Raw genomic sequence first — 226,005 nt, forward strand, 5'->3', positions numbered from 1 at the left:
CTTTACTTCGCGCGGCCGGGTCGTGTCAATACCGCCTTTCTCCTGTCAGGCGGCGGCCGGCCGGGCCCACCCATACTGCGGATGTCGTTTCGGCCCACCGTGACGCGGAGGAGGTGAAGAACATGTCCGTGACCACCCGGTTCGACCTCGCTGACCTGGACCTGAGCGGGCTCCAGGTGACGGTGATGCGTGACGCCGTGGCCGTGCCCGAGGGCGGGGCCACGTCCGGCTCGTCGAGCAGCGACTCCAGCTCGACCTGCGGGTCGTCGTCGTGCTGCTCGTCCGTCGAGCAGCAGTAGTTTTCCGCATCGTCCTGCGGCCGGGCGCTTTTCCATCGGCGCCTGGCCGCACGGGCGCCATTGTTCGCAACGACTCAGTGGAGCGCACACATGATCGACGTCGTGTGCCATTATTTCGACCCGGAAAAGGCGCCGTTGCTGCGCCGCCATTTCATTCCGCTGGCGCGTTCGCTGTCCGCCGGGGGATTCGCCGTCCACCTCGACCGCCACTGGCTGAACGGGCCGCACGTCCTGCTGCGGTTCGAGCCCGGGGCGGGGGCCGAGGCGGCGGCGGAGCGGGCGGCCGACGCGTGCCGCCGCCACCTGGCGGAGCACCCCTCCACCGTGGCCGTGGACGAGGCGGCGCTGCTCGCGGAGGCGGAGGCGGCCGGTCGGGCCGAGCTCGTCCCCGGGCCCTACACGCCGATCCGGCCGGACAACACCGTCCTGGTGCGCGAGGCCGACCTCGGCGCGCTGACGGCGCTGCTGGGCTCCCCGCAGGCGGTGGCCGGACGCTGTGCGCTGCTCGCGCTGGGGCTCGACGCCGTGGCCGGCTCCCTGAGCTACCTTGCCGACCGGGGTGACACCGCCGGCGCCAGGATCGCGGTCGCCCTGGCCGCGATGACCGCCCACAGCGCGAACTACCCGGCCGGGCTCGGCCGGGGCTACCAGTCGTTCCTGTCGCACGTCGAGGACTTCCTCGCCCACGACGACCCGGGCGGGACGCTGCGGGCCGCCTTCGACCGGCACTGGTCGGCGCACGGGCCCGGCGTGAGCGCCATCGTCCGCGCCGCCGCCGCCCCCGACCCCGCAGTGGCCGCCCTTGACCACGCTGACCCCGCCCCCGACCCCGCCGAGCCCGTGCCCGATGACCTGCGGGCGCTGGCGGCGAGCTGGCGGGACTGGTCGGCGGCCGCCTGGCGGCACGCGGACGCCACGCTGGACACCGGGGCGCTGATCGGCAGCCGCAACGGCCACGCGGCGGTCGCGGCCGGGTTCGGCGGCGAGACGGAGATCCGCTGGGACTTCTCCCGCCGCCGCTTCAGCGACTACCACGAGCTGCTCAACCGGTCGAACTTCCCCCGGATCGCGGTCAGCCGGGAGTTCGGCCTGTACCGGTTCGCCACGAACGTGCTCTACCGGCTGCTCGCCCTGTGCGATCTGCGGCCCGTGGAGCGCTACCTGGCGGCCTACCTGTTCAGCCGGGCCGTGGAGGAGATCAACGGGATGAGCTGGCGTGAGCTCCTGGAGCCCGTGGTGAGGTCCCGGTGAACGGCTCGCCGGACGCCGCCGTGCTGCGGCTCAGGCCGGTCGTGCGGGCCAGCCGCCTGCCGGACGGCATCCACCTGCGGGCCTGGGGCACGTCGGTGAGCCTGGAGGGCGCGGCGGGCCTGTGGCCACTGTGGGAGCACCTGCGCCCGCTCTTGGAGGCGGGGGTGACGGATGCGGGCCTGGACGCCCTCTGCCCGGACCCGGGCACCCGCCGCGCCGCGGGCGTGCTCGTCGGTCAGCTCCAGGAGAACGACCTGCTGGTACGGGTCGCGCCCGGCGAGCCGGCGCCCCCTGCCGTGCGGTCCTGGCTGGAGTCGGCGGCGCCCGATCCCGACGCCGCCTGGGCCGCCCTGCGCGACCTGTGGGTGAGCGTGGACGGCGAGGGCCCCGTCGCCGACGCCGCCCTGGCCGCGCTCGCCCGCTGCCGTATGTCGGCGCACCGGACCACCCGCCCCGGCGTCCCACCGGGCCACCTGCGGCTGCGGGCCGCCGGTCTCGCGGTCCACGCCGGTCACCTGCCCGGCGCCGGCTTCATCACGTACCCGATCGAATCCGGCGAGCCCGCACAGACGGACGGCGCCACAGGGACGGTCGGTGCGCTGGTGGGGGTGGTGGCCGAGCGGCTGGGGCGGCTGCCGGCGCGAGCCTGGACGCCCGCGGCGGCGGAGCTGCTCGCGGCGGCGGCCGTCGACCGGCTGCTGCGTGCCTGCGCGGGCCTGCCCGGCAGGCCCGGGGAGATCCTCCTGGTACGTCCCGGGCAGCTCACCGCCGCGTACCGCCCCTGGCCGCCCGCCGATCCCGCGCCCCGCGCCCGGCGGATCACGCTGGAGGAGGCGCTGCGCCGCGCCGGGCTGGTCACGGACCCGGAGCTCGGCCTGCTCCCGGAGGTCCGCGTCGACGGCCTGGCGCAGTTGCCGGTCTCGATGGCCGTCTGCGACGTGCCCGGGCTGCCGGTCGCCGGGATCGGCCCGACCGTGGAGGCCGCGCGCCTGGAGGCGGTCCGGGCGGCGGCGCAGGCGCGTCTCGGCGCCGACCCGGCCGTGGCGGCGGTGGGCGCCGACGAGCTGCACGCCCGGGGCGTCCTGCTCAGGCACCGCGCGGACCGGGCGGCCGGGCGCGTGCGGCCGGGTGACTGCGTGACGCACGACCCGATCGCCGCGCACTGGTGGCGGACGCTGGCGGAACGGCTGCGCGAGCCCGTCCGGCTCCAGGTCCGCGACCTCGGCGGCGCCTGGCACGCGGAGATCCACGACACCGGCGGCGACCGCCTGGCGTGGGCGGTGGAGCTGGAGCGCGACAGCGCGGTGGCGATGGCGGCGCTCGCCGCGGCCGGCGCGTCGTACGCGGGCCCGTCGATGCGGGCGGCGGCCGTCTGCGGCGCCCTGCCCCCGCCCGACATCACCGGCGAGGAGATGGACGAGGACCTGGGCCGCTGGCTGTGGCCGGCCCCGATCTCCCGGGACGAGGAGGCGCTGCAGGAGGTGCTGAGCCGGGTGACCGGCTGCCGCCCCCGCCTCGACGACTCCGACACCGACCTGGCGGCGGCGGGGTTCCAGATCTGGCGAGGAGAGTGATGAACGTGAACGAAGCGGCGCGGCTGCTCCGGGAGGCGCTGGCCGGGGCCGCGCTGACCGTCCGCGACGGCGACGGCCTGTCCGCCGGGGAGACCGCCGTCGTGGTGCTGGACTCCTGGACCCTCGCTTCCGTCACGGAGCTGGCGGCGCGGGCCAGGGCGGCGGGCGCGACCGTGCTGCCGGTGCGCTGCGACGGCGGCCTGGTGCTCGTCGGGCCGCTGGCCGGGCCGGCCGCCACGGGCTGCCTGGCCTGCGCGGAACGCGCGCGGCTGGACGCGCTGCCGGGCCGCGTCCCGGCGGGCGCGCCGCAGACGATGGGCGGCACGGTGCCCCCGCAGGCCGCCGGGCTGGTGGCGGCGCTGGCCTCCGACGTCGTCACGGCGGGGACGACCGGCGTGCTGTGGGCGCTGCGCGGGGAGGACCTGGAGGTCTCGGCGCATCGGGTGCTGCCGTTCGGCGGCTGCGCGGTGTGCGCCCCGCTGCCGGCGGACGCCCCCAGGCCGGTCGGCGCCGGGCGCCATCCGGTCTCCGGGTCCTCGCTGCGTGAGGACAATCCGCGCACCGAGACGGCCGCCCAGCTCCGTGACGCCCTGGTGGACTGGCGGCTCGGCCCCGTCCTGCGGCTGTATCGCTGGGAGGCCCGCACCCTGCCGCTGGCCAGCGCCCAGCTACCGGGCAGCGCGGGCCTGATCGGCACCGGCTACGGCAGGGCGGAGGACTTCGCCGAGGCCGAGCGGGTGGCGCTGTTCGAGGCGGTCGAGCGCCTGACCGGCATGCGCCCGCGCGGCGTCCGCCCCCACGTGTACGCGACCCGCGCCGAGCTCGACCCGGCCGTAGCGCTGGACCCGGCCCTGCTGGGCCTGCACGAGCCCGAGCTGGAACGCCACCCGGACTTCCTCCTGGAGCCGTACTCGCCGGACAACCCGGTGCACTGGGTGTACGGCTGGTCGCTGACGCACTCCCGCGACAGGCTCATCCCCGAGCAGCTCGTCTACTGGGACTCACGCGGCTGGTTCGACGGCCGCAGGCAGCGGATGCTCTACGACTCCTCCAACGGCTGCGGGCTCGGCTCCAGCCAGGCCGAGGCCGTGCTGCACGGCCTGTTCGAGGTGGCCGAGCGCGACGCCTTCCTGATGGCGTGGCACGCGCGCACGCCGCTGCGCCGCATCGCGCCGCCCGCGGACGACCCGGAGCTCGGCCGTCTCATCGACCGGCTGGGCAGCATGGGCCACGACCTGCTGCTGTTCGACGCCTCCAACGACTTCGGCGTGCCCGTGGTGCTCAGCATGACGCGCCGCCGCGTCCCCGACCCGCGCCTGCCCGACGCACTGTTCGCGGCCGGGGCGAACCGGCACCCGGTCCAGGCCATGCGCTCGGCCGCGACCGAGGTGTACATCAACGTCCGGAACAAGGCCGACAGCCGGATCGCCGCGTTCGACCGGGACCGGCTGCTGCCCATGATCGACGATCCGTTCCTCGTGCGCACCCTCGACGACCACGTCTTCATGAACGCGCTCGACGAGGCGCGCGACCGGTACGAGTTCCTGCTCGGCGGCGACTCGGCCGCGCCGTGGCGCGAGCTGTGGCCCGAGCCCCCGCCCTGCCGCGATCTGGGCGCCTACCTGGAGGAGTGGGTGGACCGGCTGGCCTCGGCGGGCCTGGAGGTGATCGCCGCGGACCAGTCGGAGCCGGTCACGCGCGAACGGCTCGGGCTGCACGCCGCCAAGGTGATCGTGCCGGGCTCCCTGCCCATGACGTTCGGTCACGTCTACCGGCGCACCAGGAACCTGCCCCGGCTCCTGGAGGTGCCCGCCCGGCTGGGCCGGCTGCCCGCGCCCGCCCGTTACGAGGACCTGCCGTTCCATCCGCACCCCTTCCCCTGAGCCGAGGTGGACCCGCCGATGACCACGCCCGCTGTCGACCTCTGGACGAGCCTGCACTGCTTCCTGCACTGGGACGCGGAGCGCAACGACGCCTTCCTCACCGGCTCGGCCGGCCCGCTGCTCGACAGCCTGCGCGCCGACGGCCTGCTGGAGGACTGGTTCTTCATCAGGTACGGGGAGGGCGGCCCGCACCTGCGCGTGCGCGCCCGCGCCGTCGCCGACCCCGAGGGGCTGCGGCAGGCGCTCGCCTCGCTCGTCGGCGACGCCGGCTTCCCGGGCGCCGAGTTCCCGGGCGCTGAGGGCTGGACCCCGCACGGGACGGTGGCCGAGATCGCCTACGAGCCCGAGACCGAGCGCTACGGCGGGGCGGAGGCGATCTCCGTGGCCGAGGAGGTCTTCTGCCGCTCCAGCGAGATCGTCCTGGAGGCGCTGCGAGGCTCCCCGCCCTCGCGGATGAACACCGCGCTCCCGCTGATGTACGCGACCGCGCTCGGCCTGGGCCTGGACGAGCGCGCCTGCGCGGCATGGCTGAGAAGGCACGCCGCGGCCTGGCGGCTGGCCGTCGACACGCCCAAGCTGCCCCCGGCCGTCCCGCTGGCCCGCGCCGAGGCCATGCTCGCCCGGCAGCGGGACAAGGTGCTGGGCGTGCTGGCCGGCACCCGCGCCGCGGTGCGCGACGGCGACGGGCTCGCCGCCCGCTGGGCTCAGGTGGTCGCGCGGGCGGACGCCGAGCTGGCGGACCGGGGCGTCACGGCCGGGCGCCGCCTGGCGGTGTGGGCCTCGCAACTGCACATGCTGTGCAACCGGCTGGGCGTGCAACCGGACGAGGAACGGGCGCTGTGCTGGGTGGTCGCCGGCGCGCTGGCCCCCGAGGCCGGGCTGGACCAGCGCTACCTGGAAACCTCGAAGTACCCGCCCGGGCAACTGCCCGAGCTGGGCGACGACGAGCGTGGCGAGCCAGCCGCCGACCATCCGGGCTGGCGGGCCACCACGGTGGCGCTGTCCCCGGGTCCCGCCCTGGACATGCCGCTCGGCCGGGCGTTGCGGGAGCGCCGCTCCTGCCGCCACTACACCGGCCCGGTCGCCGCCGCCACGCTGGGCGCCCTCCTGCGCGAGGCGTTCGGCGGGCCGGCGCGGCCCGGCACCGGCGGCTGGGCCACGCGCAACTTCCCCAGCGCGGGCAGCAAGTACGCCGTGCGGCTGCGGCTCATCGCCTGGTCCGTCGACGGCCTGGCGCCGGGCACGTACGGCGTGGGCGGGCAGGGGGACCGCCTGCACCGGTACGCGGACGCGCCCGGCCAGGCGGAGGCGGCGGCCACGTCCATGTGGTTCACCACCGGCCACCCCGAGCGGCACCCGCTGCTGGTCGACCTGACCCGGGTGCCCGCCCTGCTGGCGCTCACCGTGCACACCGACGCGCTCCGGGCGAAGTACGGGCTGCGCGCCCTGCGCTTCGCGCTGCTGGAGGCCGGGCACGTCGCCCAGAACCTGGCCCTGGCCGCGACCGGCCTCGGGCTGGGCACGATCCCCGTCGGCGGCTTCTACGACGATCTGGCGCACGAGCTGTTCGCGGTGGACGGGGTCACCGAGGTCGCGCTCTACCTGCTCCCGCTGGGCGTCCCGGACGAGGTCAGCCGATGAGCCCGTCCTCCCTGGCCCGGGTGGCGAGGTCCAGTTTGGTGTAGGCGTTCCGGCCGCAGTCGGCGTACTTCTGCTTGATCCTCTCCAGGTACTTCTTGGCCGTCGCGGGCCGGATGCCGGCCCGCCGGGCGGCGGCGGCGAGGGTCAGCCCGGAGGCGTAGCCGAGCAGGACCGCCCGCTCCTGGCCGGACAGCCTCGGCCCGGCGGACGCCATCGCGCGGATGGCGGCGGCGAGCCGGCCCCCCGGCGGCCCGCCGTCGCCCAGGGGCAGGACCAGCCGTCCCTCCTCCCGGAGCAGGCGTACGGTCTCCGCGCCGCCGGGCGGGCCGCTGGCCGCGGCGTGGACCACGACGACGTGGGCCGGGACGCTCTCGGCGCGGCGCAGCTCCTCCAGGGAGCCGGCGCGGGTCAGCAGGCACAGGCCGGGATCGGCCGCCAGCGAGGTCATGGCCGCGACGAGCGTGCCGGGATCGTCGATCACAAGAGACACCGAGATCATACGAAGCTCCATACGTGTCCTGACAAATCCTTGTCACACGGTAGGAGCCCGGATTGGACGGGGACTGGACGGCGAATGGATCACCCCGGCCCGGACACGCTCTCGCCGAGCTTCGCCAGCTCGCCCGCCTCGCTGAGGTTGCCCATGCGCCGGAACAGGCTCTCCGCCTCCCGCCAGGCCGCCAGGGCCGCGCCGGACTCCCCGAGCAGGGCGTGCGCGTGCCCGAGCGCCTTCAGCACCATCGCCTGAAGGTGCAGCACCCCGTGGCCGCGGAAGACCTCCAGCGCGACCAGCAGCGCGTCCCGTGCCTGCCCGGCGTGCCCCTCCAGCAGGTCGCGGGTGGCCTTGCCGCGCCGCACCAGGGCGAGCGCGAACTCGCCGCCCATGTCCGTGGCGAGCGCCTCCGCCTGGTCGAGGTAGCCCGCGGCGTCGGGCCTGCCGAGCAGCACCCCGCTCTCGCCGAGCACGAGCAGGGCCAGCAGCTCCTTCACCCGCACGCCGAGCAGCCGGGCGAGCCTCAGCATCTCCAGCAGCAGGTGCCGGGACTCCTCGGTCCGGCCCTGGTAGAAGCGGACCATCCCGAGCGAGCGCAGCGCCATCAGCCGCAACCGGCTGAGCCGGCGACCCTCGGTCCGCTCCAGCACGCGCTCCAGGTGGTGGGAGGCGAGCTCCAGCTTGCCCTGCTCGCGGTAGATGAAGCCGAGCGCGGAGTGGAGGAAGTCCAGTTCGGCGTCGTGCCCGAGAGTCACGGCCAGCGCCTCGGCCCGCCGGAGCTGCTCCAGCCCCTCCTCGCCCAGCCCGCCGGCGACCAGGGCGGTGCCCAGCAGGACCTGCGCGTCGACCTCCCCGTGCCGGTCGCCCACCTTCCTGAACAGCCGCAAGGACAGCTCGGCGTGCTCGCGCATGACCTGCGGTCGCACCACGGGCAGGCACGACAGGTAGGCGAGGCTGCGGGCCAGGACCGCCCGCCCGCGCGGCTCCGGCTCGCACGCGGACAGCGCCACGGTGTGCACGGCGCGCCACTCGGTGAGCAGGTCACGCATCTCGTAGAAGCCGACGCAGGCTTCGGCGAGGTTCCAGCAGAGGTCGGGGTGGCCGTCGTCGGCGCACTGCGCGATCGCCGCCGCCAGGTTGGCGCGTTCGCTCTGGAACCAGCGCACGGGGTCGGCGAGCATGGCCTCCGCCCTGCCTCCCGGCAGCCGCCTGCGCGGCGCCTCGCCCTGGAGCGGGAGCAGCGTCCGGTAGGCGAGCAGCCGGTCGGCGTCCTCGGCGAGCGCGAGCCAGGTGGCGAAGGCGCGCCGCCGCGCGGCCCGGCGGTCCTCGGCGCTGTCCTCCGCCTCGGTGCGCTCCCTGGCGTACAGCCGGATCAGGTCGTGCATGCGGTAGCGCGACTCGCCCGTCTCGTCCTCACCGGCCACGGTCACCAGGTGGGCGTCCACGAGCAGGTCGAGGATCTTCGCCGTCTCGCCCGGCGGCGCGTCGAGGAGGGTCGCGAGCACCCAGTCGGCGAAGTCGGGCACGTCCAGCAGCCCGAGCAGCCGGAACCCGCGCCGCGCGGCGGCCGGCAGCGAGGCGTAGCTGAGCCGGAAGGACGCGCGCACGGCCAGGTCTCCTGCGGCGAGCTGGTCGAGCCGGCGCCGCTCGTCGCCCAGCTCCCGGTGGAACCGGCCCAGGCTGAGCCGGGGCTGGGCGGCGATCCGGGCGCCGGTCACCCGGACCGCGAGCGGGATGTGGCCGCACGCCTCCACGATCGCCCGGGCGGTCGCCTGGTCGGTCCGGACCCTGGACTCGCCGACCAGGTGGATGAGCAGGTCGAGCGCCTCCTGAGGGTGGAAGACGTCCAGGTCGACGTGGTGGCCGCCGCTCAGGCCGCGCAGCCTGGACCTGCTGGTGACGACGGTCGCGCAGGTGGGCGCGCCGGGCAGGAGCGGGCGCACCTGCGCCTCGCCGAGGGCGTTGTCCAGCACGACGAGCACCCGGCGGCCCGCCAGGCGGCTGCGGTAGAGCGTCGCGCGCTCGTCCAGCTCGGCGGGGATCACCGAGCCGTCCACGCCCAGCGCGAGCAGCATGCGGTTCAGCACGGACGCGGGGTCCACCGCGTTGCCGTCGGTCCCGTGCAGGTCCACGTACAGCTGGCCGTCGGGGTGGCTCTCGCGCAGCCGGTGACCGGCGTGCACGGCCAGCGTGGTCTTGCCGACCCCGCCCATGCCGGTGATGACGACCAGCGGCATCGCGGTCCGCTCCCCCGGGCCGAGCATGCGGGTCAGCGCCGACACCTGTTCCAGCCGGCCGCTGAAGTCGCTGATGTCGGGAGGGAGCTGGGCGGGCGCGGGGAGCCGGGCGGGGCCGGGCGGGGCGGCCGGCTCGTCGTGGAGCGCCGTGGCGTGGACCGCGGTCAGCTCGGGGCCGGGGCGGACGCCGAGCTCCCGCTCCAGGCGCCGGCTGATCTCCCGGTAGTGCAGCAGGGCGTCGGTGCGCCGGCCGCCTTCGAGGCAGAGCCGGATGAGGACGCTGTGGACGCGCTCGTCCAGCGGCAGCATGCGGGCGATGTCCTCGGCGAACGGCAGGAGGTCGGCCGCCCTGCCCTCGCGCACGGCCACGCCGGCGAAGCGGCCGAGCGCGTCGACCAGCTCCCCCGCCAGGCTGGTCAGCCGGGGATGCCCGGCCAGCAGGGGCAGCTCGGCCAGGGGTTCGCCCCGCCAGAGCGCCAGCGCCCGCGCCACCTGGTCGTAGCCGGCCGGGTGCGCGGCGAGCTCACGGAACCGCGCCACGTCGACCTCGACCAGGCCCGGGTCCAGGGCGTAGCCGTCGCCGACCCGGGGCAGCAGCGGGCTGGACGCCCGGCTGGCCCGATCGGGCTCCAGCGCGTGGCGTAATCGTTTGACGTAGGTCTGGACGACGTTGACGGCGCTCGCCGGGACCTCCTCGCCCCACAGGGTGCCCGCCAGCTCCTGGATCCGCACCGGCCTGCCCTCGGCGAGGACGAGGCTGGCGAGCACGCAGCGCTGCCGGGTGGAGCCCAGATCGACGGGGACCCCCGCTCTCGAGGCGACGAGGGGTCCGAGGATCGCCATCCGTAGAGTCACGCCAGGCAAGTATGGCGGCCCGGCACCGGAGATCCAATGCCTGGGCCCTATCGGTCCGCCCCGCCAGGGCCGGGGTTCAGCCGCCCGCCTCCCGTCCGGCCAGGTGACCGGCCAGGTGGTCGATCACCTCGCGGGCGTCGGCCTCGATCCCGTGGATGAACGTGGACCTGCGCCGCCGCAGCAGCGGCAGCCCGAGCGCGTACAGCCCGGGGCTGTCGGCGACGCCGCCGTCGTGCCGCAGCCGCCCCTTCCCGTCGAGCACCGGGACGTCGAGCCACCGGTAGTCGGGGCGGAAGCCGGTCGCCCACACGATGGCGCCGATCTCGCCGCCGCGCAGGTCCAGCCGCAGGCGCGCCGACTCGGGCACCCGCGTCGGCTCGAACCGTTCGGGCGGGCCGACGTCGGGCCCGTGGGCGCCGGCCCAGGCGTCGAACGTGTCGAGCAGGCGTTCCATCTTGAGGTCGGCGAGCGAGAACACGTTCCGCAGCCCGCCGGAGAACAGCGCGTGGCCGTCGCGGACGGCGGCCCAGCGGCCCACCAGCTCGACGCCCATCGAGGTGAGCGCGTTGAGGTCGAGCGTCGTGCGGCCGGGGACGCCGACGAGCTGGGGCGAGGGCAGCCGCCTGGCCCGCGCGAGGTCCGGCACCTCGTCGTGCCGCTGGTCCCACACGCCCGAGGCGTCCATCCACCACAGCACGTCGCGCCCCCGGTAGGTGCGGGGCAGCCGTACGTGCTCGCCCACCGAGAGGATCACCGGCCGGCCCGACCGGCGCAGCTCGGCGGCGAGCTGCACGCCGGTCGCCGACGCGCCCACGACGAGCACGCCGCCGTCGGGGAGCCGGCCGGGCCCGCGGTAGTCGTACGGCGTGAGCTGCTCGACGGACGGCGGCACCGCTTCGGCGAACGGCGGCACCGACGGCAGGTTGCACGCGCCGCTGGCGATGACCACCGTCCGGCAGGCGATCTCGCCGTGGCTGGTCGTCACCCGGTAGCCGTCATCGGACTGCCGTACGGACGTGACGTCCGTCCCGGTCCGCACGGGAGCCCGGGTGAGCGCGGCGAAGCCCTCGACGAACTGCGTCACCTCCTTCGCGGTCATGTAGCCGTCGGGGTCCGGGCCTTCGTAGGCGAGGCCGGGCAGGCGGCTCTGCCAGTTGGGGGTGAGCAGCCGGAAGGAGTCCCAGCGTTCGCGCCGCCAGGAGTTGGCCACCTCGCCGCGCTCGATCACCAGATGGTCGATCGACCGCGCGCCGAGGAAGTGGCTCGCCGCGAGGCCCGCGTGCCCCGCGCCGATGACGACGGTGGTGACGTGCTCGATGGCTCGGCCCTCTCAGGCGACGTCGACGGTGACGTTCGTCGGGTTCGTCAGGGCGTCGAACACGGCCGAGCGCTTCTGGGACTGGGCCACCAGCGCCTCGATGTCCTGCTTCGAGGCGTCCGCGTCGATGTGGAACGTCACCTTGATGTCGTTGAAGCCGTTGCGGACGTCGGGGTCGACGCCGAGGATGCCGCGGATGTCGTGCGCGCCTTCGAGCGTCGCCTCGACCGAGCGGAGCTGGATGCCGCGGTTCTGAGCGACGGACGCGACGCCGGCCGTCAGGCAGCTCGCCAGGCCGACGAGGAGGTATTCGATGGGCGTGACGCCGTTGTCCTCGGCGGCGAAGACCTCGGGGTGGTCGGCGTCGAAGACGGCCTCGCTCTTGTGGGCGCGCTCCTCCCCGAGACCGTAGAACTCCTTGACGGTCGTGGTGCTGTGGACGCCGTTGCGCCAGGTGGACGAGGCCCGCCAGACGAACTGCGCGGCCTCGGGCGCGTCCTTCAGCGCCTCGCGCGCGTCCAGCAGTGCCTGCACGTTCACTCCGTTGGCGACCGTGGTCGTCATGTCCCGCCCTCACTCCCTGCATTACCGGTAGGGATTTGACCATACACCCCCGGTGGCGGTTGGATAAGCCCCATGTCGCAGCCAGCCACGACGTTCGCGGCCGACCAGGCCGGCAGCGTCGGCACCGTGGAGACCCGGTACCTCGACCTGCCGCGGCCGGTGCCCCTCGACTGCGGCCGGGAGCTGCATCCCGTACGGGTCGCGTACGAGACCTATGGCGTGCTGTCGCCCCGGCGTGACAACGTGATCCTCGTGTGCCACGCCCTCAGCGGTGACGCCCACGCGGCGGGCCTGGCCAAGGCGCCGCCGCCGGAGAGCACGCGCGACGGGTTCGGCGCCCAGGACCGCGACAGCGCGGGCGGCAAGGGGCTCGGCTGGTGGGACGGCATGATCGGCCCCGGCAAGGCGTTCGACACCGACCGCTTCTTCGTCGTGTGCACCAACCTGCTCGGCGGCTGCCGGGGGACGACCGGGCCGTCGTCGATCGACCCGGCGACCGGGCGGCCGTACGGACCGGACTTCCCCGTGATCACGGTCGCGGACATGGTGCGCACGCAGCGCGCGTTCCTCGACGCCCTGGGCGTCGAACGGCTCGCGGCGGTGGCCGGGGGCTCGCTCGGCGGCATGCAGGCGCTGGAGTGGGCCGTCCGCTACCCCGGCCAGGTAGACGCGGTCGTGGTGATCGCCAGCACACACGCCCTGCACCCGCAGGGCGTCGCCTGGAACGCGATCGCCCGCGACTCGATCATGCGCGACCCGGCCTGGCAGGGCGGCCGCTACTACGGCACCGGCCGCGCGCCCGACGCCGGCATGGGCGTGGCGCGGATGGTCGGCCACGTCACCTACCTGTCCGCGCCCGCGCTGGAGACCAAGTTCGGCCGGCGGCTGCAGTTCGCCGACGACCTGCGCTACACGATCAGCGAGCCGGAGTTCGAGGTGGAGAGCTACCTGCGCCACCAGGCCGACGCGTTCGTCAAGCGCTTCGACGCCAACACCTACCTCTACACCTCGCGCGCGCTGACGTACTTCGACCTGGCCAGGCAGCACGGCGGGCAGCTCACGCGGGCGCTCGACGGGGTGTCGGCGCGCACGCTGCTGATCGCCTTCAGCTCCGACTGGCTCTACCCGCCGTCGGCGTCGCAGGAGATCGAGCAGGCGCTGCGCGCGCTCGGCAAGCCGGTCGAGCTCGAGGTCATCGACGCGCCCTACGGCCACGACTGCTTCCTGCTGGAGGAGGCGCGGCAGACGCCCGTCATCCGCCGGTTCCTGGCCCCGGAAGGGGCCGCTTGATGTCGAGGAAGAGGCCCAGGTGAACGACCGGATCCCCCGTACGGAACACGACCGCGAGTTCGGCTTCGAGACCCGGCAGCTGCATGCCGGGCAGCGGCCGGACCCCAACACCGGCGCCCGCGCGGTGCCGATCTTCCAGACGACCAGCTACGTCTTCGAGGACCCCGAGTCCGCGGCGGCGTACTTCAACCTCCAGGAGTACGGCAACACGTACTCGCGCATCATGAACCCGACCGTCGCCGTGTTCGAGGAGCGAGTGGCGAACCTGGAGGGCGGGTCCGGCGCGGTGGCGTTCGCCAGCGGGATCGCCGCGCAGGCGGCGACGCTGTTCACGCTGCTCCAGCCGGGCGACCACGTCGTGTCGTCCTCGGCCCTCTACGGCGGGACGGTGAACCAGCTCAAGCACCTGCTGCGCAAGATGAACGTGGACCTGACCTGGGTCGACCCAGACGACCCGGACGCCTGGCGGCGGGCGGTGCGGCCGGGGACGAAGGCGTTCTTCGGCGAGACGATCGGCAACCCCGCCGGGAACGTGCTCGACATCGAGACGCTGGCCGGCATCGCGCACGAGCACGGGCTGCCGCTGATCGTGGACAACACGTTCGCCACCCCGTACCTGTGCCGGCCGATCGAGTGGGGCGCCGACGTCGTCATCCACTCGGCGACCAAGTTCATCGGCGGCCACGGCACCAGCATGGGCGGCGTCGTCGTCGAGGCGGGCACGTTCGACTGGTCGAACGGGCGCTTCCCGGTGATCGCGGAGCCGTCGCCCGCCTACCACGGGCTGCGCTTCCACGAGACGTTCGGCGAGTACGGCTTCCTGATGAAACTGCGCGCCGAGACCCTGCGCGACCTGGGCGCGGCGCTGTCGCCGTTCAACGCCTTCCTGCTGCAAGGCCTGGAGACGCTGTCGCTGCGGATGGACCGCCACGTCGGCAACGCGCGGGCGGTCGCGGCGTTCCTGCAGTCGCACGAGCTGGCCTCCGGCGTGACCTACCCCGGCCTGCCGGAGAGCCGCTACCGGCCGCTGGCGGACAAGTACCTGCCGCGCGGCGCCGGCGCGGTGTTCTCGTTCGACTGCGCCGGCGGCCGGGAGGGCGGGCAGGGCCTCATCCGCGGCCTGACGCTCTGGTCCCACCTGGCGAACGTCGGCGACGCCAAGAGCCTCGTCATCCACCCCGCCAGCACGACACACCGCCAGCTCGGCGACGAGGAGCTGCGGGCGGCCGGCGTCGGCCCCGGCACCGTGCGGCTGTCGGTCGGCACCGAGTCGGCCGACGACCTGATCTGGGACCTGGAACAGGGCCTGGCCCAGGTGGCGGCCACGATCGGCGTGAAGGCGGCCTCGGCATGACCGCGCCCGGCCGCTACCAGGACGCCCTGACGATCCAGCGTGTCCTGCACGCCACCCGGACGATCGCGATCGTCGGCCTGTCGGGCAACGAGCTGCGGGCCAGCCACTTCGTCGGCTACTACCTCAAGCGGCACGGCTACCGGATCGTCCCGGTGAACCCGCGCGAGACGGAGGTCCTCGGCGAGCCCAGCTACCCGAGCCTGCTCGACGTGCCCGTCCCGGTCGACCTGGTCAACGTCTTCCGCGCGCCGGACGCCCTGCCGGAGATCGCCCGCGACACGGTGGAGATCGGCGCCGCTGCCCTCTGGGGCCAGTTCGGCGTCGTCAACGAGGAGGCCGCGCGGATCGCCGAGGACGGCGGCGTCACCGTGATCATGGACCGCTGCCTCAAGGTCGAGCACGCGCGTTACGCGGGCCGGATGCACTGGCTCGGCTTCAACACCCGGCGCATCACCTCCGTGCGCGGCGGCCTCCAGTAGTCCACACCCCCGCCCGGCCGCCGTGGAAGTGGCCGGGCGGCCGGGGGTGACATTGATCTATGACTGGGCGTGCAGTTGAATGAGCGGGTGCGTGGTGGGCGGGTGGTCTCCCCTGTTCTGGTGGCGCGGGAGAAGGAGCTCGCCCGGCTCGTCGCGCTGGTCGAGGGGGCCCCCGCCGTCGCCGTCGTCGAGGGCGAGGCCGGCATCGGGAAGTCGCGGCTGACGGCCGAGCTGCTGGGCGGTCCCGCGGTGGCGGGCCTGCGGGTGCTGGCCGGGGCCTGCGTGCAGATCAGGGAGCCGTTCCCGCTGGGCCCCGTCGTCGAGGCGCTGCGCGGGCGCGCGTCCGAGCTGGCCGGGGCGGCGCTGTCGCCGGTCGCCGGGGCGCTGCGCGAGCTGCTGCCGGAGCTGGCCGCCGAGCTGCCGCCGACGCCGCCGCCGCTCGACGACCGGGCGGCCGAGCGGCACCGGGTGTTCCGGGGGCTGGCCGAGGTGCTGACCGCGCTGGGTCCGGCCGTCCTGGTGGTGGAGGACCTGCACTGGGCCGACGGGCAGACGGTGGAGTTCCTGACGTACCTGATGTCCGTGCTGCCCGGCACGTTGCGGGTGGTGCTGACGTACCGGGGCGAGGAGGCGTCCGAGGCGGTGCGGGCGATCACGGCGCGCGCCCCCGACACGATCAGGGCCGAGCATCTGGTGCTGCCGCCGCTCGACGCCGCCCAGACGCGGGTGATGGCCTCGGCGATCCTCGGGGCCGAGGAGGTGACGGCCGAGTTCGCCGAGCATCTGTGCCTGCGGGCCTCCGGCCTGCCGCTGGCCGTGCAGGAGTTGCTGGCGCTGCTGCGCGACCGCGGCACGCTCATCCGCTGGGAGGGCGGCTGGGCGCGGCGGGCGCTGGAGGAGCTGGACGTGCCGAGCGGCGTGCGCGCCTCGGTGCGCGAGCGGGTGGCCCGGCTGTCCCCCGGCGCCAAGGAGGTGGCCGAGCGCGCCGCCGTGCTGCAGCTCCCGGTGCCGCTCGCGCTGCTGTCGGGGCCGGACGACGTCGGGGCGATCGACGAGGTGCTCGGCTCGGGGCTGTTCGCCGACACCGGCGGGCTGGTCGGGTTCCGTCACGTGCTGGCGGCGCAGGCGGTCTACGAGGCGATCCCGCTGGGCCGCCGTCAGGCGCTGCACGCCGCCGCCGCCGACACCGTACGGGGGCTGCGGCCGGTGCCGCTGGGCCGGCTGGCCCACCACCTGCGCCGGGCGGGCCGGGCCGGGCAGTGGGTCGAGGCCGCCATCGAGGCGGCCGAGCAGGCATCGCGGCTGGGCGACGACGCGGAGGCCGCGCGCCTGCTGGAGGAGGTGCTGCGCGACGCCGACCTGCCGGCGGCGCGGCGGGCGGAGCTGACGGTGAAGCTCGGCTGGGCCGCCCTGGAGCTGTTGCGCCCGCCGCCGGTCGCCGACCTGGTCACCGGCGCGCTGGAGCAGGACGTGCCGCCCCCGCTGCGCGGCCAGTTGCGCATGCTGCTGGCGCTGCACCTGGAGCGGACCCGCACCGACGGCGCCCGCATCGGCGAGGCGTTCGCCCGGGCCGCCGAGGACCTGGCCGGGGAGCCGGGGCTGGCCGCGTGGGCGATGGCCGGGGTGGGCCGCCCGCCGAGCGGCCTGCCGCCCGAGGAGAGCCGGTCGTGGCTGGAGCGGGCGCTCGCGACCCTGCCCGCCGTGGCCGATCCGGCCATGCGCATGCTGGTGCTCGGCAAGATCGCGATGATCTTCGTGGTGATGGGCGACCCGCGCTGGGCCGCGCTGGCCGGTGACCTGCTGCGGGAGACCGGCGGGCGGCGGCTGCTGCGCCGCGAGGTGAACGCGTACCGCTCGATCGGCGGCGCCGCCCTGTTCAGCGGGCACCACCGGGAGGGCCGCCGGCTGCTGACCGCGGCGGTCGAGGAGGGCGCCGAGCCCGACCTGCGCGGGCGGCTCGAACTGCGCTGCCTGGTCAACCTGGCCGCGGCCGACTACTTCGAGGGCTCCTGGCGCGGGCTGCCGGACCGGATGCAGGAGCTGCGCGACCAGTTCGGCGACGAGCCGCACGAGCGCATCCTCGTCGACATCGTGACCGCCTGCCTGGCCGCGGTGCAGGGCCGCCAGGAGGCCGCGCTGGCGCCGCTGCTCGACGCCGCTGCCGAGGCCCGGGCCCGGGGGCAGTTCGACGACCTCGTGGTGCCGCTGGCGATGCTGCTCAGGCTGGCCGCCGCACGGGGCGAGCCGGAGCCGGCGATCGAGGCGGCCGTCGAGGCGGGCCACCACTGGGAGGCGAGCGAGCTGTGGCCGGTGGCGGTCCGGGCGCTGCCCGCGCTGACCGAGGCGCTGCTGGCGGCGGGCCGTCCGGACGAGGCGGCCGGCGTCGTCGCCCGGCACGCCGCCCGGCTGGCCGGGCTCGACGCGCCGCTGGCCGCGCCCGCGCTCGCGCACGCCCGCGGGCTGCTGGCCGAGGCGGGCGAGGAGTGGGGGCGGGCCGCCGCGGAGTTCGCCGCCGCCGCCGACGCCTTCGAGCTGGTCCCGGCCCGCTACGAGGCCGCGCAGGCCCACGAGAAGGCGGCCGCCTGCCTGTTCGCCCTCGACGACCCCGAGGCCGCCGTCCGGCTCGGCCGGGCCGTCGCGGCGTACGCGGATCTCGGGGCGCGCTGGGACCTGGACCGCGCGACCGGGCTGGGCCGCAGGTGGGGCGTCCGGGCGGCGGCGCAGGGCGCGCCCGCGCCGGGCGGCGGCGACCACGCGCTGTCGGCCAGGCAGGAGCAGGTGGCCCGGCTGGCGGCCGAGGGGCTGACGAACCAGCAGATCGCCAGGCAGCTCTTCCTGTCGCCGAAGACGGTGGACAAGCACGTGAGCGCGGCCATGCGGAAGGTCGGGGCGCGGTCGCGTACCGAGCTGGCCCGCCACCTCCTCCCCAGCGACTGACCCACGAATTGGGGATTTTTCCCCATAGGGCACCCCATACCCCACCCCATCCCGCTGCACGACACTTTCGGCATGTCCGAAACCATCGACGAACCCGGGCAGCCGGATCCGGACGACCCCTCCGACACCGGCGAGCCCCAGGAGCCGCCCCGCCCGCCGGACGGCTTCGAACCCGTCTGACCCCTCACTCCCCCCGCCAGAAAGGCCACCATGGCACTGCCCCGCCCCCCGCTGGCGCGCCGGACAGCGGTCCTGCTGACCGCGGTCACCACGCTCGCCGGCGTGCTGACCGCCGGCCCGGCGACCGCCACGCCGCCGGACACCCCCGCCGCATCCCCCACCGGCTCGCCGGCCTCTGATGCGCAGCCCGCCAAGGACGTCGCCCTGTCCGGGGTGCGCGCCCGGAAGCTCGTCGTCACGCTGATCACCGGCGACAAGGTCCAGCTCACCCGCTCCCCCGCCGGCCGCTACCGCGTCGAGCCTGCCCCCGGCACCCGCCAGGACGGCCGCCGGATCAACCTGTTCACCCAGTTCACCCCGGACGGCGTCTTCGTGCTGCCGGACGACGCGGTCGCCGCCGTCCAGGCGGGGCTGGTCGACCGGCGGCTGTTCGACGTCAAGTACCTGGCCGAGAACGGCTACGCCGACGACGTGGCCAAGCGGCTGCCCGTGATCGTGCAGTACCCCGGCACCCAGGCCGAGGCCGAAGTCAAGCGCTCGGCCGCCGCCGTCCCCGCCGCCGAGCCGACCCGCACGCTGGAGAGCATCCACGCCTCCGCCCTCGATGTCGCCAAGGCCGAGGCTGGCACGTTCTGGCAGGCCGTACGCGCCGGGCAGGACTCCGGGCAGGGCCTGGCCAAGGCGCCCGCCACACTGGGCGGCGGCATCGCCAAGCTCTGGCTGGACGCCAAGGTCAAGGCCGACCTGGACGTGAGCGTCCCGATGATCGGCGCCCACCAGGCGTGGGAGCGCGGCCAGGACGGGACCGGCGTGAAGATCGCCGTTCTCGACACCGGCGCCGACACCGGCCACCCCGACCTGGCCGGGAAGATCGCCGACAGCCGGTCGTTCGTCCCCGGCCAGGCCGTGCAGGACGGGCACGGGCACGGCACGCACGTCGCCTCGACCATCGCCGGCACCGGCGCGGCCTCGGGCGGCAAGCACAAGGGCGTCGCCCCCGGCGCGCAGCTCGTCGTCGGCAAGGTCCTCGACGACAGCGGCTCCGGCCAGGAGTCGTGGATCATCGAAGGCATGGAGTGGGCGGCGCGCAGCGGCGCCAAGGCCGTCAGCATGAGCCTCGGCGGCGCGCCCAGCGACGGCACCGACCCCCTCAGCCAGGCCGTGAACGACCTGACGGCCGAGACCGGCGCGCTGTTCGTGATCGCCGCGGGCAACCTGTACGAGGCCGAGACGATCAGCACGCCCGGCGCCGCCGACGCCGCGCTGACCGTGGGCGCGGTGGACAAGCAGGACCAGCTCGCCGGGTTCTCCAGCCGCGGCCCGCGCCCCGGCGGCGGGCTCAAGCCCGACATCGCCGCGCCGGGCGTGGACATCGTGGCCGCGCGGGCGGCCGGCACCGCCATGGGCACCCCGGTGGACGAGCACTACACCGGCTCCTCCGGCACCTCGATGGCCACGCCGCACGTCGCCGGCGCCGTCGCGATCATGGCGCAGCGGCACCCGGACTGGACGGCGCGGCAGCTCAAGGCCGCGCTGATGTCCACCGCCAAGGACGACGGCTTCACCGTCTACGAGCAGGGCGCCGGCCGGGTGGACCTGGACCGCGCGACCCGGCAGCAGGTGTTCGCCGACAGCGGCGGCGTGGACTTCGGCCTGCTGGAGACCGGCAGCGCGCCGAAGACCGGCCAGATCTCCTACCGCAACCTGGGCGACGCGCCCGTCACGCTCACGCTCAAGGCGGCGATGAGCGGCGACGCCGAGCCGGTGCTCGCCGACACGACGCTGACCGTCCCCGCCGGAGGCACGGCCGGCACCACCGTCACGCTCGACCCGGCCGAGCTCCCCATCGGAACCTACAGCGGCGCGGTGACGGCCGAGGCCGACGGCGTCCGGCTCACCACGCCGCTCGGCGCGGTCCGCGACGTCCCCAAGTACGACCTGGCCATCCGCACGCTCGACCGGGACGGCAAGCCGCGCACGCCGACGGCCATGAGCGTCGTGGACGTCGACGGCGCCAAGGGCGAGCTCGGCCCGCACCGCATCGACGACGTCGGACTGGTCGTCACCCGCGTCCCGGCGGGCACCGTCAGCCTGCTGCAGGTCCTCGACTGGGTGGACGGCGACGACCGCGCCAACCGGGCCTGGCTGTTCGAGCCCGAGCTGACCATCACCGGCGACACCGAGGTCACCCTCGACGCCCGCAAGGCCACCGAGATCAGCTTCAGCGCTCCCAAGACCGCGCAGCCGCTGAACAACACCTACGACCTCTTCTTCCAGCGCACGCTGCCGAACGGCGAGGTCTTCGGCGGCTCACTCCTGTCGAGCCGCCCGCTCGGCGGATGGGAGAAGGTGTGGGCGCTGCCCACGAAGAAGGTCACCAAGGGCGGCTTCCGGTTCACCGGCCAGTGGGAGCTCGGCGTCCCCGAGGTCACCATGACCATGCGCGCCTCCGGGCGGGCGGCGAAACGCACGACCCTGCACCCGGTCTCCCGGGTCCACATGATCGACGCGGGCGAGGTGCACGGAGGGTACGTCCCGTTCGACGGCGTCAAGGACCTGCGGGTGGTCGACGCCGGCAAGGGCCGACCCGAGGACCTCGCGGGCAAGGACCTGCGCGGCGCGCTCGTGCTGATCGACGCGGAGCCCGCCGAGGGCATCTTCGGCACGGCGTGCGGCCTCCAGATCGAGCGCGTGGGCCCGATCAGGGACGCGGGCGCCGCCGGCGTCCTCGCCTTCAACGAGCGGGCGTCCATCTGCCCGATCCCGCTGCCGATCACGCAGAAACCGTTCAGCGGCCCGTTCAAGCCGGTCAACATCCCCGTCGCCTACGTCTCCAACGCCGAAGGCCAGAAGATCCGCGAGGCGGCCGGCCGCGGCGAGGTGACCGTACGGGCCGAGGGCACGCCGAACACCCCGTACTCGTACGTCTTCAAGCCGTACGCCGACGGGCGCATCCCGGCGTCGATGCGCTACAAGGTGACCGAGCGCCAGCTCCACCGGGTCGACCTCGACGTGCACGCCGGGCCGTACACGAAGTACATGAACTGGCGCAGCACGTGGCGGACCGACGACATCACCTACACGGGCACCGGCACCAACATGCTGCACTGGTCGTCCCCGATGCCCGAGCGCAGGCCGCAGTGGGTCTGGCCGCTGGACCCCACGATCGTGAGCCAGGCCGGGATCTCCGCGCTCCTGCCGTCCGAGCCGGGCGCGGAGGTGGAGGAGACCCGCTACCGCACCGACGTGTTCGACCGGCCGGGCAGCACCCGCCAGCAGTGGTTCGCCACCCCGAGCACGCCCGGGGCCGCGACCGCCTCCGGCAAGCTGTACGCGCTCGGCGGCGGCCCGGACGACGTCCCGCTGGAGAAGCTCGTGATCGGGCTGCCGTGCGCGATCTGCGTGCACGACGGCAACCTGTGGGTGACCCCGTCCATGGTCAACGGGGTCGGGGAGCGGCGTGACGACGGCGTCGCGTTCGGCGACCTGGCGCCCCGGTACGACCTGCACCTCTACCGCGACGGCAAGGAGATCCCGAACGCCCCGGTGGCCGGGTTCGACAAGCTGCCGCGCTACCCGCTGCCCGAGGGGCAGGGCGGCTACCGGCTGACGGCCAAGAACGAGCTGCAGGACATCGAGTGGACGTTCACCGCCCCGCCGGCCAGGAACCAGGTGCTGCCGGGCTCCAACTGCTACGCCTGGTTCGTCGACGGGCCGCTCGAGCAGTGCCGCACCACCCCGGCGGTCTACGTCAGCTACGACCTCGGTGACAGCCTGTCCGCTGACAACACGGTGGCGGCCGGGCGCAGGCACACGTTCGAGCTGGAGGCCTACCACGGGCCGTCGGCGGCGAAGATGCCGGCGATCGCGGGCGTGCGGCTGTGGACCAGCACCGACGACGGCGCCACCTGGCAGCCGGCCGACCTCAAGCGGGGCCGGGACGGCGTCCACACCGCCCGGGTGAAGTACCCGGCCCACCACGCCACCAAGGGCGCGGTGAGCCTGAAGGCGGAGGCGTGGGACGCGGCGGGCAACCGCGTCAAGCAGACCACCCTCCGCGCCTTCGCCCTGCGCTGACCAGCCCAGCCGCTGCCTGACCGCGGCCGCCCGATCCGGCGGCCGCGGTCAGGCCGCGGTGCAGGGCCTGCCGTTGAGGGTGAAGCTCACCGGGGCCGGGGCCGGGGCGGTGTGGGAGGCGGTGAAGCCGACCTGGGTGGACGAGCCCGGGCGCAGCACCTTGTTCCACGACCGCGCGGCGCCGGAGAACCGCGCTCCGCTCTGGGTCCAGTCGGCCGACCAGCCGGCGACCAGGCGCGGGGCGGGCTCCGGGTAGTCCAGGGTCAGCGTCCAGCCGTCGATCACCGCCGTGCCGGTGTTGCGCACGGTGATCTCGGCGCTCAGCGTCGGGCCCCACGTCACCGCCCGGTAGGACACCGCGCACTCCAGGCCGGGTGACGAGGTGGGCGAGGGCAGGCCCGGCCTGGCCAGCGCCGACAGCGGGTCGGACGGCGCGCTGAGGTTGCCGGCCGCGTCCCTCGCCACCACCACGTACGTGTAGCGCTGCCCGGTGACGAGGCCGGATTCGGCGAAGTTCGGGAACGTCGAGGCGGCGAGCGTGCCGGCCTTGACGTACCCGGTGGCGCTCTCGCGGTAGACGTCGTACGCGGTCACCGCCACGTTGTCGGTCGACGGCTGCCAGCAGAAGGTGACGCCGTGGTAGTCCTGGAGGCAGGCGTCACGCAGGCCGGTCGGCTTGCTCGGCGGCAGGCGGTCGCCGGGTGGCGGGGTGGGCGTCGAGGTGGGCGACATGCCGGTCACCGCGGTCACCGTGATCAGGCCGGAGGGGCGGCTGACGTTGCCCGCGGCGTCCCTGGCGACGACGTACATCGTGTAGGCGCGGCCGAGCTCGCCGGAGAAGCCGCCGACCGTGCCGGTCGTGGTGGCGGCGCGGGTGAACCCGTCGGGGTCCAGCCGGTAGAGGTCGTACGCGACGACGCCGGTGTCGTCGGAGGAGGCGTTCCAGCAGATGGAGGCGTAGCCGATGGGGGATGGCGCGAGCGGCACCGGGCACGGCCGCTCCCCGGCCGGCCGGGTCGGCGGCGTCGTGTCCACGGCTTCCCCGGCGGCTTCCCCGTCAGCGGCCTCCCCCTCAGCGGCTTCCCCGGCGGCCGGATCGGGCTGCGCGCCGGTGGGCGCCGGTGCGGCCGCGGCCAGGTGGGACGGGGCGGCGGCCGCCTGGCCTGCCGGGCCGATCGCCAGGGAGGCGACGAGCAGTGCCAGCGTGACGAACCCGAGGGTGAGGAGGACCGCTCCCACAGACCGGCTTCCGGTGCGCATGACTTCCCCTATCGCATCGTGTCCCCCCGCGGTGATTCTGCGGCATTTCCGGCATCGGGCATAGATACGATTTCGGGGATAGCGGACGTGTGGTTGGTGCTCGCCGTCCGGCTCGTGGGGGAATCCGAACCCGGCGTTAAAGAGCCCAATGCCCACATCCTCCTAACCTGGCGGTATGCGGTGGAATGAACCCGGCTGGCCGTGACGCGGCACGATGGCGACGGCCCGGCTCCGGGTGCGGCGACCGAGGCGTCCCGCCTGGACGAGATGCTGATCGAGACGGTCTTCGGCGCGGGAGCCCACATCGGCATCGCGTACGTCCTCGACGAGGACGGCCAGGTCCTGCGGATGGTGTCGGCCATGGGGCTGCCGGTCTCCATCGCCCGCGTGTGGGCGAGCATCAGGCTCAACGACGCGGCACCGGTCTCGGTGTCGGTGCGCGACCGGCGGCTGCTGTGGTTCGGCGACCGGGAGGCGCTGGCCAGGGAGTTCCCCGGGGTGGCGCTGACGCTGCCGTACCCGTTCGCGATGGCGACCGCGCCGCTCGGCTCGGGGGGCGCCGTGTGGGGCGGGATCGTCCTCGCCTGGCCCGCCGGTCACCCGGCCGACCTCACCATACGCCAGCTCAAGGTCATCGACGACTGCTGCGGCGCGATGGGCGACCTGCTGCGCCGGGCCAGCGAGCGCGGCCGTCCGATCACCGCGGAGGATCATCCCCGGATCCTCGACCCGGTACGCGCCCACCAGCGCGAACCGCGTGCCGCGCAGGCCGCGCTGCGGGCCTTCGACGCCCTGCCCGAGGGCTACTGCCACCTCGACGCCCAGGCGCGCGTGGCGTTCGTCACCGCGCAGGGCGCGCAACTGCTCGACGCGACCCCGTCGGAGCTGGTGGGCCGGCGGCTGGGCGTGGCCGTGCCCTGGCTGGGCGACCCGGTCTACGAGGAGCAGTACCGCCTCGCGGTCGTCAGCCACCAGCCCACCCGGGTCACCGCCCGCCGCCCCGACGGCAGGCAACTGCTGCTGCAGTGGTTCCCGAGCGTGCCGGGCATGACCCTGCGCATCACGCCGACCGCGGCGGCCGCGCTGCCCCCGGCCGCCGGCGGCGGGCAGCCGCTGCGCACGGCCGGGCTGCACGAGCTGCTGCACCTGGCGACCAGCCTGGCCCAGGCGACGAGCGCCCAGGACGTGATCGACCTCGTCGCCGACCACGTCGTGCCCGTCTACGGGGCGCAGGGCCTGGCCATCATCACCTGGGAGAGCGGCCGCATGCGCGTGGTCGCCGCGCGCGGCTACACCCGGCAGCTCATCGAGGAGTTCGACGGCCGCCCGGCGCTGCGCCGTGTCAGCCCGCCAGGCGGCTCCGACCCGGGCAGGCCGTCCTTCTACGCGACCAGGGACGAGCTCTTCCAGGCGTACCCGGACCTGCCCGAGTCCGCCGTCATGGAAGCCTGGGCGGTGCTCCCGCTGGTCACCTCGGGCCGCCCCATCGGCACCTGCGTGCTGGCCTTCGACCGTCCGCACCGGTTCAGCGAGGAGGAGCGGGCGGCGTTCACCGCGCTCGGCGGGCTGATCGCCCAGGCGTTCGAGCGCGCCTGGCTCTACGACAACAAGCACCAGCTCGCCCAGTCGATGCAGGCCAGCCTGCTGCCGCACGCGCTGCCCAGGATCCCCGGGCTGGACGTGGCCGCCCGGTACGTGCCCGCCACCCCCGGCATGGACATCGGCGGCGACTTCTACGACCTCATCCGGCTCGGCGACTCCCAGGCCGCCGCCGTCATCGGCGACGTCCAGGGCCACGACATGACCGCTGCCGCCCTCATGGGCCAGGTGCGCACCGCCATCCGCACCCATGGCACCGCCGGCGCCACCTGCGGCGACGTGCTCGCCTACACCAACCGCATGATGACCGAGCTCGCCCCCGACCGCTTCACCAGCTGCCTCTACCTCACGCTCGACCTCGACCGCCACATCGCCTGCCTGGCCAGCGCCGGGCACCCGCCGCCCCTGATCAGCCGCCCCGGCGCCCTCACCCAGGTGATCGACGCCCCGCCCGGCCTGCTGCTCGGCATCGACCCCGACGCCGAGTACACGACCCTGGACCTGCACGTGCCGCCGGGCTCCACGCTGACCCTCTACACCGACGGCCTCGTCGAGGAGCCCGGCCAGGACCTCGGCGACGCCATCGCCGCTCTGGCCGCCCGCTTCACCCCGGCGCCCGGCCGGCCCCTGCACAGCCTGGCCGAATCGCTCATCGGCCAGGTCACGAGACCCCGCACGGACGACACCGCCCTCCTCCTGCTCCGCAGCGCCCCGGAGGGGGTCAGTCGAAGGCGGGGAGGTTGAGCAGGTCCAGCAGCCTGGCTATCTGGGCGGGGACGTTGCGGATGTGGGCCGCGCCGTCGGCGGCGAAAGCGGTCAGGGCCCTGACGACCGAGATGTCGGCGAACGTCACCCGGCCGAGGTCGACGATGAGCTGGTCGTCGATGCGCCGGGCCTGGGTCAGCGTGGACATCGCCTCGCGCCTGTTGGTGACGTCGATCTCGCCGGCGAGCCGGATCACCGTCGACTCGGGCGTCAGGCTGCACGTGATGCGCAGCTGGTGGTCGACGTACAGCACCTGCTCGGGCGGGACCAGGGAACGGACGGCAACGCACTCGCCAGACCGCGTTGGCTCGCCGATTCCGTTCACCGTCATAGGGAGAAGTTTACCGGAAAAAATTTTCCGTAGACATCCTTCTGTCGTTGGAGCTTCCTCCTGTACCATGTTCTGGCGATGGACCACGATGCTGGCAGGCGTTCCTCCTGGACGTTCCTCACCAACCACGCCCGCGTGCTGTTGGCGATAGCGGCGGACCCAGAGCTTCGCATGCGCGACATCGCCGCCCGGATCGGCATCACCGAACGGGCCGCGCAGGGCATCGTGAGCGACCTGGAGGACGGCGGCTACCTGGAGCGCATCCGGGTCGGCCGCCGCAACCACTACCGGCTCAGGCCCGAGCGGCAGTTCCGGCACCCCACCGAGGCAGGCATGCCCGTCCAGGCGCTGATCGACATGTTCACCCAGCGCGACGACGACCAGCGGACGATGCGCGACGACCACCAGCGGACGATGCGCTCCGAGCTGCACCAGGTCGCCGGCCCGCTCTCCCCCGGCGCCGCCTGACGGGGTTCAGGCGAGGGCGGCGATCTCGATCCGGGTGCGGTCGGCGGGCGCCGTCAGGCACGGCAGCACGACGTTCCCCCGTTCCAGGCGCTCCCCCGTCGACGAGGTGAGCCGGGCCGTCCGGTCGATCTCGTACGGGCTGCCGTTCCGAGGGGTGACCCGCAGCCGCAGCCACCAGATGTAGCGCCCGTTGAGCTTGTTGTCGGTCTGGTCGGCCCGCAGCACCGCCGCCTCGCACGGCAGCGCCGCCACGCGCTCCTCCGCCGTGAAGGCGCTCAGCGCGGCCGACTCCAGGCTCGCGAACGAGAAGTGCCCCAGGGCGAGGATCCCCGCGGCCAGCAGCGAGAACAGGGCCGTGACGTACGCGCCGACCCGGGTCTGCGGACGCCGCCTCAGCACGAGGAACATCACCACCGCGACGATCACCGCGATCACGGCGAACATCCCGAAGACGGTCGACGCCATCGTCCATCCCTCACGTTGAAGGGCGGGGCCCGGGGGCCGGCCCTGTCCGATCCGACACCGGCAGTGGACCAGCCGTCGCTTGCGCGCCGCCTGCAGCCCGCATGAAGCGTCAGGCGGCCGGGTCGTAAAGGGCGAGCTCGTCAGCGTCGGGGGCCTGGAAGAGCTTCGCGTACGCCTCCAGCAGCTCGCGGCCGATCGGGACCGTCGCCGGCGCGCCCTCCCTGACGCGGGCCTCCAGGCGGCGGCACAGCTCGTCGAGCGGCGCGGCGAGGTAGCGCAGCTCGACGGGGACGCCGAGCGCACGCGCGCGCAGCCGCTTCTCCTCGCGTTCGGCCCGCGTCCAGAAGCCGAACTCCAGCACCACCGTCTGCCCGAGCCTCAGCAACTCCTCGGCGTGCCGCGAGAACCGCCGCTCCAGCCGTTCGCGCACGGCCTCGTCGAACAGGTCCACTCCCAGATCGGCCAGCCATTCGTCCGGGCACAGCCGCACCGCCGGGATCTCCCGCGCCAGCCGCCTGGCCAGCGTCGTCTTCCCCGCGCCGGGCAGCCCGCACAGCAGGATCAGCCTGGGCCCCGGGCCCGTGTCCATCGGCACCACACCGACAGCATGGCAGCGATCCCGGGTGTCAGCGGCCGTGTCAGCGCGAAGGCGGCCCGCTGTCAGGGCGGCCCGCGATGGTTGAGCCATCACCCGGAACCACCCCAGGAAAAGGAACCCGCCACCATGTCGATCACCCTCACCGACCAGGACCAGCTCACCCTCCGCGTCGCCGCCTGGGGCGCCGTCTCGCTGATGTCCGCCGCCGGCGCCGCCGGTTCGGCCCACAGGGTCGCCACCGAGGGCTCCATCGCGCTGACCTCGGCGACCGGCCCGGTCGGGCACGTGCTCGCCAAGGCCCCCAAGGGCGTCAAGTACGGCAGGACCGTCGCCGAGCTGGCCGACCAGGTGCTGCCCGCGCTGACGGAGTCGATGCGCCTGCTCGACCGGCAGGACCCGGCCGAGGCGGCCAACTTCCGCGGCACCGTCCTCGTCGCCGTGGACGCGGCGGCCCAGATCCACAAGGGCACGCCCAGCCCCGCCCTGGCGGACATGGCCCGCAAGATCACCCAAGCCCTCGACGCCGCCTGACTTCACCCCACGCGAAGGAGCCACACCGCCATGTCTTCCCCCATCCAGAAGGACCGCCCGGAGCTGCGGAAGGTCATCCAGGAGATGGTCGATTCCGGATTCGTCGGAGTGTCGCTGCGCGTACACGACGAGCGGGGCACGTGGACCGGCAGCGCCGGAGCGAGCGAGCTGGGCGGCACCGCCCGGCCGCCCGCCGGCGGACACGTGCGGATCGGCAGCAACACCAAGACCTTCACCGCCACCGTGGTGCTGGGACTGGTGGCCGAGGGCCGCATCGCCCTCGACACCCCGGTCGACGACCACCTGCCGGAGTTCGGGCTCGACCGGCGCATCACGGTGCGGATGCTGCTCCAGCACACCAGCGGGATCTTCAACTTCACCGGCGACTTCGACCCCGACGGCACGTACGTGCCCGGGATCCCCGCCACCACCGCAGGCCAGGAGTGGGTGGAGGGCCGGTTCACCACCTACGCGCCCGAGGAGCTGGTACGGGTGGCGCTGGCCAAGCCGGCCCGGTTCGAGCCGGGCGCCGGCTGGAGCTACTCCAACACCAACTACGTGCTGGCCAGGCTGCTGATCGAGCAGGTCACCGGCCGCCCGGTGGCCGAGGAGATGCGGCGGCTGATCCTGGACCCGCTCGGCCTGACCGGCACCCTCCAGCCGACCGCCGAGACCGGCGTCCCCGCCCCGCACGCCCACGCCTACTACCGCTACGAGGAGGACGGCCAGGCCCGGACCGTCGACGTCACCGCGCAGAACCCGTCGTGGATCTCCAGCGGCGGCGACATGATCTCCACCACCGCCGACCTGCACACGTTCATCTCCGCGCTGGTCGGCGGCAGGCTCCTGCCCGCCGAGCTGCTGGCCGAGATGCTGACGCCGGAGTCCAAGGCCGGCTACGGCCTGGGCGTGTTCGTCCAGGAGGTGCCGGGCGGCGGCACCGTCATCACCCACAACGGCGGCATGGCCGGGCACGCGGCGCTGATGTACAGCACCCCCGACGGCGGCACGACCCTCACCGCCGCCCTCAACTACGTGGACGACGCCGCCCTGTCGCTCGGCCCGGCCTTCCAGCAGGCGACCCAGCGCCTGGTCACCGAGGTCTTCGGCACCCCGGCTCCCTAACGCGTACCGTAAGATGACAACCACGAAGAGTAGTTTCGCCGGGCTTCCCCCGCCACCACCGGACCGGCCGCGAAGAGGGGAAACCCGGGTGACCACGACTCCGTACGCATCGTCGCCGTTCAGCTATGTCTCCGAGCCGCCCGCCGCCCCCAACGCGATCGCGGAGCTGATGCCGGGGGTCCGCAACCTGCTGCGGCACGTCCAGCTCCGGCCGGACGACCGGGTCCTGATCCTGACCGAGCACACCGCCGACCCGGTCGTGATCCAGGCCGTCGCCGCCGGCGCCGCCTACGAGGGCGCGGACGTGCGCATCCTGTCGGTTCCGCCGTTCAGCCCCGGCGGGTGGGACGCCGAGCCCTCGCTGCAGGTCGAGGTGGCTGCGGTCGGCCAGGCCGACGTGGTCATCAGCGCCACCTGGTGGGCCGAGGTGCACACAGCGCCGCTCTTCTTCGACCAGGTCATGGCCATGCCCGTGCGCTTCGCGTCGCTGCACATGGCCGCCACCGCGGGGGCGTTCCTCACCGGGGCCCGGTTCCCTAACGAGCTCTTCTACGCGCTCAAGCAACGCGCGCTGAGCCGACTCACCGAGGCGGGGACGATCCGGGTGACCTCCGCCTCGGGCACGGACCTGACCATGTCGGGGCTCACCTTCGCCCCCGACGGCGGCCCGATCCAGACGGGCACCTGGCAGCCCTTCCCGTACGGCGGCGCCAACTTCTGGCCGACCCACACCGAGGGCGTGCTCGTCGTCGAGGACTCCACCTTTACCGGGGTCCCGGACGAGCCCGTACGGGTGACGCTGCGGGACAACCGGGTCAGCGCGATCGAGGGCGGGGCGGCGGCCGAGCAGATCCGCCGCCGCGCGCCGGGCGGCTACTACCTGCGGCACGCGCTCATCGGCCTCAACCCGAAGGTGCGGATCGCCGGCGGCACCCAGTTCGAGCGCGAGAAGCACGCGGGCGCGTTCTACTGCGGGCTCGACGCCCTGACCGGCGGGGTGGCGGAGACCACCGCTCCGGGGTTCGCGCACTGCGACTGCCAGATCGACCGGCCGACGGTCCACCTCGACGGCGAGCCGTTCGTGGACCGGGGACGCCTGCTCCTCCTCGACGATCCGGACCTGCGGGAGGTCGCCGCCCGGTTCGGCCCGCCGGACGTGCTTCTCGACGACAACCCGCTGCTGATCCTGCCCGCCCGCTACGCCGGAGGCCGGCTGGCGCCGGAGTCGAGGCCGCTCACGCCCGCCTGATCCAGGGGGCCGGCGAGGATGCTGATGCCCAGCATGCGGGCGCCCGTCTCGGTGCGGGGGCGGTGCGTGCTGCCCGGCGCGAACACCACGTAGCTGCCCGGCCCGAGCCGCCGGCCCCGGTCGACGAACTCTCCCGAGATCACGTAGTAGCGTTCCTCGCTCTCGTGGACGTCGACCTCGGGCCACTCGGCGCCGGGGGCGAAGTCGTACATCCAGCCGCGGGCCCAGGCGGTCGCCGGGAGCCGCCGCCGGATGATGCCGGGGACGACCTCGACGGGTTCGACCTCGTCGACGTTCAGGACCTGCATGTCAGGGGAGTCGTGCGTCATGTCCCCATCGTGGTGAAGGCAACCGTACGGGGCCAGTGTCACGATTGTCTCCTACAGGTATTTTCTTGCCATGCGGATGCATCGGGTGGTGGCGCTGGTCCTGCCGCCGCAGTCCACGTTCGAGCTGGCGTGCGCGGCGGAGGTGTTCGGCCTGTCGCGCCCCGGCCTGCCGGGGCGGTACGCGTTCACCGTGTGCGCCGAACGGCCCGGGGCGGTGCCGACCCTGGCGGGCTACGACATGGTCGTCGGCCAGGACCTGTCGGCACTCGGCGCGGCGGACACGGTGGTGGTCCCGGGCTGGCACCGCCACCGGGAGCCCGCCCCGCCCGCCGTGCTCGACGCGCTGCGCGGCGCGCACCGGCGTGGCGCCCGGATCGTCGCGATCTGCTCGGGCGCCTTCCTCCTGGCCGAGGCCGGGCTGCTGGACCACCGCAGGGCGACCACGCACTGGAGGCTCGCCGGCGTGCTCGCCGCCCGTTTCCCCGACGTGCGGGTCGAGCCCGACACGCTCTACGTCGACCTGGGCGACGTCGCCACCAGCGCCGGCACCGCGGCGGGCATCGACCTGTGCCTGCACCTGGCGCGGACCGACCACGGCGCCGCCTACGCGACGCACCTCGCCCGGCACATGGTCATGCCCCCGCACCGCGAAGGCGGGCAGCTCCAGTACAGCACCGTGCCGCCCGCCGCTCCCCCGTCGCAGTCGCTGGCCCCCGTCCTCGACTGGGCCGCCGAACGCCTGCACGAGCCCCTCACCCTCGACGACCTGGCCGGACAGGCCGGGATCGCGCCCCGGACGCTGGCCCGCAGGTTCGCCGGCCAGCTCGGCGTCAGCCCCGGCCGCTGGCTGCTCCAGCAGCGCGTCACGGCCGCCCGGACGCTGCTGGAGGAGACCGACCTGCCCGTGGAGACGATCGCCGCCCGCGTCGGCCTCTCCTCGGCCGCCAACCTCCGCAGGCGCTTCCACGCCCTGGTCCGCACCACCCCGGCCGCCTACCGGCGCTCCTTCCGCGGGCTCTGACGTGCGCGGATGTGATAATTCGGGTTATGGACGTGCGGAGCAGGAACAACGTCCGGATCATCGGACCGCAGGACGGGCGGGTCGTCATGCTCGCCCACGGATTCGGCTGCGACCAGAACCTGTGGCGGCTGGTCGCGCCCGTCCTCGCCCAGGAGTTCCGGGTGGTGCTGTTCGACTACGTGGGCTCCGGCCGCTCCGACCTGTCCGCCTGGAGCGAGGAGCGGTACGCCACCCTCCACGGCTACGCCGCCGACGTGCTCGACATCTGCCGCGATCTCGACCTGCGCGACCTGGTGTTCGTCGGCCACTCGGTCAGCGCCATGGTCGGCGTGATGAGCGCGGCGCGTGAGCCCGGCCGGTTCGCGGGCCTGGTGCTGCTCGTCCCCTCGCCCCGCTACGTCGACGACGAGGGCTACCGGGGCGGGTTCAGCGCCGAGGACATCGACGAGCTGCTCGCCTCCCTGGAGGCCAACTACCTGGGCTGGTCGGCCACCATGGCGCCGCTGATCATGGGCAACCCGGACCGGCCGGAGCTGGGGGAAGAGCTGACCAACAGCTTCTGCCGCACCGACCCGAACATCGCCCGGGCGTTCGCGCGCGCCACGTTCCTCAGCGACAGCCGCGCCGACCTGGCCGGCGTCCAGGTGCCGACGCTGATCCTGGACTGCGCCGAGGACATGATCGCCCCGCGCGAGGTGGGCGCGTACGTGCACCAGGCGATCACCGGCAGCCGGCTCGTCACGCTGGCGGCCACCGGCCACTGCCCGCAGCTCAGCGCCCCCGACGCCACCGCTGCCGCCATCGCCGCCTTCACCCGTGAAAGCATGTGACGCGGTGTGACGGCGAAAGACCATCCGGAAGAACCGGAGTTCGCGGCGCTGCTGGAGGACAGCCCCGTGGACCTGTACGAGAACGCCCCCTGCGGCTACGTGTCCACGCTGATGGACGGCCGGATCGTCAAGATCAACCAAACGCTGCTGACCTGGCTCGGCCGCGCCCGTGACGAGGTCGTCGGCCGGATGCGCTTCGCCGACCTGCTCACCGTCGGCGGCAAGCTCTACCACGAGACCCATTTCGCCCCGCTGCTGCGCATGCAGGGGGAGATCGGCGGCATCGCGCTGGAGCTCAGGACCGCGGCCGGGGAGCGGCTGCCGGTCCTGGTGACCTCCAAGGTCAGGGTGGGCCCCGACGGCAGGCCGCTGCTGATCCGCAGCACCGTCTTCGACGGGGGCGACCGGCGTGCGTACGAGATCGAGCTGTTGCGCGCCCGCGAGGAGGCCGAGACCGCCCGCGCCCTCGCCGACCGGGCGCGCGAGGCCGCCCAGGCCGAGCGGCGGCGGCTGCAGGACGTGCTCGCCACGCTCCGGCGCAGCCTGGTGCCGCCGGCGCTGCCGGACGTGCCGGGGCTGGAGGCCGTCGCCCACTACCACACGGCCTCGCCCGACGACCTGGGCGGCGACTTCTACGACCTCTACCCGCTGGGGGACGGGCGCTGGGGGTTCTTCCTCGGCGACGTGAGCGGTCACGGCCCCGGCGCCGCGGCCGTCGCGTCGCTGGCCCGCTACACGCTGCGGGCCTCCGCCATGCACGACCCCGACCCCACGAGCCTCCTGGCCATCCTCAACACCGCCATGTACGACCGCCAGGTCGACGAGGAGACGTACTACTGCACGGTCATCGCGGGCATGCTCACGCGCACCGGCGACGGGTTCGCGGTGACCTTCGCGGGCGGCGGTCACCCGTCGCCGATCCTGCTGCGTGCCGGGGGCGGGGCCGACTACCTGCCGACGACCGGCGGGGTGCTCATCGGCCTGCTGCCCGAGGCGCCCTCGGTCACCGTGCACGCCGAGCTGCGGCCGGGCGACACGCTGCTGTTCTACACCGACGGGCTGATCGAGGCGCGCACCGCCGACGGCTCCGGCGACGACGGCCGCTACGGCGACCAGGCCCTGCTCGCCTTCGCCGGGCGCATCGCCCCGGCCACGCCCGCTGCGGCCATCGCGGCCATGACGGGGCTGCTGGAGGAGCTGGGCGAGGGCGTCGACGACGACACCGCGCTGCTGGCCCTGGGCGTGGCGCCGGACCGGGACGCGCCTACTCGCGCTTGACGGCGAGCAGGGAGAGCAGGATCTCGCGCTTCTCGCGCAGCAGCCGCAGCCCTTCCGCGGCGGTCGCGTGGACGTCGGCCGCGCTCGCCCGCTCGCCTCCCAGCAGGGCCGTCACCGTCGCGGCCATGACGGCGTCGGCGTCGGCGACGGTGATGCCGCCCGGGGCGCCCCCGCTGGTGGCCGAGTCCAGGAACCCGGCCATGACCGCCCGCAGCGCGTACGCCTGCGCGTCCAGCGCCCAGTCGGCGCGGGCCAGGCGGTGCTCGCGCCACACCGGCAGCACCGTGAACATCAGCGCGGCCGGGCCCACGTGGACGAGCAGTTCCTTGGTACGCGGATGCCCGGCCAGCACGCCGAGCAGGTCGCCGTCGTTCGCCTGGAGGGCGCGCATGAACGGGCGTTCGACGGCGTTGCGGATCAGGCGGGGACAGAAGCGCTGCGGCCGGGCCAGGTCCGGATCGGCGCTCAGGGCCGCGATGTCGGCCTCCAGCACCTCCAGGAACTCCCGGGCGAACAGGTCGATGAGCAGGTCTTCCTTGGTCGCCCAGTACAGGTACGCGGTGCCCTTGCCGACGTGCGCCTTCTCCGCGATCTCGGCCACGGTCACGCCCTTGACGCCGCGCCGGAGCACCAGGTCCCGGGTGACGGCCAGGATCCGGGCGGCCTTGTCCGAGTCGTGGTCCGCCGGGCGTTTCATCGTTCGCTCCCGTTGCCGCTGCCGAAGGGGTGTGCGAACGATTGTGCCGTGCCGGCACGCGCTCGCACGCCATCGGCGTCACACCCGCGCGGGTCGTCGCCCGCCGAGGGGCTGCCGGACGAGGCCGGGGTGGGCGAAGTCCGTCTCCTTCGTCCGGGCGGCCTTGCCCCTGGACTGCCACAGGACGAACAGCGAGGAGGTCACCGGCAGCTTGCTCGCCCGCAGCATCACGCGGCGCAGCGCCAGCTCGTACCGGGTGGCGGGGACGAACAGGCTGCGCATCTGCATCCCGTTGCCCTGGAAGTACTCGATCGTGGGACGCAGCCGCCGTTCCCAGCGGGTCAGCGCCTCGGTGACGCTGCCGGGGTGGCGGGCCAGCATGGTGCCCAGCAGGTCGGCCCCCGCCATCCCGGCCGACGCCCCCATCCCCGCGTACAGGCTCACGCACCAGGCCGCGTCGCCGACGAGCACCACCCGGCCGCGGTGCCAGCGGTCCATCCGCACCTGCTCGACCGAGTCGAACAGCACCTGATCGGCCGACTCCAGCCTGTCGAGGGCCGCTCCCAGCGCGGGGCCGGCGGGCTCCGGGCCGAACGCCGCGCGTACGCGCTCGGCGACCGTCGAGGTGAACTCGGCGTCCACGTCGTCGGTACGGTAGCTCAGCAGCACCATCGGCGGCCGGTGCCAGAACGGGAAGATCCACATGGACCGCCCCGGCTCGGTCAGGACCACGGAGTCGCCCTGGCCGAACCCCGGGAGCGGGCCGGTCAGCTGGAAGGCGACGGCCATGTAGTTCATCCGGCGCAGATACGCCTCGTGCGGCCCGAACACCAGCCGGCGCACGGTGGAGCGCAGCCCGTCCGCGCCGACGACCAGGTCGAAGCGCTCGACGGTCGAGGTGTCCGTGACGGTGTCGGTCAGCGTCACGTCCACCCCGCCGGCGTCCTGCTCGATCCGCGCCGGGACGGTGGAGTAGCGGATCTCCACGTCCGGCGGCAGCGCGGCGAACGCGGCCTCCTCCACGTCGCCGCGCATCATCACCCACGGCCGGCCGGGGAAGTCCTTGAAGCTCAGCCCGGGCCGCCGCCTGCCGGAGCGGTCGATGTCGTAGCTGGCGCCGTCGGCGCCGCGATCGGTCATCGCGTCCAGGACGCCCAGGCGGCCGGCGGCGGCCCGGCCCGCGCCGAACAGCGCGATGAAGTGCCCGCCCTGCCGCCTTTCCCGGGCGCGCTCGACGATGACCGGCTTCCAGCCGATCTGCCGCAGCCGCAGCGCGGTCGCGATCCCGCTGATGCCCAGCCCGACGACCAGGACCCGGCGATCTTGCTTCGTGATGTCCATGATTCCACGGTACGACCGACTGACCATTTCGCTCATTCGGTCAAAATGTGATGTGCGCCACGTCCATCGGGCGTCGCGGGCCCGCGCCTCGTCCGGGATGCCGCGGCCACGTCCGGCTCAGGGACGGAGCCGCCGCCGGGTTCTCGACATCCGGCCACGAGATCGGCGCATTCAGGGAGATGCCCGCCGTCGCCGATCGCGATCGACTGGTGTCATGACAGGCAGAATCGTGATGGCGGCGATGCTGGTCGTCGCCGCGTTCGTCGCCACGCCCCAGGCAGCGGCGGCGGCCGGATCGGCGTGCACCTGGCGGATGCAGGCCCTCCCGGCGCCCGCGGGCTCGACGCAGCACCAGGTCCAGGCCACCGACCACCACGGCGGCTACTCCGGCAGCGCCTACTTCCCCGACTCCGGCTGGCACATCATCTCCTGGAAGAACGGCCAGGTCATCGACTACGGGTCGTCCGGCCACGGCGCCGACCGGGTCGTGGCCCAGAACGGCGACGGCACCATCGCGGGACTGTCCGTGACGGGCCTGTGGCAGGCCTCGGCGATCTCCTTCCGCATCCGCGACGGCCGGCGGGAGCGGCTGACCCCGCTGCCCGGCGCGGAGCTGAACAGCCGGGCCTTCGGGATCACCCGCAACGGCGACGTGTACGGCCGCGCCGTGGTCTGGGAGGGCAGGACCATGACCCACGTGGTGGTGCGCTGGCCGTACGACCGGCCCGGCGTCGTCGAGGAGGTGACGGGCCTGCCCGAGGACATGAGGGTGGTCGGCGTGGACCACGACGGCACGCTGCTGATGGAGCGCAGTTCGGCCGATCCGTGGCCGCACCTGTGGCGTGACGGCCGGCTCATCCGCCTGTCGGAGCCGCCGGACCTGCAGTTCGGGTACGCCCTGGCGATCTCCGGCGGGCTCGTGGCCGGGTCGCTCCGGGTGGGCTCCGAGCCGAACCGCCCGGCGTACTGGGACCGGGACGGGCAGCCGCACCTGATGCCCGAGGGCGCGCGGGCCGAGCAGATCAACAGGAACGGGCTCGTCGTCAGCGCGCTGACGGCCACGCCGTACCAGGTCTGGCGGTTCGGGACGCCGGTGGGCGAGCTGCCCGCCGCGGCCTCCGTCACGACGGTCGGGGACGACGACACCATCGGCGGCGCGACGACCGGCCCGAACCACCTGCCGGCCGCGGCCGTCTGGCGCTGCTCCTGAGATTCGCCCAGGCAAAGTGCTCACTCGTTGAGCACTTTGCCTGGAAGCATGGATCTCACAAGCCGCCGAACGGACGTCCTCACGGGATGGAAGGGCTGACCACGATGACCGACACCGCCCAGACGCTGAACGCCCCGACGCTGAACGCCCTGATCCTGGACGACGCCGCCGCCTGGCGGGCCTGGCTCGCCGAGCACCACGACAGCGCCCGCGACGTCTGGCTGCTGATCGCCAAGAAGAACAGCCGCGCCAGGACCGTCACCCTCGACGAGGCGCTGGACGAGGCGCTGTGCCACGGCTGGATCGACAGCCACCGCCGGGCCTACGACGGCGACTACTACCTGCAGCGCTACTCGCCGCGCGCCCGCCGCAGCCCGTGGTCCCGCATCAACGTCGCCAAGGCCGAGGCGCTGACGGCCGCCGGCCGGATGCGCCCGGCGGGCCGCGCCGCGATCGAGGCCGCCAAGGCCACCGGCCGCTGGCCCGCCTAGCGGGATGCCGTCTATACATCGAGTGTATAACCCTGAGGTATAGTCGCTCGGCATGAGTCAGATGATCCACCGCCAGACCCGGGCCACCCCCCGCGCGGCGCGCCGGCCCTGGCGGCTCACCGCTGCCGCCGGGCTCGTCCTCGCCATCACCGCCACCGGTCTCGGAGTCGGCCCGGCCGCCCCCGTCCCCGCCTTCGCCCTAACCGGCCCCGCCTTCGCCGGCAGCGCCTTCGCCGGCAGGGCCGCGAGCGCCGCCGAGCCGCACCTGCCAGCGCCCACCGGCTCCCGGCCGGTCGGCACCACGTCCCTGCACCTCAAGGACACCTCGCGCGCCGACCCCTGGGTCCCCAGCGCCAAGGCCCGCGAGCTCATGGTTTCGCTGTGGTATCCGGCCAAGGCGCCGGGCCGCCATCGCGCGCGGTACATGACGCCCAAGGAGTCCGAACTGCTTCTCAAGGACGGGGGCCTCACCAGCATCCCCGCCGACACGCTGAGCAAGGTGCGCACCAACGCCTTCACCGACGCCCGCCCCGCGGGACGCGCCCGCAGCCTGCCCCTCGTCGTGCTGTCCCCCGGGCACAGCAAGCCCAGGTCCGAGCTGACGGCCCTGGCCGAGGACCTGGCCAGCCGGGGGTACGTGGTGGCCGCCGTCGACCACACGTACGAGAACGTCGCCCAGACCTTCCCCGACGGGCGGGTCACCACCTGCGTCACCTGCGAGATGAAGAAGGACCCGGCCGTCTGGCAGAAGCTGGAGAAGGGACGGGCCGCCGACGTCTCCTTCGTCCTCGACGAACTGACCGGGGCGCGCCCGAAGTGGAAGGGGGCGCGCCTGATCGACACCTCCAGGATCGCCATGTCCGGCCAGTCCGTGGGCGGCGCGAGCGCACTCGCGGCCCTGGCCGCCGACCGCCGGCTGCGCGCCGGCATCGACGTCGACGGCAGCGTGGAGACCGTGCTCCCCAAGGCGGGACTGTCCCGGCCGTTCCTCCTGCTGGGCAAGCCCGCCACGTTCACGCCCGGACAGCCCGGCTCCGCCGCCAGCTGGGAGCGCGTCTGGGCGGGGCTGCACGGCTGGAAGCGCTGGCTGCTCGTGACCGGCGCCGCCCACACGTCCTTCACCGACCTCGGCGTGCTGGCGGACCAGATCGGCTTCGACGACGGCTCCGACATCTCCGGCGTCCGCGCCCTGGCCATCACCCGTCAGTACGTGGCGGCCTTCTTCGACCAGCACCTGCGCAAGAAGCCGCAGCCCTTGCTGGACAAGCCCTCGGCGAGCTACCCCGAGGTCACGTTCTGCACCCCGGAAAAGAAGACCTGCGCCTAACCCCGGCGACAGCCGAACGTCCCCGCACGAGAACCCCGCGCGGCGACCATCCCCCGTCCCCGAAGTCTCGGTGTGCACGTCGAAGTAGACCGGGTGTTCCAGGAGGCTGACGACGTAGCCGCCCACGGCTCATCCCCGCAGGAGTGGTGTGGTCGTCGGGCTGTGGGAGGGCGGCGTCAGAAGGTGGCGATCGGGTTGACCGGGCTGCCGGAGGTGCCGGCGAAGCGGACCGGGGCGACGGCGAGGTGGAAGTCCCACTGGCCGAGTTCGGCGGCCGTGGCCGCGCACGCCTCCAGGTCGCAGTTGTCGAGCATCCACAGCCCCATCGCGACCAGGCTCACGGCGTGAACCGGCATCAGCACGTCGTCGTACCCCGACGGCTGCACGTCCTGGGGGGTGTCGGCACCGATCAGCGCGACCTCCCGTTCGTGCAGCCACGGCAGGCTGGCGGCGTGCCACCCGGCCTGCGTGAAGCCGCCGGCCACGCCGCTCTCGTGGCGGAAGCGGCCGTAGCCGGTCCGCAGGAGCACCGCGTCGCCGGCTCGTACGCGCACGCCCTGGCGACGCTCGGCCGCCTCGAGGTCGTCGGGGAAGACGCCCTGGCCGGGTTCGAGCCAGGGCACGTCGCGGACGGCGGCGACGTCCAGCAGGACGCCGCGGGTGACGATCCCGTTCGCCGCCGCGGTGACGGACGCCCACGCCGATCCGGTCGCGGCGTCGACCAGCGCGTGCGGGCGCCCGTTGTACATCGTGCCATCCCAGAGGATGTGGCACGGCGAGTCGACGTGGGTGATGGTGTTGCCGTGGAACATGAGGCCGAGCCGCTCGGTGGAGAAGCCCCAGCGCCGGTCGTTGCGGAATCCGGGCGCCGGCATGTTCTCGGCGCCCGGCATGTCGGCGGCGCACGGGCACGCGGTCGTCGCCCGCTCCATGTCCTCGGGCACGGCGACGTCCCATGCGCATGACACGCTCCTGCCGTGGCGCACGGCCCGGGCCGCCGCCAGCCGGACGTCGTCGGTGATGTGGTTCAGGGTGCCGAGCTCGTCGTCGTCGCCCCACCGGCCCCAGTTCGACAGCGTGTCGAAGTAGCCGAGTACGTCGTCCTGTGTGGGCATCGGTCGCTCTGCCGTCATCCCGGCAGGCTATCCCGCCCGTCCTCCCGAGTCCCGGTGATCGGCACATGAAGCGACCCGCGTGAAAGGAACCCGGGGCATCGGGTGATAAACGATGACCATTGATGCATCGGAAGGCAGCACATGACGGCGGAGGCCATCCTGACCCCTGTGCCCTGGGCGGCCCGCGCGCGAGGGGCGCTCGACGCTGAACGGTTCGAGGAGGTGTTCGGCACGTACTACGGGGAGATCCACACGTACGTCGCCCAGCGGCTCGGCCAGGACCACGCCGAGGACATCGTCGCGGAGACGTTCTTCACGGCGTACCGCAAGCGGGCGCAGTACGACCCGGACCGCGCGAGCGTCCGGGCCTGGCTGTACGGCATCGCCACGAACCTCATCGGCAAGCACCGCCGCCTGGAGGCCCGCACCCTGCGCGCCCTGGGCCGGCTCGGTCCCGAGGCCGACTCCCCGGGGCACGAGGACTCCGTGGCCGTCCGCGTCAGCGCCCAGAGCCTGCGCCCGGAGCTGGCCGCCGCCCTGGCCGAGCTGGCTCTGCGTGACCGCGACGCGCTGCTGCTGGTCGCCCTGGCCGGGCTGAGCCACGAGGAGGTCGCCAACGCGCTCGGCATCCCGTACGGCACCGTCGGTTCCCGCCTGAACCGGGCGAGGAAGAAGCTGCGGGCCCGGCTGGGCGGGGTGGCCGACCGTGGATGACCTCGTACGCGATCTGTACGGCGAGCCTCGCCCGGACCCGCAGGCCCAGGCCAGGGTGTGGCGGCAGCTGGCGGCCCGGCGCAGGCGCAGGCGGCTGCCGTGGCTGGCGGTCCCGGTCGTGGCGGCGGCGCTCGCGCTGTTCCTGATCGTCCCTGGCGCGCCCGAGCAGCCGCTGCCCGGCCGGTCGATCCTGCTCGCGGCGGCCACCACGGCGGCGTCCACGTCGGCGGAGGGCACGTACTGGCACGTCAGGAAGCTGCGCGACGGCACGAGGGAGACCGAGCTCTGGGCGACCAGGGACGGCCGGGCGTGGATCTCGGAGGGCGGCCGGGTGACCCGGGTCGAGGGCGGGTCACCGTTCAGCATGGCGGGGCGGGCCATGACGTACGCGCAGATCCGGGACCTGCCGGCCGACCCGGCGGCGCTGCGGGAGCGGGTGGCCGCGATGCTGCCGGACGCGGGGCTGCTCGCCGACGCGCTCGGCGGGCTGCTCTGGACCAAGCCGTCGCCGCCGCAGGTCCGCGCCGCCGCCTACCGCGCGCTCGCCGACCTGCCCGGCGTCCGCTACCTGGGCGAGCGCGCGGACGCGCGCGGGCGTCGCGGTGCGGCGTTCTCCTTCGGGCTGCCGTCGGGCGCCCGGCGCACGCTGATCATCGACCCGGCCACCTCGCAGGTGCTGTCGAGCACGGACGACCGGGCGGGACGTTCCGAGATCGTCCTGGTGGCCGGCTGGACGGACCAAGGCCCCCGCTGACTCATCCCCGCGCGGCGCGTGGCTGCCGCGTGCCCGAAATCAGGAGCCATGACGTGTTCTGGCATGCCCGCACGACCTCAGGCAAGGCCATCTGCCTGAGCGACCAGTTCCCGCTGAGCAACGTGGAGGAGGTGATGCTCGGGCGCGTCACGTTCGCCGGGCAGCCGCCGGTCGACCTCGGCGCGGTCGTCGACTGGACGGCGAACCCGCACGGCAACCGCTCCTGGGCGCTGAACCTGCACGCGTTGCGCTGGGCGGGCCGCCTGATCGCCGAGTACGAGCGTTCGGGGGAAGCGGCGTACCTGCGACGGGCCACCGACCTGGCCGGGCAGTGGGCGCGGGCGAACCCGCGCGGCGGCCGCGGGGTCAGCCCGTGGGCCTGGGCCGAGCATCCGGTGGCGTTGCGCGCCCCGGTGCTCGTCTGCCTGAGCGAGCACGTCCGGGCCCGGTGGCTCCTGGACTGCCTGGCCGAGCACGGCGAGGTCCTGGCCGATCCGGCGCTCTACCGCGCGGGCCACAACCACGGCCTCGACCAGGACATCGCGCTCCTGGTCGTCGGCTGCCGCCTCGGCCGGGCGAAGTGGCGGGACCTCGCCATACACAGGATGACCGCCTCCGCCGAGCTCGCCGTCGACGACCAGGGCGCGCTGCACGAGCAGGCTCCCCGCTACGGCCTGTACGTGCACCGGCGGCTCGGCGTGGCGCTGCGGGCCATCAGGGAGAGCGGCGCCGAACCGCCCCCGCGGCTGGTGGCCAGGAGGTCCGCGCTGGAGGCGTACGTGGCCCACGCCACCCAGCCCGACGGCCGCCTCGTCCCCATCGGGGACAGCCCGGCCGACGCCCGCGCGACCGGGTTTGCGCAGGAGGGGCCGGTGGTGCGGGTGTTCGACGCCGGGTACGTCTTCGGCCGCACGGCCTGGAACGATCCAGACTCGGCCTACTACTCGATCCGGTTCGGGCCGGGACGCGCGTTGCACGGGCACGAGGACCACCTCGGCGTCACCTACAGCGCCCAAGGGCACCGGATCCTGGTGGAGGCCGGTTTCCACTCCTACGAGCGGACTCCGTACGTGGACTGGACGCGCTCGCCGGAGGCGCACAACGTGCCCGTCGTCACGGGCGTCTTCCGGCCGGGCACGCGCACCCATCTCCTGGAGTCGTCGATCGGGCCCGCCCGCCAGTGCTTCGAGCTGTCCGACGACGCCTACGGGGTGCCCAGAACCAGGCGGGTCCTGGTCAGCCACGCGCCGGACCTGCTGGCCGTGCACGACAGCGTGCCCGCCGGGTCCCTGCGCAGCCTGTGGCACTTCGATCCCGCGCTCACGGTCGTCTCCCGGACCGGCGGCGCGGTGGTGCTGGGCGACGGGGACTGGCGGGTGACGCTCCTGCAGTTCCCCGCCGATGGCCTGCGGCTGCGCACCGGGACGGTCTCGCCCGGCTATCTGCGCACCGCCGGGACCGTCACCGTGGAGTCGGCGGAGGCGGCCGACGTCCTGACCCTGATCGTGCCGGGCGCCGCCGCCCCCGAGGTCGCGATCTCGGGCTCCGAGCTGACCGTCGAGACGCCCGGCGGCCCGGTCACGATCGACGGCGGGAGGGGAAGACGACTCGCGTTTCGTCGAGCTATCCGCTGAATCGCCCGGCGGCGGGGCGGCGGGCGGCCTTGGGGGTCAGGTCGGCGCGGGTGACGGCGGCGCCTTCGCCCGCGCGATGCGCGCCTTCACGTCGCGGAAGTGCAGCCGCATCGCCTCCCGGGCGGCCTCGGCGTCCCGCGCCCGGAGCGCCGTCACGATCCGGCGATGGTTGACGACGATCTCCTCGGTCCGCTCCTCCGGCGGGCCGAGCGTCGGCTCGACCTCGTGGTAGACGTCCCAGAACAGGCCGATCAGCTGCAGCACCAGCTCGTTGCCGCTCGACTCGTACAGCAGCGCGTGGAAGGCCCGATCGGCCTCCCGGTCGCGGTCCATGCCGTTCACCAGGGCGTCCAGCGCGGCGAGCCGGGCGGCGCTGGCGGTGCGGGCCACCTGGCCGATCAGCCCCGTCTCCAGCAGCTCGCGGACCTCGACCAGATCGCGCAGCGCGTCGATCCCGCCGCCCGGCCCCGAGCGCACCTGGAAGGCGAGCGACGGCGTCAGCACGTCGAGCGACGCGTGCCCGACGAACGTCCCGTGGCCGTGCCGGATCTCGACGATGCCCAGGGCCCGCAGCGCCCGTACGGCCTCGCGGACGCTGTTGCGGCTCGCGCCGAGCAGCTCCATCAGCTGCACCTCGGTCGGCATCGGGGATCCGGGGGCCAGCCCGCGTTCGTGGATCAGGGCGACGATGCGCTCCTGAAGCGACGCGCCGTCACGCGCAGGCATGCTGCCTCCAGGCTCGGAAGACGTTGTGGTCGAACATCCCACCTCTCGGTCCCGGACGGCCAGGCGGTACGGAAAGTTTACGACGACTGCACGGCCTGGCCACCGGATGAGCCTCGGTCGTTCACCACCCGCGCAGGACATGGGATGTCCTGCGCGGGGCGATGACTCGTTTTCTCAGTTCACGTGGTCGAACGGGAGCCGCAGCCCGAGCCGGCCGCCGATCGGCAAGTTCCGCTCGCGGATCAGGTCCAGCTCCGTGCCGCTGAGGGCGCGGCGGTAGACCCGCAGCTCGTCCAGCGTCCCGCGGAAGCGGTCCGCGCCGTCCATCCGCTGGCCGACGTGGATTCCGCCGATCCCGAACTCCTTGCCGAGAGTCAGCGAGCCGGCCGGCGCCGCCGCCGCCGAGACCTGCACGCCGTCCACCATGAGCCGCAGCTCCCCGCCGGCCCGCTGGAGCGCCACGAAGTGCCACTGCCCGTCGTTGTACGCGCTCGGCGACTGGACGGTCACGTCGTACCGGTCGACGGAGAGCACCGCCCGGATGCGGTTGCTGGCAGGCTCGGCCCGCAGCCACAGCCCCGGCGGGTTGGTGCCCCGGTCCACCCGGTGGAACCAGAGGATCGCGTGCGAGCCGGTCTTCTCCGTGTAGCGGACCCAGGTGGTCAGCGTGAAGTCCTTGCCGCCCAGGTCGATGGAGTCGTCGAAGGCCACCTCCACCCGGTCGTCCACCCGGTCCAGGGCCAGCCCGCCGCCGAAGCGCCCGTCGGCGGGCTGCGCGCCGCCCCGGACGTACGCCGCGTTGCGGTGCGGCGAGGTGTCCGGCGTCGTCGGGCCGGGCTCCGGCGGGCCGGGGATGCCGGGCGGGGTGCCGTTCGGCGTCTCCAGGTACGCCTCGTTGAACCGCGCGAACCGGATCTGCTCGTACGGCGAGACGCTGCCCGCCTCGTACATCAGGGCCGCCTCGTCAGCGTCCAGCCGCACCATGTCCGAGTACGCCGACGGTCCCCAGTGGAAGACCTTGCCCTCGTCCCACGTCTCGAAGCTGCGGGCCTCGTCGTAGGACGACTTGATGCCCATCGCCTCCCGGGCGCCCGGGTGCATCGGCGAGGAGAAGAGGATGCGCTCGTCGTCGAAGCGCAGCAGCGACCCCTGGACGTCGGTCGTCGCCAGCGCCGGCACGGTGCGGAACGGCGCGTCCCACGTCCTGCCGCCGTCGCTGCTGGTCGCGTACGCCCGGCTGCCCTCGTCGGTGCCGCGCTCGCGGGCCGAGGCGTAGATCCGCCCGTCGGTGAGCTCGACGACGGTGACCTCCTGGGCGATGACCGTGCCGTCGTCGCGGGCCGTCTCGGCGCCGATGTTCCAGGTCACCCCGCTGTCGTCGCTGTAGAGCAGGTGGGTGCCGTACACGTGCTTGCCGACGCGGTCCCAGCTCTCGAAGCTGGCCCCGACGACCAGCCGGCCGGCGTGCGGGCCGGAGGTGAGCTGGATGCCGTGCATCGGGCCGGTTGCGTACCAGAAGTTCCACTCCGGGCGCTTGCCCTCGGTCATCTCCCTGGCGGCCGACCAGGTGGCCCCGTGGTCGTCGCTGAACTGGACCCACGGGTCGCGGTCACAGCCGTTCGGGCACGGCTCGGCGCCGTTGCGGGTGCTCACGAGCACGACCCGGCCGGTGCGCCCGTCGACGATCGGCACCGGGTTGCCGTGGGTCGTGCCGTTGCCCTCCGAGATCACCTGGATCGGCCCCCAGGTCCGGCCGCCGTCGGCGGAACGGCGCAGCACGAGGTCGATGTCCTCGTCGTCGCCGCAGTCCTTCACCCGCCCCTCGGCGAACGCCAGGACCATGCCGTTCGCCGCCCGCACCACGGCGGGGATCCGGAAGCAGCTGTAGCCGGAGTCGCCCCGGTTGTAGATCACCTGCTCGTCCACGAACGGCGCGCTGTCGCCGGTCGCGGCGGCCGGCGCGGCGAACGCGCCGACGAGTAAGCCTGCGAGCGCCATCACGGCGCCCGCCCGGCGCCGCAGGAAGCGCCCGGTACGGCTCTCCGGGGGATAGCCATCGTGCATGTCTTCGCCCTTCTGGCTGGAGTAGCTGGGGGAGAAGACATCCTACGTCCAACGTCGGATGTCACAACAGATGGTTAACGTAGAATGTCCGCCAGAAAACGGGCCGGATCTCCAGGCGCCGGCACAGCGCCCGCGGGCGCTACCGGAGCCGGTCGCGGCGGCGGGTCAGGGCCGCGGTCTCGGCGGTGTTGCCCGCCAGCTCGATGGCCCTGTCGTACGCCGCGCGCGACTCCCGGCCCCGGCCCAGCCGGCGCAGCAGGTCGGCGCGGGTCGCGTGGTAGGCGTGGTAGCCGGCCAGCTCGGGCTCAAGACGGTTGACGGCCGCCAGCGCCACCTCCGGGCCGTCGAGCTCGGCGACCGCGATGGCCCGGTTGAGGGCGACGACCGGCGAGGGGTCGAGGCGGACGAGCTGGTCGTACAGGGCGACGACCTGCGACCAGTCGGTGTCGCGCACGTCCCTGGCGGAGGTGTGCACGGCGTTGATCGCCGCGAGGATCTGGTAGCGGCCCGGAGCCGCCCCGGCGGCGGCAGCGGCGAGACGCTCGCGCACCAGCTGATGGCCCTCGGCGATCAGCGCCGCGTCCCAGGCCCCCCGGTCCTGCTCGTCGAGGGCGACCAGCTCGCCGCCCGCCGAGACCCGGGCGGTGCGGCGCGCCTCGGTGAGGAGCATCAGCGCCAGCAGCCCGGCCACCTCGCCGTCCTCCGGCATGAAGGTGCGGAGCAGGCGGCCGAGCCGGATCGCCTCGGCGGTCAGGTCGGGGCGTACGGGATCGGTGTCGGGGCCGGTCGCCAGGTAGCCCTCGTTGAAGACGAGGAAGAGGACGGCGAGCACGCCGGAGACGCGTGCCGGCAGGTCCTCGGCGGACGGCACCCGGTAGGGGATGCGAGCCGCCTTGATCTTGGCCTTGGCCCGGGTGATCCGCTGCCCCATCGCGGTCTCCCGCACCAGGAAGGCACGGGCGATCTGGGCGACAGTCAGGCCGCCGACCAGTCGCAGCGTCAGCGCCACGCGGGACTCCATCGCGAGCGCCGGATGACAGCAGGTGAAGATCAGCCGGAGCCGGTCGTCGTCGATGGCTCCGAGAGGCTCGGCCGGGTCGTCGTCGTACAACAGCTGGGCCTCCTTCTGCTTGTCCGCGCGCTTGCTCTCGCGCCGGACCCGGTCGATGGCCTTGCGGCCGGCCGTGGTGGCCAGCCAGGCGCCAGGGCTGGGAGGCACGCCGTCGGCCGGCCACCGCTCGACAGCGGCCGCGAACGCCTCCGCCGCCGCCTCCTCGGCGACATCGAGGTCCCCGAACCGCCTGGCCAGCGCGGCCACCACGCGCGACCACTCCTCGTGGTGGGCCCTGGTGATCGCCTCACGGACGCCGGCCACGGTCACCCGCCCAGGAACGGCCGTACCTCGACCCTCCGGTTGCACGCCTTGGACCCCTCGGCGGCGAGCTTGAGCGCCACGTCGAGGTCGGGAGCCCTGATGATCCAGAGGCCGGCGAGGTACTCCTTCGACTCCAGGAAGGGCCCGTCGGTGAGCATCGCCTCCCCGCCCCGGTTGTCGATCACGGTGGCCGTGCCGGGCGAGGCCAGGCCGCCGGCGAACACCCAGTGGCCCTCGGCCACCAGCCGGTCGTTGAACGCGTTGATGGCGGACATCTCGTCCGGCGTGGCCGAGGCGGTCCTGTCGTCGATCACGGAAACCAGGTACTGCATCTCAGGTCATCTCCTGCGTGACGGTCGGTCGTACGAGGGGCGGCTATGACGCGAGGTCCGGGCCGGCGTACCGCGGGCGCCCGGCAGGGCGGTAGACCTGGCACGTGATGCCGCTCGCGAACGCCCGGAAGCCGACCAGGTCCAGCGCCAGGTCCGGGCCCGTGGCGGGGAACAGCCGCGTGCCCTGGCCGACGACCACGGGATAGGTGAACAGGGTGATCTCGTCGACCAGGCCCTCGTCGAGCAGCCGGCGGACCAGCGCGCCGCTGCCGTGCACCTGCAGCTCACCGTCCCGCTCGGCCTTCAGCTCCCGCACGGCGTCCACGGCGTCGCCGGACAGGACGGTCGTGCCCGCCCATCCCGGGTCGGTGAGCGTGGCCGAGGCCACGTACTTGGGCCGCGCGTGCAGGGGGCCGCCGATGGGGTTGCTCTCCGGATCCGGCATCACGCCCCAGGAACCGGCGAAGATCTCGTACGTCCGCCGGCCGAACAGGAACGCGTCGGCGCGCTGGTAGATCTGCCCGAGGAACGCCTCGGCCTCACCGTCGAACAACGGCAGGGCCCAGCCGCCGCGCTCGAACCCGCCCCTGCGGTCCTCGTCCGACTGCCCGAGTCCCTGCATCACGCCGTCGACGGATACGTTCGTGATGGTCGTCAGCTTCATGCTCGTCATCCTTCTCTTCCTCGACCCTGGGGACATCCCTCGTGGGCGCCCTCTCACACCTTCAACGAACAGCCCCGGCCCGATCCGACAGGGACGTTTCTCTGAATCTCCGGGTTTCTCACTCCGCGGTGACCGTGGCGAGGCCGGACCGGTAGGCGGCGATCACGAGCTGGGCGCGGTCACGGGCGTGGAGTGGCGGACCATCCGCCCGCACGGCGTCCCTCCCCTGGTCCACCTCGTACGGCGGGCCGCGGCCGTCATGGGTGACGGCCGGCGCCGGCCGGGTTGTCGGCGAGCACGCAGGCGACGGGCGGGTCGAGGTCGAGGGTCTCGACCCGGAGGCGGGTGAAGCCGGCCTGGGTGAGCAGGTCCTGGAGCTCCTGGGCGGCCCGGGCCGTGGTGTCCCGGTTGGCGCCCGGGCTGCGCGGCTGGCTGACGAGCGCGATGCGGCCTCCGGGGCGGAGCAGGCGGCGCAGCTCGGCGAGCCGCTCCACCGGGTTCGGCCAGAACCCCGCGGAGTTGACGGCGAGGACGGCGTCGAGCGGGTCGCCGAAGCTCGGCAGCCGCTCCACGGAGGCCTGTGTGAGGCGCACCCGGCGGGCGCGGACGGCGGCGGCGTTGCGGCGGGCGGCCTGCCGGACCATGGTCAGGGAGTGGTCGACGCCGAAGACCTGGCCGTGGGTGGCCCGGCGGGCGAGCTCGGCGATGGCGATGCCGGGACCGAATCCGATCTCCAGCACCCGGTCGGTGGGCCGCACGTCCAGCAGCGACACCGCCCACCTGTTGCGCTGCCGGTTGGAGGGGCGAAGGGCGAACATCCAGCTCGTCGCCCACCCGACGACGCCTCGGGGGCGATGGGCCTGGCCCACCAGGTATCTGATCACGCGCTGCTTGAAAGACGTATCCGCTGTTCGCATGATCGCCAGTCAATGGCTTCAAGTATGCTTGAAGTCAATGGGCGAGCAGTTGACGATCGGCGAGCTGGCGAGCCGCACGGGTGTCGCCACCTCCGCCCTGCGCTACTGGGAGGAGTTCGGCCTCCTGCCGGCGCCGGCCCGGATCTCGGGCCGGCGGCGTTACCCGCCGTCGGCGGTCGAGCTGGTCGGCGTGGTCCTGCTGCTGCGCGACGCCGGCTTCACGCTGCGGGAGATCAGGGCGTTCGTCGCGTCACGCGCACCGTCCGACGACGGATGGCGCGAGCTCTACCGGCGCAAGCTCGCCGAGCTGGACCAGCGGATCGCCCAGGCCCAGGTGGCGCGCACCGCCATCGCGCACGGCCTGGCCTGCCCGCACGAGGACCTCTTCGCGTGCGCCAACTTCACCGGCGGGATCGCGGCGCTCCTGTCGGGATCCTCGCTCGAAGAGGCACACGACGAGATCCACTCGCACCCCTGACCGGATGAACCCTTCAGGCCGTCGGCGCGTCCCTCAGATATGAAGGGATCACGTTGGACCGTCATCGCGTTGCTCGCGGCGTTGTGCGCCTGCGGTCAACCCGGTGCCGGCGCGGCGCCCACGGCGGCCGGGACCGAGACGATCGTGTTACCGAGGGCCGATCAGCCCGCACCGCATCGGCCCACCCTGGAACGGCTCGAACGAGAGGCGGCGTCATCGGGCCGGCCCTTGGAGGAGGTCGTCAAACGGTACGCGACCCGGCTGGCCGCCACCTCGTCGCCCAAACCGACGGACTTCGACGGGTACGACCCCGCGGTGACCGAGCCGGACGTGACGATCGACGGCATCCCCTACGCCGAACTGGTCGACCTCGTGAACGTCGCCAGATCGCAGGGCATCTCCTACGAGGAGGCCATCGACCGCTTCGGCTCACAGACGGCCAACAACCGGGTGCTCGACAAGCTCCACAAGGAGTTCCCCGGCGAGCTCTCCGGCATCAGGTACGTCGACGACCACCGAGGGCTGCGCATCGGCTTCAAGGGGCGCGTCCCGGCTCGCGCGATCGAGCTGGCCAGGACCCTTCCCACGGAGGTCACGCTGATCGGCGGCAAGGGATTCTCGTCCGCCGACCTCCAGCAGGCCCACGACACGGTCGTCACCTGGCTCCGTTCCCGGCCCGAGGTGGCCACGATGACCTCGCAGACGGATGAGGAGACCGGCCAGGTCAAGGTCACGATCCAGCCGAAGGCGATGCCGGACGACGAAGAGGAGTTCGAGCGCGGGCTTCGGCTCCCCCGGCCGGACAATCCCCGCATCACCATCGAGGTGACGCTCTCCGCCGATTCTGTCGCCGTCCGGCCGCTTCGCGTGCAGTCATGACGTTCTCCTCGGCGTACGGGTGCCGCGCAGGTGGCTCATGCCGGGGACGAGGAGCAGGCACGGCGGGATCACCAGCACCAGCCCCGATCTCCCCCAAGGCACGTCCGTCATGGTCCGGCCGCGGTGGGCGGGCCATGATCGAATCTGCTAGTGTCTGCTTTCCGGTCGGATGTTGATTCCGGCCGGAAGGTCTATGTATGACCACTATCAAGGCAACCGTGCGGCCCATCAACGCCGCGGACCGCCCCATCATCGAACGCCTCTGGCTCATGTTCCGCCACGACATGGCGGACTTCCAGGGCGGGCTGCCCAGCCCCGACGGCACCTATCACAGCGACCGGCTGCGCACGGCGCTCGAGGACGACGAGTGGACGGCGTACCTGTTCACCAGCGGGGACCGGCCCGTCGGGTTCGCGTTCGTGCGCGCCCTGTCCGGCCCGGCGCGCGTGCTCAACAGCTTCTTCGTGGTACGCGGCGCGCGCCGTTCCGGGGTCGGGATGGAAGTCGTGCGAGACGTGATCTCCCGGCATCCGGGGCCTTGGAGGATCGCCTTCCAGGAGGCCAACACGGCGGGCGCGGCGTTCTGGCGTCGCGTCGCCACGGAGATCGCCGGTGACGCGTGGAAGGAGGAGCCCGCGGCCGTCCCTCCGGACGTGTGGATCTCGTTCACCGCCCCTGACCAGGGCCGGTAGAGCGATTGGGCGAGACCCCGCCGGCGCCTGCCGGCGGGGTCTCGCCCGCATCCCCCAGATGGCTGATCAGCCGCCGCACAGGCTGTGCCAGCGGTTCACCCACTCGATGTTGGTGACCACCGAGCCCCAGTTGCGCCAGCCGCCCGGCATCGAGCCGGCGTCGGCGAGGCCGTAGTGCAGGCACTTGCGCTGCTTGCTGCTGAGCTCGGGGCCGCTGCCGCTGTCGGTGTAGTACTGGTAGGTGACGATGACGTGGTCGGCGCCGTTCGGCTCGGACTCGCCGTTGTTGAAGAAGGAGCGGATGCCTGAGACGTTGCCGCTCCAGTTGCCCGCCTTCTCCAGCTTGAGCGTGCCGGTCTGGCCGGAGCCGCTGTAGAAGCAGACGTAGCGGTAGTTGCAGTCGCCGGCGTCGTCCGCGCTTGCGGCGGGCGCCATCGCGAGGCCCAGAGCGGCGGCGGTCGCTCCGGCGGCGGCGATGCTGATGATGCGTCGAAGAGTCATGCGGATGAAGCTACGGATGACCGCTTTGGATCGACTTTAGTTCCGCTGTGCCGAGGGGGGAATCCCGGCGATCGTGAAAGCGCCCTTGTCCTCGTGACGCCCGGTGGGTGGCGGCGGGGGCCGCGGCGCGCACATTCTTGGGCCGAGCGGTCACCTTCGTCCCCTGCGCTCCGTCAGTGCAGCAGTGATCCAGCATTGGAACCGAGAAGGGACAACCCCGTGACCACCACCCAGTCGCGTCTGCCGAACCCCGCCGTGCTCGTCCCCGAGCTCAAGGACATCGGCGGCGCCCTGTACAAGGCCACCGGCAACGGCACGATCCCGCAGACGACCATCAGCCTGGTCCAGCTGCGCGCCGGTCAGCTCGCCGGCAGCACGTACCTGACGGTCCTGCACACCGGCAACCTCCGCAAGGCCGGCGCCGCCGAGGAGAGCATCACCGCCGTGGCCTCCTGGCGCGACGCGCCCTACTTCACCGACGCCGAGCGCGTCGCGCTGGAGCTGGTCGAAGCCGTGCTCACGCCGAACCCGGCCGGCGAGCGCGTCCCCGACGAGCTGTACGCGAGGGCGTCCGAGCACTACGACGACCAGGCTCTGGCCACGCTCATCATGGCCATCGGCCAGGTCTGCTTCTTCCTCCCGCTTGCCCTCATCGGCAAGCCCCTGCCCGGCGTGTCACCGGCGGAGCAGTGGCGGCAGTAGCGCCCGGACCCTAGGCGGTGACGTCGTGGGTGTACAGCCAGGAGGTGCCGCGTTCGTAGAAGTGCCGTAGGGCCACCGGCATGAGGAGGTTGCGCAGCCGGCGGGCGACGGGACCGGCGATCTTGGCGCGCGGTTGGCGGCGGCGGACCTGACCATCTTGGCGATGCGGGCCCGGCGCCGCCGGGCGTAGTCGGCCAGGGCGTCGGCGCGCTCGAGCGCGCGGGCCCGAAGACCAGGTTGAACGTCCCGGGCTCGACGTCGGGGCCGTCGGCCACGCCGGAGGCCGAGTACAGGCCCGCGTACGCCGGCTAGGGGGCGCCGGGGTCGAGGATGCGCCTGGTCGCCGACCTGCTCCTCCACGGCCTCACCGGCCCCACGGACCCGCCCGCCTGAGCCCGGGGCGCGGGGCTCTTGACCTTGACGTAACGTCAAGGTCTTTCATGAGGGCCATGAAGATCCGCTCTGATCGGCGCCACGGCGTCCGGCGTGTCCCGCGGGGCAGCCTCGATCTGGCCTACGTGCGTACGGGGCGGCGGGGGGCGACGCCGCTGCTGGTGATCCCGGGAGGACCGGGGCTGGGCTCGGTCGTCCCGTATCGCCGGCTCAGGCGCCTGGCCGCCCACCGGGGATTCGACGTGATCATGGTCGAGCACCGGGGCGTCGGCTTCTCCCGGCGTGACCGTACCGGCATGGATCTGCGGTGGGAGGATCTCACCGTCACGGCGGCGGTCGAGGACCTGGTGGCGGTGCTCGACGCGTGCGGCGTGGACCGGGCCGTCGTCTACGGCACCTCCTACGGCGGCTATCTCGCGCAGGTGCTCGGCGCCACCCATCCGGAGCGCGTGTCCGGCATGGTGCTCGACTCCACCTACGCCTCGGCCGACGACTTCGACCTCTGCCGGGCGTACCTGCGAAGGCTGCTGTGGGACGGCGACGAGCCCGAGACCAGGGGCGTGGCGGCGGCGCTGCGCGCCCTGGTGGAGTCGGGCAAGGTCACGGACGAGGACACGGCCGTCGTGGTCCCGCTCGCCTACGAGCTCGGCGGGGTTCCGCTGCTGTCCAAGCTGCTCATGGCGGTGGACAAGGGCAGGCGCGGGCTCTGGGACCGGCTGGCCGCCCTGGTCACCGGCGAGACGACCCGGGTGCGCCCGTACGTGATGGAGTTCGACCTCGCCGGGGTGATCAACTTCCGTGAGGCCTACGCGCTGAAGCCGGACGGCCTGCCCCTGGACTCCGCCCTGCCGTACGCCTCCATCGCCGGCCGGTTCCCCGCCTTCACCGGTGAGCCCGTCGACGCGCCCGCCGCTCTGCGGAGCTTCACCTGGCCTGTCGCCGTGGTGTCCGGAGCCAGGGACCTGCGGTCCATACCGGCCGTCGCGCAGCGGATCAGCGAGCTGACTCCCCACGGCGTGCTCGTGCCCTTCGACGGGCTGGCGCACAGCATCCTGGACAACCATCCTGCCGCGGCGCTGGCCGTCGCCCGCACGGTGACGGAGGAGGACCTGCGTCTGCTGCCCGCGCGGACGGCTCGCCTGGCCGCCCTCCCCGGCCGAGGCAAGGCGGCGCTCGCCGGCCCGCTGATGAACCTCATGCTGGCCGGAAGCGCCTGAGGCCGGCGCGGCGAGGTCAGGCGCGCGGCCCCAGGAACAGGCCGCCGCTGGCGTCGACGACCTGGCCGGTGATCCATCGGGCGGCGTCGGAGGCGAGGAAGGCGACCACGTCGGCGACGTCGTCGGCGCTGCCGAGGCGGTCGAGTGCCGTAGACCCGGCGATGAAGCCGGCCAGGCCGGGCGCGTCGAAGACGGCCGCGTTGGCGGGGGTGCGGGTGGCGCCGGGGGCGACGGCGTTCACGGTGATGCCCCGGACGCCGAGCTCGTTGGCCAGGGTCAGGCTCATGGTCTCGATCGCGCCCTTGGTCATGGCGAAGGACGTCTGGGCGGGGTTGGCCATGCGGGTCGCGACGGACGAGATCGTGACGATCCGGCCGCCGTCGCGCATCAGGGGCAGGGCGCGCTGGATGATGAAGTACGGCGCCCGTACGTTCACGGCGAACAGGTGGTCGAACTCGGCCCGCGTCGTGGCGCCGAGCGGACCGGCCGGCTGCGCTGCCGCGTTGTTGACCACGATGTCGAGGGGCCGCCCGGCCAGAACGGCCTCGACTCCCGCGAAGAGCTCGTCGACGTCGCCGTCCACGCCCAGCTCGGCCCGGACGGTGACGGCGGTCCCGCCGTCGCGCTCGATCCGGCCGGCCGTCGCCGTCGCGCCGTCCGCGTCCGTGCCGTAGTGCACGATCACCATCGCTCCCCTGCCCGCCAGCCGGGTCGCGATCGCCTGGCCGATGCCGCGCGAGGCGCCGGTCACCAGGGCCGTCCTGCCGATGAGATCACTCATGTCCACCACTCCTTACTGTTAGCGACTACCGATTTGGTAGTGACTATCACGATGGTAGTGTCTAACACATGCCGGAGCAGCACTCAACCCTGCGAGCACGACGACGGGCCCAGACGCGGCGCACGATCCAGGGGCACGCGATACGGCTGTTCAGCGAACGCGGCTACGACGCCACGACCATGAACGACGTCGCCGACGCGGCCGGAGTCTCGCCCATGACCGTCTACCGGCACTTCCCCACCAAGGAAGACCTCGTGCTCGTCGACGAGCACGGCAGGCTCATCGCCGAGCGGATCGCCGCGTCGCCCGCCGGCCTGCCCCTGGTCCGCCGCATCGGCGGCGCGCTCGTCGACGCCGCCACGGCCCTGACCGGCGACGATATGGCAGCGGACCGGCAGTTCCTGCTCGCCCGCCTCCAGCTCATGATCTCCACGCCCGCCCTGCGGGCCAGGCACCTGGACAACCAGTACGCCCTCCAGCAGGCCATCATCGGCGCCCTGGCGAACGATCCCGCCGACCCCGACGCGGCGTTCCGGGCCCAGGCGGCGGCCAGCGCCTGCCTGGCCGCCCTGCACACGGCGATGGTGCGCTGGGCCGAGGACGACGGGCGGACCGACTTGCCCGCCCTGATCGGCAGGGCCCTCGCGGCCGTCTTCGGCGACGACGTCGTCAGCCCAGCACGATGACCGGCCTCACAGGAACAGGAAGCCGACCGCCGCGGCGGCGATGAGCGTCCCCAGCAGGAGGGCGAGGGCGATCTCCCGGGTGTCCGCCCGTCCTTCGCGCCTGATCCAGGCCAGATAGACGGCTGTCGCGGGGAGGGAGACCACACTGGCGGTGACGGCTCCCGGCGAGTATTCGCCGAGGGCAACCCAGGCGCCGAGGTGGAACAGGGCGTTCATGGCGAACTGCCATTGGAAGGCGGTCGCCAGCACCACCCACCCGCCGTGCCGGCCCTGGCGCATGGCCCGCCAGGAGGTCGCCAGGACCAGCAGGACGAGCGGGATGTGGTAGGCGGCGAACATGCCGGTGGTCTCCGGGCCGAAGTGCCGGGTGGCCCAGGCCGCGAAGCCGGGCAGTTCCTCCAGCGTGTGCACGACGTAGACGCCGAACGGCAGCAGGAAGGGAAGGACGCCGCCGATCGGCGCGACCTCGCGCGAGCCTTCGTTCACAGCGGACATGGCCACGGGATACCTCCTGGGGGTTTGCTGAGCAGGGCGGCTAGACTATGAGGAATCCCTCGCTTTTTGTACTCGCTTCTGACGGCGTCCGGCGCCCCCGCCCGCTCGCCCCATCGCCCCAGGAAGACGCCGCGCCAGCAGCGCGCCCGGGAGACGCGCCGGCGCATCGAGGAGGCGGCGGCTCGCGTTCTCGCCCAGCACGACGGATCGCGTCGCCGAGGAGGCGGGCCTGTCTTGTTCGAGCAGGCCCCGAGGCTGCCGGAGATCATCGACCGCTTCCGCCAGGCCGAGGGCGCGGCCCGGCCTCCTTGAGCGATCGGCACAGGATCCGCCCAGCGCGTCCGGCCGACAGGCAGCGCTACCGCCGGAGGTAGCGCAGGCGGTATGGATCTTGCTGCGCTCGCGCTGCCAAGCTCGACCCGGTGGGGCGGCCGGCTCAGGAAGAGCTCCGCGAGACCCGTCTTGCGAGGGCCTGCCCCATCCCGAGTACGCAGGAGGAATCATGCGCAAGCTGAAGATAATGATCACAGTGGCCGGCTTCGGTATCGCCGCCGTCGGCGGTGGAGTGCTGCTGACCGGGCCGGTCGCGTACGACGGCGCCGCCGGCGAGCCGGGAGTGGCTGTGACGCGCACGGCGGAGACCGGGCTGCTGGCCGGCAGCGCTTCGAGTACCCCGGACATCATCGCGGGCAGGCATTCCAAGGCTGCCGGGGAAAGGGTGAAGAACTGGGTGTAGCCGGTTCCTGAGGCCCGGTCTCGGCGCGGCGGCGCGCCGAGGCCGCATCACTCGCGGTGTCGTAATTGACACCATTTGCCCCCACTTGGGGTTATTGGCCTCTCCAGCGCGGGCAGGGCTTCAGAAGCAGTAGCGAGCGGACAACCCGGGAGGAGTGGCCGTGCTCACGCTGACCACCGACGCGGTCGCGGCGATCCGCGATCTGACCACACAACCCGAAACTCCGCCGGACACCGGGCTGCGCATCGCGGCCTCCTCCACCAACGGCTCCGACAGATCTCTGGAGCTGTCGGTCTCGGGCGGCCCGCACCCGGAGGATCAGATCCTCGAGGCGGAGGGCGTACGGGTGTACCTCGAACCGAGCGCCGCCTCGTTCCTGGACGACAAGACCCTCGACGCGGAGATGGAGGACGACCGGCCGTCCTTCCGGATCATCCCCCGGACCTAAGAGCGCGGCCCAGGCGAGCCCGTCCCGCGCCTGTCGAACTCGTCGGGCGTGCGGACGCCGTCGTCCAGGACCGCCGTGTAGATGTCGTAGCTGCTGACACGCGGCCCGCCCCGAGCCGCCAGGGCACGTTTGATCAGCAGGATCGCGGCCCTGCTCTCGTCGGTGAGGCGGGGTCGCAGCGTGCGCAGGTGGACGGTGCTGGGCTGGCGGTCGGGCTGGTCGATGAACCACACGTCCAGGTTCCAGTCGTTGCCGTCCGGGGCCCGGTAGTGCACGCCGAGATAGACCCCGTCGGGATAGAGCGGATCGACGTTCCACGCGCCCGTGTCGTCGCGGATCTGCACCTGGCGTACCCGGGGGTGCAGGACGAGGCCTGCGCCGAGGCGTGAGATGTCCGCGATGGTGTGCTCGTCGAGTGCCGCGCAGGTCACGTCGATGTCGAGGTCGCGGGTGACCATCAGGCCGAGCGCCGCGCTGCCCACCCGCGCCGGCGCGCCGATCTTCCCGAGGGCCGCGGCCAGGCCCAGATCGTCATAGGCGGCGTCCGCCGCGGCCTGCAGCTCCCTCTGTTCGCGCAACAGTTCGCCGGTCACGACGCAAGGCTACAAGCGGTGCGGCTTCGCGTGCGCCGTGACATGACGATGACACGGCGCTGACCCGGCGCGCACAAGGCCGGTCGATAGTGAAGGGGCCTGAATCGAAAAAGGAGAATGCCTTGCGCAATGGCCGAGAATGGGACCGGCGTTCGCTGCTGCGGGGCGCCGCCGTACTGGCCGGTGCTGCGGCGACCGCGCCACTGGCGGGCGGCGCGGCGCCGGCGCTGGCCGACGGCGGTGACGCGGATGCGCTGTTCCGGGCCGGGGAGTTCGAAAGGGCCGGCCGCGCGTACGAGGAAATGCTGAAGAAAGACCCGGTGAATGTGCACGCGGCCCGCCGGCGCGGTTATGTCGCGCTGCTGTCCAACCAGTTCCAAGACGCGGAGAAATATCTCAGGAGAGCCGTCGAGCTGGCGCCCGACGACAAGGAGGCCAACCATTTCCTGGCCGACTGTTACACCCGGCAGGACAAGTTCTCTCTCGCCGTGCCGCGATGGCGGGCCGCCGGTGAGGAAGGCTACGCCACGTTGTTCGCGGCGTTCCGCGGCGAGCCGTACCAGATCCACGGCGACGTGGGCCGGGTGCCGTGGCGGCAGCTCGACCCGGCGCCGATGCTGCAGGCGTCGCTCAACGGCGGACCGCCGATCAACCTGTCGTTCTACACGCGCGTCGCGCAACTGGGCGTGTCGCAGAAGGCGGCGGAGGACGCCGGGATCCGCGCCGTGACCGAGGACAAGCTGGAGTACGAGGGCAGGACCATGACCATCTGGTCCGGGATCCTGGACTCCTTCCGGCTGGGCGGCATCGAGCTGCGCAACATCCCCGTGGGCTGGTCAGACGACGACGGCCCGGGCATCGGCGACGGACTGATCGGCACGTGGATCCTGTACCACTTCCTGACCACCGTCGACTACGCCGGCCGGTCGCTGATCCTGCGCCGCAGGACCCCCGAGACGGCCAGGGCGGCCCGCGCCGCCGCCGCACGGTCCGGCGCCGAGCCGCTGCCGCTGTGGCTGGCCCCCGAGCACCTGCTGTTCACCCGGGGCAGCATCACCGGCGCCATCGGCTCCGGCCCGCGCGTGGTGGCCCTGAACCTCGGCGGGACCGGCGAGATGGCCGTGAGCATGCCCGCGGACACGGTCGAACGGTTGCGGATCCGTACCGACCACGACCGCCCGGTGGAGGCTTTCGCCGGCGGGCAGCCGGTTGTCAGCCATCCCTGCTACCCGGAGGAGGTCCGCCTCGGCAGCGCCGCCGCCCACGACGTCTACTGCTACGCCGACGACCGGCCTGCGCTCGGCCGAGAGGGCTTCGACGTGCACGCCAGCTTCTCGCACAGCTTCTTCAAGCCCTACCACGTCACCCTCGACTTCACCGGCATGACCGCCTACGTCGTCCGGGGCCGCGCCGCACCGTGAACGGGCCCGGCATCAACCGATCGGTTGATGCCGGAATCCACCACCCCGCTCTCCGCCCGGACGATCCGCCACCCCGGCATCCGGGCGAAGCTCGAGTCATGCCAACCACCCGGGAGCCCGCTCTCCGCACCACCGGACTCCGCAAGGTCTTCGGCGACCACGTGGCCGTCGACGACGTCGACCTCACCGTGCCCGCCGGATCGTTCTACGGTCTGGTCGGGCCCAACGGCTCCGGCAAGACCACCACCCTGGCCATGTCCGTCGGCCTGCTGCGCCCCGACGCCGGCAGCGCCGAGATCTTCGGCGTCGACGTCTGGCGTGACACCGTGCGCGCCAAGGAGCTGATCGGCGTGCTGCCCGACGGCAACGCCATGCCGGAACGGCTCACCGGCCGTGAGGTCCTCACCTACCTCGGGCTGCTGCGGGGCATGGAGCCGGCCGTCGTCGCCGAGCGCGCAGACGAGCTGCTCCGCGTCCTGGAGCTGGACTCCGCGGAGCGGACCCTGGTCATCGAGTACTCCACCGGCATGCGCAAGAAGATCGGCCTGGCCATCGCCCTCCTGCACGCGCCCCGCCTGCTCGTCCTGGACGAGCCCTTCGAGGCCGTCGACCCCGTCTCCGCGGCCACGATCAGGACCATCCTGCGCAGGTTCGCGGGCAGCGGCGGCTCGGTGATCATCTCCAGCCACGTCATGGCCCTCGTCGAACAGCTCTGCGACCACGTGGGCGTCATCTCCGACGGCCGCGTCGTGGCCGCCGGGCCGCTGGCCGACGTACGCGGCGGCGGAAGCCTGGACGACGCCTTCGTCGATCTCGTCGGCGCCCGCACCGGAGGAGCGGAGGGGCTGGCATGGCTCACCTCCTGACCCCGGCCCCGGTGGCCGCCCAGCACATGATCCGCATGCGGCTGGCGATCATGCGCAACTCCCTGCGCGGTGACGACGCCGCCAACCTCACCACCGGCGTCTCGCTCGGGGTGCTCCTGGCCGTCGGTACGATCGCCGTCGCCGTCCTGTGGCCCGCCTACCTGCCTCTCACGCTGGCCGGCTGGCTCTCCGGCTGGATCTTCGGCCCCCTCCTCTTCGGGGGCGGCAGCGAGGCGCTCCGCCCCGAATACTTCTCCATGCTCCCGGCCACGCCGCGCCAGGTCGCGGTGGCGCTGCTCGCCGGGGCCTTCGCCGGCCCCGCGCCCGCCGTCAATCTCCTCGCCCTGATGTCCCTGCCCGTGTACGGGTGGCGCTTCGGCCCGGTCGGAGTGCTCGTCGGCCTGGTGGCCGCGGTCAGCACACTGATCACCATGGTGATGATCTCCCGCGTCTTCGTGGCGCTCATCGGGCTGTTCGTCAGGTCCCGGCTCACGGCGACCACCGTCGGCGTGCTGATCGGCACCGCCATCGCCCTGTGCAGCAACGGCTGGGCGCTCGCGGCGGCACTGGGCGGCACCGACACCGCCGCGTGGTTCGAGACCGTCTTCCGCGTCCTGCCGTCCGGATGGGGCGTGGCCGCCGTCGAAGCCTCGTGGCCCCTCGCCCTCGCCATCCTCGTCGCGGGCGCCGGCGTGATCGGCCTCCTCCTGGCCGTCTGGGCCCGGCTGCTGTCGCGGCGTGTCGTCTCAGCCGTGCGCGGCGGTGTGCCGTCCCGCCGCGGCACGCCCCGGCCCCTCCCCGCCACCACCAGCGGCGCCCGGATCACCGCCGCCAAGGAACTGCGCGCCTGGTGGCGCGACCTCGTCCGCATCCAGCTCCTCGCCACCGCCTTCTCCTACGCGATCGTCACGCCTCTCCTGCTTCTCGCCATCGACGCGTGGATCATGGTCCCGTTCACCGGGCTCATCGCGATCGTGATGGCCGCCTCGTCCTCGGCCAACCTCTACGGCGCCGACGGGACCGCCCTCTGGCTCACCCTCATGACCCCGGGCGCGGAGCGCTCCGACGTCCGCGGACGCCAGCTCGCCTGGCTCCTCGCCGTCGGGCCGCCCGCGGTGCTCCTCTCCCTGGCCGGCACGCTCGTCAGCGGCGAGAGCTGGGCCTGGCCGTGGGTGCTCGGCCTGCTCCCCGCCCTCCTCGGCGGCGGGGCCGGGCTCATCGTCCTGCTCGGCGTCACCTCGCTGGTCCCCGGCACCGACCCGCACAAGCGCGGCGGCAACCCGCTCAGCACCGGCGCCGACGAATCCGCCGAGACCGGCATCGCCTGGCTCGTGCTCATCGCGGTCCCCACCACCGCCCTGCCCGCGGCCGGGGCCATCCTGTATCACCCGCTGGCCGGCATCGCCGCCGGTCTGCTGACCGGCGCCCTCAGCATGTGGGGATTCGGCAGGATCGCCTACCGCAGGCTCGAGTCCCGCGGGATCGAGTTGCTCAACCTCATGAAGCACGGCCCGGCGCCCACGCCCGACAAGCCCACCACCGCGGACCTCCCCGTCCAGCACCGCATCGGCGTCATGATCTGCCACCTCATCGCCTGGCTTCCCCTGTTCCCCCAGGGGGTCGCGCCCCTGTTCATGAAGATCTTCGGCGTCGAGGGCCCCTCATGGTTCCTCGCCCTTCATCTCCCGTCGATGTGGCAGTGGCCCACGATCATCGCCATGATCGCCACCGGGTTGCTCATGTACGGCTATGCCTTCCTGATCCCCATGCGCCTAAGCTCTTCCTCAACGGCCCCTACCAGCTGAAATCCGTACGTTTCCCGAGAGGAGGGCATGCTCCGGATGAACGACCCCTTCCCGCTCTCCCCTTGGGAACGACGCTTCGAGAACGCCGTCGAGATCGTCCCCTACGTCACCCTCGCCGTCTCCCTCGTCATCAGCCTGGCCTCCCCCGACCAGCCTCCAGGCGGGATCGCCCGCACCCTCGGGCTCGCCGCCCTGGCCCTCGCCTGGATCGTCGGGACCCGCACCCTTCTCCCCGCCGCCGTGCGCCGGCGCCGGATTTACGTCACCGTTCACTTCCTCGGCGTCCTGGCCACCGCCGCGCTGCTGACCTTCCACGACCCCATCTTCGTCATCTACTGCATCTCCGGCTTCTTCCTCGCCGCCCACTTCGCGCCCTCCAGGTGGACCTTCGCCGCCGTCGCCACCACCTCCTGCATCCTGTACGGGTCGACGCTCGACTGGAGCCAGGCCACCCTCCAGCTCATCGCCTTCTACCTGGTGATCATCGCCGTGCAGACCATCGCCATCGGCGGCGGCTCCATCGCCGGCCTCAAGATCGAGGAGCGGCAGCGCAAGTACCGGAAGGCCGCCAGCGACCTGCAGACCGCCATGGCGGAGAACGCCGACCTCCACGCCCAGCTCCTGGCCCAGGCCCACCAGGCCGGGATACTCGACGAGCGCCAGCGCATGGCGCGCGAGATCCACGACACCCTCGCGCAGGGCCTCACCGGCATCATCACCCAGCTCCGCGCCGCCCAGCGCGTCGAGGATTCCGACGCCCACATCGCCCGTGCGCTCACCCTCGCCCAGGACAGCCTCACCGAAGCGCGCCGCTCCGTCTCCGCCCTCCAGCCCCACCAGCTAGAGGACGCCCACCTGCCCGAGGCCATGACCACCCTGGCCCGCGGCTGGTCCGAGGGCACCGGCGTCGACCTCCACGTCGAGGTCACCGGCGACCGCGTCCCCCTCAGCCCCGCCATCGAGGTGACCCTGTTCCGCGTCGCGCAGGAAGCCCTCACCAACGTCGCCAAGCACTCGGGCGCCACCCGCGCCGGCCTCACCCTCTCCTACACCGGACCGGTCGTGCTCCTCGACATCCGCGACAACGGCACCGGCATCCACCACCCCAACAGCGAAGGATTCGGACTCAGCAGCATGAGACAACGCGTACGCGGCGTCGGCGGCTCCCTCGAATTCGAGACCACGCCCGGCGAGGGCACCGCCGTCAGCGCCACCGTCCCCGCCATCCAGGGGGACCGGCGATGATCCGCCTCCTCATCGTGGACGACCACCCCATCGTCCGCGACGGCCTGCGCGCGGCCTTCGACGCCGAACCGGACATCGACGTCGCCGGCGAGGCCGCCAACGGCCGCGAAGGACTCGAACGCGCCGCCGCCCTCGACGTGGACATCGTCCTCATGGACCTGCGCATGCCCGAGATGGACGGCGTCAGCGCCATCACCGCCCTGCGCCGCTCCCACCCGCACATCAAGGCCCTCGTCCTGACCACCTTCGACGGCGACTCCGACGTCCTGCCCGCCATCGAAGCCGGCGCCACCGGCTACCTCCTCAAGGACGCCCCCACCGACGAGCTCCTGCGCGCCGTCCGCGCCGCCGCCGCGGGCGAGCCGGTCCTGTCCCCCTCGGTCGCCGGCCGCCTGATGGGCCAGGTACGCCGGCCGGCCAAGGCCGCGCTCACCGACCGCGAACTCCAGGTCCTCACCCTCGTCGCCGACGGCGCCACCAACCGCCAGGCGGCCGCCAAGCTCTTCATCAGCGAGGCCAGCATCAAGACCCATCTGCTGCACATCTACGACAAGCTCGGCGTCCGCGACCGCGCCGCCGCCGTCGGCGAGGGCTACCGCCGCGGCCTGCTCGGCTAGTTAGCCCGCGTTCAGGAAGTCCCGTACGACGTGCCGGGCGATCTGGCTGCCGAAACCGCCCCAGACCAGGTCGAACTGGTGGTCCGCGTACGGGATCTCCACGAGTTCGTGCCGCACCCCGGCCTGGGCGAGGCGGGCGGCGAAGTCCCTGGTGTACCCGGCGGTCTGGAGGATGTCGCGGCCGCCCTGGATCAGCAGCGTCCGCGGCAGCCCGGGCCGGAGGTGCTGTTCCACGGGGGCGGGTGGGTGTTGGATGGCATGGATGATCGACACACCGCTGGAAAGGCTCCGCGCCGCCACCCGGCGCGCCCGTGACCTGGCAGGCGCGGACGACGCCCCCGCGTTCGACCCGTTCCCCCTGCTCGAAGCCCTCCACCGCCACGGCGCCCGGGCCGTCGTCATCGGGCAGGTCGCCGGCATCATGCACGGCTCCACCGAACCGACCCGCGACCTGGACCTGCTCTGGGACGGCGACCCGGCCCATGCCCCCGCCCTGACGGCCGCGCTCGCCGCCGTCGGCGCCCGGCTCATGGACGAGAGCGGCAGGCCCCTGCCGGCTCGCCCGGACTCCCTGCTCCGGCCCAAAACGCAGTTCACCTCGGCCGGAGCCGACGGCGACTGCTGCACCCCGGCGCTGGCCTGGGGCGGCCTCCAGGTCGGGGACTGCCTCGACCGCGCGGTCGCCGCGACCGGCCCGGACGGGCTGGTGGTCCGCTACGTCTGCCGGGAGGACCTGATCCGGATGCGTCGCGCGCTGGGCCGCCCCAAGGATCTGCGCAGGGCCGACGAGCTGGACGCGCTCCCGGGCTGACGGGCCCCGCGCGGCCGGGCGGTGACGGGGCCGGGCGTTCTGTGTAGCGTCACGGTCATGGGGCTGGATCCAGGTCCCCGCGCGGTTCTGGTGCCCGATCTGGGCGACGAACTGGCCGGGGCCGTCGGGCGGCTGGAGCGGCTGTTGCTGTCCCTGCGGGCCGCTGAGCGAGCCGGGGCGACGCTGCCGGAACCTCTCGCGGACGGCGCGGCGCTGGCCGCGCTACGGCGGTTGTGGCGGGCGGTCGCGCTCACCCAGGGACGCCGGGCGGTCGAGGCACGACTGGCCGGCCGGGTCTACGCCTCGTGCGGCCGGATCGAGCACGTGCCGCTGCGCCTGGTCGACGTCGACCCGGTCGACGTGGCCACCCTGTCGGCGGCCGCCGCCGCGCTCGGCGCCATCGCGCTGCGCGAGCCCGAGGGCGGCGACGGCGGCGTGCCGGCGAGGGGCGACCTCGTGGCGGTGGCCGCGCGGATCAGCGGCCTGCTCGACCTGGCCGACACGGCCGAGTCGATCGTGCTGCGCGAGTATCTGGCCGCCGCCGGGCCGGGCGGCGACGTCGTGCTCACCTCGGCCGTGGAGGAGGCGTACCGGATCACGGCGGCCCGGCTCGACACGATGTGGCCCCGGGGCCATTCGCTCACCTGATACCGGAAGCCGCTCGGGGCAAAAGCAGCAATGGCGGCATTCGCCGGTCGGCACTGATTAGCGTTTTCTCATTTCAGTTAGCCAAATCAACGCCAGGGGCAGACCGAATACGGCGGCCGCCTCCCGACATTCGTCCCCTCCCGCGAGCGAAGGACACTGCTGTGCAATTCGATTTCGCCATGGCATTCGGCGCTTTTGCGGTGGCCTTGATGATCGGGCTCACCGGTATGGGAGGGGGCGCGCTGATGACGCCGATGCTCGTGACGTTCTTCGGCGTGTCACCCATGGCGGCGGTCTCCAGTGACCTGGTGGCCGCCGCGGTGATGAAGCCGGTCGGCAGCGCGGTGCACTACCGCCGGGGGACCATCGACCTGCGGCTGGTGGCCTGGCTGTGCGCGGGCTCGGTGCCCGCCGCGTTCGGCGGCGTGCTGGTCGCGAGGGCTCTGGGGGACGGCGAGCGCGTTCACGACGTGATCGAGATCGCCATGGCGGCGGCGCTGCTGATCGCCGCCGCCACGTTGGCGCACCGCAGCTACGGGGCCGCGCTCGACAAGGTCGGCCGCAGCAGCGGCGCAGCGCCCGCCGGGCACCGTGCCCGGAGCACCGCTCCGCTCCGGGTGCGGCCTGTCCCCACCGCCGCCGTCGGCGCGCTCGGCGGGCTCGTCGTCGGCATCACGTCGGTGGGCTCCGGCTCGCTGATCATCGTCGCGCTCGTGGCGCTCTACCCGATGCTCAAGGCCAACCAGCTGGTCGGCACCGACCTGCTGCAGGCCGTGCCGCTGGTGATCTCCGCCGCGATCGGACACCTGCTGTTCGGTGACTTCAGGCTGGAGATCACCACGGCGCTGCTGGCCGGCTCCCTTCCCGGCATCTACCTCGGGGCGCGCATCTCCTCACGCGCCCCCGCCGGGCCGCTGCGCCTGCTTCTGACCTTCCTGCTGCTGGCCTCCGCCGCGAAGATGTCCGGCCTCGGCCCGGCCGCCGTGACCGCGGTCGTCCTGGCGGCCGTCGCCGCCACGCTGGCCGTATGGCTGGTGATCCATCGCCGGTACGGCGTGCCGCTCCGGAGGCGGGCGGCCGAGGAGCGGGACGCCGTGGAGAGCTCGTCGGCCTGACGGCGCCGGGGCGGATCGCGGCTGACGATCGTGGCCGGGCTGGACGACGCCGGCACCGCGATACGTCGAGTGCGTGGGCCTGACCGGCGGCTGCTGCCCGCCCGGGTTGACCGCCAGCAGCATCCCGGCCACGCCCACCAGCGTGACCAGCACGGTCAGCGGCTTCAGCGGCCGGCGCCCGCGACCCGGCCGCCATCCCGTGGAGTGCGCCACGCGGCCGACGGCCCACGCCAGAACGCCGGCGGCCAGGGCCACCACGCCCAGCAGGGGAGCCGCCTTGAGCAGGGTGACGCACAACGCGATCAACGACATGCCGGTGCGGATCCAGGCCAGGTGGGTGCGTTCGCGCGCCAGGCCCGGGTCCGGTTCCGGTTCCGAGGCATCGGTCCCGCCGTCACGGGGAGCGGAACCTGCCATGTCAGCCCTGCCTCAGCGCGAGGACGCCGGCGGCCACCGCCACGCACATGAGGACGAGGACCAGGATCCGGGGCAGGGGCGAGCCCGGCAGCGGGCGGCCGTGGCGCAGCGCGCGCTGGTTGCGGCGCCACTCCAGGTACGCGCCGCCCGGCAGGAGGGCGCCGAGAAGGATCAGGGGAAGCGCCAGCAGCCGCCGGCCCCCCGGTAACCCGGCGAACGGCGGCAGTAGCTGCACGATCGCGAGGCCCGCGACGACCAGGGCGAGCGCGGTCCGGTTCCACGCCAGCATCGTGCGTTCGTTGGCGAAGGTGAAGCGCACATCGGGCTCCGAACCGCCCGTGCCCTCTCCTCCGGTGGGAGGCTGACCAGAATCACGATTCTCCACGTAATCAGACGATAACTCTCCGATGTCTTTTGTAAAGTGCCTTCCTCGCCGCGGTGGTCATCCCGCACCCGCCGAGCGCGGCGCCGCCCCGTAGAGCGCATGGTCGACCAGGCGCTCGACGATCGACTCGTCGAAGGGCACCCGGAGCACGAGCAGCCGGTGGTAGCAGGCGCCCCACAGCTGGTCCACGATGACGTCCAGGTCCGCGTCCTCGCGCAGCTGACCGTCCCGCTGCGCGATGCGCAGCCGTTCCCGGGCGAGCTCGCGCCGGGGCAGCGCGTAACTCTCCGACCACGCCTGGGCGAGGCTCGCGTCCATCTGGGCCGCGCCGACGAGCTCGGACACGGGCTTCTCCGCCCCTTCGTCCTTCAGCCACCGGACGAACGCGCCGAGCTGGGTGATCAGGTCGGCGCGCACGTCCCCGGTGTCGGGGAAGTCCAGCGTCCGCCGGCTATGGGCGAAGTACGCCTCGGCCGCGAGCGCGCCCGGCGACGGCCACCACTTGTACAGGGTCGTCTTGCTCGATCCCGCCTCCATCGCCACGCGGTCGAACGTGACCGCCTGCATGCCGTCTCGCAGCAGGATGCGCCCGGCCGCCGTGAGCACCGCGGCGCGCACCTCCGCGGCGGGGCGGCGGCCTCGGCCGCGTCGGTCGGCAACGCTCTCGGACATCGTCACTCCACTTATGGACTATCTGTTCATTTCGGTGCTACCGTCATATGTGAACAACTCGTTCATATCCTAGCGAAGGCGCATGACATGGTGAACAGCACAGAGCGCGTCGCGCTCGTCACCGGCGGATCCGGCGGCATCGGCAGGGTGAGCGCGGAGCGCCTGGCCGCCGACGGCTTCGCCGTCGTGGTGCACTACGCGGGCAGCAGGGACCGCGCCGAGGAGACGGCGAAGGCGGTCACCCTCGCCGGGGGCCGCGCGGCCGTCGCCGGTGGGGACGTGGCGGACGAGAACGCGATGGCCGCGGTGTTCGACGTCGCGGATCGCGAGTTCGGCGGACTCGACGTCGTCGTCCACACCGCGGGCATCATGCCGCTCGCACCCGTGGCCCAGATGGATCTCGACACCTTCGACCGCGTCCAGCGCACCAATGTTCGCGGGACGTTCGTCGTCGACCAGCTCGCCGCCCGCCGCCTGCGCGACGGGGGCGCGATCATCAACTTCTCCACGTCGGTCACCCGGCTGCAGATCCCGGGCTACGGCGCCTACGCCGCGTCCAAGGGAGCCGTCGAGGCGCTGACGCTGATCCTCGCGCGCGAGCTGCGCGGCCGGGACATCACGGTCAACGCCGTCGCGCCCGGCCCCACCGCGACGCCGCTGTTCTTCGAGGGCAAGAGCCAGGAGACGATCGACCGGATCGCCTCCATGAACCCGATGGGCCGGCTCGGCGCACCGGAGGACGTCGCGGAGGCCGTCGCCTTCCTCGCGGGGCCCGCGCGCTGGGTGAACGGCCAGGTTCTCCATGTCAACGGCGGCGCGGCTTGACCACGAAACGGCCGGTGACCCGGCGTTCACGATCACGCGCGGCGGCCGTCGCGGCCTCGCTCGCCGTCGCGCTGAGCGGGTGTTCGGACCCGCCCGGCGGGCCGGTGACCGCGCCCTCCCCGCCCGGGCCCTCCCCGTCCGCGCCCTCCCCGTTAGGGCCCTCCCCGTCCGCGCCCCCGGGCACCGCACCGGCCGGTCCGGTCGCGACCCTCGGTGAGCCGGTCGAGCTGGCGACGGGACTGGAGGCCCCCTGGGGGCTCGCCTTCCTGCCCGACGGGTCGGCGCTCGTCTCGGAGCGGATCTCCGGCGAGATCGTCCGCATCCCCGCGAAGGGCGGCGACCCGCGTACGGTCGGCGTCGTCCCCGGTGTGCACGTGAGCTCGGAAGGCGGGCTGCTCGGCATCGCCGTCTCCCCCCGGTTCGCGACCGACCGCACCGTCTACGCCTCCGTCTCCGGGCAGGACCAGAACCGCATCGTCGCGCTCACCATCGCCGGCGACCACGGCTCCCTCTCCGTCGACCGGGTGCTGCTCGACGGCATCCGGACCGCCGACCGGCACCACGGCGGCCGCATCGCCGTCGGGCCGGACGGGCACCTGTGGATCGGCACGGGTGACGCCTTCGAGCCCGGGAACGCCGCCGCCGACGACTCGCTCAACGGCAAGATCCTGCGCATCGCGGTCGACGGCTCCGTACCCGAGGACAATCCCGGCTCGTCGCCGATCTACTCCAGCGGCCACCGCAACGTCCAGGGCATCGCGTTCGGGCCCGACGGCACCCCGTACGCGTCGGAGCTCGGTCATCGCACCTGGGACGAGGTGAACGTCCTTCGCGCGGGCGCGGACTACGGCTGGCCGGAGACCGAGGGGATCGCCGGGTCCACCGGGCAGGCTCCGATCGCCACGATCCACCCCGACGAGGCGAGCCCTTCCGGCGTCGCGTACGCCGAGGGGTCGCTGTGGATCGGCGCGCTGGGCGGCCGGCGACTCTGGCAGCTTCCCGTCGAGGGCGGCGCCGCGACGGCCGAGCCGATCGACCACTTCGCCGGCGAGTACGGGCGGATCCGCACCGTCGAGGTGGCCCCCGACGGAGCCCTCTGGCTCGTCACGTCGAACACCGACCGCGCCACCTGGGGCGGCACCGCCCCGCGCCCGGGCGACGACCGCATCCTCCGCGTCGAGGTGCGCGAACCCTGATCGAGCCGACGCCACCCGGGCCGCTCCGGTGCGCGCGGTCCTCAGACCAGGGCCAGCACGTCTCTCGGGTGCCGGGCCACCGGGCCGGGGTACGGGGCGGTGGGCAGGCCCCAGGACGCGTGGACGGCTCGGGCTCCCGCCCGCCGGGCGCACTGGAGGTCGGTCTCGGCGTCGCCCACGTAGACGGCGTCGGCGGCGCGTACGCCGAGGAGGCGGCAGGCGAGCTCCAGCCCGTCGGGCGCCGGTTTGGCCCGGCCGACCTCGTCGCCGCACACCACGACCGCGAACAGACCGGTCAGGCCGGCGGCGCCCAGCATCATCGTGGCCGCGCGCCGCGTGGCGCCGGTGAAGACGCCGAGCGGCCGGCCGGCCCGGGCGAGGTCGCCGAGCAGCTCCACGACACCGGGGAACGGCCGGACGGTCGCCGCGGCGGCGTCGAGGCGGCGGTGGAAGTGCTCCAGGTCTTCGGCCGTGGGCGGGCGGCCGAGAAAATGGGCCAGCACCGCCGGGGTCGAGCCCAGCCGCCACGCGGCCACGACCTGCTCCGGTGTGACGTCGGGACCGCCGAGCGCGCGGACGGTGCCGGCGTACGCGTCGGGCACCACGGTCATGGTGTCGACCAGGGTGCCGTCAAGGTCGAACACGACCGCCCCACCCGTCACGTGCGCTCCCCCGCCGGATCGCGCGGCATCGGGTCCGGGAGGTCGGCGGCGCGTGCGGTGATGTGGCGCAGCGCGGTGTAGTCCAGCACGCCCAGCCCCGCCGCGGAGTCACTCCCCACACGGAGCACTGTAGCTCGCCGTCCATCGCATGGTCACGGTCCTGGCCGTGGTCGCTCCCAGCCTAGGCCGGTGGGCGGGGCAGCCGTCGCTACCTGAAGCGGCGGCCGTTCCGGCCCGTTCGGCGGCCGGCCGCCGGGGCCGTGATGGTCACGGGTATCCCCGAGGGAGCCTGGGCGCCGGTGATGCGCCGGAGCTCGGTCTCGCCCGAGCGGACCTGGCTGGTCTGCGGGACGATGCCGGCGGCGGCCATCAGGCGGGACATGTCACGGCGCTGGTTCGGCAGGACGAGGGTGACGACGCTGCCGGATTCCCCTGCGCGGGCGGTGCGGCCGCCGCGGTGCAGGTAGTCCTTGTGGTCGCTCGGCGGGTCGACGTTGACGACGAGGTCGAGGTTGTCGACGTGGATGCCGCGGGCCGCGACGTTGGTCGCCACCAGCACCGTGACGTGCCCGGTCTTGAACTGGGCGAGGGTGCGGGTGCGCTGGGGCTGGGACTTGCCCCCGTGCAGCGCGGCGGCGCGGACGCCGCTGTGCAGCAGGTCCTGGGTGAGCCGGTCCACGGCGTGCTTGGTGTCCAGGAACATGATCACCTTGCCGTCGCGCGCGGCGATCTCCACGGTGGTGGCATGCTTGTCGGCGTCGTGGATGTGCAGCACGTGGTGCTCCATCGTGGTGACCGCGCCCGCCGAGGGGTCGACCGAATGGACCACCGGGTCGGTCAGGTAGCGGCGTACCAGCAGGTCGACGTTGCGGTCCAGCGTGGCGGAGAACAGCATCCGCTGGCCCCCGGGGCGCACCTGGTCGAGCAGGTGGGTGATCTGCGGCATGAACCCCATGTCGGCCATCTGGTCAGCCTCGTCCAGCACGGTGATCTCGACCTGATCCAGGCGGCAGTCGCCGCGCTCGATGAGGTCCCTGAGCCGTCCAGGGGTCGCGACGACGACCTCGGCGCCGTCGCGCAGCGCCTTGGCCTGCCGGCTGATCGACATGCCGCCGACGACGGTGGCCAGTCGCAGCTTCAGCGACTGGGCGTACGGGGTGAGCGCGTCGGTGACCTGCTGGGCCAGTTCCCGGGTGGGCACGAGGATCATGGCCAGCGGCCGGCGCGATTCGGCACGCTGCCCTGCGGTGCGGACGAGCAGGGCCAGGCCGAAGGCGAGCGTCTTGCCCGATCCGGTGCGTCCCCGGCCGAGGACGTCCCGGCCGGCCAGGGAGTTCGGCAGGGTGGCCGACTGGATCGGGAACGGCTCGTTCATGCCCAGGCCGGTGAGCGTCTTCATCAGCGCGGGCGGCATGTTCAGCTCGGCGAACGTCGCGGCCGCGGGCAGGGCCGGGGTGACGGTGACCGGCAGGGCGAACTCGCCCTGAAGCGCGGCGGGACGCCGTCCGTGGCCACCGGACCGCCGGGGGTTGCCGGAACGGCCCGGAGCCGACGAGCCGGATCGGCTGCCTCTGCCGGAGCCGGCGGAGCCGCCCGTGCGGGTGGAGGAGAAGCGGTCGTGCTTGCGAGTTGCGTGGTTCACGCAGAACCTTCCTCGATGCGGCACGTGTCAGGTGATTCTCAGGCGCGACGGGCGGCACAAGAATGGCGAGCACGAGCCGAAGAAAGACGAGCCGGGCCGGCGGAAAGCCACCTGGCCTGGTGCGTCGAAATGGTCGGCATGCGCCGAAAGAACGGCGGCTGCGATGCCGGTCGGGGCTGGAGCCGGCTTATGACCGGACAGGACCGGATGCCCCGGAGCAACGTAGCTGGGGCCCGCGCCGTACAGCGCGGGCCCCAGCTACGTGGTGCGTCGATGTCAGGCGGAAACGATGTTCTCGGCCTGCGGGCCCTTCTGGCCCTGCGTGATGTCGAAGGCGACCTTCTGGCCCTCGCGCAGCTCGCGGTAACCGCCCTGGGAGACGATGTTGGAGTAGTGCGCGAAGACGTCGGCGCCGCCGCCGTCCTGCTCGATGAAGCCGAAGCCCTTTTCCGCGTTGAACCACTTCACGGTGCCGGAAGCCATATTGATCTCCTTTTGATGGGGTGCAAAGCCGAAATCCGCAACGAACGGATTTCGCGTCGCCGCGATAGGACCACACACCCGGAGATGACCGGCAAACAAAAATGCACCTGAGGCTACATACCGTCAGGTGCACACAAGTTTTTATGGGTACCACAACTGCAACTGACCCCAAGCTACCACACATGTGGCCGTGCTGCGCAACATCCTGGCCGTAGCCCACAGTGACACTACTGTCACGGTCCGGCGAAAGGAGGGCACCATAGCGACAGTAGTTGCCGGTTGCGACGCTGGAGACCATCGGGGCATGGCGAGCACATTCCAGCGGGGCAAGGTCCAGCTCGTATTCAGCGCGATGGACGCCGACGGCGACGGCGCACTGCGCGAGAGCGACTTCGACGACCTGGCACGCCGCTGGGCGGCCATCCGCAGGGCGGGCGACGCGGAGCGCCTCACCGCGGCCATGCGCGGCGGGCGGACGCTCGCCGCGCATGGCCGCAACCCCGAGTCGGTCACGCTCGACGACGTGCTCACCGTCGTGGACGCCACCGCCGAGGCCATGTTCGACGCCATCGACGAGGACGGCGACGGCCGGATCTCACCGGGCGGAGTTCGTCCTCCACTGGGGCGAGTTCTGGGCGGGCGACGACCCTGCGGCGCCGGGCACCCACGCCTTCGGCACACCTCCCGCTTGATCGCGGCTTGACAAGTGCATACATGTACATGCAACATCTTCTTGCACGGACAAACATGTACGTACATGCAAGGAGATGTCATGAAGCGCGAACGCATCAGCACCACCCCCGACTGGTACGAGCCCTACGCCATCTCACAAGCCATCAAGGTCGGCGACCTCGTCTACGCCTCCGGCCAGGCCGGCTTCGACGACAACGGCGTCACCGTCAGCCACGACTTCGAAACCCAAGCCCGCCAGGCCTTCACCAACCTCGACCGCGTCCTCAAAGAAGCCGGATCCAGCCTCGCCGACGCCGTCAAGGTCACCATCCTCGTCACCGACCTCGAACCCAACCTCGACACCATCATCAAGCTGCGCAAAGAGTTCTTCACCGAGCCCTACCCCGCCGACACCCTGATCCAGATCTCCCGCCTCGCCCAGGCCGACTGGCAGATCGAGGTCGACGCGACCGCCGTGGCGACCGCGCGCTGACGCCGCCGATCCGCAACAGACCTCCGACCCATCAAGGGAGTACCTCCATGACGAACCACCACGCGCTGCTGCCCGTCCGGGTCGGCGGTCTCGACCTGCCCAACCGGCTCGCCGTCGCGCCGATGACCCGGGTGTCCGCCGACCCCGACGGCACACCGACCCTGGAGATGGCCGAATACTACGAGCGGTACGCGGCGGGCGGCTTCGGGCTGGTGATCACGGAAGGCACCTATACCGACACCGTCCACAGCCAGGGCTACCTCAACCAGCCGGGCATCGTCTCCGCCCGGCACGTGTCGGCCTGGCAGGACATCACCACCAGGGTGCGGGCCGCCGGGAGCCGTGTCGTGCTCCAGCTCATGCACGCCGGCGCGCTGTCGCAGGGCAACCCGTACCGCGCCGGCACGGCCGGGCCGTCCGCCGTGCGGCCGCGTGGGGAGATGCTGCCCGAGTACGGCGGGTCCGGACGCTGGCCCACGCCCCGGGAGATGACCGGGGCCGACATCGAGGCGGCGATCGGCGGCTTCGTGGCCTCGGCCGTCCGGGCCCGGGATGCCGGCTTCGACGGGGTCGAACTTCACGGAGCCAACGGCTACCTGCTGGACCAGTTCCTCACCGACTACACCAACCGGCGCGCCGACTCCTACGGCGGCCCGGTCGCGAACCGGGTCCGGCTGACGGCCGAGGCGGTGGCCGCGGTCCGGGCCGAGCTCGGCGCCGGCTTCTGCGTCGGCGTACGGCTGTCGCAGGGCAAGGTCAACGACTTCGGCCACCGCTGGGACGGCGGCGCGGCCGACGCGCGGATCATCTTCGCCGCGCTGGCGGAGGCGGGCGCCACGTACCTGCACATCGCCAGCGAGGGGCGCGACTGGATCGAGACGGCCCGGCTGGACGGCGGCGTCACGATCACGAGCCTGGCTCGCCAGGTGAGCGGCCTTCCGGTCATCGCCAACGGCGGCATGCACGATCTCGCGCAGGCGGCCCAGGTCCTGTCCGACGGCCATGCCGACCTGCTGTCCGTCGGCCGGGGCGCGCTGGCCAACCCCGATCTTCCCCATCGCCTGTCGCGGGGCCTGCCGCTGGAGGCGTACGACCGTCGCATGCTGGAGCCGATGGCGACGCTGAGCAACGCGCGACAGCGGCTCCAGGGCCCGCGCGTTCGCGCCTAGGGCAGCAGGCCGCGCGTGTAGGCGGTGGCGACGGCGGCGGCCCGGTCGGAGACGCCCAGTTTGGTGTAGATGTGCGCCAGGTGGGTCTTGACCGTGGTCTCGCTGATGAACAGCGCGGCGGCCGCCTCCTTGTTCGTCGCGCCGCGCGCCACCAGCCGCAGCACGGTGTGCTCGCGCTCGCTCAGCTCGGCCGCCCGGGGCGCGGGCTCGCGTACGCGCCGCAGGACGCGGGCCGCCACGGCGGGCGTCAGGACCGTCTCCCCCACGGCGGCCGCGCGGACGGCGCGGAAGACCTCCTCGCGGGGCGAGTCCTTCAGCAGGAAGCCGATCGCGCCGGCCGCCACGGCCGGCAGTACGTCGTCGTCCCCGTCGTACGTGGTCAGCACCAGCACCCGGGCCGACGGCACCCGCGCGGTCAGCAGCCCGATGAACTCCGCCCCGCCCAGTCCCGGCATCCGCAGGTCGGTCAGCACGACGTCGGGCTGTTCCCTTACGGCCACCGCCAGCCCTTCCTCGCCGTCACCGGCCTCGCCGACGATCTCCAGGTCGGCCTGCTCGACGAACATGCCGCGCAGGCCGTCGCGTACCACGGGATGGTCGTCGACGATCACCAGCCGCACCGTCACGGCGCCTCCCGTTCGCCGGCCGCCGGGATGGCCGGCACGCTCACGCTCACCGCGGTGCCCCGGCCGGGCGCCGACTCCACCTCGACCTCGCCCGCCAGCCGGCTCACCCGCTGGCGCATCGCGGTCAGCCCGAAGCCGCCGGTCTGCGAGGGGGTGAATCCGACCCCGTCGTCCCTGATGTCAGCCACGACCACATCCTCCATGTACGACAGGGTGACCACGGTCTTGCCCGCCCTGGCGTGGCGGGCCACGTTCGCCAGGGCCTCCTGCACCGCCCGGAACAGCGTCACCTCGACCTCGGGGTGCAGCAGCCGGGCGGTTCCGGTGACGGTGAGCGTCGCGGGCGTCTCGTGCGTCTCGCCCCAGCCGGACACCAGCGCCGACAGCGCTTCCGGCAGCCGGGAGGCCGCCAGCGGGCCGGGCCTCAGGTCGTCGAGGGAGCGGCGGACTTCCTTCGCGCTCTCCCTGGCCAGGGCCCGGGCTATGGCCAGGCGGCGGCGTACCGCGTCGGGGTCGGAGGCGACCTCGTCGGCGGCTTCGAGCTGGGTGACGATGCCCGCCAGCCCCTGGGCGACGGTGTCGTGGATCTCGCGGGCCAGCCGGCCGCGCTCGCCGGCGACGCCGGTCTGGCGGGCGGCGGCCAGCAGCTCGCCCTGCAGGGCGGCGTTCTCCTCGGCGAGCCGCGCCAGGCGCGCGTTGGCCTCCTCCAGCGCCCGGTTCGCCGCGCGCCGCCGTCCCACCTCGGCCTCCATCGCGCGGATGATCCAGCCGATGAACGCCGCCAGCGCCACCGACGCCAGCACCCCCGGCACCCTGGGCCAGACGTCCACCGGCCAGGACAGCGCGAACGGGTCGCCCAGCACCAGCAGCCCGCCCGCGGCCACGCCGAGATAGGCGTAACGGCCGGGCAGGGCCACGAACGCCATCGGGAAGCAGGCGACGACCAGCAGCGCGTACGCCGGGTGACGGGTCGACAGCACCCACGAGAGCGCCAGCAGTCCCGCGAAGTACACCGCCATCGGCGCCAGCGCCCGCTCCGGCCATTGCGGATGGGCCATCACCATCCAGCCGTGCCACAGCCCGGCGGCCACGGCCAGCGCCACGGTGACGGCGCGGCCGGACGGCGGGGCCGCGGAGTCGGCCACGGCGATCAGCGTCGCCACGGCCAGTACGGCCAGCGGCACGGCGTGCCAGCGCCGGTCCCAGTCGCGTACCCGCACCACCCAGACCTCGCTCTCACCTGCGGGGGTAGGCCAGGCGGCGCAGCAGCACCTCGGCGGGCCCGCGCGCCCCGGCCCGGCGCATCACCTCGGCCGCCACCACGGTGCCCGCCCAGACGAGCAGCGCCAGCGCCACCGTGGCGGCCGATCCCAGCCATCCGCCGAGCCCACCCGCATAGGGGGACAGAAGCGCCACGAACCCCACTGACTGTAGTAGATAGCAGGTCAGCGAGCGCTGACCGCAGGCCGCGAGCGCGGTCACGACGGGCCCTCGCCGCCGCCCGATGCGGTCGGCCAGTACGCCGATCAGCGCCGCGTACCCCAGCCCGCCCGCGATCCCCGTCACCACGTGCACCGCGTTCAGCGCCATGATCACCACCGGGTCGTGCACGGTCAGGACCCCCGCGGCGATCAGCCCCACCGGCAGCCCACCGGCCGCGCCGGCCAGCGGCCCCCACAGCGCCGCCCGCCGCAGCCGGTCCGGCGAGGACAGCAGCGCGCGGCGCCCCGCCCACACGCCGACCAGGGCCGCGGTGCCCACCCCCAGCATGCCGAGGGGGCCCGTCACCCACTCGACCGGCCGCAGCGCCAGCGCCGTCAGCGGGTCCTCGACGGCGAACGACCAGAAGTACGACCGCTCCGCCGCGCCGTCCGGCGTGCTGAAGACCAGAGCCGACGCCAGCGCCACCGGAACCAGCCAGCAGGCGGCCAGGACGAGCAGCGTCCGGTCACGCACCCGTAGCAACCGGACCAGGACCAGGCCGACCAGCCCGTACACGCCGAGCACGTCCCCGGAGAACAGCAGCGTCGCGTGGACCGCGCCGAGCGCCAGCAGCCACCAGCTGCGCCGCCTGAGCACGCGCCGCCCTTCGGCGTCGTCGCGGCGCCGGTTCCAGATCTGCACCATGCCGTAGCCGAACAGGGCTGCGAACATCGGGTACGCCCGCGCGTCCACGACCGTCATGCTCACCGCCGAGGCCAGCCGGTCGAGCCAGCCGTGCTCGACGATGTGCTGCCTGATGCCGTACGGGCGCCCGTACAGGTAGATGGCCGAGTTGGCCACCGCGATCAGCGCCAGCATGATTCCCCTGGCCAGGTCGGGGGCGAGTTGCCGCGCCCCCTGCCCCACCGGGCTCAACCGTTCGACCGCGACCACGTCGCCTCCCCTTCGTCACCGGATCTCGCACCCGAGTGTGGGGCCGGGGGCGGGGCCGGCGAATCGTGCGGCGGGGCGCGATCCGGCGGCGAACGGGCGATGCCCGGCATCCTCCGTTCGGAGGATGCCTGCGGCGTCGCGCCTGCACGTCACGCGCGGGTGACCACGGCGGCGAGCTCGCCCCGGGAGGCGACGCCCAGCTTGGGATAGGCCTTGTACAGGTGGTAGCCGACCGTGCGAGGGCTCAGGAAGAGCTGGGCGGCGATGTCCTTGTTGGACAGCCCGCGCGCGGCGAGCTGGACGATCTGCCGCTCCTGCGGCGTCAGGCCGGCGGCCCGGTCCGGGGCGGGCGCGTCGGCGAGCCCGCCCGCGGCCTGGAGCTCGCCCCTGGCCCGGCCTGCCCACGGGACGGCGCCCAGGCGTTCGAAGGACTCCAGGGCCTCGCGCAGCTGACCGGCCGCGACGCCGCGGCGGCGCGCCCTGCGCAGCCACTCCCCGTACAACAGCCTGGTGCGCGCCTGCTCGAAGGCCGGTCCGCCCGCCTCCAGCGCCGCCAGGTAGTGCGCCTCGGCGTCGTCCGCGGCGAGCAGGGCCAGGCAGCGCTCGACGAGGTGGCGCTGGTCGAGACGGAGGTAGCGGGCCAGGGCAGGCCGGGCGCGGTCCGGCTCACCGCTGCGCACGGCGGCCTCCACCAGGTCGGGCACGCACCGGATGGCCGACACGTGATACCAGCCCGGCCCGTCGGCGAGGGCTTCGAGCCGGCCGAGTGCCGCCTCCGCCCGGCCCTGGCCCAGGTCCAGCAGCGCCCGGGCCCAGTCGGCCCACATGGCGCCCTGCATGGGGACGGCCGGGCTGCGCGCCACGTCGGCGGTGAGCCCGCGGTGGCCGTCCTCGTCGCCCTCGATCGCGGCCAGGTAGGCGAGCAGGCCCGTGTTCAGGGCGGCCCACTGGTGCTGGCCGGTGTTCTCGGCCAGGCGCAGGGCGGTGGTCGCGGCGGCGCCCGCCGCGTGGAGGCGTCCCCCGTGGAAGAGCTCGGCCTGCGCCTGGAAGTAGAGCACCATCGGCAGCACGCCGATGCTGCCCTCGGCGTGGCAGCGGGCGACCAGGCGGGTGGACATGCGCAGGGCGGCGGCGTCCTGCCCGGCGATGAGCGGCGTGCCGCAGACCATCGCCGCCAGCCCCGGCGGGTAACCGGCCAGGGCGTGCTCGGCCTCGGCCACGACCTGCTCCAGCGCGCTCGGCCCGGCCGGGTCGGCACCCGACAGCCGGGCGAAGGCGGCCGACTCCAGGCGGGCCAGGGCGGCGACGGGCTCGTCGAGGAGGCCCTGCGACAGAACCTCCGCCAGGCGGACGGACACCTCCGACAGCTGGGCCTCGCCGGCGTACCAGGCGGTCTGGTAGGCCCGGACCAGCAGCGCCGGGTCCAGCTCCGCGGCCTCGGTCATCAGGCGGTGCGCCTCGGCGTACCGGCCTCGCCCGAAGTGGGCGGTGGCCTGCGTGTGGATGACGCGTGAGCGCAGCGCCCGGTCGGCGGTCAGCGCTCCGGCCTCGCCGGCCAGCTCCTGGGCCCGGTCGAGGTCGCCCGCCTCGATGGCGGACTCGGCGGCCAGGGTGAGCCGCCGGGCGCGGGTCTCGTCGCCGTGGCCGGTCAGGGCGGCGGCGCGCTGGTAGGCGGTGGCCGCGGCGGCGTACCCGTGCCTGAGCGCGGCGCGCCGGGCGGTGCGTTCGAGCTCGGCCGCCACCTGCTCGTCGGGGCCGACGGTGGCGGCGGCCAGGTGCCAGGCCCGCCGGTCGGCGTGGTGGTCGCCGGTCAGCGTCTCGGCGAGCGCGGCGTGCACGGCCAGCCGGGAGCTGATCGGGGCCCGCTGGTAGACGGCCTCGCGGATCAGCGGGTGGCGGAAGCGCACGTGCTGCCCGTTGGTGGTCACGAGCCCCTCGGTCTCGGCGGGACGCAGGTCGGCGGCGGTCACGCCGAGCAACGTGGCCGCGGCGAGCACCTCGTCCAGCCCCTCTCCCGCGGCGGCCACCAGCAGCAGGGTCCGGGTCGCCGCCGGCAGGTGGTCCACCTGGCTGTGGAAGGCCGCCTGGAGCCGGCTGCTCAGCGGGAGCCCGCCGGGCCCGTGGGGGTCCTGGCGCAGAGCGGCGGGCAGCTCGATGAGGGCCAGCGGGTTGCCCTGCGCCTCGGCCAGCACCCGGTAGCGCTGGCCCGGCGTCAGGTCGCTCCCCTTCAGCAGGGCCGCGGCGGCCGTGGAGGGCAGCCCGGTCAGCGTGAGCTCGGGCAGCCCGTGCGCGTCCTCCTCGTCGCGGGTGGCCATGACCAGGGCCAGGCCCTCGGCGTCCAGCCGCCTGGCGGCGAAGGCCAGCGCGGCACGGGAGCCGGGGTCCAGCCACTGCGCGTCGTCGATGAGGCACAGCACGGGCCCGTCCTCGGCCACCTCGGCCAGCAGCGACAGCACGGCGAGGCCGACGAGGAGGGCGTCGGCGCCCTGCCCCTCCGTCAGGCCGAGCGCCGTCTCCAGCGCGCGTCGCTGCGGCGGCGGCAGCTTGCCGGTGCGGTCCAGCGCCGGACGGAGCAGCAGGTGCAGTCCCGCGTACGCCAGCTCGCTCTCGGACGGCACGCCGCTGCGCCGGATGACCTGGATGCCGTCGGCGCGTCCTGCGGCGTGGTCGAGCAGGGCGGTCTTGCCGATTCCCGGCTCGCCCTTGATCACCAGGGCGCCGCTGCGTCCTGACCGCACGGTGGCGAGAAGCTCGTCGATGACGGATGCCTCGGTTTCTCGCCCGTACAGCATGGTCTCCCTTTACTGAGACAAGTACCTAATCGCGACAGATGCCCATTATGTGCGGTTTCCCTAGCGTTCTCGTCATGAAGAACATCGACGAGACCATCGCCCGCTACCTCGCCACCTGGAACGAGACCGACGCCGCCGCCCGCCGCGCGGCCATCGACGAGCTGTGGACCCCGGACGGCGTCTACACCGACCCGATGGCGGTCGCCGCGGGCACCGACGCGATCGACGCCACCATCGCGGCGGTCCAGGAGCAGTTCCCCGGCTTCACCTTCACCCTGGCGGGGCCGGTGGACGCCCACCACGACATCGCCCGTTTCACCTGGGAGCTCGCGCAGGACGGCGCCGAGGCCCTGGTGGTGGGCTTCGACGTGGCCGTGCTGACCGCCGACGGCCGCATCGACCGCGTGCACGGCTTCCTCGACAAGATCCCCAGCGGGGCCTGAGACCATGAGGAACAGAAGGCGCCATCTGGCCGCCGCCCTGCTGGCCGTCCTGCCGATCGTCGCGCTCGCCTCGCCCGCGCAGGCGCAGCGGACGGACGGTCCCGTGATCGAGGGCCGGGTCAGCCCTCAGGCGAAGATCTTCATCGACCGGCAGACCCGGTTCGGCGCCATGCCCACGGGCGACGGCGCCGAACGGATCAGGATCTACGGTGAGATGTTCGCCGCCGACGCGACCCTCTGGGAGGCCGCCGCCGACCTCATCCACGGCAGGCCCGCCATCGAGCAGGCCATCAAGGGCACGCTCGCGCTGGTGCCGGACTTCGGGTTCACGCCGCGGCGCATCGCGGCCGGCGGCGACACCGTGATGTACGGAGCCCACAACACGATCGTCGTCCACGGCAGGACGATCGAGTACCCCGCCATCTACCGCGTGGTGCTCAACCAGGCCGGCGAGGTCGCGCAGGGACGGCGCTACTACGACCGGTACTCCTGGTTCGCCCCCATCGCCCCCGGTGAGCTGAAGCTGGACAACCTGTTCGGCGGGATCGCCGATCGTGCCGCCGCCGCCCCCGAGGCCGAGGCGCAGGTGGACAGCTCGCGTCAGGGTCTGCTCGGCCGGGCCGCCGCCTGGAACAGCAGGAACGCCCAAGCACTGGTCGCGGCCTCGGGCAGGGCGCCGCTGAGCGGCCCCGGCCTGGACGGGCGCAAGCTGTACACGAAGGCCGCCAAGCTCGCCTACGTCGACAGGCTGCTCAGCAGGTTCGAGAACGACCCGGAACGCGGCAACGTCACCGCGCTGCGGCCCGGGCAGGCGATCCACACCCGCGACGCCACGTACCAGGAGTGGTACGGCACCGTACGCAGCCAGGAGCGGGAGATCTCCTACGGGATCATCGAACGCTTCGGCCACCACAAGGGCAAGGTCACCGACTGGAGCCTGACGTTCGACACGCTGCCCCTCATCGCCGACGCGGGCAAGATCGACCAGCTGTACGGCCTGCTGCGCCGCACCTGAGGAATGAGGAAGACCATGGCACTGGACGTACGGGTGGAGAGCGCCTGGGACCTGCACGACCAGGTGGAACGCTGGTCCCGATCGACCGGGATCACCGTGGAGGTGTGGGCGCTGCCTGGCGAGCCGCCGCCCCGCGTCGTCGAGGGGCTCGTCCGTGCCACGATCCTCGACACGCTGGACGCGTTCGCCGAGGACGGATCGGTGCGGTGCGTGGGCCTCGCGCTCACCCTCGGCGCCCGGGGACTGCGCCTGACGATCAGCGGCGACGGCTCCGGCCTGCCGCGGGAAGGGCTCGCCGGACGCCTGCGCGTCAGGCGGGCCGGGTTCGCGGGGCTGGGCGGCGGGCTGTCGACGAACGCGGTGCCCGGCGGTGGCGTCACCGTCAGCGCCGCGCTGCCCGCACACGCAGCGCGGCGCCATCAGCGCTTGAGGTAGGCCAGGACAGCCAGGACGCGGCGGTTGTCGTCCGTCGAGGGGGCGATCCGCAGCTTGCCGAAGATGCTCGCGGTGTGTTTGGCGACCGCGCTCTCGCTGAAGTGCAGGGCCGCCGCGATGGCGACGTTGGACCTGCCCTCGGCCATCATCTCGAGCACGTCCAGCTCACGCGGCGTCAAGCTGCCGATCATCCCGCGGGCCTGGCTGCGGGACAGCAGCTTGGCGATGACCTGCGGGTCCATCACCGTGCCGCCCGCCGCGACCCGGCGGACGGCGTCGACGAACTGCTCGGTGTTGGTGACCCGGTCCTTGAGCAGGTAGCCGACGGCGCCGTCCCCGGCCGCCAGCAGCTCGTTGGCGTACAGCTGGTCGACGTACTGGGAGAGCACCAGGATCGGCAGTCCAGGACGGCGGCGGCGGGCTTCGATCGCGGCCCGCAGCCCCTCGTCGGTATAGGTGGGCGGCAGCCGGACGTCCACGACGGCGACGTCCGGCTCGTCCTGGAGCAGCGCGCGCAGCAGCGACGGCCCGTTGTCGACCGAGGCCACCACCTCGCAGCCGTGTTCGCGCAGGGTCCTGGTCAGCCCGTCCCTCAGCAGGAAGAGGTCTTCGGCGAGGACAACACGCACGGAATCTCCATGATCGCAGTGGTCGGCCCGCCTGGCGGGCTGTGCAGGGTGAGAACGCCGTCGAACGTCTCCAGCCGCCGCTGGAGGCCGCGCAGCCCGGTCCCCTTCGCCGGGTCGGCGCCGCCGCGCCCGTCGTCGGTGACGCTGACGCGCAGCGTCCGCCCGTCGTGGTCGAGGACGATGCCGACCTCCCGCGCGCCGGCGTGCTTGGCCGCGTTGGCGAGGGTCTCGCCGACCGCGAAGTAGGCGGCCGACTCGACCGGCGCGGGCAGGCGGCCCGCCAGCCGTACGTCGACGTGGACGTCGAGGAAGCTGTCGAGCGCGAGCGACCTGACGGCGTCGCCGAGGCCCCGGTCGGCGAGGACCGGCGGGTTGATGCCGTGCACGAGCGTGCGCAGGTCCTCCAGCGCCCGCGCGGTGGTCTCGCCCACCTCGGCCAGCAGCCTGCGGGCGGCCGCCGGGTCGCTGTCCAGGACCCGGGTGGCGCTGTCCAGGGTCATGCCGAGCGCGACGAGCCTGGCCTGGGCTCCGTCGTGCAGATCGCGTTCGATGCGCCTCAGCTCGGCCGCCTGCACGTCGAGCGCCTGCGCCCGGGTGTCGGTCAGGTGGGCGATCCGCCTGGTCAGCTCCGTACGGCGCGGCACGGACAGCAGGAGCCGGGTCCAGCGGCCGTGCAGGCTCAGGATCCGCGGCGCCATCACGACCCCGGCGACCAGGAAGCCCACGCCCAGCGCGAGGGCCGCCAGCATGGTCGGCGTGCTGTGGACCGGGACGAACGCGTACCAGTTGCCGTCGCCGAGGTGCCGCCACACGAAGGGCTGCACCAGCGTGCCGAACGCGCCGTACCAGAGGAACATGAGCGGGATCGCGACGAGGACTCCCCCGGCCCACGGCTCCAGCCAGGCCCAGGCCAGATCCCGCCAGAAGCCCTCGTCGGCGAGGATCGCGCCCGCTCTCCTGCGCCGGCTCCACGAGGGGTCACCGGCGAACGGCTCGGGCGCGCTGATCCGCACCCCCGTCCACCGGGCGGCGCGGGCGCGCGAGCGGTCCGACAGGCGCCGCAGCGCCGTCGCGGCAGGGACGAGCAGCCGGAAACCGGCGCCCACGGGGAGGAGCAGGAGGGCCAGGACGACGAGCGACCCGACGGCGGACACCGCCACCGCGAGCAGTCCCGCCAACTGGCAGCGCCCCACAGCGGCCAGCGCCCCCTTCGCTCTCATCGGTCGTGGATTCTAACGGGCGCGTTCCACACCCACAGCAGCGCCGCCAGCGCGCACGACGTGCCGAACATCACCATCGGCACGACCGCCCCGCTCTCCTCGTCCATGAACAGCAGCAGGCCGAGGTTGATCAGCGTGTGGAAGCCGCCGGTCAGCAGCAGCCGGTGCGAGCGCACCCGCTCCAGCGCCAGCCCCATCACGACCGACATCGACACCGTCGCCAGCAGGAACGCCGCCGCGTGCGCCGGCGGCCTGCCGAACACCGGCACATGCCACACCCCCCACAGCACCCCCACCGCGATCGACGCCGTCAGCGGGCCGAACCGGCGGCGCAGCAGCGGTTGCAGCAGGCAGCGCCAGCCGATCTCCTCGCCGCACGCGCCCACCAGCTGCGCGACCACGATCAGCGCGAACGGACTGCCCAGCGTCCCCGGCCCGGTGAACCCGGCGTCGCCGGTGAGCAGGCCGTACCCGCCGACGCAGAGCGCGACGATCACCGGAGCCGTGGCGAGCAGCAGCAGCCCGTGACGGCCCACCCCGCCGGCCTCCTGGCTCACCGCGCCGGACAGGGCCCGCCGGGTGAGGCTCGGCCACCACAGGGCGACGGCCCCGACCGCGAGGGCCGGCCCGAACTGGGTCAGCTGGATCACCTCGGCGGGGATCGGCGTGAAAGCCTGCGCCGCGCCCAGCAGGCCGGACGCCACGAAGGCGACAGCGAGGAACACCCCCACGGGCGCCAGGACGCGAGAGGTCGTCGGTGTCTGTGTCTTCAGCATGGGACCGACGATTCCGTCCGGCCGCGCTGCGATCACTGCACCTGGCAACCTGACGGGGGTGGATCCAGGTCCACCCCCGTCAGGATCTCCCTCAGGGTGCGCCGCCGGGGACTCCCGCCCCGGACCCCACGGTGACCCTCAAGACAGGCAGCCGCCGGCCGGGAGCGACCTCTCGCTCCCCGACGCGCTCGGCCCCCATCCGCAGGTAGAACGTTTCGGCGTGCGGGTCGGACTCAAGGGTGAGGGTCTGGAAGCCGGCGCCGCGCGCGGACTCGACGGCGTGCTCCCAGAGTCTGCGCCCCAGCCCGGTGCCGATGGCCTCCGGCTCGATGAAGAGATCCGCGAGCTCGCCGTGCGGAGGCTCGCCGGCGAGGTGGTAGTAGCCTGCCGGCACACCGTCCCGCTCCGCGACGACGACCCGATCGGCACGAATGGTGGCGGAGCTTATCGACAGCAGCTCCGCCCAGCCGTCGAGCATCTCCTGCGGGTAACCCCAGTACGCCTTGGAACGCCGGGTGAGCGCGGTGAGCGCGTCCGCCTCGTCCGGTTCGGCGGCTCGTACAACGATGTCGTTCACCGCCGTAGTATCGCTCGCACGAACACGCGGAAGGCGTACGGTCGGGAGATCTGCCCGTGACAGGGAAGGTGGCGAGATCGTGGGCGACGGACAGCGGACGGCCGGCCACTGCCGGCGACGGTCAGGCCGGGCGCGGCTTCGCCGGGCCGGGTGAGGGCTCATGTTCCCGGTGAAGCTCTCCTCCCCCCGGCTGGGGATGCGCGAGTTCGAGCCCGGCGACGTCGACCCGCTGCTCGCCATCTACGGCGACCCCCTGGTGGCCGAGCACATGTCGTTCGAGCCGCGCGACCGCGACCAGGTCGCCGGCATCGTCGACCGCGCGATGAAGGCCGCCCGCCGGCCGGAGCGCAACGAGTACTCCCTCGCCGGCGTCCTTCCGGGCGGGGAGCTGGTCGCCCATCTGCGGCTGGCCGTCGACATCGGCCACCCGCTCCAGTCCAGCGGCCAGATCGGGTTCGCGTTCCGCGCGGACCAGTGGGGGCGCGGGCTCGGCGGCCACGGCATCCAGCTCCTGCTGCGGCTGGGCTTCGAACACCTGGGCCTGCACCGGATCTGGGGCGCCCGCTCCCCCGTCAACGAGCGGTCGGCCCGGGTCATGGCCCAGGAGGGGATGGTCGAGGAAGGCACCATCCGCGGGCACCTGAAGCTCGCCGGCGGCTGGCGCGACTCCGTCGTCCACTCGATCCTGCGACCGGAGTGGGACGGGCACGACGAGGAGTGACGCGGAACGGCCGGGATCAGACAGGCCGCATGGGGACGAACGTCAGTGGGGATCGCTCAGGTGCGTGTACCACGGGCCCCACACGCGCAAGGTGTCGCCCGGCCTCCTGTCAGGACTCCACATGTACGCGCGGTGGGCGCCGCTGAGGGAGAAGACGACCACGTCGCCGTCCCAGTAGATCGCGTCGAAGGTCAGGCCGCCGATGGTCCGGCGCCCCAGCACCTCGTCCTTGCCCAGCGCGCGGGCGACGGCCTCCATCTGCGGAGCCGCGTCAGCGAACCGATCGTCCTGGCCGGGCTTGAGCCAGAAGAGCCCCACGAGGAGAAGCACGCCGGCGAGGAGTATCGCTGCCCAGCGTAAGCCCGGGCCGTTGGTGATCGTTCGTCCCATGCGAGCATCTTCACACACGTATGTGCAGGACTCATGAAGATCACGATGCCACGCGGTTCCACGCCCCGACCTGCACTGTTCACTCCAGCTGAAGGTGATCTTCCGGCATTCCTCGTTGTTCCGGGGCTCGACCGTGGGGCGGTGCGCATGCTGCTGGGCGCCATCGACGCGCTCAACCGCTACTTCTGCGGCGAGCCGTACCGACTGCCGGCCGGCGCCGAAGCCGCGCAGCTCCGACGGCTCTGACCTGCGGTTCGACACCAGGAGTGAACTGTTACGCGGAGCGAGGACTCCGGTCACCTGGTGCCGGCCCGGCTCATCCGGGGAACGCTAGCCGGGATTCAGCACCTCGTCGTCCGCGTGCGCGCCGAACTCGGCGACCCGCACCTCCGCGATGTGCTCGTACCGGCTGATCCGGTCGGTCCACTCCGCGTCGACGCCGAACGCCACCTGCGCGAAGCCCATCCGCCTGACGGCGTCGGCCAGGCCCGGATCGCCAGGGGCCAGCAGCCGTACCGGCGCGTCAAGCGCCACGGTGTGCGGCGGCACGAAGTACTCGTCCGGCAGAACGGTGCGCGCATGGACGAGCGCGCCGACCGCGACCACCGAGCCGGCCCCCAACCGTGCGCACTGCAGGACCGTCGCCGCGGTCGCCACGTAGGCGCACCTGCCGACCTCGCAGCCCAGCAGCGTGGCATGCGGCCCCACGAAGACGTGGTCGCCGACCAGCACAGGCTGATCGCCGGCGACCGCGGACCCGCGCAGCACCGCGTTCTCGCAGATCACCGCCGCCTCCCCGACCTCGATCCGGGACCCCTCGGCATCGAGCACCGCACCGTACATCACCCGCGCCCTCGGCCCCACGCGGACATCGCCGACCAGCGTGGCCGTCGGGGCGACGTACGCGGTGGGATGGACCTGCGGTTCATGCCCGCGGTGCCGGATGCGGATTCCCCGTGCTTCAGCGATCACGAGCGGATCCTCGCCGAACCGCCCGCGCGCATGCTGGCGGATTTCAGACATCGCGTACGCCGAGATCGGCTGACGCGGCACCAGTCACCCGCCTACTTGACGACCCTGCCTGTGGTCTTCTCCCCGTCCACGGATATGGCCAGGCAGTACATGGTCCTGTTGAGGGGCCAGCCGGCCGCCGTCGGGCCGATCCCCAGCAACGCGACCGCATCGCGTTTGCCGTCCTTGATGCGCATCCGGGGCAGGCATCCGTTCTCCGCGAGGCGTCGCATGTCCGCCCCCGGGTACGGCCCGTCGGGCAGCACGTAGGTGGTGGCGAACTCCGCCATGTGCGGCTCGGCGCACGGCACGACGGTCACCTCGTAGGTCTCGGGTATGGGGTCGATGCAGTCGCCGGGCCGTAACTCGCTGACGTCATAGCGCTCCGCGCCGGCGGGCAGCTCCGGCACGGCCGTCGGCGACGGCAGCACGGAGGCGGACACGGAGGCGGAGGCGGACGCGGACGCCGGGGCAGCGGCGGGGGGCGGGCCTGAGGCTGAGGTGCAGGCGGTGAGCGGGACGAGCAGGCAGGCCGCCACCACGGATGGCCGGATCATGAGCCCTAAGAATGGCATCACCACAAGCCGTTGCCTACGGCAGAGCAGGCGAAGCCCACATGCTCCGGGCAACGCCAGGCCCCAGCGCCGACGACCGGACCAAGCAGACTGCTGACCCCAACCACCCCGGCACGCTGGTACGCCGTGCGTCGCTCACGACGGGCTGAGCAGCAAGGTGCATCATGTGGCCGACTGTCCGCTGCCGACCACCGGCCTTCGTCTGGCCCCGGGCCGAGCCGCAGACGGCCCGCAGTTCCGCGCCGTGCTGGAGCACGTCGTGCTCTGCCTGCCCGTCGGCCGTCCGCGCACCGTGGCGGCGGTCGGCCGGGGGTCATGATGCCGAGCCCTACAAAGCAGCACAGCACGGCGGAACGGTGCATCAACCGGATGAAGAAATGGATCGGACTGAAGACCCGGACTTCGCACAAGCTCTAATACGGCAGGACGAAACGGGTGTGCGCCAGTCGTAGCCAGTACCGGTCGAGATGGACGCCGGTGATGCGCTGGGCGAGCAGGAATCCGGTGGAGATCATTTCTTCGATCGGAAAGTCGCCGTCCTCGTTCCAGACATCCGGCATGCTCAGGCCGGCCGCGTGCTCGTCGAAGTGCGGCAGCGCTTCGTGCAGCGGCACGGAAACGGCGACGTCGCCGTCCACCGCGTACTGGAGGCGGTGGTTCGCGTTGATGTTCCAGCCGATGGACAGGGCTCGCCCGCCGTCGGCGGAAAGCCTCGCGAGGAGGTCTCCGCCGGCGATGTCGCCACCCTGCACCTGGAACGACACCGTCCAGGAGTCGTCGTCCGCCTCGCCGATCAAGACAATGCCCGCCCCGTCGCGCCAGTGTGGGTTCTCGTCTATGCCACCGGTGATTTCGGAGAGCGAGACGACAGCGCCGTCGTCTGGGTTCACGCCTATCCTCGCGGCGGTTTCCTCAAGGTCCAGCCCTTCGGCCCAAACGGTGTAGAAGCTGGTACAGACATTCAGCCACTGCTCATGCAGCAGGTCGTACATGTGGGTTGGCGACTGGTTCATGGGATTCCGTTCCGACCTGCGCTGACGTGGGGCGGAGCCGTCCCCCCGGCCCTCGGGGGGCAGCGGCCGGGCGGCACCCCAGGTCAGCATGTCGTTAGCAGCGAAGACGAGTTGTCAGCGGAAGTCGGAGATGCGCAGCACCGCCAGCATGTCCGCCGCCCGGGAGCCGCCGGTCGAGAAGGAGGCTTCCGCGCCGACCCAGCCGCGGAAGGCTCCCGTGTCATCGATGATCTGCATGAGCGGTTTGACGTGGGAGTTGCCGGTGTAGCAGAACTCACCGCGCTCCATCGCCAGACAGGTGCACCAGTGCCACAGCGTGTCGCGGCGGTCGGACTTGGAGATCGTCGTGAGGTAGTACTGGATGGAGCTGATGTTGGAGCGGGTTCCGCCGCCGTACTTGGGGCAGCCGCCCGACTTCTGGCACGCGCCACGCGAAGATGGCTGCAGGTAGGTCAGGCATGAGGTGGTGGAGGTGCAGGCGCGGAAGGCGGAGTGGCCGAACGGCTGATTGCCGGAGGCGACAAGCTTGCCGCCCGCCCAGCTCGTCAGGTCCTGCCTGAGCGAGCGGGGGAACGCCTTGACCGAACTCATCGCGCGCCGGGTGCTGAACGCGGCGTTGCTGCCGTAGCCGTACCCGTGCGTTGCCAGCGTGCTCCGCTTGAGGTCCAGACGGGCCAGCTTGCCGTCAGGTGAGGACCGTACGTACCACTGCTCCGTCCAGGTCTGGGCGATCTTCCACCGGATGGTGAGCACGCCGCCCGCCACGGTGTACGTCCCGGTACGGCTCTCCCCGGGGGCGCCGGTGAACCCTCCGGCGGTGAGCACCTCGCAGCCGCGGGGCCGTGATGCGACACCGCCCTTCTTGGTGGTGCAGCTCGGGTCGGGGACGGTGCCGGTGCGCTGCCTGGCCTTGGGATGCCGCTGCCACCACAGGTACATGGCGGCCTTCACCGTGCCGTTCGCGGCGAAGCGATAGTTGCCCAGGCGTACCCAGTTCTGCTGGGAGGCGGCCTTCAGATGTCCCTGTGAGACGACGAAGGTGGTCCTGCCGCCAGGCAGGGGCGAGGCGGACACCGCAGCGGTGGCCGGCTGGGCGGGCAGGACGGTGATGGCGAGCACGAAGGAGAGGATTGCCGCTGCGGTACGCATGAGAAGTCTCCGGGAGGCTTGCGAGCGGGGCGATCGTCAATGGGTCACCGTATTCGGTCCGCACCGGATATGTCTTCGAAACCGCGGCCATGCCCCCGGGCAGCGGCGCCGGCACATCCGGGCCGTTTCGCGAAGGCGAAGGTGCGGGGCCCCTGCGATGACGTCACGGGCGAATGCAATGGCGATAGCGACTACCTACGCCGGGTGGCGCTTGACACGGCGAGCCGGCCTGCCCGGTTCCTTCAATGCTTGCTCTCTGGCCCATGCCCGCATTCGGTCGGACTTGTTCAGCGGTTCGCTGTCCGCCATCTCCCGGTACCTCGCGGTGGCATCAGGACCGGCGTCGACAGGCCAGATGGTGATCAGGTAAGCCTCTGGGCAGACCTGCCTATAGGCCTTGTTGTTGACGCTTCTGCCGTTCGTGTGGACCCTCATGCGATAGCGGCCTGGTCCTTGCGGAGTGAGGTTGGGAAACTGTGAAGGAGGCTCACCCATCAACCCGCACAGCACCGTCTCACCGGTCAACGTGATGAGGTCGAACTCCGTGCCGTCCTCCCATGCGTCGGGCTGGGGCATGGGAGGAGGTCCGGTCGCGAGCTGGATCGTCACGTCGAGAAACCCCGTGTGCACCCCTGTCCAGATCACTGCGATTCCCGGTCGGCTGGAGGCCAGCTGGTCGACTGCATGGTCTGGATGTCCTCTTTCGGAGTCGCGGTCACCCACCATGAGCGTGTGGTAGGAGACGAACACCCTCTCCGCTCGTTCTGTGCGCACGATCTCAGCCATGGACGTGATCGTAAGGCGGACATGTTCTCCAGCCATTTGCACGCAAGCCATCCCATGCTCTTGCTGTGGCGCTTCGGATCTTTCGCGGATTTAACGATTGAGCTGGATCTGCTGGGAGGCGCGGGTCTGGCCTCGATGGGTGCCGCACCTTCCTGACGATGGTCATCTCAGGCTGCGCAGAGTCGCTGTCGGCGGAGGAGCGGCAGGAATCTCGGGCTCCGGCAGGCGCAGGTCATGCGACGCTGGGGCGCATCAGCCATGCGGCGGCGGCGAGAGTGAGCGCCCAGCCGATCACCTCGATGAGCAGGTGATCCGTTGCGCTGGGAACGGACTGCAGCACGTACACCCGGACGCTGTTGATCGCGCCGTGCGTCAGGACCGCGGGCCAGACGCTCCCCGACCGCCGGCGGAGCGCGAGCAACAGCGGCGCCCACGGCAGCATGCCCGCGAAGTAGATGACGATGTCCCAGGTCGGTCGATCGCCGATGACGGCGAGGACCGGCAGGTGCCAGACGATCCAGACCAGACCGCTGACAAGGGCCAGCGGCCAGAATCCCCATGACGCGGCGCGCGTCGCCAGCCAGCCGCGCCAGCCGAACTCCTCGCCGATGGCGAAGACCGACTGCATGAGGAAGACCGGGACGACCCACATGGTCGCCGCGAGGATCTGGTCAAGCGGGTTGAGCTGCCAGATCCCCGATGCCAGGGCGATGGCGGTCTGCATCGCGGCGATCGCGGCGATGAGGAGGATTCCGATGCCGGCCCACTTGGGTGTGCCGCGCCAGCTGGTGGCGAACGTCTCCCGGAACGTTCCGGGTCGCCGGGCGAGCCACATGATGATCGCTGCGAGCAGCGGGGTCAGTTGCAGGATCGGAGTGATCAGGTTGTTGACGTCCGCCGGGACGAGCCGGAAGACCATCGGGACGGACAGTGCGAAACACAGCAGGACGGCGATCGCGAAGAACCATGTGACATCGGAAATCGCCGATCCGGCAGAACGGGAGCGCGTGGAGGACGCGGTCATGATGATCTCGTTTCGTGCGGGCGAGCGTGCGGTGATCTTGTACGCGATGCCGAACGGCGTCCGGGGTGTCACCGCGTTGTCCCATCCCGGCGGCGGATGAGCGGCAGTCGCGGCCGGGATGGGCCCGTGCCGTTCCGGGGGGATCACCGGGGGTGGGAAGGACACGGCACCGAACCTAGGCCGGGGTGTCACCTGCGGACATCACCCCGGGGGGTGAGACGGCACCACCCGGCGGGATGGGATCTCAGCCCGGCAGATCGTTGCGGCCCACGAGCCCGTTCTCGTACGCGTGGATCACCGCGTGCACGCGGTCGCGCAGGCCCAGCTTCCGCAGGACGGCCCGGACGTGGGACTTCACCGTGTTCTCGCTCAGCGTCAGCTCCGCGCAGATCTCGCCGTTGGATCTGCCGCGGGCGAGCAAGCCGAAGATCTCGACCTCGCGTGGAGTGAGACCGTCCAGCGCCGCCGTCCGCCGTACCGGCACGTGCCGTACGAGATCCAGGATCGTCGCGGCCACTCCCGGAGCCAGCGCCGACGTGCCGGAGGCGACGTCGCACACGGCCTGGGCCAGGGCGGCGGGCCGGACGTCCTTGGTCAGGTAGCCGCTCGCGCCGGCCCGGATGGCGGCCACGACCAGCGCGTCGTCATCGAACGTCGTCAGCATGAGCACCCGGGTCGCCGGCGCGATCCTGACGATCTCCTCCGTGGCGGCGACCCCGTCCATGCGCGGCATGCGGATGTCCATCAGGACCACGTCGAGGCGGTGCCGCCGGACGACCTCGACGGCGTCGCCGCCGTTCGCGACGTCGTGGGTGACCTCGATGCGCTCGTCGGCCGACAGCACCGTGCGGAGGGAGGCCCGCAGCAACTCCTGATCGTCGACGAGCATGACACGGATCGCGTTCATGCCGCCTTCTTCGTGGGGAGCCGCGCCCGCAGGACCCATCCGTCGTCCCCGTCGTCGATCGACAGGGTGCCCCCCGCGGTACGCACGCGTTCCTCGATCCCCATCAGGCCGGCCCCCTGGCCGCCGGCTCCGCGAAGCGCCTTGCCGCCGTCGTCGCGCACCTCCACCGCCACTTCGGCCGGGGTCCAGTGCAGGCGAACGGTCACCTCCACCGGTGGAACGAGGTGGCGCAGCGCGTTGGTGATGCCTTCTTGCACGGTACGGACCACCGCGACCTCGGCGCTCAGGCTCAACGGCCGCCGCGCGCCCACCTCGTCGAACGTCACCGCATGGAGCGGGCTGGCCGCCGAGGCCACCAGGTCGGGGAGGGCGTCGAGCGAGATCGGCCGGGCATCGGCGCGCGGGCCCAGGGTGGCCAGCATCGCTCGCAGCCCCTGGTGGGCGTCCCTGCCGGTCTCGGCGATGTCGCCGAGTTCGCGGCGGGTCGCCGGATCCGCCGTCGTCACCGCCGCGGCCTCGATCCGCGCGACCATGACGGTGACCGTGTGGGCGATCACGTCGTGCAGGTCGCGGCGGATGCCGGCCCGTTCGTCGGCGACGGCCGCGGCCAGCCGTTCGCTCTCGGCTCTGCGGCCGGCCTCGTGCCTGCGGCGTACCAGCAGGGCCGCGAGCCACACGCCGCCGACCACGAGCATCAGCAGCCCGCCCTCGCCCAGACGGGCCGGGAGGTCAGCGGGCAGCCGGGCCCACGCCACCAGCTCGGTGAGGACGATGCCGAGCACGGCGACGGCCAGCGCGGCCGCCGAGGACCTGAACGGGACCCGGGCGGTCAGCAGCCACAACACGAGCGGGAAGCACACGGCCGAGGGCAGCATGACGGGTGACCAGCTCAGGGAAGGCGTCGCGGCCAGCACGAGCATGCCGAGCGCGGCGAGCGCGTACCCGGTCCACGGCCGCCTGGCGGTGGTCAGCGCACCCGCGTGAAGGAGTACGGCGGCGACTGCCAGGACCAGGAGCTGCCAGAGGTCCGCGCCGAGCAACCGGACGGCCACCAAGGTGAGCACGGACAGGAGGGCCATGACCACGTGTGCCACCACGGCCAAGGTCGTCGCCTCCCGATGGTTCGTGGTCCTGGTTCGACGTGCCACAGGATAGCGAGCGTGCGATCTGGCACGGTGTCATGGCCGCTGCGACGATCGCGCGGGCCCTGCTCACCCGGCCGGTGGTGATGGTGACGGCCGCCCGGCCTTTTCGGCTCCGGGGGAACATTTGTCCAATCCTGGCGGCCGGCCGCCCGTGCACAGTCTCCCCATGAGTGAATACGACACTGAGCACCCGCATGGCATGCACGTGGTCCATGACGGCCCGCGGCAGGCGCCGCCGTTGCTGCTCATCCACGGGTCCGGGGCCTCGGGCGGTTTCTGGCGTCCGGTGGTCCCGGCGCTGGCCGGCCACCATCACGTCATCCGGGTCGACCTGCCGGGTTGCGGCCAGTCCCCGCCCGCGCCGTCGTATGACGTGCCCGCCCAGGCGGGTGAGGTGGCGGCGCTGCTGGACCGCCTTGGGCTCCGTCACGTGGCCGTGGCCGGGCACTCCAGCGGCGGCTACGTCGCCACCGCGCTCGCCGAGCAGCGTCCCGACCTCGTCGGTTCGCTTTCGCTGATCAGTAGCGGCCCGAGCCCGGATGCGCTCCTCCGGCAGCCGTTCGTTCTCCGGGTGCTGCTGGCCCCGCCGTTCGGCCCGCTCATCTGGCCGAGGCGGTCGGACGCGATGATCCGCAAGGGGATCGGCGCGACGGCCGTCCGCCCGGTGGACCTCCCGGACGACGTGGTCGCCGACGTACGGGGCATCACCTACCGCGTGATGCGGACCGTACTCCGCCAGAACACCGCCTACATCGCCGAACGGAGCGTGCCCGAGCGGCTGGCCGCCCTCGACGTCCCCGTACAGGTGATCTTCGGTGCCGCCGACCCCCGCTGGGAGCCGTCGTCGGCGCACCGGTACGACTCGGTGCCGGGCGCCCGGGTCGAGCTGCTGCCAGGCGTCGGGCACCTGCCCATGCTGGAAGCGCCCGAGACGGTCGGCGAACTGCTGCTGAGCTTCACGACGACGAGGCCGCCGACCACCCGTACTGCCTGATGCCCAGGCTTACTCGCCCGGTGCGGCCCTTCAGCGGGCCGCCCCTCGACGGCCGGATGGCCACGGGTTGATCATCTGCCGGCCCTGGCTGACGGGCATGCCCTCAACGGCGCCAGTGGCCTGGCTGGACGAGGCCGGATTCGTAGGCGCAGATGACCGCCTGGATCCGGTCGCGCAGGCCGAGCTTGGACAGCACGTTGCTGACGTGGGTCTTCACCGTGTGCTCGCTGACCACCATGGCCGCGGCCATCTCGGGATTGGACAACCCCTGACCAAGCAGGGCGAGAGTTTCGCGCTCCCTGGTGGTCAGGGTGTCCATCCCCGGTATCGCGATCGGCGGGCGAGCCGCGCGGCGGACCAGGTCGTCGATCAGCTTCCTGGTCACGACGGGCGCCAGCAGTGACTCCCCGGCCATCACGACCCGGACGCCGTGCACGAGGTCGTCGCGCCGCACGTCCTTGAGCAGGAAGCCGCTGGCACCAGCGTGCAGGGCCTCGTAGACGTACTCGTCCTGGTCGAAGACGGTCAGGATGATGACCTTGGTACCGGTTTCGGCGCAGATCGTCCTGGCGGCCTGGATGCCGTCCATGACGGGCATGTGGATGTCGAGCAGGGCGATGTCGGGTGCGTGGGCGCGGACGGCCGCGATGGCCTGGGCGCCGTCGCCGGCCTCGGCCACGACCGTGATGTCCGGCTGAGTGTCCAGGATCAGGGCGAAGCCGCTGCGCATGAGTTCGTGGTCGTCGGCGACCACGACGCGGATCGTCACGAGGCGGCTCCCGTCAGGCGCACCGTGACGGCGAAGCCGCGGCCGTCCGGCCCGGGTCCGAAGGACGCCGACCCGCCGCAGGCCACCGCCCGCTCACGAATGCCGATGAGACCGTGACCCGAGCCGCCGGTGTGTCCGCGGCCGTCGTCAGCGATGCTGATCACGAACGGGTCCTGCCTCCAGTCCAGTTCGACGGCCACCGTGGCCGCCCGGGCGTGCTTGACCGCGTTGGTGAGTGACTCCTGCACGATCCGGTAAGCGGCGGCCTCGGCGTCGGCGGGCAGTGGGCGCGGCGTGCCGTGGACGGTCAGCTTGGTACGCTGCCCGGCCCGGTCCACGCTGTGCACCAGCGCCTCGATCCGGGCCACGGTCGGCGGAGCGCCGGGGGACGACTTGCCGAGCAGTCCCAGCAGGCGGCGGAGCTGGTCCATCGCCTCGCGCCCGGTCTCGGCGATGGCGTCGAAGGCGGCCTCGGCCCGTACCGGGTCGGGACGTACGGCCAGCGGCCCGGCCTCCGCCTGCACCACGATCAGACTGATGGCGTGGCCGAGGACATCGTGCATGTCCCGGGCGATCGCCGCCCGCTCCCGCTCGACCGCCCGCTCCGCCTCCCGCGCCTTGTCGCGTTCGAGTTGACGGGTGTACGTGTGCCGGTTGGCCGTGGCCCGGCCCAGGGCCCAGGCCGCGACGTACATCACCAGAGCCCGCACCGTGGTGTCCGCGCTCGGCGGGTTCAGGACCAGCCCGGCAAGCTGCGCGCCGGCAGCCGCGGCGATCAGGGCCAGCGCCCAGGCCCGGACACGGCGCGAGCCGTGCGCGGCCACCGTATAGAGCGCGATCAGCAGCGCGTACGGGATCGGCTGCGGGGCGGTGTCGGGGTCGTTGAGCAGATAAGCGCCCGTCGCGGCCGTGACCGCCGCCAGAACCGTCAGCGGTGCGCGCCGCCGCCAGATCAGCGGCAGCGCCAGGGCGAGCACGGGCAGGTACTGCCCGAGCGTGTAGCCCGTCACCGGGTCGGCCTCCCGGATCGTCAGGAGGAAGGGCGCCGAATGTGCGGCGAGCACCACCAGAGCGATCGCAAGGTCCGCAATCAGCGGAGGAATCCGGCGAATGTATCGGGCAATATCTGACATATCGGGACGAAATCCTACTCAGGTGTACGACAGGCCGACAAAGTTGTAGAGAAACGCCACAGCAGCGAACGCGACAAGGCCTGTCGTGACCAGCGTGTAGCCGAGCCTGGCCCACGGACGCCACCAGCGCCGCCACCAGGCGAGCACCGCACCCGCCAGCAAGGTGGCGGACAGCGCCACGGTCAGCGTCGCCAGCACCAGCAGCCCGATCAGCGCCGGAGCCCCCTGCAGGACCAGCGGCAACGCCCGGCCCTCATCGGCGATCAACGAGCCGAACCCGGCCACGAACACCATCACCGCGACACCGCCGAGCCAGGCCGCCAGCCGCCAAACCCATGGCCCCCGCATCGTCCGCCCGCGCGTCATGCGGACGGCCAGCGCCACGGGATACGCGATCACGGCGATCGCCGACGCCAGCACCGCCCACGCCAGCAGCCCGAGATGCAGCCACGAGTGCTCCAGCCAGCCGATCCGATCGAACACGACCGTCTGACCGCCGAGCGCGAGCTGACCCGGCTCAGGAAAGGCGATGCGGCTCCATCCGCCCTCCTGCTGGAAGACACCGGGCTCGACCTGGATCCAGCGCTTCTCCCCGCCGCCGAGCCCGGTGGTGACGACGCTGCCGTCGGCGTCGGCGGTGACCCGCACGGGCGTGTCCGTCAGCGCCTGAACCTTGAGCAGGCTTCCGCGACTGACGCCGCTGCTCTGGTACCAGCCCTCGTAGGCGCGGGAGGACGCGCCCGCCAGCGCCGAGACCTTCGGCGGCGCCGATTCCGGCAGGTACCGGTCGATGATCTTCTCCACCAGCGCGAACCCGTCCAGCCCGTGCCGGCTGGTGCCGTCGCCGTTGGAAATCACGTGAACGCCGATGCCCTGCTCGGGCAGCAGGAACATGTAGGTGTGCATGCCGGGCATGTCACCACCCTTGAACAGCAGCCGATGCCCCTTGTACGGCCGCTCCTCCCACATGAACCCCATCCCGGCCAGACTGGGATGCTCGCTGTACTGCCGGCGCTGCATCTCGGCCGCGACCCCGGCCCCGGCCCGCACGTCCCGCGACAACTGCGCCTTCAGGTAGAGAGCCATGTCGGCGGCGGTCGACGCCGGACCGGCACCGGAAGCGGCGAAGTCCGCGCAGTCGACCGACGTGGGCGTACCGTCCACCAGGTAGGCCTTGGTGCCGCGCAGCCCGCCGCAGGTCATGACGGAGTCATGCATGCCGAGCGGCTCGAACACCTGCCGCTTCACGTACTCCTCGAACGGCGTTCCCGACACGGTCTGCACCAGATATCCGGCCAGCGCCACCCCGTAGTTGCTGTAGGACACCCCGGTGCCCGGCGGGCGCACCCGTTCCGGCTGGTGCGCGGCCAGCGCCTCGCCCAGCGGCAGAATGTCCGAGGCGCTGCCCACGACGTAGTCCTCGTCGAACCCTGCTGTGTGCGTGAGAAGGTGCCGCAACGTGACCGGGCGCCCCGGATAGGTGTCACGGACCTGGAACGTCTTGAGATAGGAGTTCACGTCCGCGTCCAGGCTCAGTTCGCCCGCGCGGGCGAGTTGCAGAGCGGCCTGCGCGGTGAACAACTTGGTCTCCGAGCCGATGAGGAACCTGGTGCGCTCGGGATCCACCGGCACCCGCCGCTCCGCATCGGCCCAGCCGTACCCCTTGTGCACCACCAGCCGGCCGTCGGCCACCACCGTCACCGCCACGCCGGGGATCTTCTCCTCGGCCATCGTCGTGGTGACGTGCTCGTCGACCAGCGCGCTGAGCCCCTGCGGGGCGGGCGGCTCGACGGCCTGCGCCGGGGAGGCCGTCAGCACCAAAGCGGTCATGAGTTTCAGCAACATGACGTCAAGGGTCCTGCGCACACCCCTGCCGGCACATCGCCGACGCCACCCATCCGCCCCTCCGCCGCCTGGGGGAGCCGTACGGGACAACCCCCTCGGTTCCGCCAGGCCGGGCCGTGCTGGTGTTGAGAGGATATGCCGGACGGCAGATGCCCCGCGGGATCTGCGGTGCGAGGTTGGCCTCGTGAAGAAATTCAGGACAACGCTCGCCGCTCTCGCTCTCGGGACGACGATGGCGGTCATACCCCAAGCGGCCCAGGCCCTGAATACCGGGACCCTGACGTGGGTGAAGTGCGGGGATGGCATGGACTGCGCCAAACTGCCGGTGCCGATCGACTGGAAACAGCCTGACGGCCCGAAAACTCAGGTCGACCTTGCCAAGCTGCCTGCGCGCGACCCCGCGCGCAAGCTCGGCTCGCTGGTGGTCAACACCGGTGGTGGCGCGACCATCCAGCCCGTACGCGGGATGCCCGCCGTGGTGTCGGAGCTGACCACCTGGTTCGACGTGGTCCTCATCGACCCCCGGGGAATGGGCGACAAGGGCAGCGCCTCGATGGTGACGTGCGATACACCGCAGGCCGGCAGCGCCGGGCTGATCCTGCGGCCCGGCGAGAAGGGCTGGCACGCGCAGGCCAAGGCCAACGCGGCCTACGACGCCTCCTGCCGCAAGGCCATGGGCGCCGCCTACGCGGGCATGACCTCCTGGCAGGTGGCCCACGATCTCGAGGCCCTGCGGGTCGCGCTCGGCGAGCCGAAACTGCGCTACTTGGGCAACTCCTACGGCACCTCCTACGGGCAGGCCTATGTGGAGCTGTTCCCGGCCAAGGTCGGCAGGATGGTGCTGGACAGCGTCGCCGACCACACCCAGCCGTTGCTGGAACGCTGGCTGATGGACAACGCGGTCACCGAGGAGAAGCAGCTGGGTCGCTTCCGTGACTGGTGCGAGGATGGATGCGCGCTGGGCGGCGATGACGCGATCAAGGTGTTCGACGGCCTGCTGGCCCGTGTCCGGAAAGCTCCCCTGCCCGCAGGCAAGGCCACGATGAACGAGCAGGAGTTCCTCGTCGCCGTACGCGAAGGACTGGCCCCGCCGCGCTGGCCCGCCCTGGCGGCGGCGCTGCGCAGGGCCGCCGACGGCGACGCCACGGAGCTGTCGAAGATCTGGCCCCTGCCTCCCGAGGTTCCCGCGAATCCCCACAACACGATGCTGTGCCACGACTACATGCCCGACCTGCCCAGCTACGGGGCCTTCCGCGCCCTGGAGTCGCGGCTGCGCAAGGCCGCGCCGCGGATCGGCTGGATCCAGGGCCGCTACCAGATCGGCCGGTGTCTCGGCATGGGCAAGAAGCCGGCCAACCCGCCGCACCCGCTGCGGGCCCAGGGTGTGCCACCGGTACTGGTCGCCATCGGTGACACCGACGACAACACTCCCAACCTCGCCGCAGAGCACTTCGCCTCCCAGCTCCCGGGGGCGCGTGTGGTCAGGCACGGCGACGGGCACGCCGCCTACCTCATGCAGAGCGCCGGAGGGCTGGGCAGGACCTGCCTGCGCACGTACGTCCATGACTACCTGACGGCGGGTAGCCTGCCCCCACCCGGAGCGCGGTGCCCCGGCGACCTGGTGGCGAAGTTCCCGCGGGGGTGAGCCGGGCATGATCAAGGCTTGGAAGGCGGTGCCCGTGCTCGTCGGCGACGGCGGGCTGGCGGTCGCCCTGGCGCTGGTGACCTTGGGAGTTCCGCTGCTGGGGTCCGGCACGACGAACCCGAACGGGTTCACGCCGGTCTGGGCGGTGCTGGCCTGCGCGGTGTGCGCGCCATTGACCGTGCGCCGCCGTCTGCCACTGACCGCGGCGCTCGCCTCGGGCACCGCCGTCCTGCTCGCGATCATTCTCGGCCACCCTTCCGTCGCGACCTGGGTGACGGTCGTGGCGTTCGCCTCGGCGGCCTACCACCGCGACCGGGCACGGTGGTTGACCGCGGTCCTCGCGGCCTGCTGGCTGGTCACAGCCGGTCTGTTGACAGGCGATGCCCCGTCGGACCCGTCAAGTCTGTCCCGGCTGGCAATGTCGGTGTTCGCCGGCCTCGCCCCGGTCCTGCTCGGCCACGTGCTGCGGCTGAACCAGAGCAGGACCCAGCAACTCGTCCTGGTCGAGCGGGCCCAGGAGCGCACCCGGATCGCCCGGGACGTGCACGACGTGGTGGGCCACCATCTCAGCGCGATCCGGCTGCAGGCAGTGGGGGCGCGGAGGGGCACACCCGCCGACGCCGATCAGGCGCTGAAGACGATCGCGGAGATTTCCGCCACCGCGCTCGGCGACACTCGGCGGCTGCTCGGCCTGCTCCGCGACGACGACGGCGACACCGACCTCGGCTCGCTGGCCGCTCGCCTGTCACAGCAGGGGCTCCGGGTGCGGCTGCGCGGCGACTCCCTGCTGGAGGGGGTTGCCCTGCGGGTACGGCATGCGGCCTACCGGATCGTTCAGGAGTCGCTGACCAACGTGATGCGGCACTCCGGGAGCGCGCAGGCCACGGTGCGGATCGAACGCAGCGGCCACGACCTGACGATCGTCGTGCAGGATGACGGGCAGGCGACACCCAGCAGTCCGGCCAGGCCCGACGGGGATGGGCTACGCGGGATGCGGGAGCGAGCGGAACTGCTCGGAGGCACGCTCACCGCGGGGCCGCGTACCTCTCGCGGGTGGCAGGTCACCGCCCGCCTGCCCGTGGATGATTCCGCCGGCCGGACGCCCACCGCGACAGGAGCGAGTCCTGCCCCGACCGCGATCCGCCCCAAGCCGCGATCCGCAGCCGGCCGTGACACACAGGAGGCCACTTCGTGAGCATCCGCCTGATAGTCGCCGACGACCAGGCGCCCACCCGGGAGGGTCTGCGTCTGCTCCTGTCGTCCGAACCGGACCTGGAGGTCGTGGCGCTGGCGGCCGACGGGTTCGAGCTGGTCGAGATGGCCCGGCGGCACCGGCCGGACGTTGTGCTCACCGACATCCGCATGCCGCGCATGGACGGACTTGCCGCGATCCGCGGCCTGCTGGCTCTCGACCCTGCGCCGGCCGTGGTGGCACTGACCACATTCGACCTCGACGACTATCTGTTCGGCGCGTTGCAGGCCGGGGCGGTCGGGTTTCTGCTGAAGGAGAGCGACCCCGGCCTGATCCTGGACGCGGTGCGAGTCGCCCACAACGGGCAGGGGCTGGTGGACCCTCGGGTGACCCCCCGTCTGCTGAACCGCTTCATGGCGACCTCACCACGTCCGTCCACCGAACCGGCCACCCTGACGCCACGCGAGACCGACGTGTTGCGCCATCTCGCCGCAGGCTGCAGCAACGCCGAGATCGCCCAGGCACTGGTGATCTCGCCCGGTACGGTCAAGGTTCACATCGAGCGGATCCTGGCCAAGCTGGGGGTGCGGACTCGTGTGCAGGCGGCCATCTACGCCCACCGGCATGGCCTCGTCACCTGGGCCGACCTTCCCTGAGCGCGCGACATCGCTGGGGCGCTCTGCCATGAATCCCTATGATTGTGACATCGAAGCTCGGGCGTCACCGAGGATGGGGACGAGGTAACGCGGGATGCACGCAGAGGGCCGTATCGAGCGGGCCAGGCTGGCCTATGAGCGGGCTGTCTACGCTGGTGATCAGGGCGTGTTGTCTGAGGCAGAGCGGGAGTTGGACAAGGTCGAGGCTGATCTCGCGCTGGCTCGAGGTCGGATCTTGCATGCGCGGTTTCTCGAGGAACGTCACGAGGATTCCCACGAACTGGCCTTGATGGAGCGTGCGGCACACCTCTATCGGAGGCTCGGCGATGTGGCCGGAGAAGCTGAGGCGCTGTTCTGGATGGGGTGCGTCCACCAGGTCATTCGTGGCGATGCCGATTCCGCGATCCCTCTGTTCGAACAGTCTCTTGAGCTGGCGCTGAAAGCCGACGACCTGGGAATTCAATCCGAGGTGCTTCGTCACCTGGGCATCGCCGATCATTCTGCGGGCCGGTTGGACAGTGCACGGGAGAAGCTGGAGGAGTCGGTACGGCTGCGCCGGCGGATTGAGCTTTGGGCAGGAGTCGCGGCCAATCAGGTCGGCCTGATTTACATCGCTGCGGCGCAGGGGCGCAGGGACGACGCGCTGGCACTGGCAGAGGAGGCGTACGCGATCGCGGAGTCCTGCGGTGCCGAGCGCATCGTGCGCCAGATCGTTGAGGCGAGAGCGCAGCTTCAGACCCCCGGTAACCGATCGGAACGAGACCAGGCGGAGGACAGGTAGGGGTTTTCACCCTCGCCTTGATCGGGTCCTGAGGCACCAAATCTGGTAGAAAGCCGCCCATGACCACCGTCCCGCGGCCCAGCTTCATCGCCCTGCTGAGCGCCTTGGCCGTCGGCGCGGTATTCGGTGCCGCCACCTCGCTGGCCAACGCCGCGGCCACGCTGACCCTGGATCTGGAAAGCGCCGAGGCCACCACCCGAGGGTGGTCGCTCATGGAGATCGTCAGCCTCATGCTGGACGCCGGCTGGGCGTGGGCGGGGCTGGGGGTGCTGGCGGGATGGCGGGCCACTCGTGGGGGCGCCCCAACGGGCCGCCGCCTGGCGCGAGGCGCCGTCGCCGGTGTGGTGGCCCTGCTCGCCGCCACCGCTGCCTACTACATCGCCGACACGATCGTCCACGACGTCTCATCCGGCTCCTACGCCTACGACACGGTCTACTGGTGGGTGGCGAGCGCCTTGTTCGGTCCGGTGCTCGGCGCCATCGGAGCCTGCGCCGGACACCCGGGAGTGATCGGCATGCTCGCCCGGCTGACCGTGCCGGTCGGCGCGGCCGTACAGATGGCCGTGCTGCCACCGGGCAGGAATGATGTGCTCACCAACATCGGGCAGTGGGTCGTGTGGACGGCGGCCGCTGTGGCTGCCGGCCTGGTGGTTGCCCACTTCCTGCGCGTACGGCGACGGGCCTAGGCTGTCCCGGTGCTCAACTTGGTGGAGTGGACCAGGCTGGAGCCGTGGCGAGTCGCTCGTGCCCGCACCGACCGCGGCGAGTCCGTGATCGTCAAGTGGGCGGGTCCCCATGTCGACGGCAGGCACACCGACGCCTGGCGGCTGCGCACAGAGGTGGCCGCGCTGCGGTTTCTGGCAGACGATCTCAGCGTTGACCTGGCGCCACGCGTCCTGGCGGAGGATCTTCGCGCCGAGCGTGTCATCCTTCAGGATCTGGCGCCGCGCGTCGCGCTGGACGGACTCCTGCGGCGAGATGGCGTCGTCGCACATGCCCCGCGCCTGGAGGCATTCGCCCGGGCCCGTGGCGAGCTGGGCGCGGTCACCGCCGGACACGCCGAGCTGTACTACCGCAGGCGACACCTCCTGGGGCCGGTCGATCCCGAGGCCGACCGGCTCGGGCACGTCACCCGGCTGCGCAGGGAGAGTTCCTCTCAGGCCGAGGCGCTGGGCGTGCCTCTCACCGGGGCCGTGGAGCGCGAACTGGCTCGCGCGCTGGACGTGCTGGCCGATCCGGGGCCGTTCCTGGCACTCAGCAACGGCGATCCGGAGACCAACAACGTCCTGGTCCGTACGGACGGGCCGGCCGACGCGCGCTTGATCGACTTCGAGTTCACCGGGTTCACCCATGCCCTGCACGATGCCGTCTGCCTGTATGTCCCCGGTCCTGCCTGGATGTGGGTCGGCGGCTCCGCGACGCTGCCGCAGGTGGGGGACGTCTACCGGCGTGCTCTGGCGGTCGGGGTGCCGCAGGCCGAGGACGATCGGCTCTATGGGACGGCCTTGGCGGCGGCGTGCGTGGCGTTCGCGCTTGCCCGCCTGTCGCGCCGTCACCGGCTGGACGGGCGTCCGGCCGGTGACGACAGCCGGGCCCAGCTCGTCACCTCCTTGGAGGCCGCTGCTTCCGCTGCCCGGGAGCATCGTGCTCTGCCGTACCTGGCGGGCCTGTGCCTGCACCTGGCGGAGGCCCTGCGCCGCCGCTGGCCCGACGCGGACGTGGACACCGCCGCTCTGGCGCCCTACACGCCACGCCGCCGCTGACGGGGACGATCAGGAACCGCTCCGCTCGAATCGGGCGACGCCTGCCGAGCAGGACGCGTCAGCAGGCGTTCCCACTCCTGCCAGCCCCTGCGCCGGTGAGGCGGAAGGCAGGCGCCAGCACGGCGGGGTCGCCGGGCAGGTCGAACCCGGCGGTCTGGAGTCGCTGGAGGGGTGGTCAGCAGAACATCGGCTTGGCCGCGTCCTTGGGAACCTCCGGTACGGAGTCGACGACCTTCACCGACATCACCGCCATACTGCCGCCCGGGATCTCCTCGACCTGTCCGCCCTCCTTCCGGCCGATCCAGCTCCGGGATCCGAGGAACCGGTACGTGCCCGGCTCGAAGATGAGCTCCCCACGCTCCCAGCCGCTGGGATGCTCGAACTTGAGCGAGACGCCCACCCCGCGTCGCCCAGCGGTGTCGGTCAGCTCCGGGACGATGGTCACGGTCGGCATCTTCGACAGCGCGCCGAAGATCGTGGCCCTGGTCCGGGAGGAGATGAGCGGGTTCTGCGCCAGCTTGAGCAACCGGCTCGCGACGACCTTGTCGACCCGCATGTCGATCTCGCCCTGGCCCAGCTCTGTCTCACCTCGTCTGGCCTGGTCGGACCGTACGAACGCCGTCGCGTCCTGGCGGATCTTCGCCAGAAGCCGATCGGGATCGGCGGGCAGATCGGCGACCTGCGGGGGCGCGCCCAGGGAGCCCCTGCGGCACTGCCCGGCGCGCTCGTACTCCACGGTCCCGGGCGCTTGCACCTGCGTCGGGCCTGGTCCGCTGATGACCTGTATCTGCCCGTACGTCGAGCGCGTCAGCGCGGGCTTGGCGGGGTCCTCGGCGGGCATCCACATCTCTCGGCGCACGTGCCGGGTGTAGTCGCCCTCGGAACCGCTGGCGAAGGTGACGGCCTCCTGGTCGACGTAGAAATACTGCCCCGGCCCGGGCCGTACGTCCTCCTTCGCCGCGACCGTGGCCGCGTTCCGGAGCAACTCGGCGGCACTGGCCGGAGCGGCCACGAACGGAGCGGAGTCTTCACCGCCACGCACCATGACGAGTCCCGCGGTCACCGCCGCCGCGAGGCCGGCAGCCAGTCCGGCCCTCATCACCAGCCTGCGGCCCGGGAAGCGGCGAGCAGGCCGCGCGGTGCCGGCCCGTTCGGCCTCCATCTCTTCGGCCACCAGCACCCATGCGCGCGCGGTCACCTCGGGCGCGGGTTCGGGCAGGCTGTCGTGGTGAGCCTTGATCGCTTCGAGTTCGTTCATCACAGTGCCTCCCCGGCGGGACCGATGCTCTTGCGGAGCTTCTTGCGGGCGCGGTTGAGGCGTGAGCCCACCGTTCCCTGCGGTATGCCGAGAGCCTCGGCCACCTCGTCGTAGCTGAGCTGGGCGCAGGCGACCAGCACCAGGACATCCCGGTCCCCGGCCGAGAGCCGGGCGAGGCCCGCGGCCAGCCGCGGTTGCATGGTCGCCGCAGAGACCCGCTGCACCACTCGCTCGTCGTGACTGGCGATCTGCGCGGCATCGGCGCTTCTGGCCAGCGCCCGGTATCTGCGCGCTTCACCACGGTGGTGGTCGGCGATCAGGTTGGAGGCGATGCCGTACAGCCAGGGGCGCGCGCTGGAGCAGGTGAGGTCGAAGCGGTCCCGGCCGCGAAAGGCGCGCAGGAAGGTCTCCGCGGTGAGGTCGTCCGCGGCGGACTCGCCCAAGCGCAGGTGAACGTAGCGGTGGATGGCCGCGAAATAGCGATCGAAGACCGCGCCGAAGCGATCCGGGTCACGCCACGACGCCTCTATCAGCTGCGCGTCGGTGTCCTCGCTGGGAGGCGCCGAATCTTGGGGTGGAGCTGGCATGCATGCTTGCCTTTCAGGCGGTTACCTCGGAACACCCCTGGTTCGGCGAACTCCCGATTCCTCTTCACGGTCCATCGCGTGACCCGAGGACGGCTGCATGCCTGACCCTGCCATACAGGCTCGCCGGGCATGGTGGCCGAGCGCTCCCGGCCAGTTCAGCGCCGCCACCGGCGCCGGCCGCGCGTCTTTGACCATGAACCTGCGGTCAGGCTGTCGGGTCCGGTGTCATGGTGCCGTCTCTTCCTTGACGGGTGCGGCGCCCAGGGCGTGGAAGTAGTCGTTGACGGGCGCGAGGTCGATGCTGTCGCCGCGGTAGCCGACGTATTTGTCCGGGCGAATCACGTACAGGCTGGGGCGGCGGACGCCGTAGCGGTTGTGCGCTTCGCTGCGCAGGTCGGCGAAGACGCCGCCGGAGAGTCCGGGTGGCAGGTGGCCGCGGGTGATGAGATGGACCTCGCCGTGCCCGGCCATCGCCTCGTGCGCCGTGGCCTGCCAGCGGGCCAGGGTGGCGGAATCGGTGGTGTCGGCGGCGAACAGCAGAAGGTGGTGGCCGGGGGTGCGGAGGAGGTGCCGCAGGGAGACCGGGCCCTGGCGGTTCTCGAGGTAGCTGTCGCGCATCAGCTCGCCGGCTTCCGGTCCGGTGGAGGCGATGTCACTCCACGCCTTGGCCGGGGACTCCTTCCAGCGTTGGAAGACGAGGTGGCTGTCGCGGTAGTGGACGAGGTGTTCGCCGAAGGCGTTCGACAGCCGCTGCTGCACGGGGTTGAGCTTGCCGAGCAGGCGCAGCGCGTGCCGTCTGGCTCTGCGGGCGACCAGGGTGGTGCCGGTGGCGATCTTCGTGGTGGTCGAGGTGGCCTCGACCACGGCCTTGACCACGGGCCAGCGTTCGGTCTGGTAGCTGTCCAGGAGGGATTCGTCGGCGCGGCCGGTGACGACGAGCGCGAGTTTCCAGCCCAGGTTGTACGCGTCCTGCATGCCGGTGTTCATGCCCTGGCCGCCCACCGGGCTGTGGCTGTGCGCGGCGTCTCCGGCCAGCAGGATCCGGCCGTCGCGGAGCCGGTCGGCCAGGCTTTCGCGGGCCACGAACGACGAACTCCACTGCAGGTCGCGGACGCCAGGGTCGAGGGGGGTGCGTTCGGCGACCCAGGTGGCGAAGTCGTCCAGCCCGGGGGTGCGCGGTGGCCGGTCGTCCGGCGTGCTGGCCAGGATGCGCCAGTAGCCCCCGACCATCGGGAAGACGGCCACCAGGCCGGATCGGTCGAAGTAGACGTGGAAACGATCCCGCGTCAGCGGCCAGTCCACGGCGACGTCGCCCAGGATGAAGCCCCGCTTCAGATCGGTCCTCACCCGGCCGATGCCCGCCGTCTCGCGAACGGTGCTGTGGGCGCCGTCGGCACCGATCAGCCAGCCTGTTCGGCACCGCTCGCGGCGACCGTCCTCGTGCTCGAGTTCGACGCTGACGCCGTGCTCGTCCGTCTTCTGACCGAGCAGGCGGGTGCCCCATTCGACGGTGACCCCGAGGTGCTCGGCGTGCTCGCGCAGCAGCGCGACCGTCTGCCACTGCGGGATGCACAGGTCCAGCGGGAACGAGGAGTCCACGGCTGTCACGTCCATCTCGGCCAGCGTCGTCGTCCCCTGGTAGAAGTTCAGCGTGTGCAGCGGGACGCCTCGGTCGAGGGCGGCCTGGGCCAGCCCGATGTCGTCCAGCATCTCCAGCGATCGGGCCACGATGGAGACCGCCCGGCTCTCTCGATGGTCGGCGCTCTCGGCGTTGACGACGCGCGGGATGACGCCTCTGCGTGCCAGTTCTATGGCCAGCACCAGTCCGGTCGGGCCCGCACCGGCGATGAGGATGTCGGCGTTCACGGTCACAGATCCATCCTTAGAACGAATGATCGTTCTTTTTAGAACAGCACGATGCCGACTCCAACGTCAAGAGCGAATGTTCGTTCTCTACTGGCCGGCCTGCGTCGACGCCGACATCAGGGCCTTCAGGCCGCTCCTGAACGCCGCCGGGTCCGCGTGCCCGTACACCGCACGCGCCACCAGGAACCCGTCCACGAGCGCCATCAGGACATCGGCCACCTGCTCCGCCGGCACGTCCGCGGACAGCAGCCCGCGCCGCTGGTGACGGGCCACGAGGCCGCCGACCACGTGGCGCGCCTCCTGCACGACCTCCTGCAGCTTCGCGCGCAGCGACGGCGAGCGCAGCGCCTCCGCCCACACCTGGACCAGGAACTGCGCGGACTCGCGTGAGCCGGACAGCGGCGGACGGCCGACGCCCAGCACGAGGTCGACGATGTCGTCCAGATCCGGCGGCGCCGCGTCGTCCGCCTCGAACGCCGAAGCGACCTCGGCCAGAGCCTCGGAGGCGGTCGCGGCGATGATGTCGTCCTTGCTCTTGAAGTAGCGGTAGACGGCTCCGGCCGACAGTTCCGCCTCGGCCAGCACGTCCTGCATGGAAGTGGCATGGAAGCCGTTGCGAAGGAAGCAGCGGCGGGCGGCGTCCAGGATCTGGCGGCGGCGGGCTTCGAGATGTTCTTTGGGCATGCGGGCCATGAGACCGAACGTAGAACGAACATTCGTCCTTGACAACTTCGCCGTGTACGTCATAGTGAAAGAACGTTCGTTCTCTATGGAAAGGATCATGCCATGCTGTTGGCCGCCACCATCCTGAGCGCTCTGGTCGCTCTCGTCTTCCTGCTCGCCGGCGCCCAGAAGCTGCTGCTACGCCCTCAAGTGACCGCCAACCTTTTGCGACTCGGCGTCGGCTCGACGATGACCCGAACCATCGGCGTCCTGGAGACAGCCGGGGCCCTGGGGCTTGTGGCCGGGCTCCTGTGGAGACCGATCGCCGTAGCGGCAGCAGCCGGTCTCACGCTGCTGCTGATCGGCGCGATCGGCTATCACGTGCGCGCCCGCGACTTCGCCCATCGGCGCCACCGCTCCCACGCCGCGGCTCCCGTACTCCTGGCAGTGGTCGCCGCGACAACCACGATGACGCTGCTGCTGACGCCGTAACGATGACCAGGCCGCTTCGATATCGCGCCTACGCAGGTGGCCCCGGTTGTCGCGGGAGGAGTATGCCTTGGCCCCCAGCACCCGCGCAGGCTGCCTACGTTCAGTCACCCCCTGGGGGGAATGATCACAGGCGAGCGGTCCACTCGTGGGCGGTGAGGACGTCAGCACCCCTGGCCGGGAAGACGCGGTTGACCAGGAAGTCGTGCACGTCCGGCTCCCCGTCGGCGCAGGCGTCGCTGAGCACGGTCACGTGGTAGTCGCGGTCGGAGGCGTCGTAGAGCGTGGCGGCGATCATCGCCCCGGTCGCGACGCCGGTCAGCACGATCGAGTCGACGCGCTGGGCGCGCAGGAGGCGATCGAGGTCGGTCGCCGCGAACGCGCTGGCCCTGCGCTTGAGGACGACGGCCTCGCCCGGCAACGGCTCGATGCGCGAATGCACGAGCGTCTCGGGAGACTCCTCATGGAACAGCGTCCCCGCCCCATGCAGGCCCCTGATCAACTGGTTCCCCGCTGCCACGTCAAGCCCTGAGCCCCGGAGCCCGAAACGAATGAAGATCACCGGGATTCCGGCGGCCCTGGCCGCGGGAAGAACCTCTTCCACGACGGGGATCACCTTGGCGGCGAAGGGATAATTGTCCACGATGCCCGCCTGCAGATCGCCGACGATGAGCGCGGTGGTGGTCATGAGGATTCCTTGTCTGTACGGCGCGCCACCGGCCCTTCCCCACGGTCGTGCCGTTGGCGCTGCGGTCGTCCATCCGAAGTGGCCGGTTCAGCCTACGGGGGCCGTCTTTCACGCCGACCTGACGTCCGATGCCGTCGATCACGGCGGCAATCAGACCACGCGCATCAGCCCGGGAAGCTCGCCTGCAGATCCTCCGGCGCGAGGCCACGTAGCAGCGGGTCCCCTCCTGCCGGATGCGCGTCAGGCCGGCACCCGCAGCTCTCCCCAGCCGCGTTCGCGTCCGGCGGCCGGCACCCGCACCAGCCCGACGCGGATCGGGTCGCTGAGTGCGGCCATCACCTCCGTCAAGGCGATCTCGGCCTGTTCGGGATGATGCGCCTGCCTCATCCCGCCATGTTAGCTTCTTCGATCTTTTGGAACATCGAACATGGAGCGCTGCGCGCGGGGCTGGTGCGGCCGGTGGCCGTTGTAGTGATCGACGTACTCGGCCGGCACCGAGCGCAGGCGCCGTTGGCCGTAGATCTGCATGCGGTCAGTGCACTCGGCCCGTACGGTGCACACCCGCCGCTCGGCACAGCAGTTGGCCCGCGGTGCGCGGCGGGGTCTTCAGCACCGTCACGCCCCCGGCATGAGACCCGGGCGGCTGGTGGACGAGGATCAGAAGGGAGAACCGGTAGGGATTTCCGTGTATCCCGCGAGGATCTGGACCTGCTCCTGGGTCAGGATGCCGGAGAAGGCCCACACGTCGTCGATCGCACCGGGCCAGTGCTCCCCCCACACCCCCGCGGTCTTCGACCGACCCAGTTGGAGAGGTCCTGTGGCGTCGAAGCCGATCGTGTGCCAGCGGACCGAGACCTGTTCCTCGGTCTCCTCCAGCCAGCCGTTGACATACAGGCGCAGTACGTCGGCGAAGGAGTCGTAGACGAGGGCCACATGATCCCAGGCCAGCTGGCTCTGATAGGAGGGGTGATCCGCTCGCTGCGCCACCGCTCCCGCGCTGTCGGAACCCGGCATCTCCACCTGCCAGCCTCCTGTCCCGCCTGCGGCCGAGGGGTCGTAGCGAACGGTGAACCCGCTGTTGACGACGCCCTCCTGGGAGAAGATCGCGGATTTGGCGGTGGGCCTGCTCGAGGCCGTCACCCAGCCCGCGACGGTGAAACTGCGGGCGGTGGACACCACGGGCCCGGCGGTGGCCGCGTGGTCGCCGGCGCCGTCCAGGACGAGAGCGCCCGCCGGGGAACCCAGCCAGCCGGCCGTCTGATCCACCCGGGCGTCCCCCGCCAGGGCGAGGTGGTGGCGCTGGTCCGAATCGTCCTGTCCGTCGACGTTGAGCGTCCAGCGCCCGGAAAGCACGGGGTGGCGGGCGAACAGGTCGGCGGCCTCCTCCTCGCTGACCAGGCGATCGAAGACCTGCACGTCGTCGAGCTCACCGGGGAAGTGGTCCACTTCGGCGCCGTTGTGCTTGGCCCGCCCGATGGCCATCGGGCCGGTGGCGCTCCAGGTCACCGTGAACGCCTTCTCCTGCTGCAGGACCCCGTTGACGTACAGGCGGGCGGTCTTGGCGACGGAGTCGTACACGCCCAGCAGGTGGGTCCACTCGCCGACCTCCGGCGGCGCGGTGGACAGCACCCGCACCCCGCCCTGCACGGCGTCGGCGTTGCTCAGGCTGAACGACCAGCGGTTGTCGTCGTGGACGTACTGGAGGTAGAAGCCACTGACCACGTTGCCGTCCTGGTTGACGACGGTGGCGAAGCCGTTGGTGTGCGCGAGCCTGACCCAGGCCCCCACCGAGTAGGTTTTCGCGGTGTCGATGACCGGTCCCGACGTCTGCGCATAGCCGGTCGTGCCGTCGCCGCGCATCGCGGTGCCGACCTGGCCGTCCACGCCCATCGTCGTACCGCCGGAGAGGCCGGTGCTGATCGCAGGGGTGCCTTCGCGGACGGTGGCCGACAGCGAGGTCGCGCCCGCGGGTTCGTCCAGCGGCCAGTGCGCGCGAGGTTCGGCGCCCGCGCTGACGCGGAACATGTAGGTGGTGGGCGCGCTGGCGTTACCCGCCGCATCGAGGGCCTTGACGTAAAGGAAGTTCACTCCGGCCCTGGTCGGCGCCACCTGTACGGTCACGGGACCGCCAGGAGTGGCCGGGCGGTACTCGCCCGCCGACGTGGGCGTGGTGTTGACCCCGACCCAGTAGCGGTTCACGTCGCTCTGCGTGGTGCTGACGGTGAAGGAACCGTAGCGGCCCACGCCGTCGTGCCACGGGTCATCGGGGTTCTCGGGGTCGGACGGCGGATAGTCGGCCGAGGTCAGGGAGGGTGCGGGCGGGGCGGTCGCGTCGTAGGTGAAGTAACAGCCCGTCGCGTCGCCCGCCGAGCTCCAGGGGCTCCACTGGTGGCCGTCCCAGGTGCGGACGATCCAGCTCATCCGCCTGTTCTGCGGGATGGTCGCGGGCGCGGTCACCTGGAACGTCGACCCGCTCGTCTTGGCGGCTGAGAGCGGTGAATTCCAGAAGCCGGTGTCGTTGTTCCAGATGATGCGGAACTCGGCCTGGAGCTTGGCCGCTGATCCGGAGTCGGGGTCGGTCAGGATGGCGTACAGGGTCGGCGGCCGGTTGACCGTGGGCGATCCCGGGAAGACGCACGGCCCGCCGGGGCTCATGGTCAGGTTCTTCATCAGCGGCTGCGGCGGCGGGGTGTTGTACTCGATGCGCAGGTTGGCGTCCGCGGTGAACCTCTTCCACCAGTCCATCGTCGCCTCGGAGTAGGCGCGCAGCCCGAAGGTGATCGCGGCGTCCCTGGCGCTCACCGCGGCCCGAACGACGTTGCGCAGGGAGGTTCCGCCGAATTCGACGGGCGTCTTGGAGCAGTGCGCCACGTCACGTGAGGCCAGCCGGCTGACCCAGTTGTCGTCGGTGCTGTTCCAGGTCGAGGAGGAGCCGAAGCCGCTGGCGTGCCACAGCTGGACCGAGGTGGGGTTGGAACAGTTGTAGGCGTGGGTCTCGTACGCGATGAACTCCGCGGAGAGCACGAGCTTGCCGGCGATCGAGCCGATCGGCATGCGGTAGAACAGCCGCTTCTTCTGGTCTCTCACGCAGGCGCCGTCGAACTGCACGTCGCACAGGCCCACGCCCTGGGTGCCCGTCCAGTTGTAGTACGTCGTGGTGGGGTAGCCGCTGGAGACCATCAGCCTGGCCGCCTCCCCCACCGTCTTCCACACCGGGTCGATGTAGACGGGGAAGCGGGTGGCGGGGTCGGCGAGCAGCCTGCGGTCGGGCATGAGGGCGAGTTCGTCCCCGCCCAGGTCGATGCCCACGCGGGCGACGCGCGACCCCTCGGCGGGTCCGGCCGCCTGTGCCTGACCCGCCGACAGTGACGCCGCGCCCGGCGGCGGGCCGGAGTCCCACATCAGCGGGGCCGGCGCCTCGAACACCGCGCCACCGGTCACCGCGTCGACGGCGCGCAGCGCGCCCGCCGCGTCGCCCGCCAGCCGCAGGCCGCGCGTCTCGGTCCGCAGCCGCAGGCGGGAGAGCGCCGGGTTGCGCGCCGCCTGAGGCGTCTTGACCACGAGCAGGTGCGCGAAACCGTCCACGTCGGCGCGCACGCTCAGGTCCACGCCCGGCAGCACCTCAGGGTAGGTCGCGGTGTCCCCCGTCACCACGGGCTCGGGCAGCGGTCCCGGCCAAGACAGCCCGAACGTACGGCCCGCCCTGCCCATGGACGCGAACGGTTCGGCGCCGCCGTCGGACAGGCGCAGGTCCACCGTCGCCGCGACCGGGCCGAGACCGCCGCCGGGCAGCCGGGTCAGCGCCGGGTTCACCGGGGTCCAGACGCCGTTCTTCCGGGTGCGGACCGGGCGCTGGTGCTGGATGAGCTCGAAGGTGCCCGACGGCAGGGCGCGGACCTCGCGCGACTCTCCGCGCAGGGCCGTCACCTCCACCGGCTGCCCGGACGCCCGTGCCTCCCGCGTCGCCTGCGCCTCCGTGACGGCCGCAGGCGGCTCCCCCGCGCCGTGAGCCGCGACCTGCGGCGTCAGGCCGGGCGCGAGGGAGAGCGTGACGACGGCGGCGCACGCGACTACCACCGCCTGCCGGGCTCTCCCACCCCGTAACGTTCGCATGCGTCGGTCTCCGATCTCCAGGGTCGCGGGCAGGTCGCGGGCCGTTCGTCAGGGCGGGCAGATGGACGGATCAGAGGTACCTCTCGGCCATCTGGGCATGAACGGGTAATTGGGGATGCCGAGGCACTGGTCGTTCTCGGCCGCGCTTCTGAGTTGCTCCTGCAACTCGTCGACGGCCATCGACGCCAGCAGGCCGCAGATGAACCCCCCTGCCGGTCCTTCCACCAGCATGCTGCAGCCGGCCCCAATGGCCGCGCTCGCCGAGTTCCAGATCCAGTCGCCCACGCCGTCGTTGTTGAGCCACTGATCCAGCATCCTCACGATGTGCCGCGGCACCACGATGGTGCAGCCCAAGGGAGTGCACTTCCAGCCGCCCCAATCGCTCGTGCCCTTCCACTCCCAGCTTCCGGGGTCCGGGCTGTCGCATCCCGGCAGGGACGGGATGGGCATGAAGACCTGGCAGCCGGGCTTCGGGATGCCGGGCACCGACGGCAGGCCGGGCACGCCAGGCAGGTCGGGGATGCCGATGTCGGGACGGAAGTCGCCGACCTTGTCGCCGATCGCGCACCAGCCGGAGCACACGCGGACCGGGCCGATGGGCGGAGGCCGGTATCCCCCGCCGCCGCCACCGCCCTGGTGGCCGCCGCCACCGCCGCCACCACCGCCGCCGCCGCGACCGGGCCCGGGGCGGCCGGGGCGGCCCGGCCGGGGGTGGTAGTCGCGGTCGGAGTCGCCGGGCGGGCGCACGTAGTCGCCGTCGCAGTCGTCGGACAGCAGCCGCGCCTTGCCTCCCCCGCCACCGCAGGAGGGCGCCAGGCCGTTCGGGTCGCTGCTGGTGACGGGGGTGTTGTTGGCGTAGCTGTACCCGTGCGACTGTTGCGGGTCGCCCAGCAGGAGCGGGTCCACGGAGACGAAGCGGCCGGTCTCCGGGTCGTAGTCGCGGGCACCGAGGTGGGTCAGGCCGGTGCTCGCGTCCGAGGTTCCGCCGACGAAAGTCCTCTCGTTCGGCCAGGTGGCGGGGGCCTGGCCGCGCTCGTCCCCGAAGGGGGTGAAGCGCCGCTGGGTGAGCGTCTGGTCGGCGGCGTCGACGGTGATCAACGCGGTTCCCTGGTGGTCGGGCACCAGGAAGTTCACGCCGGAGGCCGCGCGCGTCGCCAGCGTGCGGCCGTTGTGGGAGTAGGAGCGGACCGCCGACGGCTGGGCGGCGGCGGACGCCGTCGAGGCGCGCACCTCCATACCGGGCAGGTAGAGCGTGCTGCCGCCGGGATCGCGGCGGATGAGCCGCTTCCCGCCGGCGGAGTGGACGAAGGACGTGTCGGCGTCGTCCACCGAGACCTTGCTGAGGAACCCGGTGGCGTCCCAGGTGAAGGTCTTGTTCTCGGTGCCGGTCGTGTGTCTGGTGAGATTGCCCGCCGCGTCGTAGCCGAAGCTTTCGCCACCGGTGCCCGCGCCGCCGGTCTGGTCGATCGAGTCCAGCCGGTGGCCCTGGCCCGCGGGGGCGTTGCCGTAGGAACGGATGGTGTCGGCCTGGCCGCCGAGCCCGTGCCTGACCTCCCGGGTGCGGCTCCCGGTCACGTCGTAGGCGTAGCTGTGCCAGTACGGCGCGGGCCCGCCGACGACGGCGCCGGACGGCGCGGCGGCGCAATCGGTGGTGGCCTGGCTCCAGGACTGGAGGAGCCGCTGGAGATGGTCATGGGTGAAGCACTGGGTATCGGTGCCCGAGCGGGACACGTCCGCGATCGAGGTGATGGTTCCGGCCTGATCGTAGGTGTAGGTGGCGTTCCTGTCCGCGCCCGCCACGTCCTGGCGTTCGGCGCGCGCGGTGGCCAGGCGGCCGGTGCCGTGCTCGTAGGTGAAGGTCTGCCACACCTTCTTGCCGCCCGTGCTCAGCTCGTACTGCAGGGGGGCGCCGGTCGCCGAGTACGTGGTGGCGCTGACGTAGGTGCCGAGGCTGCCGGTGAGCCGGGTGGGCCGGGACAGCTCGTCGTAGGTGGTCGTCACGTTCTCGGCGGGCAGGCCGCCGGCCGCCGGGTAGCCGCGGCTGCGGACCGAGCCGTCCGGGTTGTAGGCCGTGGTGAAGGTGTAGTTTCCGGCCAGTGCGCCTTCCTCCTGCGGAACGACGACCGTGTACTTCACCGGGCGCCCCGCGTGGTCGTAGGCGTCGATGCGCTCGGTGTAGGCCCGCCCCTCGGAGTGGCGGGTCTGCTCGGTGAGGTCGCCCTTGCTCCGGGTGTCGTACGTCCAGGCCGCGATCAGCGTGCCGGTGGTGGAGCCCTCGCGGATCTCGGTGTTGCGGCCGAGCGCGTCGTACTTCCGGACGAGCGTCCGGCCTCGGGCGTCTGTGGTCGTCACCGGCCGGTCCAGGTCGTCGTAGGTCGTGACGCGGGTGCCGGTGTCCGGGGCGACGCTCCTGGTCGTACGGCCACGCAGGTCATAGGCATAGGACCAGGTGTTGCCCGCGGGGTCGCGCATCGTGGCCGGCTCGCCGCCGGCCCTGTAGGTGTAGGTCGTCTCCTGGTAGGAGCCGGACGGTGACGGGCCCTGATACTGGCGCAGGGCCGTGGTACGGCCCCGGGCGTCGGTGATGGTGACAGTGGGGGTGGCGCCATCGGGCGGATCCACGGCCACCCGGTCGCCGCCATAGGCGGTGACGGTACGCCACTTCTCCTGGACGTCGTTGCCGCCGACGACGAAGCGGCGCAGGGTCTCCCGGTTCAGCCCGTCGTAGGTGTACGTGAACTGCGACTCGACGTCGCCGGGCGTCTGGACGCCGAACAGCTCGGGCCGCGGCTCTCCCTCCGCGTAGTAGGGGTCGTACGTGCGGGCCACGTTGCCCCGGCTGTCGTAGAACGTGTCGGTGATGAGCCGTCCGCCGTCCGGTCCCTCGGTCTGCCGCTGGCGCGGGCGTTGGAGTCCGTCGAACAGCTCCTGGGTCACCTGGCGGCCTCCGCCAGGTGCCAGGGCCTTGGTGGTGACGGTGGCGATGCCGTCCTCGGCGACGACGTAGTCGTGCTCGACGTCTGGGGTCTCGGTGGTGGCGCGGCCGGGGAGCCACACCTTGGTGAGGCGGCCCAGCGCGTCGTGGGCGAAGCTGGTGGTACGGCCGGCCGGGTCGGTCCGCGTGGCCGGCACGCCGTGCGCGGGGTCGAGGGTCTCGGTCGTGACGTGGGCGGATGCGGCGTCGCCCGGGGTGACGGGCGGTCCGGTGGTGGTGATCCCGGTGGTCAGTCCGGCCGTCTCGGTGTACGCGGTCCGGGTCGTCCGGCCGAGCGCGTCCGTGACGGCCGTGACTCGTCCGTGGCCGTCGTACGCCGAGCGCGCGGACGGCACGTAGACAGGTGTGCCGTCGTCGTACTCTGCGATCTTCTCCACCCGGGTGGCGTCCCCCTTCTCCGGCGCGGCCCCGAAGGCGCCTCCGTCGTAGAAGGTGCGCACGTCGGAGACGATGCCGTCCGGCCGGGCGGGCGTGGCGGCGCAGCGGGCGGCGACGGTCTCGACCCGGGCGGGCCGGTCGCGAATCCAGGCGGCGGCGTTGATCGCGTACGTCGTGCGCGTGCACAGGTCGTCGTCCTGGCGGGCGGTGTCGCCCTGGTCGTACAGCTGGGTCGGCAGACCCGTGACGGTGTCGTACGCGGTGTCGGTGCGGGTTTCCCGCCAGGAGCCCCCGTCCACGGCGGTCCAGGTACGGGTGGTGGCGGTGCCGGTGAGAACCGCGTTGGAGGTGCCCCAGGAGCGGACGCGGGAAGCGGTCTGATGCTGCCAGGGCGTGTTGACGGTCTTGGTGTGTACGGATCCGCCCGGGCTGGTGTAGACGGTGCGCTTCACCTCGAACCCGGCCAGGGCGTTGTGATCGGTGTGCGTGCCGCCCTCGCCGTCGGAGACGGTGACGTCTTTGGTGCCACCGGAGGCGTTGAGCCGGTCGCCGTCCATGCCCCGCAGATACAGGTTCTCCTCAAGGGTGAGGGGTTCGCCGTCGCCACCGGTGCCGACCTGTACCCGCCCGTAGCCGCGCCACTGCGACCAGGTCTTCTCCTTGGCCTTGGCCAGGCCGTCGTCGTCGGCGAAGTGCCAGGCCGCGCCGCCCAGATAGCGGTAGCTGGTGACCATGTCCGGCGACCGGGCGGTGCGGTCCGACCGGATCACCTTCGTCACGACGTACTTGTGGAACCAGTCGCGGATCGGACTGTCGCGCCCTGCGGGCTGCCAGATGGCGGGGAAGCACCGCCTGGTGTTGGTCTCGGGGGCGGGCAGGTCGGACAGGGTGCAGTCCTCGCCGGAGTACTGGACCTCGATCTGGCCGCCGTACGCGTCGAAGATCGCGCCGAGCCGGTACTTGATGAACGGGGGGATGTCGTCGCCGACGCGGTCGATCCGGTTCTTCATCTGGACGTGGTTGAAGGTGACCTCGGGGAGCGTCACCGGCGTGCCGGTGGCCTTGCCCGTGTGCTCGATCCCTTCCAGCAGCAACGGCCGATCCACGTCGGCGTCTCCCCACCTGTAGCGCAGCCGCCAGGTGTCCACGTCGCGGTAGCCGCCGTCCGGCCGCCTGACCTGCGTGGTGATGTCAGCGAGCCGCTTACGGGACCAGAAGGTCGGCGAGATCAGCCCCTTCGCGGTGCACCCCGCCGCGCAGTTCTGGTCCCACGGCACATCGGGCCACCTGTCCGGGGAGCTGGCGATCTTGGCGGGGGCGCAGTCGAAGCCGCTGTCCGGGAGGCAGCGTTCCGCGGTGCCGAACACCATCCTGGCCGGGGGCGGGGCGAACAGGTCGTCGGACCGCAGGCCGTACTCGATGCGACTCAGCTGGCCGCCGCGCTCGTAGGCGACGTCGTCGGTCAGGGAGACGTTGCGGCCGTACCGGTTGCTCTCCTTGGCGTAGTAGTACGTGATGGCGTTGCCATGGGTGTCCACGACGTGGTCGAGGTTCCAGCGCCACGCCTGGCGGCACGACGACTTCGCGAACCCCGCCGGGTCATGGCACGGCTCGCCGGCCTGGTTGCCGAAGACCGGGGCCGTCCAGACCGAGCCGGTGCGCGGCCGTTCCGCGGTCCAGCCGGGCAGCCGGTCGCGGCCGAAGAAGTACTGGGTGCCGTCGGGTGTGGTGGCCTTCCAGTACTCGCCGTCGTCGTCGCCGTCCCCGCCGCGGCTCGGCCCGCCGGTGAGACGCTCGAACCGGGTGCCGTCGTCGCCACGCGTCCGCCACGTGCCGTCGGCTGCCTTGATGAGCTCACCGCCCCTGCCGTTCCAGGTGACGGTCGCGTTGTCGTACGCCCAGCACTGGTCCCCCGGGTCGACGCCGTTGCTCTTGGGGGCGCCGTCGTCCACGCACGCCTTGTAGCTGCGTTCGATGAACCCCGGCCACAGCGCGAAACCTTCGCCCACCCATGAGGACTGGTTGTTGGTGCTGGAGGTCCGGCCGTCCACCGAGCCGGAGGAGTAGCCGATCGCCGCCTGCGGCGTCAGTCCGCCCGGCACCGGCGGCACGCGCAACGGGTAGGACCAGCTGAAGTCGCCGGAGTTCCCGCCACCGCTCCAGGTCGCCGCCTCAGCCAGCGGTGTGGCCCGATAGTCGCCGAGCGCGCTCGCGGGACCGGCCTGGACGGCGAACACCGCCGCCCCGGCGGCGACGTCGGCGGTCAGCGTCCGGGACTCGGCGTCGTTCTCCGCGGGCACCGGAGTGGTGGCACGGCACGCTTCGGCGCCGGGGCTGGTCAGCGCGCAGTCAGGCAGCCGGACGAGCCGGAGGCGAGACCCATAGGAGCCGCCGTAGGCTTCGCCGATCCCGGAATAGGACACGCGCACTTCGGCCGGGCCCGCGCTGTCCACGGTGAACAGCAGCCCGCTTACGCCGGCCTTCGCCGCGGCGCCTCTGTCGAGGGCGCGCACCCGGGCGTTCCCCGTCGCGCGCAGTTCGGCGGCGTCGCCCGCGGACGGCCACCGCGGCCGCGCCACCCGCTCCCCCGCCCTTGAGTCGGTGGTGCGCGGACGAACCGGCACCCGCTCTCCCCGCACCGGAGGCCGGTCATCACCGATATCCGGTGCTCCCTTGACCGTCGGGAGCGAGTACGCCGGAGGGGCGGACAAAAGGCTTGCCACCGTGACGGCGACCGTTATCACGCATAACGACGCTTTACCTGCCCGCACAGAAGCCTCCCTGCGCCGGTGAACCGATGATGGGGCAGAGCTCATTGCAGAACGGGTTTCACCGGCCAAGGCGGGCCGACAGGGCAAATTCTAAAAAGATCGGGAGGTCTCGGCAGCGGAGCTGATATTACGGGTATATATCATTTCAAATGTGTTTACTGTCGCCGCACCCATGTTGTTGTCGGCGAATTACGGGCCGCGAGCGGTGCCCGGGCCGCCAGGTCGACGGCCCGGCTGCGGAAGCAGCGCGCTCACTGCATGCCCACGACTGCCTCCACCGTCGGCGAGCACGCAGGAGACGCCGGCCACGGACGGGGTGCCGGCCCCTGTTCTTGCGCCAGTCCGGTTCGGGTTCGCGCCAGATCACGTGCCGCCTGCGGTACTCCCTCGTGCGGGTGCGGCGCGAGCATCTCGTACCGGCGCATGGCCAAGGCGCGCCCGGCCACGCCTCCGACGAGGCTCCCACTGCCCGGCCTGCGGCCCAGCGTTTCGGGGACAGGCGCTCGGCTGGTGGTTCCGCCCCGGGCGCTGGGGCTCGGCGGCCGGCGCCCGGGTCGTCGGCATGGCCTGTCAGACCGTCTTGGACTGGCCGCCGTCGATGACGTAGTCGGCGCCGTTGATGTTGCGGGCCTGTCCGGAGGCCAGGAACAGCACGAGTGCGGCGACTTCGTCGGGTTCGGTGAGTCGCCCGGTGTTGAAGCCTGCCTTGGCCGGGAAGCCGGTCAGGAAGTCCGCGACGGTGCTGCCGCCGGCCGCTGCCAGTGTTGCGCCGATGCCGTGCTCGCTCTCCCAGGCCGGAGTGCGGGTCGGTCCGGGAGAGACCGTGTTGATCCGCACCCCGCGCGGCCCGAGTTCCTCGGCCAGCGCCTTGCCCAGATTGGTCAGCGCGGCCTTGGAAGCTCCGTAATCGACGGTGGCGGGCTGGGGGAAGCGTCCGCGGATCGAAGAGATGTTCACGATCGCTCCTTGGCGTTCCAGCAGGGACGGCAGGGCGGCGCGGATCGCGCGTACAGCGGAGAAGAAGTTGACCTCGAACGTGTACTGCCATTGGGCATCGGTGATCGCGCCGAACCCTTCGAGCCGCGCGTCGAAAGCGCCCACATTGTTGATCAGCACGTCGATGCCGCCGAGGACGTCGGCGGCTTGGCCTACCGCCTCGGCCGGGCCTTCGGCGGTGGCCAGATCGACCGCGATCGGATGTGCTCCGGTGGCCTTGAGCTCCGGCCTGGCCGTGCGGGCCACTCCCGCCACCCGGGCGCCCTGGGCGATCGCGTCGGTGACGATGGCCAGCCCGATTCCCTGGCTCGCTCCGGTCACCACGACTGCTTTTCCTGACAGGGACATGACGCTCTCCATCTGTAATGTTCGTTCCAAATCGAGGGTAAATAAAAAGCCGCGGCCGCCTCACAGGGCGGCGATCGTCGCGTCCACCACCTCCTCCAATTGCTGTCGGTCGGTGGCGGCCTTGCCGAGCACCCGCAGCCCGTAGACGGCGTTCAACACAAACCGCGCCAGGGCGGCAGCACTGCGCTCACGCGTGATCTCACCATCTCGCTGACCACGCGCCAGGGCCGCCGCCAACGCCTCCTCGACGCGGGCGAAGATGCGCCGCACCAGCGCGGTGACCGCCTCGTCCTTGCCGGCCAGCTCGATCGCGGCGTTCACCGCCAGACATCCCCGCCGTCCGGGATCACCGAGTTCGGCATCGATCACCCCCAGCATCAACTGCCGGATGCGCTCCTTCACCGGCCCGGGCTCCTCCAGCAGTGCGATATCGGCCTCGGTGTTGCGTTCGAGGTATCGGCGCAGTGCCAGCTCGTAGAGCCGGTGCTTGCTGGCGAAGGCGTTGTAGAGACTGCTGCGCCCCAATCCGGTGCAGTCCACCAGATCCTGCGCGGACGTGGAGGCGTACCCGCGGGCCCAGAACGCCTCCATGGCGGCGTCAAGCACCTGCTCATCATCGAAGCCTCGCGCCCGGGACATGACGATCAACCTACTCCATTAGTAATGGTCGTTTCAAATCGGCCGGACGGGGAGACTCGGCCTTGGCGTGCGGCTCGCGTGCCGCCACCGCCTGATCGAACAACGCCCCGACCTCGCCCAGCTGATCGACCGCGTCTGAGCGACCAGCACCGGCAGGATCGGATAGCGGCGCTGGCTCCGATACGGACAGATCATTACGAAAGAAGATTAGATGCCCCTCTAAAGCCTGAAGAACCGCTTTCGCTACTGTGTTCCAAGATCAGAAGGGGGTGGCTGGGAGCGCGACCCCGTTGCAGCCAATGGGAGGATCGATGGGGAACGGTGGACGCATGCACCTGGTCCGGTGGGCGCGAGGCGGTCTTGCCCTCGCCTGCAGTGCTCTTCTCGCTGCGTGCGGAGGGGACCGGTCTGCCCCCGACCTGGCGGTCACGCCAGAGACGCCTGCCACGGCGAGCCCGTCACCCTCTCCATCGGGTGCCTCGTTCGAGGGACGCGGTCCGGTGCTGTCTGTGAAGAAGGGGCCCTATCCGCACTCCGTTCAGATCGTGGACGCCCAGCTCAGTCCCGACGCTCCGCAATCCCCGGCGCCGCTGGGCCTGACCTACATCCAGCTCGTGTTGAAGGTCACCAGCGCTCCGGGACGCCCCCTCAAAGCCCCGCATCCCCAGGCGTACTGGGTGGTTCACTACGACGGCTGCAAGGCCGCCCAGGACGCCAACAGTCAGGTCGGCTGTGGTGGCATGGACAACGGGACCAACTACTTCACCGAAGAGGAAATGCACTCCCCCGAGTACGGCACCGGCGTCTCCAAGCAGTTCGGCGACCTGGCGGCGGACACTCCGTACTGGACCCGCGCCTGGCAACTGGTACCGGAGAAGGCCGACCTGTCGCGGGCTCAACTGTGCGAGGGGGTACGTACCGGAACCCCGGACAACTGCATCCCCCTCGGGACGGTTCGCCATGACAGCGGGCAGCGCCCGGCGGCAGGCTGACAGGCCTCGGCCGAGAGCTGTACGGGGTGAAGCCGGACTGGTCCGATCATGCCCTCGAATCGTTCGGTCGATGGCGCTGTCCGCGGTGCGGAAGGACTGGCGGTAGGCCGAGGGCGGGACGCCGATGGAGGCGGCGACACCCGCACCCCGGCCGGCCGCGAGCTCAGGCGAGGACTGGGAAGTTGCTCCGGAAGACCCCGTGCGGGTCGCGGGCGTGCTTGAGGTCGCGGAGGCGGGCCAGAGTCGCGCCCGTGAAGGCGCTCGCGGCGCGTTCCCCCTGGCCGAGGAAGGTGTACGGCTTGCGCCCGCTGGTGTGCGCCAGCAGCGAGGTGCTGAGTTCGCGTTGCCGTTCGGTGACGGCGGCGCCCGCCTCCGGGGTGGGGGACAGGCCGAAGAGGTAGAGGGCGTACGGCTCGGCCAGGTGGCCCGCGGCCGTGTCCGAGGGGCGGACCAGTGCGCCGCCCAGGTGCCGGAGCTGCACGCTGAGCAGCGGGTCGATGGGCCGCTCCAGCAGCACGTCGGCGACATCCGGTCCCAGCCCGGTCAGCAGTTCCGCCCGGGAGCGGCCGGCGCCGGGATCGGTGGGTTCCGCGGTGATGGCGGGCAGGTCGGCGACGGCCATCATGGCGCGGGAGTCCGACAGCCCGCCGTCGATCTTGTCGAGCGGGCGGAGCAGCCGTTCGGCGTCCCCCTGCGAGCCGAGGAAAGTCACGTCCACGGCGACCATGGGCGGGGCGCCGGGGAAGCGCAGGAGGTCGTACCAGGCGGTGAGCTCTTCGGGCGCGTCGGCGGTGATCTCCCGGTAGGCCGCGAGGACGTCGCGGGCCTTGTCGCCCGGCCACAGCATCCGCCCGCCGTACAGGGCGGGAGCGGGGTGCAGGTCGAACTCGACGGCGGTGACGATCGCGAAGTCACCGCCGCCGCCACGGAGGGCCCAGAACAAGTCGGGGTCGCTGTCGGCGTCGACCCGGGCACGAGCACCGTCGGCGTCGACGACGGCGAAGGCGCGCACGCTGGAGGCGGCGAACCCGTGCTTGCGGCTGAACCAGCTCAGACCGCCGCCCAGCGTGTAGCCTGTGACGCTGACCACCGGGGAACTGCCCGCCAGTCCGGTGAGCGCGTGCCGGCTCGCCGCCTGCTGCACCCGGCCCCAGCTCACGCCGGCACCCGCTCGGGCCCGCCGTTCCTGCGGGCGGATCACCAGCTCGTCCAGCCTGCCGGTGCGGAGCAGGATCACGTCGTCCACGTCACCGCTGGCGCCGTGGCCGTTCGGCTGGGTGGTGACGGTGAGACCGGCCAGGCGCGCGTGCCGTACCAAAGCCGCCACGTCGTCGGCGTCGGCGGCCTCCACGACCGCGCGGACGGGCTGCTCCACCGCCAGGTTCCACGGGCGGCGAGCCTGCTCGAAGCCGTCGTCCCCGGCCGCGAGCACGGCGCCCCTGACCACACTGCGCAGTTCGTCCCCGATGTTCATGTCGCATCCCCTTCGTCGGCGTTGGAGCAAGGCTCTCGCAGGTGAGCTGGGGTCGAGCTGGGGTCGAGCTGAGGTCCGGTTGAGGCGGGCGGCATATGCTGTGACCTCGGGGAATCTATCGGCAAAGTGGGATGATGCTGGCGTTTCGGTTGTTCGGTGCGGTGCAGGTCTCCGACGCCTCCGGCGAGCCGTACGATCTGGGCACGCGCAAGCAGCGGGCGCTCGTGGCGATGCTGGCGCTGGAGCCGGGTCGCGTAGTCTCGCTCGACCGGCTGATCGACGAGCTCTGGACCGGCGAGCCACCGGCCGGAGCCACCCGCACGCTGCAGGCGTACATCGCGCACCTGCGCAGAATCCTGGAGCCCGGCCGGGCGGCGCGCACCCCGCCGAGGGTGCTTCTCACCCGCGAGCCCGGCTACCTGCTCGCCGTCGCTCCCGGCCAGGTGGACCTCGGGCGCTTCGTCTCGTACGCCGAGGAAGGGCGGCTGGCCCTGGCGCGCGGCGAGCACCAGGAGGCGATCTCGGCCCTCGACCACGCCATGGCCCTGTGGACGGGCGATCCGCTCGGGGAGTTCGCCGGCCAGGAGTTCGCGCGGCCCACCGTGGCGCGGCTCGCCGAGGTACGGACCGCGGCGCTGGAGGACCGCTTCGACGCGCGGCTCGCACTCGGCGAGGCGGCCTCGCTCGTCCCCGGCCTGCACGACCTCGTCGAAGCACACCCCTACCGCGAGCGCGGATGGGCGCTGCTGGCGCTCGCCCTCTACCGCTCCGGACGCCAGGCCGACGCGCTGGCGGCGCTGCGCCGTGTGCGGGACCGGCTGTCGGAGGATCTCGGCCTCGATCCGGGACCCGAACTGCGCGCCCTGGAACAGGCCGTGCTCGGCCAGACGGCGGAGCTGCGCCCGGCCACACCTGCCCCTGAACCGCCCAGCCCGCCCGCCCCGGCGCCCGCGCCCGCGACGACCACGCTGATCGGCAGGTCGGACCAGCTCGCGGTGCTGGAACACCGGTTCGCCGAGACCCGCGCGGGCCGGGGCGGCGTCGTCCTGGTCACGGGCGAGGCGGGCGTCGGCAAGTCCAGGCTCGCCCAGGTCGCGGCCGAGCTGGCGCAGGCGCGCGGCTTCCGCGTCGCCTGGGGGCGCTGCGCGGAGGGTACGGCTCCCGCCTTCTGGCCCTGGACGCAGATCATCCGGCAGAGCGGCCACGCGGGCGAGCCGCTGTCGGGTGAGGCCCTCGAACCGACCCTGTACGGCCGGTTCGAACAGGCCGTCGCGGCCCTCACCGAGGACCCCTGGCCGCTCCTGGTGATCCTGGACGACCTGCACTGGGCCGACGCCTCCTCGCTGCGGCTGCTCGCCTACGCGGCCGGCCCCTTCTCGCGGCTCCCGGTCCTGGCGGTCGTCACCGTCCGTCCCGAGCCCGGCGACCACCCCCAAGAGCTGGGCGACACGCTCGCCGCGCTGGCCCGCCAGCACGGGGCGGACCGGCTGGAGCTGACCTCGTTCACCCTGGAGGAAGTCGCAGCCTACCTGCGCGCCAGGAACCTCGACGAGGAACCTGGCACGCTGCTGGAGCGCACCGGCGGCAACCCGTTCTACCTCGGCGAGGTGTTGCGGCTGCGGCAGAGCGAGCGCCGCGACCCCACCGCCGTGCCCAGGGGCGCGGGCGACGTGATCGACCGCCGGGTCGCCCGCCTGCCGGAGGAGACCCGCGAGCTCCTGCGCGCCGGGGCGGTCGTGGGGCGCGAGCTCGACGTCGAGACGCTCGTGGCCGTCACCTCCAGATCGGCGGAGGAGGTCATGCTCGCCCTGGAACCGGCTGTGGCGACGGGACTGCTGACCGAGCCCGCCGACGGACCCGACTACCGCTTCGGCCACGCTCTGGTCCGCCAAGCTCTGTACGGCAAGCTGTCCCGGGTCGAGCGAGCCCGCCTGCACCTGCGCGTCGGGCGGGCGCTGGAGCCGTACACCGCCGAGGCCGAAGCCGCCACGCTGGCCCACCACTTCGCCCAGGCCGCCAAGGTCGGCGGCGCCGCCGACGCTGTACGGCACGCCGCCCGCGCGGCGGAGCACGCGGCCCGCCAGCTCGCCCACACCGAGGCCGTGCAGTTCTGGCAGCTCGCCCTGACCCACCTGCCGCCCGGCGACCAGGCCACCCGCGCCCGGCTGCTGATCGGCCAGGCGCACGCCAGGCGCGCCAACGGCGATGCCGAGGCCGCGGAGCGGGACCTGCTCGAAGCCATCGAGCTGGCCGACCGGCTCGGCGACCGCACCGCCATGATCAACGCGCTCAGCTTCTTCGGCACGCCCGCGCTCTGGTACTGGCGGCCCTACGGTCAGGTCGACGAGCGGATCGTGGCAGCCCTCGAAGGTCTGCTCGACGGGCCACTCCCGGACGACGACCGGGCCCGGCTGCTCGGCACGCTCGGCGTCGAGCTGCACTACGGCCCGAGGCAGGCCGAAGGCGAACGCCTCACCGCGCAGGCGATCGACCTGGCCGGCCGGACCGGCGACCGCATGCTGCAGGCGCGGACGTTGAGCAACCACCTGCTCGCCGCCTTCGTGCCCGGCCGTACCCACGAGCGCCGGGCCGTCGCCGAACGGATGGCGGCGCTGCCGGGACTGTCGCCGAGCACCGAACTGGTCGCCCGCGTCACCCGCCTGGCCTGCCTGTTGCGTACGGCGGAGCTGGACGAGTGGGACCGCGAGCTGGCCCGCTGCGAACGCCTCCTCGACCGCGACCGGCGGCCGGACCTGGAGGCGATGGTGCGCATCGCGCAGACCGGCCGCCACATGCTCGACGGCGACTGGGACCAGGTGGAACAGCTCGCGACCGGGCACGCGTCGCCGCGGTACGGCTCCAGCCTGTGGGGCGCGCCGTACCGGCGGCTGGCGACCGCCTACTCCCGCGCCCGGGCCCACGGTGAGAGCGGCACGGTGCTGGACGACCTCCTGGCCGCGGCCGAGGAGCGCCATCTGGAGCCCGTCCGGCCCCTCGCGATCCTCGCCGCCGCCGAATCCGGGCGGACCGATCTCGCCCACGACCTGATCGCCCGGTGGGGCGCCCGGATCAGGCAGGACTGGACCGCCGACTTCCTCACCCCCGTCTGGGGTCTCGTCGCCGCCCGCCTCGGCACCCCTTCGCCGCACGACCTGTACGAGACGCTCCTGCCATCCGCCGACCTGCTCGTCGTGCTCGGGATCGGCAGCGCGTGCTGGGGCTCCACCCATCAGGTCCTCGCCGAGCTGGCCGACCGCATGGGACGGACGGAGACGGCCCGCGAGCACGCACGCGCCGCTCAACACGCGCTGAAGGGCACAGGGCGAGGATGAGGTCGGGCTCGATCCCCGCAGGATTCACCATCAGGACGGCCTGCCGCGACCGCGGCACTGCTGCGCGCCGAGGCCGGCCGCGAGCCCCACGACCGGGCCCTGCGCGAACTCATCGGCGAGCTGTCCACCCTCAGCACCGAGTTCCGCAGCCGGTGGGCCGCCCACGACGTCCGCATCCGCCACGACGGCGCCGAACGGCTGTGGCACCCCCAGGTCGGCCAACTGGAGCTGACCTACCCAGTCCCTCGACCTGCCCCTGTCCGGCCGCACAGCCAGGCGGCTCGCGCCCAGGGCTGACCCCGGCCTGCCGCACGCTCCCGCCGAGTCCGGGGCTCGTTCGATGATGAGAGCTACCGTCCGGTGCCCCTGCTGGCCGGGTTGCGTCAACGAGGTCCGGGGATGCGATGGGCAGCCCCCAATGTGGTCCGGACGCCGCTCACCCTCGGGCCGCTCCGTCCCCAGCGGGACACCGCCGCCAACGGCCTGAAGTGACCTGCGGGCAGATCGTCCGGTCGAAGGACTACGCGGCAGGTGACCACGATCACCGCGACCAACCGTCATCCGTCCGCGGTGGTGAACCGCAGGTGTGCCGCCCGCGCCCGGCTGTCTCCCAGGTGTTCGAGGGCGGCGAGCCAGCTCGCCGCGCCCGGCCCGTCGCGGGCGGTGCGCAGACCGGTCACCTCCGCCATGGCCGGTACGGGCTCCGGTCCGGTCAGTGACCGCATGACGGCTCTGCGGACCGGGCCGTCGTTGGCCAGGACTCCGCCCGCCAGCACGACCGGTCCGGCGCAGTGTACCCGGCGGGCCGTGGCCACCAGGCGTCGTGCGGCCTCGTGGACGATCGCGCGGGCGTCGGGGTCGCCCAGGTCGGCCGCCTGCCCGACCAGTGGGGCGCTGGCCGCCAGCGCCATCCGGTCCGCCTGCGCTGCTCGGACGATGTGGTCGGCCCGTCGCCGGGGCGGGCCGGAGGCGCCGAACCGCTGTGAGACCAGCTCGGCGAGGGGGCCGTGCGGTGATCCGGCGTCCAGGGCGCGGACCGCGGCCCGTACCCCGGCCCGGCCGATCCAGAAGCCGCCGCCCTCGTCCCCGAGCAGCCACCCGAGCCCGTCGGCCACGCCGTCGATCTCCCGCTTCGCGAACCGGGCCGCGGCCGCCCCCGTTCCCGCGAGCAGCAGCGTGCCGGCCGACGCGGGTGTGCCCGCGGCGTAGGCGACCGTGAGGTCGCTGACCAGGCTGGGCCGGTGGGTCAGACCGTGCTCGGCCCAGATCCGGTCGAGCACGGGAGCGAAGGCGTCGTCGGCCCCGGCGACCCCGGCCACGGACGCGGTCACCTCGGCGACGGGGAGAGCGTGGATCGCCTGGCGCAGGGCCGCCGCGATCGCCGCGCCTGCCGGGCCGGGCCCGTGGGCGGCCGGGTTGCCCCCGTCGGCCGTGCCGTGCCCGACTCTGGCGCCGGACGCGGTGTGCACGGCGACGCGGGTGGAGGTGCCGCCCGCGTCGACGCCTGCGAAGAGCATCAGGATTCCCGCCGCAGCAGCCGGGCGGCGCCGGGGTCGAGGGTGAAGGTGGCGGGGCACGGGTCGTAGGACCCGGTGGCGGGGTCGAAGGCGCAGGCCCGGGCGGCGAGCGTGACGGTGGTGGCGGTGTCGTGGCGGGCGTTGCACACGAACAGGTGCCGCTCGCCGTAGCGGCCGGCGACGACCTCGCCCGAGGCGACGAGACCGTCGCGGAGAGGGCGCGCGCCGTCGGGGAGCGGGCCCGTGTGCCCGGCCGAGATCCACGGCCGACGCGCCAGCTCCTCCCCCACCGGTCGCAGCCAGCGGGTGTTCAGCTCGCGGACCGCGGCGTAGCGCTCGGTGGGCCGCCCGTCGTCGACCAGGGCCGGCCGGAAGCCTTCGCCTCGCGAGGGGTCGGGCGTCCAGTAGGTGAAGTACTGGATGCCGGTGTAGCCGTAGGCCAGCGCGGTGTTGACCTGCCAGGCGATCTCGGCGGCCGTGGGCGTGCGGTGCCCGTCGTAGGCGAGTGTCTGGACGTACATCCAGGCCGGCACCTCGGCCTTGGCGGCGTGGGCGCGGATCGTGGCCAGATCGGCGAAGTAGCCGGGGTCGTCGCCGGAGGAGAGGAAGGGGTAGCGGTCGAAGGAGAGCAGGGCGGGCCGGACGGCCGACACGAAGCCGCCCACGTACTCGTCGTACGGGCCGGTGGCGTGGCTCGGGAAGAGGTTGACGTACGGCAGGAAGCCGCGCGACCGCACGGCCGACACGCCGATCGCCAGGCGTCCGAACCGGTCAGGCATCGGCTCGTCCATCAGGCTGAGGCCGCGGAACGAGCGGTGGTCCCGGTAGTCGTCGATCACCCGCCCGATCAGCGCCCTCGTCTGCTCCTCGCCGGGGTCGAGGTCGCGCATGAGCACCTCGATCCTCGGGTCGGAGGCGACCAGTACGCCGAGCCCCGCCTCGTCGGCGCAGTTCAGCGCGTGCCGGATGGAGATCGCGTCGTTGAGGTAGTTTCCGGTGATGACCAGATCGACGCCCGCGTCGGCGATCTGCCGGTAGCGCGCCACGGTGGTCTCGTGCGGAGGCGGCGGCCAGAAGGCCGCGATCGTCAGCGTCACAGCGCACCGATCCTGATGCGCCCGGCGTAGCGGGCCTGAAGGGCGTCGTTGTGCGCGTCGGCGCCGGGGATGTTGGCCGACAGGTAGGTGGGCGGGACCATCCCCGCCGCGCTCAGCAGGCCGATCGCCTCGGCGACCATCAGCTGCACGGCCAGCGCCGAGGTGATCGAGGAGATGCCGCACACCGGGCCGTGCTCGGTCTGCAGGACCGCGTCGCCGTACGGTGCGAGGTTGTCGATCACGACGTCGGCCAGCTCGAACAGCCTCTCGCCCGACGGGTGGCGTGAGGTGATCGCGCTCGTGTGCGCCATCGACGTGATCGCGACGAGCGGCAGCGCGCGCTCCTTGACCAGCTTCGCCATCTCCACGGTGGAGCCGTTGCCGCCGGAGTTGGAGGCGATCACGAAGACGTCCCGGGGGTCGATCGTGTGCAGGGCCAGCACCTGGTGGGCGGTGTCCGGATCGCGCTCGGCCAGCGGGTCGAAGTCGCCGGGTTTGGCCGAGCCGAGCACCACGGGGTCGCGCAGGGCGAGCCGGTTGGCCGGGATCAGCCCGCCCGCGCGCCCGGCCAGCTCCAGCGCGGCGGCCTCGGAATGGCCGGTGCCGTAGGCGTGGACCACCCCGCCTGCCCGCACCGCGCCGGCGATCAGCGCGCCCGCCTGCCTGATGGCCGGCAACTGGGTCGCCACAAGTTCGTCGACGCGTTCGCGCGTCTCGTCGGCGAAAGCTGTCACAAGGTCCACAGGGTGCTCCTCAACGGTTCATGCCGGCGGTGAGGCCGGCGACGATCTGGCGGGTGGCGAGGACGAAGAGCACGACGAGGGGGACCGTCGTCATCACCAGCCCGGCGAACAACGTCCCCCAGTCGTTCTGGAACTCGCCGAAGAAGTGGGTGAGCCCGACGGGCAGCGTCAGCTTGCTCTCGTCGCGCATCAGGACGAGCGGGTAGAAGAAGTCATTCCACAGGGGTACGAACTGGAAGACGATCACGGTCGCGATGGCGGGCCGCACCAGGGGCAGCATCACGTGCCAGAACGTCGCCAGGGGCCCGGCCCCGTCCAGCGAGGCGGCCTCGTCGAGCTCGGCGGGAAGCTGCCGGAAGAACGCGGTCAGCACGAAGACGTTGAACGGGACCGATCCGGCCGCGTAGACGAGGATCAGGCCGAGCAGCGAGTCGATCAGCCCCATGCTCTCCAGCAGGTAGAACAGGGGCAGCACGCCGAGGTGCGCGGGCAGGGTCATGCCGGAGATGAAGTAGGCGGTGAACAGCCCGCGCCCGGTGAAGCGCCTGCGGCCGAGCGGATAGGCGGCCAGCAGCGACACGGCGGCGCCGAGCAGCACCGCCGTCACCACGACGACCAGCGAGTTGATGACGTACGTGGAGAAGGACGCCTCGGTCCACGCCTTGACGTAGTTGCCGAACTCCGGCCCGGCGGGCAGCCCGATCGGGTCGTCGAAGATGTCGCTGGTCGGCCGGAAGGAGCTCAGCAGCATCACGACCAGGGGCGCCATGGAGAAGACGGCGTAACCCCACAGCAGCAGCTTGATCCACAGGGTTTTCACGCCTTCCTCCTCAGTACGCGTTCGAGCAGGAGGGTCGAGCCGAAGATGAAGGTGAACATGAGGACGGCCAGCGCGGAGGAGGTGCCCATGGCGTTGACGTCGCCCGAGGCGAACGCCGCCCGGTAGAACAGCAGGCCCAGGACGTCGGTGGCGCCCGCGGGCGCGCCGTTGGAGCCGCCGAGCGCGTACACCAGGGCGAAGGTGTTCATGCTGCCGATGAAGCTCAGGATCGTGATGGTGCCCATCGCGGGGCGCAGCAGCGGCAGCGTGATGCGCCAGAAGACCTGCCACGCGTTGGCCCCGTCGGTCGTGGCCGCCTCGGCGTACTCCTGCGGGATGCCGCCGAGGGCGGCGCTGAACAGCAGCATGGGGAAGCCGACCCACTGCCAGGTGGTGATCGCGATGACGGTCGGCAGTGCGGTGGCGGGATCGCCCAGCCAGGGCATCGCCAGCCCGTCCAGCCCGGCGCCGCGCAGCAGCGCGTTGACCGGCCCGAACGTCGGGCTCAGCAGCAGGGTCCAGAGGTAGCCGATGACGAGCGGGTTGACCAGGTACGGCAGGGCGAACATCGTCTGCAGGACGCGCTTGCCCCGCCGTGCCCGCGACAGCGCGAGGGCCAGGGCCAGCCCGAGCGTGTTCTGCACGAGCATGGTGCCGGCGAACAGCAGGAAGTTGTGGCCGAGCGCGGGCAGGAGCTGGTCGAGGAACGAGCCGGTGAGCAGGTGCACGTAGTTGGCGAACCCGGCGAAGGTGTCGCGGAGCGTGCCCTTCCAGGTGAAGACGCTGTAGCTCAGCCCGGTGAGCAGCGGATAGATGACGAAGAGCGTGTACAGCAGGAAGGCGGGGATCAGGAACAGGTGCGACGATCCCCGCCGGGTGGTGCTCACAGCCATGTGGCCACGCTCTGGTCGAGCTGCCCGGCCGCTTCCTCGGCGGTGATGCGGCCCAGCAGCATCTCCTGCAGCGCCTTGGAGAAGACGGTCTGCGAGGACGGGTTGCCGTACGCGAACTCGTTCATGAAGTACGTGGCACCCTGCTTGTCGAAGGTGGTGGACACCTCCTTGAGCAGCGGGTCGGTGGGCGTGACGCCCGGCACGGCGGAGAAGACCCGCAACGTGTCGGTGTAGAGCTGGCCGTACTCCTTGGAGGCGAGCCAGGCGGCGAACTTCAACGCCTCCGCCTTGTGCTTGGTCTTGGCGTTGATGCCGTACGAGCCGTCGGTGAAGCCGGGCATCAGGCCGGGTCCGCCGCCGGGCGCGGGCGGGGTGAACACGCCCAGGTCGATGTCCTTGGCGTTCTCGGTGAAGAAGTTCAGCTCCCACAGGCCGCCGGGGAACATGGCCGCCTTGCCGGACGAGAAGAGAATCTGCGCGTCGGTGTAGGAGACGCCCGTCATGTGGTCGGGGAAGTAGGGCCGGAGCTTGTTGAGCTGGTCGATGCCCGCGACGAACGCGGGGTCGGTGAACTTCTTCTTCTTGGCCCGGACGTCGTCGAGGAAGGCGTCGCCGCCCCAGTTGGCGGTGCCGAAGATGCCGGCCACGATGGGCAGCATCCAGTCGTCCTTGCCGCCGAACGCGAACGGGACGATGTCCTTGGCCTTCAGCTTCTCGGCGGCCGCGATCATGTCGGCCCAGGTCTGCGGCGGGGTGAGGCCGTTGTCCGCGAAGATCTTCTTGTTGTAGATCACTTGTAGGGTCTGTACGGCGAACGGGACCCCGTAGACCTTGCCGTCCTTGTCGCCCTTGGCGGAGCGCAGCACGTCCTCGTCGTAGTCCTTGAGGCCGGGGATGTCGGCGGTTTCCAGCGGCAGCAGCCGGCCCGCCTCGACGAGCGGCTGAATCTTGGGGCCGGCCCGCAGCCAGGCCAGGTCGGGGCCGCTGTCGCCGGCCAGCCCTGTGGCGAGGATCGTGTCGTACTCGGTGGAGGTGGTGAAGGAGCGGGCGTCGACGTCGACGCCCGGGTTGAGCTTCTCGTACGCCGCGAACATCTTGTCGAAGTTCTCCTCCGGGCCCCATCCCCAGACGGACAGGGTGACCTTGTCCTGGGACTGGGCGGGGGTCGAGGGCGAGCTGGGCGCGCAGGCGGCGACCGACAGCAGGACGGCGGCGGCAAGGGGGGCCAGACGCATGAAGGCTCCTGGTCAGCGTTGGGGCAGGCGGTGCTTGGCCACCGCCTCCGTGGCGGCGGTCAGCAACTGGTCACTGGTCTCGTGGGTGCGCTGGACCACGCCGATGTACAGGCAGTCCAGGACGAGCATCTGGGAGTGGCGGGCGGCCACTCCTCCGGCACGGAAGGGGGTGTCGCGCGCCGCGGTGGTCAGGACGACGTCGGCGACCTCGCCGAGCGGGCTGCGGGGGAAGTTGGTGACGGCGATGGTGGTGGCGCCGCGCTCTTTGGCGATGGTCAGCGGCTCGACGACCTCGGCCGTGGTGCCGGAGTGGGAGATGCCGACTGCCACGTCGCGATGGTCTCGCGCGTTGGCGCTGCAGACGGCGTTGTGCACGTCGGTCCACAACGCGCACGGCCGGCCGATGGCGTGCAGCCTGAGGTGCAGGTCCATGGCGACGCCGGCGCTGCCCGCGACCGCGAAGAAGTCGATGAACCTGGCCCGCACGAGAGCGGAGACCGCCCGGTCCACGGCGGTGACGTCCAGGTGCGCCGCGGTCTCCTCCATGGCGCGCACGTCGCTGGCCAGCAGGCTGCGCAGCACCACGCTCGCCGGGTCGTCGGGAGAGAAGGCGATGAGCGCCGTATCGCGCGGATTGGCGTTCGTCCGGCCCTGTTCGGCGGCGAGCGCCAGCCGGAGCTCGGGGTAGCCGGCCAGCCCCAGCTCGCGGCAGAACCGGGTGATGGTGGTCAGCGAGGTGGCGCAGCGTTCGGCCAGCTCGGTGATGGTGGACGCGGCCACGGCGGCGGGCTCGGCGAGGATCATCTTGGCGATGCGCCGGTGGGCGGCGGTCAGCGTGGGCTCGACGCCACGGATGCGGGTGAGGATGGAGGAATAGTTCTCTGCCGGCTCGGCCATGTGAGAAATTTGCTCCATCCATGTTCTGTATGTCAATAGTTCACCAGAGTGAGCTGGGTCGGGACGGATGGTCGTGTTAATAATTCCCCTGACCTACACCCATCTACGGGAGTCTTTACTTTTTCGCGGAGGCGTGGCTACGCTCGCCCCGCGACAGACACCCCCCGAAGGGACGCACATGCGTAACCTGCTCACCACGCTGCTGCTGGGCGGAACAGCCCTGCTGCCCGTCCAGGCCGCCACCGCCGCCACGACCGACACGGTCGACATCCAGCTCCTCGGGATCAACGACTTCCACTCGGCGCTGCCGTCCAGCGTCGCCATGACGCCGGACGGCCCGATCGAGGCCGGCGGAGCCGAATACCTGGCGGCGCACCTGGACCGCCTCCAGCGCGACAACCCGACCGGCACGCTGCGGCTCGCGGTAGGCGACAACATCATCAACAGCCCCGCCTCCGCCGTCATGCACGACGAGCCGGGCATCGAGGCGCTGTCCCTCATGCGCCTGGACGCCTCCAGCGTCGGCAACCACGAGTTCGACCGCGGCCTGACCGAGCTGCGCCGGCTGGAGAACGGCGGCTGCCACCCGACCGGCTGCGTGCTGGGCCGCTTCGCCGGCGCATCCTTCCCCTACCTGGGGGCGAACATCGTCGACACCACGACCGGCAAGCCCGCCTTCGACCCCTACATCGTCAAGACGGTGAAGGGCGTCAAGGTCGGCGTCATCGGCGTGACCTACAAGAGGTCCCTGTTCGAGGCTCCCTCCCCCACCGCCCCGCTGGAAGGGCGCGACGAGGCCGAAGCCGTCAACACCTACGTCGGCGAACTCAAGGCCAAGGGCGTGCGCACCGTCGTCGTCCTGCTCCACCAGGGCGGCGGCCAGACCGGCGGCGGCCTGCCCAACGCGTGCGGCAACCTGGCAGGGCCGGTCAAGGACATCGTGGCCAAGTTCGACCCCGAGGTCGACGCCGTGTTCTCCGGCCACACGCACAACCCGTACAACTGCGTGATCAACGGGATTCCCGTCACCCAGACGTCCGGCTTCGGCCGCGAGGTCACCCGGATCAAGCTCACCGTCGACCGCGCCACCGGCAACCCGGTCGCGGCGAAGGCCGACAACATCACCACCACCCACGACATCCGGCCCGACGCGCGGATCGCCGCGCTGCGCCGCCGGGCCGACGAGCAGGCCCACCGGCTGATGGACCGGCCCATCGGCATGATCCACCGTGACCTCACCGCGAGCCGCAACGCCGCCGGGGAGTCCACGATCGGGCACGCCCTCGCCGACGCCCGTCTCGCCGCCACCTCGTCCCCGGAGACCGGCGGCGCCCAGATCGCCGTCCAGCCCCCGTACGGCGGCGGCATCGGCGGCGACCTGTACGCCTCGGCCATGGGCAACGACGTGGCCAACCTGGTCACTCACGGGGAGGCGATCCGCGTCCAGCAGTTCGGCAACATGCTCGTGACGATGACTCTGACCGGTGCGCAGGTCGAGCGCTTCCTGGAGCAGCAGTGGTGCGGCCAGGGCACGCCCCGCGTCCTCGGCGTCTCCCAGGGGCTCACCTTCACCTACGACAACGCCAGGCCCGCCTGCGACAAGATCGACCCGGCGACCATCAAGCTCAACGGCACGACGATCAGCCCTGCCGAGAAGTACCGGGTGACCGCGAACTCCTTCATCGCCGAGGGCGGCGACGGGTTCAGCGTGCTCACCGAGGGCACCGACCGGGTCGAGAAGGTACGCGACATCGAGGCGCTGGAGGCCCACATCCGCGCGAACAGCCCGCTCCAGCCCCCGGCGCTGGGCCGCATCACCCGCCTCAACTGACAGACAGCCCGGCCGCCCGGAAGCGTCAGCTCGACGGCTGGGGCACGACGGCGGCCGGGATTGGCCCGCTGAGCGAGGCCCGCGGTACAGCACGTCAGCGTACGCAGGGGTCTACTTGGACTCGACGCGTCCGATCGGGGTGGTGCTGCCGTCGAGCGCTGCGGTGGCCCGCGTCCAGGCCGGATCATCGGGGTAGAGCTCGCTCCGCACGTAGGCCCAGATGAGCGCGCGTACGGCGGCAACCCGGTCGGGGTTCTCGTCGGTGGTCTCGACCGCGTCGAAGGTGGAGATGCCGCCGAGCCCGTGCTCGGCGTCGAAGATCTCCAGCCGGGTCTTCGGCCCGGGCGCCGCGACGTAGGGGTCGCTGCGCCAGTCCTGCCGGTCGGAGAAGAAGGGGTTCCAGTCCTTCTCGCCGACGACGATGAGCGCCTTGGGCGTCATGCCGTCGAACCCGGTGCTGGTGAGTGCGGTGTAGAGCTGCGCCGCGGGACCGTTCAGGTCTTCGCCGCAGCCGGGAGCGGCGATCATGACGCGGGCGCTGAAGCGGTCGTCGACGGCTCCGACCGTCGACCCGTCGCTGGTGTCGGCGATGGTCTGTCCCGAGACCAGGCCGACGGTGTGACCTCCGGCCGAGTGACCGACAGCGGCGATGCGGCCTGGGTCCAGGCGCCCAGCGAGTCCCGGAACGGCGCGTTCGATCTCGCCGAGGTGGTCCACGACCTGGCGAAGATCGTCGGCGCGCGACTTCAGGTACAGCGGCGCATCCGGATCGCCGGCCTCCCGCAGGCCGAGGAACGTGGCGTCGAGGTGCGTGGGCTGGATCACGACGAAGCCGTGCGCGGCCCAGAAGTTCACGAGCGGACCGTATCCGTAGAAGGAGGGGACGAAGGTCGACGGGCCGTGTCCGTGCGAGAAGACGATGACCGGCAGGTCACTGCCGACGGCCGGAGCCGTCACGCGAACCGCCAGCGGAACGGGGCGCCCTGGGACATCGATCAGGACGGGGTGGTACGAGGAGACGGGCTCGGGGTCCGGCACCGGGATGCCGGCAGCGTATGTCGTCGGGTCTTTCGCAGAGTCGTTGAGTGCCATGGAGTGCTCCTTGAGGATCGTTCCCGTTGCCCAGGTGGAGGGCCCGGCGAGCCCTTCGCCTTCCGTCGCGGTGCAGCCGGAGCCGGGTGGCTGCCGGATTTCCGAGGAGTGGGTCACGCTTCCAGCATGGGTGAGATCGGGCGAACGATGAATGCTTGACGGTGCGGATTTCCTTCGCGATAGTTCGGAGCGTGGTGGTCGATCAGTTGTCGGAGGTGTTCGATCTCCTTGAGGTGCGCGGCCAGGTCTCCGGCGCGTTCGCGGTGGGGGGACGATGGGTCACGCGGTCGGTGATCACGAGCCCGCTGAAGTTGACGGTGATGGTGCACGGCCGGTGCCGGCTGTCGGCCGACGGGCTGGAGACCCCGATCGAGATGGAGGCCGGTGACGTCGCAGTCCTGACCGGCCGCTCCTGGATGCGTGCCGAGGGCGGCACCGGTGACGGTCCGCCGGTCGAGTTCGTGCCTGAGCCGGGTGATTACGCCCTGCGCGTCGGCGGTGCGGACTTCGCCGCCGACGACGTCATCCTCGGCGGTCACGTCGAGCTGAACCAGGCCGGCGCGGCGCTGCTGACGCAGGCGCTGCCGCCGGTGGCGCTCGTTCGCTCCTGCCACACCGCCGCGCCCGCCCTGCGGGCGGGCGTCGACCGGCTGGTCGAGGAGGTGACGGCCGAGCGGATGGGCGCGGCCTTCGCCGTACGCCAGCACGCCCAGCTGCTGATCTTGGAGGTGTTCCGGGCGTACCTGAACCAGGCCGAACTGCCGCCGGGGTGGCTGCGGGCGCTGACCGACGACAGCCTGCGCCCCGCGCTGACCCTCATGCACCGCGAACCCGGCCGGCCCTGGGGGCTGGCGGAACTGGCCCGTGCGGCGGCGATGTCGCGGACGTCGTTCGCCGTGCGCTTCCGCTCCGTTGCCGGTGTCCCGCCACTGACCTACCTCAGCTCCTGGCGGATGCTGCTGGCCCGGCGGGCGCTGCGCGACGGCGACGTCCGGATCGGGGAACTGGCCGCGCAGCTGGGCTACACCTCCGAGAGCGCCTTCAGCACCGCCTTCAAGCGAGAGGTGGGCGAGGCGCCCCTGCGCTATCGACAGCGGCACCGGCGAACGTCTCCGGTCACGGCACCGGCCTCCAGCCCTTCGGCTGCGTAATGCTCAAGACACCCTGCTCTCCGGCAGGCGCACGAGGTGTGGCGCGTGACCTCACCCCTGGGTCAGGAGAAGCAATCCAGCCCGGTGAGTTCGCCGGAGAGGGCCCATAGCCGAGATGCGGAATCGGGATCGGTCGCCCACGGCTTGACGCCGCCGACGAGCATGTCCTCGGTGGTCGCGGGCTCGGCAATGTCGCAGTCCTGGCAGTACGCGCCGCCGTACGCGTCGAGCAGGGGCGAGGTGGCCGCCCACACGGCCGTCGCCGCACCCTGCGCCGGGGTCTTGAAGCCGTCGGCCTGGCGGCCGTCCGAGGTGATCCAGCCCTGGGCGACCTGCTGCTCGCGGGGGATACGCCGTTGCAGCGGAGTAAGAATGCTGCCCGGGTGCACCGCCAAGGCACGCATGCCACTGGCTGCGCCGAGGGCGTCGAGATGGACGGCGAACAAGGCGTTGGCCGTCTTGGACTGCCCGTAGGCAAGCCAGTGGTCGTAGCCGCGGCGGAAGTGCGGGTCGTCCCAGCGGATGTCCGACAAGAAGTGCCCGGACGAGGCGACGGACACCACTCGCGCCCCGGTAGGGGCCAGGGCCGGACGCAGGCGGTTGACCAGGGCGTAGTGCCCGAGGTGGTTGATGGCGAAGTGCGCTTCCCAACCCGGACCGATGGGCGTGTTCGGGTAGGCCATGACACCCGCGTTGGCGATGACGATGTCGAGGCGCTGGCCGGTCTCCAGGAGCCGGTCACTGAACGTCCGGATGCTGCCGGGGTCCGCCAGGTCGAGTTCCCACACCTCCGTTCGCGGAATGCCGCACAGCGCCTGTGCCGCCACGGCAGGGCGGCGAGCGGGCACGATGACATGCGCCCCGGCACGGGCCAGCGCGCGCGTGGCCTCCAGTCCAAGACCCGAGTAGCCGCCGGTGATCAGGACGTTCTTGCCGGACAGGTCGATGCCGGCCAGGACGTCGTCCGCCGTGCTGCGTGCGTTGTATCCCGAGCCGATCTTGTGTTGCGTGATTGTCATGTGCTCGACGTTAAAATCTAGAGTGCAATCTAGGTCAAGCTATGGCGGTGCGGCATGAGCAGGAACGCGGACGGCCTGTCCATCGGAGACGTCGCCAAGGCGACCGGCCTGGGCGTGCACGCCTTGCGGTTCTTCGAACGTGAGGAACTCTTCATCCGTCCGATTCCGCGCACGGCCGGAGGACAGCGCGTCTACGAACCGGCGGACGTGGAGTGGCTCCTGTTGTGCAACCGGCTACGAGAATCCGGCATGCCCATCGCCACCCTGAAGAGGTTCGCTCGGCTCGTCCGGTCTGGTCCGGGCAACGAGGCGGAGCGGCTCGCGCTCCTGGAGGAGCACGAAAGAACCGTCCGGGACAGGATCGCCGATCTGACGGCCAGCCTAGAGATCATCCATGACAAGGTCGTCATCTATCGCAAGCACGTCGAGGAGGGAACCGCGACCGGACTCTGGTCACCGATGCCCTCCGCGTAGCTGTGGCCAAGACTGCCTCCCGCACCCGCTGTCCGCACCTGCTAGCCGCTCGATCCGCTTGGGCGTGGGCGGCTCCGAGCGGGGTGGGGCCTCCCTCACCTCCCGACGCCGCGCAGGGACTGCAGGTCTTTGAGCTGGTCCATCCGCGGCGAACCGGTTCCAGCGGTGGTGTCGTCGGCGTCCGTCGGCCTGGGCCACCGGAGCGGGACGTGTGCCGCCGGGACAGGAAAGGCCAGGAGCCCGGGCCCGCCCCGGCAGTCCCTCCGGCGGGCGGCGGGACGCCTACTTACCGGGATCGAGCAGGTTCTTGAACACCTGCCCGTCCTTCACGATGACCGCCAGGTTCCGCTCAGGGTCGGCGAGGACGGACGGGTCGGCCAGCGGGTCTCCGTCGATGAGCAGCACATCGGCCAGCGCGCCGGGCTCGATCACCCCGAGGGCGCCGGGATAGGGGTTGCGCGGTCCGGCCAGCGCGAGCATCCGGCCGTTGTTGCCGGTCGCCTGGCACAGGATCTCGGCCGGGCTGAACCACTTGGTCCGGTTCACGAACTCCTCATTGACCTTCGCGAGGGTGTCCGGCGCGCTGATGATGTCCGGTCCGAAGCCGACGCGGTCGAACCCGGTCTTCTTCACCAGCTTGAACAGCACGTCCAGCCCTTCACGGGCCTGGGCGAACTTCTTCTTCAGCGCCGGGTCGAAGCCGTGGGGGTCGTTGACGTAGACGCTGACTTGCGGGCTCAGCCAGGTCCCGTGGTCCTTCATCAGCTCCAGCGTCTTGGCGTCTATCAGGTTGGCGTGCTCGATGGTGCGTACGCCGGCTTCGACGGCGCGGCGGATGCCGGTGGGGTTGTAGACGTGGGTGGCTACATAGGTGTTCCAGTCGCCGGCCACCTTCACCGCCGCCTCGATCTCCTCGGCGGTGAACTCGGCGATGTCCAGCGGGTCCCGCTCGGAGGCGCAGCCGCCGCTCACGGCCAGCTTGATCTGGGAGGCGCCGCGCCCCAGCACGTAGCGCACCGCCTGCAGCATCTCCGGAACGCCATCGACCACCAGCAGATGCCCGAGCTTCTGCATGGGGTCGCGATGCCCTCCCACCAGGCGGGACGGTTCGGCCGCCGGGGTGAAGTCACCGTGCCCGGAGGTCTGGGAGATGATCGGCCCGGACGGGAAGATCCGGGGCCCGTCGGTGATCCCCGCGTCGATCGCCTTCTTCAGCGAGAAGGTGTTGCCGCCGGTGTCCCGGATCGTGGTGTAGCCGCGCGACAGGTAGAGCTTCGCCATCGACGCGCCGTACAGCCCGTGATAGGCCAAGTCCGTGTTCGCCCCCTCCGCGGGAGTGACCGCCGATCGCGGCGATCTTCCCGTCGGCGATCAGCACGCTGGTCGGCGCGGTCAGCTCGTCCGAACGGCCGTCGAAGACCCGCGCTCCGGTGAAAAGCACCGCCTGCCGGGAAGCCGCCCCGCCCGCGGTTGCCGCGTCCGGCGCTGAATTCGGAGCATGCATGGATGTCTTCCCCCACGATCGGCGGACCAGTACATACGCGATCGTGTCACCCTCGCGGTCCAACCACCTGGCGACATGCCCAAGCAGGTGAAACCCCGTCTCACACCGCTACGAAGGCCCGCCCGCGATCACTCGGGCGGCGATTCCGCCGCTTCGGTCGCCGGGCCCGAGCTGGATATGCCCAGGCAGTGGCGTATCCCGTCCTGCTTGATTCCGCTGCTACCGCACATCGAGGTAGATCGCAGCCTCTATACCGGCCTCCGCGAACGGCTCGCCCGCCGCCCGGTGGCGAGTTGCGCTGACCTGTGCCTGCCGGACCTCATGTTTGCAGTGCATACTTTGACGTAATATAAGCAGTGTAAACATTACTCCGGCATTCCATGACAGCTTGGAACGCCGCAGGCCAGGCCCTTCATCGACAGGAGACGAACACCATGAAGGCGATCACGATCACGGAGCCGGGCGGTCCCGAGGTGCTGAAGTGGACCGAGGTCGACGACCCGGCGCCCGCACCGGGCGAGGTGGTCATCGACGTGGCCGCCACCGCGCTGAACGGAGCCGACGTCGCCCAGCGGCTGGGGCTGTATCTCGTGCCGGAGGGCGCCTCGCCGTACCCAGGGCTGGAGGTGTCGGGCCGGATCAGCGCCCTGGGCGAGGGGGTGAGCGGCTGGCAGGTGGGCCAGGAGGTGTGCGCGCTGCTGACCGGCGGCGGGTACGCACAGCAGGTCGCCGTCCCCGCCGAGCAACTGATGCCCGTGCCCGAGGGGGTCGGCCTGGTCGAGGCTGCGGCACTGCCCGAGGCGGCGGCCACGGTGTGGTCGAACGTGGTCATGACCGCGCGACTGGCCGAGGGCGAGACCTTCCTGATGCACGGCGGCGCGGGAGGGGTCGGCACGATGGCGATCCAGATCGCCAAGGCCCTGGGAGCGCGCGTCGTCACCACCGTCAGCGGCGCCGCCAAGACCGCGCGGGTGCGCGAGCTCGGCGCCGACGTGACGATCGACTACCGCACCGAGGACTTCGCGGACTTCGGCCCCTACGACGTCATCCTGGACGTCATCGGCGGGGACTACCTGGAGCGCAACGTGCGCTCGCTCGATCTCGACGGACGGCTCGTCATCATCGGCATGCAGGGCGGCTTCGAGGGCAAGCTCAACCTCGTCGAGCTGGTCTTCAAGCGCAAGTCGGTGTTCGGCACCACCTTGCGCTCGCGCTCGGGGCAGCAGAAGGCCGAGATCGTCGCGGCGTTGCGCGAGCACGTGTGGCCCATGATCGAGTCCGGCGCGGTCCGGCCGATCGTCGACGAGGTCCTGCCCCTGTCCGAGGCGGCCCGGGCCCACCAGCTGATGGCCGACTCCCAGCATGTGGGCAAGATCCTGCTGGTCAACGAGTAAGTCCGGGGCGGGACCGGCGTCTCTTGGCGTCAGCACTCGCCTCCGGGCCCAGGACTCAGGATTCGTCACTCTGGGTAGGTAAGTCGTCGCCGCCCAGAAATGTCTGGGGGAGTCCACCAGGCGCGGCCCGTCGAGCCGCACGACAGAGCATGCCTGTGCTCGTGACACGGAGTGAACATGACCGCGATTCCGCCGCCGATCACACCTTACCTGGAGCCTGCCGCGAAAGAGCTGGCCGAGGCGACCGACCCGCACCCGCGCATCTACGAGGTCCCACCGGAGCAGGGCCGCCAGATCCTGCTCGACCTGCAGAGCGGCCCCGGCGTGCCCCGCCCGGAGGTGGACGAGGAATGGGTCGAGGTGGACACCGGGCAGTGGGGGACGGTCCGGGTCCGCATCATCCGGCCCCGGGGCGCGGGCGGGCCGCTGCCGGTGATGTTCTACATCCACGGCGCCGGCTGGGTCTTCGGCGACGACAAGACCCACGACCGCCTGTTTCGCGAGTTGGCCGTCGGCGCGGGCGCGGCAGGGGTGTTCCCGGTCTACGACCGGGCGCCGGAGGCGAAGTACCCCACCCAGGTCGAGCAGAACTACGCCGTGGGCCAGTGGGTCATGGAGCACGGCGCGGAACACGGCCTGGACACCTCGCGCGTCGCCGTGACCGGCGAGTCGGTCGGCGGCTGCATGTCCGCGGTGTTCGCGCTGATGAACAAGGAGCGCGGCGGCATCGACCTCAAGGCCCAGGTGCTGCTCTATCCGGTGACCAACGCCGACTTCGGCACCCCGTCCTACGTGCAGTTCGCCGAGGGGTACTACCTGACCCGCGACGGCATGAAGTGGTTCTGGGACGCCTACACCAGCGACCCGGCGCAGCGTGCCGAGGTGTACGCCTCCCCGCTTCAGGCCTCGCTGGAGCAGCTTCGCGGGCTGCCCCCCACGCTGGTGATCACCGACGAGGCCGACGTGCTGCGCGACGAGGGCGAGCAGTACGCCAACAAGCTGCGCGAGGCCGGCGTGGACGTCACCGCCGTCCGGGTGGCCGGTATGGTGCACGACTTCCTGCTGCTGGACAGCCTGCGCGACACGCGCGCCGCCAACGTCGCCCGCAAGCTCGCCGTCGACGCCTTGAAGACGGCCCTGCACCCGCAGTAACCGGACCAGCCGTGCGGACCGCCCCTGCCCAGTGTTGACAGTGCTTACATGCTGTGCGTACGTTGATGTATGCATCGCAAACATTGAAAGGGGGCACGAATGCCATCGGCACAGCCCGATACCGTCGAGGTCACCCTCGGCAGCCGCACGGTCACCGTCCCGAAAGGCGGGCTGTACGACCGCTACCGGATGGACACCGATCTCGACGAGGTGGCCCGCGACCCTCGGGTCAGCAGCGTCGACTTCTTCCGGCGCCTGCCCAAGACCCGGGTGGATTCGCCCATCGGGCCCACGCTGACCCCGAACTTCTACTACCGCGTCTCGACCGCGCGGCTCACCATGCCGGCCCCGTCCCGCGCGATCCGCGGCCGGCTGCCCGCCGAGCTGGCTCCCCTGGAGATCGCGCCCGGCGTGGGCCTGGTGTCGGCCATGTTCTTCCGCTACGACGTCTGCGACATCGACTTCTACACCGAGGCCGCCGTCGGCATCGCCGTCCAGCCGGCCCGGCACGGCCGGCTCGGTTCTGTGGACCTGCTCGCCGCTCTCAAGAACGACAGCCTCGACTCCTACGTGCTGTCCCTGCCGGTCAGCACCGAGATCGCCCAGGTGCGCGGGCACGACGGCTACGGCTTTCCCAAGTGGGTCACCGGCCTCGACGTCGAGATCGACGCCCACCGGACGATCGCCCGCGTCGCCAACGACACCGGCGGAACCGACCTGGCGCTGAGCGCCGCCACTCCCTCGCAACGCGCGTACCCGAGCGGCGCCAAGGTCTCCACGCTCACCTCCTACACGCGCATCGGGGAGTCCTGGCACTCCACGCTCAGCCAGACCAACATGCTCTCCGCCGGAAGCGCCCGCCTGCCCCGCGGACTCGAGCTGCAGCTCGGACAGGGCCGCCTGTCCGACGATCTGCGCTCGCTGCGGCCGATCAGGACCATCCAGTTCGACGTCGTCACCGAAGGCCAGATCGCCCTGCACCTGCCCGTCCCCTTCTCCGTGCCGAACCGGAAGGCAGGCAACCCTTCATGATCACCGACCGGGCGATCCTGCCCGCCCGCCTGACACCGGCCCTGCTCAACCGGCTCAGCGGCCTGGTCACCGCCGCACCGGACGCCGACCGGGTCACCACCCACGCCCCCTACACCGGTCTTCCTCTCGCTGACCTGCCGGTCTCCACGCCGGCCGACGTCGAGAACGCCTTCACCCGGGCGCGCGCCGCCCAGGCCGCGTGGGCCGCCACCCCGATCGCCGAACGCAAGGCCGTTCTGCTGCGCTTCCACGACCTGGTGCTGGCCCGCCAGGACCAGGCGCTGGACCTGATGCAGGCCGAAAGCGGCAAAACCCGCCGCGACGCGTTCCTCGAAGTGACCGACACCGCGATCACCGCCCGCTACTACGCACGCAGCGCCGCCAAGCTCCTGGCGCCCCGCCGCCGCCGCGGCGCGATCCCCGTGCTCACCCACACCACCGAGCTGCGCCACCCCAAGGGCGTCGTCGCGATCATCTCGCCGTGGAACTACCCGTTGAGCATGGCCGCCGGGGACGCCATCCCGGCACTCATGGCCGGCAACGCCGTCGTCCAGAAGCCTGACACCCAGACCACGCTCACCGCGCTGTGGGCGCTCGACTTGATGACAGAGGCCGGTCTGCCGGCCGGGGTGTGGCAGATGGTGGTCGGACGCGGGAGGTCCCTCGGGGAGCCGCTCATGGACGGCGCCGACTACCTGATGTTCACCGGCTCGACCGCCAGTGGGCGCCTCCTGGCCAGGGACGCCGGTCAACGGCTCATCGGCTCGTCCCTGGAGCTCGGCGGCAAGAACGCGATGATCGTCCTCGACGACGCCGACATCGACAGAGCCGCCGACGGCGCCGTCGCCGCCTGCTTCCCCTCGGCGGGCCAGCTCTGCGTCTCCGCCGAACGCCTCTACGTGGCCGAGTCGATCCGCGACCGGTTCGTCGACGCGTTCGTCACCCGGACGAAGCGGCTCAAGCTAGGCGCCGCCTACGACTACACGATCGACGTGGGCAGCCTCACCACGCCCGCCCAGCTGGCCACCGTCACCGCGCACGTCGACGACGCCGTCGCCAAGGGCGCGAGGCTGCTGGCGGGCGGCCGGGCGCGACCCGATGCGGGGCCGCTGTTCTACGAACCGACCATCCTCACCGACGTCACCCCGGACATGGCGCTGTACGCGCACGAGACCTTCGGGCCGGTCGTCGCGATCTACGCCGTCCGCGACGACGCCGAGGCGATCGCGCGGGCCAACGCCTCGCCGTACGGACTGAACGCCAGCGTCTGGTCTCGAAGCGCCACACGCGGCCGCGCGGTCGCCCGCCGCGTGCGCGCCGGGACGGTCAACGTCAACGAAGCGTTCGCCGCCGCCTGGGGCAGCATCGACGCACCCATGGGCGGCATGGGCGACTCGGGGCTCGGCCGTCGCCACGGCGCCGACGGATTTCTCAAGTACACCGAACCTCAAACCGTGGCCCACCAGCGCCTGCTGGGATTCTCACCACCCGGCCGCGTCTCTCCCGAGGGCTGGGCGAACCTGCTGACCAGCGCGCTGAAGGTGCTGAAGGCCCTCGGCGCCCGCTGATCTCGCCACGGTACGATTGTGTGCAGCGCATACATCGGAAGGAGCGTCCCGTGCCGCATCCCGGCAGCTCGTACCACCACGGCGATCTGCGCGCCGCCTGCGTGCGTGCCGCACGGGAACTCCTGGAGGAGGACGGCGCCGCAGGGTTGTCGCTGCGGGCGGTGGCACGGCGGGCAGGCGTGTCGCCGACGGCCCCCTACCGGCACTTCGCCGACCGCGACGCACTCGTCTCCGCGGTCGCCGCACACGGCTACCGCGAGCTCACCGAGCACCTGGCCGCAGCCCATCCCGCGCCCAAGAGTCCCGACGACCTCGCCGACATCGCGGTCGCCTACGTTCGCTTCGCCCTCGAACGGCCCGCGATGTTCAAGATCATGTTCGCCGAGCCGTGCGACCCGGCCAGCGAGGAGCGCGCCGCGGCGATCACCGCCATCTCCGGCTATCTCCACAACCTGGTACGCGGCGTCTTTCCCGACCGTGACCCCGAGCCGTTGGCGGACGCGGTCTGGGCGCTGGCCCATGGCCTCGCCTTCCTCCACCTCGACGGAAAGTTCGACACCTCGACACCCGAGCAGGCGAGCGGCCGTGTCCGCGCCGCCGTCCGCGCACTGTTCCCTCGATCGTCGACGATCGGGTAGACGGCAGACGGACGCACGTCCAGGCGGGGCCGGCAGAAGCCGGGCGCCGCCAGACCCGTCAACGGGTGGATCGCCCGCCGGGACTCGACCTGCGCTCTGTGCCGAGACGGTGCATCAGCCCGCCGCCCACGGACGCGCGCGTCTCCATGCGGGCGCGAGCACCGGTGAGGTTCACGGGCCGGCCTCACGGGTCCGAGGCAGTGTCCGTGCAACATCGGCGCCCTGGCCGAAGTCGAAGCGGTAGACACCCGCCACACTGCCTGCAGACATGGGAAAGGCGATCATCGTGCACGCCAGTACAGGAGCCAGTGGCCCACGTTGGGCGCCAGCGACTTGGTGCAGTAGTAGTACCGCGAGGGGTACATCATCGAACGGGTGATTTTTGCCGCCGTGCAGGCCTCCTTGGTGCGATATTCGTGGCCTGCTGCGCTGGCCGGAGCTGCACTGAGCGTCAGTGTCATAGCAGTCGCTGCCGTAACGGCAGCCACCGTCAAGAGTCGTTTCATGGCACCGCACAGTAGTAGGCAGCGGTATGCCGCGGCCTGCGGCCACCTGGCGGCCTGCCCGTACGCGAATGATCAGACGCCGCGAAGCGTTCGCCGAGGGCCGCGGCGCGGAGAGCCTCGTCGTCCTCGACGGAGCGCCAGTGCCGCCGTTCGACGGGGCGCCAGTTGCGGTAGGTGAACGGGCGCCGGTCGAGGTCGAGGAGCGCGCGGAGCCGGGGCCGGGCCGGGGCGACGCCCTCGGGGTCGGCGGCGGCGACCTCCGCGAGCAGGGCCAGCGGCTCCAGCCGGCTGTGCGGCAACCACCCGCTGGGCTCGCTCAGCTGCTCGACCAGGGTCATCAGAGCGGGGACGATCTCCTCGGCGCGGCGGCTGTGCCGCCACAGCGCGCGGGCCAGGGCGAGGGTGTGCCGGTGGCCGAGGCGGTGGGGCTGGTGGATCAGGTTCCGGAGGCGGTCCAGGACCTCGCCGGTCGGGGCGATCTCCGTGAGGGTGACCAACGCCGGGGCGGCGTCGGAAGCGCCCGTGCCTGGGGCGGTCAGCGCCAGCAACGCGGGCACGACCTCGTCGGAGTCGCCGGTGACCCGCCACAGGGCCCGCAGGTGGCGCACGCCTGTCAGAGGGGGCAGGGTCCGCAGTTCCTGCCGTAGCCACTCCGCTCCCCCGGCCGCCGCCGGTCCCAGCTCGGCGTAGATCTCCGCGCGGTACCAGGAGGCCGTGTCCTCGCCGTCCAGCGCGGCGAGGACGGGTTCGGCGTCCCCCGTCAGCCGCCAGTGGATCAGAGGGTCGATGCGCGCCGGATCCCGGCCCCCGGGATCGAGAGGGCCGAGGAGCCTGCGCAGCCCGCGTTCGCGGCCGGCCGCCACCGGGCCGGGGCTGATCGCCCCGAGCGCGTGCGCCGCCCAGAGCGCGTACCCGGTGTCGAGCAGCTCGACCAGGCCGGGCACCACCGGGACGCCCGCCCGGTGCCAGGCGGCCAGGACGAGGGGGTAGTGGCGCCGGTCGTGCCGGGCCGCCATCTTGGCCATCAAGGGGAGCAGCAGGTCGCGGTGGTGGGCGTGCAGGAGGGTGAGCAGCTCGCAGAAGTTCAGCTCCAGGTCGCTCCAGCGGCCCACGTTGGACAGCGGCAACCAGTCGCGGAAGCCGTCCCGCCGTTCCCGGCGCGGGCCGGCGGCCATCCGTACGGCCAGCAAGGGCACGCACCGGTCGTCGCCCATCTTGGCCAGTGCCCACAACGCCTGAGTCCGGACCAGCGGATCCGGCTCGCCGGCCGGCGTCGCGTGCGCGGCTGCGGCGTCGGCCCAGGGGCGGGAGGCGGATCCGCACATGGCCAGGATTCGCAGGGCCAAGGCGCGGTTGGCGGCGAGTGGGTCGTCGACCAGCCCGGCCAGGACCGGCAGCAGGGCCGGGACCGCCGAACGCCGGTCGGCCAGGAGGGCGGCGGCGAGTTCCAGGCCGCCGGTTCGGTGCTCCGGGTGGTCGTGGCTCAGCAGGGCGCGAGCGAGGCCCAGGAGGCCGGGCAGGTCTTCGCCCAGGAGCTCGCCGATGCCGCGCACCTCCGAGGCCTGCAGGTCGAAGAGGTCGGCGCGCCGGGTCGAGGGCCTCCAGCCGGGGTCGAGCAGCACCTCAGCCACCGCTCGGGCGTAGGCCGGGTCGTCCTGGCCGGGCAGCACGCGCCGCAACGCCCGCACCGCGGCCACCCGGACCTCCGGCCGGCCGTCGCCTGCCGAGGACCCGTCGCCTCGGTTCGGGTGAGGACGATCCGCAGGGCGCCTGCCCTCCGGAGCCGGATGCGGATCCGCGAAGAGCGGATGGGAGTCGTGCGAGGACGGGTGGGGATCCTCCTGGGCCGGCGCCGCGTCCCCTGGTTTCAGGTGGGCGCGGAGCCAGGTCACGATCTCCCGCCGGCGTGGTTCCGTCACGTGGGTGGCGAGTTCGCCGAGGGCGGCGAGGAGGTGTTCGGCCACCACGGGGTCGTGCTCGGCGGCGCAGCGGGACTGGAGGAGCCGGGTGACCTCCTCGGCCCGGCCGGTCGCCTGCGTCAGGGCGACCGCGGTGCACCGCCGTACCGGCTGGACAGGGTCGTCCAGCAACGCGCACAGGCCGGTGACGACGCGGTCCCAGACGCGCGGCCAGCCGGCGGCCGAAACCCGGCGCGCTCGCGAGGCAGCCGACGGGCCGGGACCGGTCCGCAGGGAGGCCATCGCGGGCAGCCGCACCGGCCGGCCGAGGGCCTCCGCGCGGACGGCGGTCGCGGCGATCTCCCCGATCGACTCGACGAGCAGGGCACGGACCGGCACGGCCGGGTCGGCGGCGGCCACGGCCATGAAGGGCAGCAGCTCGACGGCCGCCGGATAGAGGTACTCGCCCACACCACAGACCCGGCGCAACGTCCGGACCGCCGCCTCGGCCGCCTCGACCCGCCACAGGTCGATCACGAGCCTTGGCCCGTATCCGGCGGCGGTGCCGGGATCGAGCACCACCGACCAGTTCACCGAGTCCAGCCCCGCCACCACGTCCCGCTCCCCGGCCTCCACCAGACGAGTCTGGCGCATGCCACGCACCGGCCCCACGACAGGCCCCGGCTAGGATCACCCGGCATGACACCCGACGACGCCGAGCTCCGCGAGCTCGTCCGCCGCTTCGCCACCCTAGACCTGACCGGGTGGGACGACGCCGCCTTCGGCCGCGCCCGTGAGCACCTCGGCTGGCAGGCCGCGGTCCACTCCCCCGAGAAAAAAGCCCGGCGCGCCCGGTTCCCCAGGCTGTATCGCGCCGAGGAGTACGACACCGTTCTCGGCCCTGAGAGCGGAACCTTCGCCCGGCACGGCGCCGACGACGTCCGCACCCAGATCTCGCTGCGCGCCGGGCAGGGCGACAAGCTCTTCCTCGCCCTGCGTTCGTTCCTGGAGGAGGTGCTCGGCCCGCCGTCCCTCCTGCGCGGACCGGGGCCGCTGCTGCGCTGGCGTGGCCCCGTCCGGCTGCTGGAGCTGGAACGGATCCGCGATGCCGCCTACCTGCGAGCCTGCCCTGCCGAGGCGGTCGAGAAGGACGAGTACCGCACCGCGCAGTGGGCCGAGGCGGAGGACGGGCTCGGGCAGCTCGGCTACTGGCAGATGATCGGCCGGCAGCCGGAGGCGACCGACCTGTTCATCCCCGGCGGCTACACCGCCGACGGCTGGGCGGAGTTCGAGGAACGGCTGGCCAGGACCCTGCACTCGGTCGTCGCCGACTTCGCCCTCCTGGAGCCGTCGAGCCACTTCACCGCGGTCATCCGCACCCCCCGCGAGCGCGCCTACGCGCAGTGGACCACCGACCCGGCGTGGGGCCTGGAGATCCAGGCCGCCATCCCCGCCGAACCCGGCCCCACCTGGGAGAGCGACCTGATCGGGCTCGGCTGGTCGCGGCCGGACTCGCCCGACACCGAGGGCCGGCTGATCCGCCGCTTCCCCGCGTTCGGGCCCGAAGAGGCCCGGACCGCCGCCCGGCTGCTCGTCGCCGCGCTGAGAACGTACGGCGTGCCGTTCGCGGACCTTTCGCAGTCGGTGATCTCGCCCCCCGTGCACCTGCTCGGGCTCGGCCTGCCCACCCACCGCTGACCGGACACCCACGGCGTATCACTGCGCACTGCACAAGGCCTGCCCCAAGCCTCCCGGGGCGAGCCCACCGCGCTCGGCTGAGCACCTCACTCGAACGGAAGCCGGGCTGTTCACCCAGCCTGGCTGGTGATCGATCGCAGGGCGGCGCAAGCTCACCCGCGCGTGATGTACAGGTGCATGTCGGTGTAGTCGAAGGTGATGGCGAACGGCTTGAAGAACTCGTGGGTGAAGTTGGCGATCAGGTCGAAACCGAACGGCTCCGACTGGCCGGGACCTGGGAAACCGGGAATGGCCTTCTCGAAGGCGAGGCCTCGCACGCCGTGCCTGACCGCCCGGCCCAGGCTGATCCGCTCGGCCGTGATCGGATAGCTCTTGATGCCGAACCGCTCGTTCGGGTGCGCGTAGTCCACCTCGAATCCGTCCACCCGTTCGGCGATCTCCGCCGTCGTGTCGATGGCACTGCCGATGCCGCCGGTGTCGACGGTGACCATGCGCGGGCCGTAGTCGCCCAGGCTGCCGACCGTGCAGGGGAAGTGGTCGCCGGCCAGCCACAGCGGGAGCCGGTCACCTCGGGCGCGCGGGCGCGGCGCTTTCACGGTATTCCGCCGCAGGATCAGAGCCCTGCCCGCGTAGTCCATCGTGGTCAGGAAGTGGTAGAAGATCGTGGTGCCGAAGGCGCCGGCCACCTGTGAGCCGTCGGGAAGCGGTGGCCGCTGCACGTCGCTCCACTGCACCGGCAGGTTGCGGATCTCGATGTTCCCGATCCGGAACGATTCCAGAATGCCCAGGTAGATGGTGATGGGATGGGTGTCGGCGACCCCTCCGGGCAGCTCGGCCACCGCGCGCAGCCCCGCCGCTTCCGCCGCCTCCTGCGACAGGTCGAGAGTCGCGTAGGTGTCGAGCCAGAACTTCGCGGGCGGCCCGCCGTTCACCGAGGCTTCCACCGCAGGCACCGGGTCCAGGGTGAGGAACGGCACCCGCGTGCTCTGCGCGCCGTGTATCTGCCACGGTGTGCCGCTGATCCGCGAGTACTGCTCGACGAGGCCCTTGTCACGGGGACGGCCCGTGCTCCTGAGCAACGGGACCGCGCGGGCGAACTGGTCCTGCCGTACGAAGGTCTCGGCGAGCCGTTGTGTGGAGGCGATGTCGCGGGAGTCCAGGGCGATGGCCTTCGACAGATGCCGCTCGGCGTCACCGAACCGGTTGCACAGCAGGGCGAGGTATCCGACCTGGGCGTACGCGTGCGCGTTCCGCGGATCCTCGCGCAGGAGACGGCGATAGCCGCGCTCGGCCTCGGCGAACCTGCCCGCCTTGAACAGCTGATCAGGGTCGGCCGCGGAGGCGAACGCCGGGCTCGGCGCGGAAGGCAGCAGGGGAAGGCTCGCGCCGGCGATCACGGCCAGCCCCGTCCGCCGCAGGAACGCGCGGCGGCCGGGGGTACGGGGATCGGCTGGAGGGGTCATGCCTGGGTCCTCACGTCGTAGTTGGACGGGTCACGCCGCCGAGATGAGGCGTGAGTCGCGAACTCACCCAACGGGACGACGTGTTTCCCTGGCGTTTCCCTCGCGTGTCCGCAGCGGTCTCCGAGCGCGTTCGAGAGGCACGGTGGCCCTTTCGGGGTCGATGCAGGTTGCCGTCACCGTTGTGGAGCGCTCTGGGGTTCTGCTCGTGGACGCGGCGATCTGCGCCACGCTCGGCGGACCCGTCCGGTCAGGAGCGTCGATGCGACAGCCTGCCGCGAGTGGTGAGCAGGACGAGGACCGCCAGTACGCCGAAGCCGATCATCGAGGGCAGGAGCACGTAGCTCCGGGTCATGGGGGAGCCGCCGAAGAGGTCGCTGACCGCGTTCATGCCCGAGTTGAACGCGTCGTGGAGGAGCACCATGATCAGTAGGCTGCCGCCGGTGTTGTTGAACACCCAGGTCATGAAGACGGTCAGGACCGTGGTCAGCAGCAGGAACTGCACGATGGCGCCCGGGGTGGCGCCGCCCTTGGGGTCCGCCCATGCCGACGACGCGAACAGCGGCAGGTGCCAGCCGCCCCACATCAGCCCGAGGATGAGGGCGGCGGGCAGCGGGCCGTACCGCTGCTGCAGCCTGGGCAGGGCATATCCCCGCCAGCCCGGCTCCTCGCCGAGCGCCCCGATGACGAGCTGCACCGTCAGGAACATGATGACCAGTGACGGCACCACGTCCGCCGAGAACGTGAAGTGAGCGGCGGTGCCCGGGATGGCGAAGGCGGCGATCACCGGCACCGCGAGAACGCCGCCGATCACCAGGACGTACCAGCGCGCCGGCACCCGCCAGGATCGCAGCCCCCGCAGCAGGCTCCGCACCGCGCCCCGGCCCGCGGTGGTGCGCAGCGTCACCAGGGCCGCGGCCAGCGGGCCGAACGAGCCCGCGATCACACAGACGTCCAGCAGCCAGCTGTCCTTGCCGATCGGCAGGAGGCCCAGCCCATCGTCGGACAGCACGATCGGCAGGTAGAGCAGCCAGCTGAAGGCGAAGGCGAGGGCGAAGAACATCCACAGCGCATGCGGTGGCTCGGTGCGCGTGCCGGTGTCATGGGAGGTCGGCGATGGGTTCGAAGTCACCGCAGACAAGGTAGGGACGTGACCGGTGTGCCGCCTCCGGCGATTGCCCTAATACCGCCCGGTAGCCGGCGGGCCGAACATCGGCGCTCCTACCCAACAGGTCCGGGGAGCAGACCCTGGCGGATGGCGCGGGCCACCGCCTGTGGACCGGTGTGGGCGCCGAGTTTGGCATAGACGCGTTCCAGGTGGGACCGCACCGTGCTGGCCGCCAGGCCCAGGCGCTCGCCCACCTGCGGTGCGGACAGTCCTTCGGCCAGCAGGCTCAGCACCTCGATCTCGCGGCCGCTCAGCTCCGGTGCGCCGGGCTTGGCGCCTGCGGTGCCGGTGCAGGCCAGGTAGGCCTGGCGGGTGAAGCGTTCCTGGACGGCGAGCTGCCGCGCCTTGCCTGCCGCCTCGGCGAGCAGGGGGGCCAGGTCATCGCCATGCTCGGCGAACGGTCTGAGGTACGCGCCCGGCGCCGCCTGCGCGAGCGCTCCGGCGAGGGCCGCCAGCGCCCGGGGCCGATCGCCGGCTGCCTGCCGAGCCAACGCCGCAACCACCCGCAACCGCAGGTGGGAGGCGGCGCAGACGACGTCGGCGTGCCGCGTCATCGCCTGCGAGGCGATCGCGTCCGCGGTGGCCCAGTCGCGTCCGGCCAGCGCGAGCTGGGCGGCGATCAGTTCCTCGTAGAGGCGCAGCCCCGCCGGAGGTTCGCCGCCGGCCACGGTGATGGCTCTGGCCTGGGTGAGCGTGTGCTCGGCCGCGGCCAGGTGTCCGAACGTCAGCAGCGCGTACGCTCGCCGCGCCACCGCAGACCGGCGCGCGGCGGCGCCGAAACCGGGATTGTCCAGGCCCGGCGTTCCAGCGATGTAGTCCGCCATCGCGTCGAATGCGTGGAGCGTTCCCCGCTCATCGCCGCGGGCCAGGCAGAGGTCGGCCGCGGCCCGGTATCCATGCAGCCGTACTCCGGGGTCGTGGTGGTCCGTCGTGGCCTGGAGGTCGTGGGCGTGTGCCACGGCCTCGCTGATCCGGTGCCCCTCCAACAGTGCCTCCACCATCACCAGCGGGGCCGCGCCGAGATGCTCGTCGGGCTCGACGCGCCGCGCCGCCGCCAGCGCGGCGGACTCCCGGCAGCTCGCCATCGCCCGCCGTAGGTCGCCGCGGCACAGATGCGCCTGCGCGAGCACCAGCAGTGCGTCCAGGCGGTGGGTCACGTCGTGTTCGGAGCGGCTCAGACGGGCGCACTCCTGCTGGGCGCGCCGGCCAGGACCTTCCTGGACCCCGTGGCCCAGCGGGTCGGTCAGCCGGAGCACGGTCTGGAGACGCATGCCCGGCTCGGTCAGGCACGGCTCGTTGAGGGCCGCCTGCGCGGCGTCGATCGCCGCCGCGGGTGAGCCGTCGAGGAAGAGGCGGTGCGCGAGGATCGTGGCATGAAGGGCGCGCGCCTTCGGCGGCAGGCGGGCGGCGTCCACCCGCGCCAGCCAAGCGGCGGGATCGTCCGTCGCGTACGGATGGGAGCATGCCCCCTCCCGGAGCGAGCCGTGGATGAGGGTGAAAGCGACGAGCAGGCACAGCACCGGGTTGTCGGCCGGCGTCGGCTCGGGCAGCCTGCCCAGCCACCGGCTGAGCCGGGCGTGTTCCAGCCAGAGTCCGCCGTCGTGCTCGGCCAGCCTGGCCAGCAGCCGGGCCGCAGCGTGCGGATCGTCTCCGGCAAGGGCGTGCTCGACCGCTTCGCGCAGGTCCCCAGCCGACCCGTGCCAGTCGGCCGCGCGCCGATGCAGCTCCGGGAGCAGCTCGGGACTCCGCCGGGCCAGGTACCACCGCACGGCCGCGGCGAACAGCTGGTGGTAGCGGTACGAGCCGTCGCTCGCGTCGAGAGGGGACAGGAACAGGCCGCTGCCGGCGAGCGCGGTCAGGGCTCGAGCGCCGTCGGTCCGGCCGGTCAGCGCGTCACACAATGCGGGAGTCAACCTGGACAGGACACAGGTGGCCAGGACGAGCCGCCGGGTTTCGTCAGGCAGACCGTCCAGCACCTCGGTGACCAGGTAGTCGTCCAGGTCGCCGGTGGCTGCGGCGATCTCGTGCCCGGCGGGCGCGCCCCGCCTCAGGGCCAGCGCCGCCAGTTGCAGACCGGCGGGCCAGCCTTCGGTCCGCGCGTGCAGGTCGGCGACGGCCCGGGCGCCGAGGCGCAGGCCCATCGTCCCGCCCAGGAACGCCGCTGTCTCCGTGGTGGTGAAGCGCAAGCGTGCGGCGTCCAGATCGCACATCCGGTGCCTGGCCCGCCAGGCGGCCAACGGCAGGGGTGGAGGGCAGCGGGTGGCGATGATCAGATGGATGCGTGGCGGCAGGCGCTCGACGAGGTGGGCGACGGCGTCGTGCAGGTCGGCCGAGCCGATGAGGTGATAGTCGTCCAGCACCAGGACCAGGTCGCCGGGGCGGCCGGCCAGTTCGTTGATCAGGCCGGCGAAACGGCGGCGCAGGGCCGGGCGGGAGTGGATGGCGGTGTCCGGCATCGTGACGTCGAGCGCGGCGGCGAGTCCCCGGCAGAACGTCACCGGGTCGTTGTCGTCGCGGTCCAGGGACAGCCAGGCCACGCGCGCCGACGTGGTCGCCGCCCAGGCCGCCAGCGTCGTGGTCTTCCCGGACCCGGCGGGCGCGCAGACGAGCGTCAGCGGCAGCCTGGCCGCACGGTCCAAGGCGGCGTAGAGCTGTGGCCGGGCCACCGCGCCCGTACGCGCCGGCGGGACACCGACCTTGGTGGCCTCGAGCGGTTCGCTGTCCGACGCCGCGGCGGCGAGCGCGTGGCCCGCGGCGTCCAGCGCTTTCGCGGTCACCTGATGCGAACCGCCCAGGTAGACCCGCCGCCGGACGCCCAGGACGCGTCGATGGGCCCGCCAGTAGCCCGTGCCGCGTCCATTGCCGGACGTCTCCCGGCGCACGGTGAAGCCTCCCGCCGGATGCTCGACGGCGAACGCGGTGGCTTCGGCCAGCCAGGCGCGCCATTGCGGGGTTCCGACGGCGATCTCGGGCCGGCCTGGCGCGATGCCGAGCAGCCCGTCCCGGATCACCGGCAACTCCGCCATCGCCCACCTTCCGGCTCATCGGAACAGTCGCTCCAGGCGCCGTGCCGGTGACTCGAACAGCGGGCCGCCGGCAGCGAAATGACTGACGCTGACCAGAACGCCGTCATCACGGAGCACGTGGGTGATCTCAGGGAACAGCAGCGGCCGCGTGAGAGCGTCTGCTTCCCCCTCGACCGGTCGGACACTCCCCCGTTCTCCAACGAGACAAGAGGACGGTGAAATCCGCGGCGTCCGAGGCGCAAGCACCTGTTCGGCCACAGTACCGCGGTCACCGCTGCCGAACATGGCCTACCGGAACCGGTCTCCCCAGCGGGTTCCCGGGGAGCCGAACGAGGACCCGCAGCGCCGGGCGCTCCGCCTCGCTGATCCCGGCAAGCCGGAGGGGCCGGTCGAAGCCGTGCAGCAGGTAACCCGGAGGCTACCGGCCGACCGCGTCGACACCCCGTCCTGGTGCTCGGCCGTTACCCGGGCTCTGGTCCGGAACCAGCTCGGTGCCGCCCTGCTCGGCGAGCTTGCCGTGCTGCCACCCGGGCACCGTGACCACGTCCGCATGATTTCCTCGACCCGCACGTCCGCGCCGTGCAGGCGCATGGCGGCCGGGGTCCACTCCCGCCGCGGCACCGGCTGCGTGTGGACGCCACCCCGCCCATCCCGCCGGTCCCCTCGTCATGCGAGCCACACCCAAGATCGGCTGACCCGCCACGGCACCCCTGCGGAGCTCGATCTTGACGACGATTCGATGACGGCCACTGTCTGCCCTGGTCGACGGCCAGAACGTTCCTGCCCGTACTTCGGATCTACGACCTCGGTCGACCGGGCCTGCCACCCGCTCGCTCAGCGGCACACGTTCCGCAGCTCGCACACCTTCTTCGCCATCCGCTTCGCCCGGCCCGTGACCAGCTTGCCCGGATTGGTGGTGTAAGCCTGATCGGCGCTGTAGACGAACAAGGCCGCACCCCGACGCCCGACCGCCCACGAAGAGACGGGCTCCCGATCCCGCTTGCCCTTGTCGTAGTCGTACCTCCCCACGAACATGCCCTCGTCCCCGATGCGCACTGTCCTGGCGATCAGGCGGAGGTCCTTTCCAGGGCACCGCTTCACCTCGGCCCGCAGGCCGAGGAAGGCCGCGCGGGCGGCCTTCGCACTCCGATAGAGCACGAGCTGCTCGCCGTCCGACGACGGGGCGCTGGTCAGATGCGTGATCGTCCGCATCGCGACCCGGCCGTCGCGGACAGTGCGCGCCCCTCGGCAAGGGGCGAGCAGGGGACGGTTGGACAGCTTGTCGCTGATCTTCCACCAGTACTCGATGGAGTCCGCCTCATCCCGCGGCGCCCTCGCCTCCTTCTCACTCAGCAGGAAATTCTTCGGAATCCTGCTCGCCTCGGCGTCGGCCACGCCCGTTCCCGCCAGTACGGAGCCAACCACCAGGGCGGCAACCATCGCTTTTCTGATCACACATGCATGAGACGTACGGTGCGCCACGGAAGTTGTGCACCGTTTTCGGTCTCAGCTGCCGGCCACCACGACCACGCGGCAGCACCCCTTGCCCTCCCGGGCCGGGTGCCCGGGTGATCCATAGCTGGTCAGGCCCGGCGCTGATGAGGCCCAGGCGCACCCGACAGTGGCTGCCCGCAGGCAGGTGGATTCCGATTCGGCTCTCGTCATCCGCCGGTCTGCGCGTCGGTGCGGGCGAGGTGGCGGCGGCCTCGTTGTCCGCGAGCAGCAGATCGGTCAGGCGGCCACCGGCCAGGCCGACACCGAACTCGACCACGAGCTGACCGCCGCCGTACTGAAGGCGTGCGACGGAAGTACCTAAGCACGGCGGATTCCCCGCCGCCGCCGTCTCCGTATCTTCGTGATCGCCCAGGAATCCGATCACGAAGGAGACCGGCACCCCGATCCACCTCCGGGGGAGCTGCCGAGACAACAGGCTCACCCCCTCCGGCTCCTTACGGCCGGAACTTTGACAGGAGATTCTCATGAAGAAGAAATTGGCCATCACCGCCCTTACCGCCCTTGCCGTCACCACGATGCTGAGCAGCGCCGCCCACGCCGGGACACCGGCGAACGTCTGGGTGAACGGCGAGGCGATCGGCTCAGAGGTCTACGCCGTCGGCGTCGGCGCGGAAGGCCCGGTGGACCGGGTGAAGGTCAACTTCCAGGTGTCCAAGGGCCAGGTCATCACCGGCGTGCGAAACGGCACCGCCCACTGCCAGATCGCCACCTTCGCGGCGACCTGCGAACTGATGTCCGGCTCGTACCCGCAGTTCTTCGAGGTGACGGTACGACGGTACGAGGCCGGGCCCGGACCGTTCAACCTGACGGTGAACGCCATCTCCTCGGCACGCGAGTGGGACTACGCCGACAACTCCACCGTCATCAGAAGCTACTGACGCGACCACCGCTCGCCGCCACGAGCACCCGCGGCGGTGAGCGGCACTCCATGAGGAAGTAGTAGCCCGCGTGACGGAACCGACGCTGTGCTCGGTAGCCAGGTCGGCGTAGCGGCGGCAGCGGCACCTGCTCCGAAGAGCGGCCTCGCGGTGACCCCGCTTCCATGCCAGCACCGCGGCCATGCCGTTCCAGCCGGGATGGCGGACCGGCCTGCCAGACCGCACGTCGGCGAGGACTGCGTCGAATCCCTCCCACGGCGTCTCCATAGCGGGCAGGTCCCGCTCATACAGGTGCAGGGAGTCGACGTGGTGGTGAGAGTCGCCGAGTACGGCGCCCCGCCAGCCGTCCATCAACTCCTGGAGGGTCGTGGCCGCGAAGATGCCGTACGCAGGCCGGTCCAAAGGTGCTGACTGAGCGTGGTGGCCGCCATGTGCAGCCAGGCCGGCGCAGGTGGAAGCGGTAGCCCTGAGTGCAGGGCACGTCCCGGTGCCCGCCGGCGCGCGGGCCGGTTCGCAGAGTCGAGCCGTCCCAGCGACGCAGCCGAGGCCCGTACCCCCACGCACTATGCAGCCATGCGCCGGAACCGTACCGACGAGCAACCAGCGAGCAACGACCCGACCTCGCCCGAGGTTCATCCCCCTCGGGACGGTACGCCAAGACGGCGGGCAGAGCCCGGCGGCAGGCTGACCGGCCGCGATCACCTTGCGCGCTGTGCCGTACGGGCATAGCGCGCTTCGGTGCTGGCCGGCTCCACCGCGCACCCGCGACTGGCTACGGCGGCGAATCCTCCCTCAGATCATGGTCCTTCGGCATGGGGTGGCAGTGCTGAAGCGTCAGGTCACCCGGCCGAAGCCGGACTGGGCCGATCATGCCCTCCAGGCGGGTGGCCTTCCGGGTGTCGCCCTCACGCAGGAGTGCGCCGATCTGATGGTCGGAGTTCTGGTCGGCGGTCGAGACCCGCGCGCAGCCGAAGATCGCTGTCGAAATCTACTCCACACACCGTTCACCGACATTGATTTTCGGCACGAGTTATCGACAGTGCTCACCTGCGGTTCCGTGATCAGCTCGGTGAGTGTCGGCAGACGATCGTTTTCCGACACACGCACGCCGCGAGGAACATCCGAACCGAAGCGTACGCCTGCACTGTCAGTCACCTATGCCACAGAGAGTGCTACCGCCAAATCCGTCCTCCCCGGAGGCCGACCCGAGCGCCGGGCCATCAAAACCCGGTCCTGGTCACTGAGGTCACCGGCCGGGCATAAGGGCGGTTAGCTGGTGGTGCCGAGGTCCAGACGGGCGAGCTCGTTGCGGGAGGCCACGCCGAGCTTGGGGTAGGCGTTGTAGAGGTGGTAGCCGATCGTCCGGGGGCTGAGGAAGAGCTGGGCCCCGATGTCGCGGTTGGTGAGACCGGTGGCGGCCAGCCGTACGATCTGTAGTTCCTGGGGAGTGAGGCGGCTGAGCAGGTCGGTCGCCCCCGCTGTGCGGGGGCGGCTCTCGCCGGTGGCGCGTAGCTCGCTGCGGGCGCGGTCGGCCCAGGGGGCGGCGCCGAGCCGTTCGAAGATCTCCAGAGCGGAACGCAGCGGATTCCGGGCGTCGGAGCGGTGCGCGGAGCGCCGCAGCCACTCGCCGTGCAGCAGCTCGGTACGGGCGCGTTCGAACGGCCGCTCGCTCTTCTGATGGAGCTGCACCGCATGGGCGTACAGCGGGCCGGCCTCCTCATCGGGTGTGAGCAGAGCGCGACAGCGCAGGACGACGGCTTGGGCCCACGCTTGTCCGGTCGCGTTGGCCCAGGCCTCGAACCGGGCCAGCGGTTCGGCGCCACGGCCGGGCAGGCCGAGGCGGGCGGCGGCCTCCACGTGGTCGGGCAGGGTGTAGAGGCCGATGACGCTGTGCCGGGCGGCTGCCGCGCCCAGCTCTTCACGCCGCCGCAGCGCGTCCTCATACCGGGCCAGGCCAAGGTCGAGCAGGGCTAGGGCGCTCGCGGCCCAGTCCGCGTGCGGCTCTCCGAGCCGGTCGTACGTCTGGCTGGCGAGCGCGTGGCAGTGTTCCTCCTCGCCCGCGATGGCCGCCAGGTGTGCCAGCACGCCGCGGGCGTCGTCGGTGTAGAGGACCTGGGCGGTATCCTGTGCGATGCGCAGCGTCTCGGTCGCGAGGGTGTGCGCGTCGCGGTGCCGGCCGCGGAAGAGCTGGATGCGGGCCAGGTCCCGGAGCACCTCTGGGAGCACGCCGAGGGCACCCTGGTCGCGGCAGTCGCGTTCCAGCGTGGTGGACAACTTGTGGGCGACGTCGAGATCGCCGGTCAGAACGGCCCATTCCTCGGCGCAGGCCCGTTCCATCGGCCGCAGCCCGCGTAGGAGCTCGCCGTTGCCCATCAGCTTGCGCAGGGCGGGGAGTCCTGCCTCCGGTTCGCCGGCGGCGAGATGCGCCAGGCCGTACGCAGCCTCGATGAAGGGACGCGTCCCGGGCTCGCTGGTCGGCATGAGGTTCCGGATGCGCGCCGCGGTGTCGCGGAGGGCTGCGGCGTCCCCGGTCGGCCAGATCGCGCCCATGGCGTCGAACAGCATGAAGGCGGCCTTGCGTGGCACCTGTCCGGCGCTCGCCAGCGCCTCATCGAGCAGCACGGTGTGCGCCGCCTTCGGCAGCCCGCGTACGTACAGGTCGAGGGCGCGGACCTGCGCAAGCTCCGCCCGGACGAGCGGGTCGGTGATGAACGGGGCGGCCTGGTCGGCCAGTTCGGCGGCGCGCCGGGTCTGCCCGGCATCGGCGGCGGCGCGGGCGGCCAAGGCCAGCCGTCGGGCACCGTCGTGGGTGTCGGGGCTGAGCCGGGCGGCGCGGTCGTAGGCGGCGGCCACGGCGGCGTGGCCGCCCCGGGCTCGCGCGTGCTCGGCGGTCTTCTCCAGCACGGAGGCCACGTACGCGTCGGGTTCTGTGGTGGCGGCGGCGAGGTGCCAGGCGCGCCGGTCGATGTTGCCGACGCAGGGCAGTGCATCGGAGAGGGCCTGGTGGGCGGCGAGCCGCTGGCCCAGCGGAGCGCTCTGGTAGGCGGTGGACCGGATCAGCGGGTGGCGGAACGTGAGCCGCCCGTCGGTCAGGTGCACCAGGTCCTTGTGCTCGGCCGGGTCGAGGTGCTCGACGGGTGCGCCGAGCCGGCCGGCCGCGAGCGCGACCACGGTGAGGTCGCCGGTGCCCTCGGCGGCCGCGACCAGCAGCAGTGTCCTGGTCGGCTCCGGCAGGGCGGCGATCCGGTCGGCGAAGGTCTGCTGGATGCGGGTGTGGCTCGGCAGGGTGCCCAGATGGAAGGCGTACTCGGGGATCTGCCCCTCGCGCTGGGCCGTGGGCAGCTCGCGGAGGGCCAGCGGGTTACCGCGAGCCTCGGTAAGGATCTGGTCGCGGGCGTACGGCGGCAGGTCTCTGGCGTGTTCGGCCAGCAGGTCCGCGGCCGCGGTATGGTCCAGCCCGGCGAGGCGCAGCTCGGTGAGGCCAGGTGCCGGGAAGGGCGGCGCGTGCGCGTCGCGGGCCGCGAAGAGCATCACCACCCCTTCGGCGTTGAGGCGCCGGGCGGCGAACAGCAGGGCGTCGGCCGAGGCGGGATCTAACCAGTGCGCGTCGTCAATGAGGCACAGCAGCGGTCCTTCCTCGGCGAGCTCGGCCAGCAGGGTCAGCAGGGCGAGGCCGACCAGGAAGCGCTCAGGACCGGACACCGGTTCCAGCCCGAGCGCGCCGCGCAGCGCCTGGGCCTGCCGGTCGGGAAGGGTGCCAACGCGGTCGGCGGCGCGGCCCAGCAGCAGGTGCAGGCCCGCGAAGGGCAGCTCGCTCTCGGCCTCGGTGCCGATCGTGCGCAGCACCCGCATGTCCCAGGCCGCAGCGGCGGTGTGCTCCAGCAGTGCCGATTTGCCGATCCCGGCTTCGCCCCGGATGACCACCGCCGCGCTCCGGCCGTCGCGGGCAGCGACGAGCAGCCGGTCGATCTGGGCCAGCTCGTCGGCTCTGCCATGCAGCATGCCTAGAACTGTAATACAGCCACATTGCCCGAATTCGCCCGAATCGGCCTCGGCTCGCGAGCCAGACCGCTTCATCCCCGTTCCAGTCCTGCCGCGTCGCCCCACGCATCTGCCCGCGGTGTCTACTACGGAAGCAGGACGACCTTGCCAACCGTTCGGCGTTCGAGGAGCGCCGTGTGCGCCCGCGCCGCCTCGCGCAGCGGGAACGCCTGCACCGCCGGGACGAGCCGCCCGCTCGCCGCCTCGTCCAGCGCCTTCTGCTGCATGGCGCGCAGCCCGCCCGGTACGCGCATCATCCGGGGGCCGAGCGGGACCGTGGCCGACAGCATCCTGTTGACCAGGTCTTGGCCGGTGATCTCGGTCAGCGAGCCGGCAGACCAGCCGAACAGCAGGATACGGCCGCCCATGCCGAGCATCTCCAGCGCCTCGCGGCCCGCGGCACCGCCCACACCGTCGAGCACGGCGGTCACGTCGCGGCCGTCCAGCGCCTCACGCACCGTCTTGGACCACCCCGGCTCGTCGTAGTCGACCGCGATGTGGGCGCCCGAGGCGTGGACGCGTTCGACCTTGGCCGGCCCGCCCGCGACACCCACCACGGTGGCGCCGGCGTTGCGTGCCGCCTGGACGAGCAGCGTGCCGACACCGCCGGCCGCCGCGGTCACGAGCACGACGTCGTCGGGCTCGACCTGCGCGATGTGGTGGATGCTCAGCGCGGTCCGGCCGGTCCCGACCATCGCGACCGCCGCCTCGTACGTCAGTCCGTCGGGCAACGGGAACAGCGCCTCGACCTCCCGCAGGGCCAGCTCGGCGTATCCGGCGTTGACCAGGCCCAGGTGGGTGACCACGCGACGGCCGAGCCAGCTTTCGTCCACGCCCTCGCCCACCTGGTCCACCACCCCGGCAACCTCACGGCCGGGCGTCACCGGGAGTTCGGGGAGCGGGAAGGGAAGCAGGTCGCCCCGGCCCGCCTGCAGCGCGGTGTCGAGCAGGTGAACTCCGGCGGCCTTCACCGCGATGCGGACCTGGCCGGGACCCGGCTCGGGATCCGGGACCTCCTCGTACCGCAGGTTCTCGGCCGGGCCGAACTCGTACAGTCGGATGGCGTGCATGATCGAACTCCTGTCATCGTCGGTTTCTTCTCGGCGCGGGCCTGCTGTCGGCGCCGAAGCGATGCTGGGCGGCTCAGACGGCGTACGGCTGGACCGTCCTGGCGTGGCGGAGCGCGCAGCCCCACCAGACGAGCCGGTCGAGCAGAACCTTGGCCGCGACGGCGGGCGCGTCGGGCTGCCGCAGTCCCCCGGCCTCGTCGAACAACTCCCCGGCGGCGTGGAAGCTGACGGTGTCGCGCAGGGTCACCGCGTGCAGCTCGGCGAAGACCTGCCGGAGCTGTTCCACAGCGCGCAGCCCACCGGCAATCCCGCCGTACGAGACAAAGCCGACGGGCTTGGCCAGCCACTCGGTGTAGTGCCAGTCGATGGCGCTCTTGAGTGAGGCGGGGAAGCTGTGGTTGTACTCGGGCGTCACCACGACGAACGCGTCAGCGGCGGCGAGCCTTGGCGACACGGCCGCCACCTCGGGGGTCGGCTCGCTGCTGAGCGCGTCTGGCAAGCGTGTCTCACCCAGGTCGATGGCGTCCACCGTCAGGTCGTCGCGGCGGGCGGCCTGTTGGAGGAACCAGGAGGACACAGTTGGGCCGAACCTGCCTTCGCGGGTGCTGCCGGTGATGACGGCTACGTGCAGTGGATCGCTCGACACGGGTCGATCCTCTCGGTTGTTGCTGTGCTCTTGCTGGTGACGACGCTAAGAGCGGCCGTCCTGGGTCCGCCTCGGTCACGTGACCGGGTTCGTGTCCGGGTCGCGATCCCAGTCGTCCGGCAGAGGCGGCGGCCGGGCATGGATTCCTACGGTCGGCGCCATGACGCGACTTTCCGATGAAGCCCCGGAGCCGGCGACCACCGAGCCCGTTCGCTGGGGTCCGATCCTGGCGATGGGCCTGGCCATGCTCATGGTCACCCTGGAGATGAGCCTCGCCTCCGTAACGCTGCCGGCCATCGGTACGGAGCTGGGCGTCGGTTCGGCGGCGGCCAAGTGGGTGATCCTGGCGTACGCGCTGCCGGCGGCGGCCCTGGCTATCCCGCTGGGGCGCTGGGTGGACCACGCGGACGCCCGGGCGGTCTTCCTGCTCGCGGTGACGGGGGTCGGGCTGACCAGCCTGGTGACCGCGGCCGCCCCCGCGTTCTGGATCCTGCTGGCGGCCCGGTTCTTGCAGGGCGTCATGGGCGCGCTGGTCGCCGCCGTCTACATGCCGATCGTGGCGGCGAGCGTGCGGCCCGAGCAGCGTGGCCGGGCCCTGGGATACGTGGCGACGATCATGCCGGTCGGTTCCCTGGCAGGCGCCCCACTCGGTGGCTTGGTGGCCGACGGCTGGGGCTGGCGCCCGGTTTTCCTGATCAAGCTGCCCGTGCTGGTGCTCGTGCTGTGGCTCGGCGGCCGCCTTCTGCCACGCGGGAAGGGCGGGCTGCCGGCGCCCGGCCGGTCGCTGCTCGGCGACACGCTCGTGCTCGGCGGTGCCGTCACCGCCCTGCTGCTGGCGCTCGACCGGATCGAGGTCGGCGCCGTGGCAGCCGCCGCCGTCCTGGCAGTGTTGACGGTGGTACTGACGGCCTGGTGGGTGCGGCTGCGGTCGTCCCGCCCGATCATCAAGCTGGCCCGGCGCCCGGCGTTCGGGCTGCCGTTGCTGTCGCTGCTGCTGATGGCTTCCTACATCGGGCTCACGCTTTTCCTGCTGCCCTTTTACGTCTCGGACGTGCTGCACGGCGGCGCGGGGATGATGGGGCTGTCGATGCTGTTCTTCATCGGCGCCGTTGCGCTGGGCTCGCCGATCAGCGGCTGGCTGGCCGACCGCTACCCGCCCCGCCTCGTCCTCGGCGCCGGCGGCGCCCTCACCCTCGCCGGTACGGTGAGCATGCTCACGCTCGGCCAGGACGCGGGCGTGGCCGACCTGGCGTGGAGGCTCGCGCTGGTCGGCATCGGGCAGAGCCTGTTCAACGTCCCGGTCAACACCGCCATGCTGGCCGCGACCCCGCCCGGCATGATCGGCACGGGCGCCGGTGTGGGCATGACCGTCCGGACCCTGGCCTTCACCGTCGGGCCGTCACTTGCAGCCCTCGCCTACGGCCTGGCCTCGGGCGGTGCCGCCGGATTCCGCACCGGGGTCATCGTCCTGGCCGTGCTGCAGGCCGCGGGTCTGGCCGCCGGAATCGCCACCAAGGCGCGGGCCGTGCGCGATTCTTGAACCGCACAGGCCACCACCCCATGGCCTCAGGGCTCACGGGTCGTTTCGGCGACGGGTCAGCCAGCGCAGTGAGCGTGTTTGGGTACATGAGCAAGCTGAAGAGCATCTCGCTCGCGTTCGCACTGGCACGCACGATGGCGTCCACCGCTTCCTGTGCCCAGCCCAGCACCGCTCAATCCTCCCCCTCCCCCAGCACCTCCGCCGGCGCGACACCGGACGGCACCTCACCGCTCGTCGGCTCGTGGCGGATGACTTCGCTGGAGACAGGCACCGCCGGGAACCCGCAACCGTGCCGCACTCCGGCCAGATCATCTTCACCGAGTCCGGCGGCGTGGCGGTGCAGGCCATGAATCCCCATGCCAAGGCCGCGGACACGCCGTACACCAGGACCGGGTATGAGGCCTACTACGGGACCTACACCGTCGATGAGACCGCCCGGACGTTCACCATGACGATCCAGTCATCCTTGGTGCCCGACCTCATCGGCCAGCGCCTGACACGCACCTTCAAGGTCTCGGATGACACGCTGCTCCTCAGGCCGACGGACGCATCAGAAGGCTGGCGCGTCACCTACGAACGCTTCTGATCCCGGCCTGGCAAGCCGATCCAGCCGCATCCTGCTCGGCCACGAAGGCCACGGCCTCGGGCGGGACGGCGAGCGGGTCTTCGGTCAGGAACACCCCGAGCATGCGAACCGTCCCCCACTGCACAGCCCATCCCAGCCTGGTCGCCGGACGGCGCTCGGTCTCCAAGACTCCCAGTGCTGTGTGGTCAGGCGGAAGAACTGCTCAAGCTCCGCCGGGGACGGCTCTTCGGGGAAGCGTCCGTAGCGGGCGACCTGCTCATCGGAGAGGAATTCGAAAGGCATGGCCCCGGACCGTATGACCTGCGATCAGCAGGATCAGCGGCCGTCATCGAACCGGCATCAAGATCAGCTATCTACCGCCAATCTCTGCACTCAGGTTCCTCGAAGGCCTACCTGAGCGTGATGGAGGGCGTGGGCTTCGGTGGTCGCCACGCTTGTCTGATCTACTCCGTGTCTTCCTCGATGCCGGAGACGGGGTGGGTGAGGCGGACCATGGCCCGGTACAGGGCGGTGGGCGCGGGGGCGGCTCGAGCGGGGGAGTCCTGCGCCGGGGGCGGCGTTGGCCCTGAGCATCTGGCCGGCCCGGCGGCGCCCAGATGGCCGAAATCCTCCCGCCAGAACTCCGCTGCGTCGCCCACCACCGACCTGGATCATCGGACGTGCTCTGGGTCACGCGTTCCTCTCAAGGTAGGCGTACCGCTCCCGGTCGGGGACAGCCGGCGGTCCACGGTCGGCTGTCAGGGGTGATCCCCGATGAGGAGCGGTTGTGTCCGCCGACGCGCTGGCTCGGTATCGCCTGTGATCACGCGTGCAGTGGGATCTGTGCCATACCCTGTGGTGCAAGGCTGAAAGTGCTTCTCCGACATCTCGGAGACATCAGCCATCATCAGAGAGCGAGACGCGACATGAGCAGTGCTCGCAAAACCGAAGGTCATGCCGCACAGGCATCCTCCCACCCGAACAAGACCGCCGAGCGGCCCGATCACGCGGCCAACGCGCAGTGGCTCAAGGACAACCCGGCCTCCATGCCGCAGGTGGGCACCGGGCGGTGGGCCGTGTACGACCGCGCCGGCCAGCTGCTCGGCCACCTCGTCGGCGACGGTCCGACCCGCGACACCCGCTTCAAGGCGACCAGCGCGACACGGGAAGGGGCGCCGGCCGACCACGCGGTGGGCCACGGCATCACCCTGCACGACGCCGGGGCGCACCTTCTCGACGCGGCGCAGGACGACTGAGCCATGCTGGCCCCGGCCGAGGCCGGGAGAACGCGAGCCCGGCAGCTTCGCGCGTCGGGCCCGCGGTGGGCTCAGCAGCGGTGAGGTCCCCTCATGGCCGCACCACCGCGACGGAGGCGCGTGCGGCGTGCAAGACCCCGAGGGTGACGGATCCGAGCATCACGGTGCCGATCGCCCCTCTGCCCTGGGAGCCCACGACCACCAGGTCCGCCCCTTCAGAAGCGCGGGTGAGAGCGTCAACGGGGTGGGCGCGACGGACGTCCTCTATCACCTGAACCTGCGGATACCGCTGCCGCCAGCCCTGGAGGACGGTGGCCGCGGTCCGGCACTGAGCCGCGTGAATCTCGTCCAGGTCATGAGCGCTTTCCGGGATGTGGGCGTGCGCCGGCGGCTGCCACGCATGGACGGCGCGCAGCGTGCTCGCGCGCAGCATCGCCTGCTCGAAGGCGTAGGCAAGGGCGGGCTCGCAGGCGTGATAGTCCTCGAGCCCGACGACGACCTCCCCGTGGGCGGTGTCGGGGGCGGATCTGACGACGACGACCGGGCCGTGCGCGTACCCGGCCACGTGGGTGCTCACCGAGCCCAGCACGGCTCCGGGGAAGCCGCCGAGGCCGCTGCCGCCGATCACGATCTCGGCTGAGTCGCCGGCCTGGTTGCGCAACCTCGCCGCGGCGGCGCCCTGGAGCAGCTCGCAGTCGACATCGATGCCGGGCTGTCGCTTGCGTGCCACCGTCTCGGCGTCGCTCAGCACGCTCTGCGCGCTGAGCGCGATGACATCATCCTGGCCGGGGGCGGAGAACTTCGCGATCTCGTACGGCGTGCGCTCCACGGCGTGGACGATGCGGAGCCGGGCCCCGGCACGAGCGGCGTCGTCGGCGGCCCACTCGACAGCCGCGGTCGCGGCGTCCGAACCGTCCGTGCCCACGACAATGACTTGATTCATGGCTTCTCCAGGTTTGTGTCCGCAATTTCTGATCCACCGAAGCGCGAATATTCCAGGCCCGCTTGTTCGATGTCGTCGCCGATCTCCGGGATCAGTTCTTGAACGTTCCCCCGGATTTCTCGTCGTGCCGCCCCGGGTCATTTTCGGACCGGATGGCCAAGCCCTTCGACTCCAGGTGCTGATTTCCGGTGGCGCGGCCGAAGTTGAGCATGACCCACCCTTGAACGGCCCGTACTCTCGACTTGATCTTCCTGGTCAGGCTCATGGCGCTTCCCTTCGACTACTCCGGACGCAACGCGACCTTGGTCCCAGGATGGCCTTTCCGGCGCGAACGGGAAACAGGCAATCACCGGCCTGATTATCACCGCAGCCGATAACAGCACCCTTTTTCGCGGCGATTCCCCCAGCGGCTGATCGACGCCTCTTCCGGCCTCGCGCGAAGAGGTATAATAGAAATTACCGAGGACATTTCGAGCGTTGACATCCGAGTTGGCGTCGCCCGCGGCGATAGACCGGTTCCGGCCCCCCTGGACGAGGGCCCGAAAGGCCGTGCAACCATGATGACCGCACTTCTCTCCCCGGCAGGCTCTGCTCCCGAGACCCCATCCGCGCCCAGGCTCAGCCTGAACGCCGCCCTCGACCGGCGAGGCACGGTCGACGGGGCGTGGTGGCCGCACACCCGCGACGCCGCCGCCGAACTGCCCGCCCTCATCTCCGCCGTCGACCGGCGGCTCGGCAGGGCCGTCCTGCGTGTGGGCGTGCATCTGGACGCCTGGGATCACATCCCGCGCCGCACCACGGTCGGGGGCCGCAAGGTCAGGGTGGGCTGGTTCCGCAGCGCCGATCCGCACCTGATCACCCTGAGCATCGCGGGAAGCGCACCCGTCACCCTGCTGGTCATCCCGCCCAGCACCGCGGCCGGCCCCGCCGAGACCGCACTCGCGTTTGCCGCCTCCGGCACGGTCGGCGTCCGCCCCGCCGACATCCTGCGACCCGCCGCCTCCGCGAAGGGCTCACCCGGCAGGGACGGCACGGCCTCCTGGGAGAACGAGGGCGGCCGCGTCACCGATCCTGCGACCGCGCCGCCCGCGACCACCTGACCCGTGCTGGGCCGAGGCGGCGGCCCGCTGCGGGCGATCCGGATCCGGGTCAGTAGCGGTGTGGCCCGACATGCCCCTCGAACAGCAGGCAGGGCGCCGGCTCGTCCCCGTAGGGGGAGCGCGGGTCGGGGTCGGAGTCGGCGCGTTCGGCCGGGCACGGCGGCAACGTGACGAGTTCGCGGGCGCGAAGGTCCCAGCGGATCCAGATGAACCGGTCCGGTCCGGGCAGGACCTGGACATGCGCCGCGTGAGCGCCCGCGTGGCCGGGCTGAAGCTCACAGCCGTAGACGGCCTTGCGCCCGTGTCGGCCTCCCTCGGCCAGCGGGGCCCATTCGGCGTCGGTGAGCACGTTGTAGTGAGGGCAGTCCTGTTCGCCGGTGTGCCGTTGCAGCCCGGTGGCGAGGGCGCCCGCCAGCCCCGCCGCGGTGAAAACCTGATGGACGGCGTTGTGGACCCGCTCGACGTCGTCATCGCTCAGCTCCACCGCACCGAGCTGGTCAGCCAGGAGTCGTACGTGGGTGGCGAAGTGCCGGCAGGCGTCCACGAGTGCGGTCACCGGGACCACCGCGTCATGCGGCGGGTCGGTCGGCACGTCTTGATAGGTCACAACACTCACAGTACGCCGCCCGCCGCCGGACACGGCGGTGGCGCCGCTGCCGTGCCGGTCACCGAAGGCACCGGTTATCAGCTCCGCAGATGAGCGGCGCAAGAATTGCCCGTTTCCCTTGGCCGTGGACTCCTGTGCGCTGAAGGGGACAGCCCGGCTCTCGACCTCCTGACTGCCGGCCGCCTGCTCGATGACTCCATAGGAGAGACCCATGACCGAAAGCACCGAGGCCAAGCCCCCCGTCGTCCTCATTCATGGGCTGTGGCTGACCCCTCGCGCCTGGGAGCACTGGATCGAGCGCTACGCCGAACGCGGCCACGAGGTGTCCGCCCCGGCCTGGCCCGGGATGGAGATCGAGGTCGAGGCGCTGCGCAAGAACCCGGAAGTCATGAACGGCCTGGGCGTCACCGAGGTGGCCGACTTCTACGAGAAGATCATCAGGGAGCAGTCCCAGCCCCCCGTCATCGTCGGCCACTCCATGGGCGGCCTCATCACCCAGATCCTGCTGGACCGCGGCCTCGGCGCCGCGGGCGTCGCGATCCACCCCACCCCGATCCAGGGCGTGCTGAGACAGCCGCTCAGCAGCCTGCGCTCGGCCTTCCCGGTCCTGTCCAACCCCGCCAACCGCTCCCGCACCGTGGCGCTGAGCGCCGGACAGTTCCATTACGCGTTCACCAACACCCTGACCGCGCAGGAGTCGGACGGGCTCTACCAGCGCTACCACGTACCCGCCCCGGGCCGGCCGCTGTTCCAGGCCGCCACCGCCAACCTGCGACGGCACCCCGCCACCGGAGTCGACGTGCGCAACGACACGCGCGCCCCGCTGCTCCTGGTCGCCGGCGGCGCCGATCACACCGTCCCCGCCACCCTGGTACGGCAGACCTACCAGCGCTATCAGAAGTCCCGCGCGCACACCAACTACCACGAGTTCGCCCGCATGCCGCACTTCGCCCTTGCCGCCCCCCAATGGGAACGCGTCGCCGACCATGTCCTTCACTGGGCCGTGCAGTACATCACGAAACACCCCGGCAGCAACCGCGGCGACACCCGATAGGCGCGCTGCCACGCAGGTCTGGTGACTACCGCTCCGACCGGCCTGCCGGACGATCGAAGCACTGCACGCACGACACCGCTCACGCCGGCGTCCAGCAACGTGTTCACGCCGCCGCCTCGAACCGGCTGCCCCCTTGTCTCCCCCGTAGGAGCCCGGCATGAACACCCACACTGCGAGCGCGTCCGCACTCGTGCTCGCCGCCCTGATCGAACGGCTTGTTACCGCGCTTCTCCCGACCTCCGCCACCACCGTCACCGCCGACGGCCTCCTCCGCATCACCCCGCTCGCCGAGCGTGCGGGTCTGCGGTTCGAGGGCGAGCTCGACTACGCCACCCTGCCGGCGCTGAAGCGCGCGCTGGCCGCACTGGCGAGCGGGGACGACGACTTCTGCGTGGATCTGAGCGGCCTGGAATTCATCGACGTCGGCTGCCTGCGTGCCTTCGTCGTCACCGCCACCGCCATCCACAAGGGCGACGGCGACCAGGTTCTGACGCTGCGCTCGGCGCCTGCACAGATGCGACGCCTGCTCGAGCTGACCGGCTGGCACCAGACACCCGGTCTCGACCTCCAGGCGTCGGCGCGGCCCGGTTGACACCTCATGACCACTCTCGACCCCTCTCCCGAGGCGGCTCTGTGGCTCGTCCCGCAGCCGCCACCGTCGTGCGCATGTGTGGCGGCTCGACCTCAGCACCAGCGAGGCCGTACGCGAGCGCCTTCAGGGAGCCTTGCACCGCAGCACCGGCCTGCTCAACCTCGACCTGTCCGGGGTGTCGTTCTGCGATGCTGCCGGGCTGAGCGTCGTGGTCGGGATCCGGGACCAGGCAGGAGCCCTGGACATCGTCATCGCCCTGGCCGCTCCCCGCCCACATGTGGCCAAGGTGCTGCAACTCGCCGACCTCGACCACAGCTCCAGCCCGAACAGCTCCCCGTTCGGGCTGGGCCTCGATGATGCCGTCGGTGTAGAACAGCAGCCGGTCCCCGGGTTCGAGCTGGTAGTGCAGCAGGCCGGTGGACAGGTCCAGGCCGAGACCCATCGGTGGGTCGGGCACGCTGGTCAAGGTGGCGACCTGCTGGCCGCCTCGGATCACCAACGGCGGATGGTGACCTCGATTGACCCAGGCCAGCCGGCCGGTGCTCTGCTCGGCGATCGCCGCGTCGATGGCCTCGCTCGTCGCGGGCAGGTTCGTGCCCTGGCGGCGGCTGGTGCGAGCGGACCCGATGGCGATGGTGGCGGTGAGCCCGGCCGCGGTGTCGTGCCCCATCGCGTCGAAGATCGACACATGCAGGGTGTCGCCGTCGATCGCGTAGTCGTAGGCATCGCCGCCCACTTCGTAGGCCGGCTCCAGCGCGGCGCTGACCACCACCCTGTCATCGGCGAAGCCCTCAGGCGGCAGCACATTCCCCAACACCTCGGCCGGCAACGTCATCGGCCGGGCGCGGACCAGGCGGGCGTAGGAATCGCTGTAGGGGCGCTTACTGATCAGCAGCAGCGAGACGAGCGAGGCCAGCAATGCCGCAGCCTCAGATCCCCGCTGCACGCTCACTCCCAGGACGCCGACCCGTTCGGTGCCGCTCAAGCAACGGCACCCATAGTCGCTGCGGTCCCTCGCCGGCCGACGAGGCAGGGACGCTCTCAGGAGCGGCGGGATCCATCACATGCCGGGCCTCGACGATCTCCACGCCGCGGAAGGCGCGCCCGGCCATGGTGGCGTCGATCCGGATCGCCTCAAGCCGCTCGCAGTGGCGTCCAGCAGGCCGCCCAGCGTCCGCTCACCATCACCCGTCACCTTGACGCCTTCCCCTGGAGCCTCTCCCCTCACAATAGATCGTCTCCCCCATGCGGTACGAGCTTGTTTCAAGCGTGCTGACCAGGGCTAACGTCTCCCGGGCGTGCTGGTGCGCAGTGTGTGCTTGCCGACGCCGGCGCGAGGAAAGGCGCGATGACGATCGCCACGGTCAGGGTCACCGGTCGGCATGCCGGTCACGCCATGACCGGGAAGCGGCGGTCCAGGCCGGTGATGCGCAGCAATCCAGCCATGCGCGGGGGAATGCCGGTCAGGGCCAGCGTGATGCCCCGTGTCCGGGCACGGCTCTGCACGCCGACCAGCACGCCCAACCCGCCTGCCCCGCAGAAGGTGACCTGGGACAGATCCAGGACCAGCAGGTCGGTGCTGTGATCGAGGGTGTTGATCAGCCGGCGGCGCAGCCGGGCTGTGGTGAAGATGTCGATGTCCCCTGACAGATGCACCAGGGTCGGCGCCGAGGCGCTCACCCCGGCGAGCGGGGCGGTGTCGATGACGGTCATGGAATGTCTCCTCACGGGAGAAGCTGAAAGTGATGAGATGCCTGCCGGCCGGAGATCGGCCCGCCGCCAGTACGGGCGGTGCCAGGACCGCTCGATCCGGCCGGCAGGCGGCACGGGTCATGGCGACGGCGTCGGCCGTCCCATGGATGGCTGCGCTGCCTGCCCGATGACCGACCCGCCCTCGTCCTCCCAGCGGGCCGATCCGTCGGCCGTGGCACGCGGAGCGGGGCCGGCGGGCAGATGCGCGAGGGTGAGGATGGCGTCGATGCTCATGCCGGCGATGTCCTGGGCGGTGAGCTTGAGCGTGGCCTCGGCTGCGCCGGCGGCGGTGCCCGAAGGGACGATCAGCAGGCCGACCGGCTCGCCGGTGGCGAAGCTGAGAGTGATCACGCGCGGGTCCGTGTGGCGGAACCAGCCGATGCGGACCTGCCGCCCGCGCGCGGGGATACGGCGCGGAATGTTCTGCCACACGTCACGGTGCAGGCCTATGCGGAGCGTGACCCGATCCAGCAGCCGGTCCACGGCGGCGATGAGGGCGGGCAGTTCGGCGGCCGCGTCATGGGAGGAGGGCCACCAGGCCCCGTCCACCACAGCCAGCCTGTTCGGCACCGGGCTGAGGCTGAGCCGTAGCGCGGAATCGACCCGAGGGATCGCGGGCGAGGCGGGGCTGAGCGGTGCGGGTTGAGAAAGAAGCGTCGGCGTCATGGTCGCCTGACCTGTCCAGGCCTCCGAAGAGGCCGGTGGTGGTTCGCCGGGGGCGACGCGGACCTGAATGCCAACGCTCGATAAGACCTCGGTACTCTCAGTGTACGGCATGGCTTCCGAAATTCGGCAATTCCGGAAGTGGACTGAGGGGGTGACATCCGGAAACGAGCCCGCAGAGCTCGCGGAACCGGACGGAGCAGCTTCCGGAACACGGGCCGGTCGCGGGCTCGGCCGCTTTCCGCTCCGCACGCTGTCGTCCTGGCCGACTACACCGCCGCGCTCGCGCACGCCCCGCTGGCCGGCTCCACCAAGACCGAGTACGCCTCCCGGCTGCGCGGTCACCTGGCCTGGCTGGCCGACCAGGCCGACGCCGGCGCCCTGGACGGCGATCCGCTCATCGACCCGACCGCAGCCGGCGCCGTGCGCGACTTCCGCCGGCATCTGAAGAACGGCCGCCGCGCCCCCAACACCATCGACACCTACCTGTCGGCCATCGACGACTTCACCGACGGGCTGCAGTCCCGCGCCGATTGGAAGGGAGCCGGCACCCACGCCGCGCTGTTCCTCAACCACCGCGGCGGCCGGCTGAGCGACCGCGCCCCCGCGACATCACCGGCCTCGGCGACGCCGTCGGCCTGAGTGACGACCCCACCGAAGCCGACAAGGAAGCCGCCTTGGACGCCCTCATCACCGACCACTGACCAGAGCAGCAAACCGGTTCGGACCGGGTGCCGCGACCGACACTCCGTATCCCCGCCCGGCTGGAGGGCACCGCGTCCGCGCCACGGTAGGCGAATGCGGAGGGCCACCGCCTACAGCGTTCGACCCTAGGCAGGGGCCCCTTGCGGATTCTCGCGAAAGGAGCCGGCCGTGCCTGAGAATGTCGCACTGATCATTCGATTCCACCTGATGGGCGGCGAAGACGTCTCCGTGATCAGCGGAGACTTCGACGGAGAGCCGGAGGCGGTGGCGGCGATCGCTCGTGCTGTAGACGAGCGGCGCAGCCTGGTGTTGATCCGGGCAAGACATGATCGCGAAGCCGACGTTAACGGCATAGTCATCAACCTCGCCAACGTGGTGTCGGCGCGTGTGTCGAAGACAGACAGCGCCGAGGCAGGCGTGCCCGACACGCCCTGACAGTGGCCAGCCGGACGAGGTCGTCGACGGTGGCACGTCGGTGACCGAAGCGGCGTTCCGCGCAAAGCTCATCGCCGGAGCTGATCGCGGCTCACGCTTTCGGCGGGCCTGCCCGAACAGCCAGGTCGGTGACGTCTCCGGTGGTGCTGGTGGCCGCCAGCGCGGTGGCGAACAGGATGAGCTGGTTGAGCACCTTGAGGAAGAGCAGCATCGCCACCGCCCCGGTGACGACCTGGTACGCGGGGTTCGCGGCGGTGAGGTTGAGCACGGCCTGACCCAGGGTCTTGAGGATCTCCAAGCCGATCGTGATGACCAGCGCCGGCCCGATCACCCGTCGCGGCGACAGGTGCAGCCGCGGTGGCGCGGTGAGCAGCGCCATGGCCAGCAGGGTGTTGACCCCGATTCCCAGCACGAACGCCGCCACCGACAGCATCCATTGGGCGGGGGCGGCCTGCACGCCCACGGTGTTCACCGCAAGCAGACTCAGCACCCACTCCGCGGCGAAGACGACGGTGAGCGACAGCGAGAGCAGTGTCCCGAGCCCCACCATGACGCCCAGGTCGATGATCTGGCGCAGGAAGAAGTTGCCCGGATACTCCTCCAGCCGCCAGATCGCCCTGGTCGCCGAGCGCAGCGTGTCCATCCAGTACAGGCCCGTCAGGGGCAGCACCACACAGGCCACCAGCCCGGCTGTTCCTCCGGCGTCGCGCAGCGCCTGGACGTCAAGGCGCGGGAAGGTGTCGCTCAGGTAGCGCTGCATCCCGCTCAGCACCGCCGGGTGGTCCAGGACGCGGCTGAGGACGGCGAACCCCAGCAGGGCCAGGGCGAAGGTGGCGAAGAAGGCGTAGTACGTGAGAGCCGCCGACAGGCGACCGGCGTCGACCTTGTCGTAGCGGATCAGGGCGCGCACCACGTGATCCAGCCACCCGTACCTGCTCCTGGCCCGCTCCCAGCCTCTCGCCAGCCAGCCCGCCCAGCGCCGGACGGCGCTCATGCCCGGAGCCGGTACGTCGGGGGGACGCGGCCGTGATCACGTGCCGCGGTCGTTTCGCAGAAGATGGCTCACCCTGCCGTCGTGAGAAGCTGGTAGGGCGGATGGCCTACCCATAAGGCGATTTTTATTCTTTGTTTCCCCGACCGGGAGCCTGGAAGCACGCCTGATTCCGCCCGGGAGGGAAGTACCCGTCCATGGATTCACCTCAGGACCGCCTGCTGCGGTTAGTGCCGGCGACCTTGGCCAAGATGGCCGCCTGGTGCGCGTGCCTGATCGTCATCGGCGTCGTGGCCAACTACGTGTTCGGTTTCGTGGCGTCGATGCGCCTCATAGCCTTGCCCGTGGCGATCGCCCTGCTGCTGACCGCGCTGCTGTTCCCGCTCACCCGGCGGCTGCGGGCGTCGGGGCTGCGGGCGATCTACGCCACCTGGATCACCATGCTCGTCGCCCTGGCCGTGCTGGGCGGGACGGGGTGGATCATCGGCGTGCGGGCCAACGCGGAGTTCCCCGGCCTGGTGACGCAGGTCAGGCAGACGGCCAAGACGGTGGAGAACTGGCTCTACTCCGGGCCTTTGCACCTGAAGCCCATCCAGCTCAGCGGCTGGGTGGACGAGATCGCCAAGTTCGTCACCGAGCGGCAGCAGCAGATCACCTCGACGGTCCTCGTGGGCACCGTGGTGGTGGTCGAGGTGCTGGCCTCGATCGTGCTCCTGCTGTTCGTGACGTTCTTCCTGCTCAAGGACGGCGACCGGATCTGGTCCTGGTTCCTCAAGAGGTTCGGCCGGATGGCGCCGCGGGTCGACCGGGCCGGGCGGACCGCCTGGACCACGCTGTCCCACTACGTGCAGGGCACGGTGGCCGTGGCCGCGGTGCACGGCGTGCTCATGGGGCTGGTGCTGGCCGTCATGGGAGTCCCGCTGTGGGCGGCACTGGCCGTACTGATCTTCCTGGCCAGCTTCGTCCCGATCGTCGGCATCCTCTTCGCCGGTGCGGTCGCGACGCTGGTCACGCTGGGCGCGAAGGGCCCCGTCTACGCGCTGATCTTCATCGGCATCCTGATCGTGGAGCAGCAACTGGAGAACCACGTGCTCCAGCCGCTGATCGTCGGCCGGGTCCTGCACTTCCACCCGCTCGCGATCATCATCGTGCTGGCCGTCGGCGGCATCCTGGCCGGGATCGCGGGCGCGGTCGTGGCCGTGCCGATCACCGCCATTCTCTACCGGGCCGTGCCGGAGCTCTTCAAGGACGACCCGATTCCCCTCCCGGCAGCACCGGTCCCGAAATCACCCGGGCAACCCGTACCTCCTGAGAAGGGACCCGAGCAGCAGGATTGACCCAATCCGAGGCGGGCGGTGGCGGGCTCATGGGGCCGTACGGCAGGCAGAGGCCGGGGCGGGCGGTGGCGCGCCTCCGTCGCGGACCTTCCCGGCCAGCGCCTGGTCGGCTGCGGCGCTGACCAGGCGTGCGGCGGCGGCCACCTCGGCGAGCTGACCCGGCGCCATCGCCTCCAGGCACGCGGCGAGCCGCTGCCGGTCACCATGACAGGCGATGCTCATCGCGTCCCGGAGGGCGAGAGCGCGCGAGGCCGTGCTGACCGCCTTCAAAACGTCGGCCAGGGCCTCATCCAGGCCACTGTCAGGGCCTGGCCGCTGCGGAGGCCGGGCATCGGCCATCATCCACCTGCCGTCCTTGGCTCCGAGTCGGGACGTTCGATCAGGCATCGTGGGAACGTACCCGCCGGCTCGCGATCGCCTCAGCTGATGAGGCTAGCTGGGATTGCCTGTTTCCGCACAGCCGGCCGAGAGCTTTGACTGGTGAGTGACCAGCCGGCGCACCTCGCGTCGCTGTCACCGTGAGGGGGTCGTGATGACCCTGGACGCACAAGGAACGGACGCGAAAGCCCGCGCAGGCCTGAACGGTCAGGTCCCACGCTGCGAGCACATCGACCAACTCCCCCAAGTGCGGCACGGACCGCCCGAATGCAAACAGTGCCTGTCCCTCGGCCGCACCTGGACACGCCTGCTGGTGTGCCTGACCTGCGGCTGGGTGGCCTGTTCCGACGATTCGCGGGGCGGCCACGCCAAGGCCCACTACCAGGAGACCGACCACCCGGTGGCCGCCGCCTTGGGGACGAATCCGACCTGGCGCTGGTGCTACGTGCACCGCCGCACCGTATAGCCGCACCGTAAAGACGAGAGGAAAGAGATCTATGACCATTTCCGAACAGGTGGCGGAACGCCGCCAGGACTACGACGGCACCTCGCCCTTCCCCGAGGCGGAGGACCACGTTCCGGCCGGGCGGCTCCAGGTGGCCCTGACGGGGGCGATCGTGGTGCTGCCGTTCGTCGCGCTCGGCGCCGCGGTCCTCCTGGCGTGGGGCCGGGGAGTCACGCTCACCGACCTGCTGCTGGCCGCGATCCTGTACGTGGTGACCGGCCTGGGGGTGACGATCGGCTTCCACCGGCTCCTCACCCACTCCTCGTTCACCGCGCGGCCCTGGCTGCGCGTGGCGCTGGCGGTCACCGGTTCGATGGGCTTCCAGGGAAATGTGATCGACTGGGTGGCGGTGCATCGCCGCCATCACGCCTTCACCGACCGTCCCGGCGATCCCCACTCGCCCTACCGGTACGGCACTGGGCTGCGCGGGCAGCTTCGGGGGCTGGTCCATGCCCACCTGGGCTGGCTGTTCGCCGACGATCCGACCCCGGCCGAACGTTACGCCCCCGATCTGCTGGCCGACCGCGCGATGTCCCGCGTCGCACGCGCCTTTCCCGCGCTGTGCGCGCTGTCGCTGGCGCTGCCGTTCCTGGCCGGATGGGCGATCACCGGCACCCTGTACGGCGGGCTTACCGCCTTCCTCTGGGCGGGACTGATCCGCGTCGCGCTGCTCCAGCACGTCACCTGGAGCGTCAACTCCCTGTGCCACGTCATCGGTGCCAGGCCCTTCAAGACCCGACGCCACGACCGCTCGACGAACCTGTGGCCGCTGGCCCTGCTGTCATTCGGCGAAAGCTGGCACAACGGCCACCACAGCGAACCGAGCTGCGCCCGCCACGGCCTCGACCGCGGTCAGCTCGACCCGTCCGCCGCCGTGATCGGCCTGTTCGAACGGTTCGGCTGGGCGGGTGACGTGCACTGGCCCGACCGAGAACGCGTCCAACGCCGACGCGTCGGTCCGCGCCGGCAGGCCCGCGCGCCGGCCGGAGACTGACCGAAGGGGCCTGTCGCTCTCCGCCGCCTCGGGGTTCACCCGCTCCTGGGGGACCTACAGTGGAGACGACAGCCCGCATCGACGCCGCCCAGGGCAGAAAGGGGGCGGGCATGGAGTTACGGCAACTGCGCTATTTCGTGACACTGGCCGAAGAGCTGCACTTCGGCCGGGCGGCCGCACGTGAACACATCGTGCAGTCGGCGCTGAGCCAGCAGATCCAGCGGCTGGAACGCGAGGTGGGCGTACGGCTGCTGGACCGCAGCACCCACCATGTCGCCCTCACCCCGGCGGGCTCCGCGTTCCTGGTCGAAGCGCGCCAGATCCTCAACCACGTCAGCAGGGCCGGGCAGACCGCGCGTAACGCCGCCGCCTCGACGCCCACACTGCGCGTCGGCATCATCGACGCCGGCTACGACACCATGCCGAAGATCCTGCGCGAACTCCAGGAGAGCCACAGCGGCATCACGATCCACCAGGTCGAGGCGGGCACTCCCGAACAGTACCGGCAACTGGCCGACGGCCGCCTGGACATCGCCATCGGACACGCCTCCCAGGCCCCGGCCGAGGTGACGTCCAAGCTCGTCCGGCTCGATCCGCTCGGCGTCCTGGTGCCCGACGACCACCGCTTCGCCGAACTCGACGGCGTGCCCGTCATCGCTCTGGCCGACGAGCTGTTGCTGCTCGGTGAGGAGTCGCAGACCCCGGAGCTCAACCAGTTCGTGCTCGCGCTGTGCCGTTCGGCCGGGTTCACGCCCGCCCTTTACGAGGGCACCGTCGAGAGCTCCCGGGCCGCCGCAGACCTCGTCCTCCAGCACCGCTGCGTGCACTGTGTCCCCTCCTCCTTCCGCTCCTCCAACCGGCCGGGCACCACCTGGCGGCCCCTGACCGACCCCGCCACGCACTACCCCTGGTCACTGCTGTGGCACCAGGACAACCCCTCTTCGCACATCGCCACCGTCATCGACAGCGCCCGCCACCTGGCGGAGCGGCTCGACTGGCTGGAGCCCGTGGCCCCGGTCATCGAACCGGCGCCCGGCGAAGGCGCACCGAGCACCGCCGGCACCGGCGACGCGCCTGCCTGACCCGCCCGGCAGCGGCGCGGGCTGAATGGGCCGGGCACTCTGGGCTAAACGCAACCGGCGGGCTGCCAATCATGAAGATCGGGAAGTCCGCCCAGGTCAGGCGGGGTCAAGAAGTCGCACGTCAGATGCTCAACGATCAGAAGAGCGGCGCCGAAGTCCTGCCGCGCTATCTGTTCCTGCGCACGCACGACAACCGGCTCGGCCGGCATCCCTACCCGGCCGAGACCTATCAGTCACGGCTACGAGACCTCACCCAGCGGCTGAACGTCACCGACAGCATGGGCCGGCCAGTTCACATCTCCCAGACGCACCACTTCCGGCACACCCGGGCAACCGACTTGATCAACGCGGGCGTTCCCATTCACGTGGTGATGAGGTACTTCGGCCGCCTCACCCCCGCCATGACCATGCACTACGCCAAGACTCGATCGGAGGCCGCCGAGCACGAGTTCCTCCGCTACAAGAAGTTCACCGCCGATGGGGCGAATTGCCCACGACAATCCCTGACCGGCGGCCCCCGTCGCCACGAACCGGTGACCGAAGCACCAGCCATGCGCCGGAACCCTACCGACGAGCAACCAGCGAGCAACCACCGGCGCGACTCCACCTCGCCCGGGGGTCTCCGAGAACCGAGAAACCCCAGCTCAGCGAACTGAACCGGGGCTTCCGTCAGGGTGCGCCGCCAGGGACTCGAACCCCGGACCCGCTGATTAAGAGTCAGCTGCTCTGACCAACTGAGCTAGCGGCGCGCCGTGCACGAAGGAATATACCGGCACCAAGCACCCAGGTCGAATCGGCCGAAGCGGCGCCCGTAGCGCTAGAATAAAGTTCGGCCTGCAGACAGGAGCATCGATGTTCGACTCGCCCGCCGACGTGACCGAGCGGCTCGCCGCCGTGGACTATCTCTCCGACGACGCCATCTCCACCTCGGTCTTCCTCGCTGCCGCGCTGGGCAAGCCGCTGCTGGTCGAGGGGCCGGCGGGGGTGGGCAAGACGCAGCTCGCCAAGGCCGTGGCGCTGACCACCGAAGCCGAGCTGATCCGGTTGCAGTGCTACGAGGGCCTGGACGAGGCACGGGCGCTGTACGAGTGGAACTACAAGAAGCAGCTCCTGCGCATCCAGGCGACGAGCGCCGACGACGACATCTTCGGCGAGGAGTTCCTGCTGGAGCGGCCGCTGCTCAAGGCGATCCGGTCCGCCGGGCCGGCGGTGCTGCTGATCGACGAGACGGACAAGGCGGACGTGGAGGTCGAGGGGCTGCTGCTGGAGCTGCTGTCCGACTTTCAGGTGACGATTCCGGAGCTGGGCACGATCGAGGCGGTGCGCCGCCCGTTCGTGGTGCTGACGTCGAACGCGACGCGCGAGCTGTCGGAGGCGCTCAAGCGGCGCTGCCTCTACCTGCACATCGAGTATCCGACCCCGGAACGCGAGCGTGACATCGTGCTGAGCCAGGTGCCGACGCTCCGCGCCGATCTGGCCGAGCAGCTGGCCAGGACGGTGGCGACGCTGCGGTCGCTGGAGCTGAAGAAGGCGCCGTCGGTGGCGGAGACCGTCGACTGGGCCAACACGCTGCTGGCGCTGGGCCGCGACGAGCTGGACGAGGCGACGGTCGCGGGCACCCTGGGCGTGGTGCTCAAGCACGCCTCCGACCACGCCCGCGCGGTCAAGGAGCTCGGGCTGGCGACGCCGTGACGCACGCGCCGCACAGCTCGCTCGTCGACAGGCACGTCGGCTTCGTGCACGCGCTGCGCGAGGCCGGGCTGCCCGTGTCGCTGGCGGAAGGGCTCGACGCGGCGCGGGCGCTGCGGGTGATCGAGCTGGCCGACCGCGAGTCGCTGCGCGCCGCCTACGCGGCGACGCTGGTGAAGAAGCCCGCGTACCGGCCGGGCTTCGACGTGCTGTTCGACCTGTGGTTCCCGAGGGCGACGACCGGACTGTACGGGCCGCGCCCGGATCTGGAGTCGGCGCCTCTGGAGGAGGTGCGCGGCTACCTGGCGGGGCTGCTCACGCAGAGCACGGACGCCGAGATGCGGGAGTTCGCCCGGGCCATGGTGGAGCGGTTCGGGCGGCAGGAGGCGGCGGAGGGCCGGCAGAACTGGTTCTCCTACAGCGTCATGCGGGCCCTGTCGCCCGACACGCTGATGGCCCGGATCCTGAACGAGGTCCTGGCCGGGCAGGAGCGCGGCGGGCTGGCCGAGAAGACGGCGCGCCAGCGGGTCGCGGCCAACACGCGGCGGCTGGAGGAGGCGGTGTCGGCCGACGTGCGCCGCCGCATCGCCGAGGACTCCGGCATCGACAAGATCGCGCGCTCGGCCGTGCGCCCGCCGCTCGACCACCTCGACTTCCTGCGCATCACCAAGGCCGACCTGGCCAGGCTGCGCCGCGAGGTGCACCCGCTGGCCCGGCGGCTGGCCGCGCGGCTGACGATCAAGCACAGGAAGGGCAGGCGCGGGCGGCTCGACTTCCGCAGGACCATGCGGGCGTCGTTGCAGAGCGGCGGCGTGCCGCTGACCACGCATTTCAAGCCGCCCCGGCCGCACAAGCCGGAGCTCGTCATCCTCTGCGACACCAGCGACTCGGTCTCGTCGTTCGCGCATTTCACCCTGCTGCTCACGTACGCGCTGAGGGAGCAGTTCACCAAGGTGCGGGCGTTCGGGTTCGTGGACACGGTGGACGAGATCACCCGGTTCTTCGTGCCCGGCGCCGACGTGGTGGAGGCCATGACGCGGCTGGCGAACGAGGCCGACATGGTTCGGTTCGGCCGGACCAACTACGGCCACGCGCTGGAGGGGTTCGCCGAGCGCTACGGTGACGCGATCGGGCCGAAGACGTCGCTGCTGATCCTCGGCGACGCCCGCTCCAACTACCAGCAGCCCGCGCTCGACACGCTGAAGTCGCTGACCCGGCGCGCCCGGCACGCGTACTGGCTGAACCCGGAGCCCCGGCAGCAGTGGGACACCGGAGACTCGGTGGCGACCGAGTACGGGACGGTCGTCCCCATGTACGAATGCCGAAATGTCGCCCAGTTGACCGCGTTCATCGAGAGCATCGCCTAGGGCGGTTTCTCGTGGATTGCCATGCCTGCCGGGAAGGACGGCCTGCGGCCTCCCGCCGATCTACGGTGGCAACCAGCCATCCGATTCCGCGGGAGGAACGCCGTGACATCGAACCGACTCGGCTGCGTGGTCGCGGGGACCGTGCTGTTACTCGCCTCGATCACGACGATCCCCGCCGCCTCCGCCGCCGACTGTGCCTGGACGCGCGCCCCGCTGCCCGTGCCCGCCGGCACCCGGCAGGCCGAGGTCACCGCGACCGACCACCAGGGCGGCTTCTCCGGCCGCGCCGTGCTCGCCGACGGCGTCTGGCACGGGGTGTCCTGGCGCGGCGGGCAGTTCGTCGACCACGGCGCCAAGGTCGACGGTGAGCCGATCGCGGGCCTGCCGGACGAGACCCGCTCGGGCGCCCTGCTGGTGTGGACCGCGATCGCCGCCCCGCCCTACTACGGGCCCAGCCACGCGGTCCTGCTCAGGAACGGCCAGGCGGACCGGCTCGCCCGGCCCGCCGACGGGTTCCTGCGGCCGTTCGCCGTCAACGAGAAGGGCGACGTCACCGGCCGGAACATGGTGTGGACCGGCAGCCGGTACGTGCACCGCCTGCTGCGCTGGCCCGCCGATCGGCCCGGGCAGGTGATCGAGACGGCCCTGCCCGACGGGTACGAGCCCGAGGACGCGGACGAGGACGGCACGGTGCTGCTGCGCACTCCGGACGGCCCGGCCCTGTGGCGGAACGGCGTGATCACGCCCCTGGCCAAGGTCGCGGGGGCGGCCGGCACGTTCGCCACCGGGATCTCCAACGGGCGGGTGATCGGCCGGATCAGCTACACCTCGCCCTACCGGACATACGGCGTGCTGTGGGACACCGACGGCGTGCCGCGCGTGCTGCCGAAGAGCGCCGACACCCGGGCCGTCAACCGTGACGGCCTGATCACCGGCACCACGGACGAGGCCACCGGGGGCGGCGAGGGCCTCTGGCGGCTCGACCGCTTGGTCCACGCCCTGCCGAAGCCGCCCACGCACAGCATGTGGCTCACGGTGGCCTCGGACGACGGCGCGGTGGCCGGCAGCACCTACGACGTGAGCGACGGCACGGGCGAGCCGTTCGTCGTGCGCTGCGTCTGAGGCCGGAGTGCCTGGTGGCTTGGCGCGCGGCTACGGGCAGCTGATCTTCCTGGTGAGGCCGGTCCTGCTGCTGGTGTTGCTGGAGTCGAACCAGATCCGCCATTCGTGCGTGCCGTCGCACGACACCCGCAGCGAGGCGCGCTTGCTGCTGCTGCTGGCCGAGTCCCACGAGTCGTCGACCATGTCCTGCCAGCCGTACCACCGCGACCGCTGCAGCTTCATGGTCATCCGGCCGCAGGAGGAGCCGGTCCACGTGACCACGCCCGCGATCACCTTGTAGCCGTCCTTGTACGGGGTGCCCGGCGAGAGGCTGCACGCGGCCTGCACTCCGGCGGCGGCGGGCTGGGCGCCGGTGAGGAGTCCGGCGGCGAGGGCGAGGGCGACGATTCCGCTGGATCTGCGCATGTTCTTTACCGCTCCATCCCTGGTTCTGGCCTGTCGCGACAGGACGCTAGCGGCCCGGGGTATACCGGCGGTATGTCGCCGTCAGGCGCGCTGGAGCTCGCGGGCCGCGGTGCGGGTGAGGAGCTCGATCTGGGCGGGGTCGAGGTGCCCGTTCGCCGTCGACCGGATGCGCCTGGCGACCAGGCGCGGCTTGAGCAGCGTGATGCCCTCGGCCTCCAGCAGCCCGCGGCGCGGCAGCATGCCGCAGTGCACGGCCAGCAACGGGGTGATCGTGACCTCGATGCCGGTCTCGCGGGTGAGCAGGTCGGCGAACGCCTGGGCGGCGTCGGCCAGCGGCTTGGCGACCTTGGTGCCGTACTTCTCGCCGAAGAACAGCCGGCCGCCGTAGGTGGCGATCTCGGTGTCGGGGCTCCAGGACTCGTTGTCGACGATCCAGACGCCGCCCGGCCCGATCACGAGGTGGTCGATGGACGCCTGGTCCTTGATCGCCCGGCCGTCGAGCACCTGGTAGCCGCGCCTGCCGAGCGAGCGGCGCAGCAGACGGCCGGTGATGGCCTCGCCGTGCCTGCGCCCGCGCCAGACGGCCGTGGCCTGGAAGCGGCGCCAGTCGAGCCACCAGTCGCCGGCGGCGACGAGCCCGGCCACGACGAGCGCGTAGAAGGCCGTGTAGGTGACGTCGAAGCGGACGCCGAGCGCGAAACCGGCGGCGAACCCGGCCGCCGCCTTGAGGATGCGCGCCCTGCGCCTGCTCTGGGCCTCCTCACGCCAGAACTTCTCGTACCACCACTGGGGGGACGACCCCGTGTACTTCTCGTCCTGCTGCACGTAGATAGAGCCACCGGGCACGGCAAACTCCCCGAATGAGTGTGTCGTCAACAGGATCTGCCACGCCGAAGATCCCTCGCCGGTTAAAGAGATACCCCATCCGAAACCAAGGTGAGCCTAAGGTGACGGAATTGGTACCCCTAGGAGAAGCATCACGGCTCAACCGACCAGTCGGTATGCTGTGATCCGTGATGAAAGAGGAACCGGTACGCCAGAGGCTGCTCGCCGAGGCCACCCGGCTGTTCGCCGAACAGGGCTTCGAGAGCACCTCCGTCCAGGAGATCGTGATGGCCGCCGGCGTCACCAAAGGCGCCATGTATCACTACTTCGACTCCAAGGACGACCTGCTGCACGAGATCTACGGCAGGGTCCTGCGCATGCAGATGGACCGGCTGACGCAGATCGCCGACAGTCCCGGCACGGTCGTCGAGCGGCTGCACCGCGCCGCCGCCGACGTGATCGAGACCACCACCGACAACCTCGACGACTCCAAGATCTTCTTCCGCTCGATGCACCTGCTCGCTCCCGAGACCCGCAAGAGTGTACGGGCCGAGCGCCGGCGCTATCACGAGCGCTTCCGCGACCTGGTGCTGGAGGGCCAGCGCGACGGCGTGTTCAGCGACCGCGTGCCGGCCGACCTGGTCGTCGACTACTTCTTCGGCTCGGTGCACCACCTGGGCACCTGGTTCCACACGGACGGGCCGCTGACCGGCGCCCAGGTGGGCAAGCACTTCGCCGACCTACTGCTGGCCTCCCTCGGGGCCGGGCACCTCGGCGAGTGAGGCGAGCGCCTCGCGATGGTCGCCGGGGGTGCCAAGAGCGATCTCGGTGGCCTTGGCGCGCTTGAGATAGAGATGCACCGGGTGCTCCCAGGTCATCCCGATCCCGCCGTGGAGCTGCACCGCCTCCTCGGCCACGTGCACCGCCACGCCGGCGTTCCACGCCTGGGCCACGGCCGCCGACAGGGGCGAGTCGTCGGCCACCGCGCCCCGCGCCGCCGCCCTGGCCCTGACCACGTCGAGCCACAGGTCGGCCAGCCGGTGCTTGATCGCCTGGAACGACCCGACCGGCCGGGCGAACTGGTGCCGCTCCTTGACGTAGGCGAGCGTCGTGTCGAGGCACCACTGGGCGACCCCGTACTGCTCGGAGGCCAGCAGCCCGGCCCCGTACCGCAGCACGCCCGCCACGTCCACCTCGCCGAGCCGGGTGGCCTCGGCGCCGTCCAGCGTGACGGTGGCGACCGGCCGGGTCAGGTCCAGCGACGGCACGGCGGCGACCTGGGCGCCCTCGACGCGGTAGAGGACGCCCTCGACCGGCACCAGCAGCACGTCCGCGACGTCGGCCCCGGCCACGCCGGTGACCGTGCCCGACAGCCGCCCGTCCGCGAGCCGTACGGAGGAGCCGCGCGACGGGTGGTAGGGCGAGGCCGCGAACGACACCGCGAGCGCGGCGGTCGAGCGGCCGTCGGCGAGCCGTTCGAGCAGGCCGGCGGCCCCGGCCTGGACGAGCGCCCGGGTGGCGAGCACCGCGCTGGTGAAGAACGGCACCGGCGCGACGCCCCGGCCCAGCTCCTCCAGCACGACCGCGACCTCGCTGGCCGTCGCCCCGGCCCCGCCGTGCTCCTCGGGGATGAGCAGCCCGGCCACCCCGATCTCCCCGGCCAGCGTCTTCCACAGGTCCAGGTCGTACGGGTCCGACTCGGCACGCTTGAGCACGGTGGCGGGCGGGCAGCGGTCGGCCAGCAGGTCGCGCACGGCGGCGCGCAGCTCCTCCTCGACCTCCGAATACAGCAGGCTCGTCATCGCGGCAGGTCCTTCCAGGGCACGTCCTTGTCGACGCGGGGCTCTGAGGGCAGGCCGAGCACCCGCTCGGCGATGATGTTGCGCAGGATCTCGGAGGTGCCGCCCTCGATCGAGTTGCCCTTGGCGCGCAGGTAGCGGTAGCCAGGTCCGCGGCCGTAGAAGTCGACGGTCTCGGAGCGGCGGAAGGTCCAGTCGTCGTAGCCGAGGTCGCGCCGCAGCTCGACGTCCAGGCCGGACAGCGCCTGGTTGAGCCGGGCGAACGACAGCTTCATGCCCGAGCCCTCGGGGCCCGGCTGCCCGGCGGCGAGCTGCTCGCGCAGCCGCGCCCCCGACAGGCGGGTCACCTCGGCCTCGACCCAGAGCGAGAGCAGCCGCTGGTGCAGGTCGTGGGTGCGCAGCTCGGGGTGCTCGCGCCAGTGCTCCAGCACCGCGCCGACCATGCCGCCGCCGCGCCGCACCGGCGCGCCGCCGATGGCGACGCGCTCGTTCATCAGCGTGGTCTGGGCGACCCGCCAGCCGTCGCCGACCGCGCCGAGCCGCAGGTCGTCAGGGAGCCGCACGCCGGTGAGGAACACCTCGTTGAACTCGGCCTCGCCGGTGATCTGCCGCAGCGGGCGCACGTCCACGCCGGGCGCGTGCATGTCGCAGATGAAGTACGTCATGCCGCGGTGCTTGGGCACGTCCGGGTCGGTACGGGTGACAAGGATCGCCCAGCGGGCGTGGTGGGCCCCGGACGTCCACACCTTCTGGCCGTCGACGACCCACTCGTCGCCGTCGCGGACCGCGCGGGTGCCGAGCGTGGCCAGGTCGGACCCGGCGCCGGGCTCGCTGAAGAGCTGGCACCAGATCTCCTCGCCCGTCCACAGCGGGCGCAGGAAGCGGCGCTTCTGCTCCTCGGTGCCGAACGCCAGGATCGTGGGCGCGGCCATGCCGAGCCCGATGCCCTGCACGCCGCCGTCGAGCTGCGGCGTGTGGGCCAGCTCCCGCTCGACCACCTGCTGCAGCTCGCGCGAGACGCCCAGCCCGCCGAGCCCCTCGGGGAACCACACCCAGGCCAGGCCCGCGTCGAACCTGGCCCGCAGGAACTCCAGCCGGTCGCCGTCCGGATCGTTCTCGCTCAGGAACGCGGCGACGCGCTCCTTGAGCCGTGCTTCGTCCACTCCAGCTCCTGTCGTCATCACATGTGCTTCTTCAGCTCGCGGTAGGCCAGGGACCGCTTGTGCACCTCGTCCGGCCCGTCGGCCAGGCGCAGCGAGCGGGCCGCCGCCCAGAGCCCGGCCAGCGGGAAGTCCTGGGAGACGCCGCCGGCGCCGTGCACCTGGATGGCCTTGTCGAGGATCCACTCCACGGTGATGGGGGTGGAGATCTTGATGGCCTGGATCTCGGTGTGGGCGCCCTGGTTGCCGACGGTGTCCATCAGCCAGGCGGTCTTGAGCACGAGCAGCCGCAACTGCTCGATCCTGATGCGGGACTCGGCGATCCAGTCCTGGACCACGCCCTGCTGGGCGACCGGCTTGCCGAACGCGGTGCGGGCCAGCGCCCGCTCGCACATCAGCTCGACCGCGCGCTCGGCCATGCCGATCAGGCGCATGCAGTGGTGGATGCGGCCGGGGCCGAGGCGGGCCTGGGCGATGGCGAAGCCGCCGCCCTCCTCGCCGATCAGGTTGTCGGCCGGGACGCGGACGTCCTCGAACAGGATCTCGGCGTGGCCACCGTGGTCGGCGTCGCTGTAGCCGAAGACGTGCATGCCGCGCTTGATCGTCATGCCCGGGGTGTCGCGCGGCACCAGGATCATGCTCTGCTGGCGGTGCTTGGGCGCGTCCGGGTTCGTCTTGCCCATGACGATGAAGATCTTGCAGTCGGGGTTCATCGCGCCGGAGATGAACCACTTGCGGCCGTTGATGACGTACTCGTCACCGTCGCGGACGATCGAGGTGGCGATGTTCGTGGCGTCGGAGGAGGCCACGTCGGGCTCGGTCATCGCGAACGCCGAGCGGATCTCGCCGTCGAGCAGCGGCGTCAGCCACTCCTTGCGCTGCCATTCGCTGCCGAACATGGACAGCACTTCCATGTTGCCCGTGTCGGGCGCGGCGCAGTTCGTGGCGACGGGCGCCAGGCTCGGGCTGCGGCCCATGATCTCCGCCAGTGGCGCGTACTGGAGGTTCGTCAGCCCGGCGCCGTGCTCGCCGGGCAGGAACAGGTTCCACAGGCCGCGCTGCCTGGCCTCGTCCTTCAGGTCGTTGACGAGCGGCGGGGCGCTCCAGCCGCTGGTGCGGGCCTGCTCCTCGAAGGCGGACTCGGCGGGATAGACGCATTCGTCCATGAACAGCAGCAGGCGCCGCCGCAGGTCCTCGGTGACGGTGTCGAAGGCGAAGTCCATGCCGCGAGCCTACCGACCGGCCGGTATGCGTGTCGACAGGTGGTTCCCCGCAAAATCGGTCAGGTGGCCATCAGCGCGCCCGCGAGCCCTGCCTAAGCTGACCGCCATGACCGCGACCTTGCCGGCGCCCGTGGTGCTGGAGAACGACGACGTCCGCCTTGAGCCGCTCACCCTGGCGCACGTGCCCGACCTGTTCGCCGCCGGCGGCGGGGACGACGAGCTGTGGCGGTGGCTGCCCGTGGCGACGCCGCGCACCGAGGAGGAGCTGGCGGCGGTCGCCCGCGCGCTGATCGAGGACGACAAGCACGTCCCGCACGCGGTGATCGTGAAGGCGACCGGCAGGGCCGTGGGCTGGACCGCCTACTGCGACGTGCCCGGCTTCGACGAGAGCATCGAGATCGGCTGGACCTGGTACGGCCGGGCCTACTGGCGCTCGGCCGTCAACACCGCGTGCAAGCTGCTGCTGATCGACCACGCCTTCGACAAGCTGGGCCACAACCGGGTGCTGCTCAAGACCGACTGCCTGAACGAGCGGTCCCAGAACGCCATCAGGCGCATCGGCGGCGTCCACGAGGGCACGCTGCGCCGCCACCGCCGCCGCTCCGACGGCACCTGGCGCGACACCGTTTGTTTCGGCATCCTCGTAGAGGAATGGCCGGACCACAGGGCCCGCCTGAACCGCTGACCGGAAGGCGGCATCCAACCTCGCATGGGTGATCGGCTGGGAGGCTACTGGTTGGGCGACCGGCTCGGAGGCGGTGTCCGCGAGGCCTACGACGAGTCGGGGGTCCGCCATGCCCTGCGGGTCCTGCCGCCTGCCGCCGATCCGGAGGCGCTGGCCGCCTGGGTGACGGCGGTCGGCCGGGTCAGCTCGTTACGGGTCGCCCGGCTGGTGGACCACCGGCTCGACGCCGACCCGCCGTACCTCGTCGGGGAGTACGTCGAGGGGGTGAGCGTGCGGGCCGCCGTCGAGCGGCACGGGCCGTACGAGCCGGGCGACCTCTACCGGCTGGCCGCCACCACCGCCACCGCCCTGGCCGCCGTCCACGAGGCGGGCGCCGCGCACGGCGGGCTCGGCCCCGGCACCGTCCTGCTCACGGCCGACGGGCCCCGCCTCACCGCCCCGCGCCCCGGCGGCACCCCGGCCGCCGACGTCCACGCCTGGGGCCGCCTGCTCCGCTTCGCCGCCCACGGCGCCGACGAGCCGGGCAGACCGGTGCGGGGCAGGCCCTCGCCGATGGACCGCCGATTACGCGACCTGGTCGCCGCGGCGCTGCACGACGATCCCGCGCACCGCCCCGGCGCCCGTCAGCTCCTCATGTCGCTGCTCGACGCCCCGCAGTCCCAGCAGGGCCGCCTCTCACCTCCCGAGCCCGTCGACGACCCGCCGCTCGGCGCCCGGGCCGAGGACGTCTACCAGCGGCTCGCCGTTCCCGACCAGGCCCTGGCCCCCGAGGTGTTCCTGCGGCTCGCGCCCGGCACCGTACGCGCCGACCTGGTCACCGGCCGCACCCCGGAGCAGGCGGCCGCCATCGACCGGGTGCTCACCGCGTACACCGAGGCGGGGCTGCTGGAGCGGGCGGACGGGCGGGTGACGGTCGCGTGCGGGGCGCTGCCGTCGGCCTGGCCGAGGCTGCGCGCCTGGGTGGAGGCCGAGCGGTCCGGGCTGGCGGTGCAGCGGGAGCTGGCCGGGGCGGCGCGCCGGTGGGAGGAGGGCGGGCGGCGCGGCGCCGACCTGTTCCGCGACGCGGCGCTGGACCGGGCGCTGGCCTGGGCGGCGGGCGACCGGCGGCACGTGACGCTGAACGCGGGCGAGCAGGCGTTCCTGGACGCCGGGCGGGCGGCGGCGCGCAGGCGGGGCCGGCTGCGGCGCGGCGGGCTGGCCGGGGCCGCGGCGCTCGTGCTGGCCGCGGTGCTCGCCTGGCAGGGCGGCGCCGCCGAGGGGCGGCTGGAGCAGGCGATGGCCAAGGTGGCGGCGTCCCGGGCGGAGGCGGCGCGCGGGGCCGACCCGGTGACGGCGCGCAAGCTGGCGCTGGCCGCGTGGCGCCTGGCGCCGGTGGCCGAGGCAGGTCGGGCGCTGGTGGGGGCGGCGGCGGACCCGGCGGTGGACGGGTTCGCCGACCCGTACGCCACGGACCGGTCGCTGCACGCGCTGTCGGGCGACGGGAGCAGGCTGGCGTCGCTGGCGGGCGGGACGCTGCGGGTGTGGGACGTGACCGGGCGGCGGCTGGTGGCGTCGGCGGCGGGGCCGGAGCGGAACGTGCGGGCGATGGCCTGGGCGCCGGACGGGCGGACGCTGGCGCTGGTCGGCGTGGACCGCTCGTACCTGTGGAACACCGGCTCCGGCCTGGGCGTGGGGCGGCCGTTCGGGCGCGGGCTGGGCGCGCCGGGCGAGCAGGCGGCGTGGTTCAGCCCGGGCGGCGGGCTGCTGTTCGCGGCGGCGCGGCAGTCGGGCGAGCGGTGGGCCTGGGACCTGCGCGAACGGCGGGCCACGCTGGTGGGCGAGTACGCGGTGGCGGGACCCCGGGACCGGGTGGCGCTGGTGTTCGCCGGCAACCGCTCGCACCTGCGCTACCTGGCGACGGGGGCGACCACGGCGCGGCCGTGGCTGGACCGGATGCCGTGGGAGTACACGGCGTTCGCGCCGGACGGGACGCGGGTGGCGATCGCGGAGGAGGGCGGCGTGCAGGTCTACGGGCTCGACGGGGTGCCGACGCTGCCGTTCCGGCTCCAGCCGTCGCCCGGGCATCCGGTCTTCAGCGCCGACGGGCGGGTCCTGGCCGCGACGGGCGGCGACCGGGTGAGCGCGTGGCGGCTGGCCGACGGCAGACTGCTGGCCGACCGGCGGGTGCCGTCGCCGGGGACCGACCGCCCGGCGCAGGCCGCTCTCAGCGCGGACGGGCGCCGCCTGCGCGTGCTGGCCGGGCGCGGCACCGTGCTCACGATCGACCTGGCCCGCTCCCCCGCCCCCGGCGACCCGGAGCGGGCCGCCGCGACGGTCTGCGCCCGGTACGGCGCCCTGTCCCGCGCGGAGTGGACCCGCCACCTGCCCGAGGTCCCTTACGTGGACGCCTGCTGACCACGGGGCCCCGGTCCGCCGCCGAGCATGCCGGCCAGCAGCTCGCCCACGGCCTCGCGGAGCTCGTCCAGCGACGGTTCGGTCCCGGCCCCGGCGATCGCGTCGAACATGATGCCCTCGCCGAACGCGACGAGGCGGTGGCCGTGCCGTACCGGATCGGCGGACCCGGCGGCGGCGAGCAGGGCGACGGCGGGGTCGCGGAAGCGGCGGCCGGCCCGGTCGTAGATGCGGCGCAGCTCGGGCCGCCGGGTCGCCTCCAGCGCGAGCTCGTAGCGGGCCAGCGTGCGGCGGCGGTCGCGGAGCTGGACGTGGAGCACCCGGGCCAGGAGGTCGGGCAGCTCGGCGGCGGTCGGCGGCCGGCCGGCCAGGCCGTCGGCGAACACCTCCGTCTCCAGCTCGGTCAGCCGCGACAGCGTCAGCTCCAGCAGCGCGGCGCGGGTGCGGGCCAGGTTGGACGTCGAGCCGGGCGGCAGCCCGGCCGCCTCGTCGACGGCGCGGTGGGTGAGGCCGCGCATGCCCCGCTCGGCCAGCAGGGTGATCGCCGCCTCCGCCACGGCCTCTGAACGCTTCACGAACCGGATACTACAGTTGTAGTCGAGACTACAGCCGTAGTAGCGTGAAACTACAGACGTAGTTGAGGAGTGGGGAATGAAGGCTGTAGTGATCGGCGGCGGCATCGGCGGCCTGGCCGCCGGCATCGCGCTGCACCGCGCGGGCTGGCACGTGGACGTGCTGGAGAAGGCGGCCAAGCTGGAGCCCGTCGGCTCCGGCCTGGCCGTGGCGTCCAACGGGCTGCGCGCGCTCGACGTGCTCGGCCTGGGCGACCGGGTGCGCGAGCTGTCGAGGATGGAAGGCCAGGTGGGCATCCGCCGCCACGACGGCGCCTGGCTCACCCACACCACCGAGGACCGGGCGCGCGAGCTCTACGGCGACTCGATCGTCGTGCTGCTGCGGGCCAGGCTGGTCGAGCTGCTGACCGAGACGCTGGGGCCGGAGCGGCTGCGGCTCGGCACGGCGGTCACGGGCGTCGACGCCGCCACCGGGACCGTGCGCACCGACGCCGGCGAGCTGACCGCCGACCTGGTCGTGGCCGCCGACGGCATCCACTCGCGGGTGCGGGCCGCGCTCTTCCCCCGGCACCCGGAGCCGGTCTACGCGGGCGTGACCACGTGGCGGGGCCTGGCGCCCCGGCCGGACGGGCCGATCCGCAGCTCGGAGAGCTGGGGGCGGGGCACCGTGTTCGGCATCCACGCGCTGGACGACGAGCTGGTCTACTTCTACGCCACCGACCTGTCACCGGCCGGGGCCACGGGCGGCGACGAGCGGGCGGAGCTGGTGCGCAGGTTCGGGACGTGGCACGCGCCGATCCCCGCCCTGCTGGAAGGCGCCCGGCCGGACCACATCCTGCGCAACGACCTCTACTACCTGCGCGAGCCGCTGCCCGCCATGCACGCGGGCCGGGTGGCGCTGCTCGGCGACGCCGCCCATCCGATGACGCCCAACCTGGGGCAGGGCGCCTGCCAGGCGCTGGAGGACGCGGTCGTGCTCGGCCACCTGGCGGGCGGCGACCTGGCCGCCTACACCGAGGCGCGGCTGCGGCGCACGGCCGACGTCGTGCGCAAGTCGATGGCGATCTGCCGGATCACCAAGGTGCGCAACCCCGTCGCCGTGGCGGTGCGCGACCGGGCGATGTCGCTGGCGAGCCGGTTCAGGCCCGATCTGATGCTGCGCTCAATGGACGAGATTCTGGGATGGCGGCCGCCTGTTTCGACGGGGAGTGATCGGGCGTCAGCCGGCCCAGCGTGATCGTGCCGGCGATGGTCAGCGCCGCCGCCAGCACCGCGGGCACGGCGGTGGCGGGGCTGGTCGGCAGCGGCTCGCCGAGCAGCAGCGCGCCGGCCAGCACCGAGGTGATCGGGTCGACGACCTGCACGCCCGCGTAGGCGATGCCGAAGTAGCCGACCGCGTACGAGCGCTGCAGCAGCACCGTGGCGCAGATCAGCAGCACCGGGATGGCCAGCGTGAACCAGTGGACCAGCCGCCCCAGGTCGCCCTCCATGCCGCCGCCGACCACCCGGACGAACGTGGACACGCTCGCCGTCGCCACGCCCGCGCTGACCGCCAGCAGCAGCGCCTTGTTCGCCCCCTTGGCGCGGATCGCGGCCACCTGCGTGACCAGCACGAGCAGCGCGATCACGCCGATGAACCCGAGCGCCGCCCCGTCACCCAGCCGGGGCGTGACGTGGTGCGACGGCACCAGCATCATCAGCCAGATCAGGCCCACGGCCACCGCGATCGAGCCGAAGATCTCTGCCTTGTACGGTTTGCGGCCGTACATGTACGCGGCCAGCGGCACCGCGAACACCAGTGTGGCCACGCTGATCGGCTGCACCGCCACCAGCGGCGCGAAGCTCAGCGCCACCGCGTGCAGGCACGCGCCGGTCAGGCTGATGATGCCGCCGATCCACCAGCGGGGCCGCCGGGTCAGCCTGAGCGAGGCGCCCTCCGCCACTGCCTCGAACTGTTGCAGCGCCGCGCCGACCGCGTAGCCCAGCGCCCCGGCGAGTGCGATGAGGAGGCCGACCCAGGTCATGGGCGCCCACGCAGGGGCAGAGATCCGTGCAAGAGCATTGCCTCAGCTTAGATGCGCAGCAATGCGCTCGAATCATCCTTTAGGCCAATCTTGGCCTACATCACTTCTCCGGGCAGACGCAGAACAGGTGGCCGTCAGGATCCCGCAGCACGATCCAGCCCACCCCCTCGTCCGTCACGCCCGGCTGGAACTCGGGCTTGGTCGCGCCGATCGCAACGTACTCCTCGACCGCCTTCTCCACGTCCGGGACGCGGAAGTCGAGATGGAACTGCTTGTCGGCGCTCGGCCACTCCACGGGCTTACGATCGGGCACCCGGCCGAAGTAGAGCGACGTGGTGCCGTCGCTCACGGCCGCGTACTCGTCCTCCGCGTACGTGATGGGCAGGCCGGTCACCTGGTGGTAGAACTCGGCCGTCTTCCTGGGGTCGTCGCAGTCGATGGTGACCGCGATGAGATTTGCCTTCGTCGTCATGACCGTCAGCCTGTCAGCCGTACCTGCCATCCTCTGTCAGGTACGCGAACCGCCTTTGACCCGCTTGAGAATCCGGTCCCACTCGGTGCCGAACGGGTTGTCCTGCACCAGATAGGTCCAGGTCGCCTGCGGGCGCTTGAGATCGGGCTCGGGCGCCTCGAACGACTCCAGCGACCGGCGCTCCACCTCGGCCAGCAGCCGCTTGTACTCCGCCACCGCCTCCCGCTGATACTCGTCGACGGGGCTCATCCGGCCCAGCGCCCGCAGGTGGATGCCCTCGCGCAGGTCGGTGAGGAACGCCAGGTGCTCGGTCCAGCAGCGGTCGATCGCGTGCAGCACGATCTGCCTGGCCGTCTCCTCCCGGGTGTCCTCGGGCATCGACTCCCAGCGCTCCGGGTCGGCCTCCTTGAGCGCCTTGGCCGCCGCGTCGCCGTGCAGCACCTTGTCGCGCCACTCCAGGATGAGCTCGCGCTGCTGCTCCAGCAGCCGGGTGTAGCGCCAGGTGTTGCGGTGGATCTGCAGGTTGACGCCCTCCGCCACCCGCTGCGCGTGACCCACCAGGTAGGCGCCGCGCCGGTGCCTGACGATGCCGTCGGCGTCGGCCGCCGGCGGCCGCTCGTCCGGCGTGTACTGCGTGATCAGGTCGTCGCCCATGCTGACGAAGAACACCGAGCCGCCCGGGTCGCCCTGGCGGCCCGCCCGGCCGCGCAACTGGTCGTCCAGGCGGCTGCTGGAGTGGCGGCCGGAGCCGATCACGTACAGGCCGCCGAGCTCCGCAACGCCGTCGCCGAGCCGGATGTCGGTGCCCCGGCCCGCCATCTGCGTCGAGACGGTGATCGCGCCGCGCTCGCCCGCCCTGGCGATGATCGCGGCCTCCTCGGCGTCGTTCTTGGCGTTGAGCACCACCGGCTCCAGGTTGCGGCGCTGGAGCAGCATGGCCAGGTTCTCCGACTCGGCCACGTCGAGCGTGCCGATGAGGATCGGCCTGCCGGTCTCGTGCACCGCCTGGATCTCCTCGACCAGCGCCGCGTCCTTGTCGGGCACCGTCGGGTAGATGCGGTCGGGCTCGTCCTTCCTGACGCACGGCCGGTTGGACGGGATCACCGCGACCTTCAGCCCGTAGAACTCGCCGAGCTGCTCGCTCACCGCCACCGCGGTGCCCGTCATGCCGCACACCCTCGGGTAGCGCCTGATCAGGCCCTGCACGGTGATCGAGTCGAGGATCTCGCCCTTCTCGCTCGGCGGCAGCGCCTCCTTGGCCTCCACCGCCGCCTGCAGGCCGGCGGGCCAGCGCTGCAGCACCGCCACCCGGCCGCGCGAGGGGTTGATGAGCTGCACCTTGCCGTCACGCACGATGTAGTCGACGTCGCGGGTCAGCAGCGCGTGGGCGTGCAGGGCCAGGTTGACCTCGATCAGCGTGCCCGGCTCGTGCTCGTCGTAGAGCTCGACGCCCAGCAGGTTCTCCACCGTCTCGGCGCCCTTCGGCGTCAGGTAGACGTTGCGCGCCTGCTCGTCGATCTCGTAGTGGTAGCCCCGGATGAGCTGCCTGACCAGGACCGCCAGCTCCGGCACCGCGTTGCCCGCGTCGGCCGCCCCCGCCATCACCAGCGGCACCCTCGCCTCGTCGACGAGCACCGAGTCGGCCTCGTCGATCAGCGCCACCTCCGGCTCCGGCACGATGATCTCGTCCGCCGACGTGCGCATCCGGTCACGCAGCACGTCGAAGCCGATCTCGCTCACCGGCCCGTACGTGACGTCCTTCGCGTAGGCGTCGCGCCGCTCCTCCGGGGTGGAGTTCTGGTCGATCCAGCCGACGGTGACGCCCAGGGCCGCGTAGAAGGGGGCCATCCACTCGGCGTCGCGGCGGGCCAGGTAGTCGTTGACCGACATCACGTGCACGCGCCTGCCCTGCAGCGCGTAGCCGGCCGCCGCCATCGCCCCGGACAGCGTCTTGCCCTCGCCGGTGGCCATCTCGGCCACCTTGCCGTCGAGGAGCGCGAGTGTCCCGAGCAACTGCACGTCGTACGGCCTGAGCCCGAGCGTGCGGTCGGCGGCCTCACGGGCGACGGCACAGAACTCGGCCAGGTCGCTCATGTCGGGCCTGGGCAGCTCATCCAGTTTGCCGATCCGGTCGGCGCGGGCGTGAGCCGCCTTCACGACCTTCTGGTACGGCGTCAGGGGGGTGCCTCCCGGACGGTCCAGCAGGTTCCTGACAAATCCTGTAATCGAGGCCACAGTTCCTCCAACGCACGCTCCGCCGCCACCGTTCCCCCGTACCGGCCCGTACCGGCGGCCTGGGAGCGGAGCGACGACACGACAGGCGTCGCCGTACGGACCCTAACCCATACGGCGACCCTGCCTCACGCTCACTCCTCCCGTGCCCTCGCCACCGCCGCCACCAGCAGCAGTACGCACCCCGCCCAGGCCGACGGCGACAGCCGCTCCCCGAACACCAGCACGCCCAGCACGGCCGCCCCCGCCGCTTCCCCCAGCGACACGATCGACACCGTCGTCGCCCGCAGCGCCGTCAACGCGCGGAAGAACAGCAGGTACGCCAGCGCCGTCGGCACCGCCCCCAGATAGGCGAGCAGCGCCACGCTCTGCCACCCGCCCACCGGGACCACCCCGCCGGCCAGCGCGAACGGCGCCAGGCACACCGCCCCCACGACGAACCCGCCCACGGCCATCCCCTGGGAGTCGTCCCGGTGCCGCCGCGAGTACAACGTCACCCCGGCATACCCGGCGGCCGACAGCAACCCGAGCCCCACCCCGGCCGGCGTCCCCTCCCCGGACGGCGTGGCGAGCGTCCCGGTGGGGGTGGCCGGCTCGGGGTGGGGGGTCGTGGTGAGGAGGACGAGGCCCGTCAGGGCGGTGAGGAGGGCGGCGAGGCCGGCGCGGCCGAGGCGTTCGCCGAGCAGGAGCCGGCCGCCGAGGGCGGTGAAGACCGGCGTGGCGCCCATCGTGACGACCGTGGCGATCGCGACGCCCGAGTGCGCGATGGCGCCGAAGTAGGCGGTCTGGTAGACGGCCATCCCGGCGCCGACGACGGCGACGCGGCCGTCGAGGCGGAGGCCGCGGGCGAGCGGCAGCAGGAAGATCGCCCCGAGGAGGTAGCGCCAGAAGGACACGTCCAGGGCGTCGAGCCCGCCGCCGGCGAACAGGAGGGCTCCGGCGGCGCCGCCGGTGCCCCAGGCCGCGGCGGCGGTGGCGACGTACAGCGTGGCACGCCGGGTGGTGAGCTGGGTCATGACAGATGTGCTCCGATGAGGAGTGGTGGATTGGGCCCGGATGCGGGCAGCAACCACCACCGGATCTGTCAGACCCGGAGATTCAGGGAAGGCCGCCCGCTAGCGGGCGGGCGGAGGCGAACAGATGAGGCGTCGCGGCATGCCACCACCCTAGCTCCGCACGGGCCCCGGGCTCATCCCCTTAATCGCGGTCAGGGCTTGCGGGCGACGCCGCCCAGCAGGATCTCCTCCCAGGGGGCGAGCGGGCCGGGGAGCCGGTCGTCGGGGTGCCATTGGGGGAAGTGGACGACGCCGGGTTCGACGAGGTCGAGGCCGGCGAAGAAGCGGGTGATGCTCTCGCGGCCGCGGAAGTGGCCGGTGCCCATGGTGACCTGGAGCATCGTCTCCAGCGCCTGGGCCTTGGGGTTGGGGCCGGACATGAAGTTGGAGGCGGCCAGGTGGCTGCCGGAGGGCAGCGTCGCCATGTAGCGCCGGATGAGCGCGTGCGGGTCGTCCTGGTCGGGGATGAGGTGGAGGAGCCCGATGGCGAGGACGGCGACGGGCTGGTGGAAGTCGATGAGGCGGCGCAGTTCGGGGTGGCCGAGGACGGCGGGGATGTCGCGGACGTCGGCGGTGATGGCGGTGGCGTGGTCGTTGCGGGCCAGGATGGCGCGGGCGTGCGGTTCGACCATCGGGTCGAGGTCGACGTAGACGACGCGGGCGGAGCTGTCGGCGAACTGGGCGACCTCGTGGGTGTTCTCGACGGTGGGCAGCCCGGCGCCGAGGTCGACGAACTGGCGGACCCCGGCCTGGCGGACGAGGTAGTCGACGACGCGGCCGATGAAGGCGCGGTTGCACCAGACCAGGTCGACGACCTCGGGCACGGCGTCCTTGAGGCGGCGGGCCACGGCCCTGTCGGAGGCGAAGTTCTCGGTGCCGCCGAGCAGGGCGTCGTGCACCCGGGCGACACTGGGCCGCTCCGCGTCGACGCCGGGCGGTATCCACTCGTGGCCGGATTGGATGGTCACCTGCGCCCCCCTTCGAGAGGTTGACGCGGATCGTACCCATTGTCCGGGTCTACGGCCAGGTGGGGTCGCCGGCGGGGGTGACGGGGGCGTCGAGCACGTTGAGCCGTTCGAGCAGGGTGAGGAACGTCGAGGCGTACGGCGAGTCCGCCACGACCGCCGCCACCCGGTCCCAGTCGACCTGCTCGCGCAGCGCCCGCACCTGGGGCAGCAGCGCCCCGTAGTCGCAGGCGTGCTCGGAGAGCGGCAGCAGCCAGGAGATGACCAGGTCGGTGGCCTCCAGCACGGGCACGATGACGGCCGACGCCTTCATCGGCTCGGCGCGGGCGAGAAGCGCCGGGGTGACCTCCTGGTCCGACACCTTGAAGATCAGGTCCACCAGCCGGCCCTCGTCGTACGCCTTGACCAGCCAGTCCTCGGGGGGTTTGGCCGTCTCGAAGCCGGCCGAGCGCAGCGCCTCCAGCGCGGCGGGCACGTCGTGCTCGGCGAGCACGAAGTCCACGTCGTGCAGCGACGGCGCGGCCCCCCTGGCGTAGGCCGCGCAGCCGCCGGCCAGCGCGAACCTCACCCCGGCGTCCTTCAACGCGGAGCTGGCTCGCTTCAGCGTGTCGAGGATGGCGTCGGTGACTTCGTGGCCGTGGCTGCTCATGTGTGCGGGCTACCCTCACGATCGCCGAATAGGCGTGATCACGGGCGTTCGGGGTAGCGCGAGGCCCCATGACGCAATTCCTGGAAAGGACCGAGCAGGAGTACCAGGGCGAGCATGATCGCCCGCTCGGCACGTACGTGAGGATCATGGGCACGTACGGGGTACTGGTCGGCGCGGCGGCGGCCGCGGCGGCGCTGACCGGGCGGCGGGCGCCGGACCGGGTCGGGCTCATGGACCTGGGGCTGATGGCGGCGTGCACGCACAAGGTGGCGCGGCTGCTGGCCAAGGACCCGGTCACGAGCCCGCTGCGGGCGCCGTTCACCCGGTACGAGGGCGTGAGCGGCCCGTCGGAGCTCAAGGAGGAGCCGCGCAACACGATGGGCGAGCTGCTGAGCTGCCCGTTCTGCATCGCGCAGTGGGCGGCCACCGGTTACGCCATCGGCCTGGTGTTCGCGCCGCGGGTGACGCGGCTGGCGGGGGCGGCGATGACGGCGGTGGCCGCGTCGGACTGGCTGCAGCTGGCCTACGCGAAGCTGATGAAGTCGGCTTCCTAGCCTCTGACCAGCGGCAGCACCTGGCGCTGGTAGAAGTCGAAGAAGGCGTCCTGCTCGGGGCCGATCTGGCTGACGTAGACCTCGTCGAAGCCGGCGTCCACGTACTCGCGCAGGGCGCGGGCGTGGACCTCGGGGTCGGGGCCGCACGGGGTGCCGGCGACCGCCTCGTCCTCGGTGACGGAGGCGGCGAGCTGCTCGAAGTGCCGGGGCAGCGGCAGGATCTGGGACGCCTCGCCCTTGATGCCCTGGGTGGGCCACAGGCGGTGGACGGTCTTGCGCGCGCTCGCCTCGTCGGCGGCGTAGCACGCCTTGAGCCCGCCGAGGGTGGGCTTGCCGGCGCCGCCCGCCTGGCGGAACTTCTCCACGCTTTCGGCGCTGGGGCCGGTGGAGACGTAGCCGTCGGCGATGCGGCCGGCCAGTTCGATGGACTTGTCCCCGAAGCCCGACATGTAGATGGGCGCGGGCTCGTCGGGCAGCGTGTAGAGCCGGGCGGTGTCCACCTGGTAGTGGCGGCCCCGGTGGGTGACGAGCTTGCCGGTGAACAGCTCCCGCATGAGGCCGACGGCCTCCTCCAGCATCTCCAGCCGTTCGGCGGCGGGCGGCCAGCGGGACTCGATGACGTGCTCGTTCAGCGCCTCCCCGGTGCCCACGCCGAGCCGGAACCGGCCGCCGGTGAGCGCGGCCGTGGTGGCGGTGGCCTGGGCCACGATGACGGGGTGGGTGCGCACGAGCGGGCAGGTCACGGCCGTGGTGATGGGCAGCGAGGTGGCCTCCGCGATCGCGCCGATGACCGTCCAGACGAACGGGGCCTGTCCCTGCTCGTCGAGCCAGGGGTGGAAGTGGTCGGAGATCCACAGTGCCTCGAACCCGGCGCGTTCGGCGGCCTTGGCCTGGCGGACCAGCTCGCGGGGCCCGTGCTCCTCGCAGGACAGGAAGTAGCCGTATGTCGTCATGCGGCTACCCTTCCCGTCGCCGGAACGGAAAACATGTTAAGTGTCGAATCAGCGGGGCAGTTGCTGGCTCATGGCTACTTTGCTCTGGATCATCGCGGTAATCCTCGTCATCGCCGGGATCTATGTGATCCTGGCCCGTCGCGATCTCCTGTGGGGGATCGTCCTTATCGTTCTCGGTTTCCTCGTCGGGCCTGGCGGGGTCAGTATCTTCAATGTTTAGGCAGGTCAGCGGTCAGTCTCATCCGCTGGGCCGAACTCCGAGACCGGCCCAGCGGAACCAATAAACAGTTTTTGCTTAAATATCGCCCCACGCCGAACTCAGTGCCACTCCTAAGGGCATGGGCGTGGGGTGAGTGATTTGCCGTCGTTCAGCCGTTACGAGACGGGCGCAGCCTCGGCGAGAGTGCGTGAGCAGCTCGCCAGGCTGCGCCTTCATCTGCGCAACGGGGCCGTCATCGACGAGGCCACCGCCCGGCTGGCGACCGGCCTGGACATCCGCCCGGCCGAGGCCGCCGAACGGCTGGCCAGGATGGCCAAGCAGAGCGGGCTCTCCCTGGTCGACGTCGCCCTGGGGGTCGAGCGCCCGCCGGAGCCCGAGGTCGTCGCCGCCGAGGTGCCGGGCTGGGTGCGCGGCATGCTGGAGGCGGTGCACGCCTCCGCCATCTACATCACGCCGGTCTGCGACGAGGCCGGGCGCGTGGTCGACTTCCGCATCGTCGCCGCGAACCGGCACGCCACGACGCCCGCCGGACTCACCGAGGACCAGCTCACCGGGCGGCGCCTGCTCACGGCCAGCCCCGGGGTGGCCAGCTCGGGCCTGCTCGACGACTACATCCGCGCGTACGAGAGCGGCGAGCCCGTGCAGCGGGTGCCGCTGGAGTTCGTGGAGGTCGTGGAGCACCGGGTGTGGCCGGCGACGCTGAGCGTGCGCGCGGCCCGGGTGGCCGACGGGCTGCTGGTCACCTGGCGGACGCTGGACGCCGAGGAGCTGCTGGTCACCGGCTGGGAACGCGCCCAGCGGCTGGCCGAGCTGGGGTGGGGCGAGTGGAACCTGGCCACCGAGAACGTCCTGTGGACGTCCGGCCTGTACGAGATGTTCGGCCGCAACCGGGACGATCCCCCGCTGACGCTGGAGGACGTCTCCAGCATGGTGGTGCCGGAGGACCTGCCGCTGGTGGACGACATGATGCGCTCGCTGCTGGAGTACCGCGAGGCGGTCGAGACGTCCTTCCGCGTCCAGCACCGCTACGGGGTGCGGCACCTGAGCGTGTTCAGCGAGCCGATCCTCGACGGCGACGGCGTGCCGGTGAAGGTCCGGTGGCTGGCCCAGGACGTGACGCGCACCCGCCGCAGGGAGCGGGCGCTGGCGGTGGCGCACGAGCAGGCCACCCGGCAGCGGCGGCGGGCCGAGGAGGAGCACGACCTCACCGTGCGGCTGCAGGACACGATCATGCCGCTGCGCCGCGGCCTCGTGCACACCCCGGGGCTCGCGGTCGGCGTACGGTATCTGCCGGCGGAGGAGCTGGCGCGGCTCGGCGGTGACTGGTTCAAGTCGCGGGTGCTGCCCGACGGCCGCACGCTGCTGGCGATCGGCGACGCGATGGGCCACGGGCTGACGGCGGCGAGCCTGATGCTGCAGATGCGCTCCGGCCTGGCCGGGCTCGCCTACACGGCGGCGCCCGCCGGGCAGCTCGCCACCTGGCTGAACGACCTGATCCTGCACTCCAACGAGGGCGTCACGGCGACCGGCACGGCGATCATCGGCCACTTCGACCCGTCGGACCGCACGTTCTCGTGGACCAGCGCCGGGCATCCCGGCCCGATCCTCGTCAGGAACGCCCGGGCGCGGCTGGTCGAGGCGGCGACGGGCACCATGCTGGGGGCCTTCGGCCCGGTCGAGTACAGCATGTGCGTCACCCCGCTGGAGCCGGGCGACCTGCTGGTGCTCTACACCGACGGCATGGTGGAGCGGCGCGGCCGGGACCCGGACGCCGGGATGGAGGCGCTGGTCCAGGCGGCGCACTTCTGCGTCGGCGACGACCCGGAAGAGGTGATCGACTGCCTGCTGGGACGGCTGGGCGGCGGCTCGGACGACGACATCTGCCTGATGGCCGTGCGCGTCCTCTGAGGAGCCGCCCCTCAGAAGCCGTTGAGGCAGTAGACCGCGTACGCCCGGCCCAGCACCGGCAGGGCCACGTTGCGGACGCGGATGCCGCCCGGCGTCATGCCCTTCTCGCTGCCCTTGTGCGCATGGCCGTGCAGGATGAGGTCGGCCCCGGCCGTGTCGACGGCCTCGGCCAGCAGGTAGCTGCCGAGGAAGGGGTAGATCTCGTGCGGCTCGCCCTCCAGCGTCTCCTTGACGGGCGAGTAGTGCGACAGCACCACGCGCCGGTCGGCCTGGATGTCCTTGAGGGCACGCTGCCACGCCTCGGCGATGTAGCGGGTGTGCGCCACGAAGTCCTTGATCTCCCGCTCGCCGAACTCGCTGGCGCACTTGCCGGCGAACCCGCCGCCGAAGCCCTTGCCGCCGACCACGCCGAGCCGGACCGGGCCGCAGTCGAGGACCGCGCCGTCGTCGTCGAGCACGATGATCCCGGCGTCACGCAGCTCGCTCGTGATCTCGTGCTGGAGATCGGAGTGGTAGTCGTGGTTGCCGAGCACGGCGACGACGGGCACCGGCAGGTCGCGCAGCTCGTCGGCCACCAGCCTGCCTTCCTCCAGCGTGCCGTGCCGGGTCAGGTCACCGGCGACCATGAGCACGTCGGCGCGTTCCTCGATGCCTTCCAGGCGCTTGCGGTACTGGCCCCGGACGTCCTCGCCCAGGTGGATGTCTCCTACGGCTGCTATGCGCAATTCAGTCAAGATGCTCTACCTCCCCGGGCTCGGTCACCTCGACGACGTTGATCTCGTTGTGCACGTGCAGGTCGGGGGCGGCCTCCCTGGCCACCTCGGCGAGCCTGTCGCGCTGTTCGGCGCCGCTCACCTGGCCGCGCAGGAACAGCTGGTCGCCGCGCACGTCGACGTGGATGCCGAGCTCGTGCGTACGACCGTCCTGTGCCATCGCCTCCTGGACGCGGGCCGCGACGTACTGCGGAGCTTCCATGGCTTCCTCCTTACTCTGACGCCGCATGCCCCTGGACGAACAGCTCAAACAGCAACGAGAAGGTCGATGACCGCGCGCTCCACGGTCCCGTGCGTGGCGAGCATGCCGTGGTCGACGTCCGCCCCGAGCTCGGTCAGCGCGCCCGCGATCGTCCGGCCGCGCTCGTACGCCTCGATCACGCGCGGATCCACGTACGAGGAGCGGGCGACCGTCGGGGTGTTGCCCAGGTACTCCGAGACCTCGCGCATGACCCGGGTGATCGCGCGCTTCCTGGCCGTGGCCGAGTCCGCCTCCTTGGACACCGCGAGGCCGACGGCGGCCAGGACCGTGGCGTGCCAGGTGCGGAAGTCCTTGGCGGTGAAGTCGCCGATGGTGTCGCGCAGGTAGGCGTTGATGTCCTCGCTACGCACGTCGGCCCAACCGCCGTCGTCGCGCCGGTAGCGCAGCAGCTCGCCGTCGGCGCGCAGCGCCTTGAGCGACCTGATGACCCGGCAGGCGCCCGCGTCGGCCACCTCCACCTCGCGCGGGATGTCGCCCTTGGCCGGGTAGCAGCAGGTCACGGTGTTGCCTGAGCAGGTGACGTGCTCCATCCTGAGCGTGGCCAGGCCGTAGGTGTCGTAGCTCTCGCCGCCCACGCGGAAGAAGCCCACGTCCAGCAGCCGCGCGGCGGCGGCCAGCACCCGCTGCCGGGTCAGGCCGCGCCCGGCGAGCTGGTCGTCCACGGTCTTCCTGAAGGCCGGCAGTCGCTCGGCCAGCTCCAGCACCCGGTCGAACTTGGCCTCGTCCTGCTGCCGCCGCCACTCCTCGTGGTAGAGGTACTGCCGGCGGCCCGCGGCGTCGGTTCCGGCCGCCTGCAGATGGCCGTGCTCGGAGGCGCAGATCCACACGTCGGTCCAGGCCGGGGGGATGACGAGCGCCTTGATGCGCTCCAGCGTCGCCGGGTCGCGCACCGGCTCTCCGTCCGGCCCGTGATAGCTGAAGCCGCGCCCGCGGCGGCGCCGCACGATGCCCGGCTCGTTCTGGTCACTGGGATGCAGGTCCGGCACGCCGGCCCGGCTACCCACGACGTTAGGCGGCAAACGGCACGGGCAGGTGGCCCCCATGACTGAAGACCGGAATTGGCAAGAGACCAGGGACGGCCGCGGCCACGCCATGGTCCCCGCCACGCCGCGCGACGTGGTGCACATCCGGGTGGGCTCGTTCCTCCTGGTGTTCCTGTTCGCCTTCGCCGTGCTCGGCGTCATCGCCCGCGCGCCCGTCATCACCGGGATCGCCGTCGTGTTCGCCGTGGTGGTCGTGATCGACATCGTCATGGCCGTACGCCGTCAGAAGAACCGCGACACAGGAGAGGCGGGCTGAACTCCCCCATGTCAGCACATCCCCTCCAGGACAAGGTCGTCGTCGTCACCGGCGCCAGCGGCGGCGTCGGCCGCGCGGTCGTGCGCGAGCTCGGCCGCCAGGGCGCCAAGGTGGCGCTGATCGCCCGGGGCACGACCGGGCTGGGCGCCGCCGCCGTGGACGTCGGCGCCGCCGGCGGCGTCGGGCAGGTGTACGAGGCCGACGTCGCCGACTACGAGCAGGTACGGCAGGCGGCCGAGCAGGCCGAGGCCGACCTGGGCCCCATCGACGTGTGGATCAACGTCGCCTTCTCCTCGGTGTTCGCCCCGTTCACCGACATCGAACCCGCCGAGTTCGAGCGCACCACCGCCGTCACGTACCTGGGCTACGTCTGGGGCACCAGGGTCGCCCTGGACCTGATGCGGCCGCGCGGGCGCGGCGCGATCGTGCAGGCAGGCTCGGCGCTCTCCTACCGCGGCATCCCCCTGCAGTCGGCCTACTGCGGAGCCAAGCACGCCATCAAGGGCTTCACCGAATCGGTCCGCACCGAACTGCTGGCCGAGCGGAGCGGCATCCACATCACCATGGTGCAGCTGCCGGCCGTCAACACGCCGCAGTTCGACTGGGTGCTGTCGAAGCTGCGCCGCCACCCCCAGCCCGTTCCCCCGATCTACCAGCCGGAGGTCGCGGCCCGGGGCATCGTGCACGCCGCCGCGCATCCCGAGCGCAAGGAGTACTGGGTGGGCTCCATGACCGTGGCCACGCTGCTGGCCCAGCGCATCGCCCCCGCGCTCGTGGACCGCTACCTGGGCAGGACCGGCGTGGACTCCCAGCAGACCGGCGAGAAGCCGCCCAGCGGCGTGGCCAACCTGTGGGAGCCCGCCGACGAGACGGCCGACTACGGCGCGCACGGCAGCTTCGACAGCAAGAGCCACGGCCGCAGCCCGCAGCTCTGGCTCTCCCGCCACCGCGGGGCCGTGACGGCGCTGGCGGGCGCGGCGGCCGGGGCCGTCCTGCTCCGCCGCGTGCTGCGCTGACCCGCTCGCGAGCCCTGCCGTCCAAGCCGACCAGGAGGTGGCCTGATGGCCGACCTAGATCTTCAGTTCCTCGGGGAGCTGGCGGCGCAGTTGCGGGTCGACTCCGTGCGCGCCGCCGCCGCGGCCGGATCCGGCCACCCCACGTCGTCGATGTCCGCGGCCGACCTGATGGCCGTGCTGTTCGCCGGCCACCTGCGCTACGACTTCGCCGATCCCGCCAACCCGGCCAACGACCATCTGATCTTCTCCAAGGGGCACGCGTCACCGCTGCTCTACTCGCTGTACAAGGCCGCCGGGGCGATCAGCGACGAGGAGTTGCTGTCGTTCAGGAAGCGCGGCAGCCGCCTGGAGGGCCACCCGACGCCGCGCCTGCCCTGGGTCGAGGTGGCCACCGGCTCCCTCGGCCAGGGGCTGCCCGTGGGCGTGGGCGTGGCCCTGGCCGGGCGGCTGGAACGCATGCCGTACCAGGTGTGGGTGCTCTGCGGGGACAGCGAGCTCGCCGAGGGCTCGGTGTGGGAGGCCGCCGAGCACGCCGGCAGCGAGGGCCTGTCGAACCTCACGCTCGTCGTGGACGTGAACCGGCTCGGCCAGCGCGGCCCCACCCGGCACGGCTGGGACCTGGGCGCGTACGCGCGGCGGTTCGGCGCGTTCGGCTGGCATACCGTCGAGGTGGACGGGCACGATCCCGGCCAGATCGACTACGCGCTCGGCGACGCCCGCAGCACGCGCAGGCGGCCCACCGTGATCCTGGCCAAGACGCGCAAGGGCGAGGGCGTCCTGGAGGTCGAGAACCGCGAGGGCGCGCACGGCAAGGCGCTCAAGGAGCCGGACCTGGCGGTCGAGGAGCTGGGCGGCCGGCGTGACCTGCGCGTCGAGGTGCGCAAGCCGGACAACGGGGGCGACCCGTACCGGTTCCCCGACGGGGAGCTGCGGCTGCCCGAGTACGAGCTCGGCGCGCGGGTCGCCACCAGGACGGCGTACGGCGAGGCGCTGGCGGCGCTCGGCGCGGCGCGCGGCGACGTGGTCGCGCTCGACGGCGAGGTGGCCGACTCGACCAAGGCCGAGGCGTTCGCCCAGCAGTTCCCCGAGCGGTTCTTCGAGATGTACATCGCCGAACAGCAGCTCGTCGCCGCCGCCGAGGGCCTGCGCATCCGCGGCTGGATCCCGTACGCGGCCACCTTCGCCGCCTTCCTGACCCGCGCCCACGACTTCATCCGGATGGCCGGAGTGTCCCAGTCGTCGATCCGGCTGGTCGGCTCGCACGCGGGCGTGTCGATCGGCGAGGACGGGCCGTCCCAGATGGGGCTGGAGGACCTGGCCATGATGCGCGCCGTCTACGGCAGCACCGTGCTCTACCCGTGCGACGCCAACCAGACGGCGGCGCTGACGGCCGAGATGGCGGACCTGTTCGGCGTCGCCTACCTGCGCACCACGCGGGGGGACACGCCGGTCGTCTACCCGCCCGGCGAGCGGTTCCCCGTGGGCGGCTCCCGCGTGCTGCGCCACTCCCCCGCCGACCGGGCCACGATCGTGGCGGCGGGCATCACCGTGCACGAGGCCCTGGCCGCGCACGAAACGCTGGCCCGCGAGGGCATCCACGTGGGCGTGATCGACATGTACTCGGTCAAGCCCGTCGACGCCGCCGCCCTGGTCGAGGCGGCCACCACGACCGGCAACCTGATCACCGTCGAGGACCACCGGCCCGAGGGCGGCTTGGGCGACGCCGTCCTGGACGCGGTCAGCGAGCTCGGCCCGCGCGTCGTCAAACTCGCCGTCCACGGCCTGCCCGGCTCGGCGACCCCGCAGGAACAGCTCGCCGACGCCCGCATCGACCGGGACGCCATCGTCGCGGCGGTCAAGCGGCTCATCTGAGGCGCACACGCGAGAAGACCTCCACCCGGGCTCCGGGTGGAGGTCTTCTTCCTGCGGTCAGCGGGACTTGGCCGTGGCGCGCCGGTTGGCCTTCTTGATGGCGTCCACCAGCTCGGTCTTCTTCATCTTCGACCGGCCCTTGATCCCCAGCCTCGACGCCACCCCCTGCAGGTGATCCTTGCTGGCGTTGGCGTCGACGCCCTCGGCCGTGCGGCCGGACCGGTCCGTGGCCCCCTTGTCGGAAGGCCCCTTCTTCGCCTTCGGCTCCCAGTGGTCGCCGACCTTCTCGAAGGAGTGCTTCAGCGCCGCGAAGGCCGTCATGTGGGCGCGCCGGCCCTCGCCGTACTCCTCGACGGCCGAGTCGTGCGCCTTCATCCACGTGTCCTGCGCCTTCTTGGGCGAACGGCGGATGGTCTGCGGCAGTTCCTGACTGGCTGGCATGTGGCTTCACCTCCTACAGCGGCGGCTCGTCATGGTGCCGACGCTCCTCGTACACCGTGGTCCTGCGTGCCTCGGGCTCCTCGTAGATCTCGTGCCTGTGGACAGGCTGTTCGATCGGGCCCACGGCCCTGCGGGTCACGCTGATCCGGTAGATGCCGAAACCCAGCCCGACCAGCCCACCCAGCATGATGATGACGCCGACGATGTTGATGTCGAGACCGGCGAGGTCGAATTCGACGGCCCAGGTGAGGATCGCACCGAGCATGATGAGGATGATGCTTCCGGCGATGGTCATTTGCTTTACCTCCTTGGCACGAGAGAACCTCTATCCATATGTGGAAAAACAAACCAATCGTGGTGATCGGGCTGATGGGCAGCGGTAAGACGACCGCTGGCCGGCTCCTCGCGGAGTCCCTCGGGCTGCCCTTCAGCGACAGTGATCCGTTCCTGCAAGAGCGTTACGGGCTCAGCGCGGCCCAGATCGCCGCGCGTGACGGCGCCGACGTGCTGCACCGGCGCGAGGCCGAACACGTGCTGCACGAGCTCGCCGACGGGCCCAAGGTGATCGCCGCGGCGGCGAGCACGCTGGAGAGCCCCGAGGTGCGGGCCGCGCTGCGCGACGCGCTGGTCATCTGGCTCGACGCCGACGACGAGGTGCTGACGCAGCGGATGCGCTCCGGCGACCACCGGCCCGACTTCTCCCCCGCGGCGATGCGGGCCAGGCGCGAGCGCTTCTTCACCGAGGTGACGGACCTGAAGTACGACGTGGGGGCGTTGCGGCCGGAGGAGGTGCTGGCGGCGGTCCGCCGCGATATCGGCTTGCCCCCCGCCGAACAGGGCTGATAGCCATGGGCGATGTTCTCTGACAAACCTGTGCTGGTGGGCTCCCGCGTGACGCTGCGGCCGGTCGGCCCCGAACACGCCGAGGGCCTGTTCGAGCTGGTGTCCGACGCCGAGGTGCGGCGGCTCACCGGCTCGCACGGGGAGATCGACCTGGAGGCCGCCCGCCGCTGGTGCGCCACCCGGGCCGACCACGACGACCGCCTCGACCTGGCCATCATGGCCGGCGACAGCTACGTGGGCGAGGTGGTGCTCAACGAGCTCGACCCGGCCAACCTGTCGTGCAACCTGCGGATCGCGCTGCTCGGCTCGCGGGTGTTCGGCAAGGGCTACGGCACCGAGGCGATCGAGCTGGTGCTCGGCCACGCGTTCACCAGGACGCCGCTGCACCGCGTCAGCCTGTGGGTGCACACCTTCAACGAGCGGGCCAGGCACGTGTACAAGAAGGCCGGGTTCGTGGAGGAAGGCGTGCTCCGCGACGCGCTCCACTGGGACGGCGCCTGGCACGACTCGGTCATCATGTCCGTACTGCGGCCGGAATGGCTGGCAGGATCCCGGAGCCTGCAATAATGATCATGACCACGGGCTCCCCGAGGCGCGCGGGGAGCCTGTGGTGTCCTGGCACCAGGCGCAACCAAACGCCGCGGTCGCGCATCTAAGCCTTCGATGATGCGCTCGGTGCCCGGTGACCCCGACAGGCTTGGCGGCTACTGGCCGGCAGGCAGGCTCAGCGCGTCCCGGCGCGGCGTCGTCTACGACGCCTACGACGACGAGGGGCGCAGGTTCGCGGTCCTGGTGCCGCGCGGCGCGCTCCCCCCGATCCGGCCGGTCGCCCACCCGTGCCTGGCCGAGGTGGTCGAGGTCCGGCCCGACGCCGCGCCCGCCTACCTGGTCACCGCCTTCGCCGACGGGCCCTCCCTGCGCGAGGCCGTCGAGCGCCACGGCCCCTACTCCGGCGGCGAGCTCCTCACGCTCGCGTCCGCGGTCGCCGCCGCGCTGGCCGCCCTGCACGAGGCGGGCGTCGCCCACCAGGACTTACGGCCCGAGAAAGTGCTGCTGAGCGCCGACGGCCCCAAGGTCGTCGGCATCGGCGGGCCCGGCGCCGTCGCCGGCACCCGCACCTACATGGCGCCCGAGGTCTTCACCGGCGAGCCCGCCGGGCCTGCGGGCGACGTGTTCGCCTGGGGCGCCCTCGTGCTCTACGCGGCCACCGGGCGCGACCCCTTCAGCGGCGCCAGCCTGGGCGAGGTCATGCACCGGCTGCTGTCCGCCGACCCCGACCTGACCGTGCTGCCCGGCACGCTGCGGCCCCTCGTCGGCCGCGCCCTCGCCAAGGACCCCGCCGCCCGCCCCTCCGCCGCCGACCTGCCCGGCCCGCCGCCCGGCGGCCCCGCCGTCGTCCTGGCCCCCGGACTCACCGGCCCGCCGCCGCTCGGCGAGGTGGCCGAGCAGGTGTACGCCACGCTGACCGGCCCGCAACGCGCCGAGCTGCCGGGGCTGCTGCTGACGCTGCTCGAAGGCGGCCCGGCCCACGACGAGCACGGCACCCTGGCCCGCCTGGAGGAGGCCGGGCTGCTGGTGCGGCCCAGCCTGCGCGTTCCCCCGGTGGAGACGCCTGCGGGCACCCTGGTGGCGATCGGCGGCCACGGCATCGTCCCCGCCAGCGCCGCCCTCTACCGCGCCTGGCCCCGTCTCCGCACCTGGACCGCCCTCCACCCCGACACCGGCCACCCCGACACCGACCACCCTGCCCCCGACCACCCCGCTCCCGAGGACACCCCCGCGACCGTCCACCTTCCGGCGACCGCCCCTGCGGACGAGCCCCCTCTCACGGATTCCCCTGCGGGCGAGCTCCCTCATGCGGCCTCCCCCGCGGGCGGCCTACGTGGGCGGCTCTCTGGGGGTGACCGTCGTGAGCAGCCGCCGGCGGCCCCCTCTGCGGGCGCTCGGCGTTCGGGGCCCGCGCCCGAGGCGGAGGGCCGGGTGCGGCGGTTCCGTCCGCCCAGGCGCTTCCACGGCCCCGGGGCCCGGTGGCGGCGGCGGAGCGGGGTGGCGGCGCTGGCGGCGGCCGTGGCGCTGCTGGGCGTGGCCGTGGTGACCGTCAAGGAGCGGCCCGAGCAGGTCAGCCGGGACAACGCGCGCCTGGTGGCCGCCAGGGCGGAGGCGCTGCGCACCGAGGACCCGCAGACGGCGATGCGGCTCAGCGTCGCGGCGTGGCGGCTGGCCCCGGTGCGCGAGGCGCGGGCGGCGTTGCAGGCGTCGCTGTCGCAGGAGGAGCTGGGCGTGTTCACCGACCCGGTGCCCACCCGGGGCGCGCGTTATCGGCTGAGCGGCGACAGCCTGGTGCGGTGGGAGGGTGACGCGGTCACCGCGTGGGACGTCCCGACCGGCCGCCGGCTGGCGACCCACCCGCTGCCCCCGGCCACGACGGGCGTGAGCGACGACGGCCGCTACGCCGAGACGGCGGGCGGCACCCCGGTGGCGGTGGCGACGGGGGCGCAGACGGATGCCGCGTTCCTGGTCAGCGTGGGCGGCCGGACGGAGCTCTTCTCGGGCGGCGAGCGGCTGCTGGAGGTGGCGGGCGGCCGGGTGGCGCTCTCGCCCGACGGCCGCCGGGCGGCCGTCTCCAGGCCGGACGGCCGGGTGGAGCTGTGGGACGTGCCGAGGCGCGCGCTGACACGGGCGATCCGCGTCGCCCCCGAGGAGGGCGCGGCGCCGCTGGCGTTCAGCCCGGACGGCCGCCTGCTGGCGGTCGCGGGCGCGAAGACGTTCCTGATCGGCGCGTCCACCACCCGGACGCTGACCCCCACCTCCGACGCCCCCACCTCCGAGGCCCCCGCTCCCGCCGAAGCCGCATCCGAGGACACCGCCCCCGCCGAAGCCGCGTCCGGGGAGCCCTCCGGGCCGCCCGTGTTCAGCCCCGACGGCCGGTTGCTGGCCGTGGCGAGCGGCGCCGCCGTGCGGCTGTGGCGGGTCGGCGACGGGCGGCTGCTGAAGTCCGTCGCCCTGCAGTCCCCCGGCCACTCCTACACGTTCTCGGCCGACGGCCGCGCCCTGCACTACCTGAGCGGCCCCGGCACCGTGATCTCGCTCGACGTCCAGGAGACCGGCGAGGCACGGGCCGACGCGGTGCGGGAGGTGTGCGCCAAGGCCGGCGGGCTGAGCGAGGCCGAGTGGCGCAGGCTCATCCCGGAGACCGGCTACCGGCAGGTGTGCTGAGCGCGTGCCCGCAGCGGCGGGCCGGCCTGGTGCCGCCTGCGGTGAAGTCCGGGTCGAGCTCCACGTCCGTGAGGATGGTGCCCTCGACGGGCCGCCGCACCGTGGTCATCCGGCCGCAGTCGTAGAACACGTACGACCCGGCGTCCTGGCCGAGCACGAGCCACCGTTCGCGGGAGACCGGCTTGCCGTCGCCGTCGCGTACGGCGGCCCACTGGTTGGGGAAGCCGGCGAGCTGGAGCACGAGGTTGCCGTTGCCGTTGGCGTGGATGTCCTCGGCGCCGTCGGTCATCCAGCCGACGAGCACGAACCCCAGCCCGATGCCGACGAACGCGCTGGTCAGCACCCGCATCCCGGCCCGTCCGGCGGGCCGGGCGCGCAGCAGCCGGTACGGGACGAGGAAGCCGAGGAGTGCGACGGCCACGACGGTGACCAGCACCGGCAGCGCCAGGAACAGCACGACGAGCGTGGTGACGAGGCGGCCCAGGATGCCCGCCTGGTCGAGCCCGGCCTGTTCGGGGGTTATGCCGAAGGTGTCGTAGACGCTCTCGAAGCCCATGTACAGCAGCGCGTACAGCCCGACCGCCACGGGCACGACGACGGTGCCGAGCTTGTCGAACAGGTCCAGCACGCTGCCCCGGTCCACCGGCTCCGCTCCGGTGCGCTCCTCGGCGGGCAGCACCGTTTGATGACTCATGTGACGGCAGTGTGGCTTGTGAATATTGATAACGGATCGACGGGAGATAACCGATTGGGCGGCAAGCCGGCGACCAGAGGGCGGCAAGAGGCGGCGCGCATGCTTCCGGCATGAGCACCGTGAAGCTGAGCACCGTGAAGATCCCGGCGGTCGCCCCCCGCCGGCCGGACGAGCGCGAGCCCGACCTCACCTCGATGTACGTCATCCACCGCGCCATGCTCGCCGACCTGCGCCGCCTCGCCGCGGCCTGCGCGCGGGGAGGGCGGGACGGCCCGGTACGCGCCTACACGGCGGCGCTCCTGACCGAGGTCCACCACCATCACGCGAACGAGGACGACCTGCTGTGGCCGGTCATCGAGCGCACCGCGGGCCATGCCGTGGACCTGTCCCCGTACACCGACGACCACCAGGCGCTCGGCCCGGTCCTGGACCGGTGCCGGGCGGCGCTGGACCGGGACCTCGCGGCGCTCGGACACGCCCTGACCGAGCTGCTGGAGCTGCTCGACGACCACATCGCGGAGGAGGAGTCGGAGCTGTTCCCGATCATCTTCCGGTTCGTCCCGTACGAGGCGTACGCGTGGGTGGAGAAGCAGGTCGGCAAGCGGGCCACGCCGCGTCAGCTGATGTTCACGGTGCCGTGGCTGCTGCGGTACGCCACGCCGGAGGAGGGCGCGCGGCTGCTCACGGCGGCGAGTCCGCCGCTGCGCCTGCTCGTCCCCGCCCTCAGGCTCCGGTACGCGCACCGCGAGATGCGGACGTTCGGCTGAGTCAGGCGAGCGCCGCGCGGCCCGCCTCGCGCCAGGCGGCGACGCCGGCCCGTTCCGCCACCTCCAGGGCCTGCCGGTAATGGGGCTCGGCAGGGCGTCCCAGGTAGGCGGCGAGGTCGCCGAGCACCTGGGCGGTGGGCCAGACGGCCAGGTAGCCGGTGCCGCCGACCGGCTGCCCGGCGTACGGCAGCAGCTCCTCGTACGCGCAGGCCGCCCGCGCCCGGTCGTCCAGCGCCACCCCGAGCAGGCCGCGCACGGCGGTGAGCAGGTGCCAGAAGTAGTCGCGCCGCAGCGGCCTGGCCGGGACGGGCACCAGCGCCCGCGCCTCGGCGACCCGCCCGGCATGGCAGAGCGCCAGCGCGTACAGCTCGGCCGTCTGGTCCCGCCACGGCTCGTAGGCGGCGAGCGGCTCCAGCCGTGGCAGCAGCGGCGTCAGGTCGCCGCGCAGCAGCCGCATCCCGTACAGGCCGAGCGCGAGCAGCCCGGTCTCGTGCTGCCACATGCCGAGCCGCCCGGCCAGCTCGGCGGCGGCGCGGTAGCGGGCCTCGGCCGCCACGTCGTCACCGGCCAGCACCGCGCGGAGCCCGTCGTAGAAGCCGGTGACGACCAGGGTCAGCGGCAGGTCGTACCGGGTGGCGAGGTCGCGGGCGACCGAGGCGTGCGCGTCGGCGGCGGCGAAGTCGGCCTCGCCCGTGGCCGCCTGCATGAGCATGAGCCGGGCCAGCGCCTCGACGGTCACGTCCGAGCCGGACAGGGCGAGCAGTTCGGTCCCGATCGCCTTGCGCTCGGCCAGGCCGTCGTAGCGGAACGACTGGTGGAAGCGGCCGTTGAGCGCGAGCACCAGCAGCGGGCGGTCGCCCAGGCGGCGGGCCATCGCGACGGCCTCGCGGGAGGCGAGGTAGCCGCGTTCGGTCGGCTCGCCTTCGAGCTCGAAGCCCAGCGTGGTGAGCAGCCGGCAGCGGGTGCGGCTGTCGCCCGGCGGCAGCGTGGCCAGCGCCGCCTCCACGGCGTCGATGAGCGCGGTGTCGAGGCCACCGTACTCGCGGTTGCTCCAGAACGTCGGCACGTCGAACGAGACGATCACCCGGGCGAGCAGGGCCGGGTCGCCGAGCGGGAGCGCGTCGCGGACGGCCCGCTCGCGGTGCGCGCGGGCGGCGACGAGCCTGCCGGAGTTGGCCAGCGACGAGACGAGGCCGAGCGTGAGCTCCAGGCGTTCGCGGGGGTCGCCGGTGAAGGCGTCCAGCGCCTGCTGCCACAGCGCGGCCGCCTCCTGGTGCGCGAAGCGGCGTCCGGCCTGCTCGGCGGCCAGCCGGGAGTAGCGCACGGCCTTGGCCGAGTCCGCGCCGCCCGCCGTGTAGTGGTGGGCGAGCGCGGCCACGTCGCCCGGGTCGTGCTCCTCGATGGCCCGCGCCACCCGCTGGTGCATCCTGGCCCGCCTGATCCGGGACAGGTCGTCGTACAGCGTGTCGCGGATGAGCGCGTGCGCGAACCGCAGGCGGCCCGCCCGGGGCTCGGTGAGCAGGCCCGTGACCAGCCCGGCCTCGACGGCGTCGAGCACGCTCTCCTCGTCCGCGCCGCTGACGGCGGCCAGCACGTCCACGTCGCTCTCCCGGCCGATGACCGCGCCGTGCCGCAGGATCGTCGCCGCCTGCGCGGGCAGCCGGGCGACACGGCGGCGCAGCACCTCCCGCACCCCCGCCGGGATCGCCGCCGGGCCCTCGGCGTCGAGCAGGCGCGCGGTCTCGCGGACGAAGAACGGGTTCCCGCCGGTCCGCTCCGCGATCTCCGCCACCGTGCCGGGCGGGGCCGGGCGGCCCGTGGTGGCGCGGATCAGCTCGGCCACCTCGGCGGCGGCCAGGCCGCCGAGCTCGATCCTGGCGGGCCCGTGCGCGGCCAGCGCCGCCAGCGCGTCCGCCAGCGGCTCGCTGGGCTCGGTGTGCCGGTATGAGCCGACCACCAGCACCGGCAGCCCGGCGGTCTCCTCCACCACGTGTACGAGGATCGCCAGGGTCTCGGCGTCGGCCCGGTGCAGGTCGTCCAGGACGAGCAGCAGCGGCTGCCCCACGCCCGACACGAACGCGCTCACCGCCCGGCGCAACCGGAACCTCGCCGTGGCCACGTCGCCCCGCACCGGCGCGTCGAGCAGCAGAGGCGCCAGCGGCGCGGCGTCGGCGGGCGGGAAGCGGGCGGCCAGCTCGCGCAGCAGCTCCGCCCACGCCCAACCGGCGGGCGCCCCCTCGTGCTCCGGGCACCGCCCCCACGCGGCCACCCACCCGGCGCCCGCCAGCCTCGCGCGCACCTGCTCCATGAACGCCGTCTTCCCCGCCCCCGGCTCCCCGCTCACCAACACCACCCCGCCCCGAGCCTCCCCGCCCCCGGGAAACCCGCCAGCAGCCGGAACCCCCGGAGCGGGCGAAACCCCCGGGGCAGCCGAAGCGCCGCCCGAAACGGCCGACGCGGCCGGCGCGGGCGGAACCGCCGGGGTGGCCGGGAATCCCGAAGGTCCCGCAGCATCGGGGAGCGGCGGGGTCCCTGGGGTGGGCGGGTAACTCGGGTGGGTGGTGAGGGTGAGGACGGTGGCCAGTTCGGCGTGGCGGCCTATGTACGGGCCGGCGGGGGCCGAGGGGGTGGAGGGCCGGGCGGGAGGCGGGGCAGGGTCGCTGAGGTGGGGGGCTTGGGCGAGGATGTCCTGTTCGAGGCGCCGCAGTTCGGGCCCGGGGTCGACGCCGAGTTCGTCGGCCAGGACGGCGCGGGCGCGGCGGATCGCGCCGAGGGCGTCGCCCTGGCGGCCGCACCGGTAGAGGGCCCGGGCCAGCAGCGCCCAGGCGCCTTCGCGCAGCGGGTGTTCGCCGGCCAGCCGTTCCAGGTCGGGGATGACGCGGGCCGCCCCGCCGAGCCGCAGGACGGCGCCGGCGTGCCGTTCCCTGGCGGTCAGCCGCAGCTCCTCCAGCCGGGCGGCCTCCGCGTCGGCCCAGTGGGAGCCCGCGAACTCCTGGTAGGCGGGCCCGTGCCACAGCGCGAGCGCCTCGGCGAGCGGTTCTGGCCCGGCCTCCGGGTCGCCGACGAGGGCTTCGAACCGCCAGGCGTCGACCGCTTCGGCGGGGAGCCGCAGCGCGTAGCCGGGCGGCTGGGTGACGAGCACCTGGGCCGGGGAGCGGGGCGGGCGGCCGGGTTCGAGGGCCCGGCGCAGGTTGGACACGTACGACTGGACGGCGGCGAGCGCCTTGGGCGGCGCCTCCTCTGCGTAGAGGTCGTCGATGAGCCGTTCGACCGGCACCACCTGGCCGCCCGCCGCGAGCAGGCGGCCGAGCACCGAGCGCTGCCGGGGCCTGCCCAGCGCGACCGGCTCGCCGCCGAGGCGGGCGGCGAGCGGTCCCAGGACCTGGAATGTCAGCACTGGTCCTACTTTTCCAGGTTGCCGGGGAGCCTGGAAGCCGGGCGGGTTCGGGCGCATACTCCCGTTGGGGAGGGCAGACCACAGCCCGGCGTCTCCCGCCGGTTCCGCTGGGGCTATCGCGGCACGGGACCTGCCGCGATAGCCCCTACCGTGGTGCGCATGAACCCTCTCCTCACCAGCAGGGCGCTCAACCGGGCCACCCTCGACCGCCAGCTTCTCCTGTCCCGCGCCGAGCTGCCGGTGACGGACGTCGTGGAGCGGGTGGGCGGTTTGCAGGCGCAGACGCCGCACACCTGGTACACCGGCCTGTGGAACCGGATCGAGGGGTTCCGGGCGGCGGAGGCGTCGGCGTTGCTGGAGTCGCGCGCGCTGGTCCGGCTGGCGTTGCAGCGTTCGACGATCCACCTGGTGACGGCCCGCGACTGCCTGGCGATGCGGCCGCTGCTCCAGGTGGTGACCGAGCGGATGACCAGGTCGACGTTCGTCAGGAAGCTCGGCGACGTGGACCTGGCCGAGCTGGCCGCGTACGGGCGGGAGCTGGTGGAGGCGGAGCCGATGACGTTCGCGGCGCTGGGCAGGGCGCTGGCGGAGCGGTGGCCGGGTGAGGATCCGCACGCGCTGAGCCAGGTGGTGCGCTGGCTGGTGCCGCTGGTGCAGGTGCCGCCGCGCGGCCTGTGGGGCAGGAGCGGCCCGATCGCGCACACGAGCGCGGAGTCGTGGCTCGGCTTCGAGGCGCCGGCGATGACGCCCGCCGAGCTGGTCACGCGCTATCTGCGGGCGTTCGGCCCGGCGACGGTGATGGACGCGCAGACGTGGTCGGGCCTGACGCGGCTGGGCGAGGTGGTGGAGTCGATGGATCTCGTACGGTTCCGCGACGAGCAGGGCCGGACCCTGTACGACCTGCCGGACGCCGAACGCCCGTCGCCGGAGGTTCCGGCGCCGGTGCGGTTGATGTACGACTTCGACAACCTGTTCCTGTCGCATGCCGACCGGTCCCGGGTCATCACGGAGGCGGGGTTCGCCGCGCTGGGCGGTTTCATGGGCACGAACGTGATGCCCCGGGTCATCCTGGTCGACGGCGTCACCGCCGGGGACTGGACGGTGACCAGGGCCGGGAAGGTGTCCACGCTGGGTGTCCACCAGTGGACGCCGATCAAGGACCTGGACGCGGTGGCCGAGGAGGGGTTGCGGCTGCTGGAGTTCCTGGCCCCCGGCGACAAGCATGAAATTTCAGTCTTTGATGGCCCCTCCAAGTCCTGACACCAGCTTCCGCTGCACCCCCACGAAGAAGATCAGCACCGGGATCGTCATCAGCGTCGAAGCCGCCATGATCCCGCCCCAGTCGTTCTCGTCCGGCTTGAAGAAGACGAGCAGCGCGGCGGGCAGGGTCTGGCTGTCCTTGGCCGAGATGATGAACGTCCTGGCGAAGATGAAGTCGTTCCAGGCGGTGATGAAGGAGAACACGGTGGTCGCCACCAGCCCGGGCGCGACCAGCGGGAACAGCACCCGCCACAGGATCGTGGCGCGCCCGGCCCCGTCGATCATCGCCGCCTCCTCCAGCGCCTCCGGCACGGCGGCGACGAACCCGCGCATCATCCAGATCGCGAACGGCAGCGAGAACGCCAGGTGCACCAGCACCAGCGAGCCCAGCGTGTTGAGCAGCCCCAGGTCCCGCACGACGAAGAACAGCGGGATCGTCAGCGCCTCGACGGGCACCATCTGGGCGATCAGGAACATGATCAGCACCGTGGTCCGGAACCGGAAGTGGAACCGGGTCACGGCCACGGCCGCCAGGAACGCCACGAGCGCCGACAGCACGACGACCGAGAGCGCGACGATGGCGCTGTTGACGAAGTAGCGGCCGAACCCCTCCCCGGTGATCACCCGGGTGAAGTGCTCGAGGGTCGGGTTGAGCGTCCACGGCTTGACGTCGAGCGACTGGATCTCCCCGGCGGGCTTGAGCGCCGAGACGACCATCCAGTAGAGCGGGAACGCCGTCAGGAACGCCACGACCAGCGCCACGGTGTTGGCCACGTGTCGCATCTACAGCCTCTCCCCCGTGCGATAGAGCGCGCGGATGTAGAACAGGGTGATCACCAGCAGGATCAGCGTCATGATCACGCCGATCGCCGAGCCGAGCCCGTACTCCGACGACCCGAAGGCGGTCTGGTAGGCGTAGACGTTGAGCACCGAGTTCTGCCCGGCGATGCCGCCGCCGTTCGTCATCACGTAGATCTGGGTGAAGATCTTGAAGTCCCAGATGATCGACTGGATGACCACGATGGTGATGAGGGGCCGCAGCATCGGCACCATCACCCGCCAGAACGCGTGCCACGCCGACGCCCCGTCGAGCGAGGCCGCCTCCAGCACCGAGCCGGGGATGGCCTGGATGCCCGCGTAGAGGGTCAGCATGACCAGCGGGAAGGAGTGCCACACGACGGTGGCGCCGACGACGCCGAACGTCACCCACTTGTCGTAGAACCAGTTGAACCCCTCGATGCCGAGCGTCTGGTTGACCAGCCCGAGGTCGGCGTCGAACAGGAACATCCACACCGTGGACCCGGTCATCGCCGGGGCCGCCCACGCCCCGAGCGCCGCCAGCGACAGCGCCGCCCGGGGGATCGGCGAGACGCGGGTGAGCAGCACGGCGAGCGCCGCGCCCACCGCCAGCGTGGCGACGACGAGCGCCGCGGCGAACCCCACGGTCTGCAGCAGCACCTGCCAGAACCGAGGGTCGCCGAGCACGTCCGCGTAGTTCCCGGCCCCGACGAACGTGGTCGGCTGCCCGCCGCTGACCTGGGCCTGGCGGTAGTCGAACACCGACAGCAGCCCCAGCATGTAGACGGGGTAGCCGAACAGCGGGACGAGCACCGCCGCGGCGGGCAGCAGGTAGAGCCAGGGCCGTGCGCGCCTCACGAGCGGCCGAACGCTGCCTTGACCGCGGTGGCGGCCTCGGTGGTCGCCTCGTCCACGCTGGACTGGCCTGTCGCGACCTTCTGCAGCATCGTCGGGATGACCTTGCCGTTGTCGATCTTCACCCAGGCCGGGTCGATGGGCACGAACTTCGTCCCCGCCGCGACCGTGTCCAGGAACGGCTTGAGGAATGGCTCCTTGCCCGCCACCTCGGTACGGGCCGAGGTCAGCGTCGGCAGGTTGCCCATCGCCTCGTACATCTTGACCTGGTACGCCTTGCCGCCCAGCAGCTTGACGAAGTCGACGGCCAGGGAGCGGTGCTTGGCGTTCTTGAGCACGCCGAGGTTGTTGCCGCCGGCGAACGCGGGCGCGAGCGAGCCCTTGTCGAAGCCGGGCAGCGGCACGACCGCGTACTT

Annotated in this window: 211 protein-coding genes, 1 tRNA gene and 4 pseudogenes (1 of these 216 only partly in view); 103 read left to right on the plus strand and 113 right to left on the minus strand. The window is 72.1% G+C overall.

All coding sequences use genetic code 11. The features are described from left to right. Positions 1-122: 122 nt before the first annotated feature. The 5 genes from ACBI99_RS01080 to ACBI99_RS01100 all read left to right on the plus strand — a co-directional run bounded on the left by ACBI99_RS01080 (position 123) and on the right by ACBI99_RS01100 (position 6,648). The gene (locus ACBI99_RS01080; protein WP_219519431.1) at positions 123-299 is read left to right on the plus strand and encodes a thiazolylpeptide-type bacteriocin; all 177 of its coding nucleotides are present in this window, start codon (positions 123-125) and stop codon (positions 297-299) included. A 90-nt stretch (positions 300-389) separates the two neighbouring features. After that, entirely contained in the window at positions 390-1,550 is a 1,161-nt protein-coding gene (locus ACBI99_RS01085; protein WP_375071463.1) for a hypothetical protein, read from the plus strand. Next, positions 1,547-3,124, plus strand: a complete 1,578-nt coding sequence (locus ACBI99_RS01090) for a hypothetical protein (protein ID WP_357585504.1) — start codon at positions 1,547-1,549, stop codon at positions 3,122-3,124. Before ACBI99_RS01085 ends, ACBI99_RS01090 begins: the two co-directional genes overlap by 4 nt. Next, on the plus strand, positions 3,124-5,007 hold the full coding sequence (locus ACBI99_RS01095) for a TOMM precursor leader peptide-binding protein (protein ID WP_357585502.1): 1,884 nt from the start codon (positions 3,124-3,126) through the stop codon (positions 5,005-5,007). Before ACBI99_RS01090 ends, ACBI99_RS01095 begins: the two co-directional genes overlap by 1 nt. Before the next feature lie 18 nt (positions 5,008-5,025). After that, positions 5,026-6,648: a thiopeptide-type bacteriocin biosynthesis protein gene (locus ACBI99_RS01100; protein WP_375071464.1), complete on the plus strand. Its 1,623-nt coding sequence runs from the start codon at positions 5,026-5,028 to the stop codon at positions 6,646-6,648. Here the strand turns inward: ACBI99_RS01100 and ACBI99_RS01105 are convergent. The 4 genes from ACBI99_RS01105 to ACBI99_RS01120 all read right to left on the minus strand — a co-directional run bounded on the left by ACBI99_RS01105 (position 6,638) and on the right by ACBI99_RS01120 (position 12,115). Then, entirely contained in the window at positions 6,638-7,147 is a 510-nt protein-coding gene (locus tag ACBI99_RS01105) for a hypothetical protein (RefSeq protein ID WP_375071465.1), read from the minus strand. The two genes, ACBI99_RS01100 and ACBI99_RS01105, sit on opposite strands and share 11 nt — an antisense overlap. An 80-nt stretch (positions 7,148-7,227) precedes the next feature. Then, complete coding sequence (locus ACBI99_RS01110) at positions 7,228-10,233, minus strand: BTAD domain-containing putative transcriptional regulator (RefSeq protein WP_375071466.1); 3,006 nt, start codon at positions 10,231-10,233, stop codon at positions 7,228-7,230. Between the two features lie 76 nt (positions 10,234-10,309). After that, positions 10,310-11,551 (minus strand): NAD(P)-binding domain-containing protein, encoded by a 1,242-nt coding sequence (locus ACBI99_RS01115; RefSeq protein ID WP_375071671.1) that lies wholly within the window; start codon positions 11,549-11,551, stop codon positions 10,310-10,312. A gap of 12 nt (positions 11,552-11,563) precedes the next feature. Beyond that, positions 11,564-12,115, minus strand: coding sequence for an OsmC family protein (locus tag ACBI99_RS01120; RefSeq protein WP_219517866.1), 552 nt, complete (start codon positions 12,113-12,115; stop codon positions 11,564-11,566). A gap of 72 nt (positions 12,116-12,187) precedes the next feature. Between ACBI99_RS01120 and ACBI99_RS01125 the strand changes: the two genes are divergently transcribed. The 5 genes from ACBI99_RS01125 to ACBI99_RS01145 all read left to right on the plus strand — a co-directional run bounded on the left by ACBI99_RS01125 (position 12,188) and on the right by ACBI99_RS01145 (position 22,432). After that, positions 12,188-13,405: a homoserine O-acetyltransferase gene (locus ACBI99_RS01125; RefSeq protein WP_375071467.1), complete on the plus strand. Its 1,218-nt coding sequence runs from the start codon at positions 12,188-12,190 to the stop codon at positions 13,403-13,405. 19 nt (positions 13,406-13,424) lie between these two features. Further along, positions 13,425-14,759, plus strand: a complete 1,335-nt coding sequence (locus ACBI99_RS01130; RefSeq protein ID WP_375071468.1) for an O-acetylhomoserine aminocarboxypropyltransferase/cysteine synthase family protein — start codon at positions 13,425-13,427, stop codon at positions 14,757-14,759. Next, a complete protein-coding gene (locus ACBI99_RS01135) occupies positions 14,756-15,238 on the plus strand; it encodes a CoA-binding protein (protein ID WP_357585492.1) in 483 nt (160 codons plus the stop codon). The genes ACBI99_RS01130 and ACBI99_RS01135 overlap by 4 nt, the downstream gene beginning before the upstream one ends. Positions 15,239-15,340: 102 nt before the next feature. Beyond that, positions 15,341-18,175 (plus strand): AAA family ATPase, encoded by a 2,835-nt coding sequence (locus ACBI99_RS01140; RefSeq protein WP_375071469.1) that lies wholly within the window; start codon positions 15,341-15,343, stop codon positions 18,173-18,175. Positions 18,176-18,385: 210 nt separating this feature from the next. Then, the gene (locus tag ACBI99_RS01145) at positions 18,386-22,432 is read left to right on the plus strand and encodes a S8 family serine peptidase (RefSeq protein ID WP_375071470.1); all 4,047 of its coding nucleotides are present in this window, start codon (positions 18,386-18,388) and stop codon (positions 22,430-22,432) included. Between the two features lie 48 nt (positions 22,433-22,480). On the opposite strand, the gene ACBI99_RS01150 is transcribed toward ACBI99_RS01145, so the two are convergent. Then, positions 22,481-23,671: a cellulose binding domain-containing protein gene (locus ACBI99_RS01150; RefSeq protein WP_375071471.1), complete on the minus strand. Its 1,191-nt coding sequence runs from the start codon at positions 23,669-23,671 to the stop codon at positions 22,481-22,483. A gap of 222 nt (positions 23,672-23,893) precedes the next feature. Here ACBI99_RS01150 and ACBI99_RS01155 point away from each other — a divergent pair, with 222 nt between their 5' ends. Further along, positions 23,894-26,035, plus strand: a complete 2,142-nt coding sequence (locus ACBI99_RS01155) for a SpoIIE family protein phosphatase (protein ID WP_375071472.1) — start codon at positions 23,894-23,896, stop codon at positions 26,033-26,035. Here the strand turns inward: ACBI99_RS01155 and ACBI99_RS01160 are convergent. After that, positions 26,013-26,387, minus strand: coding sequence for an STAS domain-containing protein (locus tag ACBI99_RS01160; protein WP_219502737.1), 375 nt, complete (start codon positions 26,385-26,387; stop codon positions 26,013-26,015). The two genes, ACBI99_RS01155 and ACBI99_RS01160, sit on opposite strands and share 23 nt — an antisense overlap. 78 nt (positions 26,388-26,465) lie before the next feature. Between ACBI99_RS01160 and ACBI99_RS01165 the strand changes: the two genes are divergently transcribed. Further along, positions 26,466-26,855, plus strand: coding sequence for a helix-turn-helix domain-containing protein (locus ACBI99_RS01165; RefSeq protein ID WP_219502739.1), 390 nt, complete (start codon positions 26,466-26,468; stop codon positions 26,853-26,855). 6 nt (positions 26,856-26,861) lie between these two features. On the opposite strand, the gene ACBI99_RS01170 is transcribed toward ACBI99_RS01165, so the two are convergent. Beyond that, positions 26,862-27,320: a hypothetical protein gene (locus ACBI99_RS01170; protein ID WP_219502741.1), complete on the minus strand. Its 459-nt coding sequence runs from the start codon at positions 27,318-27,320 to the stop codon at positions 26,862-26,864. A 109-nt stretch (positions 27,321-27,429) separates the two neighbouring features. After that, complete coding sequence (locus ACBI99_RS01175) at positions 27,430-27,909, minus strand: AAA family ATPase (protein ID WP_375071672.1); 480 nt, start codon at positions 27,907-27,909, stop codon at positions 27,430-27,432. 135 nt (positions 27,910-28,044) lie between these two features. Here ACBI99_RS01175 and ACBI99_RS01180 point away from each other — a divergent pair, with 135 nt between their 5' ends. From ACBI99_RS01180 to ACBI99_RS01190, 3 genes are all read left to right on the plus strand, one after another. Further along, a complete protein-coding gene (locus ACBI99_RS01180) occupies positions 28,045-28,449 on the plus strand; it encodes a hypothetical protein (RefSeq protein WP_219502745.1) in 405 nt (134 codons plus the stop codon). Between the two features lie 30 nt (positions 28,450-28,479). Beyond that, positions 28,480-29,574: a serine hydrolase domain-containing protein gene (locus ACBI99_RS01185; RefSeq protein WP_375071473.1), complete on the plus strand. Its 1,095-nt coding sequence runs from the start codon at positions 28,480-28,482 to the stop codon at positions 29,572-29,574. An 88-nt stretch (positions 29,575-29,662) separates the two neighbouring features. Then, on the plus strand, positions 29,663-30,823 hold the full coding sequence (locus tag ACBI99_RS01190; RefSeq protein WP_375071474.1) for a hypothetical protein: 1,161 nt from the start codon (positions 29,663-29,665) through the stop codon (positions 30,821-30,823). Here the strand turns inward: ACBI99_RS01190 and ACBI99_RS01195 are convergent. After that, on the minus strand, positions 30,772-31,152 hold the full coding sequence (locus ACBI99_RS01195; RefSeq protein ID WP_219502750.1) for a cupin domain-containing protein: 381 nt from the start codon (positions 31,150-31,152) through the stop codon (positions 30,772-30,774). The two genes, ACBI99_RS01190 and ACBI99_RS01195, sit on opposite strands and share 52 nt — an antisense overlap. A 70-nt stretch (positions 31,153-31,222) precedes the next feature. On the opposite strand from ACBI99_RS01195, the gene ACBI99_RS01200 reads away from it, so the two are divergent. Genes ACBI99_RS01200 through ACBI99_RS01210 form a run of 3 tightly spaced genes read left to right on the plus strand, consistent with a single transcriptional unit; the run spans position 31,223 to position 34,281 of the window. Next, positions 31,223-32,173 carry a helix-turn-helix domain-containing protein gene (locus ACBI99_RS01200; RefSeq protein ID WP_375071475.1) on the plus strand — a complete coding sequence of 317 codons (951 nt, stop codon included), beginning with the start codon at positions 31,223-31,225 and terminating at the stop codon, positions 32,171-32,173. 26 nt (positions 32,174-32,199) lie between these two features. Next, entirely contained in the window at positions 32,200-33,003 is an 804-nt protein-coding gene (locus ACBI99_RS01205; protein WP_357585478.1) for an alpha/beta hydrolase, read from the plus strand. Between the two features lie 6 nt (positions 33,004-33,009). Further along, entirely contained in the window at positions 33,010-34,281 is a 1,272-nt protein-coding gene (locus ACBI99_RS01210) for a SpoIIE family protein phosphatase (RefSeq protein WP_357585476.1), read from the plus strand. Here the strand turns inward: ACBI99_RS01210 and ACBI99_RS01215 are convergent. Both ACBI99_RS01215 and ACBI99_RS01220 read right to left on the minus strand, forming a co-directional pair. Continuing rightward, complete coding sequence (locus tag ACBI99_RS01215; protein WP_357585474.1) at positions 34,268-34,978, minus strand: helix-turn-helix domain-containing protein; 711 nt, start codon at positions 34,976-34,978, stop codon at positions 34,268-34,270. The two genes, ACBI99_RS01210 and ACBI99_RS01215, sit on opposite strands and share 14 nt — an antisense overlap. A 78-nt stretch (positions 34,979-35,056) precedes the next feature. Beyond that, positions 35,057-36,319 (minus strand): FAD-dependent monooxygenase, encoded by a 1,263-nt coding sequence (locus tag ACBI99_RS01220; RefSeq protein ID WP_375071476.1) that lies wholly within the window; start codon positions 36,317-36,319, stop codon positions 35,057-35,059. 214 nt (positions 36,320-36,533) lie between these two features. Here ACBI99_RS01220 and ACBI99_RS01225 point away from each other — a divergent pair, with 214 nt between their 5' ends. The 3 genes from ACBI99_RS01225 to ACBI99_RS01235 all read left to right on the plus strand — a co-directional run bounded on the left by ACBI99_RS01225 (position 36,534) and on the right by ACBI99_RS01235 (position 39,347). Then, positions 36,534-37,529, plus strand: a complete 996-nt coding sequence (locus ACBI99_RS01225; protein WP_375071477.1) for a hypothetical protein — start codon at positions 36,534-36,536, stop codon at positions 37,527-37,529. An 86-nt stretch (positions 37,530-37,615) separates the two neighbouring features. Continuing rightward, entirely contained in the window at positions 37,616-38,020 is a 405-nt protein-coding gene (locus tag ACBI99_RS01230; protein ID WP_375071478.1) for a YdeI family protein, read from the plus strand. Positions 38,021-38,072: 52 nt separating this feature from the next. Beyond that, complete coding sequence (locus tag ACBI99_RS01235; protein WP_375071479.1) at positions 38,073-39,347, plus strand: alpha/beta hydrolase family protein; 1,275 nt, start codon at positions 38,073-38,075, stop codon at positions 39,345-39,347. A 176-nt stretch (positions 39,348-39,523) separates the two neighbouring features. Here the strand turns inward: ACBI99_RS01235 and ACBI99_RS01240 are convergent, their stop codons facing one another. Then, positions 39,524-40,480: a cyclase family protein gene (locus tag ACBI99_RS01240; RefSeq protein WP_246644402.1), complete on the minus strand. Its 957-nt coding sequence runs from the start codon at positions 40,478-40,480 to the stop codon at positions 39,524-39,526. 123 nt (positions 40,481-40,603) lie between these two features. On the opposite strand from ACBI99_RS01240, the gene ACBI99_RS01245 reads away from it, so the two are divergent. Genes ACBI99_RS01245 through ACBI99_RS01255 form a run of 3 tightly spaced genes read left to right on the plus strand, consistent with a single transcriptional unit; the run spans position 40,604 to position 43,564 of the window. Then, a complete protein-coding gene (locus tag ACBI99_RS01245; protein WP_219502770.1) occupies positions 40,604-41,176 on the plus strand; it encodes an RNA polymerase sigma factor in 573 nt (190 codons plus the stop codon). Beyond that, the gene (locus ACBI99_RS01250) at positions 41,169-41,930 is read left to right on the plus strand and encodes a CU044_5270 family protein (protein ID WP_219502773.1); all 762 of its coding nucleotides are present in this window, start codon (positions 41,169-41,171) and stop codon (positions 41,928-41,930) included. The genes ACBI99_RS01245 and ACBI99_RS01250 overlap by 8 nt, the downstream gene beginning before the upstream one ends. A gap of 53 nt (positions 41,931-41,983) precedes the next feature. Continuing rightward, entirely contained in the window at positions 41,984-43,564 is a 1,581-nt protein-coding gene (locus tag ACBI99_RS01255; protein ID WP_375071480.1) for a heparinase II/III family protein, read from the plus strand. A gap of 36 nt (positions 43,565-43,600) precedes the next feature. Here ACBI99_RS01255 and ACBI99_RS01260 read toward each other — a convergent pair whose 3' ends face one another. The 6 genes from ACBI99_RS01260 to ACBI99_RS01285 all read right to left on the minus strand — a co-directional run bounded on the left by ACBI99_RS01260 (position 43,601) and on the right by ACBI99_RS01285 (position 49,609). Next, entirely contained in the window at positions 43,601-44,290 is a 690-nt protein-coding gene (locus ACBI99_RS01260; RefSeq protein ID WP_219502776.1) for a FadR/GntR family transcriptional regulator, read from the minus strand. 174 nt (positions 44,291-44,464) lie between these two features. Beyond that, positions 44,465-46,354 carry an exo-alpha-sialidase gene (locus ACBI99_RS01265; RefSeq protein ID WP_375071481.1) on the minus strand — a complete coding sequence of 630 codons (1,890 nt, stop codon included), beginning with the start codon at positions 46,352-46,354 and terminating at the stop codon, positions 44,465-44,467. A gap of 139 nt (positions 46,355-46,493) precedes the next feature. Then, complete coding sequence (locus ACBI99_RS01270) at positions 46,494-47,735, minus strand: RNA polymerase sigma factor (protein ID WP_219502783.1); 1,242 nt, start codon at positions 47,733-47,735, stop codon at positions 46,494-46,496. Then, the gene (locus ACBI99_RS01275) at positions 47,732-48,061 is read right to left on the minus strand and encodes a YciI family protein (RefSeq protein ID WP_357585458.1); all 330 of its coding nucleotides are present in this window, start codon (positions 48,059-48,061) and stop codon (positions 47,732-47,734) included. The genes ACBI99_RS01270 and ACBI99_RS01275 overlap by 4 nt, the downstream gene beginning before the upstream one ends. 43 nt (positions 48,062-48,104) lie before the next feature. Next, positions 48,105-48,725 (minus strand): dihydrofolate reductase family protein, encoded by a 621-nt coding sequence (locus ACBI99_RS01280; protein WP_219502789.1) that lies wholly within the window; start codon positions 48,723-48,725, stop codon positions 48,105-48,107. Between the two features lie 257 nt (positions 48,726-48,982). Beyond that, positions 48,983-49,609, minus strand: coding sequence for a methyltransferase domain-containing protein (locus ACBI99_RS01285; protein ID WP_357585456.1), 627 nt, complete (start codon positions 49,607-49,609; stop codon positions 48,983-48,985). A 70-nt stretch (positions 49,610-49,679) separates the two neighbouring features. Between ACBI99_RS01285 and ACBI99_RS01290 the strand changes: the two genes are divergently transcribed. The 3 genes from ACBI99_RS01290 (at position 49,680) to ACBI99_RS01300 (ending at position 51,691) form a co-directional block, all read left to right on the plus strand. After that, positions 49,680-50,120 carry a MerR family transcriptional regulator gene (locus tag ACBI99_RS01290; RefSeq protein ID WP_375071482.1) on the plus strand — a complete coding sequence of 147 codons (441 nt, stop codon included), beginning with the start codon at positions 49,680-49,682 and terminating at the stop codon, positions 50,118-50,120. 228 nt (positions 50,121-50,348) lie between these two features. Beyond that, a complete protein-coding gene (locus tag ACBI99_RS01295) occupies positions 50,349-50,999 on the plus strand; it encodes a hypothetical protein (RefSeq protein WP_375071483.1) in 651 nt (216 codons plus the stop codon). Positions 51,000-51,196: 197 nt separating this feature from the next. Continuing rightward, complete coding sequence (locus ACBI99_RS01300) at positions 51,197-51,691, plus strand: GNAT family N-acetyltransferase (protein ID WP_246644403.1); 495 nt, start codon at positions 51,197-51,199, stop codon at positions 51,689-51,691. Between the two features lie 66 nt (positions 51,692-51,757). Here ACBI99_RS01300 and ACBI99_RS01305 read toward each other — a convergent pair whose 3' ends face one another. Continuing rightward, positions 51,758-52,192, minus strand: coding sequence for a hypothetical protein (locus tag ACBI99_RS01305; protein WP_357585450.1), 435 nt, complete (start codon positions 52,190-52,192; stop codon positions 51,758-51,760). A gap of 219 nt (positions 52,193-52,411) precedes the next feature. Between ACBI99_RS01305 and ACBI99_RS01310 the strand changes: the two genes are divergently transcribed. Together ACBI99_RS01310 and ACBI99_RS01315 are read left to right on the plus strand one after the other, a co-directional pair. Continuing rightward, entirely contained in the window at positions 52,412-52,894 is a 483-nt protein-coding gene (locus tag ACBI99_RS01310; protein ID WP_308125683.1) for a carboxymuconolactone decarboxylase family protein, read from the plus strand. Between the two features lie 449 nt (positions 52,895-53,343). Further along, positions 53,344-54,504 (plus strand): alpha/beta hydrolase, encoded by a 1,161-nt coding sequence (locus ACBI99_RS01315; RefSeq protein WP_219502804.1) that lies wholly within the window; start codon positions 53,344-53,346, stop codon positions 54,502-54,504. A gap of 16 nt (positions 54,505-54,520) precedes the next feature. Here ACBI99_RS01315 and ACBI99_RS01320 read toward each other — a convergent pair whose 3' ends face one another. Continuing rightward, on the minus strand, positions 54,521-55,285 hold the full coding sequence (locus ACBI99_RS01320; protein ID WP_219502807.1) for an SDR family NAD(P)-dependent oxidoreductase: 765 nt from the start codon (positions 55,283-55,285) through the stop codon (positions 54,521-54,523). Between the two features lie 68 nt (positions 55,286-55,353). Between ACBI99_RS01320 and ACBI99_RS01325 the strand changes: the two genes are divergently transcribed. After that, complete coding sequence (locus ACBI99_RS01325; protein ID WP_357585442.1) at positions 55,354-55,971, plus strand: helix-turn-helix domain-containing protein; 618 nt, start codon at positions 55,354-55,356, stop codon at positions 55,969-55,971. Positions 55,972-55,977: 6 nt separating this feature from the next. On the opposite strand, the gene ACBI99_RS01330 is transcribed toward ACBI99_RS01325, so the two are convergent. Next, positions 55,978-56,466 carry an HXXEE domain-containing protein gene (locus ACBI99_RS01330; protein WP_375071484.1) on the minus strand — a complete coding sequence of 163 codons (489 nt, stop codon included), beginning with the start codon at positions 56,464-56,466 and terminating at the stop codon, positions 55,978-55,980. 502 nt (positions 56,467-56,968) lie between these two features. Here ACBI99_RS01330 and ACBI99_RS01335 point away from each other — a divergent pair. Together ACBI99_RS01335 and ACBI99_RS01340 are read left to right on the plus strand one after the other, a co-directional pair. Further along, positions 56,969-57,202, plus strand: a complete 234-nt coding sequence (locus tag ACBI99_RS01335; protein WP_375071485.1) for a hypothetical protein — start codon at positions 56,969-56,971, stop codon at positions 57,200-57,202. A 160-nt stretch (positions 57,203-57,362) separates the two neighbouring features. Next, positions 57,363-57,650, plus strand: a complete 288-nt coding sequence (locus tag ACBI99_RS01340) for a Fe-S cluster assembly protein HesB (protein ID WP_219502815.1) — start codon at positions 57,363-57,365, stop codon at positions 57,648-57,650. On the opposite strand, the gene ACBI99_RS01345 is transcribed toward ACBI99_RS01340, so the two are convergent. After that, positions 57,647-58,243 carry a hypothetical protein gene (locus tag ACBI99_RS01345; RefSeq protein WP_219502817.1) on the minus strand — a complete coding sequence of 199 codons (597 nt, stop codon included), beginning with the start codon at positions 58,241-58,243 and terminating at the stop codon, positions 57,647-57,649. The two genes, ACBI99_RS01340 and ACBI99_RS01345, sit on opposite strands and share 4 nt — an antisense overlap. Before the next feature lie 122 nt (positions 58,244-58,365). Here ACBI99_RS01345 and ACBI99_RS01350 point away from each other — a divergent pair, with 122 nt between their 5' ends. The 5 genes from ACBI99_RS01350 to ACBI99_RS01370 all read left to right on the plus strand — a co-directional run bounded on the left by ACBI99_RS01350 (position 58,366) and on the right by ACBI99_RS01370 (position 64,197). Beyond that, positions 58,366-59,664, plus strand: coding sequence for a tetratricopeptide repeat protein (locus ACBI99_RS01350; protein ID WP_375071486.1), 1,299 nt, complete (start codon positions 58,366-58,368; stop codon positions 59,662-59,664). Positions 59,665-59,762: 98 nt separating this feature from the next. Next, complete coding sequence (locus tag ACBI99_RS01355) at positions 59,763-60,530, plus strand: ABC transporter ATP-binding protein (protein WP_375071487.1); 768 nt, start codon at positions 59,763-59,765, stop codon at positions 60,528-60,530. Further along, complete coding sequence (locus ACBI99_RS01360; protein ID WP_375071488.1) at positions 60,515-62,335, plus strand: hypothetical protein; 1,821 nt, start codon at positions 60,515-60,517, stop codon at positions 62,333-62,335. The genes ACBI99_RS01355 and ACBI99_RS01360 overlap by 16 nt, the downstream gene beginning before the upstream one ends. Positions 62,336-62,371: 36 nt before the next feature. Continuing rightward, entirely contained in the window at positions 62,372-63,580 is a 1,209-nt protein-coding gene (locus ACBI99_RS01365) for a sensor histidine kinase (RefSeq protein ID WP_375071489.1), read from the plus strand. Then, positions 63,577-64,197, plus strand: coding sequence for a response regulator transcription factor (locus ACBI99_RS01370; RefSeq protein ID WP_219502830.1), 621 nt, complete (start codon positions 63,577-63,579; stop codon positions 64,195-64,197). Before ACBI99_RS01365 ends, ACBI99_RS01370 begins: the two co-directional genes overlap by 4 nt. Here the strand turns inward: ACBI99_RS01370 and ACBI99_RS01375 are convergent, their stop codons facing one another. Further along, positions 64,198-64,431 carry an alpha/beta hydrolase gene (locus ACBI99_RS01375; protein ID WP_375071490.1) on the minus strand — a complete coding sequence of 78 codons (234 nt, stop codon included), beginning with the start codon at positions 64,429-64,431 and terminating at the stop codon, positions 64,198-64,200. It abuts the gene before it with no gap. A 28-nt stretch (positions 64,432-64,459) separates the two neighbouring features. Here ACBI99_RS01375 and ACBI99_RS01380 point away from each other — a divergent pair, with 28 nt between their 5' ends. The 3 genes from ACBI99_RS01380 (at position 64,460) to ACBI99_RS01390 (ending at position 66,771) form a co-directional block, all read left to right on the plus strand. Next, complete coding sequence (locus ACBI99_RS01380) at positions 64,460-65,008, plus strand: hypothetical protein (protein ID WP_375071491.1); 549 nt, start codon at positions 64,460-64,462, stop codon at positions 65,006-65,008. A gap of 57 nt (positions 65,009-65,065) precedes the next feature. After that, a complete protein-coding gene (locus tag ACBI99_RS01385) occupies positions 65,066-65,656 on the plus strand; it encodes a hypothetical protein (RefSeq protein ID WP_375071492.1) in 591 nt (196 codons plus the stop codon). 227 nt (positions 65,657-65,883) lie between these two features. Continuing rightward, positions 65,884-66,771, plus strand: a complete 888-nt coding sequence (locus ACBI99_RS01390) for a sulfite exporter TauE/SafE family protein (RefSeq protein ID WP_375071673.1) — start codon at positions 65,884-65,886, stop codon at positions 66,769-66,771. Positions 66,772-66,972: 201 nt separating this feature from the next. Here the strand turns inward: ACBI99_RS01390 and ACBI99_RS01395 are convergent. The 3 genes and pseudogenes from ACBI99_RS01395 to ACBI99_RS01405 all read right to left on the minus strand — a co-directional run. Then, positions 66,973-67,188: pseudogene (locus tag ACBI99_RS01395) on the minus strand (DUF202 domain-containing protein); the annotation flags it as partial. Between the two features lies 1 nt (position 67,189). Further along, entirely contained in the window at positions 67,190-67,507 is a 318-nt protein-coding gene (locus ACBI99_RS01400) for a YidH family protein (protein ID WP_375071493.1), read from the minus strand. Positions 67,508-67,630: 123 nt separating this feature from the next. Then, positions 67,631-68,245: a TetR/AcrR family transcriptional regulator gene (locus tag ACBI99_RS01405; protein ID WP_219502847.1), complete on the minus strand. Its 615-nt coding sequence runs from the start codon at positions 68,243-68,245 to the stop codon at positions 67,631-67,633. 87 nt (positions 68,246-68,332) lie between these two features. Between ACBI99_RS01405 and ACBI99_RS01410 the strand changes: the two genes are divergently transcribed. Together ACBI99_RS01410 and ACBI99_RS01415 are read left to right on the plus strand one after the other, a co-directional pair. Then, positions 68,333-69,070, plus strand: a complete 738-nt coding sequence (locus ACBI99_RS01410; RefSeq protein ID WP_375071494.1) for an SDR family oxidoreductase — start codon at positions 68,333-68,335, stop codon at positions 69,068-69,070. Between the two features lie 14 nt (positions 69,071-69,084). Further along, a complete protein-coding gene (locus tag ACBI99_RS01415) occupies positions 69,085-70,266 on the plus strand; it encodes a PQQ-dependent sugar dehydrogenase (RefSeq protein WP_375071495.1) in 1,182 nt (393 codons plus the stop codon). Positions 70,267-70,307: 41 nt separating this feature from the next. Here ACBI99_RS01415 and ACBI99_RS01420 read toward each other — a convergent pair whose 3' ends face one another. From ACBI99_RS01420 to ACBI99_RS01435, 4 genes are all read right to left on the minus strand, one after another. Next, positions 70,308-70,928 (minus strand): HAD family hydrolase, encoded by a 621-nt coding sequence (locus ACBI99_RS01420; RefSeq protein ID WP_375071496.1) that lies wholly within the window; start codon positions 70,926-70,928, stop codon positions 70,308-70,310. Further along, a complete protein-coding gene (locus ACBI99_RS01425) occupies positions 70,925-71,047 on the minus strand; it encodes a hypothetical protein (RefSeq protein WP_357591927.1) in 123 nt (40 codons plus the stop codon). Before ACBI99_RS01425 ends, ACBI99_RS01420 begins: the two co-directional genes overlap by 4 nt. Positions 71,048-71,136: 89 nt before the next feature. Next, the gene (locus tag ACBI99_RS01430; RefSeq protein WP_357591925.1) at positions 71,137-72,570 is read right to left on the minus strand and encodes a DEAD/DEAH box helicase; all 1,434 of its coding nucleotides are present in this window, start codon (positions 72,568-72,570) and stop codon (positions 71,137-71,139) included. A 276-nt stretch (positions 72,571-72,846) separates the two neighbouring features. Further along, on the minus strand, positions 72,847-73,053 hold the full coding sequence (locus ACBI99_RS01435) for a cold-shock protein (protein ID WP_219502854.1): 207 nt from the start codon (positions 73,051-73,053) through the stop codon (positions 72,847-72,849). Between the two features lie 304 nt (positions 73,054-73,357). Between ACBI99_RS01435 and ACBI99_RS01440 the strand changes: the two genes are divergently transcribed. The 3 genes from ACBI99_RS01440 to ACBI99_RS01450 all read left to right on the plus strand — a co-directional run bounded on the left by ACBI99_RS01440 (position 73,358) and on the right by ACBI99_RS01450 (position 75,387). Further along, a complete protein-coding gene (locus ACBI99_RS01440) occupies positions 73,358-73,756 on the plus strand; it encodes an EF-hand domain-containing protein (RefSeq protein ID WP_375071497.1) in 399 nt (132 codons plus the stop codon). Positions 73,757-73,825: 69 nt separating this feature from the next. Beyond that, the gene (locus tag ACBI99_RS01445) at positions 73,826-74,218 is read left to right on the plus strand and encodes a RidA family protein (protein WP_375071498.1); all 393 of its coding nucleotides are present in this window, start codon (positions 73,826-73,828) and stop codon (positions 74,216-74,218) included. 47 nt (positions 74,219-74,265) lie between these two features. Next, on the plus strand, positions 74,266-75,387 hold the full coding sequence (locus tag ACBI99_RS01450) for a tRNA-dihydrouridine synthase (protein WP_375071499.1): 1,122 nt from the start codon (positions 74,266-74,268) through the stop codon (positions 75,385-75,387). Here ACBI99_RS01450 and ACBI99_RS01455 read toward each other — a convergent pair. The 4 genes from ACBI99_RS01455 to ACBI99_RS01470 form a co-directional block, all read right to left on the minus strand. After that, entirely contained in the window at positions 75,384-76,013 is a 630-nt protein-coding gene (locus ACBI99_RS01455) for a response regulator transcription factor (RefSeq protein WP_219502864.1), read from the minus strand. The two genes, ACBI99_RS01450 and ACBI99_RS01455, sit on opposite strands and share 4 nt — an antisense overlap. Beyond that, complete coding sequence (locus ACBI99_RS01460) at positions 76,010-77,236, minus strand: sensor histidine kinase (protein WP_357591917.1); 1,227 nt, start codon at positions 77,234-77,236, stop codon at positions 76,010-76,012. The genes ACBI99_RS01455 and ACBI99_RS01460 overlap by 4 nt, the downstream gene beginning before the upstream one ends. A 13-nt stretch (positions 77,237-77,249) precedes the next feature. After that, positions 77,250-78,389 (minus strand): DUF418 domain-containing protein, encoded by a 1,140-nt coding sequence (locus ACBI99_RS01465; protein ID WP_375071500.1) that lies wholly within the window; start codon positions 78,387-78,389, stop codon positions 77,250-77,252. Between the two features lie 149 nt (positions 78,390-78,538). Further along, positions 78,539-81,181 (minus strand): AAA family ATPase, encoded by a 2,643-nt coding sequence (locus ACBI99_RS01470; protein ID WP_375071501.1) that lies wholly within the window; start codon positions 81,179-81,181, stop codon positions 78,539-78,541. 74 nt (positions 81,182-81,255) lie between these two features. On the opposite strand from ACBI99_RS01470, the gene ACBI99_RS01475 reads away from it, so the two are divergent. The 3 genes from ACBI99_RS01475 to ACBI99_RS01485 are packed head-to-tail and all read left to right on the plus strand — an operon-like array spanning position 81,256 to position 83,074. Further along, positions 81,256-81,624 carry a nuclear transport factor 2 family protein gene (locus ACBI99_RS01475; protein WP_219502876.1) on the plus strand — a complete coding sequence of 123 codons (369 nt, stop codon included), beginning with the start codon at positions 81,256-81,258 and terminating at the stop codon, positions 81,622-81,624. Positions 81,625-81,628: 4 nt separating this feature from the next. Next, a complete protein-coding gene (locus tag ACBI99_RS01480; RefSeq protein ID WP_357591913.1) occupies positions 81,629-82,639 on the plus strand; it encodes a nuclear transport factor 2 family protein in 1,011 nt (336 codons plus the stop codon). A gap of 15 nt (positions 82,640-82,654) precedes the next feature. Then, complete coding sequence (locus ACBI99_RS01485; protein WP_219502882.1) at positions 82,655-83,074, plus strand: hypothetical protein; 420 nt, start codon at positions 82,655-82,657, stop codon at positions 83,072-83,074. On the opposite strand, the gene ACBI99_RS01490 is transcribed toward ACBI99_RS01485, so the two are convergent. The 4 genes from ACBI99_RS01490 to ACBI99_RS01505 form a co-directional block, all read right to left on the minus strand. Continuing rightward, on the minus strand, positions 83,059-83,703 hold the full coding sequence (locus ACBI99_RS01490) for a response regulator transcription factor (RefSeq protein WP_357591911.1): 645 nt from the start codon (positions 83,701-83,703) through the stop codon (positions 83,059-83,061). The genes ACBI99_RS01485 and ACBI99_RS01490 overlap by 16 nt on opposite strands. Continuing rightward, positions 83,667-84,923, minus strand: a complete 1,257-nt coding sequence (locus tag ACBI99_RS01495) for a sensor histidine kinase (protein ID WP_375071502.1) — start codon at positions 84,921-84,923, stop codon at positions 83,667-83,669. Before ACBI99_RS01495 ends, ACBI99_RS01490 begins: the two co-directional genes overlap by 37 nt. Continuing rightward, positions 84,920-85,699, minus strand: coding sequence for a type II CAAX endopeptidase family protein (locus ACBI99_RS01500; protein ID WP_357591907.1), 780 nt, complete (start codon positions 85,697-85,699; stop codon positions 84,920-84,922). Before ACBI99_RS01500 ends, ACBI99_RS01495 begins: the two co-directional genes overlap by 4 nt. Positions 85,700-85,790: 91 nt before the next feature. Then, positions 85,791-86,276: a GNAT family N-acetyltransferase gene (locus tag ACBI99_RS01505; RefSeq protein WP_357591905.1), complete on the minus strand. Its 486-nt coding sequence runs from the start codon at positions 86,274-86,276 to the stop codon at positions 85,791-85,793. A 160-nt stretch (positions 86,277-86,436) separates the two neighbouring features. Here ACBI99_RS01505 and ACBI99_RS01510 point away from each other — a divergent pair, with 160 nt between their 5' ends. Continuing rightward, a complete protein-coding gene (locus ACBI99_RS01510) occupies positions 86,437-86,997 on the plus strand; it encodes a GNAT family N-acetyltransferase (protein ID WP_375071503.1) in 561 nt (186 codons plus the stop codon). 42 nt (positions 86,998-87,039) lie between these two features. Here the strand turns inward: ACBI99_RS01510 and ACBI99_RS01515 are convergent, their stop codons facing one another. The 3 genes from ACBI99_RS01515 to ACBI99_RS01525 all read right to left on the minus strand — a co-directional run bounded on the left by ACBI99_RS01515 (position 87,040) and on the right by ACBI99_RS01525 (position 88,955). Beyond that, positions 87,040-87,387, minus strand: coding sequence for a hypothetical protein (locus ACBI99_RS01515; RefSeq protein ID WP_219502901.1), 348 nt, complete (start codon positions 87,385-87,387; stop codon positions 87,040-87,042). A 330-nt stretch (positions 87,388-87,717) separates the two neighbouring features. Then, positions 87,718-88,359, minus strand: coding sequence for a gamma carbonic anhydrase family protein (locus ACBI99_RS01520; RefSeq protein WP_375071504.1), 642 nt, complete (start codon positions 88,357-88,359; stop codon positions 87,718-87,720). Positions 88,360-88,451: 92 nt separating this feature from the next. Next, positions 88,452-88,955: a hypothetical protein gene (locus ACBI99_RS01525; RefSeq protein ID WP_375071505.1), complete on the minus strand. Its 504-nt coding sequence runs from the start codon at positions 88,953-88,955 to the stop codon at positions 88,452-88,454. 184 nt (positions 88,956-89,139) lie between these two features. On the opposite strand from ACBI99_RS01525, the gene ACBI99_RS01530 reads away from it, so the two are divergent. After that, positions 89,140-89,292 (plus strand): hypothetical protein, encoded by a 153-nt coding sequence (locus tag ACBI99_RS01530; protein WP_375071506.1) that lies wholly within the window; start codon positions 89,140-89,142, stop codon positions 89,290-89,292. Positions 89,293-89,386: 94 nt separating this feature from the next. On the opposite strand, the gene ACBI99_RS01535 is transcribed toward ACBI99_RS01530, so the two are convergent. The 6 genes from ACBI99_RS01535 to ACBI99_RS01560 all read right to left on the minus strand — a co-directional run bounded on the left by ACBI99_RS01535 (position 89,387) and on the right by ACBI99_RS01560 (position 94,946). Further along, the gene (locus ACBI99_RS01535; RefSeq protein ID WP_375071507.1) at positions 89,387-89,965 is read right to left on the minus strand and encodes a DUF6461 domain-containing protein; all 579 of its coding nucleotides are present in this window, start codon (positions 89,963-89,965) and stop codon (positions 89,387-89,389) included. A 135-nt stretch (positions 89,966-90,100) separates the two neighbouring features. After that, complete coding sequence (locus tag ACBI99_RS01540) at positions 90,101-91,135, minus strand: hypothetical protein (protein ID WP_375071508.1); 1,035 nt, start codon at positions 91,133-91,135, stop codon at positions 90,101-90,103. Positions 91,136-91,330: 195 nt separating this feature from the next. Next, the gene (locus tag ACBI99_RS01545) at positions 91,331-91,921 is read right to left on the minus strand and encodes a hypothetical protein (protein ID WP_375071509.1); all 591 of its coding nucleotides are present in this window, start codon (positions 91,919-91,921) and stop codon (positions 91,331-91,333) included. 232 nt (positions 91,922-92,153) lie between these two features. Further along, a complete protein-coding gene (locus ACBI99_RS01550; RefSeq protein ID WP_375071510.1) occupies positions 92,154-93,017 on the minus strand; it encodes a type II CAAX prenyl endopeptidase Rce1 family protein in 864 nt (287 codons plus the stop codon). A gap of 172 nt (positions 93,018-93,189) precedes the next feature. Next, a complete protein-coding gene (locus tag ACBI99_RS01555; protein WP_357591883.1) occupies positions 93,190-93,852 on the minus strand; it encodes a response regulator transcription factor in 663 nt (220 codons plus the stop codon). Further along, the gene (locus tag ACBI99_RS01560) at positions 93,849-94,946 is read right to left on the minus strand and encodes a sensor histidine kinase (protein ID WP_375071511.1); all 1,098 of its coding nucleotides are present in this window, start codon (positions 94,944-94,946) and stop codon (positions 93,849-93,851) included. The genes ACBI99_RS01555 and ACBI99_RS01560 overlap by 4 nt, the downstream gene beginning before the upstream one ends. 217 nt (positions 94,947-95,163) lie before the next feature. On the opposite strand from ACBI99_RS01560, the gene ACBI99_RS01565 reads away from it, so the two are divergent. Then, the gene (locus ACBI99_RS01565; protein WP_375071512.1) at positions 95,164-95,991 is read left to right on the plus strand and encodes an alpha/beta fold hydrolase; all 828 of its coding nucleotides are present in this window, start codon (positions 95,164-95,166) and stop codon (positions 95,989-95,991) included. A 103-nt stretch (positions 95,992-96,094) separates the two neighbouring features. Here ACBI99_RS01565 and ACBI99_RS01570 read toward each other — a convergent pair whose 3' ends face one another. From ACBI99_RS01570 to ACBI99_RS01580, 3 genes are all read right to left on the minus strand, one after another. Further along, positions 96,095-96,760: a response regulator transcription factor gene (locus ACBI99_RS01570; protein WP_357591877.1), complete on the minus strand. Its 666-nt coding sequence runs from the start codon at positions 96,758-96,760 to the stop codon at positions 96,095-96,097. Further along, positions 96,757-97,827, minus strand: coding sequence for a histidine kinase (locus ACBI99_RS01575; RefSeq protein WP_357591875.1), 1,071 nt, complete (start codon positions 97,825-97,827; stop codon positions 96,757-96,759). The genes ACBI99_RS01570 and ACBI99_RS01575 overlap by 4 nt, the downstream gene beginning before the upstream one ends. Positions 97,828-97,911: 84 nt before the next feature. Beyond that, complete coding sequence (locus ACBI99_RS01580) at positions 97,912-99,738, minus strand: serine hydrolase (RefSeq protein WP_375071513.1); 1,827 nt, start codon at positions 99,736-99,738, stop codon at positions 97,912-97,914. A gap of 286 nt (positions 99,739-100,024) precedes the next feature. Here ACBI99_RS01580 and ACBI99_RS01585 point away from each other — a divergent pair, with 286 nt between their 5' ends. From ACBI99_RS01585 to ACBI99_RS01610, 6 genes are all read left to right on the plus strand, one after another. Continuing rightward, a complete protein-coding gene (locus ACBI99_RS01585) occupies positions 100,025-101,383 on the plus strand; it encodes an alpha/beta fold hydrolase (RefSeq protein ID WP_375071514.1) in 1,359 nt (452 codons plus the stop codon). Between the two features lie 7 nt (positions 101,384-101,390). Beyond that, complete coding sequence (locus tag ACBI99_RS01590) at positions 101,391-102,578, plus strand: sensor histidine kinase (protein WP_375071515.1); 1,188 nt, start codon at positions 101,391-101,393, stop codon at positions 102,576-102,578. Next, the gene (locus ACBI99_RS01595) at positions 102,575-103,231 is read left to right on the plus strand and encodes a response regulator transcription factor (protein ID WP_357591867.1); all 657 of its coding nucleotides are present in this window, start codon (positions 102,575-102,577) and stop codon (positions 103,229-103,231) included. Before ACBI99_RS01590 ends, ACBI99_RS01595 begins: the two co-directional genes overlap by 4 nt. A gap of 94 nt (positions 103,232-103,325) precedes the next feature. Further along, positions 103,326-104,012: a tetratricopeptide repeat protein gene (locus ACBI99_RS01600; RefSeq protein ID WP_219502975.1), complete on the plus strand. Its 687-nt coding sequence runs from the start codon at positions 103,326-103,328 to the stop codon at positions 104,010-104,012. 59 nt (positions 104,013-104,071) lie between these two features. Beyond that, positions 104,072-104,698, plus strand: coding sequence for a hypothetical protein (locus ACBI99_RS01605; RefSeq protein WP_375071516.1), 627 nt, complete (start codon positions 104,072-104,074; stop codon positions 104,696-104,698). Between the two features lie 9 nt (positions 104,699-104,707). Continuing rightward, positions 104,708-105,775 (plus strand): hypothetical protein, encoded by a 1,068-nt coding sequence (locus ACBI99_RS01610; protein WP_375071517.1) that lies wholly within the window; start codon positions 104,708-104,710, stop codon positions 105,773-105,775. 175 nt (positions 105,776-105,950) lie between these two features. On the opposite strand, the gene ACBI99_RS01615 is transcribed toward ACBI99_RS01610, so the two are convergent. The 4 genes from ACBI99_RS01615 to ACBI99_RS01630 form a co-directional block, all read right to left on the minus strand. Beyond that, positions 105,951-107,033: a CU044_5270 family protein gene (locus ACBI99_RS01615; protein ID WP_375071518.1), complete on the minus strand. Its 1,083-nt coding sequence runs from the start codon at positions 107,031-107,033 to the stop codon at positions 105,951-105,953. After that, entirely contained in the window at positions 107,033-107,620 is a 588-nt protein-coding gene (locus tag ACBI99_RS01620) for an RNA polymerase sigma factor (protein WP_219502989.1), read from the minus strand. Before ACBI99_RS01620 ends, ACBI99_RS01615 begins: the two co-directional genes overlap by 1 nt. 225 nt (positions 107,621-107,845) lie before the next feature. After that, positions 107,846-109,492, minus strand: a complete 1,647-nt coding sequence (locus ACBI99_RS01625) for an FAD-dependent monooxygenase (protein WP_375071519.1) — start codon at positions 109,490-109,492, stop codon at positions 107,846-107,848. Positions 109,493-109,573: 81 nt separating this feature from the next. Further along, entirely contained in the window at positions 109,574-110,170 is a 597-nt protein-coding gene (locus ACBI99_RS01630; RefSeq protein ID WP_357591860.1) for a TetR/AcrR family transcriptional regulator, read from the minus strand. Positions 110,171-110,272: 102 nt separating this feature from the next. On the opposite strand from ACBI99_RS01630, the gene ACBI99_RS01635 reads away from it, so the two are divergent. Next, positions 110,273-110,641 (plus strand): DoxX family protein, encoded by a 369-nt coding sequence (locus ACBI99_RS01635; RefSeq protein ID WP_375071520.1) that lies wholly within the window; start codon positions 110,273-110,275, stop codon positions 110,639-110,641. 124 nt (positions 110,642-110,765) lie between these two features. On the opposite strand, the gene ACBI99_RS01640 is transcribed toward ACBI99_RS01635, so the two are convergent. The 7 genes and pseudogenes from ACBI99_RS01640 to ACBI99_RS01670 form a co-directional block, all read right to left on the minus strand. After that, positions 110,766-111,326, minus strand: coding sequence for a cysteine hydrolase family protein (locus ACBI99_RS01640; RefSeq protein ID WP_219502998.1), 561 nt, complete (start codon positions 111,324-111,326; stop codon positions 110,766-110,768). Between the two features lie 240 nt (positions 111,327-111,566). Next, a complete protein-coding gene (locus ACBI99_RS01645; protein ID WP_246644407.1) occupies positions 111,567-111,713 on the minus strand; it encodes a hypothetical protein in 147 nt (48 codons plus the stop codon). Between the two features lie 9 nt (positions 111,714-111,722). After that, a pseudogene (locus tag ACBI99_RS01650) lies at positions 111,723-111,911 on the minus strand (integrase core domain-containing protein); the annotation flags it as partial. Positions 111,912-111,983: 72 nt separating this feature from the next. After that, positions 111,984-115,439: a LamG-like jellyroll fold domain-containing protein gene (locus tag ACBI99_RS01655; protein ID WP_219503003.1), complete on the minus strand. Its 3,456-nt coding sequence runs from the start codon at positions 115,437-115,439 to the stop codon at positions 111,984-111,986. Between the two features lie 48 nt (positions 115,440-115,487). After that, positions 115,488-121,436 (minus strand): RHS repeat domain-containing protein, encoded by a 5,949-nt coding sequence (locus tag ACBI99_RS01660; RefSeq protein WP_375071521.1) that lies wholly within the window; start codon positions 121,434-121,436, stop codon positions 115,488-115,490. A 717-nt stretch (positions 121,437-122,153) separates the two neighbouring features. Further along, on the minus strand, positions 122,154-122,927 hold the full coding sequence (locus tag ACBI99_RS01665; protein WP_246644408.1) for an SDR family NAD(P)-dependent oxidoreductase: 774 nt from the start codon (positions 122,925-122,927) through the stop codon (positions 122,154-122,156). Positions 122,928-122,987: 60 nt separating this feature from the next. After that, positions 122,988-123,566, minus strand: a complete 579-nt coding sequence (locus ACBI99_RS01670; RefSeq protein WP_375071674.1) for a TetR/AcrR family transcriptional regulator — start codon at positions 123,564-123,566, stop codon at positions 122,988-122,990. Between the two features lie 500 nt (positions 123,567-124,066). Between ACBI99_RS01670 and ACBI99_RS01675 the strand changes: the two genes are divergently transcribed. Then, positions 124,067-124,558, plus strand: a complete 492-nt coding sequence (locus tag ACBI99_RS01675) for a hypothetical protein (RefSeq protein WP_375071522.1) — start codon at positions 124,067-124,069, stop codon at positions 124,556-124,558. A gap of 163 nt (positions 124,559-124,721) precedes the next feature. Here ACBI99_RS01675 and ACBI99_RS01680 read toward each other — a convergent pair whose 3' ends face one another. Continuing rightward, positions 124,722-126,032, minus strand: a complete 1,311-nt coding sequence (locus ACBI99_RS01680; RefSeq protein ID WP_375071523.1) for an FAD-binding oxidoreductase — start codon at positions 126,030-126,032, stop codon at positions 124,722-124,724. A 131-nt stretch (positions 126,033-126,163) separates the two neighbouring features. On the opposite strand from ACBI99_RS01680, the gene ACBI99_RS01685 reads away from it, so the two are divergent. Both ACBI99_RS01685 and ACBI99_RS01690 read left to right on the plus strand, forming a co-directional pair. Then, positions 126,164-129,364 carry a BTAD domain-containing putative transcriptional regulator gene (locus ACBI99_RS01685; protein ID WP_375071524.1) on the plus strand — a complete coding sequence of 1,067 codons (3,201 nt, stop codon included), beginning with the start codon at positions 126,164-126,166 and terminating at the stop codon, positions 129,362-129,364. A 99-nt stretch (positions 129,365-129,463) separates the two neighbouring features. Next, on the plus strand, positions 129,464-129,661 hold the full coding sequence (locus tag ACBI99_RS01690) for a hypothetical protein (protein WP_375071675.1): 198 nt from the start codon (positions 129,464-129,466) through the stop codon (positions 129,659-129,661). A 260-nt stretch (positions 129,662-129,921) separates the two neighbouring features. On the opposite strand, the gene ACBI99_RS01695 is transcribed toward ACBI99_RS01690, so the two are convergent. From ACBI99_RS01695 to ACBI99_RS01725, 7 genes are read right to left on the minus strand one after another with little or no spacing between them, the layout of a single operon-like run. Beyond that, positions 129,922-130,881 carry an N-acetylglucosamine kinase gene (locus ACBI99_RS01695; protein ID WP_375071525.1) on the minus strand — a complete coding sequence of 320 codons (960 nt, stop codon included), beginning with the start codon at positions 130,879-130,881 and terminating at the stop codon, positions 129,922-129,924. Next, positions 130,881-131,978: a hypothetical protein gene (locus tag ACBI99_RS01700; protein ID WP_375071527.1), complete on the minus strand. Its 1,098-nt coding sequence runs from the start codon at positions 131,976-131,978 to the stop codon at positions 130,881-130,883. Before ACBI99_RS01700 ends, ACBI99_RS01695 begins: the two co-directional genes overlap by 1 nt. After that, on the minus strand, positions 131,975-132,721 hold the full coding sequence (locus ACBI99_RS01705) for a sugar isomerase domain-containing protein (protein WP_219503036.1): 747 nt from the start codon (positions 132,719-132,721) through the stop codon (positions 131,975-131,977). Before ACBI99_RS01705 ends, ACBI99_RS01700 begins: the two co-directional genes overlap by 4 nt. Positions 132,722-132,731: 10 nt before the next feature. Then, complete coding sequence (locus ACBI99_RS01710) at positions 132,732-133,541, minus strand: carbohydrate ABC transporter permease (RefSeq protein WP_375071528.1); 810 nt, start codon at positions 133,539-133,541, stop codon at positions 132,732-132,734. Then, positions 133,538-134,434 carry a carbohydrate ABC transporter permease gene (locus tag ACBI99_RS01715; protein ID WP_219503038.1) on the minus strand — a complete coding sequence of 299 codons (897 nt, stop codon included), beginning with the start codon at positions 134,432-134,434 and terminating at the stop codon, positions 133,538-133,540. The genes ACBI99_RS01710 and ACBI99_RS01715 overlap by 4 nt, the downstream gene beginning before the upstream one ends. Beyond that, positions 134,425-135,669: an extracellular solute-binding protein gene (locus ACBI99_RS01720; RefSeq protein ID WP_357591844.1), complete on the minus strand. Its 1,245-nt coding sequence runs from the start codon at positions 135,667-135,669 to the stop codon at positions 134,425-134,427. The genes ACBI99_RS01715 and ACBI99_RS01720 overlap by 10 nt, the downstream gene beginning before the upstream one ends. Positions 135,670-135,681: 12 nt before the next feature. Further along, positions 135,682-136,566: a MurR/RpiR family transcriptional regulator gene (locus ACBI99_RS01725; protein WP_375071529.1), complete on the minus strand. Its 885-nt coding sequence runs from the start codon at positions 136,564-136,566 to the stop codon at positions 135,682-135,684. Positions 136,567-136,744: 178 nt separating this feature from the next. Between ACBI99_RS01725 and ACBI99_RS01730 the strand changes: the two genes are divergently transcribed. Further along, positions 136,745-138,397 carry a bifunctional metallophosphatase/5'-nucleotidase gene (locus ACBI99_RS01730; protein ID WP_357591843.1) on the plus strand — a complete coding sequence of 551 codons (1,653 nt, stop codon included), beginning with the start codon at positions 136,745-136,747 and terminating at the stop codon, positions 138,395-138,397. Positions 138,398-138,508: 111 nt separating this feature from the next. On the opposite strand, the gene ACBI99_RS01735 is transcribed toward ACBI99_RS01730, so the two are convergent. Beyond that, on the minus strand, positions 138,509-139,489 hold the full coding sequence (locus tag ACBI99_RS01735; protein ID WP_357591841.1) for a chlorophyllase: 981 nt from the start codon (positions 139,487-139,489) through the stop codon (positions 138,509-138,511). 191 nt (positions 139,490-139,680) lie between these two features. Here ACBI99_RS01735 and ACBI99_RS01740 point away from each other — a divergent pair, with 191 nt between their 5' ends. After that, positions 139,681-140,640, plus strand: coding sequence for an AraC family transcriptional regulator (locus ACBI99_RS01740; protein ID WP_375071530.1), 960 nt, complete (start codon positions 139,681-139,683; stop codon positions 140,638-140,640). 62 nt (positions 140,641-140,702) lie between these two features. Here the strand turns inward: ACBI99_RS01740 and ACBI99_RS01745 are convergent, their stop codons facing one another. Then, the gene (locus tag ACBI99_RS01745) at positions 140,703-141,659 is read right to left on the minus strand and encodes an SDR family NAD(P)-dependent oxidoreductase (protein ID WP_219503077.1); all 957 of its coding nucleotides are present in this window, start codon (positions 141,657-141,659) and stop codon (positions 140,703-140,705) included. Between the two features lie 54 nt (positions 141,660-141,713). Here ACBI99_RS01745 and ACBI99_RS01750 point away from each other — a divergent pair, with 54 nt between their 5' ends. Next, positions 141,714-142,133: a MerR family transcriptional regulator gene (locus tag ACBI99_RS01750; RefSeq protein WP_357591837.1), complete on the plus strand. Its 420-nt coding sequence runs from the start codon at positions 141,714-141,716 to the stop codon at positions 142,131-142,133. Between the two features lie 282 nt (positions 142,134-142,415). On the opposite strand, the gene ACBI99_RS01755 is transcribed toward ACBI99_RS01750, so the two are convergent. After that, complete coding sequence (locus tag ACBI99_RS01755) at positions 142,416-143,414, minus strand: amidohydrolase family protein (RefSeq protein WP_375071531.1); 999 nt, start codon at positions 143,412-143,414, stop codon at positions 142,416-142,418. 657 nt (positions 143,415-144,071) lie between these two features. Between ACBI99_RS01755 and ACBI99_RS01760 the strand changes: the two genes are divergently transcribed. The 5 genes from ACBI99_RS01760 to ACBI99_RS01780 all read left to right on the plus strand — a co-directional run bounded on the left by ACBI99_RS01760 (position 144,072) and on the right by ACBI99_RS01780 (position 149,421). Further along, entirely contained in the window at positions 144,072-145,031 is a 960-nt protein-coding gene (locus ACBI99_RS01760; RefSeq protein ID WP_364184560.1) for an NAD(P)H-quinone oxidoreductase, read from the plus strand. A gap of 177 nt (positions 145,032-145,208) precedes the next feature. Next, complete coding sequence (locus ACBI99_RS01765; RefSeq protein ID WP_375071532.1) at positions 145,209-146,183, plus strand: alpha/beta hydrolase fold domain-containing protein; 975 nt, start codon at positions 145,209-145,211, stop codon at positions 146,181-146,183. A gap of 99 nt (positions 146,184-146,282) precedes the next feature. Then, on the plus strand, positions 146,283-147,215 hold the full coding sequence (locus tag ACBI99_RS01770) for an acetoacetate decarboxylase family protein (protein ID WP_357591827.1): 933 nt from the start codon (positions 146,283-146,285) through the stop codon (positions 147,213-147,215). Then, positions 147,212-148,783: a succinic semialdehyde dehydrogenase gene (locus ACBI99_RS01775; RefSeq protein ID WP_375071533.1), complete on the plus strand. Its 1,572-nt coding sequence runs from the start codon at positions 147,212-147,214 to the stop codon at positions 148,781-148,783. Before ACBI99_RS01770 ends, ACBI99_RS01775 begins: the two co-directional genes overlap by 4 nt. Positions 148,784-148,833: 50 nt before the next feature. Beyond that, a complete protein-coding gene (locus tag ACBI99_RS01780; RefSeq protein ID WP_375071534.1) occupies positions 148,834-149,421 on the plus strand; it encodes a TetR/AcrR family transcriptional regulator in 588 nt (195 codons plus the stop codon). A 502-nt stretch (positions 149,422-149,923) separates the two neighbouring features. Here the strand turns inward: ACBI99_RS01780 and ACBI99_RS01785 are convergent. Further along, on the minus strand, positions 149,924-152,479 hold the full coding sequence (locus ACBI99_RS01785) for a hypothetical protein (RefSeq protein WP_375071535.1): 2,556 nt from the start codon (positions 152,477-152,479) through the stop codon (positions 149,924-149,926). 45 nt (positions 152,480-152,524) lie between these two features. On the opposite strand from ACBI99_RS01785, the gene ACBI99_RS01790 reads away from it, so the two are divergent. Next, on the plus strand, positions 152,525-153,523 hold the full coding sequence (locus tag ACBI99_RS01790; protein ID WP_375071536.1) for a hypothetical protein: 999 nt from the start codon (positions 152,525-152,527) through the stop codon (positions 153,521-153,523). A gap of 152 nt (positions 153,524-153,675) precedes the next feature. Here ACBI99_RS01790 and ACBI99_RS01795 read toward each other — a convergent pair whose 3' ends face one another. The 4 genes from ACBI99_RS01795 to ACBI99_RS01810 all read right to left on the minus strand — a co-directional run bounded on the left by ACBI99_RS01795 (position 153,676) and on the right by ACBI99_RS01810 (position 160,632). Continuing rightward, complete coding sequence (locus tag ACBI99_RS01795) at positions 153,676-154,986, minus strand: M48 family metallopeptidase (RefSeq protein ID WP_219503104.1); 1,311 nt, start codon at positions 154,984-154,986, stop codon at positions 153,676-153,678. Between the two features lie 247 nt (positions 154,987-155,233). After that, on the minus strand, positions 155,234-156,115 hold the full coding sequence (locus tag ACBI99_RS01800) for a type II CAAX endopeptidase family protein (RefSeq protein WP_357591817.1): 882 nt from the start codon (positions 156,113-156,115) through the stop codon (positions 155,234-155,236). Positions 156,116-156,204: 89 nt separating this feature from the next. After that, on the minus strand, positions 156,205-159,177 hold the full coding sequence (locus ACBI99_RS01805) for a LuxR C-terminal-related transcriptional regulator (RefSeq protein ID WP_375071537.1): 2,973 nt from the start codon (positions 159,175-159,177) through the stop codon (positions 156,205-156,207). A gap of 834 nt (positions 159,178-160,011) precedes the next feature. Further along, positions 160,012-160,632, minus strand: a complete 621-nt coding sequence (locus ACBI99_RS01810) for a hypothetical protein (RefSeq protein WP_375071538.1) — start codon at positions 160,630-160,632, stop codon at positions 160,012-160,014. A 524-nt stretch (positions 160,633-161,156) separates the two neighbouring features. Between ACBI99_RS01810 and ACBI99_RS01815 the strand changes: the two genes are divergently transcribed. Continuing rightward, positions 161,157-161,570, plus strand: a complete 414-nt coding sequence (locus ACBI99_RS01815) for a hypothetical protein (protein ID WP_219503115.1) — start codon at positions 161,157-161,159, stop codon at positions 161,568-161,570. Between the two features lie 1,269 nt (positions 161,571-162,839). Here ACBI99_RS01815 and ACBI99_RS01820 read toward each other — a convergent pair. The 3 genes from ACBI99_RS01820 to ACBI99_RS01830 form a co-directional block, all read right to left on the minus strand. Then, positions 162,840-165,572 carry a helix-turn-helix transcriptional regulator gene (locus tag ACBI99_RS01820; RefSeq protein WP_219503117.1) on the minus strand — a complete coding sequence of 911 codons (2,733 nt, stop codon included), beginning with the start codon at positions 165,570-165,572 and terminating at the stop codon, positions 162,840-162,842. Between the two features lie 125 nt (positions 165,573-165,697). Beyond that, a complete protein-coding gene (locus tag ACBI99_RS01825) occupies positions 165,698-166,681 on the minus strand; it encodes a zinc-binding dehydrogenase (RefSeq protein WP_219503120.1) in 984 nt (327 codons plus the stop codon). Positions 166,682-166,754: 73 nt separating this feature from the next. Beyond that, the gene (locus ACBI99_RS01830) at positions 166,755-167,327 is read right to left on the minus strand and encodes an NADPH-dependent FMN reductase (protein WP_219503123.1); all 573 of its coding nucleotides are present in this window, start codon (positions 167,325-167,327) and stop codon (positions 166,755-166,757) included. Between the two features lie 160 nt (positions 167,328-167,487). Between ACBI99_RS01830 and ACBI99_RS01835 the strand changes: the two genes are divergently transcribed. Then, positions 167,488-168,867, plus strand: a complete 1,380-nt coding sequence (locus ACBI99_RS01835) for an MFS transporter (protein WP_375071539.1) — start codon at positions 167,488-167,490, stop codon at positions 168,865-168,867. A gap of 241 nt (positions 168,868-169,108) precedes the next feature. Then, positions 169,109-169,453, plus strand: a complete 345-nt coding sequence (locus tag ACBI99_RS01840) for a lipocalin-like domain-containing protein (RefSeq protein WP_219503129.1) — start codon at positions 169,109-169,111, stop codon at positions 169,451-169,453. Here the strand turns inward: ACBI99_RS01840 and ACBI99_RS01845 are convergent. After that, the gene (locus ACBI99_RS01845) at positions 169,434-169,628 is read right to left on the minus strand and encodes a DUF4158 domain-containing protein (protein ID WP_375071676.1); all 195 of its coding nucleotides are present in this window, start codon (positions 169,626-169,628) and stop codon (positions 169,434-169,436) included. The genes ACBI99_RS01840 and ACBI99_RS01845 overlap by 20 nt on opposite strands. Before the next feature lie 730 nt (positions 169,629-170,358). Here ACBI99_RS01845 and ACBI99_RS01850 point away from each other — a divergent pair. Continuing rightward, the gene (locus ACBI99_RS01850) at positions 170,359-170,688 is read left to right on the plus strand and encodes a hypothetical protein (protein ID WP_357593655.1); all 330 of its coding nucleotides are present in this window, start codon (positions 170,359-170,361) and stop codon (positions 170,686-170,688) included. 91 nt (positions 170,689-170,779) lie between these two features. Here the strand turns inward: ACBI99_RS01850 and ACBI99_RS01855 are convergent, their stop codons facing one another. Both ACBI99_RS01855 and ACBI99_RS01860 read right to left on the minus strand, forming a co-directional pair. Continuing rightward, positions 170,780-171,631 carry a universal stress protein gene (locus tag ACBI99_RS01855; protein WP_357593657.1) on the minus strand — a complete coding sequence of 284 codons (852 nt, stop codon included), beginning with the start codon at positions 171,629-171,631 and terminating at the stop codon, positions 170,780-170,782. 91 nt (positions 171,632-171,722) lie between these two features. Beyond that, complete coding sequence (locus tag ACBI99_RS01860) at positions 171,723-171,896, minus strand: hypothetical protein (protein WP_375071540.1); 174 nt, start codon at positions 171,894-171,896, stop codon at positions 171,723-171,725. Between the two features lie 292 nt (positions 171,897-172,188). Between ACBI99_RS01860 and ACBI99_RS01865 the strand changes: the two genes are divergently transcribed. Further along, positions 172,189-172,731 carry a DUF5994 family protein gene (locus tag ACBI99_RS01865; RefSeq protein WP_219503144.1) on the plus strand — a complete coding sequence of 181 codons (543 nt, stop codon included), beginning with the start codon at positions 172,189-172,191 and terminating at the stop codon, positions 172,729-172,731. Between the two features lie 49 nt (positions 172,732-172,780). On the opposite strand, the gene ACBI99_RS01870 is transcribed toward ACBI99_RS01865, so the two are convergent. Next, positions 172,781-173,338 carry a hypothetical protein gene (locus tag ACBI99_RS01870; protein WP_357593663.1) on the minus strand — a complete coding sequence of 186 codons (558 nt, stop codon included), beginning with the start codon at positions 173,336-173,338 and terminating at the stop codon, positions 172,781-172,783. Positions 173,339-173,549: 211 nt separating this feature from the next. Between ACBI99_RS01870 and ACBI99_RS01875 the strand changes: the two genes are divergently transcribed. From ACBI99_RS01875 to ACBI99_RS01885, 3 genes and pseudogenes are all read left to right on the plus strand, one after another. Then, positions 173,550-174,392 carry an alpha/beta hydrolase gene (locus tag ACBI99_RS01875; protein WP_375071541.1) on the plus strand — a complete coding sequence of 281 codons (843 nt, stop codon included), beginning with the start codon at positions 173,550-173,552 and terminating at the stop codon, positions 174,390-174,392. Positions 174,393-174,549: 157 nt separating this feature from the next. Continuing rightward, on the plus strand, positions 174,550-174,984 hold the full coding sequence (locus ACBI99_RS01880; RefSeq protein ID WP_357593667.1) for an STAS domain-containing protein: 435 nt from the start codon (positions 174,550-174,552) through the stop codon (positions 174,982-174,984). Positions 174,985-175,060: 76 nt separating this feature from the next. After that, positions 175,061-175,243: pseudogene (locus tag ACBI99_RS01885) on the plus strand (STAS domain-containing protein); the annotation flags it as partial. 126 nt (positions 175,244-175,369) lie between these two features. On the opposite strand, the pseudogene ACBI99_RS01890 reads toward ACBI99_RS01885, so the two are convergent. The 3 genes and pseudogenes from ACBI99_RS01890 to ACBI99_RS01900 all read right to left on the minus strand — a co-directional run. Continuing rightward, positions 175,370-175,819 (minus strand): annotated as a pseudogene (locus tag ACBI99_RS01890) (PP2C family protein-serine/threonine phosphatase); the annotation flags it as partial. Positions 175,820-176,373: 554 nt separating this feature from the next. Continuing rightward, the gene (locus ACBI99_RS01895) at positions 176,374-176,697 is read right to left on the minus strand and encodes an STAS domain-containing protein (RefSeq protein ID WP_375071542.1); all 324 of its coding nucleotides are present in this window, start codon (positions 176,695-176,697) and stop codon (positions 176,374-176,376) included. Positions 176,698-176,814: 117 nt separating this feature from the next. Further along, entirely contained in the window at positions 176,815-177,402 is a 588-nt protein-coding gene (locus tag ACBI99_RS01900; protein ID WP_375071543.1) for a DUF5994 family protein, read from the minus strand. 420 nt (positions 177,403-177,822) lie between these two features. Between ACBI99_RS01900 and ACBI99_RS01905 the strand changes: the two genes are divergently transcribed. Next, positions 177,823-178,041 (plus strand): hypothetical protein, encoded by a 219-nt coding sequence (locus ACBI99_RS01905; RefSeq protein ID WP_219503166.1) that lies wholly within the window; start codon positions 177,823-177,825, stop codon positions 178,039-178,041. Between the two features lie 231 nt (positions 178,042-178,272). Continuing rightward, positions 178,273-178,539 (plus strand): hypothetical protein, encoded by a 267-nt coding sequence (locus tag ACBI99_RS01910; RefSeq protein ID WP_375071544.1) that lies wholly within the window; start codon positions 178,273-178,275, stop codon positions 178,537-178,539. A gap of 91 nt (positions 178,540-178,630) precedes the next feature. Here the strand turns inward: ACBI99_RS01910 and ACBI99_RS01915 are convergent, their stop codons facing one another. After that, a complete protein-coding gene (locus tag ACBI99_RS01915; RefSeq protein ID WP_219503170.1) occupies positions 178,631-179,533 on the minus strand; it encodes a YihY/virulence factor BrkB family protein in 903 nt (300 codons plus the stop codon). A gap of 194 nt (positions 179,534-179,727) precedes the next feature. Between ACBI99_RS01915 and ACBI99_RS01920 the strand changes: the two genes are divergently transcribed. Continuing rightward, complete coding sequence (locus ACBI99_RS01920; RefSeq protein WP_357593675.1) at positions 179,728-180,867, plus strand: AI-2E family transporter; 1,140 nt, start codon at positions 179,728-179,730, stop codon at positions 180,865-180,867. Between the two features lie 27 nt (positions 180,868-180,894). On the opposite strand, the gene ACBI99_RS01925 is transcribed toward ACBI99_RS01920, so the two are convergent. Continuing rightward, positions 180,895-181,254: a hypothetical protein gene (locus ACBI99_RS01925; protein ID WP_357593677.1), complete on the minus strand. Its 360-nt coding sequence runs from the start codon at positions 181,252-181,254 to the stop codon at positions 180,895-180,897. A gap of 238 nt (positions 181,255-181,492) precedes the next feature. Here ACBI99_RS01925 and ACBI99_RS01930 point away from each other — a divergent pair, with 238 nt between their 5' ends. From ACBI99_RS01930 to ACBI99_RS01945, 4 genes are all read left to right on the plus strand, one after another. Further along, positions 181,493-181,711: a UBP-type zinc finger domain-containing protein gene (locus ACBI99_RS01930; RefSeq protein WP_375071545.1), complete on the plus strand. Its 219-nt coding sequence runs from the start codon at positions 181,493-181,495 to the stop codon at positions 181,709-181,711. Positions 181,712-181,742: 31 nt separating this feature from the next. Further along, the gene (locus ACBI99_RS01935; protein WP_357593679.1) at positions 181,743-182,744 is read left to right on the plus strand and encodes a fatty acid desaturase; all 1,002 of its coding nucleotides are present in this window, start codon (positions 181,743-181,745) and stop codon (positions 182,742-182,744) included. Between the two features lie 59 nt (positions 182,745-182,803). Then, the gene (locus tag ACBI99_RS01940; protein WP_375071546.1) at positions 182,804-183,826 is read left to right on the plus strand and encodes a LysR family transcriptional regulator; all 1,023 of its coding nucleotides are present in this window, start codon (positions 182,804-182,806) and stop codon (positions 183,824-183,826) included. Positions 183,827-183,897: 71 nt separating this feature from the next. Continuing rightward, positions 183,898-184,482 (plus strand): tyrosine-type recombinase/integrase, encoded by a 585-nt coding sequence (locus ACBI99_RS01945; protein ID WP_375071547.1) that lies wholly within the window; start codon positions 183,898-183,900, stop codon positions 184,480-184,482. A 19-nt stretch (positions 184,483-184,501) separates the two neighbouring features. Here the strand turns inward: ACBI99_RS01945 and ACBI99_RS01950 are convergent. After that, a tRNA-Lys gene (locus tag ACBI99_RS01950) sits at positions 184,502-184,575 on the minus strand. A 103-nt stretch (positions 184,576-184,678) separates the two neighbouring features. Here ACBI99_RS01950 and ACBI99_RS01955 point away from each other — a divergent pair. The 3 genes from ACBI99_RS01955 to ACBI99_RS01965 all read left to right on the plus strand — a co-directional run bounded on the left by ACBI99_RS01955 (position 184,679) and on the right by ACBI99_RS01965 (position 188,004). Next, entirely contained in the window at positions 184,679-185,518 is an 840-nt protein-coding gene (locus ACBI99_RS01955) for a MoxR family ATPase (protein ID WP_357593684.1), read from the plus strand. Next, complete coding sequence (locus tag ACBI99_RS01960; protein ID WP_375071548.1) at positions 185,515-186,882, plus strand: VWA domain-containing protein; 1,368 nt, start codon at positions 185,515-185,517, stop codon at positions 186,880-186,882. Before ACBI99_RS01955 ends, ACBI99_RS01960 begins: the two co-directional genes overlap by 4 nt. A gap of 102 nt (positions 186,883-186,984) precedes the next feature. Then, the gene (locus ACBI99_RS01965; RefSeq protein ID WP_375071549.1) at positions 186,985-188,004 is read left to right on the plus strand and encodes a hypothetical protein; all 1,020 of its coding nucleotides are present in this window, start codon (positions 186,985-186,987) and stop codon (positions 188,002-188,004) included. 30 nt (positions 188,005-188,034) lie between these two features. Here the strand turns inward: ACBI99_RS01965 and ACBI99_RS01970 are convergent, their stop codons facing one another. Continuing rightward, on the minus strand, positions 188,035-188,409 hold the full coding sequence (locus ACBI99_RS01970) for a hypothetical protein (RefSeq protein WP_357593690.1): 375 nt from the start codon (positions 188,407-188,409) through the stop codon (positions 188,035-188,037). 81 nt (positions 188,410-188,490) lie between these two features. Beyond that, the gene (locus ACBI99_RS01975; protein WP_219515073.1) at positions 188,491-189,255 is read right to left on the minus strand and encodes a nuclease-related domain-containing protein; all 765 of its coding nucleotides are present in this window, start codon (positions 189,253-189,255) and stop codon (positions 188,491-188,493) included. Between the two features lie 170 nt (positions 189,256-189,425). Here ACBI99_RS01975 and ACBI99_RS01980 point away from each other — a divergent pair, with 170 nt between their 5' ends. Further along, positions 189,426-190,016, plus strand: a complete 591-nt coding sequence (locus tag ACBI99_RS01980; protein ID WP_219515151.1) for a TetR/AcrR family transcriptional regulator — start codon at positions 189,426-189,428, stop codon at positions 190,014-190,016. On the opposite strand, the gene ACBI99_RS01985 is transcribed toward ACBI99_RS01980, so the two are convergent. From ACBI99_RS01985 to ACBI99_RS01995, 3 genes are read right to left on the minus strand one after another with little or no spacing between them, the layout of a single operon-like run. Beyond that, positions 189,975-191,036, minus strand: a complete 1,062-nt coding sequence (locus ACBI99_RS01985; protein WP_219515071.1) for an acyl-CoA dehydrogenase family protein — start codon at positions 191,034-191,036, stop codon at positions 189,975-189,977. The genes ACBI99_RS01980 and ACBI99_RS01985 overlap by 42 nt on opposite strands. Then, entirely contained in the window at positions 191,033-192,214 is a 1,182-nt protein-coding gene (locus ACBI99_RS01990) for an acyl-CoA dehydrogenase family protein (protein WP_357593692.1), read from the minus strand. Before ACBI99_RS01990 ends, ACBI99_RS01985 begins: the two co-directional genes overlap by 4 nt. Then, positions 192,214-193,416, minus strand: a complete 1,203-nt coding sequence (locus ACBI99_RS01995; protein ID WP_219515066.1) for an acyl-CoA dehydrogenase family protein — start codon at positions 193,414-193,416, stop codon at positions 192,214-192,216. The genes ACBI99_RS01990 and ACBI99_RS01995 overlap by 1 nt, the downstream gene beginning before the upstream one ends. Before the next feature lie 106 nt (positions 193,417-193,522). On the opposite strand from ACBI99_RS01995, the gene ACBI99_RS02000 reads away from it, so the two are divergent. Both ACBI99_RS02000 and ACBI99_RS02005 read left to right on the plus strand, forming a co-directional pair. After that, positions 193,523-194,101, plus strand: a complete 579-nt coding sequence (locus ACBI99_RS02000; protein WP_219515065.1) for a GNAT family N-acetyltransferase — start codon at positions 193,523-193,525, stop codon at positions 194,099-194,101. Between the two features lie 24 nt (positions 194,102-194,125). Continuing rightward, on the plus strand, positions 194,126-196,495 hold the full coding sequence (locus ACBI99_RS02005) for a hypothetical protein (RefSeq protein ID WP_357593696.1): 2,370 nt from the start codon (positions 194,126-194,128) through the stop codon (positions 196,493-196,495). Here ACBI99_RS02005 and ACBI99_RS02010 read toward each other — a convergent pair. Continuing rightward, positions 196,477-197,067, minus strand: a complete 591-nt coding sequence (locus tag ACBI99_RS02010; RefSeq protein WP_357593697.1) for a TetR family transcriptional regulator C-terminal domain-containing protein — start codon at positions 197,065-197,067, stop codon at positions 196,477-196,479. The two genes, ACBI99_RS02005 and ACBI99_RS02010, sit on opposite strands and share 19 nt — an antisense overlap. Before the next feature lie 76 nt (positions 197,068-197,143). Between ACBI99_RS02010 and ACBI99_RS02015 the strand changes: the two genes are divergently transcribed. Next, the gene (locus tag ACBI99_RS02015; RefSeq protein WP_375071550.1) at positions 197,144-198,301 is read left to right on the plus strand and encodes an FAD-dependent monooxygenase; all 1,158 of its coding nucleotides are present in this window, start codon (positions 197,144-197,146) and stop codon (positions 198,299-198,301) included. On the opposite strand, the gene ACBI99_RS02020 is transcribed toward ACBI99_RS02015, so the two are convergent. The 6 genes from ACBI99_RS02020 to ACBI99_RS02045 all read right to left on the minus strand — a co-directional run bounded on the left by ACBI99_RS02020 (position 198,204) and on the right by ACBI99_RS02045 (position 204,461). Continuing rightward, positions 198,204-199,088, minus strand: a complete 885-nt coding sequence (locus tag ACBI99_RS02020; RefSeq protein ID WP_219519677.1) for a DMT family transporter — start codon at positions 199,086-199,088, stop codon at positions 198,204-198,206. The genes ACBI99_RS02015 and ACBI99_RS02020 overlap by 98 nt on opposite strands. 100 nt (positions 199,089-199,188) lie before the next feature. Beyond that, a complete protein-coding gene (locus tag ACBI99_RS02025) occupies positions 199,189-199,560 on the minus strand; it encodes a VOC family protein (protein ID WP_219519674.1) in 372 nt (123 codons plus the stop codon). 36 nt (positions 199,561-199,596) lie between these two features. Next, positions 199,597-201,795: an accessory Sec system translocase SecA2 gene (gene secA2, locus ACBI99_RS02030; RefSeq protein WP_375071551.1), complete on the minus strand. Its 2,199-nt coding sequence runs from the start codon at positions 201,793-201,795 to the stop codon at positions 199,597-199,599. A 131-nt stretch (positions 201,796-201,926) separates the two neighbouring features. Next, entirely contained in the window at positions 201,927-202,808 is an 882-nt protein-coding gene (locus ACBI99_RS02035) for an EamA family transporter (RefSeq protein WP_357593699.1), read from the minus strand. 191 nt (positions 202,809-202,999) lie between these two features. Further along, positions 203,000-203,815, minus strand: a complete 816-nt coding sequence (locus ACBI99_RS02040) for an SAM-dependent methyltransferase (RefSeq protein WP_219517965.1) — start codon at positions 203,813-203,815, stop codon at positions 203,000-203,002. 49 nt (positions 203,816-203,864) lie between these two features. After that, positions 203,865-204,461, minus strand: coding sequence for a nucleotidyltransferase (locus ACBI99_RS02045; RefSeq protein WP_219517967.1), 597 nt, complete (start codon positions 204,459-204,461; stop codon positions 203,865-203,867). 68 nt (positions 204,462-204,529) lie between these two features. On the opposite strand from ACBI99_RS02045, the gene ACBI99_RS02050 reads away from it, so the two are divergent. Beyond that, the gene (locus ACBI99_RS02050) at positions 204,530-205,015 is read left to right on the plus strand and encodes a DUF1360 domain-containing protein (protein WP_219517969.1); all 486 of its coding nucleotides are present in this window, start codon (positions 204,530-204,532) and stop codon (positions 205,013-205,015) included. On the opposite strand, the gene ACBI99_RS02055 is transcribed toward ACBI99_RS02050, so the two are convergent. Beyond that, positions 205,012-205,968, minus strand: a complete 957-nt coding sequence (locus tag ACBI99_RS02055) for a TIGR03557 family F420-dependent LLM class oxidoreductase (protein WP_357592845.1) — start codon at positions 205,966-205,968, stop codon at positions 205,012-205,014. The two genes, ACBI99_RS02050 and ACBI99_RS02055, sit on opposite strands and share 4 nt — an antisense overlap. Before the next feature lie 70 nt (positions 205,969-206,038). Between ACBI99_RS02055 and ACBI99_RS02060 the strand changes: the two genes are divergently transcribed. Both ACBI99_RS02060 and ACBI99_RS02065 read left to right on the plus strand, forming a co-directional pair. Beyond that, positions 206,039-206,188: a GPGG-motif small membrane protein gene (locus tag ACBI99_RS02060; RefSeq protein ID WP_020543887.1), complete on the plus strand. Its 150-nt coding sequence runs from the start codon at positions 206,039-206,041 to the stop codon at positions 206,186-206,188. Between the two features lie 183 nt (positions 206,189-206,371). Further along, on the plus strand, positions 206,372-208,096 hold the full coding sequence (locus ACBI99_RS02065; protein WP_375071552.1) for a SpoIIE family protein phosphatase: 1,725 nt from the start codon (positions 206,372-206,374) through the stop codon (positions 208,094-208,096). An 11-nt stretch (positions 208,097-208,107) separates the two neighbouring features. Here ACBI99_RS02065 and ACBI99_RS02070 read toward each other — a convergent pair whose 3' ends face one another. The 3 genes from ACBI99_RS02070 to ACBI99_RS02080 are packed head-to-tail and all read right to left on the minus strand — an operon-like array spanning position 208,108 to position 210,117. After that, a complete protein-coding gene (locus ACBI99_RS02070; protein ID WP_219517975.1) occupies positions 208,108-208,830 on the minus strand; it encodes a metallophosphoesterase in 723 nt (240 codons plus the stop codon). Further along, positions 208,823-209,071, minus strand: coding sequence for a BON domain-containing protein (locus ACBI99_RS02075; RefSeq protein WP_219517977.1), 249 nt, complete (start codon positions 209,069-209,071; stop codon positions 208,823-208,825). The genes ACBI99_RS02070 and ACBI99_RS02075 overlap by 8 nt, the downstream gene beginning before the upstream one ends. A gap of 44 nt (positions 209,072-209,115) precedes the next feature. Continuing rightward, the gene (locus ACBI99_RS02080; protein ID WP_357592843.1) at positions 209,116-210,117 is read right to left on the minus strand and encodes a DNA topoisomerase IB; all 1,002 of its coding nucleotides are present in this window, start codon (positions 210,115-210,117) and stop codon (positions 209,116-209,118) included. Positions 210,118-210,172: 55 nt separating this feature from the next. On the opposite strand from ACBI99_RS02080, the gene ACBI99_RS02085 reads away from it, so the two are divergent. From ACBI99_RS02085 to ACBI99_RS02095, 3 genes are read left to right on the plus strand one after another with little or no spacing between them, the layout of a single operon-like run. Beyond that, complete coding sequence (locus ACBI99_RS02085; protein ID WP_219517981.1) at positions 210,173-210,430, plus strand: hypothetical protein; 258 nt, start codon at positions 210,173-210,175, stop codon at positions 210,428-210,430. A gap of 8 nt (positions 210,431-210,438) precedes the next feature. Continuing rightward, positions 210,439-211,446 (plus strand): SDR family oxidoreductase, encoded by a 1,008-nt coding sequence (locus ACBI99_RS02090; RefSeq protein WP_357592839.1) that lies wholly within the window; start codon positions 210,439-210,441, stop codon positions 211,444-211,446. Between the two features lie 45 nt (positions 211,447-211,491). Next, positions 211,492-213,318: a transketolase gene (locus tag ACBI99_RS02095; protein ID WP_375071553.1), complete on the plus strand. Its 1,827-nt coding sequence runs from the start codon at positions 211,492-211,494 to the stop codon at positions 213,316-213,318. Between the two features lie 57 nt (positions 213,319-213,375). Here ACBI99_RS02095 and ACBI99_RS02100 read toward each other — a convergent pair whose 3' ends face one another. Then, positions 213,376-213,759, minus strand: coding sequence for a ChaB family protein (locus tag ACBI99_RS02100; RefSeq protein WP_219517985.1), 384 nt, complete (start codon positions 213,757-213,759; stop codon positions 213,376-213,378). 13 nt (positions 213,760-213,772) lie between these two features. Continuing rightward, positions 213,773-214,054 carry a hypothetical protein gene (locus tag ACBI99_RS02105; RefSeq protein ID WP_219517986.1) on the minus strand — a complete coding sequence of 94 codons (282 nt, stop codon included), beginning with the start codon at positions 214,052-214,054 and terminating at the stop codon, positions 213,773-213,775. A 59-nt stretch (positions 214,055-214,113) separates the two neighbouring features. Here ACBI99_RS02105 and ACBI99_RS02110 point away from each other — a divergent pair, with 59 nt between their 5' ends. The 3 genes from ACBI99_RS02110 (at position 214,114) to ACBI99_RS02120 (ending at position 217,818) form a co-directional block, all read left to right on the plus strand. Then, positions 214,114-214,602, plus strand: a complete 489-nt coding sequence (locus ACBI99_RS02110) for a shikimate kinase (protein WP_357592835.1) — start codon at positions 214,114-214,116, stop codon at positions 214,600-214,602. Between the two features lie 12 nt (positions 214,603-214,614). Beyond that, positions 214,615-215,169 (plus strand): GNAT family N-acetyltransferase, encoded by a 555-nt coding sequence (locus tag ACBI99_RS02115; protein ID WP_219517988.1) that lies wholly within the window; start codon positions 214,615-214,617, stop codon positions 215,167-215,169. A gap of 108 nt (positions 215,170-215,277) precedes the next feature. Continuing rightward, positions 215,278-217,818, plus strand: a complete 2,541-nt coding sequence (locus ACBI99_RS02120) for a protein kinase (protein WP_375071554.1) — start codon at positions 215,278-215,280, stop codon at positions 217,816-217,818. Here the strand turns inward: ACBI99_RS02120 and ACBI99_RS02125 are convergent. Further along, the gene (locus tag ACBI99_RS02125; protein ID WP_357592831.1) at positions 217,784-218,512 is read right to left on the minus strand and encodes a hypothetical protein; all 729 of its coding nucleotides are present in this window, start codon (positions 218,510-218,512) and stop codon (positions 217,784-217,786) included. The genes ACBI99_RS02120 and ACBI99_RS02125 overlap by 35 nt on opposite strands. Before the next feature lie 110 nt (positions 218,513-218,622). Here ACBI99_RS02125 and ACBI99_RS02130 point away from each other — a divergent pair, with 110 nt between their 5' ends. Beyond that, complete coding sequence (locus ACBI99_RS02130) at positions 218,623-219,279, plus strand: hemerythrin domain-containing protein (RefSeq protein WP_375071555.1); 657 nt, start codon at positions 218,623-218,625, stop codon at positions 219,277-219,279. 1 nt (position 219,280) lies between these two features. On the opposite strand, the gene ACBI99_RS02135 is transcribed toward ACBI99_RS02130, so the two are convergent. Then, entirely contained in the window at positions 219,281-222,676 is a 3,396-nt protein-coding gene (locus ACBI99_RS02135; protein WP_375071556.1) for a BTAD domain-containing putative transcriptional regulator, read from the minus strand. Positions 222,677-222,835: 159 nt separating this feature from the next. Between ACBI99_RS02135 and ACBI99_RS02140 the strand changes: the two genes are divergently transcribed. After that, the gene (locus ACBI99_RS02140) at positions 222,836-223,936 is read left to right on the plus strand and encodes a winged helix DNA-binding domain-containing protein (protein ID WP_375071557.1); all 1,101 of its coding nucleotides are present in this window, start codon (positions 222,836-222,838) and stop codon (positions 223,934-223,936) included. Here ACBI99_RS02140 and ACBI99_RS02145 read toward each other — a convergent pair. The 3 genes in view from ACBI99_RS02145 to ACBI99_RS02155 are tightly spaced (each overlapping or abutting the next) and all read right to left on the minus strand, a layout consistent with a single transcriptional unit that may run on beyond the window. After that, on the minus strand, positions 223,907-224,719 hold the full coding sequence (locus tag ACBI99_RS02145; protein ID WP_375071558.1) for a carbohydrate ABC transporter permease: 813 nt from the start codon (positions 224,717-224,719) through the stop codon (positions 223,907-223,909). The genes ACBI99_RS02140 and ACBI99_RS02145 overlap by 30 nt on opposite strands. Next, the gene (locus tag ACBI99_RS02150) at positions 224,720-225,592 is read right to left on the minus strand and encodes a carbohydrate ABC transporter permease (RefSeq protein ID WP_219510543.1); all 873 of its coding nucleotides are present in this window, start codon (positions 225,590-225,592) and stop codon (positions 224,720-224,722) included. It abuts the gene before it with no gap. Then, a protein-coding gene (locus ACBI99_RS02155) for an extracellular solute-binding protein (RefSeq protein WP_357592823.1) crosses the window boundary here: on the minus strand, positions 225,589-226,005 show its final stretch. Its footprint extends 825 nt past the window's final position; only the last 417 of its 1,242 coding nucleotides appear in the window; its start codon lies off the right edge, out of view — the gene reads right to left on this strand; it ends in the stop codon at positions 225,589-225,591. Before ACBI99_RS02155 ends, ACBI99_RS02150 begins: the two co-directional genes overlap by 4 nt.

Source organism: Nonomuraea sp. ATR24, from assembly GCF_041950485.1.
In the GTDB taxonomy this organism is placed as follows: Bacteria; Actinomycetota; Actinomycetes; order Streptosporangiales; family Streptosporangiaceae; genus Nonomuraea; species Nonomuraea ceibae.

Coding starts and splice junctions, on each gene's coding strand:
- ACBI99_RS01080 (WP_219519431.1), top strand. CDS start 123: ATGTCCGTGACCACCCGGTTCGACCTCGCTGACCTGGACCTGAGCGGG.
- ACBI99_RS01085 (WP_375071463.1), top strand. CDS start 390: ATGATCGACGTCGTGTGCCATTATTTCGACCCGGAAAAGGCGCCGTTG.
- ACBI99_RS01095 (WP_357585502.1), top strand. CDS start 3,124: ATGAACGTGAACGAAGCGGCGCGGCTGCTCCGGGAGGCGCTGGCCGGG.
- ACBI99_RS01100 (WP_375071464.1), top strand. CDS start 5,026: ATGACCACGCCCGCTGTCGACCTCTGGACGAGCCTGCACTGCTTCCTG.
- ACBI99_RS01105 (WP_375071465.1), bottom strand. CDS start 7,147: ATGATCTCGGTGTCTCTTGTGATCGACGATCCCGGCACGCTCGTCGCG.
- ACBI99_RS01120 (WP_219517866.1), bottom strand. CDS start 12,115: ATGACGACCACGGTCGCCAACGGAGTGAACGTGCAGGCACTGCTGGAC.
- ACBI99_RS01125 (WP_375071467.1), top strand. CDS start 12,188: ATGTCGCAGCCAGCCACGACGTTCGCGGCCGACCAGGCCGGCAGCGTC.
- ACBI99_RS01135 (WP_357585492.1), top strand. CDS start 14,756: ATGACCGCGCCCGGCCGCTACCAGGACGCCCTGACGATCCAGCGTGTC.
- ACBI99_RS01145 (WP_375071470.1), top strand. CDS start 18,386: ATGGCACTGCCCCGCCCCCCGCTGGCGCGCCGGACAGCGGTCCTGCTG.
- ACBI99_RS01160 (WP_219502737.1), bottom strand. CDS start 26,387: ATGACGGTGAACGGAATCGGCGAGCCAACGCGGTCTGGCGAGTGCGTT.
- ACBI99_RS01165 (WP_219502739.1), top strand. CDS start 26,466: ATGGACCACGATGCTGGCAGGCGTTCCTCCTGGACGTTCCTCACCAAC.
- ACBI99_RS01170 (WP_219502741.1), bottom strand. CDS start 27,320: ATGGCGTCGACCGTCTTCGGGATGTTCGCCGTGATCGCGGTGATCGTC.
- ACBI99_RS01175 (WP_375071672.1), bottom strand. CDS start 27,909: ATGGACACGGGCCCGGGGCCCAGGCTGATCCTGCTGTGCGGGCTGCCC.
- ACBI99_RS01180 (WP_219502745.1), top strand. CDS start 28,045: ATGTCGATCACCCTCACCGACCAGGACCAGCTCACCCTCCGCGTCGCC.
- ACBI99_RS01185 (WP_375071473.1), top strand. CDS start 28,480: ATGTCTTCCCCCATCCAGAAGGACCGCCCGGAGCTGCGGAAGGTCATC.
- ACBI99_RS01195 (WP_219502750.1), bottom strand. CDS start 31,152: ATGACGCACGACTCCCCTGACATGCAGGTCCTGAACGTCGACGAGGTC.
- ACBI99_RS01200 (WP_375071475.1), top strand. CDS start 31,223: ATGCGGATGCATCGGGTGGTGGCGCTGGTCCTGCCGCCGCAGTCCACG.
- ACBI99_RS01205 (WP_357585478.1), top strand. CDS start 32,200: ATGGACGTGCGGAGCAGGAACAACGTCCGGATCATCGGACCGCAGGAC.
- ACBI99_RS01215 (WP_357585474.1), bottom strand. CDS start 34,978: ATGAAACGCCCGGCGGACCACGACTCGGACAAGGCCGCCCGGATCCTG.
- ACBI99_RS01220 (WP_375071476.1), bottom strand. CDS start 36,319: ATGGACATCACGAAGCAAGATCGCCGGGTCCTGGTCGTCGGGCTGGGC.
- ACBI99_RS01225 (WP_375071477.1), top strand. CDS start 36,534: ATGACAGGCAGAATCGTGATGGCGGCGATGCTGGTCGTCGCCGCGTTC.
- ACBI99_RS01230 (WP_375071478.1), top strand. CDS start 37,616: ATGGAAGGGCTGACCACGATGACCGACACCGCCCAGACGCTGAACGCC.
- ACBI99_RS01235 (WP_375071479.1), top strand. CDS start 38,073: ATGAGTCAGATGATCCACCGCCAGACCCGGGCCACCCCCCGCGCGGCG.
- ACBI99_RS01240 (WP_246644402.1), bottom strand. CDS start 40,480: ATGACGGCAGAGCGACCGATGCCCACACAGGACGACGTACTCGGCTAC.
- ACBI99_RS01245 (WP_219502770.1), top strand. CDS start 40,604: ATGACGGCGGAGGCCATCCTGACCCCTGTGCCCTGGGCGGCCCGCGCG.
- ACBI99_RS01260 (WP_219502776.1), bottom strand. CDS start 44,290: ATGCCTGCGCGTGACGGCGCGTCGCTTCAGGAGCGCATCGTCGCCCTG.
- ACBI99_RS01265 (WP_375071481.1), bottom strand. CDS start 46,354: ATGCACGATGGCTATCCCCCGGAGAGCCGTACCGGGCGCTTCCTGCGG.
- ACBI99_RS01275 (WP_357585458.1), bottom strand. CDS start 48,061: ATGCAGTACCTGGTTTCCGTGATCGACGACAGGACCGCCTCGGCCACG.
- ACBI99_RS01280 (WP_219502789.1), bottom strand. CDS start 48,725: ATGAAGCTGACGACCATCACGAACGTATCCGTCGACGGCGTGATGCAG.
- ACBI99_RS01290 (WP_375071482.1), top strand. CDS start 49,680: ATGGGCGAGCAGTTGACGATCGGCGAGCTGGCGAGCCGCACGGGTGTC.
- ACBI99_RS01300 (WP_246644403.1), top strand. CDS start 51,197: ATGACCACTATCAAGGCAACCGTGCGGCCCATCAACGCCGCGGACCGC.
- ACBI99_RS01305 (WP_357585450.1), bottom strand. CDS start 52,192: ATGACTCTTCGACGCATCATCAGCATCGCCGCCGCCGGAGCGACCGCC.
- ACBI99_RS01315 (WP_219502804.1), top strand. CDS start 53,344: ATGAAGATCCGCTCTGATCGGCGCCACGGCGTCCGGCGTGTCCCGCGG.
- ACBI99_RS01320 (WP_219502807.1), bottom strand. CDS start 55,285: ATGAGTGATCTCATCGGCAGGACGGCCCTGGTGACCGGCGCCTCGCGC.
- ACBI99_RS01325 (WP_357585442.1), top strand. CDS start 55,354: ATGCCGGAGCAGCACTCAACCCTGCGAGCACGACGACGGGCCCAGACG.
- ACBI99_RS01330 (WP_375071484.1), bottom strand. CDS start 56,466: ATGTCCGCTGTGAACGAAGGCTCGCGCGAGGTCGCGCCGATCGGCGGC.
- ACBI99_RS01335 (WP_375071485.1), top strand. CDS start 56,969: ATGCGCAAGCTGAAGATAATGATCACAGTGGCCGGCTTCGGTATCGCC.
- ACBI99_RS01355 (WP_375071487.1), top strand. CDS start 59,763: ATGCCAACCACCCGGGAGCCCGCTCTCCGCACCACCGGACTCCGCAAG.
- ACBI99_RS01360 (WP_375071488.1), top strand. CDS start 60,515: ATGGCTCACCTCCTGACCCCGGCCCCGGTGGCCGCCCAGCACATGATC.
- ACBI99_RS01365 (WP_375071489.1), top strand. CDS start 62,372: ATGAACGACCCCTTCCCGCTCTCCCCTTGGGAACGACGCTTCGAGAAC.
- ACBI99_RS01370 (WP_219502830.1), top strand. CDS start 63,577: ATGATCCGCCTCCTCATCGTGGACGACCACCCCATCGTCCGCGACGGC.
- ACBI99_RS01380 (WP_375071491.1), top strand. CDS start 64,460: ATGATCGACACACCGCTGGAAAGGCTCCGCGCCGCCACCCGGCGCGCC.
- ACBI99_RS01385 (WP_375071492.1), top strand. CDS start 65,066: ATGGGGCTGGATCCAGGTCCCCGCGCGGTTCTGGTGCCCGATCTGGGC.
- ACBI99_RS01390 (WP_375071673.1), top strand. CDS start 65,884: ATGGGAGGGGGCGCGCTGATGACGCCGATGCTCGTGACGTTCTTCGGC.
- ACBI99_RS01405 (WP_219502847.1), bottom strand. CDS start 68,245: ATGTCCGAGAGCGTTGCCGACCGACGCGGCCGAGGCCGCCGCCCCGCC.
- ACBI99_RS01410 (WP_375071494.1), top strand. CDS start 68,333: ATGGTGAACAGCACAGAGCGCGTCGCGCTCGTCACCGGCGGATCCGGC.
- ACBI99_RS01435 (WP_219502854.1), bottom strand. CDS start 73,053: ATGGCTTCCGGCACCGTGAAGTGGTTCAACGCGGAAAAGGGCTTCGGC.
- ACBI99_RS01440 (WP_375071497.1), top strand. CDS start 73,358: ATGGCGAGCACATTCCAGCGGGGCAAGGTCCAGCTCGTATTCAGCGCG.
- ACBI99_RS01445 (WP_375071498.1), top strand. CDS start 73,826: ATGAAGCGCGAACGCATCAGCACCACCCCCGACTGGTACGAGCCCTAC.
- ACBI99_RS01450 (WP_375071499.1), top strand. CDS start 74,266: ATGACGAACCACCACGCGCTGCTGCCCGTCCGGGTCGGCGGTCTCGAC.
- ACBI99_RS01470 (WP_375071501.1), bottom strand. CDS start 81,181: ATGCTGTACGGGCGAGAAACCGAGGCATCCGTCATCGACGAGCTTCTC.
- ACBI99_RS01475 (WP_219502876.1), top strand. CDS start 81,256: ATGAAGAACATCGACGAGACCATCGCCCGCTACCTCGCCACCTGGAAC.
- ACBI99_RS01480 (WP_357591913.1), top strand. CDS start 81,629: ATGAGGAACAGAAGGCGCCATCTGGCCGCCGCCCTGCTGGCCGTCCTG.
- ACBI99_RS01485 (WP_219502882.1), top strand. CDS start 82,655: ATGGCACTGGACGTACGGGTGGAGAGCGCCTGGGACCTGCACGACCAG.
- ACBI99_RS01495 (WP_375071502.1), bottom strand. CDS start 84,923: ATGAGAGCGAAGGGGGCGCTGGCCGCTGTGGGGCGCTGCCAGTTGGCG.
- ACBI99_RS01500 (WP_357591907.1), bottom strand. CDS start 85,699: ATGCTGAAGACACAGACACCGACGACCTCTCGCGTCCTGGCGCCCGTG.
- ACBI99_RS01510 (WP_375071503.1), top strand. CDS start 86,437: ATGTTCCCGGTGAAGCTCTCCTCCCCCCGGCTGGGGATGCGCGAGTTC.
- ACBI99_RS01515 (WP_219502901.1), bottom strand. CDS start 87,387: ATGGGACGAACGATCACCAACGGCCCGGGCTTACGCTGGGCAGCGATA.
- ACBI99_RS01525 (WP_375071505.1), bottom strand. CDS start 88,955: ATGATCCGGCCATCCGTGGTGGCGGCCTGCCTGCTCGTCCCGCTCACC.
- ACBI99_RS01535 (WP_375071507.1), bottom strand. CDS start 89,965: ATGTACGACCTGCTGCATGAGCAGTGGCTGAATGTCTGTACCAGCTTC.
- ACBI99_RS01540 (WP_375071508.1), bottom strand. CDS start 91,135: ATGCGTACCGCAGCGGCAATCCTCTCCTTCGTGCTCGCCATCACCGTC.
- ACBI99_RS01545 (WP_375071509.1), bottom strand. CDS start 91,921: ATGGCTGAGATCGTGCGCACAGAACGAGCGGAGAGGGTGTTCGTCTCC.
- ACBI99_RS01555 (WP_357591883.1), bottom strand. CDS start 93,852: ATGAACGCGATCCGTGTCATGCTCGTCGACGATCAGGAGTTGCTGCGG.
- ACBI99_RS01565 (WP_375071512.1), top strand. CDS start 95,164: ATGAGTGAATACGACACTGAGCACCCGCATGGCATGCACGTGGTCCAT.
- ACBI99_RS01580 (WP_375071513.1), bottom strand. CDS start 99,738: ATGTTGCTGAAACTCATGACCGCTTTGGTGCTGACGGCCTCCCCGGCG.
- ACBI99_RS01590 (WP_375071515.1), top strand. CDS start 101,391: ATGATCAAGGCTTGGAAGGCGGTGCCCGTGCTCGTCGGCGACGGCGGG.
- ACBI99_RS01600 (WP_219502975.1), top strand. CDS start 103,326: ATGCACGCAGAGGGCCGTATCGAGCGGGCCAGGCTGGCCTATGAGCGG.
- ACBI99_RS01605 (WP_375071516.1), top strand. CDS start 104,072: ATGACCACCGTCCCGCGGCCCAGCTTCATCGCCCTGCTGAGCGCCTTG.
- ACBI99_RS01615 (WP_375071518.1), bottom strand. CDS start 107,033: ATGAACGAACTCGAAGCGATCAAGGCTCACCACGACAGCCTGCCCGAA.
- ACBI99_RS01620 (WP_219502989.1), bottom strand. CDS start 107,620: ATGCCAGCTCCACCCCAAGATTCGGCGCCTCCCAGCGAGGACACCGAC.
- ACBI99_RS01630 (WP_357591860.1), bottom strand. CDS start 110,170: ATGCCCAAAGAACATCTCGAAGCCCGCCGCCGCCAGATCCTGGACGCC.
- ACBI99_RS01635 (WP_375071520.1), top strand. CDS start 110,273: ATGCTGTTGGCCGCCACCATCCTGAGCGCTCTGGTCGCTCTCGTCTTC.
- ACBI99_RS01640 (WP_219502998.1), bottom strand. CDS start 111,326: ATGACCACCACCGCGCTCATCGTCGGCGATCTGCAGGCGGGCATCGTG.
- ACBI99_RS01645 (WP_246644407.1), bottom strand. CDS start 111,713: ATGAGGCAGGCGCATCATCCCGAACAGGCCGAGATCGCCTTGACGGAG.
- ACBI99_RS01655 (WP_219503003.1), bottom strand. CDS start 115,439: ATGCGAACGTTACGGGGTGGGAGAGCCCGGCAGGCGGTGGTAGTCGCG.
- ACBI99_RS01665 (WP_246644408.1), bottom strand. CDS start 122,927: ATGTCCCTGTCAGGAAAAGCAGTCGTGGTGACCGGAGCGAGCCAGGGA.
- ACBI99_RS01670 (WP_375071674.1), bottom strand. CDS start 123,566: ATGTCCCGGGCGCGAGGCTTCGATGATGAGCAGGTGCTTGACGCCGCC.
- ACBI99_RS01680 (WP_375071523.1), bottom strand. CDS start 126,032: ATGAACATCGGGGACGAACTGCGCAGTGTGGTCAGGGGCGCCGTGCTC.
- ACBI99_RS01685 (WP_375071524.1), top strand. CDS start 126,164: ATGATGCTGGCGTTTCGGTTGTTCGGTGCGGTGCAGGTCTCCGACGCC.
- ACBI99_RS01695 (WP_375071525.1), bottom strand. CDS start 130,881: ATGCTCTTCGCAGGCGTCGACGCGGGCGGCACCTCCACCCGCGTCGCC.
- ACBI99_RS01715 (WP_219503038.1), bottom strand. CDS start 134,434: ATGGCTGTGAGCACCACCCGGCGGGGATCGTCGCACCTGTTCCTGATC.
- ACBI99_RS01720 (WP_357591844.1), bottom strand. CDS start 135,669: ATGCGTCTGGCCCCCCTTGCCGCCGCCGTCCTGCTGTCGGTCGCCGCC.
- ACBI99_RS01725 (WP_375071529.1), bottom strand. CDS start 136,566: ATGGCCGAGCCGGCAGAGAACTATTCCTCCATCCTCACCCGCATCCGT.
- ACBI99_RS01730 (WP_357591843.1), top strand. CDS start 136,745: ATGCGTAACCTGCTCACCACGCTGCTGCTGGGCGGAACAGCCCTGCTG.
- ACBI99_RS01735 (WP_357591841.1), bottom strand. CDS start 139,489: ATGGCACTCAACGACTCTGCGAAAGACCCGACGACATACGCTGCCGGC.
- ACBI99_RS01745 (WP_219503077.1), bottom strand. CDS start 141,659: ATGACAATCACGCAACACAAGATCGGCTCGGGATACAACGCACGCAGC.
- ACBI99_RS01750 (WP_357591837.1), top strand. CDS start 141,714: ATGAGCAGGAACGCGGACGGCCTGTCCATCGGAGACGTCGCCAAGGCG.
- ACBI99_RS01755 (WP_375071531.1), bottom strand. CDS start 143,414: ATGGCGAAGCTCTACCTGTCGCGCGGCTACACCACGATCCGGGACACC.
- ACBI99_RS01760 (WP_364184560.1), top strand. CDS start 144,072: ATGAAGGCGATCACGATCACGGAGCCGGGCGGTCCCGAGGTGCTGAAG.
- ACBI99_RS01765 (WP_375071532.1), top strand. CDS start 145,209: ATGACCGCGATTCCGCCGCCGATCACACCTTACCTGGAGCCTGCCGCG.
- ACBI99_RS01770 (WP_357591827.1), top strand. CDS start 146,283: ATGCCATCGGCACAGCCCGATACCGTCGAGGTCACCCTCGGCAGCCGC.
- ACBI99_RS01775 (WP_375071533.1), top strand. CDS start 147,212: ATGATCACCGACCGGGCGATCCTGCCCGCCCGCCTGACACCGGCCCTG.
- ACBI99_RS01785 (WP_375071535.1), bottom strand. CDS start 152,479: ATGCGCCAGACTCGTCTGGTGGAGGCCGGGGAGCGGGACGTGGTGGCG.
- ACBI99_RS01790 (WP_375071536.1), top strand. CDS start 152,525: ATGACACCCGACGACGCCGAGCTCCGCGAGCTCGTCCGCCGCTTCGCC.
- ACBI99_RS01795 (WP_219503104.1), bottom strand. CDS start 154,986: ATGACCCCTCCAGCCGATCCCCGTACCCCCGGCCGCCGCGCGTTCCTG.
- ACBI99_RS01805 (WP_375071537.1), bottom strand. CDS start 159,177: ATGGCGGAGTTGCCGGTGATCCGGGACGGGCTGCTCGGCATCGCGCCA.
- ACBI99_RS01815 (WP_219503115.1), top strand. CDS start 161,157: ATGAAGAAGAAATTGGCCATCACCGCCCTTACCGCCCTTGCCGTCACC.
- ACBI99_RS01820 (WP_219503117.1), bottom strand. CDS start 165,572: ATGCTGCATGGCAGAGCCGACGAGCTGGCCCAGATCGACCGGCTGCTC.
- ACBI99_RS01825 (WP_219503120.1), bottom strand. CDS start 166,681: ATGCACGCCATCCGACTGTACGAGTTCGGCCCGGCCGAGAACCTGCGG.
- ACBI99_RS01835 (WP_375071539.1), top strand. CDS start 167,488: ATGACGCGACTTTCCGATGAAGCCCCGGAGCCGGCGACCACCGAGCCC.
- ACBI99_RS01850 (WP_357593655.1), top strand. CDS start 170,359: ATGAGCAGTGCTCGCAAAACCGAAGGTCATGCCGCACAGGCATCCTCC.
- ACBI99_RS01855 (WP_357593657.1), bottom strand. CDS start 171,631: ATGAATCAAGTCATTGTCGTGGGCACGGACGGTTCGGACGCCGCGACC.
- ACBI99_RS01860 (WP_375071540.1), bottom strand. CDS start 171,896: ATGAGCCTGACCAGGAAGATCAAGTCGAGAGTACGGGCCGTTCAAGGG.
- ACBI99_RS01865 (WP_219503144.1), top strand. CDS start 172,189: ATGATGACCGCACTTCTCTCCCCGGCAGGCTCTGCTCCCGAGACCCCA.
- ACBI99_RS01875 (WP_375071541.1), top strand. CDS start 173,550: ATGACCGAAAGCACCGAGGCCAAGCCCCCCGTCGTCCTCATTCATGGG.
- ACBI99_RS01880 (WP_357593667.1), top strand. CDS start 174,550: ATGAACACCCACACTGCGAGCGCGTCCGCACTCGTGCTCGCCGCCCTG.
- ACBI99_RS01895 (WP_375071542.1), bottom strand. CDS start 176,697: ATGACCGTCATCGACACCGCCCCGCTCGCCGGGGTGAGCGCCTCGGCG.
- ACBI99_RS01900 (WP_375071543.1), bottom strand. CDS start 177,402: ATGACGCCGACGCTTCTTTCTCAACCCGCACCGCTCAGCCCCGCCTCG.
- ACBI99_RS01915 (WP_219503170.1), bottom strand. CDS start 179,533: ATGAGCGCCGTCCGGCGCTGGGCGGGCTGGCTGGCGAGAGGCTGGGAG.
- ACBI99_RS01920 (WP_357593675.1), top strand. CDS start 179,728: ATGGATTCACCTCAGGACCGCCTGCTGCGGTTAGTGCCGGCGACCTTG.
- ACBI99_RS01925 (WP_357593677.1), bottom strand. CDS start 181,254: ATGCCTGATCGAACGTCCCGACTCGGAGCCAAGGACGGCAGGTGGATG.
- ACBI99_RS01935 (WP_357593679.1), top strand. CDS start 181,743: ATGACCATTTCCGAACAGGTGGCGGAACGCCGCCAGGACTACGACGGC.
- ACBI99_RS01945 (WP_375071547.1), top strand. CDS start 183,898: ATGAAGATCGGGAAGTCCGCCCAGGTCAGGCGGGGTCAAGAAGTCGCA.
- ACBI99_RS01955 (WP_357593684.1), top strand. CDS start 184,679: ATGTTCGACTCGCCCGCCGACGTGACCGAGCGGCTCGCCGCCGTGGAC.
- ACBI99_RS01970 (WP_357593690.1), bottom strand. CDS start 188,409: ATGCGCAGATCCAGCGGAATCGTCGCCCTCGCCCTCGCCGCCGGACTC.
- ACBI99_RS01980 (WP_219515151.1), top strand. CDS start 189,426: ATGAAAGAGGAACCGGTACGCCAGAGGCTGCTCGCCGAGGCCACCCGG.
- ACBI99_RS01985 (WP_219515071.1), bottom strand. CDS start 191,036: ATGACGAGCCTGCTGTATTCGGAGGTCGAGGAGGAGCTGCGCGCCGCC.
- ACBI99_RS01990 (WP_357593692.1), bottom strand. CDS start 192,214: ATGACGACAGGAGCTGGAGTGGACGAAGCACGGCTCAAGGAGCGCGTC.
- ACBI99_RS01995 (WP_219515066.1), bottom strand. CDS start 193,416: ATGGACTTCGCCTTCGACACCGTCACCGAGGACCTGCGGCGGCGCCTG.
- ACBI99_RS02000 (WP_219515065.1), top strand. CDS start 193,523: ATGACCGCGACCTTGCCGGCGCCCGTGGTGCTGGAGAACGACGACGTC.
- ACBI99_RS02005 (WP_357593696.1), top strand. CDS start 194,126: ATGGGTGATCGGCTGGGAGGCTACTGGTTGGGCGACCGGCTCGGAGGC.
- ACBI99_RS02015 (WP_375071550.1), top strand. CDS start 197,144: ATGAAGGCTGTAGTGATCGGCGGCGGCATCGGCGGCCTGGCCGCCGGC.
- ACBI99_RS02020 (WP_219519677.1), bottom strand. CDS start 199,088: ATGACCTGGGTCGGCCTCCTCATCGCACTCGCCGGGGCGCTGGGCTAC.
- ACBI99_RS02025 (WP_219519674.1), bottom strand. CDS start 199,560: ATGACGACGAAGGCAAATCTCATCGCGGTCACCATCGACTGCGACGAC.
- ACBI99_RS02035 (WP_357593699.1), bottom strand. CDS start 202,808: ATGACCCAGCTCACCACCCGGCGTGCCACGCTGTACGTCGCCACCGCC.
- ACBI99_RS02045 (WP_219517967.1), bottom strand. CDS start 204,461: ATGAGCAGCCACGGCCACGAAGTCACCGACGCCATCCTCGACACGCTG.
- ACBI99_RS02050 (WP_219517969.1), top strand. CDS start 204,530: ATGACGCAATTCCTGGAAAGGACCGAGCAGGAGTACCAGGGCGAGCAT.
- ACBI99_RS02055 (WP_357592845.1), bottom strand. CDS start 205,968: ATGACGACATACGGCTACTTCCTGTCCTGCGAGGAGCACGGGCCCCGC.
- ACBI99_RS02060 (WP_020543887.1), top strand. CDS start 206,039: ATGGCTACTTTGCTCTGGATCATCGCGGTAATCCTCGTCATCGCCGGG.
- ACBI99_RS02075 (WP_219517977.1), bottom strand. CDS start 209,071: ATGGAAGCTCCGCAGTACGTCGCGGCCCGCGTCCAGGAGGCGATGGCA.
- ACBI99_RS02085 (WP_219517981.1), top strand. CDS start 210,173: ATGACTGAAGACCGGAATTGGCAAGAGACCAGGGACGGCCGCGGCCAC.
- ACBI99_RS02090 (WP_357592839.1), top strand. CDS start 210,439: ATGTCAGCACATCCCCTCCAGGACAAGGTCGTCGTCGTCACCGGCGCC.
- ACBI99_RS02095 (WP_375071553.1), top strand. CDS start 211,492: ATGGCCGACCTAGATCTTCAGTTCCTCGGGGAGCTGGCGGCGCAGTTG.
- ACBI99_RS02100 (WP_219517985.1), bottom strand. CDS start 213,759: ATGCCAGCCAGTCAGGAACTGCCGCAGACCATCCGCCGTTCGCCCAAG.
- ACBI99_RS02105 (WP_219517986.1), bottom strand. CDS start 214,054: ATGACCATCGCCGGAAGCATCATCCTCATCATGCTCGGTGCGATCCTC.
- ACBI99_RS02115 (WP_219517988.1), top strand. CDS start 214,615: ATGTTCTCTGACAAACCTGTGCTGGTGGGCTCCCGCGTGACGCTGCGG.
- ACBI99_RS02125 (WP_357592831.1), bottom strand. CDS start 218,512: ATGAGTCATCAAACGGTGCTGCCCGCCGAGGAGCGCACCGGAGCGGAG.
- ACBI99_RS02130 (WP_375071555.1), top strand. CDS start 218,623: ATGAGCACCGTGAAGCTGAGCACCGTGAAGATCCCGGCGGTCGCCCCC.
- ACBI99_RS02140 (WP_375071557.1), top strand. CDS start 222,836: ATGAACCCTCTCCTCACCAGCAGGGCGCTCAACCGGGCCACCCTCGAC.
- ACBI99_RS02145 (WP_375071558.1), bottom strand. CDS start 224,719: ATGCGACACGTGGCCAACACCGTGGCGCTGGTCGTGGCGTTCCTGACG.